197 protein-coding genes, 2 tRNA genes, 1 other RNA gene and 3 pseudogenes (2 of these 203 running past the window's edge) are annotated in these 229481 nt (G+C 71.0%); 133 read left to right on the top strand and 70 right to left on the bottom strand.

Annotation, left to right across the window (positions count from 1 at the left end):
- Positions 1-1418 carry the 5' portion of an MDR family MFS transporter gene (locus ACR3IO_RS05815; RefSeq protein WP_434070224.1) on the bottom strand. The gene continues 28 nt to the left of window position 1, outside the view, so 1418 of the gene's 1446 nt are visible here — the first part of the coding sequence; its start codon is at positions 1416-1418; its stop codon lies off the left edge, out of view.
- Between the two features lie 191 nt (positions 1419-1609).
- On the opposite strand from ACR3IO_RS05815, the gene ACR3IO_RS05810 reads away from it, so the two are divergent.
- The 3 genes from ACR3IO_RS05810 to ACR3IO_RS05800 all read left to right on the top strand — a co-directional run bounded on the left by ACR3IO_RS05810 (position 1610) and on the right by ACR3IO_RS05800 (position 4629).
- Complete coding sequence (locus ACR3IO_RS05810) at positions 1610-2167, top strand: MarR family winged helix-turn-helix transcriptional regulator (protein ID WP_434070223.1); 558 nt, start codon at positions 1610-1612, stop codon at positions 2165-2167.
- A gap of 148 nt (positions 2168-2315) precedes the next feature.
- Positions 2316-3431 carry a serine/threonine-protein kinase gene (locus tag ACR3IO_RS05805; RefSeq protein ID WP_434070222.1) on the top strand — a complete coding sequence of 372 codons (1116 nt, stop codon included), beginning with the start codon at positions 2316-2318 and terminating at the stop codon, positions 3429-3431.
- A gap of 73 nt (positions 3432-3504) precedes the next feature.
- The gene (locus ACR3IO_RS05800) at positions 3505-4629 is read left to right on the top strand and encodes an AI-2E family transporter (RefSeq protein ID WP_434070221.1); all 1125 of its coding nucleotides are present in this window, start codon (positions 3505-3507) and stop codon (positions 4627-4629) included.
- Between the two features lie 40 nt (positions 4630-4669).
- Here ACR3IO_RS05800 and ACR3IO_RS05795 read toward each other — a convergent pair whose 3' ends face one another.
- From ACR3IO_RS05795 to ACR3IO_RS05775, 5 genes are all read right to left on the bottom strand, one after another.
- Complete coding sequence (locus ACR3IO_RS05795) at positions 4670-5215, bottom strand: hypothetical protein (RefSeq protein WP_434070220.1); 546 nt, start codon at positions 5213-5215, stop codon at positions 4670-4672.
- A 22-nt stretch (positions 5216-5237) separates the two neighbouring features.
- A complete protein-coding gene (locus ACR3IO_RS05790) occupies positions 5238-6119 on the bottom strand; it encodes a hypothetical protein (RefSeq protein ID WP_434070219.1) in 882 nt (293 codons plus the stop codon).
- Positions 6116-6724 (bottom strand): SipW-dependent-type signal peptide-containing protein, encoded by a 609-nt coding sequence (locus ACR3IO_RS05785; RefSeq protein ID WP_434070218.1) that lies wholly within the window; start codon positions 6722-6724, stop codon positions 6116-6118. The genes ACR3IO_RS05790 and ACR3IO_RS05785 overlap by 4 nt, the downstream gene beginning before the upstream one ends.
- 234 nt (positions 6725-6958) lie before the next feature.
- Positions 6959-8503 (bottom strand): peroxidase family protein, encoded by a 1545-nt coding sequence (locus tag ACR3IO_RS05780; protein ID WP_434070217.1) that lies wholly within the window; start codon positions 8501-8503, stop codon positions 6959-6961.
- A gap of 154 nt (positions 8504-8657) precedes the next feature.
- On the bottom strand, positions 8658-10016 hold the full coding sequence (locus ACR3IO_RS05775) for a GNAT family N-acetyltransferase (protein ID WP_434070216.1): 1359 nt from the start codon (positions 10014-10016) through the stop codon (positions 8658-8660).
- 45 nt (positions 10017-10061) lie between these two features.
- Here ACR3IO_RS05775 and ACR3IO_RS05770 point away from each other — a divergent pair, with 45 nt between their 5' ends.
- Complete coding sequence (locus ACR3IO_RS05770; protein WP_434070215.1) at positions 10062-11921, top strand: ABC transporter ATP-binding protein; 1860 nt, start codon at positions 10062-10064, stop codon at positions 11919-11921.
- 71 nt (positions 11922-11992) lie between these two features.
- Complete coding sequence (locus ACR3IO_RS05765) at positions 11993-13321, top strand: DUF1254 domain-containing protein (protein WP_434070214.1); 1329 nt, start codon at positions 11993-11995, stop codon at positions 13319-13321.
- Positions 13322-13363: 42 nt separating this feature from the next.
- Here the strand turns inward: ACR3IO_RS05765 and ACR3IO_RS05760 are convergent, their stop codons facing one another.
- The 4 genes from ACR3IO_RS05760 to ACR3IO_RS05745 all read right to left on the bottom strand — a co-directional run bounded on the left by ACR3IO_RS05760 (position 13364) and on the right by ACR3IO_RS05745 (position 18416).
- Positions 13364-14242 (bottom strand): sugar phosphate isomerase/epimerase family protein, encoded by an 879-nt coding sequence (locus tag ACR3IO_RS05760; protein WP_434070213.1) that lies wholly within the window; start codon positions 14240-14242, stop codon positions 13364-13366.
- Entirely contained in the window at positions 14239-15546 is a 1308-nt protein-coding gene (locus ACR3IO_RS05755) for a dihydrodipicolinate synthase family protein (RefSeq protein ID WP_434070212.1), read from the bottom strand. The genes ACR3IO_RS05760 and ACR3IO_RS05755 overlap by 4 nt, the downstream gene beginning before the upstream one ends.
- Before the next feature lies 1 nt (position 15547).
- Complete coding sequence (locus ACR3IO_RS05750; protein WP_434070570.1) at positions 15548-16771, bottom strand: Gfo/Idh/MocA family protein; 1224 nt, start codon at positions 16769-16771, stop codon at positions 15548-15550.
- Between the two features lie 577 nt (positions 16772-17348).
- Entirely contained in the window at positions 17349-18416 is a 1068-nt protein-coding gene (locus ACR3IO_RS05745) for a LacI family DNA-binding transcriptional regulator (protein ID WP_434070211.1), read from the bottom strand.
- 253 nt (positions 18417-18669) lie between these two features.
- Between ACR3IO_RS05745 and ACR3IO_RS05740 the strand changes: the two genes are divergently transcribed.
- Complete coding sequence (locus ACR3IO_RS05740; RefSeq protein WP_434070210.1) at positions 18670-20013, top strand: Gfo/Idh/MocA family protein; 1344 nt, start codon at positions 18670-18672, stop codon at positions 20011-20013.
- Positions 20014-20112: 99 nt separating this feature from the next.
- Here ACR3IO_RS05740 and ACR3IO_RS05735 read toward each other — a convergent pair whose 3' ends face one another.
- Genes ACR3IO_RS05735 through ACR3IO_RS05715 form a run of 5 tightly spaced genes read right to left on the bottom strand, consistent with a single transcriptional unit; the run spans position 20113 to position 25868 of the window.
- Positions 20113-21279 (bottom strand): MFS transporter, encoded by a 1167-nt coding sequence (locus ACR3IO_RS05735; protein ID WP_434070209.1) that lies wholly within the window; start codon positions 21277-21279, stop codon positions 20113-20115.
- Entirely contained in the window at positions 21280-22779 is a 1500-nt protein-coding gene (locus tag ACR3IO_RS05730) for an aldehyde dehydrogenase (NADP(+)) (protein ID WP_434070208.1), read from the bottom strand. It abuts the gene before it with no gap.
- A 49-nt stretch (positions 22780-22828) separates the two neighbouring features.
- On the bottom strand, positions 22829-23893 hold the full coding sequence (locus ACR3IO_RS05725) for a mandelate racemase/muconate lactonizing enzyme family protein (RefSeq protein ID WP_434070207.1): 1065 nt from the start codon (positions 23891-23893) through the stop codon (positions 22829-22831).
- Positions 23890-24897: a 5-dehydro-4-deoxyglucarate dehydratase gene (locus ACR3IO_RS05720; RefSeq protein ID WP_434070206.1), complete on the bottom strand. Its 1008-nt coding sequence runs from the start codon at positions 24895-24897 to the stop codon at positions 23890-23892. The genes ACR3IO_RS05725 and ACR3IO_RS05720 overlap by 4 nt, the downstream gene beginning before the upstream one ends.
- Positions 24894-25868, bottom strand: a complete 975-nt coding sequence (locus tag ACR3IO_RS05715) for an NAD-dependent epimerase/dehydratase family protein (RefSeq protein WP_434070205.1) — start codon at positions 25866-25868, stop codon at positions 24894-24896. The genes ACR3IO_RS05720 and ACR3IO_RS05715 overlap by 4 nt, the downstream gene beginning before the upstream one ends.
- Positions 25869-26049: 181 nt before the next feature.
- Between ACR3IO_RS05715 and ACR3IO_RS05710 the strand changes: the two genes are divergently transcribed.
- A complete protein-coding gene (locus ACR3IO_RS05710) occupies positions 26050-27093 on the top strand; it encodes a LacI family DNA-binding transcriptional regulator (RefSeq protein WP_434070204.1) in 1044 nt (347 codons plus the stop codon).
- The gene (locus ACR3IO_RS05705) at positions 27090-28232 is read left to right on the top strand and encodes a M24 family metallopeptidase (protein ID WP_434070203.1); all 1143 of its coding nucleotides are present in this window, start codon (positions 27090-27092) and stop codon (positions 28230-28232) included. Before ACR3IO_RS05710 ends, ACR3IO_RS05705 begins: the two co-directional genes overlap by 4 nt.
- A 43-nt stretch (positions 28233-28275) precedes the next feature.
- Here the strand turns inward: ACR3IO_RS05705 and soxR are convergent, their stop codons facing one another.
- The gene (soxR, locus tag ACR3IO_RS05700; protein WP_434070202.1) at positions 28276-28755 is read right to left on the bottom strand and encodes a redox-sensitive transcriptional activator SoxR; all 480 of its coding nucleotides are present in this window, start codon (positions 28753-28755) and stop codon (positions 28276-28278) included.
- Between the two features lie 717 nt (positions 28756-29472).
- Here soxR and ACR3IO_RS05695 point away from each other — a divergent pair.
- A complete protein-coding gene (locus ACR3IO_RS05695; protein WP_434070201.1) occupies positions 29473-29661 on the top strand; it encodes a hypothetical protein in 189 nt (62 codons plus the stop codon).
- A 59-nt stretch (positions 29662-29720) separates the two neighbouring features.
- Here the strand turns inward: ACR3IO_RS05695 and ACR3IO_RS05690 are convergent, their stop codons facing one another.
- The gene (locus tag ACR3IO_RS05690) at positions 29721-30269 is read right to left on the bottom strand and encodes a putative immunity protein (protein WP_434070200.1); all 549 of its coding nucleotides are present in this window, start codon (positions 30267-30269) and stop codon (positions 29721-29723) included.
- Positions 30270-30339: 70 nt separating this feature from the next.
- Here ACR3IO_RS05690 and ACR3IO_RS05685 point away from each other — a divergent pair, with 70 nt between their 5' ends.
- Complete coding sequence (locus tag ACR3IO_RS05685) at positions 30340-30816, top strand: N-acetyltransferase family protein (RefSeq protein ID WP_434070199.1); 477 nt, start codon at positions 30340-30342, stop codon at positions 30814-30816.
- Positions 30817-30867: 51 nt separating this feature from the next.
- On the opposite strand, the gene arfB is transcribed toward ACR3IO_RS05685, so the two are convergent.
- Positions 30868-31305, bottom strand: a complete 438-nt coding sequence (gene arfB, locus ACR3IO_RS05680; protein WP_434070198.1) for an alternative ribosome rescue aminoacyl-tRNA hydrolase ArfB — start codon at positions 31303-31305, stop codon at positions 30868-30870.
- 318 nt (positions 31306-31623) lie between these two features.
- On the opposite strand from arfB, the gene ACR3IO_RS05675 reads away from it, so the two are divergent.
- Positions 31624-31845, top strand: coding sequence for a hypothetical protein (locus ACR3IO_RS05675; RefSeq protein WP_434070197.1), 222 nt, complete (start codon positions 31624-31626; stop codon positions 31843-31845).
- A gap of 15 nt (positions 31846-31860) precedes the next feature.
- Here ACR3IO_RS05675 and ACR3IO_RS05670 read toward each other — a convergent pair whose 3' ends face one another.
- From ACR3IO_RS05670 to ACR3IO_RS05640, 7 genes are all read right to left on the bottom strand, one after another.
- Positions 31861-32475 (bottom strand): GNAT family N-acetyltransferase, encoded by a 615-nt coding sequence (locus ACR3IO_RS05670; RefSeq protein WP_434070196.1) that lies wholly within the window; start codon positions 32473-32475, stop codon positions 31861-31863.
- Entirely contained in the window at positions 32459-32623 is a 165-nt protein-coding gene (locus tag ACR3IO_RS05665; protein ID WP_434070195.1) for a hypothetical protein, read from the bottom strand. Before ACR3IO_RS05665 ends, ACR3IO_RS05670 begins: the two co-directional genes overlap by 17 nt.
- Positions 32624-32754: 131 nt before the next feature.
- Positions 32755-33294 carry a lysostaphin resistance A-like protein gene (locus ACR3IO_RS05660; protein ID WP_434070194.1) on the bottom strand — a complete coding sequence of 180 codons (540 nt, stop codon included), beginning with the start codon at positions 33292-33294 and terminating at the stop codon, positions 32755-32757.
- Positions 33295-33331: 37 nt separating this feature from the next.
- On the bottom strand, positions 33332-34069 hold the full coding sequence (locus ACR3IO_RS05655; RefSeq protein WP_434070193.1) for an ArsR/SmtB family transcription factor: 738 nt from the start codon (positions 34067-34069) through the stop codon (positions 33332-33334).
- Complete coding sequence (locus ACR3IO_RS05650; protein ID WP_434070192.1) at positions 34069-34443, bottom strand: hypothetical protein; 375 nt, start codon at positions 34441-34443, stop codon at positions 34069-34071. The genes ACR3IO_RS05655 and ACR3IO_RS05650 overlap by 1 nt, the downstream gene beginning before the upstream one ends.
- Positions 34443-34889, bottom strand: coding sequence for an OsmC family protein (locus tag ACR3IO_RS05645; protein WP_434070191.1), 447 nt, complete (start codon positions 34887-34889; stop codon positions 34443-34445). Before ACR3IO_RS05645 ends, ACR3IO_RS05650 begins: the two co-directional genes overlap by 1 nt.
- Before the next feature lie 201 nt (positions 34890-35090).
- Positions 35091-35969: a DUF308 domain-containing protein gene (locus ACR3IO_RS05640; protein WP_434070190.1), complete on the bottom strand. Its 879-nt coding sequence runs from the start codon at positions 35967-35969 to the stop codon at positions 35091-35093.
- Between the two features lie 226 nt (positions 35970-36195).
- On the opposite strand from ACR3IO_RS05640, the gene ACR3IO_RS05635 reads away from it, so the two are divergent.
- The 14 genes from ACR3IO_RS05635 (at position 36196) to ACR3IO_RS05570 (ending at position 51425) form a co-directional block, all read left to right on the top strand.
- Positions 36196-36444 (top strand): hypothetical protein, encoded by a 249-nt coding sequence (locus ACR3IO_RS05635; protein WP_434070189.1) that lies wholly within the window; start codon positions 36196-36198, stop codon positions 36442-36444.
- A 190-nt stretch (positions 36445-36634) separates the two neighbouring features.
- Positions 36635-36904, top strand: coding sequence for a hypothetical protein (locus ACR3IO_RS05630; RefSeq protein WP_434070188.1), 270 nt, complete (start codon positions 36635-36637; stop codon positions 36902-36904).
- A gap of 283 nt (positions 36905-37187) precedes the next feature.
- Positions 37188-38144 carry a PmoA family protein gene (locus ACR3IO_RS05625; RefSeq protein WP_434070187.1) on the top strand — a complete coding sequence of 319 codons (957 nt, stop codon included), beginning with the start codon at positions 37188-37190 and terminating at the stop codon, positions 38142-38144.
- Positions 38141-38896, top strand: coding sequence for a cupin domain-containing protein (locus tag ACR3IO_RS05620; RefSeq protein WP_434070186.1), 756 nt, complete (start codon positions 38141-38143; stop codon positions 38894-38896). The genes ACR3IO_RS05625 and ACR3IO_RS05620 overlap by 4 nt, the downstream gene beginning before the upstream one ends.
- Positions 38893-39999, top strand: coding sequence for a Gfo/Idh/MocA family protein (locus ACR3IO_RS05615; protein WP_434070185.1), 1107 nt, complete (start codon positions 38893-38895; stop codon positions 39997-39999). Before ACR3IO_RS05620 ends, ACR3IO_RS05615 begins: the two co-directional genes overlap by 4 nt.
- 17 nt (positions 40000-40016) lie before the next feature.
- The gene (locus ACR3IO_RS05610) at positions 40017-40985 is read left to right on the top strand and encodes a family 43 glycosylhydrolase (RefSeq protein WP_434070184.1); all 969 of its coding nucleotides are present in this window, start codon (positions 40017-40019) and stop codon (positions 40983-40985) included.
- Between the two features lie 241 nt (positions 40986-41226).
- The gene (locus tag ACR3IO_RS05605) at positions 41227-42540 is read left to right on the top strand and encodes an ABC transporter substrate-binding protein (RefSeq protein WP_434070183.1); all 1314 of its coding nucleotides are present in this window, start codon (positions 41227-41229) and stop codon (positions 42538-42540) included.
- A 167-nt stretch (positions 42541-42707) separates the two neighbouring features.
- Positions 42708-43616 (top strand): carbohydrate ABC transporter permease, encoded by a 909-nt coding sequence (locus ACR3IO_RS05600; protein ID WP_354244592.1) that lies wholly within the window; start codon positions 42708-42710, stop codon positions 43614-43616.
- A complete protein-coding gene (locus tag ACR3IO_RS05595) occupies positions 43613-44527 on the top strand; it encodes a carbohydrate ABC transporter permease (protein WP_434070182.1) in 915 nt (304 codons plus the stop codon). Before ACR3IO_RS05600 ends, ACR3IO_RS05595 begins: the two co-directional genes overlap by 4 nt.
- 7 nt (positions 44528-44534) lie before the next feature.
- On the top strand, positions 44535-45230 hold the full coding sequence (locus ACR3IO_RS05590) for a hypothetical protein (RefSeq protein ID WP_434070181.1): 696 nt from the start codon (positions 44535-44537) through the stop codon (positions 45228-45230).
- The gene (locus tag ACR3IO_RS05585) at positions 45227-46429 is read left to right on the top strand and encodes an alpha-L-fucosidase (RefSeq protein WP_434070180.1); all 1203 of its coding nucleotides are present in this window, start codon (positions 45227-45229) and stop codon (positions 46427-46429) included. The genes ACR3IO_RS05590 and ACR3IO_RS05585 overlap by 4 nt, the downstream gene beginning before the upstream one ends.
- 140 nt (positions 46430-46569) lie before the next feature.
- Positions 46570-48282, top strand: coding sequence for an FAD-dependent oxidoreductase (locus ACR3IO_RS05580; protein ID WP_434070179.1), 1713 nt, complete (start codon positions 46570-46572; stop codon positions 48280-48282).
- A 39-nt stretch (positions 48283-48321) separates the two neighbouring features.
- On the top strand, positions 48322-50328 hold the full coding sequence (locus ACR3IO_RS05575) for a beta-galactosidase (RefSeq protein WP_434070178.1): 2007 nt from the start codon (positions 48322-48324) through the stop codon (positions 50326-50328).
- 2 nt (positions 50329-50330) lie between these two features.
- A complete protein-coding gene (locus ACR3IO_RS05570) occupies positions 50331-51425 on the top strand; it encodes a glycerate kinase (protein WP_434070569.1) in 1095 nt (364 codons plus the stop codon).
- A 146-nt stretch (positions 51426-51571) separates the two neighbouring features.
- Here the strand turns inward: ACR3IO_RS05570 and ACR3IO_RS05565 are convergent, their stop codons facing one another.
- The 5 genes from ACR3IO_RS05565 to xylA form a co-directional block, all read right to left on the bottom strand.
- Positions 51572-52867 carry a sugar ABC transporter permease gene (locus tag ACR3IO_RS05565; RefSeq protein WP_434070177.1) on the bottom strand — a complete coding sequence of 432 codons (1296 nt, stop codon included), beginning with the start codon at positions 52865-52867 and terminating at the stop codon, positions 51572-51574.
- Positions 52864-53616, bottom strand: coding sequence for an ATP-binding cassette domain-containing protein (locus ACR3IO_RS05560; RefSeq protein ID WP_434070176.1), 753 nt, complete (start codon positions 53614-53616; stop codon positions 52864-52866). The genes ACR3IO_RS05565 and ACR3IO_RS05560 overlap by 4 nt, the downstream gene beginning before the upstream one ends.
- A gap of 112 nt (positions 53617-53728) precedes the next feature.
- Positions 53729-54787 (bottom strand): sugar ABC transporter substrate-binding protein, encoded by a 1059-nt coding sequence (locus tag ACR3IO_RS05555; protein WP_434070175.1) that lies wholly within the window; start codon positions 54785-54787, stop codon positions 53729-53731.
- Between the two features lie 200 nt (positions 54788-54987).
- Positions 54988-56442: a xylulokinase gene (gene xylB / locus ACR3IO_RS05550; RefSeq protein ID WP_434070174.1), complete on the bottom strand. Its 1455-nt coding sequence runs from the start codon at positions 56440-56442 to the stop codon at positions 54988-54990.
- Positions 56443-56604: 162 nt separating this feature from the next.
- The gene (xylA, locus tag ACR3IO_RS05545) at positions 56605-57795 is read right to left on the bottom strand and encodes a xylose isomerase (protein WP_434070173.1); all 1191 of its coding nucleotides are present in this window, start codon (positions 57793-57795) and stop codon (positions 56605-56607) included.
- A gap of 112 nt (positions 57796-57907) precedes the next feature.
- On the opposite strand from xylA, the gene ACR3IO_RS05540 reads away from it, so the two are divergent.
- Positions 57908-58939: a LacI family DNA-binding transcriptional regulator gene (locus ACR3IO_RS05540; RefSeq protein ID WP_434070172.1), complete on the top strand. Its 1032-nt coding sequence runs from the start codon at positions 57908-57910 to the stop codon at positions 58937-58939.
- A gap of 74 nt (positions 58940-59013) precedes the next feature.
- Here ACR3IO_RS05540 and ACR3IO_RS05535 read toward each other — a convergent pair whose 3' ends face one another.
- From ACR3IO_RS05535 to ACR3IO_RS05515, 5 genes are all read right to left on the bottom strand, one after another.
- Positions 59014-60675 carry a family 43 glycosylhydrolase gene (locus ACR3IO_RS05535; RefSeq protein WP_434070171.1) on the bottom strand — a complete coding sequence of 554 codons (1662 nt, stop codon included), beginning with the start codon at positions 60673-60675 and terminating at the stop codon, positions 59014-59016.
- Positions 60672-63038 carry a beta-glucosidase family protein gene (locus tag ACR3IO_RS05530; protein ID WP_434070568.1) on the bottom strand — a complete coding sequence of 789 codons (2367 nt, stop codon included), beginning with the start codon at positions 63036-63038 and terminating at the stop codon, positions 60672-60674. The genes ACR3IO_RS05535 and ACR3IO_RS05530 overlap by 4 nt, the downstream gene beginning before the upstream one ends.
- Before the next feature lie 68 nt (positions 63039-63106).
- Positions 63107-63976, bottom strand: coding sequence for a carbohydrate ABC transporter permease (locus ACR3IO_RS05525; protein WP_434070170.1), 870 nt, complete (start codon positions 63974-63976; stop codon positions 63107-63109).
- A complete protein-coding gene (locus ACR3IO_RS05520; protein WP_434070169.1) occupies positions 63973-65010 on the bottom strand; it encodes a carbohydrate ABC transporter permease in 1038 nt (345 codons plus the stop codon). The genes ACR3IO_RS05525 and ACR3IO_RS05520 overlap by 4 nt, the downstream gene beginning before the upstream one ends.
- A gap of 13 nt (positions 65011-65023) precedes the next feature.
- Complete coding sequence (locus ACR3IO_RS05515; protein ID WP_434070168.1) at positions 65024-66319, bottom strand: extracellular solute-binding protein; 1296 nt, start codon at positions 66317-66319, stop codon at positions 65024-65026.
- A 143-nt stretch (positions 66320-66462) separates the two neighbouring features.
- On the opposite strand from ACR3IO_RS05515, the gene ACR3IO_RS05510 reads away from it, so the two are divergent.
- Positions 66463-67629, top strand: a complete 1167-nt coding sequence (locus tag ACR3IO_RS05510; protein WP_434070167.1) for an ROK family transcriptional regulator — start codon at positions 66463-66465, stop codon at positions 67627-67629.
- A 29-nt stretch (positions 67630-67658) separates the two neighbouring features.
- Here the strand turns inward: ACR3IO_RS05510 and ACR3IO_RS05505 are convergent, their stop codons facing one another.
- The gene (locus ACR3IO_RS05505) at positions 67659-68342 is read right to left on the bottom strand and encodes a TetR/AcrR family transcriptional regulator (RefSeq protein ID WP_434070166.1); all 684 of its coding nucleotides are present in this window, start codon (positions 68340-68342) and stop codon (positions 67659-67661) included.
- Between the two features lie 56 nt (positions 68343-68398).
- Between ACR3IO_RS05505 and ACR3IO_RS05500 the strand changes: the two genes are divergently transcribed.
- The 12 genes from ACR3IO_RS05500 (at position 68399) to ACR3IO_RS05445 (ending at position 83083) form a co-directional block, all read left to right on the top strand.
- On the top strand, positions 68399-70111 hold the full coding sequence (locus ACR3IO_RS05500; protein ID WP_434070165.1) for an FAD-dependent oxidoreductase: 1713 nt from the start codon (positions 68399-68401) through the stop codon (positions 70109-70111).
- 265 nt (positions 70112-70376) lie between these two features.
- Positions 70377-71651 carry a multidrug effflux MFS transporter gene (locus tag ACR3IO_RS05495; protein WP_434070164.1) on the top strand — a complete coding sequence of 425 codons (1275 nt, stop codon included), beginning with the start codon at positions 70377-70379 and terminating at the stop codon, positions 71649-71651.
- Positions 71652-71868: 217 nt separating this feature from the next.
- Positions 71869-72222 carry a GntR family transcriptional regulator gene (locus ACR3IO_RS05490; protein ID WP_434070163.1) on the top strand — a complete coding sequence of 118 codons (354 nt, stop codon included), beginning with the start codon at positions 71869-71871 and terminating at the stop codon, positions 72220-72222.
- A complete protein-coding gene (locus tag ACR3IO_RS05485; protein ID WP_434070162.1) occupies positions 72219-73292 on the top strand; it encodes a hypothetical protein in 1074 nt (357 codons plus the stop codon). Before ACR3IO_RS05490 ends, ACR3IO_RS05485 begins: the two co-directional genes overlap by 4 nt.
- A 276-nt stretch (positions 73293-73568) precedes the next feature.
- The gene (locus ACR3IO_RS05480; protein ID WP_434070161.1) at positions 73569-74342 is read left to right on the top strand and encodes a phosphatase PAP2 family protein; all 774 of its coding nucleotides are present in this window, start codon (positions 73569-73571) and stop codon (positions 74340-74342) included.
- Positions 74343-74403: 61 nt separating this feature from the next.
- Positions 74404-75426, top strand: coding sequence for a LacI family DNA-binding transcriptional regulator (locus tag ACR3IO_RS05475; RefSeq protein ID WP_434070160.1), 1023 nt, complete (start codon positions 74404-74406; stop codon positions 75424-75426).
- A gap of 287 nt (positions 75427-75713) precedes the next feature.
- The gene (locus ACR3IO_RS05470; RefSeq protein WP_434070159.1) at positions 75714-77045 is read left to right on the top strand and encodes an ABC transporter substrate-binding protein; all 1332 of its coding nucleotides are present in this window, start codon (positions 75714-75716) and stop codon (positions 77043-77045) included.
- Between the two features lie 138 nt (positions 77046-77183).
- On the top strand, positions 77184-78149 hold the full coding sequence (locus ACR3IO_RS05465) for a carbohydrate ABC transporter permease (protein WP_434070158.1): 966 nt from the start codon (positions 77184-77186) through the stop codon (positions 78147-78149).
- Positions 78149-79090, top strand: coding sequence for a carbohydrate ABC transporter permease (locus tag ACR3IO_RS05460; protein ID WP_434070157.1), 942 nt, complete (start codon positions 78149-78151; stop codon positions 79088-79090). The genes ACR3IO_RS05465 and ACR3IO_RS05460 overlap by 1 nt, the downstream gene beginning before the upstream one ends.
- A gap of 127 nt (positions 79091-79217) precedes the next feature.
- Positions 79218-80729, top strand: coding sequence for an alpha-N-arabinofuranosidase (locus ACR3IO_RS05455; protein ID WP_434070156.1), 1512 nt, complete (start codon positions 79218-79220; stop codon positions 80727-80729).
- Positions 80730-80740: 11 nt separating this feature from the next.
- On the top strand, positions 80741-81733 hold the full coding sequence (locus ACR3IO_RS05450; protein ID WP_434070155.1) for an arabinan endo-1,5-alpha-L-arabinosidase: 993 nt from the start codon (positions 80741-80743) through the stop codon (positions 81731-81733).
- Between the two features lie 72 nt (positions 81734-81805).
- Positions 81806-83083 carry an FAD-binding protein gene (locus ACR3IO_RS05445; RefSeq protein WP_434070154.1) on the top strand — a complete coding sequence of 426 codons (1278 nt, stop codon included), beginning with the start codon at positions 81806-81808 and terminating at the stop codon, positions 83081-83083.
- A gap of 60 nt (positions 83084-83143) precedes the next feature.
- Here the strand turns inward: ACR3IO_RS05445 and ACR3IO_RS05440 are convergent, their stop codons facing one another.
- Complete coding sequence (locus tag ACR3IO_RS05440; RefSeq protein WP_434070153.1) at positions 83144-83392, bottom strand: MoaD/ThiS family protein; 249 nt, start codon at positions 83390-83392, stop codon at positions 83144-83146.
- Between the two features lie 74 nt (positions 83393-83466).
- Here ACR3IO_RS05440 and ACR3IO_RS05435 point away from each other — a divergent pair, with 74 nt between their 5' ends.
- Together ACR3IO_RS05435 and ACR3IO_RS05430 are read left to right on the top strand one after the other, a co-directional pair.
- On the top strand, positions 83467-84660 hold the full coding sequence (locus ACR3IO_RS05435; RefSeq protein WP_434070152.1) for a ThiF family adenylyltransferase: 1194 nt from the start codon (positions 83467-83469) through the stop codon (positions 84658-84660).
- A 77-nt stretch (positions 84661-84737) separates the two neighbouring features.
- A complete protein-coding gene (locus tag ACR3IO_RS05430; protein ID WP_434070151.1) occupies positions 84738-85352 on the top strand; it encodes an FMN-binding negative transcriptional regulator in 615 nt (204 codons plus the stop codon).
- On the opposite strand, the gene moaA is transcribed toward ACR3IO_RS05430, so the two are convergent.
- Complete coding sequence (gene moaA / locus ACR3IO_RS05425; RefSeq protein WP_434070150.1) at positions 85337-86497, bottom strand: GTP 3',8-cyclase MoaA; 1161 nt, start codon at positions 86495-86497, stop codon at positions 85337-85339. The two genes, ACR3IO_RS05430 and moaA, sit on opposite strands and share 16 nt — an antisense overlap.
- 281 nt (positions 86498-86778) lie before the next feature.
- Here moaA and ACR3IO_RS05420 point away from each other — a divergent pair, with 281 nt between their 5' ends.
- Positions 86779-87366, top strand: coding sequence for a nucleoside deaminase (locus ACR3IO_RS05420; protein ID WP_434070149.1), 588 nt, complete (start codon positions 86779-86781; stop codon positions 87364-87366).
- 15 nt (positions 87367-87381) lie between these two features.
- Positions 87382-88860, top strand: a complete 1479-nt coding sequence (locus tag ACR3IO_RS05415) for an NCS2 family permease (protein ID WP_434070148.1) — start codon at positions 87382-87384, stop codon at positions 88858-88860.
- 233 nt (positions 88861-89093) lie between these two features.
- On the opposite strand, the gene ACR3IO_RS05410 is transcribed toward ACR3IO_RS05415, so the two are convergent.
- The 6 genes from ACR3IO_RS05410 to ACR3IO_RS05385 all read right to left on the bottom strand — a co-directional run bounded on the left by ACR3IO_RS05410 (position 89094) and on the right by ACR3IO_RS05385 (position 96077).
- Positions 89094-89909 carry an SDR family oxidoreductase gene (locus ACR3IO_RS05410; RefSeq protein WP_434070147.1) on the bottom strand — a complete coding sequence of 272 codons (816 nt, stop codon included), beginning with the start codon at positions 89907-89909 and terminating at the stop codon, positions 89094-89096.
- Positions 89906-90859 carry a xanthine dehydrogenase accessory protein XdhC gene (gene xdhC, locus ACR3IO_RS05405; protein ID WP_434070146.1) on the bottom strand — a complete coding sequence of 318 codons (954 nt, stop codon included), beginning with the start codon at positions 90857-90859 and terminating at the stop codon, positions 89906-89908. Before xdhC ends, ACR3IO_RS05410 begins: the two co-directional genes overlap by 4 nt.
- Entirely contained in the window at positions 90859-93315 is a 2457-nt protein-coding gene (gene xdhB, locus ACR3IO_RS05400) for a xanthine dehydrogenase molybdopterin binding subunit (protein ID WP_434070145.1), read from the bottom strand. The genes xdhC and xdhB overlap by 1 nt, the downstream gene beginning before the upstream one ends.
- Positions 93312-94811 carry a xanthine dehydrogenase small subunit gene (locus ACR3IO_RS05395; RefSeq protein WP_434070144.1) on the bottom strand — a complete coding sequence of 500 codons (1500 nt, stop codon included), beginning with the start codon at positions 94809-94811 and terminating at the stop codon, positions 93312-93314. Before ACR3IO_RS05395 ends, xdhB begins: the two co-directional genes overlap by 4 nt.
- A gap of 168 nt (positions 94812-94979) precedes the next feature.
- The gene (locus tag ACR3IO_RS05390) at positions 94980-95141 is read right to left on the bottom strand and encodes a hypothetical protein (RefSeq protein ID WP_434070143.1); all 162 of its coding nucleotides are present in this window, start codon (positions 95139-95141) and stop codon (positions 94980-94982) included.
- 186 nt (positions 95142-95327) lie between these two features.
- Positions 95328-96077 (bottom strand): IclR family transcriptional regulator, encoded by a 750-nt coding sequence (locus ACR3IO_RS05385; protein ID WP_434070142.1) that lies wholly within the window; start codon positions 96075-96077, stop codon positions 95328-95330.
- Positions 96078-96295: 218 nt separating this feature from the next.
- Between ACR3IO_RS05385 and ACR3IO_RS05380 the strand changes: the two genes are divergently transcribed.
- The 13 genes and pseudogenes from ACR3IO_RS05380 to pucL all read left to right on the top strand — a co-directional run bounded on the left by ACR3IO_RS05380 (position 96296) and on the right by pucL (position 110343).
- Entirely contained in the window at positions 96296-97708 is a 1413-nt protein-coding gene (locus ACR3IO_RS05380) for an NAD-dependent malic enzyme (RefSeq protein WP_434070141.1), read from the top strand.
- Positions 97705-99345, top strand: a complete 1641-nt coding sequence (aceB, locus tag ACR3IO_RS05375; protein ID WP_434070140.1) for a malate synthase A — start codon at positions 97705-97707, stop codon at positions 99343-99345. Before ACR3IO_RS05380 ends, aceB begins: the two co-directional genes overlap by 4 nt.
- Positions 99346-99349: 4 nt before the next feature.
- On the top strand, positions 99350-100630 hold the full coding sequence (locus ACR3IO_RS05370) for a DUF6986 family protein (RefSeq protein WP_434070139.1): 1281 nt from the start codon (positions 99350-99352) through the stop codon (positions 100628-100630).
- A 68-nt stretch (positions 100631-100698) separates the two neighbouring features.
- Entirely contained in the window at positions 100699-101511 is an 813-nt protein-coding gene (locus tag ACR3IO_RS05365; protein ID WP_434070138.1) for a bifunctional allantoicase/(S)-ureidoglycine aminohydrolase, read from the top strand.
- A gap of 262 nt (positions 101512-101773) precedes the next feature.
- A pseudogene (locus ACR3IO_RS05360) lies at positions 101774-102526 on the top strand (hydroxypyruvate isomerase family protein); the annotation flags it as partial.
- A complete protein-coding gene (locus ACR3IO_RS05355) occupies positions 102426-103562 on the top strand; it encodes a 2-hydroxy-3-oxopropionate reductase (protein ID WP_434070137.1) in 1137 nt (378 codons plus the stop codon). The pseudogene ACR3IO_RS05360 and the gene ACR3IO_RS05355, both read left to right, overlap by 101 nt.
- Before the next feature lie 16 nt (positions 103563-103578).
- Complete coding sequence (gene gcl, locus ACR3IO_RS05350; protein ID WP_434070136.1) at positions 103579-105375, top strand: glyoxylate carboligase; 1797 nt, start codon at positions 103579-103581, stop codon at positions 105373-105375.
- A 1-nt stretch (position 105376) separates the two neighbouring features.
- Positions 105377-106522, top strand: a pseudogene (locus ACR3IO_RS05345) (glycerate kinase); the annotation flags it as partial.
- Positions 106502-107854 (top strand): annotated as a pseudogene (allB, locus tag ACR3IO_RS05340) (allantoinase AllB); the annotation flags it as partial. The pseudogenes ACR3IO_RS05345 and allB, both read left to right, overlap by 21 nt.
- 117 nt (positions 107855-107971) lie before the next feature.
- Entirely contained in the window at positions 107972-108475 is a 504-nt protein-coding gene (bcp, locus tag ACR3IO_RS05335) for a thioredoxin-dependent thiol peroxidase (protein WP_434070567.1), read from the top strand.
- On the top strand, positions 108472-108987 hold the full coding sequence (gene uraD, locus ACR3IO_RS05330) for a 2-oxo-4-hydroxy-4-carboxy-5-ureidoimidazoline decarboxylase (RefSeq protein WP_434070135.1): 516 nt from the start codon (positions 108472-108474) through the stop codon (positions 108985-108987). Before bcp ends, uraD begins: the two co-directional genes overlap by 4 nt.
- On the top strand, positions 108984-109325 hold the full coding sequence (uraH, locus tag ACR3IO_RS05325; RefSeq protein WP_434070134.1) for a hydroxyisourate hydrolase: 342 nt from the start codon (positions 108984-108986) through the stop codon (positions 109323-109325). Before uraD ends, uraH begins: the two co-directional genes overlap by 4 nt.
- Before the next feature lie 97 nt (positions 109326-109422).
- On the top strand, positions 109423-110343 hold the full coding sequence (pucL, locus tag ACR3IO_RS05320) for a factor-independent urate hydroxylase (protein WP_434070133.1): 921 nt from the start codon (positions 109423-109425) through the stop codon (positions 110341-110343).
- Between the two features lie 93 nt (positions 110344-110436).
- On the opposite strand, the gene ACR3IO_RS05315 is transcribed toward pucL, so the two are convergent.
- The 3 genes from ACR3IO_RS05315 to ACR3IO_RS05305 all read right to left on the bottom strand — a co-directional run bounded on the left by ACR3IO_RS05315 (position 110437) and on the right by ACR3IO_RS05305 (position 113567).
- Positions 110437-111285 carry an aminoglycoside phosphotransferase family protein gene (locus ACR3IO_RS05315; RefSeq protein ID WP_434070132.1) on the bottom strand — a complete coding sequence of 283 codons (849 nt, stop codon included), beginning with the start codon at positions 111283-111285 and terminating at the stop codon, positions 110437-110439.
- Positions 111282-112517: a DNA polymerase domain-containing protein gene (locus ACR3IO_RS05310; protein WP_434070131.1), complete on the bottom strand. Its 1236-nt coding sequence runs from the start codon at positions 112515-112517 to the stop codon at positions 111282-111284. The genes ACR3IO_RS05315 and ACR3IO_RS05310 overlap by 4 nt, the downstream gene beginning before the upstream one ends.
- A gap of 93 nt (positions 112518-112610) precedes the next feature.
- Positions 112611-113567, bottom strand: coding sequence for a helix-turn-helix domain-containing protein (locus ACR3IO_RS05305; protein WP_434070130.1), 957 nt, complete (start codon positions 113565-113567; stop codon positions 112611-112613).
- A 74-nt stretch (positions 113568-113641) separates the two neighbouring features.
- Between ACR3IO_RS05305 and ACR3IO_RS05300 the strand changes: the two genes are divergently transcribed.
- The 4 genes from ACR3IO_RS05300 (at position 113642) to ACR3IO_RS05285 (ending at position 117514) form a co-directional block, all read left to right on the top strand.
- Entirely contained in the window at positions 113642-114151 is a 510-nt protein-coding gene (locus ACR3IO_RS05300) for an SRPBCC domain-containing protein (protein ID WP_434070129.1), read from the top strand.
- Between the two features lie 106 nt (positions 114152-114257).
- On the top strand, positions 114258-114752 hold the full coding sequence (locus ACR3IO_RS05295; protein ID WP_434070128.1) for a hypothetical protein: 495 nt from the start codon (positions 114258-114260) through the stop codon (positions 114750-114752).
- Between the two features lie 92 nt (positions 114753-114844).
- Positions 114845-116785: a helicase HerA-like domain-containing protein gene (locus ACR3IO_RS05290; protein WP_434070127.1), complete on the top strand. Its 1941-nt coding sequence runs from the start codon at positions 114845-114847 to the stop codon at positions 116783-116785.
- A 57-nt stretch (positions 116786-116842) separates the two neighbouring features.
- On the top strand, positions 116843-117514 hold the full coding sequence (locus ACR3IO_RS05285; protein ID WP_434070126.1) for a GNAT family N-acetyltransferase: 672 nt from the start codon (positions 116843-116845) through the stop codon (positions 117512-117514).
- Between the two features lie 10 nt (positions 117515-117524).
- On the opposite strand, the gene ACR3IO_RS05280 is transcribed toward ACR3IO_RS05285, so the two are convergent.
- From ACR3IO_RS05280 to ffs, 3 genes are all read right to left on the bottom strand, one after another.
- Positions 117525-118046: a hypothetical protein gene (locus tag ACR3IO_RS05280; RefSeq protein WP_434070125.1), complete on the bottom strand. Its 522-nt coding sequence runs from the start codon at positions 118044-118046 to the stop codon at positions 117525-117527.
- A 251-nt stretch (positions 118047-118297) separates the two neighbouring features.
- A tRNA-Ser gene (locus ACR3IO_RS05275) sits at positions 118298-118382 on the bottom strand.
- Positions 118381-118477, bottom strand: an RNA gene (gene ffs, locus ACR3IO_RS05270) — signal recognition particle sRNA small type. The genes ACR3IO_RS05275 and ffs overlap by 2 nt, the downstream gene beginning before the upstream one ends.
- A gap of 154 nt (positions 118478-118631) precedes the next feature.
- Between ffs and pta the strand changes: the two genes are divergently transcribed.
- The 4 genes from pta to ACR3IO_RS05250 all read left to right on the top strand — a co-directional run bounded on the left by pta (position 118632) and on the right by ACR3IO_RS05250 (position 124140).
- Positions 118632-120797: a phosphate acetyltransferase gene (gene pta, locus ACR3IO_RS05265; protein ID WP_434070124.1), complete on the top strand. Its 2166-nt coding sequence runs from the start codon at positions 118632-118634 to the stop codon at positions 120795-120797.
- Positions 120794-121996 carry an acetate/propionate family kinase gene (locus ACR3IO_RS05260; protein ID WP_434070123.1) on the top strand — a complete coding sequence of 401 codons (1203 nt, stop codon included), beginning with the start codon at positions 120794-120796 and terminating at the stop codon, positions 121994-121996. The genes pta and ACR3IO_RS05260 overlap by 4 nt, the downstream gene beginning before the upstream one ends.
- Before the next feature lie 90 nt (positions 121997-122086).
- The gene (locus ACR3IO_RS05255; protein WP_434070122.1) at positions 122087-122719 is read left to right on the top strand and encodes a helix-turn-helix domain-containing protein; all 633 of its coding nucleotides are present in this window, start codon (positions 122087-122089) and stop codon (positions 122717-122719) included.
- Complete coding sequence (locus ACR3IO_RS05250) at positions 122716-124140, top strand: MFS transporter (RefSeq protein ID WP_434070121.1); 1425 nt, start codon at positions 122716-122718, stop codon at positions 124138-124140. Before ACR3IO_RS05255 ends, ACR3IO_RS05250 begins: the two co-directional genes overlap by 4 nt.
- A gap of 1 nt (position 124141) precedes the next feature.
- On the opposite strand, the gene ACR3IO_RS05245 is transcribed toward ACR3IO_RS05250, so the two are convergent.
- Positions 124142-124534 carry a TraR/DksA family transcriptional regulator gene (locus tag ACR3IO_RS05245; RefSeq protein ID WP_434070120.1) on the bottom strand — a complete coding sequence of 131 codons (393 nt, stop codon included), beginning with the start codon at positions 124532-124534 and terminating at the stop codon, positions 124142-124144.
- 59 nt (positions 124535-124593) lie between these two features.
- Between ACR3IO_RS05245 and ACR3IO_RS05240 the strand changes: the two genes are divergently transcribed.
- The 3 genes from ACR3IO_RS05240 to ACR3IO_RS05230 all read left to right on the top strand — a co-directional run bounded on the left by ACR3IO_RS05240 (position 124594) and on the right by ACR3IO_RS05230 (position 128109).
- A complete protein-coding gene (locus tag ACR3IO_RS05240) occupies positions 124594-127065 on the top strand; it encodes a DNA polymerase III subunit gamma and tau (RefSeq protein ID WP_434070119.1) in 2472 nt (823 codons plus the stop codon).
- 3 nt (positions 127066-127068) lie between these two features.
- Positions 127069-127665 (top strand): recombination mediator RecR, encoded by a 597-nt coding sequence (gene recR, locus ACR3IO_RS05235; protein ID WP_434070118.1) that lies wholly within the window; start codon positions 127069-127071, stop codon positions 127663-127665.
- 81 nt (positions 127666-127746) lie between these two features.
- Positions 127747-128109: a YybH family protein gene (locus tag ACR3IO_RS05230; RefSeq protein WP_434070117.1), complete on the top strand. Its 363-nt coding sequence runs from the start codon at positions 127747-127749 to the stop codon at positions 128107-128109.
- A 76-nt stretch (positions 128110-128185) separates the two neighbouring features.
- On the opposite strand, the gene ACR3IO_RS05225 is transcribed toward ACR3IO_RS05230, so the two are convergent.
- Positions 128186-128686: a hypothetical protein gene (locus ACR3IO_RS05225; RefSeq protein ID WP_434070116.1), complete on the bottom strand. Its 501-nt coding sequence runs from the start codon at positions 128684-128686 to the stop codon at positions 128186-128188.
- Between the two features lie 115 nt (positions 128687-128801).
- A complete protein-coding gene (locus tag ACR3IO_RS05220) occupies positions 128802-131642 on the bottom strand; it encodes an alkaline phosphatase family protein (RefSeq protein ID WP_434070115.1) in 2841 nt (946 codons plus the stop codon).
- 267 nt (positions 131643-131909) lie between these two features.
- On the opposite strand from ACR3IO_RS05220, the gene ACR3IO_RS05215 reads away from it, so the two are divergent.
- The 3 genes from ACR3IO_RS05215 to ACR3IO_RS05205 all read left to right on the top strand — a co-directional run bounded on the left by ACR3IO_RS05215 (position 131910) and on the right by ACR3IO_RS05205 (position 136968).
- The gene (locus tag ACR3IO_RS05215) at positions 131910-133181 is read left to right on the top strand and encodes an aspartate kinase (RefSeq protein WP_434070114.1); all 1272 of its coding nucleotides are present in this window, start codon (positions 131910-131912) and stop codon (positions 133179-133181) included.
- Positions 133182-133394: 213 nt separating this feature from the next.
- Positions 133395-134450, top strand: coding sequence for an aspartate-semialdehyde dehydrogenase (locus tag ACR3IO_RS05210; RefSeq protein WP_434070113.1), 1056 nt, complete (start codon positions 133395-133397; stop codon positions 134448-134450).
- Positions 134451-134643: 193 nt separating this feature from the next.
- Positions 134644-136968 (top strand): EAL domain-containing protein, encoded by a 2325-nt coding sequence (locus ACR3IO_RS05205; RefSeq protein WP_434070112.1) that lies wholly within the window; start codon positions 134644-134646, stop codon positions 136966-136968.
- Here ACR3IO_RS05205 and ACR3IO_RS05200 read toward each other — a convergent pair.
- Positions 136955-138496, bottom strand: coding sequence for a chitinase (locus ACR3IO_RS05200; RefSeq protein WP_434070111.1), 1542 nt, complete (start codon positions 138494-138496; stop codon positions 136955-136957). The genes ACR3IO_RS05205 and ACR3IO_RS05200 overlap by 14 nt on opposite strands.
- Positions 138497-138608: 112 nt before the next feature.
- Here ACR3IO_RS05200 and ACR3IO_RS05195 point away from each other — a divergent pair, with 112 nt between their 5' ends.
- Positions 138609-140921 carry a glycosyltransferase family 2 protein gene (locus tag ACR3IO_RS05195; RefSeq protein ID WP_434070110.1) on the top strand — a complete coding sequence of 771 codons (2313 nt, stop codon included), beginning with the start codon at positions 138609-138611 and terminating at the stop codon, positions 140919-140921.
- Positions 140922-141021: 100 nt separating this feature from the next.
- On the opposite strand, the gene ACR3IO_RS05190 is transcribed toward ACR3IO_RS05195, so the two are convergent.
- From ACR3IO_RS05190 to ACR3IO_RS05175, 4 genes are all read right to left on the bottom strand, one after another.
- Positions 141022-141405, bottom strand: a complete 384-nt coding sequence (locus ACR3IO_RS05190) for a RidA family protein (protein WP_434070109.1) — start codon at positions 141403-141405, stop codon at positions 141022-141024.
- Positions 141406-141490: 85 nt separating this feature from the next.
- Positions 141491-142222: an IclR family transcriptional regulator gene (locus tag ACR3IO_RS05185; RefSeq protein WP_434070108.1), complete on the bottom strand. Its 732-nt coding sequence runs from the start codon at positions 142220-142222 to the stop codon at positions 141491-141493.
- 1 nt (position 142223) lies between these two features.
- A complete protein-coding gene (locus tag ACR3IO_RS05180) occupies positions 142224-143900 on the bottom strand; it encodes an N-acyl-D-amino-acid deacylase family protein (protein ID WP_434070107.1) in 1677 nt (558 codons plus the stop codon).
- The gene (locus ACR3IO_RS05175; protein ID WP_434070106.1) at positions 143900-145234 is read right to left on the bottom strand and encodes an alanine racemase; all 1335 of its coding nucleotides are present in this window, start codon (positions 145232-145234) and stop codon (positions 143900-143902) included. Before ACR3IO_RS05175 ends, ACR3IO_RS05180 begins: the two co-directional genes overlap by 1 nt.
- A gap of 108 nt (positions 145235-145342) precedes the next feature.
- Here ACR3IO_RS05175 and ACR3IO_RS05170 point away from each other — a divergent pair, with 108 nt between their 5' ends.
- The 10 genes from ACR3IO_RS05170 (at position 145343) to ACR3IO_RS05125 (ending at position 156376) form a co-directional block, all read left to right on the top strand.
- Positions 145343-146275: a sugar kinase gene (locus ACR3IO_RS05170; protein WP_434070105.1), complete on the top strand. Its 933-nt coding sequence runs from the start codon at positions 145343-145345 to the stop codon at positions 146273-146275.
- A complete protein-coding gene (locus ACR3IO_RS05165; protein WP_434070104.1) occupies positions 146272-146892 on the top strand; it encodes a bifunctional 4-hydroxy-2-oxoglutarate aldolase/2-dehydro-3-deoxy-phosphogluconate aldolase in 621 nt (206 codons plus the stop codon). The genes ACR3IO_RS05170 and ACR3IO_RS05165 overlap by 4 nt, the downstream gene beginning before the upstream one ends.
- Before the next feature lie 372 nt (positions 146893-147264).
- Entirely contained in the window at positions 147265-148944 is a 1680-nt protein-coding gene (locus tag ACR3IO_RS05160) for an ABC transporter substrate-binding protein (protein WP_434070103.1), read from the top strand.
- Positions 148945-148993: 49 nt separating this feature from the next.
- A complete protein-coding gene (locus tag ACR3IO_RS05155) occupies positions 148994-149989 on the top strand; it encodes an ABC transporter permease (RefSeq protein ID WP_434070102.1) in 996 nt (331 codons plus the stop codon).
- Complete coding sequence (locus tag ACR3IO_RS05150; protein WP_434070101.1) at positions 149982-151019, top strand: ABC transporter permease; 1038 nt, start codon at positions 149982-149984, stop codon at positions 151017-151019. The genes ACR3IO_RS05155 and ACR3IO_RS05150 overlap by 8 nt, the downstream gene beginning before the upstream one ends.
- Positions 151016-151897: an ABC transporter ATP-binding protein gene (locus ACR3IO_RS05145; RefSeq protein WP_434070100.1), complete on the top strand. Its 882-nt coding sequence runs from the start codon at positions 151016-151018 to the stop codon at positions 151895-151897. Before ACR3IO_RS05150 ends, ACR3IO_RS05145 begins: the two co-directional genes overlap by 4 nt.
- An 8-nt stretch (positions 151898-151905) precedes the next feature.
- A complete protein-coding gene (locus tag ACR3IO_RS05140) occupies positions 151906-152727 on the top strand; it encodes an ABC transporter ATP-binding protein (protein WP_434070566.1) in 822 nt (273 codons plus the stop codon).
- Positions 152728-152788: 61 nt separating this feature from the next.
- The gene (locus ACR3IO_RS05135; protein ID WP_434070099.1) at positions 152789-153946 is read left to right on the top strand and encodes an ROK family protein; all 1158 of its coding nucleotides are present in this window, start codon (positions 152789-152791) and stop codon (positions 153944-153946) included.
- Positions 153947-154121: 175 nt separating this feature from the next.
- On the top strand, positions 154122-155378 hold the full coding sequence (locus ACR3IO_RS05130; RefSeq protein ID WP_434070098.1) for a 6-phospho-beta-glucosidase: 1257 nt from the start codon (positions 154122-154124) through the stop codon (positions 155376-155378).
- Entirely contained in the window at positions 155375-156376 is a 1002-nt protein-coding gene (locus tag ACR3IO_RS05125) for an N-acetylglucosamine kinase (protein ID WP_434070097.1), read from the top strand. The genes ACR3IO_RS05130 and ACR3IO_RS05125 overlap by 4 nt, the downstream gene beginning before the upstream one ends.
- 34 nt (positions 156377-156410) lie before the next feature.
- Here ACR3IO_RS05125 and ACR3IO_RS05120 read toward each other — a convergent pair whose 3' ends face one another.
- A complete protein-coding gene (locus tag ACR3IO_RS05120) occupies positions 156411-157112 on the bottom strand; it encodes a MerR family transcriptional regulator (protein ID WP_434070096.1) in 702 nt (233 codons plus the stop codon).
- Between the two features lie 84 nt (positions 157113-157196).
- Here ACR3IO_RS05120 and ACR3IO_RS05115 point away from each other — a divergent pair, with 84 nt between their 5' ends.
- The 7 genes from ACR3IO_RS05115 (at position 157197) to ACR3IO_RS05085 (ending at position 165821) form a co-directional block, all read left to right on the top strand.
- Positions 157197-157616 carry a hypothetical protein gene (locus tag ACR3IO_RS05115; RefSeq protein ID WP_434070095.1) on the top strand — a complete coding sequence of 140 codons (420 nt, stop codon included), beginning with the start codon at positions 157197-157199 and terminating at the stop codon, positions 157614-157616.
- 205 nt (positions 157617-157821) lie between these two features.
- A complete protein-coding gene (locus tag ACR3IO_RS05110) occupies positions 157822-159252 on the top strand; it encodes a malate:quinone oxidoreductase (RefSeq protein ID WP_434070565.1) in 1431 nt (476 codons plus the stop codon).
- A gap of 454 nt (positions 159253-159706) precedes the next feature.
- A complete protein-coding gene (locus tag ACR3IO_RS05105) occupies positions 159707-161557 on the top strand; it encodes an ATP-binding cassette domain-containing protein (RefSeq protein ID WP_434070094.1) in 1851 nt (616 codons plus the stop codon).
- Positions 161558-161640: 83 nt separating this feature from the next.
- Entirely contained in the window at positions 161641-162696 is a 1056-nt protein-coding gene (locus ACR3IO_RS05100) for an Rv2578c family radical SAM protein (RefSeq protein ID WP_434070093.1), read from the top strand.
- Positions 162697-162807: 111 nt separating this feature from the next.
- Positions 162808-164007, top strand: a complete 1200-nt coding sequence (locus ACR3IO_RS05095) for a sensor histidine kinase (protein ID WP_434070092.1) — start codon at positions 162808-162810, stop codon at positions 164005-164007.
- Positions 164004-165167 carry a hypothetical protein gene (locus tag ACR3IO_RS05090; protein WP_434070091.1) on the top strand — a complete coding sequence of 388 codons (1164 nt, stop codon included), beginning with the start codon at positions 164004-164006 and terminating at the stop codon, positions 165165-165167. The genes ACR3IO_RS05095 and ACR3IO_RS05090 overlap by 4 nt, the downstream gene beginning before the upstream one ends.
- Before the next feature lie 39 nt (positions 165168-165206).
- Positions 165207-165821: a thymidine kinase gene (locus tag ACR3IO_RS05085; RefSeq protein WP_434070090.1), complete on the top strand. Its 615-nt coding sequence runs from the start codon at positions 165207-165209 to the stop codon at positions 165819-165821.
- Between the two features lie 60 nt (positions 165822-165881).
- Here ACR3IO_RS05085 and ACR3IO_RS05080 read toward each other — a convergent pair whose 3' ends face one another.
- Positions 165882-167387, bottom strand: a complete 1506-nt coding sequence (locus ACR3IO_RS05080; RefSeq protein WP_434070089.1) for an MFS transporter — start codon at positions 167385-167387, stop codon at positions 165882-165884.
- Between the two features lie 46 nt (positions 167388-167433).
- A complete protein-coding gene (locus ACR3IO_RS05075; RefSeq protein WP_434070088.1) occupies positions 167434-168141 on the bottom strand; it encodes a lysostaphin resistance A-like protein in 708 nt (235 codons plus the stop codon).
- Between the two features lie 124 nt (positions 168142-168265).
- Between ACR3IO_RS05075 and ACR3IO_RS05070 the strand changes: the two genes are divergently transcribed.
- The 15 genes from ACR3IO_RS05070 to ACR3IO_RS05000 all read left to right on the top strand — a co-directional run bounded on the left by ACR3IO_RS05070 (position 168266) and on the right by ACR3IO_RS05000 (position 185461).
- Positions 168266-169681 carry a polysaccharide biosynthesis tyrosine autokinase gene (locus tag ACR3IO_RS05070; RefSeq protein ID WP_434070087.1) on the top strand — a complete coding sequence of 472 codons (1416 nt, stop codon included), beginning with the start codon at positions 168266-168268 and terminating at the stop codon, positions 169679-169681.
- A complete protein-coding gene (locus ACR3IO_RS05065) occupies positions 169678-170289 on the top strand; it encodes a low molecular weight phosphatase family protein (RefSeq protein ID WP_434070086.1) in 612 nt (203 codons plus the stop codon). Before ACR3IO_RS05070 ends, ACR3IO_RS05065 begins: the two co-directional genes overlap by 4 nt.
- A complete protein-coding gene (locus ACR3IO_RS05060; RefSeq protein WP_434070085.1) occupies positions 170279-171217 on the top strand; it encodes a WD40/YVTN/BNR-like repeat-containing protein in 939 nt (312 codons plus the stop codon). Before ACR3IO_RS05065 ends, ACR3IO_RS05060 begins: the two co-directional genes overlap by 11 nt.
- Positions 171218-171243: 26 nt before the next feature.
- Positions 171244-172683, top strand: a complete 1440-nt coding sequence (locus tag ACR3IO_RS05055; RefSeq protein ID WP_434070084.1) for a sugar transferase — start codon at positions 171244-171246, stop codon at positions 172681-172683.
- Positions 172680-173600 (top strand): glycosyltransferase family 2 protein, encoded by a 921-nt coding sequence (locus tag ACR3IO_RS05050; protein ID WP_434070083.1) that lies wholly within the window; start codon positions 172680-172682, stop codon positions 173598-173600. Before ACR3IO_RS05055 ends, ACR3IO_RS05050 begins: the two co-directional genes overlap by 4 nt.
- The gene (locus ACR3IO_RS05045) at positions 173593-174408 is read left to right on the top strand and encodes a glycosyltransferase family 2 protein (RefSeq protein ID WP_434070082.1); all 816 of its coding nucleotides are present in this window, start codon (positions 173593-173595) and stop codon (positions 174406-174408) included. Before ACR3IO_RS05050 ends, ACR3IO_RS05045 begins: the two co-directional genes overlap by 8 nt.
- Positions 174405-175718: a hypothetical protein gene (locus tag ACR3IO_RS05040; RefSeq protein ID WP_434070081.1), complete on the top strand. Its 1314-nt coding sequence runs from the start codon at positions 174405-174407 to the stop codon at positions 175716-175718. The genes ACR3IO_RS05045 and ACR3IO_RS05040 overlap by 4 nt, the downstream gene beginning before the upstream one ends.
- A gap of 110 nt (positions 175719-175828) precedes the next feature.
- Positions 175829-176836, top strand: a complete 1008-nt coding sequence (locus tag ACR3IO_RS05035; protein ID WP_434070080.1) for a polysaccharide pyruvyl transferase family protein — start codon at positions 175829-175831, stop codon at positions 176834-176836.
- Complete coding sequence (locus ACR3IO_RS05030; RefSeq protein WP_434070079.1) at positions 176833-177822, top strand: glycosyltransferase; 990 nt, start codon at positions 176833-176835, stop codon at positions 177820-177822. The genes ACR3IO_RS05035 and ACR3IO_RS05030 overlap by 4 nt, the downstream gene beginning before the upstream one ends.
- Before the next feature lie 45 nt (positions 177823-177867).
- Positions 177868-179337: a lipopolysaccharide biosynthesis protein gene (locus ACR3IO_RS05025; protein ID WP_434070078.1), complete on the top strand. Its 1470-nt coding sequence runs from the start codon at positions 177868-177870 to the stop codon at positions 179335-179337.
- A 79-nt stretch (positions 179338-179416) separates the two neighbouring features.
- A complete protein-coding gene (locus ACR3IO_RS05020) occupies positions 179417-180664 on the top strand; it encodes a polysaccharide pyruvyl transferase family protein (RefSeq protein ID WP_434070564.1) in 1248 nt (415 codons plus the stop codon).
- Between the two features lie 74 nt (positions 180665-180738).
- The gene (locus tag ACR3IO_RS05015) at positions 180739-181641 is read left to right on the top strand and encodes a nitroreductase family protein (RefSeq protein WP_434070077.1); all 903 of its coding nucleotides are present in this window, start codon (positions 180739-180741) and stop codon (positions 181639-181641) included.
- Positions 181642-181959: 318 nt separating this feature from the next.
- Positions 181960-183687 carry a DUF4012 domain-containing protein gene (locus ACR3IO_RS05010; RefSeq protein ID WP_434070076.1) on the top strand — a complete coding sequence of 576 codons (1728 nt, stop codon included), beginning with the start codon at positions 181960-181962 and terminating at the stop codon, positions 183685-183687.
- A 93-nt stretch (positions 183688-183780) separates the two neighbouring features.
- Positions 183781-184287 (top strand): hypothetical protein, encoded by a 507-nt coding sequence (locus tag ACR3IO_RS05005; RefSeq protein WP_434070075.1) that lies wholly within the window; start codon positions 183781-183783, stop codon positions 184285-184287.
- 40 nt (positions 184288-184327) lie between these two features.
- Positions 184328-185461 carry a DUF418 domain-containing protein gene (locus ACR3IO_RS05000; protein WP_434070074.1) on the top strand — a complete coding sequence of 378 codons (1134 nt, stop codon included), beginning with the start codon at positions 184328-184330 and terminating at the stop codon, positions 185459-185461.
- On the opposite strand, the gene ACR3IO_RS04995 is transcribed toward ACR3IO_RS05000, so the two are convergent.
- Entirely contained in the window at positions 185403-185870 is a 468-nt protein-coding gene (locus ACR3IO_RS04995) for a VanZ family protein (RefSeq protein ID WP_434070073.1), read from the bottom strand. The two genes, ACR3IO_RS05000 and ACR3IO_RS04995, sit on opposite strands and share 59 nt — an antisense overlap.
- 78 nt (positions 185871-185948) lie before the next feature.
- On the opposite strand from ACR3IO_RS04995, the gene galU reads away from it, so the two are divergent.
- From galU to ACR3IO_RS04975, 4 genes are all read left to right on the top strand, one after another.
- Entirely contained in the window at positions 185949-186842 is an 894-nt protein-coding gene (gene galU / locus ACR3IO_RS04990) for a UTP--glucose-1-phosphate uridylyltransferase GalU (protein WP_434070072.1), read from the top strand.
- A complete protein-coding gene (locus ACR3IO_RS04985; protein WP_434070071.1) occupies positions 186839-187654 on the top strand; it encodes an HAD-IIB family hydrolase in 816 nt (271 codons plus the stop codon). The genes galU and ACR3IO_RS04985 overlap by 4 nt, the downstream gene beginning before the upstream one ends.
- Positions 187655-187774: 120 nt before the next feature.
- The gene (locus ACR3IO_RS04980; protein WP_434070070.1) at positions 187775-188677 is read left to right on the top strand and encodes a hypothetical protein; all 903 of its coding nucleotides are present in this window, start codon (positions 187775-187777) and stop codon (positions 188675-188677) included.
- Between the two features lie 45 nt (positions 188678-188722).
- Positions 188723-189664, top strand: coding sequence for a nitroreductase family protein (locus ACR3IO_RS04975; RefSeq protein WP_434070069.1), 942 nt, complete (start codon positions 188723-188725; stop codon positions 189662-189664).
- 104 nt (positions 189665-189768) lie between these two features.
- On the opposite strand, the gene ACR3IO_RS04970 is transcribed toward ACR3IO_RS04975, so the two are convergent.
- Positions 189769-191085 carry a UDP-glucose dehydrogenase family protein gene (locus ACR3IO_RS04970; RefSeq protein ID WP_434070068.1) on the bottom strand — a complete coding sequence of 439 codons (1317 nt, stop codon included), beginning with the start codon at positions 191083-191085 and terminating at the stop codon, positions 189769-189771.
- Between the two features lie 241 nt (positions 191086-191326).
- Between ACR3IO_RS04970 and ACR3IO_RS04965 the strand changes: the two genes are divergently transcribed.
- The 11 genes from ACR3IO_RS04965 (at position 191327) to ACR3IO_RS04915 (ending at position 203005) form a co-directional block, all read left to right on the top strand.
- Entirely contained in the window at positions 191327-192364 is a 1038-nt protein-coding gene (locus ACR3IO_RS04965) for a glycosyl transferase (protein ID WP_434070067.1), read from the top strand.
- A complete protein-coding gene (locus ACR3IO_RS04960) occupies positions 192361-193956 on the top strand; it encodes a lipopolysaccharide biosynthesis protein (RefSeq protein WP_434070066.1) in 1596 nt (531 codons plus the stop codon). Before ACR3IO_RS04965 ends, ACR3IO_RS04960 begins: the two co-directional genes overlap by 4 nt.
- Positions 193957-193964: 8 nt before the next feature.
- The gene (locus tag ACR3IO_RS04955) at positions 193965-195266 is read left to right on the top strand and encodes a polysaccharide pyruvyl transferase family protein (RefSeq protein ID WP_434070065.1); all 1302 of its coding nucleotides are present in this window, start codon (positions 193965-193967) and stop codon (positions 195264-195266) included.
- 2 nt (positions 195267-195268) lie between these two features.
- A complete protein-coding gene (locus tag ACR3IO_RS04950) occupies positions 195269-195760 on the top strand; it encodes an acyltransferase (RefSeq protein ID WP_434070064.1) in 492 nt (163 codons plus the stop codon).
- A 31-nt stretch (positions 195761-195791) separates the two neighbouring features.
- The gene (locus ACR3IO_RS04945) at positions 195792-196766 is read left to right on the top strand and encodes a glycosyltransferase family 2 protein (protein WP_434070063.1); all 975 of its coding nucleotides are present in this window, start codon (positions 195792-195794) and stop codon (positions 196764-196766) included.
- Between the two features lie 179 nt (positions 196767-196945).
- Complete coding sequence (locus ACR3IO_RS04940; RefSeq protein WP_434070062.1) at positions 196946-197938, top strand: glycosyltransferase; 993 nt, start codon at positions 196946-196948, stop codon at positions 197936-197938.
- On the top strand, positions 197935-199065 hold the full coding sequence (locus ACR3IO_RS04935) for a hypothetical protein (RefSeq protein ID WP_434070061.1): 1131 nt from the start codon (positions 197935-197937) through the stop codon (positions 199063-199065). Before ACR3IO_RS04940 ends, ACR3IO_RS04935 begins: the two co-directional genes overlap by 4 nt.
- The gene (locus tag ACR3IO_RS04930) at positions 199062-200147 is read left to right on the top strand and encodes a glycosyltransferase family 4 protein (protein ID WP_434070060.1); all 1086 of its coding nucleotides are present in this window, start codon (positions 199062-199064) and stop codon (positions 200145-200147) included. The genes ACR3IO_RS04935 and ACR3IO_RS04930 overlap by 4 nt, the downstream gene beginning before the upstream one ends.
- A gap of 16 nt (positions 200148-200163) precedes the next feature.
- Positions 200164-201294, top strand: a complete 1131-nt coding sequence (locus ACR3IO_RS04925; protein ID WP_434070059.1) for an acyltransferase family protein — start codon at positions 200164-200166, stop codon at positions 201292-201294.
- The gene (locus tag ACR3IO_RS04920) at positions 201291-202391 is read left to right on the top strand and encodes an acyltransferase family protein (protein WP_434070058.1); all 1101 of its coding nucleotides are present in this window, start codon (positions 201291-201293) and stop codon (positions 202389-202391) included. The genes ACR3IO_RS04925 and ACR3IO_RS04920 overlap by 4 nt, the downstream gene beginning before the upstream one ends.
- The gene (locus tag ACR3IO_RS04915; protein ID WP_434070057.1) at positions 202388-203005 is read left to right on the top strand and encodes a YdcF family protein; all 618 of its coding nucleotides are present in this window, start codon (positions 202388-202390) and stop codon (positions 203003-203005) included. The genes ACR3IO_RS04920 and ACR3IO_RS04915 overlap by 4 nt, the downstream gene beginning before the upstream one ends.
- 15 nt (positions 203006-203020) lie before the next feature.
- Here ACR3IO_RS04915 and ACR3IO_RS04910 read toward each other — a convergent pair whose 3' ends face one another.
- From ACR3IO_RS04910 to ACR3IO_RS04895, 4 genes are all read right to left on the bottom strand, one after another.
- Positions 203021-204667, bottom strand: coding sequence for a hypothetical protein (locus ACR3IO_RS04910; protein WP_434070056.1), 1647 nt, complete (start codon positions 204665-204667; stop codon positions 203021-203023).
- A complete protein-coding gene (locus ACR3IO_RS04905) occupies positions 204664-206148 on the bottom strand; it encodes a hypothetical protein (protein ID WP_434070055.1) in 1485 nt (494 codons plus the stop codon). The genes ACR3IO_RS04910 and ACR3IO_RS04905 overlap by 4 nt, the downstream gene beginning before the upstream one ends.
- Positions 206149-206161: 13 nt before the next feature.
- Complete coding sequence (locus ACR3IO_RS04900) at positions 206162-207481, bottom strand: AAA family ATPase (protein WP_434070054.1); 1320 nt, start codon at positions 207479-207481, stop codon at positions 206162-206164.
- Positions 207482-207600: 119 nt separating this feature from the next.
- On the bottom strand, positions 207601-208497 hold the full coding sequence (locus ACR3IO_RS04895) for an alpha/beta hydrolase fold domain-containing protein (RefSeq protein ID WP_434070053.1): 897 nt from the start codon (positions 208495-208497) through the stop codon (positions 207601-207603).
- A gap of 364 nt (positions 208498-208861) precedes the next feature.
- On the opposite strand from ACR3IO_RS04895, the gene ACR3IO_RS04890 reads away from it, so the two are divergent.
- The gene (locus ACR3IO_RS04890) at positions 208862-210274 is read left to right on the top strand and encodes a sugar transferase (RefSeq protein WP_434070052.1); all 1413 of its coding nucleotides are present in this window, start codon (positions 208862-208864) and stop codon (positions 210272-210274) included.
- A gap of 109 nt (positions 210275-210383) precedes the next feature.
- Positions 210384-210557, top strand: coding sequence for a hypothetical protein (locus tag ACR3IO_RS04885; RefSeq protein ID WP_434070051.1), 174 nt, complete (start codon positions 210384-210386; stop codon positions 210555-210557).
- Between the two features lie 159 nt (positions 210558-210716).
- Here the strand turns inward: ACR3IO_RS04885 and ACR3IO_RS04880 are convergent.
- The 3 genes from ACR3IO_RS04880 to ACR3IO_RS04870 form a co-directional block, all read right to left on the bottom strand.
- Positions 210717-210790, bottom strand: a tRNA-Pro gene (locus ACR3IO_RS04880).
- 113 nt (positions 210791-210903) lie between these two features.
- Complete coding sequence (locus ACR3IO_RS04875) at positions 210904-211881, bottom strand: metallophosphoesterase (protein WP_434070050.1); 978 nt, start codon at positions 211879-211881, stop codon at positions 210904-210906.
- The gene (locus ACR3IO_RS04870) at positions 211878-214469 is read right to left on the bottom strand and encodes a transglycosylase domain-containing protein (protein ID WP_434070049.1); all 2592 of its coding nucleotides are present in this window, start codon (positions 214467-214469) and stop codon (positions 211878-211880) included. Before ACR3IO_RS04870 ends, ACR3IO_RS04875 begins: the two co-directional genes overlap by 4 nt.
- 199 nt (positions 214470-214668) lie before the next feature.
- Here ACR3IO_RS04870 and ACR3IO_RS04865 point away from each other — a divergent pair, with 199 nt between their 5' ends.
- The 13 genes from ACR3IO_RS04865 to ddaH form a co-directional block, all read left to right on the top strand.
- Positions 214669-214902: a hypothetical protein gene (locus ACR3IO_RS04865; RefSeq protein ID WP_434070048.1), complete on the top strand. Its 234-nt coding sequence runs from the start codon at positions 214669-214671 to the stop codon at positions 214900-214902.
- Positions 214902-215372, top strand: a complete 471-nt coding sequence (locus ACR3IO_RS04860; protein ID WP_434070047.1) for a RidA family protein — start codon at positions 214902-214904, stop codon at positions 215370-215372. The genes ACR3IO_RS04865 and ACR3IO_RS04860 overlap by 1 nt, the downstream gene beginning before the upstream one ends.
- Before the next feature lie 74 nt (positions 215373-215446).
- Entirely contained in the window at positions 215447-217924 is a 2478-nt protein-coding gene (locus ACR3IO_RS04855; protein WP_434070046.1) for an ATP-dependent helicase, read from the top strand.
- On the top strand, positions 217921-218463 hold the full coding sequence (locus ACR3IO_RS04850) for an NUDIX domain-containing protein (protein WP_434070045.1): 543 nt from the start codon (positions 217921-217923) through the stop codon (positions 218461-218463). The genes ACR3IO_RS04855 and ACR3IO_RS04850 overlap by 4 nt, the downstream gene beginning before the upstream one ends.
- The gene (locus ACR3IO_RS04845) at positions 218460-219563 is read left to right on the top strand and encodes an FUSC family protein (protein WP_434070044.1); all 1104 of its coding nucleotides are present in this window, start codon (positions 218460-218462) and stop codon (positions 219561-219563) included. The genes ACR3IO_RS04850 and ACR3IO_RS04845 overlap by 4 nt, the downstream gene beginning before the upstream one ends.
- A gap of 171 nt (positions 219564-219734) precedes the next feature.
- The gene (sucC, locus tag ACR3IO_RS04840; protein ID WP_434070043.1) at positions 219735-220901 is read left to right on the top strand and encodes an ADP-forming succinate--CoA ligase subunit beta; all 1167 of its coding nucleotides are present in this window, start codon (positions 219735-219737) and stop codon (positions 220899-220901) included.
- A 21-nt stretch (positions 220902-220922) separates the two neighbouring features.
- Positions 220923-221825, top strand: coding sequence for a succinate--CoA ligase subunit alpha (sucD, locus tag ACR3IO_RS04835; RefSeq protein ID WP_434070042.1), 903 nt, complete (start codon positions 220923-220925; stop codon positions 221823-221825).
- A 182-nt stretch (positions 221826-222007) separates the two neighbouring features.
- Positions 222008-223606, top strand: coding sequence for a hypothetical protein (locus ACR3IO_RS04830; RefSeq protein WP_434070041.1), 1599 nt, complete (start codon positions 222008-222010; stop codon positions 223604-223606).
- A 31-nt stretch (positions 223607-223637) separates the two neighbouring features.
- Positions 223638-225158, top strand: a complete 1521-nt coding sequence (locus ACR3IO_RS04825; RefSeq protein ID WP_434070040.1) for a cell division protein PerM — start codon at positions 223638-223640, stop codon at positions 225156-225158.
- Between the two features lie 92 nt (positions 225159-225250).
- A complete protein-coding gene (gene purN / locus ACR3IO_RS04820; RefSeq protein WP_434070039.1) occupies positions 225251-225841 on the top strand; it encodes a phosphoribosylglycinamide formyltransferase in 591 nt (196 codons plus the stop codon).
- Complete coding sequence (gene purH, locus ACR3IO_RS04815) at positions 225838-227448, top strand: bifunctional phosphoribosylaminoimidazolecarboxamide formyltransferase/IMP cyclohydrolase (protein WP_434070038.1); 1611 nt, start codon at positions 225838-225840, stop codon at positions 227446-227448. The genes purN and purH overlap by 4 nt, the downstream gene beginning before the upstream one ends.
- 153 nt (positions 227449-227601) lie before the next feature.
- Positions 227602-228726 (top strand): Glu/Leu/Phe/Val dehydrogenase dimerization domain-containing protein, encoded by a 1125-nt coding sequence (locus tag ACR3IO_RS04810; protein WP_434070037.1) that lies wholly within the window; start codon positions 227602-227604, stop codon positions 228724-228726.
- 32 nt (positions 228727-228758) lie between these two features.
- Positions 228759-229481, top strand: the 5' portion of a protein-coding gene (gene ddaH / locus ACR3IO_RS04805; RefSeq protein WP_434070036.1) for a dimethylargininase. Its footprint extends 531 nt past the window's final position; only the first 723 of its 1254 coding nucleotides appear in the window; its start codon is at positions 228759-228761; its stop codon lies off the right edge, out of view.

Raw genomic sequence — 229481 nt, 5'->3', positions numbered from 1 at the left:
GGTCGGTGCTCGATGTCGTCGACGTGCGCTCGCGGCATGGCGACGCCGCCCGCGATCGTGACGACCGCCGCGACGAGCACCGCGACGAACACGGCCGTCGACGCCGCGTGGATCGCGACGGGGGAGTGCTCGCCGAGACCCGACCGTGCGATCACGCCGTTCGCGACGGCGCCGAAGATGGCGACGCCGACGGCGCTGCCCATCGAGCGGAGGAACATGTTGGCGCCCGTGACGACGCCGCGCTCGGACCAGGGCACCGACGACTGCGCGGCGATGAGCGTGGGCGAGGCCACGAGACCCAGCCCGATGCCGACGATGAAGCACGCGATCGCGGTGGTCCAGGCGTTCGGCGTGAGGGATGCGGCGACGAGTGCCGCGGAGCCCAGCACGGCGACGGCGAGGCCGATGAGGGCGGTGCTCCGGAAGCCGATGCGGAGGAAGAGCCGCCCCGACTGGCTCGCGGCGATCGGCCATCCGAGCGTGAGCGCGGCGACCGCGAGCCCGGAGATGAGCGGAGACGCCCCTGCGGTGGCCTCGAGGAACGTCGGGACGTACGAGGTGAGCCCGATCAGCACCGCGCCGACGCCGAGCGAGATGAGCGAGGTCGTGACGATGAGGCGTCGCGAGAAGACCCAGAGCGGCAGCACCGGTTCGGCGGCGTGGCGTTCGATGAACACGAACGCGACGAGGAGCAGCGCGCCCACGGCGAACGCGCCGATGGACTGCCACGAGAGCCACGCCCACGCCTGCCCGCCCTCGAGCACCGCGAGGATCAGCAGGGTCGACGCGATGGTCAGCACGATCGCACCTGCGTAGTCGATGCGGTGCTTCTCGCGCGTGACGGACTCGTGGTACCCGCGCACGAGCATCCAGGCGGCGAGCAGGCACAGCGGGATGTTGACGAAGAAGATCCAGCGCCACGAGGCGAACTCGGCGAACAGGCCGCCGAGGGTGGGGCCGACGACGGAGGAGATCGCCCAGACGCTCGCGACGTAGCCCTGCACGCGGGCGCGCTCGCGGACCGTGTAGATGTCGCCGGTGATCGTGATCGACACCGGGAGCACCGCTCCGGCACCGAGGCCCTGCACGGCGCGGAAGACGATGAGCGAGGTCATGTCCCACGCGAAGCCGCAGAGCACCGAGCCGACGAGGAAGAGGCCGATGCCGATGAGCATGATCGGCTTGCGACCGACCGTGTCCGCGAGCTTGGAGTAGATCGGCACGGAGACCGCCTGCGCGAGCAGGTAGATCGAGAACAGCCAGGGGAACTGCGTGAAGCCGCCGAGGTCGGCGACGATCGACGGGACCGCGGTGGCGAGGATCGTCGAGTCGATCGCGATGAGGCCGGTGGCCAGCATCACGGCGATGAGCACGGGCCCACGGTCCGAACGGAAACCCACGGCGGTCGTCTCGGTCACCTTCACCTCTCGCGTGCGGGCGCGATCGACCGCGCACACAGAAGGGCAACGCCGTCGCGCCGGATTCATTCCACGTCCGTGGCATCCGTTGCGAGGTCTCGGTTCGGCGGGCGTCCTGCGAGGCCGCGCTCGAGGGGAGCCGGTCGGATTCCGCTAGATCGTCTAGTTACCAGTCTGCGTAGGATGTCGGCATGGGTGAACCGCAGTCCTCGCACTACTGGTACGCGGACGACCGCACCCGTCGCAGTGTCGCGGTGCTCGACGCCCTGCGCGAGTATCGTGCGGCCGAGTCGGCGATGCGACGCCGCACCCGCTCCGCGATGCGCATGGGCGAGACCGACCTGCTCGCGATCCGGTTCCTGCTCAAGGAGCTGTCGGCCGGTCGCATGGTGAGTCCCAAGGACATCGCCGCGTACCTCGGCATCTCGACGGCGTCGACGACCGTGCTCCTCGACCGGCTCGTGCGCAGCGGGCACGTCGAGCGTCGACCGCATCCGACCGATCGCCGCGGACTCGTCATCGCGGCGACGATCGACAGCGACGAGGAGGTGCGCGCGACCCTCGGCGACATGCACCGGCGCATGATCGACGTCGCGGAGTCGCTGACGGCCGACCAGGCGACGGCCGTGCTCGGGTTCCTGGATCGCATGCGGGAGGCCGTCGACGGCGTGCCGACGCCGGAGGAGGAGACGGATGCCGCCGCGCAGCCGGCTGCGGAGTCCGGTGCGGATGCCGCGGGCTCGGCGTGAACTCGCGTGCGATGCCGCCGATCGCACGCGGCGATCGAGTTGTCAAGGCCCTCCGGCCGAGAACTTCGTTAGATAATCTAGCGAAACCGCAGAGGGCAACTGGTGCCGTGCGCCACCCGTTCACGACGTACGACCGCAGGAGCCAGGCATGACCGATCCGATCCCCGCCGACCCGGTGGTCGACCCGCCGACGAGACCCCGATACGACCTGCTCGGACACCTCGGCTCCGGCGGCATGGCCGACGTGTATCGAGCCCGCGACACCGAACTCGGCCGCGAGGTCGCGATCAAGCTCTTCCGCGACGACGACGGCACGATCGCCGACCAGCAGCGCCGCGAACGCGAGATCCACCTGCTCGGCGTCCTGAGCCACCCCGGACTCGTGGGCGTCCACGACGCCGGGACGATGCTGCACGGCGGGCGCCCTCGAAGGTTCATCGTCATGGAGCTCGTCGAGGGCCGCTCGCTCGAACATCGCCTCGCCAGGTCGCCGATGAAGCCGCGCCAGGTGGCAGACCTCGGTGCACAGCTCGCCGACACGCTCAGCTACGTGCACTCCCGCTCGATCGTCCACCGCGACGTGAAGCCCGAGAACGTGCTGCTCGACGAGACGCCCGCGCTCGGCTACACGCTGATCGCGAAGCTCGCCGACTTCGGCGTCGCGCAGTTCGTCGAGGGCTCCCGCCTCACGAACGACGGCGCGATCATGGGAACGGCGGCCTACATCTCGCCCGAACAGGCGCGAGGCGAGGCGGTCGGCCCGTCGAGCGACGTGTACTCCCTGGGCCTCGTCCTGCTCGAGGCCCTGAGCGGCGAGCGGGAGTACACCGGCACCCCGATCGAGGCGGCGCTCGCCCGACTGCACCGGCCCCCGGCCGTGCCCGAGGAGCTCGGCGACGAATGGCGCGACCTGCTCCTGGCGATGACCGACGACGACCCGGACGCTCGACCGAGCGCGCACGACGTCGCCGCCACGCTGCGCGACATCATCCGCTCGATGATCATCGAGGGACGCGGCAAGCGCGGGCACGGCGGCGAGCGCCGCCGTGCGGTGGGCGCGACCCGCAGGGCGGGCGCGAATCGCACGGGCCGCACGGCGGGCGCCCTCCTGACGACGGGCGCGCTCCGCATGACCGGCAGCGCACGCGCGAGGAACGAGAATCGCACGGGCCGAGTGGCCGTCGTCGCCAGCTCCGTGGCGGGCGTGCTCATCGTCGTCGGCGCCCTGATCGTCGGCATGGTGGCCGGTGTCACGGCCCTCTGACGACCCGGGGTCGCGGGCCGTTCGCGGCGCGGCATCCGATCGCAGGGGCATGCCGACGCGTAGCGTCGCACGCATGTGGAGACGCGCACGACCGCAGACGCCGCCCAGGCCGGCGACCGAGATCACGACCGACAGCACGGCGCACGCGCCGGAGGTCAAGATCCGGTCGTTCCGCATCGGCTTCGTCGGTGCGCTCGGGGTGCTGCTCGCCATCCTGCTCGGGGGCATCGTCTCCCAGCTCGGCACGGTCCTGCTCTACGTGGCGCTCGCGTTGTTCCTCGCGCTCGGCCTGGACCCCGTGGTCAGCTGGCTGCAGCGGCGCAACCTGCCGCGGTGGGCGGCGATCCTCATCGTGTTCGCCGGGGTCATCGGCATCTTCGTCGGGCTGATCGCCACGATCGTGCCGATCGTCATCGAGCAGACCACCAACATCGTGGAGAACTGGGACGAGATCCGCCGGAACGTCCTGAACAGCGACTTCGTGGCCTGGCTGAACTCGCTCGGCGGCGGCGACCATGCGATCGAGGACGCGGTCAAGTCGGCCGGCGACTGGCTGGCCGACCCGGCGAACCTCGGCGCCCTCGGCGGCGGCATCCTCGCGGTCGGAGCCGGCATCGCGGGTGGATTCACCGGCGCGACAATCGTGCTGATCCTCACGCTGTACTTCCTCGCCTCGCTCCACTCGATGAAGCGCTACTCGACCAAGTTCGTGCCGGCCAGCTCGCGCGGCAAGTACCGCGAGGTGACGGAGGAGATCACCGGATCGGTCGGCCGCTACGTGATCGGCCAGTTCTCGCTCGGCGCCGTCAACGGCGTGCTCAGCCTCATCTTCCTGACGATCATCGGCGCGCCCGCGCCCATCCTGCTCGCGTTCATCGCGTTCCTGTTCTCCCTCGTGCCGCTCGTCGGAACCCTGACGGGCGCGGTCATCATCTCGCTCGTCTGCTTCGCCGCGTCGCCCGAGACGGCGCTCGCCGCGGCGATCTACTACCTGATCTACATGCAGGTCGAGGCTTACGTGCTGAGCCCCCGCATCATGAACAAGGCCGTCGCGGTGCCCGGTGCCCTCGTGGTCATCGCGGCCGTCGCCGGCGGCACGCTCGGCGGCGTGCTCGGCGCGCTCGTCGCCATTCCGGTCGCGGCCTCGCTCATCATCATCGTCGAGAAGGTCATCTTCCCGAGGCAGGACGCCCAGTGACGCGGTGACCCGGCCGCGCCGAGCGGATGGCTCGCGCGACTCAGTCCGATGAGCCGGTGACCGTGAAGGTGATCGTGCCGGCGTCGCCTTGAGCCTCCGGCGGGAACTCCGGGGTCGTGACGACGCGCAGGTTCCCTGCGATCGGGGCGGCGCATGCCGGATCGGATGGCAGCGCGGCGTCGATGAGCGGCGCCGTCACCGTGGCGGTGATCGTGCCTGCGGCCGAGACGGCGAGGTCGCCCTCGATCACGGGCGCCGAGATCGAGGCGATCGAACCGGCGTCGCCGGCATCGCACAGCTCGAACGGCACGTCGATCGTCTCATCGGGTGACAGCGCAGCGAGCTCGGCCGAGTCGAGCACGATCGGCACGGTGTCGGAGCTTCCGGGGGCCCCGACGTCCTCCCACTCCTCGGTGGCCGACTGCCGTGCCTGCAGGTCGAAGGTGCTCGCACTGGCGGTCACCGAGAAGACGGCGCCGTCCGTCCAGGCCGCGGTCGTGAAGGCCGCGCCGACGCCGAAGACCGCGACGCCCGCCAGGGCGAGCCGAAGCGCCGTCCTCCGGCGTGCTGCCGTCTCCTTCGTCATGGTCTCCCCAGGTCTCCAGGTCTCAGTAGGAACAGGATGCGATGGTCACCGGCGTGGGCGCGTAGACGTTGCGGCTGGCTTCTTCGTACCCCTGGAGCGTCACCAGGTAGTCGGTGCCGGTCGCCCCCTGCGCGGCCAGGTACCCCGGCGGCCCTCCCGCCCAGTGCGTGAACGTGAGCCACTGGTCGTATTCGGCCGGTGTGATGGCGGATGCCGCGAGCTGCCCGTCGAGGAAGGCCTTCCAGTCGAACGAGACCGAGAAGCCGACGAAGTACGGCTGATGCCCGTCGACCGTGGCGGCCACGCACGGCTGGCTCCCGTTGCGCACGAGCTCGAGCGTCGGCCGCTGCGTGTACGTCGTGGGGCCGGGCGGCTGCCAGGCCGGCTCCGGCGTGCTGGCGCAGGCTTTCGCGGTGTAGCTCTGCGTCACCGAGGCCCACTGGCTCGACTGGGTCGGCGTCATGACGTAGCGACCGGTGATCGCGTAGTCCGCCGCCGGAGCGAAGCCGTAGCTGGCGCCATCGCCGAACAGCTGGAAATCGAACCCGTCGAACGGGGCGACATTGTTGAAGGGAGGCCGGTCCGTCTCGAGGATGACGCGCCACGCGACGGGCGTGGTCGACGTCGTGCGGATCTCGACGGTGAAGCACATGTATCGCGGGGTCGGGGTCGGGGAGCCGTTGTGCCCCGACCACAGGGGCGGCCCGACGAAGGTGGACCCGGTGTCCGGCGTCACCGGCCCGGTGACGTTCGGGGGCCGCTGGTCGATCGCCGTGACGGTCATGCTCGATCCGCCGCGGTCCTCCCAAGCGGCCCCGGTCGAGCCGATGCTCGTGGCGAACGCGGCGCCGCCGAGCAGCGCGACCAGCGCGAGGGTGACGTTGCGGACACGGCTTCGGGTCATCGCGGCACCGAGATGACCCAGATCTTGATGACGATCTGGCTGGTCGACCCGTACTGTCCCGTGAAGTCGTCGATGGTCGTGAAGTGGATGATGCCCTGGACGTCGTTGACCGGGTCGGGCACATCGGCCGGTTCGCACGAGTTCGCGGGGATCACCGTGCCGAGGTCGATGTTCTCGACCTCGATCGACGATTCCTCGACGAGTCGGAGGTCGAGTGTCGGGATCCCCTCCCTCGAGGTCGTCTCCTCCTCGAGCGTGGCCCTGATGATGCGGCCGTCGACGTCGCCGGCGTTGCAGAGGAAGACGTCGCCGACGTAGCTGTGATCCGGAAGCACATCCGAGATCGGCGGGATCGCGACCTCGAACCCGTCCTCGAACGTGTCGGGGTCGCCCGGGAGCCCGACGTCCTCCCACTCCGAGTCGGCGGCGAAGCGGGCCTGGATGTCGAAGGTGCTCGCGGCGATGGGGCTCGCGACCTGCACGGTGTCGCTCCAGGCGGCCGTGGTGACGGCGGCGCCGACTCCGCCGAGCGCGATCGCGACGAGGAGCAGGCGCGCGACGCGCACGCCGGACCGCCGGTGGTTCGGCCCCCCATGACCGAGCATGCGCCTCCACCCCGGCAGTCGGCCCCCGCCGATCATTGCCCCGCTTGGGAGGATTCTCACACATCGCCCGGGCTGTGGCTAGGTGCGCTCGCGGGCCCGCGGCCGCGCCACTGAGCCGCTGCGCCGTGCCAGGCGCGAGGCGCGAGGCGGCGCGGGTCGACCCCGTCCAGCGATGAGACGACTGGACGGGGTCGGATGGGAGTGAGCTTTCGTTCCTTCGGTTGCGGTTCGTGCTCAGGCGAAGAGGGCGTTGATGTCGGCGCCGTCGATCGGCACGCCCGCGTGCTTGAGCAGGTCGATGATCTCCCACTTGCCGTCGACGGTGGAGAGCTTCTCGAACAGCGCGACCCCACCGACCTTCTCCTTCGCCGGGGTCCAGTGCGGGTCGCGGTTCAGGTACGAGAAGGCGTCGCCTCGGAGCAGGCCCGAGAACACCGACGCGACGATGGTCGAACCGACGGCGCCGAGGTGCTCCCCATTGTTGGGCGCCTCGCTCGCCTCCTTGAGGATGTAGACCCAGAGGGACTCCTCCAACGGGGCGAGGTTCTCGAGCGGGCGGATGTGCAGCGCGTGCGCGACCTCCGTGGCAGGAGGCAGCTCCATGCGCCATCCGCGCCGGATGTTCAGCTCAGCGAGCGGATTCGGCGTCGGACCGCCAGGGATGGTGAAGACCGCCTTGCTGAGGTGCATGTCGATCTTGTGCGCCAGTTGGGGGAATGGCCCGGCCGACGACGGGAAGTCGAAGAACCAGTCCCACTGGAGTGAATGGCGGTCGGGCAACGGCGATCCGCCTCGGAGGTCGGGCGGCCCGGGCACGGGTTGGCTCGGCTGGGTGACGCCGGCCGTCGTGAAGATCGGCTTGCCGAACTGCGTGCCGATGCCGCCCTGCAACGGGAAGTTGATCTGGTACTCGGCGCGGATCATCGAGTGGCCGAACCGGTACGCCGCCGCCGAGAACTCGACCGGCATGAACGGGTTCTCGCTCCAGTCGTAGACGTCCTTCAGGCCGTAGGTCACGGTGTAGAAGGGGCCGTCGGCGTCGCCGCCGTCCTCGTCGAAGGCGATCGCCTTGTCGAACACCGACTTGGAGACGATGCGAGAGACGAAGTCGTTCCAGACCAGGTACTGGTAGAACCACACCGTGATGCGCTGCGCCTCGAGGAACAGTGCTCGTCCCGACTTGGTCGTGGCGTCAGGGGCATCCGCGAGCTTCTGCAGCGTGCTGTTGTGCGCGAGCACGAACGCGAGCTGCAGTTGGGCGACGATGCGGTTCTCGTCGTTCCTGGGGTCGCCGATGAGTGCGACCCCGTCGGCGTTGCGCTGCAGGTCGGGTTCCTTCGGCGACACGCCCTTCCCGACCTTCAGGAAGCCCGAGAAGCCGTCGTGCAGCGGGCGGGCGTGATCGTAGAGGTACGGCTGGTCGTCGGGTCCGCGACCGTACAGGCTGTCGAGGTCGAACCGGGGCGAGCGGAAGTTCTGCAGGCCGTCGGGGTCGTTGTGCCGCGTGAGGCTCGACTGCGGGTCGAAGGTGATGTCGTGGTCGATGAACTGGCCGAAATACGTGTAGCCGACGGGCATCGCGCTGTCGGGCGGAGCGCCGTCGGCGAACATCTCGTTGACCGCGAAGTCGCGGATCGCCTGCGTCTTCTCGGCGTCGGTGGTGCCGGGCGGCGACCAGGTCGAGAACCCGCGTCCGAAGAGGCGGCCGAACCGACCCTCGTGGCTGCGGGAGTGCGGGACATTGAGTGGCACGATCGAGTGCGCGGATGCGTGTTGCATGGCGTTCGCCCTCCAGGGGTGGGCCCGCGCGCTGCGACGGCGGGGCGTCGCCATCGCGGCTTCTACGGGGTGGATACCGCGAAGGTACGACGTGCCTGAGGAATGCTCATCAGTGCTGCCACTGATCGTGGAGGCCCGACCGGCGGGCGCCCGGTCAGAACCAGATGCTGAGGTGCGGCGTGCGCGGCGCGTGGAACAGGCGGTCGGCGAGGGCGAGCGATCCGGGCGCGAGTTCGGCGATGCGTCCCGCGCGGGCGAGCACCGACGGGCGGGTGCCGCCCAGGTAGATCGAGGCGAGCTCGCGGGCGTCGAGTCGGAGCCCGTGCGCGGCCTGGGGGCGGGAGCGCCGACCGCTGCGGAACTGGCCGCTCGCGGCATCCGTCGCCACCTCGGCCGGGCGCACCTCGGCGCGCCCGTCGCCCGCGACGTCGAGCACGAACGTGCCGGCGGCGTGCCCGAGCGGATCGGTCACCTCGAGCGTCAGGGTTCCGGTGCCGCCGTATTCGCGGGCCGAGAGTGCGGCGACCGGGTCGATGATGCGCAGCCAGAGGTGGTCGCCGACGTCGTGGAGGCTGACGGCCCGCGGGTCCTCGAGCAGCCAGGGCAGCGGCTCGTCGACGCTGCGGAGGCGCACGCGGATCTCGGTCACGAAGTCCTGTTCGACGAGGAATCGCCAGAGGGCGCGCTCGGCGTCATCGCTCGCGGCGACGAACAGGTCGCACTCGACGGCCCCCGGCAGGTCGGGCCGGCGCACCACCCGGAAGGCGACGAATCCCTGCGCCTGACCTGCGGCATCGTCGTACCTCGCCACGCGGATGGCGCGCGACTCGGCGCTGCTCGGGTCGACGAGGCCGAGGTGGCGTTCGAGCAGGCCCGGCCATCGGTCGATCTCACCGGGGGTGCGGGCGACGGCGCGGCGGGCGATGGCCGGGGCCTTGCCGATGAGGTCGGCGGGCTCGACGAACTCCACGCGGCCGGGTGACTCCGGCCCGATCCAGTGCACGCGGCGCCGGTCGACGTGCACGGTCGCAGCGGATGCCGCGGGGCTGAACCCGAACCGCCCGTAGATGGTCGCCTCGGTGGCCGTGAGCATGGCGAGTGCGGCGCCGGCCGACTTCGCGTAGCGGAGTTGCGCCTCGAGGAGCGCCCGGGCGATGCCGCGCCGGCGATGGGTCGGCGAGACCGTGACCCCGCTCACCGCCCACGCGTCGACGCTGCGCCCGCCGGGCACGCTGAGGCCCGACGGCCAGCCGTCCACGGTGGCGACGGGCATGTGCGCGTCCTGCGCCGAGAGGTCGTAGACGCCGCGAACGTTGCGCTGCCGCGCGACCTGCAGTGCCCGCCGCAGTTCCGGTGCCTCGGGGCGCGCGTGATGGAACCCGCGCGTCTCGGCCTGGACCCACGCCTGCATCGCCGATTCATCGGCCGGGTCGACCTGGCGGTAGTCGAATCCGCGTCCGGCGAGTGCGTTCACCGCGGTGGGGTCGGCCGGAATGCTGTGCGGATCGAACATCATCCCAGCGTACCCATGGGCGCGCTTCCCGGGCAGAATGGACGCATGACTCGGCAAGCGCTTTCCCGCATGGACCACGCGATCGACGGACGGCACCCGGCGCGATCCGTGGTGCGGCTGCTCGACCTGCACCGCGGGCGGGTGCTCGGCGCCGTCGCCTTCTTCACCGTCAAGGACACCCCGCTCTGGCTGCTGCCGGTCATCACGGCCGCGATCATCGACGTGGTCGTGGCCGGCGGCCCGACCTCGACCCTCATGATCTGGGCCGGCGTCGCGGTCGTCGCCCTCGCCCAGAACTACCCGAACCACGTGCAGTACACGCGCCTCTACATGGGCGCCGTGCGCGCGATCGGCGCCGACCTGCGCAATGCGCTGGCGGCCAGGCTGCAGGCGCTCTCCATCGGATTCCACTCCCGGGCGAACTCCTCGGTCGTGCAGACCAAGGTCGTGCGCGACGTCGAGAACGTCGAGGTCATGCTGCAGCAGACGGCGCATCCGCTGCTCTCGGCGACCATGGTGCTCGTCGGCGCCGTCGTGATGACGGCCATCAACGTGCCCGCGTTCCTGCCCGTCTACGCCCTCGCGATCCCGCTCGCCGTGCTGCTGCGCGCGATCCTCAACCGCCGCAGCGCCATGCGCAACGCCTCGTTCCGCCGCGAGGTCGAGCAGTTCTCGGCCCGCGTCGGCGAGATGGCGACGCTGCTGCCCATCACCCGCGCCCACGGCCTCGAGCAGACCGCCGTCAGCCGGGTCGCGCACGGCGCTGAGGGCGTGCGGGCGGCCGGCTTCCAGCTCGACCTGCTGAACGGCCGCTTCGCGTCGCTGTCGTGGGTGAGCCTGCAACTGCTGGGCGTCGGATGCCTCGTGCTCGCCGCCTGGATCTCGATCACCGGGCTCATCCCGATCACGCCCGGCCAGGTCGTGCTGCTGAGCTCGTACTTCGCCCTGCTCACGGGTGCGGCGACGAACCTGCTCATGCTCCTGCCGATCATCGCCCGCGGCACCGAGTCGATCCGCTCGATCGGCGAGCTGATGCAGGACCCCGACCTCGAGCGCAACGAGGGCAAGCGGGTCGTCACCGAGGTGCGCGGCGACCTCCGGCTGGAGTCGGTCGGGTACCGGTACGACGACGGGGCCGGCAATGGTGCGGGGGCGGATGCCGCAGCCGGGCCGGATGCCGCGGCCGGGCCGGATGCCGGCGGCGCCCGCGCCGCGCAGGTGCGGGCGCGCCCGGCGCTCGACGACGTGACCCTCGACATCCGCTCGGGGGAGACCGTGGCCTTCGTCGGCTCGTCCGGATCGGGCAAGTCCACGCTGCTCAACCTCGTGCTCGGGTTCCTGCGCCCCACCGGCGGACGCGTGCTCCTCGACGGCGCCGACATGGAGGAGCTCGACCTGCGCACCTTCCGCAGCTTCGTGTCGGTCGTGCCGCAGGAGTCCGTGCTCTTCGAGGGCAGCATCCGCGAGAACATCGTCTACGGGCTCGGCGACGTCGACGACGCCCGCGTGCTCGCCGCCCTGCGCGACGCGAACGCCCTCGAGATCGTCGAGGCCCAGCCCGACGGATGGCACACGGTCGTCGGCGAGCGGGGCGCGCGCCTCTCTGGCGGCCAGCGCCAGCGGCTCTCGATCGCCCGCGCGCTCGTGCGCGACCCGCGCGTGCTGCTGCTCGACGAGGCGACGAGCGCGCTCGACCCCGAGTCCGAGGCGAAGATCAAGGGCGCGCTCGAGCACCTCATGCGCGGACGCACGACGCTCGTGGTCGCGCACCGGCTCTCGACGATCCGCTCGGCCGACCGCATCGTCGTGCTCGAGCACGGGCGCATCGTCGAGATCGGATCGCACGCCCAGCTGCTCGCCGCGGGCGGACGCTACGCCGAGCTCGACCGGGTGCAGTCGGTCTAGGGCGGATGCCGCGGGGCCACGTAAGTTGGTGGGAGGGCTCCGGCGCCCGGCCGGACCGAACGGGGGAATCGATGGACTGGACCGAACGACACCTGGTGGATGCGTACGTCTTCGGGTATCCGCTGGTGTACAACGTGTCGAGCATGCAGGCGATCGCGGCCAACGGGCTCGGGTCCTTGCCGCCCGCCCGGTTCAACGCGTTCACGCACGCCTCGACGCTCGCGTCGCCGGCCGATGCGTTCGTGAGCGTCAACAACGACACGGTGTACGCGCTCGGCCTCCTCGACCTGTCGGCCGGACCGCTGCTGCTGCACGTGCCCGACACCGACGGCGCCTACTACGTGCTGCAGTTCGTCGACGCGTGGACGAACAACTTCGCCTACGTCGGGCGCCGGGCCACCGGCACCGCCGAAGGCGAGTACCTCATCGTGCCGCCCGGGTGGACGGGCACCGCGCCCGACGGCGTGCCCGTGATCGAGTCGCCCACCGACCTCGCGGCGATCGTCGGGCGCCTCGCCGTCGACGGCGAAGACGACATGCCGCGTGTTCGCGCCCTGCAGCCCCAGTTCGCCCTGACGCCGTTCGAGGGCGAGCGGCCCGCGCGCGGGATCCCGCACCCGCACCCCGACCTGCCCGAGCACCTGCGGTTCTGGGAGCTGCTGCGCGCGTGGAGCCAGGCGTTCCCGCCGGCCGCCGCCGAGGTCGAGTTCCTGCACCGCTATGCCGAGTACGGCCTCACCGACCCGGGCAACCCCTTCGGCCTCGTGGCACGCGACCTCGAGGAGCACCTCGCGACGGCGTTCGCCGCGGGTCGCGCCGAGGTCGAGGAGCTCTCGAAGCCCGACCCCGATGCGGCCGTCAACGGATGGCTCGGCCTTCCGCACGGGTTCGACTACAACGTCGACTTCCTCGGCCCGGGCACGATCGACGCGCCCGAGTGGAAGATCGCCGACCGCGCCGCAGCCCACGCCACGCGCGCTCGGTCGGCCCGCAACGGACTGTGGGGCAACCACGGCTACGAGGCGTACTACGCCGAGGTCTTCGTCGATGCCGACGGCGAGCGGCTGAACGGCGCGCACGCCTATGAGCTGCGCCTGACCGAGCTGCCGCCGGCTGACGCGTTCTGGTCGATCACGATGTACTCGACGCCCGAGTTCCTCCTCGTCGAGAACCCCATCGGACGCTATTCGATCGGCGACCGCACGCCCGGCATCGTCACGGGCGATGACGGCTCGGTCATGATCCGCATGCAGCATGAGCGGCCCGACGACGCGGCTGCCGCGGCGAACTGGCTGCCGGCGCCCGAGGGCGACTTCCGGCCGCTGCTTCGGGTCTACCAGCCGCGCGAGGCGATGCTCGACGGCACCTTCGCCATGCCGGCGATCACCCGCATCGGCTGAACAGGTCGCCCCGATCGCCGTGGTGGCGATCGGGGCGCAGGGTCAGACGGTGACGGATGCCGCGAGATGCGGCGCGACCGCCGATGCGAAACCGGCCGCGGTGCGGGCGACGACCTCGGCATAGGGGGTGTCCCAGATGTCCTGGTTGAAGATCTCGACCTCGATGTCGCGGTCGTAGCCGGTCGCCTCGACGGCCTCGGTGAGCGTCGCGAAGTCGATGACGCCGTCGCCGGGGTAGTGGCGCCCGAGCAGCACATCGGCAGGCAACGGGGTCTTCCAGTCGCAGACCTGGTAGGTGGCGATGCGGCCCTCGGCGCCGGCCCGTGCGATCTGAGGCAGCACCTCGGGGTCCCACCAGACGTGGAACGTGTCGACCGTGACGCCGACGACCGACGGATCGAACGGAGCCGCGAGGTCGAGCGCCTGCTTCAGCGTCGAGACCACGGCGCGGTCGGAGACGTACATCGGGTGCAGCGGCTCGATCGCGAGCGTGACGCCGGCGGCGGCCGCGTCGGGTGCGAGCTCGGCCAGCGCGTCGGCCACCCGCGAGCGGGCGCCGACGAGGTCGTTCGACCCCTCGGGCAAGCCGCCCGCGACGAGCACGAACACGGGCGTGCTGCCCGGTGCGCCGGCGGCCGCGAGGGTCGCCGTCTCCTCGATGCCGCGACGGTTGTCGTCGATGGACGCGCGGCGCTCGGGGCCCTCGGGCATCGTGAAGAAGCCGCCGCGGCAGTACGTCGACAGCCGCAGGCCCGAGTCGCCGAGGCGGCGCGCGGCCTCACCGAGCCCGACGGCCTGCACGGGCTCGCGCCATAGGCCGATCGACTCGTAGCCGCCGTCGGCGGTGACCCGCAGGGCCTCGTCGAGCGATGCGTACTTGATGGTCGCCTGGTTCATCGACAGGCGGGGGTGCGCGCTCATGCGAGCACCTCCTCGTCGACGGATGCCGCGTCGACGGCATCCGCCGACGCGGAGTCTTCGGCGGATGAAGGGACCGAGGCGGCCGGAGCGCCGGCTGCGGCATCCGCTTCGGACGCGGCATCCGTCGCCGGCACCGTCGCCGAGGTGACGTCGACGCCGTTCAGCGTGAGCAGCGAGTGCCAGCGGGCCGCCGCGAGCTCGGGGCGCTCGAGGGCGCCCGAGGTGTTCGCGAGCTCGACGATGCGCGACAGGTGCGGCAGGCTCCGTGCCGCGTGCAGCCCGCCCACCATCTGGAACGCCGCCTGGTGGCCGTTCAGCCACGACAGGAACGCGACGCCGGTCTTGTAGTAGTACGTCGGCGCGGCGAACACCTGCTGCGAGAGCGGTTCGGTCGGTGCGAGGATCTCGCGGTACCCCGCGACGTCGCCGCGGTCGAGTGCCTGGATCGCCGCGGACGCGTTCGGCGCGAGGCACGAGAACGCGCCGAGCAGCGCGTCGGAGTGCCCCTGCTCGTCGCCCTCGAGGAGGCCGACGTAGTGGAAGTCGTCGCCCGTGAACATGCGCGCCGACTCGGGCAGGCGCCGGCGCACGGAGATCTCGGCGTCGGCGTCGAGCAGGCTCATCTTGACGCCCTGCACCTTGTCGCCGTTGTAGCCGATGATCTGCAGCAGCGTCTCGGCCGCGGCATCCGTGTCGTCGGATCCGAAGTAGCCGGCCAGTGCGGGATCGAACGCGGTGCCGAGCCAGTGCAGCACGACCGGCGTGCTCGCAGCGGCGAGCACCTCGCGGTACACGCGGCGGTAGTCGTCGGCGGTCTGCGCGGCACGTGCGAGGTGACGGCTCGCCATGAGCACGACGCCGGCGCCCGCGTCTTCCGTGTGGTGCAGCTGCTCCTTGTAGGCGTCGATGACCTGGTCGAGCGAGATGAGCTCGTCGTCGACGTGGTCGGTGTTCACGCCAACCACGAGCCTGCCGCCGACGGATGCCGCCTCCGCGGCGCTGCGCGTGATGAGCTCGCGCGTGGCCGCCGCATCGAGGCCCATGTTGCGCTGGGCCGTGTCCATGGCGTCGGCCACGCCGAGGCCCCACGACCACACGTGGTGGCGGAACGCGAGCGTCGCGTCCCAGTCGATCTCGGCCGGCTGCCCCGGCGTGTTGTCGGCATGGGCCTTCGGCACGACGTGCGCGGCCGCGTACGCGACCCGGCTGGCGAGCGGATGCCGCGGCTTCGCGAACGTCGGCGCCTCGGCGAGGCCCGCGGAACGCAGGGCCCCGTCGGCGTCGAGGAGGGTCAGCGTGGTCATGTCAGCGGACTCCCGCGAACTCGGATGCGAGGGCGGCGTCGGCGTCGGTCGCGACATCCGCTGCGGCATCCGCGGCGCTCGTGGTCGTGGCGCCCGAGGCGAGCGTGACGACGGGGAGCTCGATGCGCCGGCCTTCGCGGCTCGACGCGAGGCCCTGCTCGGCGAGGAGCACGCCGCGCGCGCCGGCGAGGAAGTCGAACTCGTTGGGGGCGTCTTCGACGACGTGGCGGATGAACTCCTCCCACTGCGTCTTGAAGCCGTTCTCGAACTCGCGGTTGCCGGGGCTCTCGATCCAGTCGCCGGCGTAGTCGTGCGCGTCGGCGAGGTCGGGGTTCCACACGGGCTTGGGCGTGGCGTTGCGGGGCTGGATCTTGCAGCCGAAGAGGCCCACGACGGCCGAGCCGTGCGTGCCGTCGACCTGGAACTCGACGAGCTCGTCGCGGTTGACGCGCGTGGTCCAGCTGGAGTTGAGCTGGGCGACCACGCCGCCCTCGAGCTCGAAGATCGCGTAGGCGGCATCGTCGGCGGTGGCCGGGTAGACCTCGCCGCGCTCGTCGACGCGCTCGGGGATCTCGGTGACGGCCTTCGCGTAGACCGACTCGACACGGCCGAAGAGGTTCTCGAGCACGTAGTTCCAGTGCGGGAACATGTCGACGATGATGCCGCCGCCGTCTTCGGCGCGGTAGTTCCAGCTCGGACGCTGAGCGGGCTGCCAGTCGCCCTCGAAGACCCAGTAGCCGAACTCGCCGCGCACGCTCAGGATGCGGCCGAAGAAGCCAGAGTCGATGAGGCGCTTGAGCTTCTGCAGGCCCGGCAGGTAGAGCTTGTCGTGCACGACCCCGTTCTTGATGCCGGCCTCATCGGCGAGGCGCGCGAGCTCGAGCGCCTCCTCGAAGGACTCGGCGGTGGGCTTCTCGGTGTAGATCGCCTTGCCGGCGGCGATCGCCTTCTTGATCGCCTGCGCGCGCGCCTTCGTCACGAGGAAGTCGGCGTAGATCTGCCAGCGGTCGTCGGCGAGCGCCTCGTCGAGGTTCGTCGTGTAGTGCTCGATGCCGTGCTTGGCTGCGAGGTCGGCGAGCTTCTTCTCGCTGCGGCCGACGAGGATCGGCTCGACCTGCACGCGGGTCTCGCCGTCGGCGAGGAGCACGCCGCCCTGCTCGCGGATCGCGAGGATCGAGCGCACGAGGTGCTGGCGATAGCCCATGCGGCCCGAGACGCCGTTCATGATGATGCCGATGGTCTGGGGCGCCTGCGGCGCGGAGGCTGCGGTGCCTGCGGGGGCTGCGGTGTCTGCCACGGTTGTTCCTGTTCGACGGGGCAGGAGGCGACCGATGCCACGTCCTGCGCTGGGAAAGCGTTTACCCGAGTGTCGCACACGGGTGCGCGGCGCGCAAGACCCGGTGCGGGGGTGGCGTGCTGGCGTCGCGTGCGCGCGTGCTCCTCCAGCGGGGACGCTCGTTGCGGGCTCGGCGCCGTTCGGAGCGCAACGAGCGTCCCCGCTGTGACGCCATAGGTGGGGCGCGTTCGATGCCGGGTGCGGTGCTCGATGCCGGGCTCAGTGGTCGACGCCTGGTGCGGTCGGCGAGGGCGCCGCGGCCAGCGGGGACGCTTGTTGCGGGTTCGAGGTGGGTTGGGCCGCCACAAGCGTCCGCGCTGGGGCGTGCTCACCCGAATGACGGATGTCGCGGGGTCGGGAAGCACGGCGAGCGACGTGGCGAGTGAAGCGGCGAGTGAAGTGGCCAGCGAAGTGGCCAGGCAGTGGCCGCCCGGGGGCCGCCGGCGAGCCGGCGGGGCGGGGGAGGCTAGGCCTCGACGCGCGGCGTGCTCTCGCGGATGACGACCTCGGTCGAGACGTCGGCCGACGCAGCACGGGCGGATGCGGCATCCGCTGCGTCATCGAGTGCGAGGCGCAGGGCCTGCTCGCCGATGCGCTCCAGCGGCATGCGCACGCTCGTGAGTCGCGGCGTGACGTCGCGCACGGTCGGGATGTCGTCGAAGCCGGCGACGGCGAGGTCACGGCCGGGTTCGAGGCCGGCGTCGCGGATCGCCGACATCGCACCCATCGCCATGACGTCGTTGAGCGCGAAGACGACCTGGGTGTCGCCGATGCCCGCCTCGAGCAGGCGACGCATGCCGTCGTAGCCGCCGTCGCGCGTGAACGCGCTGCGCACGAGCCGGTCGTCGGGCAGGTTGGCGCCGGAAGAGGCGAGCCCCTCGGAGAAGCCGGCGATGCGGTCGTGCGCGGTGCGCAGGGTCTCGGGGCCGGTGAGGGCGGCGAAGCGGCGGTAGCCGAGGGCGTGCAGCTCGACGCCGAGGTCGCGCGCGCCCGCGCGGTTCGCGAGCGGCAGCGTGCGGAACGGAAGGTCGCTCTCGCTGATGAAGACCGCACGACCGCCGGTCTGCTCGTAGGCGGTGAGCTCGGCCTCGAGCGCCGCGGCGTTCGGGTCGCCGATGTTGCGCGAGCCCGACAGGATCATCACGCGCGGACGCTGCCCGCGCATCGCGCGCACGAGCTCGAGTTCGCGCTCGGCGTCGCGCTTCGTCTCGGCCATGGTGACGATGAGGCGGTCGTCGCCCGCAGCGCCCACGACGCCCGCGGCGATCGAGGAGAAGTACGGGTCGGCGATGTCGGCGACGAGCAGGGCGACGGTGGTCGACGTGCCGCGTGCGACGGCCTGGGCCGAGAGGTTGGGCGTGTAGCCGAGCTTGGCGGCGGCGGCGAGGACGCGTTCGCGGTACTCCTCGTTGACCTTGCGGGCGCTGCCGTTCAGCGACCGGGACGCGGTGGCGAGCGAGACGCCCGCCTCGCGGGCGACGTCGTGCAGGGTCGCCGGCGTCGATCGCCGGGTCTGGGTGCGGCCCTCAGCCATGGGTCCTCCTGGTCGCGGGTCGGCCTCGCCGCGCGGGTTGGTCGCGTCATCACTGGCCGAGCGCCTCGACTCTACCGCGCGGGTCGCGACCCCGGGGTTTTGCATCGCCACGTGTTGCTGATAGAAATGAGACGGCCCGAGATAGCGCTTTCCCGCTGATTTCCCGCCGATCGAGGCGCAGAACGGATGCCGCTGAGCAAGCGGTTTCTGGGCTGGGCGACGCAGACCACCCAGCGAGGCGATGGAGCACAGCATGGCGCAGCACGAACGGTACGCACTCATCGGCACGGGCAGCCGTGCGGGCATGTACATCGCGGCGATGTCCGGAACCGCGTTCGGCGCCGAGCACGTCGCCGACGTCGCCGACCTCGTGGCATGGTGCGACGTCAATCCGGGCCGCCTCGACGTCTACGAGCGCGAAGTGGTCGCGGCAGGGCATCCGGCACCCGTGCGTTACGCCGTCGACGACCTCGAGCGCATGATCGTCGACGAGCGCATCGATCGCGTCGTCGTCACGACGCCCGACTTCACGCACGCCGAGTACGTCGTGCGGGCCCTGCGCGCGGGCGCCGACGTCGTCGTCGAGAAGCCGCTCACGATCGACGCCGAGAGCGTGCGCCGCATCGGCGAGGCCATCGCCGAGACGGGCCGCGAGGTCATCACGACGTTCAACTACCGCTACAGCCCGCGCAACTCGACGCTGCGACAGGTCATCGCCGACGGCCGCATCGGCCGGGTCACGAGCGTGCACTTCGAGTGGGCGCTCGACACGGTGCACGGGGCCGACTACTTCCGCCGCTGGCACCGCGAGAAGCAGAACTCGGGCGGACTGTTCATCCACAAGGCCTCGCACCACTTCGACCTCGTCAACTGGTGGATCGCCGCGACCCCGGTGCGCGTCTTCGCGAGCGGAGGCCTGCGCTTCTACGGCGCCGAGAACGCCGAGGCCCGTGGGCTCGGCGAACGTCCGTCGCGCGGCACCGGCACGAGCGGCGACCCGTTCGCGCTCGACCTCGCGAGCGACGCGCGCATGAAGGAGCTCTACCTCGACCAGGAGCACCACGACGGCTACCTCCGCGACCGCGACGTGTTCGACGCCGGTATCACGATCGAGGACAACCTCGCCGCCCTCGTCGACTACGACTCCGGCGCGACGCTCAGCTACTCGCTGAACGCGCACGCCCCTTGGGAGGGTTACCGTGTCACCGTGAACGGCACCGAGGGCCGGGCCGAGCTCGAGGTCGTCGAGCGCGGGGCCGTGCTCATCGGCGAGGACGGCCGCGTGATCGTCGACCCCTCGATGCATCCGGATGCCTCGTCCGTCGACGACGTGCGCCCCCACGGTGAGCGCCTCGTGGTGCAGCGCCACTGGGAGGGCGCCGAGGTCGTGCCCATTCCCGAGGGCATCGGCAGCCACGGCGGCGGCGACGCGTTCCTGCTCGACCACCTCTTCCGGCGCGTGACGGATGACGCCCCGCTCGGCCGGGTCGCCGGCTACGCCGACGGCGTGCGCGCCGTGTCGGTGGGCATCGCGGGCAACCGCTCCCTCGCCACGGGGCAGCCGGTGCTGATCGGCGATCTCGAGCTCGGGGTCTGACCCCGGTCGGTCGGGCGCCCGGTCCGGCCGCGTCGGCCGCACGCGCGCTCACGCGCTGGGCCCGCCTGCGGGTACCGCGGTCCGGAGCTGCAGTGCGGCTCAGGACGCCCCGTCGATCGCGGGCGCGCTCTTCGGGTAGGCGAGCAGCATGGCACCAGAGGCGATCCAGACCAGGCCGATCGTCACGAGCAGCGTCTCGGCGCCGAGGCCGGCCGCGAGGCCCGCGACCGCGGCGCCCGCCGCAGCGGCTGCTGCGCGCAGGCCCGCCCCGACGGTGAACACCTGGGACCGGAGTGCGGGCGGACTCTGCTGCTTCCTGATGAGCAGCATCGCCGCGGCGCTCGCCGCGGTGAACAGGCCCGACGTGCCGATGGCGACGATGGTCCACGCCTGGCCGAGGTCTGCCGCGGCGATGACCGTGAACACCCCGGTGGCGGCGAACCCCGCGCCCATGACGAACTCGGGCGGGCGGCGCACCGGTGCCGCCGAGTTCCACAGCGCGCCGATCAGGCCGCCGATCGCGAACGACGTGACGATGATCGCGCCCTGGGCCGCGTCGCCGGTGCGGTGCACGGCGAGGGCCACGGCGGCGATGGAGAGGCCGCCGGCGCCGAACTGGCTCAGCGTGCCGCTCGCCGTGATGATCGCGAGCGGACGATGCGTGGCGATGTGGCGGAAGCCCGCCGCGATCGTGGCGAGCATCGATCCGTGCGGCTCGCCGGGGAGCGGGCGCAGGCGCAGCGGAATGGTGGCGATCGCGCCGACCAGGGCGCTGGCGGCCATCACGAGGGTCGCGATGCGCGCCGACCCGAACGCGGCGGCCGCAGCGACCGCCGCAGGGCCTGCGACGGAGCCGAGGTTGTAGGCGAGCGCATCCACCGCGTACGCCCTCCGCTCGTCGGGGATCACCTCGGTGACGAAGCTCGACAGCCCGCCCATGACGAATGGCACGGCCGTGCCGGCGACGATGAGCGCGAGTGCGACGACCCAGACCGGCACGACGCCGAGGAATGCTGCGACGGTGAACGCCGCCGCTGCGACCAGTCCGGCCCCGGCCATGAGCACGCCGGGCCGGCGGGTGCGGTCGAGCATCGCACCCGCGATCGGCGCTGCGACGATGCTCGGGCCGAGCGCCGCGGCCGCGAGCAGCCCGCCGAGCGCGACGTCGTCGAACTGCTCGACGGCGAGCACGGGAATCGCCACCGCGATGCCGCCGACCGCCAGCCGCGGGGGAGTGGCGGCGAAGAGGTAGGACGCGACGCCCACTCAGCCGGCCGCTGCGGCCGGAACCGTCAGCACGCCGTCGACTCGGCGCGGGATGCCGAGCGGGTTGCCCTCGCGCAACTCGGCGGGCAGCGCGGCATCCGGAGCCTCCTGGTAGGCGACCGGGCGGAGGAATCGGCGCATCGCCGTGACGCCGACCGAGGTGTGGATGGTCGTCGTCGCGGGCCACGGGCCGCCGTGCTGCTGCGCCCAGCTCACCGCGACGCCGGTCGGCCACCCGGCGAAGAGCACGCGCCCGGCGATCTCGGTGAGCACCGCGAGGATGCCGCCGAGGTCCTCGCCGGGTTCGGCGTGCACGGTCGCAGTGAGGCTGCCGCCGACGGCGCGGATCGCCGCGAGGGCGTCGTCGACGTCGGCGTACTCCACGATGAGCGTCGCCGGACCGAAGCACTCGGCGAGGAGTGCGCCGGGGTCGGCGAGCACGGCGGAGGTGGTCGTCGACAGCACGACTGCGGAGCCGGTGCCCGGCTGCTGCACGGGGTCCCCGGCGACGACGGTCACATCCTCATGCCGGGCGAGGCCGGCGACGCCGTCGGCGAATGCGGCGGCGATGCCGTCGGTGAGCATGGGCACGGCGCCCGGGTGCCCGACCTGCGCGGCGACGAGCTCGGCGAAGCCGGAGCCGCCCGGCACGAAGACGACGCCGGGGTTCGTGCAGAACTGGCCTGCGCCGAGCGTGAACGACCCGGCGAGACCTGCGGCGAGTTCGGCCGCCCGCGCCTCGACGGCCGCGGGCGTGACGAGCACGGGGTTCACGGCACTGAGCTCGCCGTAGAACGGGATCGGGTCGGGCCGCGACGATGCGAGGTCGAAGAGCGCGCGCCCGCCGTGCAGCGAACCCGTGAATCCGACGGCGCGGATCTCGGGGTGCTGCACGAGCGCGATGCCCGCGGCGCGACCCTCGACGTGTCCGAAGATGCCGTCGGGGGCGCCCGCGGCGGCGAGGGCGTCGCCCACGATCTCGGCGGTGCGCCGCGAGAGGCGGGGATGGGCCGAGTGGCCCTTGACCACGACGGGGCATCCCGTGGCGAGGGCCGACGCGGTGTCGCCACCCGCGACCGAGAACGCGAACGGGAAGTTCGACGCCCCGAACACGGCGACCGGCCCGAGCGGGCGCAGCATGCGGCGCAGGTCAGGCGTCGGCGGGATCGTCGTCGCATCGGGGTGGTCGATCGTCGCCTCGAGGTAGGCGCCCTCGACGACGGCCCGCGCGAAGAGCCGCAGCTGCGAGGTGGTGCGCGCGAGCTCGCCCGTGAGGCGGGCGGTGCCGAGGTGCGACTCCTCGTCGGCGAGCGGCACGAGCTCGTCGCGCGCCGCGTCGAGGGCGTCGGCGACGGCGGCCAGCCAGCCGGCCCGTTCGGCCGCGGTCGAGGCCACGGTCGTGGCGAAGGCCCGGCGGGCGGCCGCGGCGGTCTCGTCGACGGACGGCGAGCCCGCGGCATCCGTGACCGAACTGGCGGGGGTGGCGGTGGCGGTGGTCATGAATCCTCCGTGGGTCGAGCGGATGTCGCGGTCGGTGCCGCAGAAGGGGTCAGGCGAACTCTAGGCCGAGGCCGGGCTGTCCGGTGGTGTGCACGCGGCATCCGTCGACCTCGACCGGCGAGGGGGAGGCCAGCGCGCCGAGCGCCTCGAAGGAGGCGTCTTCGACGGCCTCGACGAGGTGATCGCCGGGCAGCGCGAGCGCGAGCTGCGCCGAGAGCTCGAGCAGCAGGTGCGGGGCGAGGTCGACGCCGCTCGAGGCCGCCAGCGAGGCGATCTCGAGGAACGGCGTGATGCCGCCCACGCGCACGATGTTCGGCTGCACGAGGTCGACTGCGCCGGCGTCGATGAACTCGGCGAACCGGTAGCGCGTGTGCAGGTTCTCACCGAGGGCGATCGGCACGTCGATGCGCGCGTGCAGGGCGACGTGCCCGGCGAGGTCGTCGGCGCGCAACGGCTCCTCGATCCAGGTGAGGTCGAACGCCGACAGCTCGCCGACGGCGCGCTCGGCCCGCTCGAGGCTCCATCGCTGGTTGGCGTCGATCATGAGGCCGCGGTCGGGGCCGAGCACGTCGCGCACGGCGCGGATGCGGGCGACGTCATCGCCGAGGTCGGGGCTGCCGACCTTGACCTTCACGGCCTCGAATCCGGCGTCGACCCAGCGCTCGGCCTGCGCCACGAGCTCGGGCAGCGGGTAGTGCAGGTTCACGCCGCTGCCGTAGACGGTCGCGGTCTCGTGCCGGCGTCCGAGGTGGTCGGTGATGCCGATGCCCGCGCGGCGCGCGGCGAGGTCCCAGAGCGCGAGGTCGAGGCCCGCCATCGCGATCGTCGTGATGCCGCCGCTGCCGCCCTCGTGCAGGTGCGCCCAGAGCGGATGCCACAGGGTCGCCGCATCGGCGTCGCGCCCGAGTGCGAACGCGGCGATGTCGTTCGCCAGGTGCGCCTCGACGGCGGCGGCGCCGATCGACGGAGTCCACGAGAAGCCGCGGCCCTGCGCGCCGTCGGCGTCCTCGACGACGACCTCGATGAGCGAGAGGTCGCGCACGTCGGGCCCCCACGGGCGGCTGAGCGGCACGCGGATGCGCCGAGTCGAGAGGCTCCGGATCGCCGCGGTCACCGGGCCGGCACCGCCTCGGCGCTCGCCGCGGCATCCGCACCGGAGCCGCCGCCGAGCTGCTCGGCGAGCTCGAGCCCGCGGTCGAGGATCGCCCCGAGGCGCGCCTCCTGCTCGGGCGTCGGGTCGACGAGCGGGGGCCGCACGGAGCCGACGGGCAGGCCGCGCAGACGCAGGCCCGCCTTGATGAGCGAGACGCCGAAGCCCGGCGTCTCGTCGCGCAGGTTCACGAGCGGCCGGTAGAACTCGGCGAGCAGCGTCATGCGGGTCGCCTCGTCGCCGTCGGTGTAGGCGCGGTAGTGCAGCGCGCCCAGCTCGGGGATCATCGCGAACGCCGCCGACGAGTACAGCGGGATGCCGATGCCGCGGTAGGCGCCCTGGCTGAGCTCGGCCGTGAGCAGGCCGTTGAAGAACGCGAAGTCGCGGCCGGTGGCCTCGGCGGCGAGCACGATCTCCTGTGCGAGGCCGATGTCGCCCGTGCCGTCCTTGAAGCCCACGACCTTCGGGTTCGCGGCGAGCCGGGTGATGGCGTCGGCCGTGTAGCGCGCGGTACCGCGGTGGTACACGATCACGGGCAGGTCGGATGCCGCGGCGACCGCCTCGACCCAGGCGACGAGTCCGGCGGTGGTGCCCGAGACGAGGTACGGCGGGAGGAGCAGCAGGCCGTCGGCGCCGGCGGCCTCGGCGCCGCGTGCGAGCTCGATCGCGTGGCCGAGCGGACCGCCCGCGCCGGCGATGACGGGCACGCGACCGGCGACCGTGTCGACCGTGGTGCGCACGACGTCGACGGCCTCGCCGGCGGAGAGCGCGTGGAACTCGCCGGTTCCGCAGGCCGGGAACACGCCGCCGGGGCCGAACGGCAGCCGCGAGGCCACGTGCTCGGCGAGCAGGTCGTGGTCGGGCGCGCCGTCGGCGTCGAAGGGCGTGACCGGGAAGAAGAGCACGCCGTCGAACGCGGGTGCGGCGAGTGGCGTGGTGCCGGATGGAGCGGCGGTGGTCGTGGTCATCGGGCCCTCGTTTCGAGTCGGTCGGAATGCGCGGGGTCGGAGGCGGCGGGGTCGGAGCCGGTGAGGTCGGATGCCGCGAGCACGCGCTCGAGCGCCGCCGGGTCGAGTTCGGTGCGCCAGGTGCGTTCGGGGCGCCAGCCGAGCAGGCGTTCGGCCTTGTCGATCGCGAACACGGGACGGCCGTGGCCGAGCGCGTCGGCCGCCTCGCCGAGGGCGGGGGCGAAGTCGCGCCAGAGATCGGCCACATGGTGCACGGCGAGGGCGTCGGCTGCGCCCACGAAGAAGCCCTCGCCGTCGACGAGCTCGGCGGGTGCGGCGAGCCAGGCGTCGACGAAGGCGGCGGCGTCGCGGGCGTCGAGGTAGTTGAACAGGCTCACGGCCGCGAGCGCGGGGTCGGCGAGGCGCTGCTCGAGCGTGTGGCCCTGCTGGGTCGGGGCGCCCGCCCATTCCTCGGGGGAGATCACGTAGCAGGGGCGGAAGAAGCCGAACGCGCCGGGGGACGTGCGCGCGAACATCTGCACGGTCTCCTCGATCACGAGCTTCGAGAGCGCGTAGGCGTTGGCCGGCTCGGGGGGAGTGGTCTCGTCGAGCGGCAGCCGACCGGCCCGCCACGTGGGCGCGCTGTAGCCGAGCACGGTCGGGCTGCTCGCGGCGAGCACGCGGCCGACCCCGACGTCGACGGCGGCGGCCAGCACGGTGTGCACGAGCGCGGTGTTCGTCATGAGGATGCGGCGTTCGGGAGCGCTGAACGGCACGGCGATGCCGGCGAGGTGCACGACGGCGTCGGGGCGCACCTCGTCGAAGAGCGCCCGCGTCGCGAGGGCGTCGATGAGGTCGACCGTGCGCTCGTCGACCCCGGCGAGGCCGGCGCTCACCCGGTCGACCCCGATGACACGGTGACCGGATGCCGCGAGCCCGACGGCCACGCTGCGCCCGAGGCGTCCGGCCGAGCCGGTGACGAGAACCCGCATGTCGCTCCTTCGCTGGGATGCTGAGGCCGGGTGGCCGTGGATGCGGTTGGGAAACCGCTTTCTGGTCGCTACCATAGGTCACGACTGAGGCCGCCGACAACTCCCGCTTCCGTTCGGGGAATCGGTTTCTCGCATCGGCGGGGAGCGACGCGGAGCCGCGGTCGCGAACGAGAGGATCCACATGGGCCAGCGCAGCCGGGCGACCACGATCGCCGACGTCGCCGCGCACGCGGGCGTCTCGCAGGCGTCCGTCTCACGCGTGCTCAACGGGCGGGCGAGCGTCGATCCTGAGATCGTGCGTCGCGTGCAGGCCTCGATCGCCGAGCTCGACTACCGCCCGAGCCCCACGGCCCGCAGCCTCGTGAACGGGCGCAACAACACCGTCGCGATGGTCGTGCCCGACCTCGAGAACCCGCTCTTCCAGGGCATCCTCAAGGGGCTGAGCCTCGCCGCCGCTCGCGACGGCTACCGCGTGCTCGTCGCCGACACGGCCGAGAACGTCGACGACGAGGAGGCCGTCGCCGTCGAGGCCCGCCAGCGCTGCGACGCGCTCGTGCTCTGCGCTCCGCGCATGCCCGAGGCGAGGCTCCGCGCCCTCGTCGACGCGGTCTCGCCCGTGGTCGTCGTGAACCGACCGCTGCCGGGCGCCGACGTGCCCGTCGTCGGCGTCGACTACGTGCGCGGCATCCGCGATCTCGTCGACCACCTGCACGACCTCGGCCATCGCCGCATCGCCTACGTCAGCGGTCCGCCGACGAGCGCCTCGAATGCCGAGCGCCGGCGCGGCGTCGCCGAGGCGCTCGCCGCGCACCCCGACGTGCGCATCGACGAGGTGCCAGGCGGCTCGCGCCTCGACGACGGCTACGCGGCATCCGACGCGGTGCTCGCCGCCCATCGCGACGGCTGCACCGCCGTCATCGCCTTCAACGACCTCGTCGCCCTCGGCCTCATGACCCGCTTGCACGAGCTCGGCGTCGAGGTGCCGCGCGACCTCTCCATCGCCGGATTCGACGACGTGCCCATGGCCGGGTTCGCGACGCCCCGCCTCACGAGCATGTCGGTGCCGCGCGGCGAGATCGGCGGGCAGGTCTGGCTCCGGCTGCGCACCCTCATCGACGGCGGGCCGGTCGAGCACTCGGTGCTCTACAGCCCCAGGCTCGAGGCGCGCGGCAGTACGGCGGCCATCGGCGAACGCGCGACCGCGCTCGCCGGAGGCGTCGCATGATCGCGGATGCCGCGACGGATGCCGCGAGCCCGGCGTCGCCCGGGGTCGCGGCGTTCGATGCCCCTGCGTCCGAGGCGCCTGCGTCCGAGACATCCGCCGTCGATCGGGCGGTCAAGCGCGCCCGCGTGCTCGACCTGCTCAAACGCCGGGGTGCGGCGTCGATCGTGCTGCGTTCGCACACGGCCGTGTCGTGGTACCTCGACGGCGCCCGCACGCACGTGTCGCTCGCCGGCGACCCGGTGGCCGCGGTCGTCGTGCACCGCGACGGCGACGAGCTGCGCGTGTTCGCGAACGAGGCCGACCGGCTGCTCGACGAGGAGCTGCCCTCGCGTGAACGCCTCGACGTCGTGCGCGTGCCGTGGCACGAGGTGCTCGCCGCACCCGGCATCGCCGAGCTCGACGAGGCCGACGCGGCGGTCGATCTGCGCGCCGCCCGCGCGAGCCTGCTGCCCGGGGAGCTCGGGCGCTACCGCACGCTCTGCCGCGAGGTCGCCGAGGCGCTGACGGATGCCGCGACCGACGCCGGTCCGACGGTCATCGAGCGGCAACTCGCCGCCCGTCTCGCCGGGGAGCTCGCCGCGCGCGGCATCGACCCGCTCGTGACCCTCGTGGCCTCGCGATCGCGGCTCGCGCACCGGCATCCGCTGCCCACCGACGCCGCGATCGGCGACCGCGCGATGCTCGTGGTCTGCGGGCGGCGGCACGGGCTCATCGCGAACGCGACGAGGTGGGTGCGGTTCGGTGCGGCCGACGTGGGGGAGGCCGACGCGATGCGGCGCATCCTCGACGTCGAGGCCGATGTGCTCGCGGCGACCCGGCCCGGCGCGACGCTCGGCGACGTGTTCGATGCCGGTGTCGCGGCCTACGCGCGCCACGGCTTCGACGCCGAGGAGTGGCGGCGCCATCACCAGGGCGGTGCGGCCGGATACGCGGGGCGCGATCCTCGCGCCGTACCCGGCATCGTCGACCTCGTGCACGAGGGGCAGGCCTTCGCCTGGAACCCGACGGCGCCGGGGGCGAAGGTCGAGGACACGGTGCTCGTCGGGGAGCGTGGCGTCGAGGTGCTCACGGTCGACCCGCGCTGGCCGACGGTCTCGGTCGCGGGGGTGGCGCGGCCGGTCGAGCTCGACGCCGGCTGAGGCAATCGGGCGGGTCCCGCTTCGGGCGGGCCGAGCGCTCGTCTCACCCCGGCGAAGAGGCGCCCTCTTCGACCGCGTGCCGAAGCCACCTGCTGCCGGGACCCTCCGTTCGGGCCTCGTCGTCGGGGTTGAACAGCACGCACCGTCCGAGCGAGAGACAGCCGCAGCCGATGCATCCGTCGAGGTCGGTCTGCAGCGCCTGCAACTCGCGTACGCGGGCGGCGAGCAGCTCGGCCCACTCGACGCTCATCGCCCGCCATTCCCGCTGGTTGGGAGCGCGGTGGGTGGGCAGCTCCGCCATGGCGAGGCGGATCTCCTCCAACGAGAGGCCCACTCGCTGTCCGGCGGCGATGACCGCCAGGCGCCGCAGTGTGTGCCGCGGAAACCGGCGCCGCCCACCCGGTTCGCGCACCGCGGCGACCAGGCCCCGTTCCTCGTAGTACCGGAGTGTCGGCACCGTGAGGCCCGAGCGCGCGGCCGTCTCGCCGATGGACAGCAATTCGTTCGGAGCGATCGGGGGCACGCGCCCATTCTCGATGCGACCGGGCTTGACCTCAAGCCCACTTGAGCATGCAGGCTGGCCGATGCCGTCACCGAACGAAGGGCCCTCCCATGACGATCTGGACCTGCGCCACCTGCGCGATCGAGCACTCGGACACCGCAACCCCACCCGCGTCCTGCGCCATCTGCTCCGACGACCGCCAGTTCGTTCCGGCGAGCGGGCAGCAGTGGACGACCCGCGAGGAACTGGCCCGCCGGGGCGTTCGCGTCACCACCTTCGAGATCGAGCCCGGGCTCCACGGCATCACGACGGAACCGGAACTCGGCATCGGGCAGCGCGGGCTGCTCGTGCAGACCGAAGCGGGCAACCTGCTCTTCGAGCCTCCGGGGTTCATCGACGACGCCGGAGTGGACGCCGTGCGCCGTCTCGGCGGCGTCGCCGCGATCGCGTCCAGTCATCCGCACCTGACCGGGTCGTCCATCCAGTGGAGCCACGCGTTCGACCGGGCTCCGGTCTACGTCGCGCAGAAGGACGCAGCGTGGATCAGGCGACCCGACGCCGCCATCAGGCTCTGGCAGGACCGCGTCGAACTGCTCCCCGGGCTGGTGATGCTCGAATGCGGCGGCCATTTCGCGGGCAGCAGCGTCGTGCACTGGCCGACCGGAGCCGAGGGCCGAGGGGTGCTCCTGACCGGCGACACGATCGCGATCGGAGCCGACCGCGCATCGGTTCAACGTCATGCGCAGCTTCGTGAACAACATCCCGCTCCCGGAGCGGGCAGTTCGGCGCATCATGGACACGGTGCTGGCGCTGGAGTTCGATCGCCTCTATGGCGCGTTCGGCGAGCTGCCCGCGCAGGCGCACGACATCACCGAGCGCTCCCTGCTCCGCTACATCGGATGGCTCCGCGACGAGATCCCGGAATGACCCGAATCCACGGCTTGCCCGGGCTCACCGCCTGGCGAACGTCGTCGCGAGGCATCCGCCTATCGGGTGTCCTGCGAGGAGCCGATGGCCTCCTGGATCGTCCGGATGGTCGTGCCGAGGACGCCGGATGCCAGGAGCCCGGCGCCGAGGGGGCCGGCCGAGTCCTCGCCGAGAGGAGGCAACTGCCGCAACGCGGATCTCGTCTCGTCGGTCATGTGCTCGAGCTGCCACGCGATCTCCTCGTGGATGGCGTCGGGCCGATCGGGGGCGGCTGATCCGGCCGCCTTCGCTGCGTATGCGGCCGCCCCCAACGCGTGGGCGCCCATGTGGGCGACACCGGCCGCCTGCGCGGCGGCGCGGGCGGCGGCCACCGCTGCGGGCGAGCTCACGGCGTGCGCGGCGCGACCGGCGACGAAGCGGCGGCGGATCTCACCGGCGGCGTCGAGCTCACCGCGAGCGAAGGCCCGGGCGCGAGCGATCGCATCACGGGGCCGAGCGTCGTCCGGAGCCTCCGCCTCGAACACGGCGAGGACCCGCTCCGCGCAGTCCGCGGCCCACATCGCGACCTCGCGGCGATCGATTTCGCTCAGCGACTGCGGAGAGGGCATGCCAGCAGCCTCCCACACGGGCGCTGCGGCCGGCTCAGCGCGGGCGGTGCAGCCATGCCAGCATGGCTGCATGACGAAGGTGACGGTCCGCCGGATGACGCCCGCGGAGTTCGACCACTGGCAGGCCACGCTCGCAGAGGACTACGCGCGCGAGCAGGTCGCTGCCGGCCGATGGCCGGAGGACGGGGCGGTGCAACGGGCGCGCGAGGAGAACGAGCAGTTGCTGCCCGACGGGCTGGCGACCGCGCGAACGCTGATCCTTCGAGGCATCGATGCCGACGGCGACCCGGTCGGTGTGGCGTGGGTGGCCCTCGACCACCCGCGTGGTGCACCGGACGTCGCATTCCTCTACGACATCGAGGTCATCCCGGCCCGGCGCGGGCACGGACTCGGGCGAGCTCTCCTCGCGGCGGTCGAGGATGCCGCCGAGGAGGCGGGCGCGGCCGCCCTGGAGCTGAACGTCTTCGGAGGCAACCGCGCGGCCGTCGCCCTCTACGGCTCATCCGGCTACGAGGTCGTCACGCAGCAGATGCGGAAGGCGCTCTGAGCGAGCTGGCTGCAGCAGGTCCCCGAGGAGGACCTGGTCGGGTCGACGGCGTCAGTCGTGAGGTGGGCGACGCAGCCGCTTGACGTCGGTGCGCCGCTTCTTCGCGTCCAGGCGCCGTTCCTTGGAACCACGGCTGGGCCTCGTCGCTCGTCGCGACGGTGACGGCGGCCGAAGGGCGTCGGCCACGACGGCGGCGAGCCGGGCGCGCGCGGCATCCCTGTTGCGCAGCTGTGCGCGATGCTCGGATGCCGCGATCGTCAGGACTCCGTCGACGAGGCGACCGCTCAGGCGCTCGAGGAGTCGCTCCCTCTGGAGCGGAGAGAGGACGGCCGAGCCTGCGACATCCCACACGAGCTCCGCTCGGGAGTCGGCCGTGTTCACGCCTTGCCCACCGGGACCCGACGACCGCGAGAACCGCCAGGACAGCTCGGACTCGGGGATCGTGAGTCCGGCGTCGATCCTGAGACCGGGACGGTGGGCGGCGGGCATGGTTCCATCATCCTCGTACGCTCGCAAGGATCTGCCTCCGTTCGTCGGAAGATTCCGGGGTGCCGCTGCGTTGTCGCTGTGCATGGGTTGGAATCGTTCGAGATCGAGGCGCTCGTCGACGATCGCGGAGCCGGTTGCTCTGCCTCACCGCAGGGATCACTGCATGGCTTCGCCCGCCATCACGCCTACGGTGGTGGCATGGGAACGGATTGCGCGACGTGCGACACGGCACTGGTGCGAAGCGCGGGCACTCCGCCGCATGATGTCGACGTCGGGAAGACGACCGAGGCGCTCAGGGGGCGCGTCGAGAGTGGACGCATGCGGTACCTGCGGGGCGATGTGCCCCTCGAGGACATGCTCGCCCTTGCCGAGTCCGACATGAAGTACACGATCGTGAGCTTCCTGGCCTGCGAGGAGTGCGGGCGGACCCGGTTCTGGGGCCTCTGCATCCGGGGCGCGCCGTCCTACAAGGTCGTCGAAGCGGATGCGCCCACGACGTGGCCCTGGGATGCGGTTCCGTCTCGGGAACGCTGGGCATAGATCGTGAACCCGGCGTCAGCCGTGCGCCGGTGGCACCGAAGTTCGCATCACGGTCTTGCTCTTGCCGATGTGACGCTCGAACGTGAATCCCGCCTTCTCGAACATGGCCCTCGTGCCGTTGTGGAGGAACGAGGACGACGTCTTCTTGCCCGGGACGAGCTCGTTCGGGAACGAGACCACCTCGCCTCCGCCGGCCTGCGCGATCAGCTCGAGCGCGCCATCCAGCGCTTCGCGTGCCACCCCTGAACGTCGGTGGTCGCGGTCGACGAAGAAGCAGGTGATGCGCCACGGCGCGGGCGTGGTCTCGCCGGCGTCGTACTGCTTGCGGTGGTAGATGTTCGGCAGTTCGACGGGGCTGCCGTACTCGCACCACGCGATCGCATCGTCGCCGTCGAAGACGAGCGCGGCGTGCGCGACGCCCTCCGCCACGAGTCGTTGCTTGAAGGTCGGCCGGTCGTACTCCTCCTTGACGGTGTGTTCCGTGTCGTCGTGGAAGTACGAGCAGTAGCACCCGCCCCAGACGCCGTTGTGCTTCTGCGCGAGCGCCAGCCACGCCGGGAAGGTCTCGGGAGTGAGCGGCTTGATCACGTGCGACGTCGTCGTCACGCCCATCTCACTCGCCCCGGTCATGCTCGGCCACGCCCTCGTCGTCGTGTTCGTGAGCTTCGCCTGGTGAGATCGGCAACCCGCACCGACGGCAGTATTCGGCCTTGAGCTCGTCGAAGCGATTGTGCGTGACGTGATGTTCGTGATTCTCGTGATGCTCTGGTTCGGTCATGTCGCTCCCGTGCATCGGTGTCGTCTCAGCCGATTCTCGCCGTGTGCGCCCCGGGGGTCAACCGCCGGAACTCGCGCTGACGACGAAGCACGACGGCGTCGAACTGCTCGACGGCGGGCGGGCCGTTCAGGTCACGAACCGGTGACCGCGGGGGTGCGTGCGCGGCGTTGCGGGTCGGGTTCGAAGCGGAGCGTCGCGATGGAGCCGCCGGGGTTGCGGCGCATGAGGTAGACGAAGAGCAGGGCGATGATCACGAAGCGAGCGAGCATGCCGGGGATCCCGGCCTCGGGGCCGTAGGAGCCGCCCGTGAGGATGTCGGGTCCGGCATCCTCGGTGGAGAGGAAGCCCGGTACGGTGTGTCCGCTGATCGGGAATCCGAGGAGGCCCTGGGAGACGTTCCAGGAGAAGTGCAATGCGATCGGCAGCCAGATGCTGCGGGTGGCGAGGAACGCGATGCCGTAGATGACGCCGCCGAGCCCTGTTCCGACCGCGGAGACCCAGCTCGCGCCCTCGTTGCCCAGGTGCGCGGCCCCGAAATACGCGCCGGTCGCCAGGACCGCGATCCAACGACCATAGGTCACCAGGTCGAGTGCCGCCGCGATCCCGCTGAGCAGCGCGACCCGGTAGATGAGCTCCTCGAGGATCGCCGCGATGATCAGTTGGCCGAGCACGTCGTTCAGCAGGCTGTTCCAGGTGATCTCGCACAGCCTATTTCGGCGTCGGCGCGTTCGCGGGTCGATCCCTGCGTGCGGTCTGCCTCGGGCCGGACCACGACTCGAGTTCTCGGAGGCATTCGTCGCCTCGAGCAGTGAGTCGGACCGCTCTGCTGTCCGGCCTGCGGACGATCCAGTCCTGCGATTCCATGGCCGAGAGGATCTGGGCGCCGAGCTGGCCGGCGACGTGAGGACGTCGGCCGGTCCAGTCGAGGCATCCTCTCGCCCAGGGGCGTGGACCGGATGGCGGTCGGATGCGCAACGCATCCACGATCGGGCCGGACGGGAACGGATCGGCGGGATGCAGCGTCGCTCCGACCTGCAGGCCGTCCGCGATCCCTGCCCTTCCCAGCAGGTCCGTGATCCGCAGGCCGAGGTCTCCGGCGAGATGGTCGTAACAGGTGCGCCCGGCGCGCAACTCCTCGGATACTCGGTGCTGGCGGAGGGAACGCACCTCGGTGAGCGGCGAGATCGTCTGGAGCGCTTCGACGGCGTGCGAGACCTCGCTGCCGGCGAGGCGGAAGAACCGGTTCCGGCCTCGGTTCTCGACGATCAGAATCCCCGCATCGAGCAGGACCCGCAGATGTTCACTGGCCGTGGATGCGGAGATCCCGGCGATGCGCGCCAACTCGCCAGCCGGGACTGCGCGATCGCCGAGGAGCGCGGACACGATCCGGCCGCGTGCGGGGTCTCCCAGCGCACGGGCCGGCACGGAGATGTCCGGCTCGCCCATCATCGCTTCGCAGTCATGCCGAGGGCACTCCTGGCGGCCGCGACGTCGTCGACGAGCAGGACCTTGCGGTTGTCATGGTCGCTGTACTGCCCCGAGAGCACGACACCCGCCGCCGTGAGCCGCCCCATCATGCGCCCGAGTGCACCGGGCACGTCGGCGTCGAGGTCAGCGATGACGACCTCCCGAGCAGCGACGGGTCCGAGACCGGCTCCGGTCAGTGCGGCGGTGGCGGCTTCTGCATCGGCGACGAGGTAGTGCGCGACTCCCGACCACATGCCGCCGCCTTCCAGCCCGACGCCTGCCGCGCCGAGCGTCCGACCGATCCGGGCCAGCGAGTCCGCTCCCTCGGGCGCTGGCACCTCGATGTCGAACATCACAGCACCGTGATCTCGGGCTCGAGCGTGACCGGCGTCGCGAGACTGTTGGCGATGTAGCACTGCTCGTGAGCCTTCCGAAGGAGACGCCCCACACGTTCCTCGGTCGCACCCTGCGCCACGATCGCAGGCCGCAGGATGATCTCGGTGAGTCGTACGGGGCGCACGTCGTCGGGCATCACCGCTTCGGCCTCGTCGCGGTACTCCAGAATCTCGACGCCGGCATGAGCTGCCACCGCGAGGAACGACAACAGCTGACACGAGCTCGCCGCCGCGACGACCAACTGCTCCGGGTTCGGCAACGCATCATCTCCGCGGAACGCGGCGGCGGCGCTCAGCGTCAGCGTCTCACCCGCGACTGCGACGTCATGTCGCCGGCTGTAGCTCTCGTAATCCTCGGTCCGGCCGACCCAATGCAATGCGCTCGTGTAGGTGTGCGTGGTCATGGCTCCACGCTAGAACGGGAATGCTTCGGCAGGTGCCGAAGTATCACCGGTATCGGCCCTCGCCCTGCTTCCGACGACGCAGTACGGCGAGCGGTGAAGGGGGTGCCTCGCAAGACTCCGCTATTGCAAGGTTGTTCGATCTGGAGGTGACCGCGAGGGCCGGGGAGCTGATGCTCGCCCGGCCCTCGATGATCTCGTCGCTTACTGGATGGCGACGAAGACCTTGTCGGCGATCATGCCCGGACGTACGGCGATGACGCCGTCGGCGGGACTCGGGACCTGGATGGCTGCGTTGCCGGCTGCCGAGGCACCGGTGTAGAGGGTGCTCATCGAGTCGATCGCGTCCGGCGCGACGACCATCTTGTCCAGGCCATCGACGGTCACACCGTCGGCGGTGACGTACTCGAGGCCGACGAACGCAGGCATCTGGCCGTCAGCATCGTCACCGGTGTACGTGGCGGTGTAGTTGATGACGATGTACTCGGTGCCCGCGTCGGGGGCCTCGTTGAACTGGTTGGCGGCGAGGACGGCGTCGGTAGCGCCGGGCGTGACGGAGTTGACGACGACCGTCCAGTCGTCACCTTCGATGGTCGAGCCGATCGCGGCGGGATTCTCGCGCGTGCCGACCTCGGCAGCGGGCTCCTCCTCGGCCACGGGCGCCTCACCCTCTTCGACGATCGAGGTGTCGTCACCGGAGGCGATTTCGACGTCGGTACTGCCGAACGCGTTGGTGAACGACGTCGCGACAACCGTGGAGAACACGATGATTCCGACGATGGTGCCGATGACCGACACGACGATCGCGGTGAAGCCCTGCCACTTGGCCTTGCCCTTGAGGCAAACGGCGATGATGGCGAGCGTGAATGCGATCGGCAGGAGGACCCAGCCGAGGATGAGCGCACCGGGCACGCACGCGAAGATGAAGCCGACAGCAGCGAGGGCCAGTGCGACGATGCCCAGCACGTTGCGCGACTTCTTCTCCTGCGCGGGCGTGAGGCCGGACTGGTCTGCGGGCTGCTGCGGCTGATCCGCCGCAGGGGGAGTCGGCTGCAGGTGGACGGGCTGCTGAGTGTCGGTCATGTTTGCTCTTTTCGGTGATGCGCGGATGACGGCGGGCCGCGTTGGTCGGTGAAACGAGCTGACAGATCAATACAAAGGCCGCGTGAACTGACTCGCGATGCCGTGTGGCCAGGCGACGACGCCTATCGGTCTGCATGTTCGTTGAATGAGATTCTATCACGTTGCTATATGACTCCTATGGAATACTTATCGCGATGTTATGACCAGCCTCTGGTACGGTCGGTCCATGCCACGCCCTTATGGAGACCCAGTCGAGATCGTCACCGAGCCGATCCCCGCGCAATCCCCGTTCATCCCCGAGAATGCGAGGATCGTCGTCGGCGAGGTCGCTCCGGCTTCGCCTGACCCCATCCCGATCGTCCTGCTGCCCGGCTACGAGTACCGGATGCGGGAGTGGCGCCATCCGAGCACCCACGAGATCCACTGGCAGCTCGAGCGGCGAAAGGCCAGCCAGCTCGGCGAGACCGACGAGTAGCCCGGATCGCGAGTCGACCGGTGACCTGACGTCCGCTCAGGCATCCGCTGACGGCCGTCCGATGAGCGACCGGTTCACGGACGGTTTCATCCGCGAACGCGATCGGCGCCGGTCCGTCGTCTCCCCAGTGGCGCGGCGCCGAATCGCGGGTCTCACGCGCTGCGGGCTCCGGACACGTCATAATCGACGCATGTCCTCCTCCGGTGAACGCCGCTCCAATCCGACTGCCTGGGCCGCGTTCTGGTTCGCGCTGGCCGGCCTCGTGCTCATGCCCATCCCGCTGTTCATCGGGCTGATCCTCGGCGGCGGTCTCTCGATCGTCGCGGCGGTCCTCGCCGTGATCGCCCTCCTCAAGGGGCTCTCGCGCAGCGGCAAGGGCATCGCGCCCGTCGTGTTCGCCGCGATCTTCATCGCGCTCACATGGGCCGGCATCTCGGCCGGCGGCGGCATCGTCTGGTAGTCGACCGCCGGTGGCGCTCTGCTCGTCGACGGCCCGTGGCCGCCCGACGCGCGGAGCGCCCATCCTCGTCGACCGCGTTCCCGGAAGACGCACCCGGTCGAGGTGCCCTGAATGGACAGCGCAGCCGGGCGCGGGCGGGCGCGGGCGCCAGCGGTAGCGGCATCCGTCGGGGTCGCGCCGCGGCTGGCGGAACAGGGCCCGCCGTGTAGGCTGGGATAACGCTTTCCCGCCATGCGGGGAAGAACCACCAGACCGCCGGATCGATGATGACCGAAGGAGACCGATGTCCGACATCCGCATCGACGAGGCCGAAGACCGCCTGCTGATCCGCGGTGGCGAGGCGGTGCTCGCCGAGTACGTGTTCCGGCCGACCGACGTTCGCCTCGAGTCGCCGCGTCCGTACTTCAGCCCGATCCGCACGCTGGGCGGCGAGGTCGTCTCGCTGTTCCGACCGCACGACCACGTCTGGCACAAGGGCATCGCGTGGTCGCTGCCGGTCGTCGGCGACGAGAACTTCTGGGGCGGTCCGACCTTCGTGCGCGGCGAGGGCTACGTGCAGCTGCCGAACAACGGCGAGCAGCGGCACCGCGAGTTCGACGCGGCATCCGATACCGAGGCGCCACGAGCGGATGCCGCGGCATCCGCTCGTCGCGTCGAGCGCCTCGACTGGGTGACCGAGGCCGGCGAGCACGTCTTCGAGGAGGAGCGGACGATCGCGGCGACGACGCTGGCCGACGACGCCTGGCTGCTCGGCTTCGCGACCCGCCTCCGCAACGTGAGCGAACGTGCGATCCCGATCGGCTCGCCCACGACCCGCGGTCGCGAGAACGCCGGCTACGGCGGACTCTTCTGGCGCGGCCCCCGCTCGTTCACGAACGGCACCGTGCTGGCGCCGGGGGTCGCGGGCGGCGATGAGCTGCGTGGCATCCGCTCGCCCTGGATGGGCTTCAGCGGGCGTCACGACGGCACCGGCACGGCGTCGACCGTCGTCATGGTCGACGATGCGGCGAACGTCCAGCATCCGCCGCAGTGGTTCGCCCGCGCCGAGGACTTCGCGTGCCTCTGCCCGGCGCCGTTCTTCAGCGAGGAGCACGTCGTGGAGCCGGGGCAGGCGCTCGCGCTGCGCTACGGCGTCGTGATCGCCGACGGTGCGAGCGACCCCGAGCGAGCCGAACGGCTGGCCGCGGCCGGCGCGGTGGCCCTCGCGGCTGCCCTCGACGGGGCGCTCGGCGGCGCATGAGCGGCGGTCGACGGTTCCCCGGCGCGACCTCGGTCAGCCGGCTCGAGGCCTACACGGATGCCGCGCCCGATGGGCTCGCGGGCGGCACCCCGCACCTGCACACCGTGTCGAGCGAGGCGTACCTCGTGGTCGCCGGCTCCGGCGTGCTGCAGACCGTCGACGGCTCGGGCTTCGCCGAACACCCGCTGGAGCCCGGCGCGCTCGTCTGGTTCGAGCCGGGTGTCATCCACCGCGCGGTGAACCGCGGCGGCCTCGACGTGCGCGTGATCATGGCGAACGCGGGGCTCCCCGAGGCGGGCGACGCGGTCATGACGTTTCCCGATGACGTGCTCGCCGACGCGGAGGCGTATCGCGCCGCCGCGACCCTGCCGGGTGCCGATCGGCCCGCCGCCGAACGACGGGTCGCGGCGTCGGCGCGCCGCGACCTCGCCGTGCGCGGGTTCCTCGAGCTCTTCGACGGCGGCGTGCTCGACGCCGCGCACCTGGATCGCGACCGCCTCGATCGCCTCTACGCCCGTGCCGTCGCACTCGTCGCGGCGCGGGCGAGCGACTGGCGGGCGCTGTGGCAGCAGGGCGCGCTCGCCGAGGCGACCGTGACCGGCGCGCGCCTCGACGCGCTGGAGGACGGCCGCGACCCCGGCCTCGCCGCGGCGCGCGTGAGCGCCGCCGGGCCCGAGCCAGCGAGCCTCGGCATGTGCGGCGTCCTCGACCGATACGACCTCGACCCCCGCCCCGCGGAAGGAACCCGATGACCGAGACCTCGACAGCCCCGACTCCGCTCCGCGCGGCCCTCGTCGGCACGGGCGCGATCGCCGATGCCCACGCCGCGGCCCTCGCCGCCTCACCCGACGCCGAGCTCGTGGCCGTGACCGATCGCGACCCGGCGCACGCCCGGCGCTTCGCCGACCGATGGAACGTGCCGCGCGTCGACGACTCGCTGGCCGAACTGCTCGAGCGCCGCGGCGTCGACGTGCTGCACGTGCTCACCCCGCCCGGCGTGCATGCCGAGCAGGCGATCGCCGCGCTCGACGCCGGCCTGCACGTGGTGTGCGAGAAGCCCGCGGCCCTCAGCCTCGACGAGCTCGACGCGATGACGGATGCCGCGGCCCGCAACGACCGCCGCCTCGCGGTGGTGTTCCAGCAGCGCACCGGCACGGCCCCCGCGCACGTGCGCGACCTGCTGCACTCGGGTGCGCTGGGGCGCCCGCTCGTGGCGACCTGCAACACGCTCTGGTATCGCGACCCGGCGTACTTCGCGGTGCCGTGGCGCGGCAAGTGGGCCACCGAGGGCGGCGGACCGACGCTCGGCCTCGGCATCCACCAGATCGACCTGCTCGCCTGGCTGCTGGGCGACTGGACCAGCGTGCAGGGCCAGCTCTGGCGTCTCGACCGCGAGACCCAGATGGAGGACGTCTCGACCGCGGTCGTGACGTTCGAGGGCGGCGTCGTGGCATCCGTCGTCACGAGCGCGCTCTCGCCAAGGCAGACGAGCTCGATCCGCATCGACACCGAGCTCGCGACGATCACGGTCGACCACCTCTACGGGCACGCCCACGAGCACTGGCGCATCACGCCGGCCCCGGATGTCGCGCCCGAGGTGCAGGCGGCCTGGGCGCTGCCCGAGGTCGAGGAGGGCAGCGGCCACGACCCGCTCGTGCGCGACATCTACGCCGCGCTGCGCTCGGGCGGCCCGCTCCCGTCGACCGCGACCGAGGTCGCGCGCTCGTTCGAGATCGTCACGGCCATCTACTCATCGGCCACGAGCGGGCGGGTCGTCACCCCAGAGACCCTCCGCGCGGATGCCGCGCACCGCCGCAGCCTCGAGAGCCCGGTGGTCGACCTGCGCACGGCGTGACGGACGCGATGGACGCGATGGCCGACAGCGAAGGCCCGCCCGCGGCATCCGGAGCGGTCGACGACGCGATCTTCCACGATCCGGTCTTCGACGGCGCGACCGACCCGACCGTGATCCGCCACCGCGGAACGGGGGAGTGGTGGATGTTCTACACCCAGCGCCGGGCGACGGTCGACGAGCCGGGCGTCGCCTGGGTGCACGGCAGTCGCGTCGGCGTCGCGCGCTCGCACGACGGCCTCGCCTGGCGATACGCGGGCACGGTCGAAGGACTCGAAGCGGAGGCCCCGCGCGAGACGCACTGGGCGCCCGAGGTGATCGACGACGGCGAGCGGTACCGCATGTACCTCACGGTCATCGACGGCGTGTTCGCCGACTGGGACCACCCGCGCCGCATCGTCGAGTACGTGAGCGACGACCTCGAGCACTGGCGGCGGTTGGGGGAGCTGCCGTTGAGCTCGGATCGCGTGATCGACGCGTGCGTGGCGCACTGCCCCGACGGCCGGTGGCGGCTCTGGGTCAAGGACGAGGCCGACGAGTCCACGACCTGGTCGGCCGTGAGCGACGACCTCGCCGAGTGGCGCGTCGAGGGTCGCGCGGTCGGCGGGCGCCCGCACGAGGGCGCGAACGTCTTCGAGCTCGGCGGCTGGTGGTGGATGCTCGTCGACGAGTGGCGCGGCATGGGCGTGCACCGCTCGCCGGACGCTCGGGCGTGGCAGCGGCAGGGCGGCCCCGACGACGTGATCCTCGGGGAGCCCGGGCGACGCGGGGGCGACGGCACGTTCGGCCGACACGGCGACGTCGTGGTCGACGGCGACCGCGGCGTTCTGTTCTACTTCACGCATCCGCACTGGGATGGCAGCGAGCTGGGCTCGAGCGATGCGCCCGCCGCACGCGCGAGCGCCGTCTTCGCGGCGGAGCTCCGCGTCGAGCATGGCAGGCTGGTATGCGACCGCGACGCGCCGGTCTCGGCCCTGCCCGAGGCCTGAGCGAGGTCTGGGCCTGACCTGAACACGGCCTCTTCCGATCGGCCGATTCGTCGACTGATCGGGGATTCTCGCGAACAGGCGCCGGCTGCGGCATCCGTCGACGATTACGAATTGAAACGATTTTGCGATTTCGGTTGACCGCTCGCGATCGCTCGGTTACATTTGGGCAAGCGCTTTCCCGTAGGCACGGCGAGCGCGGCAGGCACCAAGAAGAGACACTGACGTTTCCGGGAGGACAACGATGTTCAACATTCGCACGCGACGCACGGCGCTCGCCGCGGCGGCACTGACCGCGAGCGCGGCACTCGTGCTCACGGGGTGCTCCGGTGGTGGGGCCGAGACGGCCGCCACCTACGACCCCGACGAGAAGGTCACGCTCGACCTCGCCTTCTGGGGCAACGACGTGCGCGCCGATCTGTACAAGACGGCCATCGCGTCGTTCAACGAGGAATACCCGAACATCACGGTGAACACCTCGTTCCTCGGCTTCCCCGAGTTCTGGGAGAAGCGCCAGACCGAAGCGGCCGGCGGCGGTCTGCCCGACGTCATGCAGTTCGACTACTCGTACCTGCGCCAGTACTCCGAGAACGGCCTCCTGCTCGACCTGAACCCGTACCTCGGCAACATCATCGACACCGAGCCGCTCGCGCAGAACATCCTCGACATCGGCGTGGTCGGCGACGAGACCACCGGCATCCCGACCTCCACGAACGCGTGGGGCCTCTACACGAACCCGAAGCTCCTCGAAGAGGTCGGTGTCGACGACTTCGCCGGCGGCGACTGGGAGGACTACGACGCCTGGATGAAGGACGTCACCGACGCGGCGACCGCCAAGGGCGTCGAACTCTGGGGCGGCACCGACTGGACCGGCCGCATCCAGAATTTCGAGGTGCAGCAGCGCGCCCAGGGTGAGGACCTCTTCACCGAAGACGGCGAGCCGAACTTCACCGAAGACGACCTGAAGGCGTTCTGGGAGCAGGGCGACACCATCCGCACCGACGGCACGGTCATCGACCAGCAGCGCCTCGAAGAGGTCTACCCGCTCTCGGGCTTCGACTCGGCACTCACCGCGAGCGAGCTCACGTGGGACAACTTCGGCGCCGGCTACCTGGGCAACCTGGGCACGGACTTCACCGAGCTCGACCTGCTCGCCCCGCCGGTCACCGAGGAGGGCGCGAAGGACCTCTACCTCAAGCCCTCGATGCTGCACGCGATCTCGGCGAAGACCGAGCACCCCGAGGCGGCCGCCACCCTGGTGAACTTCCTCGTCAACAGCCCCGAGTCGGGTGCCGCGTTCGGCACCAACCGCGGCCTGCCGGCCTCGACGACCGCGCTCGAGGGCGCGGACCTCGACCCGCTGAGCCAGCAGATCGCCGACTACGAGACCTCCATCGCCGACCGTCTCGGCGACGCCCCGCCCGTGCCGATCGTCGGCTACGGCACCCTCGAGGAGAAGTTCCGTCAGATCGGCCAGGAGCTCGGCTACGGCACGCTCACGGTCGACGACGCGGTCTCGCAGTTCTTCGGCGAGATGGACGTCGTCCTGAACCAGTAGTCGGCGCTCGCGCCGCAACTCCGGGCGGGGAAGGCAGCCCCCGCCCGGAGTCCCTTCGGGAGAGATCGGAGTTCCACGTGACCACCACCCAGTCCATCGTGACGGCGGGAGCCGACACGAAGGCCATGCGCCGAGAGTTGCGCCGCGCTGAACGCGGCGGGCCCTCGATGAGTCCTGGCCGACGTCGTGCCGCCAGGCGCGAATCGATCGCCGGGTACGGGTTCCTCGTGCCGTGGCTCATCGGGTTCCTCGGGCTCACGCTCGGGCCGATGATCTACTCCCTCTACCTCGCGTTCACGAAGTACAACCTGTTCAAGGACCCCGAGTGGGTCGGGTTCGACAACTTCGTGCGCATGTTCACCGACGACCCGCAGTACCTGCAGTCGGTGCAGATCACCCTGATCTACGTGCTCGTCGGCACGCCGATCAAGCTCGCCGCGGCGCTCGGCATCGCGATGCTGCTGAACTACCGCAACAAGGGGTCGGGCTTCTTCCGCTCCTCGTTCTACGCGCCGTCGCTCATCGGCGCCTCGGTCTCCGTCGCCATCGTGTGGCGGGCCATGTTCTCCACCGACGGCCCCGTCGACAACAGCCTGAGCTTCTTCGGCATCGAGCTCGGCGGATGGGTGGGCAACGTCGCCCTCGTCGTGCCGATGATGATCCTGCTCGCGGTCTGGCAGTTCGGCGCCCCGATGGTGATCTTCCTCGCCGGGCTCAAGCAGATCCCGCAGGAGCTCTACGAGGCCGCCGAGGTCGACGGCGCGGGCCCGGTGCGCAAGTTCCGCTCGGTCACGATCCCGATGCTCTCGAGCGTGATCTTCTTCAACCTGCTGCTCGAGCTCATCAACGCGTTCCAGATCTTCGCGTCGGCGTACATCATCTCGAACGGCTCCGGCGGACCCGCCGGCATGACCAACTACTACACCGTGTACCTCTACAAGCGCGGCTTCGCCGACCTGCAGATGGGGTACGCCTCGGCGATGGCCTGGGTGCTGGTGATCGTGGTCGCGATCATCGCCTTCATCCTCTTCAAGACGTCGACGCGCTGGGTGCACTACGCAGGAGAGAACCGATGAGCACGATCGAAGTCCCCAGGGCCGAGTTCCTCGAGATCTCCACGGAACCGGCTCCGCAACGCCGACGTCGCATCAAGCGCAAGACGGTCAACACGATCATCTGGATGGTCGTGCTGCTCGCGCTCACCGCGATCGTGCTCTACCCGCTCGTGTGGATGCTGTTCGCCACCTTCAAGCCGTCGAGCGAGTTCGGCCAGAACCCCGGCCTGATGCCCGACAACCCGACGGTCGACAACTACGTCAAGGTCGTCGAGGGCATCGCCGGAACACCGCTCTGGCGGTTCTTCGCGAACTCGCTGTTCATCGCGGTGATGGCCGTGATCGGCACCCTGTTCTCGTCGGCGCTGGCGGCGTACGCGTTCGCCCGCATCAAGTTCCGCGGAGTCGGGCTGCTGTTCGCGGCGATGATCGGAACGCTGCTCCTGCCGTTCCACGTGATCATCATTCCGCAGTACATCATGTTCAACAAGCTCGAGCTGGTCGACACGTACTGGCCCCTGATCCTGCCGAAGTTCCTCGCGACCGAGGCGTTCTTCGTGTTCCTGATCGTGCAGTTCATCCGCAACATCCCGCGCGACATGGACGAGGCCGCTCGCATCGACGGCGCCGGACACATCCGCATCTTCTTCTCGATCATCCTCCCGCTCATCAAGCCGGCCCTGATCACCTCGGCGATCTTCACGTTCATCTGGACGTGGAACGACTTCCTCGGCCCACTCCTCTACATCAACACGCCGGAGGAGTACCCGCTGCCCATCGCGCTGAAGCTCTACAACGACCAGACCTCGACCTCCGACTACGGCGCGACCATGGCCGTGTCGTTCCTCGCGCTGCTGCCGATCCTGATCTTCTTCATCGTGTTCCAGCGGTTCCTCGTCGACGGCGTCGCCACCCAGGGACTGAAGGGCTAGGTTCCGGATGTCGCGAGCAGCCGAACGTGCCGCCCGTCACGCCGCGGCGACGGGCAGTGGTCCCACGCACGACGACGCAGCCGGGCAGGCCCGGTTCCCGGGCGCGAAGAGCGCGTTCGGACTGCTCGGCGAGGTGCTCGTCATCGGCGTGCTGATCGCGGTCGTGTCGCTGCCGATCATCACGCTGCCGGCGGCCCTGGCTGCGGGCGTACGGCACCTCCGTCGATTCCTGACGGCCGAGGACTCCGGGCTCGGGTGGTTCTGGCGCGATGTCCGCGCGGCGCTGCTCGGCGGAACCGCGGTCGGCGCGGCATCCGCCGTCGTCGCGCTCATCCTCGTGCTCGACATCGACCTCGCCGGCTCGGGCGCCCTGCCCGGCGGGCCGCTCATCGCGGTCGTCGGCTGGGTCGGTCTCGCTGCGCTCGTGCTCGCCCTGTTCACGGCATCCGGTGGCTGGACGCCCGAGACCGGCTGGATCGCGGCGCTGAAGGGCGTGCCGGTTGTACTGCGCGACGACCTCGCCGGTGCTGCGTACCTGCTCGCGACCGCGGTCTTCGCCGGGGTCGTCACGTGGCAGCTGTTCCCGCTCGTCATCCCGGCGCTCGGCTGCATCGCCCTCGCGATCGTGGCCGTGCCCGAGCGCCCGCGGCGCCGGCACGGCGACCTCGACGACGACGCCCTGCGCGCGGACCTCGACGCATGACCGCAGCGCGGCCGCTGCCCGACTGGGCGCGCGAGGCGAGCCTCGGCTTCTTCGTGCACTGGGGCGCGTACTCGGTGCCGGCCTGGGCCGAGCCGTCGGGTGCGCTCGGCACGGTGCCCGACGACGAGTGGTTCGCGCACAACGCGTACGCCGAGTGGTACGCCAACACGATCCGCATCGAGGGCTCGCCCGCCGCCGAGCACCACGCCCGTGAGTTCGGCGGTGCGCCCTACGACGCACTGCTCGACGCGTGGCGGGCCGAGGCGTACGACCCCGCCGACTGGGCGCGGCTGTTCCGCTCGGTCGGCGCCGACTACGTCGTGCCCACCACGAAGCACCACGACGGCATCGCACTCTGGGACGCACCCGGCTCCGGCGACCTCACGACCGTCGCCCGCGGGCCCCGTCGCGACCTCATCGGCCCGCTCGCCGAGGCCGTGCGCGCCGAGGGCATCCGGTTCGGCGTGTACTACTCGGGTGGCCTCGACTGGGCGTTCGCCGGAGGCCCGCCGCACCGCTCGAGCGCAGACATCGAGCTCCAGCGCCCGAAGGACGCCGACTACAACGACTACGCGTTCGCGCACGTCGTCGACCTCATCGAGCGGTATGCGCCCGACATGATCTGGAACGACATCGACTGGCCCGATGCGGGCAAGCGGCCGGGGCCGCGCGCGATCGAGGCGCTGCTCGCCCGCTATCGCGAGGCCGTGCCCGACGGCGTGGTCGACGACCGCTGGGGCGCCCCCGTCGGCGACTACGCCACGAGCGAGTACGCGCACGACACCGACCACGAGACCGGTACCGGGTGGGAGCACTGCCGCGGCCTCGGCTTCTCGTTCGGCTACAACCGCGTCGAGGACGAGTCGCTCACGCTGAGCCCGCGCGAGCTCGCCCGCCTCTACGCCGACGTCGTCTCGCGCGGCGGGCGCCTGATGCTGAACGTCGGACCCTCCGCAGCGGGGGAGATCCCGCCGGTGCAGCGCCGAACCCTCGAGGGCGTCGCGCCGTGGATGACCGCGATCAAGCCGCACACGCTCGGGCGTCGCCCGCTCGATCCGGGTGCGGTCGAGGTGGCGGATGCCGCGTGGTGGCGCGCGTGGGCCACGCCCGACGGCGTCGTGGTCATCGCAGACGGGCCCGCGGCATCTGCTCGGGTGCTCGACGGCCGCCCGGCGACCGTGGTGGCGCTGCCGGACTGATGCCGCGCGCGTCCCGGCGCCCGCGATCTGGGGGTATCCGCCCGCATTGACGGTGCCCGATCGCGTCGATACGGTCGCAGGGTGCGAGAGACGGAAGCGGTCACGACCCCACTCGAGGCGACCGCGGCCGGGATCGCGGCATGATCACGGTCGACGGGCTGCGGGCGATCCCGATCTTCGCGCCGCTGCCCGACGAGACCCTCCGCTACCTGGTCGGGGCGGTCGAGGACATCCAGCTCGTGCCGGGCGAGTACTTCGCGCACGAGGGCGACGAGCGCGCGCTCTTCGTCGTGACCGAGGGCGGCGCCGAGATCACGAAGATCGTGAACGGCGAGGAACGCGTGATCGGCACGCGCAAGCCCGGCCAGTTCTTCGGCGAGGTGCCGATGACGCTGAGCACGCCGTTCCCCGCGAGCGGACGCGCGTCGCAGGCCTCGCGCATCATCAAGGTCGACGTCACGGCGTTCTACACGCTCGCGGCCATGGCGCCGTCGGTGCCGGCACGGGTCGCGTCCCTCGCGCGCCGCTACCTCGACTCGCTGCAGGCGATCGCCGCCGAGGTGCCCGAGACCGACATCCGCCTCATCGGCCCGCGGCTCGACGCGAAGACGCACCTCGTCGCGCGCTTCCTCACGCGCAACCAGGTCGCGTTCGATCGGGTGACGCTGGATGCCGCGGCCGCGGCCGCATCCGATGTCGAGGTCGCGCCCGGTGCGCCGCCCGCTGAGCCCGCCGCATCCGCCGTGCCCGCTGCGTCCTACCCCGTGCTCGAGACCGCCGCCGGTGCGCGCCTCGAGGATCCCACGATGCGCGAGGTGGCCATCGCCATCGGGCTCGACGTCGAGCCGGCGTCCGCGCGCTACGACGTCGTGATCCTGGGCGCGGGGCCGGCGGGCCTCACCGCGGCGGTGAACGGCGCCGCCGAGGGCCTGCGCACCGTCATCATCGAGCAGCTCGCACCCGGCGGCCAGGCCGGCACGTCGACCCGCATCGAGAACTACACGGGGTTCCCGTTCGGCATCTCGGGCGACGACCTCGCGAGCCGTGCGCTCAAGCAGGCGAAGCGACTCGGCGCCGAGATCGTGGTGACCCGCACCGTCGAGGCGATCCGCACCGACGCCGAGGGACACGTCATCGTGCTCGACGGCGGTGGGACCCTGCGCGCCGCGGTCGTGATCGTCGCGACGGGGGTCGAGTGGCGCGACCTGCCGGTGGCCGGCGTCGAGCGGCACCTCGGCAACGGCGTCTACTACGGCGCCGCGCGCAGCGACGCGGCCGTGGCCAAGGGGGCCGAGGTCGCCATCATCGGCGCGGGCAACTCGGCCGGGCAGGCGGCGATCTTCTTCTCCCGGCACGCCCGATCGGTGACCCTGCTCGTGCGCGGCGCCTCCCTCGAGGCGAGCATGTCGCGCTACCTCATCGACCAGATCGCCGCCATCGACGGCATCCGCGTGCAGATACGCAGCGAGGTGGTCGGACTCCACGGCACGGATGCGCTCGAGGGCGTCGACGTGATCGACCGCACGACGGATGAGGTCGCCCGCCGCGACTTCACCGTCGTCTTCGTGATGATCGGTGCCGATGCGGTCACCGGTTGGCTGCCGCCCGACGTGGCGCGCGACGAGCGCGGCTACCTCCTCACCGGGCCGGATGCCGCGGCGACCGGGGCCTGGACCGAGGAGCGCCGCCCGTTCGCGCTCGAGTCGAGCACGCCCGGCGTCTTCGCGATCGGCGACGTGCGCTCGGGGTCGGTCAAGCGCGTCGCCGCGGGCGTCGGCGAGGGCGGCATGGCGATCGCGTTCGTGCACCAGTACCTCGCGCTGCCCCGTCCACGCGCTGCTCGCGCCCGGTAAGGTAGGAATACGCTTTCCCGCCAACGACGGAGGACCCACGTGCACTACGGCGCCGACTACAACCCCGAGCAGTGGCCCGAGGAGATCTGGCCCGACGACGTCGCGCGCATGCGCGAGGCCGGGGTCACGATGGTCAGCCTCGGCATCTTCTCGTGGGCGCGCATCCAGCCGCGCGAGGGGGAGTTCGACTTCGCCTGGCTCGACCGCGTGATCGACCTGCTGCACGAGGGCGGCATCGCCGTCGACCTCGCCACGGCCACCGCCTCGCCGCCGCCGTGGGCGAGCGCCGCCTACCCCGAGCTGCTCCCGCAGGATGAGAACGGCTCCGTCTACTGGCCCGGCAGCCGCCAGCAGTTCGCGCCGTCGTCGCCCGTGTACCGGCGCCTCGCCGGCGAACTCGTGACCGCGATCGCCGCGCGCTACGCGCAGCATCCGGCCGTCGTCATGTGGCACGTCAACAACGAGTACGGCTGCCACCTGAACATGGACTACTCCGATGCCGCGCGCGACGCGTTCCGGCGATGGCTGGCCGACCGCTACGGAGACATCGACGCGCTCAACGTCGCCTGGGGCACGAACTTCTGGGCGCAGCGCTACCAGGCCTTCGACGAGGTGTTCCCGCCGCGCAAGGCGCCCTACAGCCTGAACCCGGGGCAGGTGCTCGACTACCACCGGTTCACGAGCGACATGCTGCTCGAGTGCTACCTCATGGAGCGCGACCTCATCCGCGCCGCCGGGGCGACGCAGCCGATCACCACGAACTTCATGGGCGCGTTCAAGCCCGCGAACTACGAGCAGTGGGCGCCGCACCTCGACCTGATCAGCGACGACTGCTACCCGGACCCGAACGACCCCGAGAGCTTCCGGGCGGCCGCGTTCCAGCGCGACCTCGTGCGCTCGTTCAAGCCCGACGTTCCCTGGTACCTCATGGAGCAGGCGACGAACGCGCTCAACTGGCGTCCATCGAACGCGCCCAAGGCGCCCGGGCAGATGGCCGCGCTCAGCGCGCAGGCGATCGGGCGCGGCGCCGACGGCATCCTCTTCTTCCAGTGGCGCCAGTCGCGCGCCGGCGCCGAGAAGTTCCACTCGGCGATGCTGCCGCACGCCGGCACCGACACCCGCACGTGGCGCGAGGTCACGGCCCTCGGCGCCGACCTGGCGAAGCTGCCCCAGCTGCCCGTCGGTGGCCGCGACGCACGCGTGGCGATCGTCTTCGACTGGGAGAACTGGTGGGCGGTCGAGGCATCCGACCACCCGATGAACGGACTCGACTACGTCGCCGTGGTGCAGCGCTGGTACCGCGCGCTGCACCGCCGTCACGTGCAGGTCGACCTCGTGCCGGCCGCTCGTGTCGACGACCGCTATGCCCTCGTCATCGCGCCGCTCCTGGGCCTCGTGCGCGAGGAGGATGCGGCGGCCCTCACGTCGTTCGTCGGCGGCGGCGGGCACCTCCTTGCCGGTCCGTACACCGACGTGGTCGACGAGGCCGACCGGTTCCGCGTCGGCGGGTTCCTGACGCAGCTCGGCGAGGCGTTCGGCGTTCGCCTCGAGGACTTCGGCGCGCTCGTGGCACCCGACGCGCCGAGCTCGACTCCGGGTGAGCGCGAGGCGCGGTTCGGCGGCGCGGCGATCATCGAGTCGGTCGGCACGCTGCTCGCCGAGGAGATCCACGTGACGGATGCCGCGGTCGAGGCCTCGTTCATCGGAGGCCGCCGCGACGGCGATCCCGCGCTCACCGTGCGGCGCACCGGAGACGGCACGGCACGCTACCTCGCGACCGTGCCCGACGAGCGCGGCGTGCAGGCGGTCGTCGACCACGTGCTCGCCGACGCCGGGGTCGAGCCGGTCGTCGCCGGGCTGCCCGAGCACATCGAGGCGGCCCGCCGCGGCAGCCTCCTGACGCTCGTGAACCACGGCGGCGCGGCGGCCGAGCCGGTCGAGGTGCCCGTCACCGGAACCGACGCGATCACCGGCGAGACCGTCGAGCGGGTCCGGCTCGGCGCATACGACTGGGCGTTCGTGCTCAGCGCCGACGAGGGGCGGTGAGCATGCGCGTCGTCGTCGCCCCCGACTCGTTCAAGGGCACCGTCGAGGCGACCGACGCCGCCGCGGCGATCGCCCGCGGCTGGCTGGGCGTGCGGCCCGACGACGACCTCGTCGAGATGCCGATGGCCGACGGCGGCGAGGGCACGCTCGACGCATTCCTCGCCGCGGTGCCGGGCGCCGTGCGCATGCCCGTCGAGGTGCAGGGGCCCGACTCCCGCCCGGCGCGGTCGAGCTGGGTGCTGCTGCCCGACGGCACCGGCATCGTCGAGCTCGCCGCCACCTCGGGCATCACGATGCTCGATCCGCTGCAGCCGCTCGACGCGCACACCGTGGGCTTCGGCGAGGCGATCGCCGCGGCCCTCGACCACGGCGTCGAACGTCTCCTGCTCGGCCTCGGCGGCAGCGCCACGAGCGACGGCGGCGCCGGTGCGCTCGCCGCCCTCGGCGCCCGGTTCGCGGATGCCGAGGGCGACCCCGTGCCGCACGGCAATCGCGGGCTCGCCCTGCTCGCTCGCGCCCACCTCGGCGGCCTGCGCCCGCTGCCGCCGGGCGGTGCCGTCGTGCTCGGCGACGTGACGAACCCGCTGCTCGGACTGACCGGCGCCGCCGCGGTCTTCGGCCCGCAGAAGGGGGCGGATGCCGCGACCGTCGACCGGCTCGAGGCGAACCTCGCGCACCTGGCTGCGATCGTCGACACCGAGACGGGTGTCGACGCCGGCGCCCCGGGCACCGGCGCCGCGGGCGGCACCGGATTCGCCATGCTCGCGTGGGGCGCCGAGCTCGGCGGGGGAGCGGAGCTCATCGCCCGCACGATCGGCCTGCCCGAGGCCGTGGGCGGCGCCGACCTGGTGATCACGGGCGAGGGCCGGTACGACGGCCAGTCCGAGGCGGGCAAGGCCCCCACCGAGGTCGCGCGCCTCGCCGAACGCTCCGGGGTCGGCGTGGCGCTCGTCGCCGGGGCGATCACGGCCGAACCCGTTCGCTTCGCGGCATCCGTCTCGCTCACCGACCTCGCGGGCGGCGGGGCCGCGGCCATGGCCGACGGTGTGCGCTGGCTCGAGGAGGCGGGCGCCGTGCTCGCCCGCCGGTTCGGCTGACCGCTCGGGAGTCCGGCCGTGTCGCGTGCCGAGGTGGCCGAGGCCGACGCCGAGGCCGAGGCCGACCGGCCGCACCACCCCGGGAACGTCGAACGGGCCCGCGCGAGATTCGCACGGGCCCGTTCGACGTCGGAGGAACGATCGCGTCAGGTCCGCAGGATCGAGCCGCCCGCGCGCTTGCGCGAGACCGCGTCGATCGTGGCGGCCAGGATCAGCACGCCGCCGGTGACCGCGTAGTTCACGCCCGCCGGGAGGTTCAGCAGGCCGAGGCCGTTCGTGATCACGGCGATCACGAGCGCGCCGATCGCGGCGTGGATGAGGCGCCCGCGACCGCCGAACAGGCTCACGCCGCCGACGACCGCCGCCGCGACGCCGCTCAGCACGATGTCACGGCCGGCTGCGGCATCCACCGAGCCGACCTTGCTGATGCTGAACAGGCCGGCGACAACCGCGAGCGAGGAGCACGCGATGAACGCGAACCAGCGGATCGCGGCGACCTTGACGCCCGATCGTCGCGCGGCCTCGGCGTTGCCGCCCACCGCGTAGATGTAGCGGCCGAACTTCGTGCGGTCGAGCACGAACGTGCCCAGCCAGAGGATCGCGAGGGTGATCGGCACGACGATCGGCACGCCCTCGATGGCCTTGAACCCGGTTCCGCGGTTCTGGTTGAGGATGAACACCACGATGCCGCCGAGCACCGCGATCGCGATGAGCTTCGCCCAGACGAGGGCGATCGTGCGGTTGGGGACCCCGGCGCGGGTGCGGCGCGAGCGGTCGATGAACGACATCGTCGCCGAGATGGCGAGCATGACGAGGATCATCACCCAGCCCGCCCACGGCGGCATCGTGCTGTTCTGGATGGCGAGGATCTCGGGCGTCTCGACGCGGTACAGGCCGCCGGCGCCGATGATCATCAGCTCCAGGCCCTGGAACCCGAGGAACAGGCCGAGGGTCACCACGAATGATGGGATGCCGACCTTCGCGACGAAGAAGCCGATGAACGTGCCGATCGCGATGCCCGTGAGGAACGCGATCGCGAGCGCCAGGATCCAGTTGAGGTTCACGACTGCGACGAGCACCACGAAGATGACCATCGCCAGGCCCGCGGTGACGCCGGCCGACAGGTCGATCTCGCCGAGCAGCAGCACGAACACGAGCGCCATGCCGAGCATGACGAGGGTGGCGGCCTGCGTCAGCAGGTTCGCGAAGTTGCGCTCGGTGAAGAAGAACGGGCTGAGCGCCGTGAACAGGATGCTGAGCACGACGAAGCCGGCGATGGCGGGCAGCGCCCCCATATCGCCGCCGCGCACCCGTTGGACCCAGGCGCGGACCTGGTCCATCAGGCCGCCCTCCTGTCCGCTGCCGATCAGCTGCTCGGTGCTGAGCGCGGACAGGGCGGTCGTGGAATCGGTCGGGGGCGCACTGCTCTTCGGCGCGCTCATGCGGGGGTCTCCTCGTAGGTCTTGGCACCGGTGATGTAGCCGATGACGTCCTCGTTGTTCGTCTCGCTCGTCTTGACGGAGGCCACCATCTGGCCGAGGTAGAGCACGTTGATGTCGTCGGCGACCTCGAAGACGTCGACCAGGTTGTGGCTGATGATGATCACCGAGACGCCCTGCTCGGCGAGGCGCTTCACGAGGGCGAGCACCTGCGCGGTCTGCGCGACGCCGAGGGCGGCGGTGGGCTCGTCGAGGATGACGACCTTGGCCTTCTTCAACACCGATCGCGCGATCGCCACGGTCTGGCGCTGACCGCCCGACAGTGAGGAGACCTTCTGGCGCACGGACTTGACCGTGCGCACCGAGAGTTGGCGAAGGGTCTCGGCCGCCTCGCGCTCCATGCGTCCCTCGTCGAACGTGCCGGACGAGAGCTCCTCGCGACCGAGGAACATGTTCTGCACGATGTCGAGGTTGTCGCAGAGCGCGAGGTCCTGGTAGACGACCTCGATGCCGAGGGCGCCGGCGTCGCGCGGGCTGTGCAGGTTCACGGGCTCGCCGTTGAAGAGCACTTCGCCGCCGTCGTAGGGCTGCACGCCGGCGAGCCCCTTGATGAGCGTCGACTTGCCGGCGCCGTTGTCGCCGACGAGGGCCGTGATCTTTCCGGGGTACGCCGTGAGGTTCACGCCCTTCAGCACTTCGACCGGGCCGAAGCTCTTCACGACCCCCTTCAGCTCGATGATCGGCAGGTCCATGCCGGGTCCTTTCTCTGGGGAACAGCGCTGTCCCGGGGTGTTCTTCTCAAGCGGGAGCGGGAGACCCCGGGACGAGCGTTCGTCCCGGAGCCTCCCGTCGGATCGGACCGGACTATCCCACGCCGTGGGCGGCGCAGGCGTCGGCCACGTCGTCGGTGCAGATCTCGGCGGCGTCGGCGTTGCCGTCGTCGACGACCGTCTGCACGTCATCGGGACCGACGAGGATCGGCGTCACCGCGATGTACGGCGTGCCGTCCTCGAGCTGCTTGTCGACCGAGGGCTTCTCGCCGTTCAGGAGGTTGATGGCGAGCTCCGACGCGGCGTCGGCTTCGAGTCCGAACGGCTTGTAGACCGTGGCGGTCTGCTTGCCGAGGAGCACGTTCTGCAGGCCGGCGACCGAGGCGTCCTGACCCGAGACGGGAACGGTGAGGCCGTTCTTGTCGAGGATCGTGATGACGCCGGCGGCGTTCGTGTCGTTCGCGACCCAGACGGCGTCGACCTTGCCGCCGAGCGCGGTCAGCGCCTGCTCGAAGTTGGTCGCCGACTTGTCGCCGTCCCAGACTCCCGGCGGCTCCTGCGCGGGCTTGATGCCGGCGGGCTCCATGACACTCACGGCTCCGTCGTGGAACATCGCCGCGTTGCCGTCGGCGGGGTCGCCGCCCATGTAGACCACGACCGCGCTGGCCGGGTCCTTGCCGGCCGCCTCGAGGCCGTCGAGGATCGACTGGCCCTCGAGCGCTCCGACCTGCTCGTTGTCGAACGAGACGTAGTAGTCGGCGCCCTCGATCGGACGGTCGTATGCGATGACCGGGATGCCCTGGTCCTGCGCCTTGGACGTGACGGCCACGGCCGCACCGTTGTAGTCGACGAGGAGCATCACGCCGCAGCCCTTGCTGAGCTGCTGGTCGGCGATGGTGGCGTACTTGCTGGTGTCGCCCTGGGCGTTCTGGATGTCGGCCTCGAAGCCGGCGTCGGTGATGGCCTTCTCGAGCGCGGGACGGTCGCCGTTCTCCCAACGCGGCGATGATGCCGCATCGGGGAGGATGACGCAGGCACGCGTCGCGGTCGCCTCGTCGGTCGAGCCGCCGTCGCCGCCGCTGGAGCACCCCGCGAGCATCAGCATCGATACTCCGGCGAGGGCTGTGATCGAGATCAATGAAGACGTCTTCATCGTTCTCCCCTTCTCTTGGTGAGTGTGCAGGACATTCACTGCTGCCGCGTCTGCACTGACGTCGGCATGAGGATACTGACTGCTCTGTAAGGGGAGCGGTAGTCCGGTGTCGATAACGATCGGGTAACACCGGGATGGATGTGACACGTCACATCACGGGCGGAAAGCGGTCTTCCTCAGTGCTGGCCACGATGGCCCTGTCACATCGTCGAATGCGCCTCCTCTCGGGCGTCGTGACCCCAGTTCGGGGTCGAATCGATTCGCCCGGCGGATGCCCGCGCGTAGCGCTCGCGGATCGCGCCGCGGTGGTCGCTCGGAAGGGTCTCGACGACCTCGATCGGCCACGCCGGGCGTTGCCCCGTGAGGGCCCACGCGGCCTGCCGCGCGGCACCGTCGGCGACGTATTCACCCGGCGCCGGCACCACGATCGCAGCATCGAAGACCTGCGCCGCGATGCGGCGCACGGCAGGGTTCTGGGCGGCCCCGCCGATCAGCAGCACCCGGTCGACCGAGACCCCCTGCCCGGTCACGGCGTCGAGTCCGTCGGCCAGTCCGCAGAGCATGCCCTCGATCGCAGCCCTGGCGAGGTTCGCCGGGGTCGTGTTCGCGAGCGTCAGGCCCTCGAGCCGCGCCGTCGCGTCGGGCAGGTTCGGCGTGCGCTCGCCCTCGAAGTAGGGCACGAGCACGGCGCCGGATGCTCCGGGCTCCGCCTCGAGCGCCAGCCGGCCGAGCGCGTCGTGGTCGACGCCGAGCACGCGCGCGAAGGCGTCGAGCACCCTCGCGGCGTTGAGCGTGGCGACGAGCGGCAGCGAACGGCCGGTGGCGTCGGCGAACCCGGCGACCGTGCCGGTGGCGTCGGCGATCGCGTCATCCGTCACGGCGAAGACCGTGCCGCTCGTGCCGATCGAGACGACGACGTCGCCGGATGCCGCGTCGAGGCCCAGCGCGGCGGCGGCGTTGTCGCCGGCGCCGGCGCCCACGAGGATGCCATCGGGAGTGGGGCCCGCGGCCTCGGACGGGCCGAGCACGCGCGGCAGCACGGCGTCATGGCCGAGCGCGCGGACGAACAGGTCGCGATCGTAGCCGTCGGGGCCCCAGTACGCCGTGCCGCTCGCATCGGAGCGATCGGTCGCGAGCTCCTCGAGCACGGGGCCGAGCACGGACTCGCCGGTCGGGCCGAAGCCGCGCAGGCGCCAGGTCAGCCAGTCGTGGGGGAGCGCCACGGCGGCGACCCGGGCGGCGTTCTCGGGCTCGGCGTCGCGCAGCCAGCGCAGCTTGGTCGCCGTGAACGAGGCGACCGGCACGACGCCCGTGCGCTCCGCGTATTCGTCGGCACCGACCTCGGCGATCAGGTCGAGCGCGGCCTGGGCCGAGCGGGTGTCGTTCCAGAGCAGGGCGTCGCGGATGACGCGGCCGTCGGCATCGAGCACGACCATGCCGTGCTGCTGGCCGCCGATCGAGATCGCCTCGACGCCGTCGAGCCCCCCGGCGTCGCCGATGGCCGAGAGCAGCGCGCCCCACCATGCGGCGGGGTCGACCTCGGTGCCGTCGGGATGCGGGGCGCGGCCCGAGCGCACGAGCTCGCCGGTCGCGGCATCCCGGATCACGATCTTGCACGACTGCGTCGACGAGTCGACTCCTGCGACGAGCGGCATCGCCCGCCCCCTCTCGGTTGCCCGGTCAGTGTGATCCGGGCTCATTCGATCTTCACGATGGAGCCCGGCGTGTCGCGTCGACGACCCGCCGGGCGTGGCCCCGGCACGCCCCTGCCGTCGCGGTGCGAGCGATCAGGGGCGTGCACATGTCGGGCAGTGGGCTCAGCGTGCGCCGAGCAGGTGCTCGGTGGCGAGCTGCTGCAGGCGCACGAAGCCGCCGCCCTTGCCGCCGAGGTACACGTCGGCGTCGAAGTCCTCGTAGGCCGAGCGGTCGGCGAGGAACTCGTCGTAGGACTCGCCGGGGTTGAGGGTCGGCGTCGACAGCTCGAAGACCTTCGCGGCCTCGAGCGCCTCCTGCACCTCGGGGTCGGCGCGGAAGGCCGCGGCGCGCTCCTTGAGCAGCAGGTAGGTGCGCATGTTCGCCGCGGCGGACTCCCACACGCCCTTCTCGTCTTCGGTGCGCGAGGGCTTGTAGTCGAAGTGACGGGGGCCCTCGTAGGCGGGAACGCCGCCGGGGCCGCCGTTCTCGAGCAGGTCGACGAGCGCGAACGCGTTGTGCAGGTCGCCGTGGCCGAACACGAGGTCCTGGTCGTACTTGATGCCGCGCTGGCCGTTCAAGTCGATGTGGAAGAGCTTGCCGTGGTACAGCGCCTGGGCGATGCCGGCGGCGAAGTTGAGCCCGGCCATCTGCTCGTGCCCGACCTCGGGGTTGAGGCCAACGAGTTCGGGACGCTCGAGCGAGTCGATGAACGCGATCGCGTGGCCGAGGGTCGGGAGCAGGATGTCGCCGCGGGGCTCGTTGGGCTTGGGCTCGATCGCGAACCTGATGTCGTAGCCCTTGTCGGTGACGTAGTCGCCGAGGAGGTTCACGGCCTCGCGGTAGCGCTCGAGCGCCTGGCGGATGTCCTTCGCCGAGTCGTACTCCGCGCCCTCGCGGCCGCCCCACATGACGAAGGTCTTGGCGCCGAGCTCGGCGCCGAGGTCGAGCTGGCGGAACACCTTGCGCAGGGCGAAGCGGCGCACGTCGCGGTCGTTGGCCGTGAAGCCGCCGTCCTTGAAGACGGGTGCGCTGAACAGGTTCGTGGTCACCATCGGGATGATGAGGCCGGTCGCGTCGAGTGCGCCCTTGAGGCGGTCGATCTGCGTCTGGCGCTCGGCGTCGCTCGAGCCGAACGCGAAGAGGTCGTCGTCGTGGAACGTCAGGCCGTAGGCGCCGAGCTCGGAGAGCTTCTCGACGGCGTGCACGACGTCGAGGGGCTTGCGGGTGGGGCCGCCGAACGGGTCGGTGCCGTTGTACCCGACCGTCCAGAGACCGAAGGAGAACTTGTCGTCGCGGGTGGGCGCGCTGGCCATGGAGATCCGCCTTTCAGCGTCATCGATGATTTGTTGGCAGGTACAACATAAACCCGGGACCCGGTCGGCGCAAGTCCTCCATTTCGCAACTTTCGCGATTAGGATTCGAAACATGAAGACGGATGCGGACGGAGACCGAGTCACCCTCGCCGAGATCGCCGACGAGACGGGCTCGAGCCTGTCGACGATCTCCAAGGTGCTGAACGGACGCACCGACGTGTCGAAGGCGACGAGGGATCGCATCGAGCGCGTGCTCCACGAGCGCGGCTACGTGCGGCGGGGCGCAGGGCGGTCCGAATCCCGCCCCGAGCTGCTCGAGCTCGTCTTCCACGGACTCGACCCGATCTGGTCGATGGAGATCATCGGCGGGGTCGAGGCCGTCGCAAAGGAGCACGGCCTGAGCGTCGTGCTCACCGTGAGCGGCGACCGGCACGCCCCCGCCCCCGACTGGATCGAGGGCGTCATCCGCCGTCGCCCCGTCGGCGTCGTCCTCGTGTTCTCGGAGCTCTCGCCCGAGTACCGCGAGCGGCTCCGCTCCCGCGCGATCTCGTTCGTGATCGTCGATCCCGCCGGCGATCCGTCGCCCGATGTGCCGAGCGTGGGGTCGGCGAACTGGTCGGGCGGGCTCGCCGCGACCCGCCACCTGCTCGAGCTCGGCCACCGGCGCATCGCGACGATCACCGGCCCCGAGGACATGATGTGCTCCCTGGCCAGGCTCGACGGATACCGCAGTGCGATGAACTCCGCCGGACTCGCGATCGACCCCGACTGGGTGCGGTTCGGCACCTTCGAGGTCGCCGGAGGGCGCGACCGTGCACGCGAGCTGCTCGCGCTGCCCGCAGACCGCCGACCGACCGCGATCTTCGCCGGCAGCGACCTGCAGGCGCTCGGCACGCTCGACGCGGCACGCGAGGTCGGGCTCACGGTGCCCGGCGACCTCTCGATCGTGGGTTACGACGACATCACGCTCGCCCCGTGGGTGAGCCCGCCGCTGACGACGGTGCACCAGCCCCTGCGTCGCATGGGCGAGGAGGCCGCACGGCTCGCCATCCGCCTGAGCGGCGAGCAGCCCGAGTCCACCCCGCGCATGGACCTCGCGACGAACCTCGTCGTGCGCGAGAGCACCGCGCCGCCGGCCGCGTAGGCGCGCTGCCCGCCCGACTGCGTTCCGGTGCGGCCGTGCTCGCGTCGTGGCGACGGTCGCCGGTCGAGGTGTCGTCAGGGCGCGTGCACCAGGCTCAGCAGGTCGACGTCGACCCAGGCCGAGGCGCGCTCGTCGCGCGTGCCGGGCGCGGACCCGTCGACGGCGAACACGCCGCCGACGACCCCGACGAAGCCTCCGCCGCGACTCGGGCTGAGCGGAGCGAGGTCGACGGTGGCGACGACCGTGCCGAGCACCGTGCCGGGGCGCTCGCCGAGGCCGGGTTCATCGCGCGCATCCCGTTCGCCCGGCCCGTATCGGGCGATCGCGTCGAAGCCGTCGATCTCGAGGGCGAGCTCGACCGGCCCCTCGGGCGCGTCGGCGTGCCCGAGCAGGCGGTCCTCGCCGTCGACGTGGAGCACGAGCTCCACGACGCGCCCGCTCGCGCCCACCCGCACCCCGAAAGTCACGTGCCGACGCTCGGAGAGGCGCAGTGCGAGGCCGGCGAGCAGCCCGGAGGTCGCGGCATCCGGTGCCTCGATGACGGTCGACAGCGTGGCGGACGGCTGCTCCAACCGGAAGCCGGCGAAGGCGTGCGGGGCCACCTCGGCGAGGCTGCCCGAGACGGCGTGCAGGCGCAGGTGCCCCGGCCGCTCGCCGAGCTGCGCCCTGGATTTGCCCGGCGCGGTGCGCACGGTCAGCAGTTCGGGATGCAGCGACGGCCCGTCGAAGTCGTCGACGAGCGTGGTCGCACCGGAAGCCTGCGCGTCGGCCCACGGCACCTCGACCTCGTCGGCCCACGGCACCTCGACCTCGTCGGCCAGCCGTCCGGACCCCGGGGCGAACACGGGCCAGCCGTCTTCGAAGACGACGGGCACCAGCCAGGCCTCACGACCCTGCAGGGCGTCGGCGCGAGCGCCGTCGAGGGGGAGCCGCCTCGTCGCGAGCACCGTCGCCCACCAGCCGCCGCGTCCGTCGTCGACGAGGTCGGCGTGACCGACGTTGGCCACGCCCACGTCGCCGCCGAGATGGCGATGGGTGAGCAGCGGGTTCGCCCGCGACCCGGTGAAGGGCCCGGCCGGACTCGCGCCGCGCGCCGCGCTCACGGCATGGTGGCGCTCCGTTCCGCCCTCGCTGGCGAGCAGCAGCACCCCGTCGCCATCCCGGTAGAGGTGCGGTCCCTCGGCCCAGACGGCGCCCTCGACCGCGCCGTGCCAGACGACGTGCTCCTCGCCGACGAGCGACATCGTGGCGAGGTCGAGTTCGCGCACCCATACCTCGGTCTGCTCGGGCCAGTCGCCGGGATCGGCGAGCCGCGTGCCGCACCACCAGGCCCGCCCGTCGTCGTCGAAGAGGATCGACGGGTCGATGCCCGGGGCATCCTCGATCCAGGCCGGATCCGACCATGGCCCGGCCGGGTCCGTCGCGGTCAGCACGAAGCTGCCCTGCCGGCCCTCGCCGCCGACGAGGGTGCAGGCGACGAGGAATCGCCCGTCGTGGTGGCGGATCGTCGGCGCGAACAGGCCACCCGAGGCCGCCACCGTCGACAGGTCGAGCTGTTCCTCGCGATGCACCGCATGCCCCACGAGCTCCCACGAGACGAGATCGCGCGAGCGATGCACGGGCAGCCCGGGGAAGTACTCGAAGGTCGAGGTCACCACGAAGAACTCGTCGCCGACCCGGCAGATGCTCGGATCAGGATGGAACCCGGGCAGCACCGGGTTGCGCGCCGCGGTCACCGTGCGTCGGCTCCTGCCGGAACGACGGTCCAGGTCGGATGCAGCGCGCGGGTGTGGTCGACCACCCGCACCGGCCCCGTGAGCTCGACCGTCGCCTCGAGCGGCAGGTCGGCGCTCGACCTCCCGAAGCCGAGCACGAGCGTGCCGGGCTCGACGATGCGGAGCCCGTCGCGTCCGGTGAAGGCCGCGAGGTCCGCCGGCACCTCCACGTCGAGGTGCACGGATGCCCCGGGCTCGAGCTCGACGCGCCGGAATCCGATGAGCCGGCGCACCGGCCGCACGACCGAGGCCACCGGGTCGTGCAAGTAGAGCTGCACGATCTCGGCGCCCGCGCGGTCGCCGGTGTTCCGGACCGTCAGCGACATCCGCACCGCCCCCTCGGTGGTCGCCTCGCCCGACTCGACGAGCAGGTCGCTCCACGCGAACGAGGCGTATCCGATCCCGTGGCCGAACGGGTAGCGCGCGGTCGGGTCGATGTTCGAGACCTCGCTGCGGCGGGCCAGCGTCGACGCCAGGTACGTCGACGGCTGCGCGCCCGGCGTGGCCGGCACGCTGACGGGCAGGCGCCCGCTCGGGTTCACGCGGCCCGCGAGGATGGCCGCGAGCGCGCGGGTGCCCTCCTCGCCCGGGAAGAACGCCTGCACGATGCCGGCGGCGCGCTCGGGCGCCGTGCCGAGCACGTACGGTCGGCCGGCGAGCAGCGTGAGCACGGTCGGCGTGCCGGCATCGAGCACCGCCTCCAGCAGGGCGCCCTGCGCACCCGGCAGGTCGAGCGTCTCGGCGTCGCAGCCCTCGCCGCTCGTGCCCCGGCCGAACAGGCCGGCCCGGTCGCCGAGCGCGAGCACGACCACGTCGGCGGATGCCGCGAGCTCGACCGCTACCGCGATGCCGTCGGTCTCGCCGCCGTCGATCGACGTGCCCCGCGCCACGGTGATCTCGGCGTCGGGGAACTCGGCGCGCAGCGCCTCGACGAGGGTCGGCAGCTCGATGCCGAGTCCGCTCTTGGGGTGGTGCACGCCGACATGGGTCGGGAAGGCGTAGCAGCCGAGCACCGCGAGCGGGTCGTCGGCGGTCGGACCGACCACGGCGATCCGCCGGGGCGCGGCCAGCGGCAGGGTCCCGTCATTGCGGAGCAGCACGATCGCCTCCTCGGCGATGCGACGCGCGAGGGCGCGGTTCTCGACCGGGTCGAGGTCGACGGCGCCCTTCGACGCGGTGGCGGCCGCCGGCGCGGCAGGGTCGTCGAGCAGGCCGATCTCGACCTTCTGCACGAGCACGCGGAGGAGCGCTCGATCGATGACCTGCTCGTCGAGGCGACCGTCGGCGACGGCGCGCACGAGCGGTTCGCCGAACGCGTGCACCGTGGGCAGCTCCACGTCGATGCCCGCCTCGAGCGCTGCGGCGGCGGCATCGCCGAGGTCGCCGGCCGTGCCGTGCAGTGTCTGGAGGAAGGCGACCGAGAAGTAGTCGGCGACCACCGTGCCCTCGAAGCCCCAGGTCTCGCGCAGCAGGCCCGTGAGCAGCTCGCGGTCGGCGGCCGTGGGCACGCCGTCGAGATCGGTGTACGCGTTCATCACCGATCGCGGCTTCGCCTCGCGCACGACCATCTCGAACGGGGGCAGCAGCACGTCGGCGACCTCGCGGGCGCCGACCGACACGGGCGCCAGGTTGCGGCCCGCTCTCGACGCCGAGTACCCGACGAAGTGCTTGAGGGTCGCCACGATCCCGGATGCCTCGAGCCCGCGCACGTACGCGGTGCCGACGCTGCCCACCAGGTACGGGTCCTCGCCCATCGTCTCCTCGACGCGGCCCCATCGGGCGTCGCGCACGACGTCGAGCACGGGTGCCAGCCCCTGGTGCACGCCGACCGAGCGCATGTCGTCGCCGATGCGGCGCGACATCCGCTCGATGAGGTCGGGATCGAACGTCGCGGCCCACGACAGGGGCACCGGATAGGCGGTCGCGCCGTACGCCGCGAAGCCGGCGAGGCACTCCTCGTGCACGAGCGCCGGGATGCCGAAGCGGCTCGACGCGACGATGCGCTCCTGCAGCCGGGCGAGCGACTGCGCCCCGAGGGCCGGATCGACCGGCGCCGTGCCGAAGGCCCGCGTGATCTGCCCGAGCCCCTTGGGCAGCAGCGCGTCGAGGTCGACGTCGCCGCTCATCTCGTGCTGGTGCGGGGCGACGTCGTCGCCGTCGTCGGAGGCGCCGATCCAGATGCCGTACAGCTGGGCGATCTTCTCCTCGAGGGTGAGCTCGGCGATGAGGGCGGTCGCGCGCGCGGCGGCCGTCAGCGACAGGTCGCGCCACGGGGCATCCGCTGCGGCATCCGTCCTCGTGGTCGTCGTCGTGGCATCGGTCATCGGGGCATCCGTCGTCTCGGTCTCGGTCTCGGTCTCGGTCTCGGTCGTTGCATCCGTCGTGGGCTCGGTCATCCCTTGACCGCCCCGGTGAGGCCGCCGACGATGCGGCGTTCGAAGATGCTGAAGAAGATCAGCGCCGGGATCATCGACAACGAGGTGAAGGCGAGCACCTTCGCCGTGTCGACGGAGTACTGCGACGCGAACGCCTGCACGCCGAGCGGCAGCGTGAAGGCCGCCTCGTTGTTCAGGATGAACAGCGGCAGGATGTAGCTGTTCCAGCTCGCGATGAACGCGAGGATGCCGACCGTGATGACGCCGGGCAGGGCCAGGGGCAGCACCATCCGCCAGAAGAAGCCGAGGCGCGAGCATCCGTCGATCGAGGCGGCCTCCTCGATCTCGTCGGGGATCGCCCGGAGGAACGGCACGAGGATGATGATCGTCGTCGGCAGCGCGAACGCGATCTGCGGCAGGATGATGCCGCCGAGCGAGTTCATCAGGCCGAGGTTGCGCACCACGAGGTAGAGCGGCGTGATGGCGACCGTCATCGGGAACATGAGCCCGGCCGCGAACACTGCGTAGAGCAGCCCGCGGGCCTTGAAGCGGTAGCGCGCGAGCACGTAGCTGGCCATGAGGCCGAGCGCGACGACGCCCACGGTCGTGACGACCGCGGCGACCGTCGAATTCAGCACCTCGCCCCAGAACGTGGTGCTCACGAGCACGTCGGCGTAGTTCGTGAACACCCACGGTGCGGGCAGCGCCGAGGGGTCGGTCGTGATCTGGGAGTTCGTGCGGAAGCCGCCGATGATGATGTACGCGATCGGGGCGAGCATCAGGGCGATGACGATGAAGCCCACGAAGTAGATGGTGGGGCTGCCCCAGGGGAGCCGGCCGTTGCGGGGCCGGCGGGCCCGGGGGATGGCGATGGTCGAGGCGGTCAACGCTCGCTCCGTTCGGTGAGGGCGCCCGCCGTGTCGCGGCGGAGCACGAAGCGCTGGTAGACGAGGGCGACGACGAGCGAGATGAGGAAGAGCACCACGGCGACGGCGTTGCCGTAGCCGTAGTTGCCGGCGTTGCGGCCGTTCGCGACCATGTACGTCGCCATCGTCGAGGTGCCCGCCGTCGAGGCGACGTACTGCCCCCAGATGATGTAGACGAGGTCGAACAGCTGCAGCGAACCGATGATCGACAGGAACGCCCAGATGCGCAGGGTCGGGCCGAGCAGCGGCAGCGTGATGCGACGCTGGATCTGCCAGTAGGAGGCGCCGTCGATCTGGGCCGCCTCGGTGAGCTCCTGGGGGATGCCCTGGAGGCCGGCGAGGAAGAGGATCACGGCGAAGCCGATGTACTTCCAGGTGATGATGCCGAGCAGGGTCCACATGGCGATGCCGGGATCGGCGAGCCAGTCCTGGGTGAAGGCGCCGAGGCCCACCTTCTCGAGGAGGCCGTTCAGCGCGCCCTCGCTCTGGAGCATGAGGCTCCAGCCCGTGCCCACCACGACCTCGGCGATCACGTACGGCACGAAGATGAGCACGCGGATCGCGGACTGGCCGCGCATCGGGCGGTTCAGGAGCAGGGCGAGCAGGAGCGCGGCGGGTCCCTGCAGCACGAGCGACATGACGACGATGATCGCGTTGTGCGCGACCGCCTCGTGGAACGAGGGGTCCTGGAAGATCGTGACGTAGTTCTGCAGGCCGATGAAGTCGGTGGGCGGTCCGAAGCCCTTCCACCGGAAGAAGCCGTAGTAGCCGGCCATGACGACAGGGAAGATGACGAAGGCGAGGAAGACGAGGAGCGCCGGGCCCACGAGCACGGCGATCTCGAACGTCTTGAGGAGGTCTCGACGGGGGCGACGTCGGGCGCCGGGCGACGTCGCGACGACCCGGCCGGCGGCCGGAGACGGCGTGCCGCCTCCGGCCGTGACGTCGTCCGCGTCGACTCGTCCCTCGGCGGGAGAGTTGGTGCGAACGCTCATGATGTTCTCGGCCTCAGCCCTTCTTGATCGCGTCGTCGACCGCGTCGACGATGCCCTGGGGCGAGCCCTTGCCGGCGAGCAGGTCCACGACGCCCACGTTCAGGGCGTTGCCGACGTTCTGGCCGAGGAGCGTGTCGAGCCAGACCGAGACGTACGGAGCCTCGTTGACGGACGCGAGCACCTCCTGCAGGGCAGGGTCGGTCACGACGCCCTGGGCGTCCTTGTTGGCCGGGAGCGTGACGAAGGCGTTCGCGTAGCCCTCCTGGTATTCCTTCTGCGAGGCGAACTCGAGGAACTCGCCGCACTCCTTCGGAGCCTCGACGTAGCACGAGAAGCCGTCGACGCCGCCCATCATCGCGCCGGCCTCGCCGTCACCGCCGTCGACGGCCGGGAACGGGAACCAGCCGAGGTCGGCCAGGGGCTTCTCGTCGGGCGTGAGCGAGGCGATCACTCCGGGGTCCCAGGCGCCCATGAGCTCCATCGCGGCCTTGTGGTTCGCGACGAGGCCGGCGGAGGAGCCGGCGCCCTGCTGCGCGGTGGTGGTGAGGAAGCCCTGGTTGAACGGCTCGATGCCCGCGAAGTCCTCGAGGTCCTCGCCGGCGCGCAGCCAGCACTCGTCGGAGAAGCTCGGGTCTTCGGTGAGGCCGGTGATCACGTCCTGGCCGCACTCGCGGAGCGCGAAGAAGTAGAACCAGTGCGCGGCCGGCCAGGCGTCCTTCGCGCCGAGCGCGATGGGGTCGATGCCGGCGGCCTTGAGCTTGTCGACGGCGTCGCCCAGTTCGTCGAAGGTGGTCGGCGTCTCGGTGATGCCGGCCTGCTCGAACAGGTCCTTGCTGTAGTAGATGCCGCCGGGCAGCACCGAGGACGGGACGCCGTAGAGCTTGTCGTCGACCGTGAACGCCGAGAGGGCGCCCTCGCCGAGGGCGGTCTTCGTCTCGTCGGAGAGCGCGGAGCTGAGGTCCTGCGCCTGGCCGGCCTCGACGACGGCCGCGAGCTTGCCGCCGCCGCGGGCCATGAAGATGTCGGGAGCGTCGCCCGAGTTGAGGGCGGTCTGGAGCTTGCCGTCCATGTCCTCGTTCTGGATGGCCTGGATGTCGATGGTCACGCCCGGGTTCGCCTCCTCGAAGGCGGCCGCGGTCGCCTCCCAATAGGCCTTGCCGTCACCCGTGGTGGAGTTGTGCCAGAACGTGAGGGACACGTCCCCGTCGCTGGACTCCCCGCCGCCGGCGCTGCATCCTGCCAACGCCCCGACGGCCAGTGCTGCTGCGGCGCTGATGGCGGTGAACCTGCCGATGCGTCGTCTGTTCATCATTGAACCTCTCGAAAGTTTCGGCCTCAACGCCGAAAGTGATCTGGACATCGGAACTCTAGCCCGGAGGGGATTTGCCGTCAAGAGCAACAAATAGCGCGCGCCGTCTGTTCGGGGCCCGACCGGGAACATAGAGTGTCCCCGTGGCAGACCGACCCGGCACGTTCGACGGCGTGCATCGTCGAAACCTCTCGAAACTTCTCGTGCTCGCGCACCTCGAGGGGCCGCTGTCGCGCGCCCGCCTCACGGCCGAGACCGGCCTGAACCGCTCGACCGTCGCCTCGCTCGCCGCCGAGCTCACCGAGCTCGGCCTCGTCGAGGAACGCGCGCCCGACCCGACGAACCGCGTCGGCCGGCCCTCGCCCGTGGTCGCGGCGCACCCGTCGGTGCTGGCCGTCGCGGTCAACCCCGAGGTCGACGCCGTGACCGTGGCCGCGGTCGGGCTGAACGCCCGCATCGTGGTGCGCGAACGCCTCGAGGTCGACCACCTCGTCACGCCCGAGGAGACCGCCGAGCTCGTGGCCGGCATCCTCGACCGGTGGCGGGCGACCCGGCTCGGCGACGCCCGCCTCGTCGGCGTCGGACTCGCCGTCCCCGGGCAGGTGCGTTCCGACGACGGGCTCGTGCGCTGGGCACCCCACCTCGAATGGACGGATGCCCCGGTGCGCGCGCTCGTCGAGGTCGCGACCGGACTGCCCGCCGGCGTGGCGAACGACGCGAGCCTCGGAGCACGTGCCGAGCACCTCTTCGGTGCCGGCCGCGGGGTCGACGACCTCGTCTACCTCAACGGCGGCGCGAGCGGCATCGGCGGCGGGCTCGTCGTGGGCGGGCGGCTCGTCGGCGGCAAAGGAGGCTACGCGGGGGAGTTCGGCCAGAACCGGCCGGGCATCGCCAGGCTCGACGACCGCCGGGCGCCCGCCGGCGTGCTCGAGGACGAGGTGAGCCGCGCCCGACTGCTCGAGGTGGTCGGCCTCGCGCACGCCGACGAGCCGACGCTGGCCGCCGCGCTCGCCGCATCCGGCGCCCCCGAGGTCGCCGAGGAGCTGGCCAGGCAGCAGCGCATCCTCGCGACGGCGCTCGGCAACGCGATCAACGTGCTGAACCCCTCGCTCATCGTGCTCGGCGGGTTCCTCGCCACCCTCGCGACGCACGACCAGGCGTCGCTCGAGGCCCTCGTCTCGGCCCAGTCGCTGCCCGTGGCATCCGAGGACCTCGACATCAGGGTCGCGGAGCTCGGCGAGAACCGGCTGCTCATCGGCGCCGCGGAGCTCGCGTTCGCGGGGCTGCTGGCGGACCCGCTCGCGGACTGAACCCGCTCCCGGATCGACCGGGGCCGGCCTCAGCCGCCCTGCGGCGAGAACGACCTGCGGAAGATCGCCCAGGCGCGCTCGGCGAGCGGGCGTCGCTCCGCGGCATCCGCCCGGGAGAGCAGGTCGGTGAGCATGGTGATCGCGAGCAGCACCTCGTCGTCGGCGACGCGGTCGTCGATGCGGCCGGCCGCGCGTTCGCGGGCCACGACGGTGCCGACGATGCCGGCGAGCCGCGTGGTCAGGTGGGCGACCCGCTCCTCGTGCTGGTGCTGCCAGATCAGGTCGATGAGCGCCGTCGACACGGCGGCGAGGTCGATGATGTCGTCGATCAGGGTGTCGAGCGTCGTCTCGGATGACGCGACGGATGCCTCGAGCACGTCGAAGTTCTCGTCGAAGACGGCCAGCGCGAGGTCGACCTTGTCGGGGAAGTGGCGGTAGAGGCTGCCCTGGCCGACGCCGGCGCGCTTGGCCACGGCGTTGTACGGCGCCTGCAGGCCGGATTCGGCGAAGATCTCGCGCGCCGCGGCGATGAGCGCGCGCCGATTGCCGGGACCGGCGCCGGGGCCGCGGTTGACCTTGGCGTCGGAGCCGTCGGTCGCATCGGTCGCATCGGCCGCGGGTGCGTCGGGCGCGTGCGGTGCGCCGGGCTCGCCGGGCGCGTCGGCGCCCTCGTGAGTGCCGCTCGTCCGCTCGCTCTTCCCCGCATCTGACACGGGTGTTAGCGTACAACCGAGTAACCGGACAATGGTGTCCGGTCGGAGGAGGAACAATGACGCAATCCTGGGATCGCGAGGTCGACGTCCTGGTCGCCGGAACCGGTGCGGCGGGCATGACCGCGGCCATCACCGCGGCCGATCGCGGGCTGTCCGTGCTCGTCGTCGAGAGCACCGAGCGCTGGGGCGGCACCACGATGCGCAGCGGCGGGGGGCTGTGGATGCCGAACAACCCGATCATGCGACGCACGGGCATCGCCGACTCGCGCGAGGAGGCGCTGACCTACCTCGAGTCGGCGATCGGACCGAGCGAGTCGATCGGGCCGGCGAGCTCGCCCGAGCGGCGTGCGGCGTTCGTGGACACCATCCCCGAGCTCGTGACCCGGCTCGAGCAGCTGGGCGTGCGGTGGGCGGTCGCGAAGGACTACCCCGACTACTACCCCGACCGGCCGGGCGGCAAGATCGGGCGCGGCATCGAGTCCAAGCCGTTCGACGCGAAGCGGCTCGGCGACTGGCGCGAGACCTCGCGCACGGGCGATTCGATCCCGGCGCCCATGCAGACCGACGACGTGTGGCTGCTCATGCGTGCGTGGTCCTCGTTCTCGGGCTTCTTCCGTGGCGCGAGGTTCGTGTTCCGCACGCTCGGCGGCCTGATGACCGGCAAGAAGCTCTACGGCTTCGGCGGCGGGCTCATGCTGCAGCTCGGCGCCATCGCGAAGCAGCAGGGCGTCGAGCTCCTCCTGAGCAGCCCGCTCACCGAACTGGTGAAGGACGAGCGCGGGCGCGTGGTCGGGGCCGTCGTCTCGACGCCCGCCGGCGTGCAGCGCATCCGGGCGCGTCGGGGCGTCATCCTCGGCGCGGGCGGCTTCGCCGCGAACACCGCCTGGCGGCAGAAGTACCACGGCATCCCGGGGTACACCTCGGCCGCCGAGGGCGACCTCGGCACGGCCATCGAGGCGGGGGTCGCGGCCGGCGCCGACGTCGCGCTCATGGACGACGCCTGGTGGGGCGCCTCGGTGCCGATCCCGGGCAAGCAGGCGCAGTTCGTGCTGAACGAGCGCTCCGACCCGTTCAGCCTCGTCGTCGACCAGTCGGGTCGGCGCTACCTCAACGAGTCCGAGAGCTACATCGACTTCGGGCACCACCTGCTCGAGCGCGACCCCATCTCGCCCGCGAACCCGTCGTGGCTCGTCGTCGAGCGCCGCCACCGTCAGCGCTACATGTTCGGCGCGCTGCTCATGGGCGGCAAGGACCTCGTCGAGCAGGGGGTGGTGGTCAAGGCCGACACGCTGGGTGAGCTGGCCGAGAAGATGGGCGTCGACAAGGCGACCTTCCTCGCCACCATCGACCGCTTCAACGGGTTCGCCCGAACCGGCGTCGACGTCGACTTCGGCCGCGGCCGCACCGCCTACGACCGCTACTACAGCGACCCGTGGGTGAAGCCGAACCCGAACCTCGGCGCGCTCGAGAAGGGGCCGTTCACCGCGGTGCAGCTCGTGCCCGGCGACCTCGGCACGAAGGGCGGGCTCCTCACCGACGAGCACGCCCGCGTGATCGACGTCGACGGCGAGGTCATCGAGGGGCTCTACGCCGCGGGCAACACGACCGCGTCGGTCATGGGGCGCACCTACCCCGGTCCCGGGTCGACCATCGGGCCGGCCGCCGTCTTCGGCTACCTCGCGGCGGTGCACGCGGCGTCGTCTCCGGCCTCGTCCCCGGCCGAGGCCTCGGCACAGGCCGGCTCCGCCGAGGAGGCGCGCACCGCGTAGCACGCGCGGTCACCGAACGAACCGAGGGCGGATGCCGCGACGCCGGGTCGTGACATCCGCCCCTCGCGTCGGCGCGAGATCAAAACCGAGCGTGATTCGGACTTGCTTCGGGGTGGGGGGTCCCGGCTACAATCGAAGACAGTCGAATCGATTCGAGCCGCGCGAGGCCCGAACGCACCACGGCGGCGTCCCACGGGGCGCCGCCTTCCTGTCTCCCGGCGTCCGAGGGCGTGCGCCGCCGCACTCGAGCACGCCTGGAACACGCATGTCTGCAACCGCCTCCATCCCCATCATCCGCCCCGACGACTACTCGGCGCCGACCCACCCGGGCGACCTCCTCAGTCGTCGCCAGCGACTCGTCTACGTGCTCGTGCTCGGTGCGCTCACCGCGCTCGGCCCGTTCACGGTCGACCTCTACCTGCCCGCGTTCCCCGTGCTGCAGGACGAGCTCGGCGTCTCGGCCGCGGCCGTGCAGCTCACCCTCACGGGCACCATGATCGGGTTCGGCTTCGGCCAGCTCATCGTCGGCCCGTGGAGCGACAAGGTGGGCCGCCGCCTGCCCCTGATCCTCTCGACGCTCCTGCACATCGCGGCATCCGTCGGCGCGGCGTTCGCCCCCGACATCGTCTGGCTCAGCGTCTTCCGCCTGCTGCAGGGCTTCGGTGCCGCGGCCGGCGGCGTCGTCGCGATGGCGATGGTGCGCGACCTGTTCGGCGGCAAGCCGCTCGTGCGCATGCTCTCGCGGCTCGCGCTCGTCAACGGCCTCGCGCCGGTGCTCGCGCCCGTCATCGGTTCGCAGCTGCTGAACGTCATGGACTGGCGCGGCATCTTCGTCGTGCTCGCGATCTACGGCGTCGTCGTGGTGCTCGCGGTCGCGTTCCTCATCATCGAGACCCTTCCCGAGTCGCGCCGGCACGTCGCCGGGCACTCGACGCTCCGCGACCGCTACGCCGCGCTCTTCCGCGACCGCGTCTACCTCGGCGCCGCGATCATCGGCGGCATGACCTTCACCGGGCTCTTCGGATACCTCTCGACCTCGTCGTTCCTCTTCCAGGAGGTGTACGCGTTCAGCGCCCAGCAGTACGGCCTGCTCTTCGCCGTGAACTCCGTCGGCGTGATCGTCGGCGTGCAGGTGAGCTCCCGGCTCATGCGCGGGAGCGTCGCGCCGCAGTGGATCCTCTCGATCACCACGCTCGTGCACCTCGCCATGGCCATCGCGATCATGGTGCTCGACTCGTCGGGCGCAGGGTTCTGGGGCACGGCGATCCCGCTGTGGATCTACATCCTCGCGTGCGGGTTCTCGTTCCCGGCCGTGCAGGTGCTCGCGCTCGCGCACCACGGCGCCGAGGCCGGCACCGCGGCATCCCTGCTGGGTGCGCTGAACTTCGGGCTCGCCGGGCTCATCTCGCCGCTCATCGGCCTCATGGGCGTGGGCAGCGCCGTGCCGATGGCGATCGTGCAGACGGCGGCCGCCGTGGTCGCGGTCGCCGCGCTCTGGCTGCTCGTGCGCCCGCGCACGGTGCCGCCGCTCAGCGACTGACGCGGCATCCGCCCGCCGGCATCCGCCTGCCGGCATCCGCCTGCCCGCATCCGCCTGCCCGTCGCGGCGAACGCCGTCGCAGGAACACCGTTGTCACGCAGGAACACCGTTCGAACGGTGTTCTCGTGCGACAACGGTGTTCCCGCGTGCCAACCGCGTCGCCCTGAGGCGAATCGCTGGTTTGCATTGTTCTAGTTGTTCATAGAACAATGTACATGTGATCATTCGCATCGACCCGGCATCCGGCAGCCCCATCTTCGAGCAGGTGGCGCGCGCCGTGCGGTCCGAGGTGCTCGCCGGCCGGCTCTCCGGGGGAGACCGCCTCCCGGCCGCCCGCGAGCTCGCGGCCTCGCTCGAGGTGAACACCCACACCGTGCTGCACGCGTACCAGACGCTGCGCGACGAGGGGTTCATCGAGCTGCGTCGCGGCCGCGGTGCGATCGTCACGCAGGTCGCCCCGAACCTCGACGACGTGCGGCGACTCGCCGCCGAGCTCGCCGAGGTCTCCCGAGCGCACGGGCTCGCGCCCGACACGGTGCTCGCACTCGTCCGAGAGGAACTCGCCCGATGAACAGCCCCCGCCCCGCGGCATCCGCAGCCGTGCCGGTCGACGACGTCGCGCGTGCGCGGCGCGATCGCCGTCTCCTCCTGGCCGTCGTCATCTGGGTACCGCTCGCGATCATCGCCGCAGGCGCCCTCGTGCTCGTCGCGTGGCTGCCGCGACTTCCCGACGAGATCATCACGCACTGGGGCGTCGACGGACCCGATGGCGTCATGCCCCCGCTCGGGTTCCTGGGCTTCTACGTCGGCATCTCGCTGCTCGTCGTCGGAGCCATCGCGGCCGCCGTCTACGGCGGCGGGGCTCGCGGCCGGCGACCCGGCGAAGGCGGTCGAGCGGATGCCGCGGGCACGACGTCGGCCGGATCGGTGCGACCGACCGCCGTGGCCGCCCCGGCCGTCACCACGGCGCTGACGCTCATCATGCTCTCGCTCACGGGACTCCAGCTCGACGGCCGCTCGCCCACCGACGCGGCCGTGTGGCTCATCGTCATCGCGGGCCTCGGGATCGGCGCGACCGTCGGCCTGCTCGCCTGGATCCTGCTGCCCGAGCCGCCGCCCGCGACGACCCCGGCGGCGACACCCGCCCTCGCACTCGGTCGCGGCGAGAAGGTCGTCTGGACGTCGACGGCCCGCGCACCCTGGCCCGTGTGGGCGCTGATCGGCCTCGTCGTGCTCCTCTGCACCGTGCCCGTCGTGATCGCGCCCGAGACCGGATGGATCATCGCCCTCGTGCTGGTGATCGCCGTCGCGGTGCTCGCCACCACGGCGGCGGTGCGGGTCACCGTCGACGGCGACGGGCTCTCGGTGCGGGCGGCGCTCGGGTTCCGGCTGGCGCACGTCCGGGTCGACGAGGTCGTCTCGGCTGCCGCGGTCGACGTGTCGGCGGCGGAGTTCGGCGGCTGGGGCTTCCGGTTCGACGCGGCCGGACGCCGGGGCGTCATCATCCGCTCGGGCCCGGCGATCGAGGTCGCACGGCGCGATGCGAAGCCGTTCGTCGTCACGGTGGCGGATGCCGCGACCGGCGCCGCGCTGCTGAACGGGCTCGTCGCCCGGGACGCCGGCGCCGCCGCGTCCGACTGACATCGCGGGCGGCTCGACGCCGACGGATGCCGCGTGCCGGGGCCGCGGCATCCGCCCGTGGCATCCGCCCGTGGCGTCCGCCCGCCGCATCCGCCCGTGGCGTCCGCCCGCCGCATCCGCCCGAACGTCGCGCCGGCGGAATCCCGCTGTCGCGCCGGAGTCCCGTTCGATCCGGACTCCACCGCGACCGCGGGATTCCCGCGCGCGGGGAGCGCGGGTTCGGTTGCACGCGCGTGCCGCCGCCGCGGCATCCGTCGCCATCGATAGCGTGGGCACATGGCCGAAGCCGACGACGTCGAGGACACGACCGCGAGCACGCGTGACGCTGCGCCGACCGCGCCGCAACGCGCCGCGAGCGTGCGCCGCATGCGCCGACGCGCGCCCCTGATCGGCGGCATCGCGGCGGTGGTGACCGCGACGCTGCTCGGACTCGTGATCGCCCTGCGCAACGGGAACCTGCCGCTCGCCGTCGACGAGGAGTGGGCCGAGGAGGTGCTGGAGGTCCACGGGCCTCTCGGCGACCTCTTCGCGCTCTTCATGAACACGCTCGGCGGGGGAGTGGTCGGCGTGCTCGTCGTGCCCCTGGTGTTCGTCGGGATCCTGCTGGCGATGCGCCGGCCGTGGGCGGCGCTCTACTTCGCGGTGGTGTCGGCCGCGAGCGCGCTCGTCGTGCAGCTGCTGAAGGAGCTCGTCGGCCGGCCGCGCCCCGAGGACATGATGGTCACGAGCGACTACGGCTCATTCCCGTCGGGGCATGTGGCGAACGCGGCGACCATCGCGGTGGCGCTCGGCGTGATCTTCCCGCGCGTGTGGGTCTGGGTCGCCGGGGCCGCGTACACGGTGCTCATGGCCATCAGCCGCACCTACCTGGGCGTGCACTGGCTCTCGGACACGATCGGCGGCGCGCTCGTGGGCGCCGGTGTCGCCCTCGTGCTGTGGGCGGCGTTCGCGGTACCGCTCGAGCGCGAGCGACTCGCCCGCGTGGCGAGGATCTCCGAACGGAACGCCGCGTTCGCGCAGGCGCACGTCACCCCGCCGCGGGGTCGATGAGCCGCTGCGCCATCCTCGGACTACAACGTTGTAGAGTACCCGCAGGAACCCAGGAGGCGACATGTCCGTGACGTTGCACGATGTGGCGCGCGTGGCCGGCGTGTCGATCAAGACGGTGTCGAACGTCATCAACGCGTACCCGCACATCCGGCCCGCGACCAAGGCGCGCGTCGAGGCGGCCATCGCCGAGCTCGGGTACACGCCGAATCTCACGGCGCGCAGCCTCCGGTCGGGGCGCAGTGGCGCGATCGCGCTGGCGGTGCCCGACCTCGGGCTGAGCTACTTCGCGGAGCTCGCGGCATCCGTCATCGAAGCCGCCGAGGCGGCCGGCCTCGTCGTGCTCGTGGAGCAGACCGGCGGCGATCGCGATCGCGAGCTCGAGCTCCTCCGCAGTCCGCGGCTGAAGATGACCGACGGGCTCATCTTCAGCGCGCTCGGCATGGGCGAGGCGGATGTCGCGAGCCTGAACGTCGACTACCCGGTGGTGCTGCTCGGCGAGCGCATCTTCGGCGGCCCGACCGACCACGTGACGATGCGCAACGTCGAGGCCGCGCGCGCGGCGACCGAGTTCCTCATCGCATCCGGACGACGTCGCATCGCCGTGGTCGGGGCGCACGAGGGCGAGGTGGTGGGCTCCGCGGCGCTGCGCCTGCAGGGCTACCTCGAGGCGCTCGAGGCGCACGGCATCGCCTACGACGAGTCCCTGATCGGCTACACGACGCTCTGGCACCGCTCGAACGGCGCGCGCTCGATGACGGAGCTGCTCGATCGCGGTTCCGAGTTCGACGCGGTGTTCGGCCTGAACGACACCCTGGCGCTCGGCGCGATGCGCGTGCTCCAGGTGGCCGGTCGCCACGTGCCCGAGGATGTCGCGGTCATGGGCTTCGACGACCTCGACGAGGCGGGGTACTCGATCCCGTCGCTGACGACCGTCGACCCGGGGCGGGAGTGGATCGCCCGCACCGCGGTCTCGACGCTCGTGGAGCGCATCGCGCGCGGCGCCGACGTGGGGCCCGTGCAGTTGCGGCTCGCCGACTTCCGCATCGTCGAGCGCGAGTCGGCGCTCGTCGACGACGCGGCCTGACCTCGGGCGAGGGCGGCTCCGGGCAGCTCCGGGCGGTGCCCGGGCGATGCCCGGGCACCGCCCGGACGGTGCCGGATCGCTGTCGCGGTGGTGGTGGATGCGCCGTGCGGGGCGCTGCCGGATGCTCGTTCCGGTGCGCGCCGGACCCGTGTCCCGATCGACTTGACAGCACGCCGACCCTTGGGCATCATGGCTTTTACAACGTTTACTTTACAACGTTGTACAAGCCTGCGAGGCAGGCGCACCAAAGACAGAGTTGTCCACCGCAACAGAAAGAGCACCGCACGATGAAGAGCAAGCTCATCGCCGTCGGCGGCACGGTCGCCGTCGCGGCTGCAGCCCTCACCGGCTGCAGCGCAGGAGATTCCTCCGCCACGGAATGCACGAACAAGATCGTGAACGCCGACGCCACGCAGGTCAGCGTCTGGGCCTGGTACCCGGCCTTCGAAGAGGTCGTCGACCTGTTCAACGAGAACCACGACGACGTCCAGATCTGCTGGACCAACGCCGGCCAGGGCAACGACGAGTACACCAAGTTCTCGACCGCCCTCGAGGCGGGCTCGGGCGCTCCCGACGTCATCATGCTGGAGTCCGAGGTGCTCTCGAGCTTCTCGATCCGCGACGGCCTCGTCGACCTCACCGAGTTCGGCGCGAACGACGTCAAGGGCGACTACACCGAGGGCGCCTGGAAGGACGTCTCGAGCGGCGACGCGGTCTACGCGATCCCGGTCGACGGCGGCCCCATGGGCATGCTCTACCGACAGGACATCCTCGACCAGTACGGCATCGCCGCACCCACCACGTGGGACGAGTTCGCCGCCGCCGCGCAGGCGCTGAAGGACGCGGGCGCCCCCGGCGTGCTGGCCGACTTCCCGACCAACGGCCGCGCCTACAACCAGGCGCTCTTCGCCCAGGCCGGTTCGGTGCCGTTCGAGTACGACAACGCGAACCCCACCGAGATCGGCATCGACGTCAACGACGAGGGCTCGAAGAAGGTCAACGCCTTCTGGAACGACCTCGTCGAGAAGGGCCTCGTCGCCACCGACGACGCGTTCACGGCCGACTACAACACGAAGCTCGTCGACGGCAGCTACGCCATCTACGTCGCCGCGGCCTGGGGCCCCGGCTACCTCGGCGGCCTCTCGGATGCCGACAGCGACGCCGTGTGGCGCGCCGCTCCGGTTCCCCAGTGGGACGCCGCGAACCCCGTGCAGATCAACTGGGGCGGGTCCACGTTCGCCGTGACCAGCCAGGCGAAGGACAAGGAGGCCGCGGCCGTCGTGGCCAAGGAGGTCTTCGGCACCGAGGAGGCGTGGAAGATCGGCATCGAAGAGGCCGCCCTGTTCCCGCTCTGGAAGCCGATCCTCGAATCCGACTACTTCCGCGACCTGGAGTACCCGTTCTTCGGTGGCCAGCAGATCAACAAGGACGTCTTCCTCGAGGCGGCCGCCGGCTACACGGGCTTCACCTTCAGCCCGTTCCAGAACTACGCCTACGACCAGCTCACCGAGGAGCTCTACGCGATGGTGCAGGGTGAGAAGGGCTCCGACCAGGCGCTCGACGACCTGCAGGCCTCGCTCGAGGCGTATGCCGGCGAGCAGGGCTTCACCCTGAAGTAGCACGACCTCCCGCTCCGGCGTCGACGCGCCGGAGCGGGATCCACCCTCGGCGACGCGGGCGCGGCGCAGCCCGCCGCGCCCCGTCACCACCCCGCGATCCCGCGCGGACCCACGACCCTCGATGTGGAGAAGACTGCAATGACCACGCACGCGAGCACGGCCCCCGGGTCCGCTGCAGCTGCGGCATCCGTCGATGTCAGGCAGCCGCGCAGACCCCGCGGCTCCCGACTCGAGCAACGCCGCCAACGCTGGGGATGGCTGTTCGTCAGCCCCTTCCTCGCCGTCTTCGCCCTGTTCCTGGTGTTCCCGCTCTTCTACGCGTTCGGCATGAGCCTGTTCACGTCGACGCTCGCGACCGGCACCAAGTTCACGGGCATGGACAACTACCTCAAGGCGTTCACCGACCCGCTCTTCCTCGAGGGCCTGGCTCGCGTCGCCGCGTTCGCGATCGTCATGATCCCGGCCCAGCTGCTCATCGCGCTGGCGGCGGCCCTCGTGCTCGACACGCTCACCTCGTGGATCTCCAAGCTCTCGCGACTGCTGATCTTCGTGCCGTACGCCATCCCGGTCGTCATCGGCGCGCTCATGTGGAGCTTCCTCTACAGCCCGAAGTTCGGCCCGAGCTCGACGATCTTCAGCGTCGTCGGACTCCCGACCCCCGACTTCCTCGCCTCCGACACGGTGTTCGGCAGCCTCGTGAACATCGTCACCTGGCAGTGGTCCGGCTACTACATGGTCGTCATCTACGCGGCGCTGCGCTCGATCGACCCGTCGATCTACGAGGCCGCCCGCATCGACGGCGCCAACGGTTGGCAGACGGCCACGCGCATCAAGCTCCCCATGATCTCGTCGTCGATGGTCATGGTGATCACCTTCGCGCTCATCGGCACGCTCCAGTTCTTCACCGAACCGGTGGTGCTGCGCAACATCGCGCAGGGCGCCATCGACGCGGCCTACACGCCGAACATGTACGCGTACTCGCTGGCCTTCTCGTACAGCCAGTTCAACTACGCCTCGGCGATCGCGTTCTCGCTCGGAGCCCTCGTGTTCGCCGGGTCGTACATCTTCCTCTTCCTCACCCGCAAGCAGAGCGGACTCAAGTGATGGCCATCTTCGCCAACGACACCGCCCCGAAGGACGCGCTCACCACGGTCACGGGCGTTCCCGACCACGCCTTCCGCGGGCCGCGAGGCAACCGCCGCTCGGGCGGCCGACGCATCGGCGCGCACGTGTTCCTCATCATCCTCGCGATCTACTTCATCGTGCCGATCTGGTGGCTCTTCGTCGCCTCGACGAAGGACACGGCCGGCCTCTTCGGCAGCCCGGCGTTCTGGTTCGACGGCAACTTCGCGTTCTTCTCGAACGTGGCCGAGTTGTTCACGCACCAGGGCGGCATCTACTGGCGCTGGCTCGCGAACTCGTTCCTCTACGCCTTCGCCGGCGGCATCGGGGCGACCATCCTCGCGATCCTCGCCGGCTACGGCTTCGCGAAGTACCGCTTCCGCGGCCGCAACGGCGTATTCGGCGTCATCCTCGGCTCGGTGATGGTGCCGCTCACGGCGCTCGTGATCCCGACGTTCATGCTGCTCAGCCAGTACGGCATCATCAACACGCCGTGGGCCGTCATCCTGCCCTCGCTCCTCAGCCCGTTCGGCGTCTACCTGATGCGCGTGTACACGCAGGACGCCGTGCCCGACGAGATGCTCGAGGCCGCCCGCATCGACGGCGCGGGCGAGATCCGCACCTTCTTCCAGGTCGCACTGCCGATGCTGAAGCCCGCCATCGTGACGGTGCTGCTGCTCTCGGTCGTCGGCACGTGGAACAACTTCTTCCTGCCGCTCGCCGTGCTGACCGACCCGCAGCTGCTGCCGGTCACCGTCGGCCTGAACCGCTGGACCGCGCTCTCGAACGCGGGCGCCGGCGGCGAGCAGGTCTGGAACCTCATCACCTCGGGCTCGTTCATCTCGGTGATCCCGCTCGTGCTGTCGTTCCTGTTCCTGCAGCGCTACTGGCAGGGCGGCCTGGCCATCGGCTCGATCAAGTAGCCACGGCCGCACGGCCCGGCCGCACGATGCCGGGCCCGCCCGACCTCCGACTCACTCCGATTCCAGACCTCCTCGACACAGACCTCGACTCGCCGACCTTTCGAGTCTCCGACCTGAAATGAGCATCATGACTTCCGCACGCCTCACCGTCGACCCGCACTTCGCGGTCGGCCGCATCGACCGCCGCGTCTTCGGCGGGTTCGTCGAGCACCTCGGCCGGCACGTCTACGACGGCATCTACGAGCCCGGCCACGAGCAGGCGGATGCCGAGGGCTTCCGCTCCGACGTCATCGAGCTCGTGAAGGAGCTCGGCGTCTCGACCATCCGCTACCCGGGCGGCAACTTCGTCTCGGGCTTCCGCTGGGAGGACTCGGTCGGTCCGCGCGAGAAGCGCCCCCGCCGGCTCGACCTCGCCTGGCACTCGACCGAGACGAACGAGGTCGGCCTGCACGAGTTCCAGGGCTGGCTCGACAAGGTCGGCAGCGACCTCATGCTCGCGGTGAACCTCGGCACGCGCGGCACGCTCGAGGCGCTCGACCTGCTCGAGTACTCGAACATCGCGGGCGGCACCGCGCTCTCGCAGCGCCGCATCGACAACGGCCGCACCGACGCGTTCGGCGTGAAGATGTGGTGCCTCGGCAACGAGATGGACGGCCCGTGGCAGCTCGGCCACCGCTCGGCCGACGACTACGGCAAGATCGCCTCGCAGACCGCGAAGGCCATGCGCCAGCTCGACCCCTCGGTCGAGCTCGTCGTCTGCGGTTCGTCGAGCGCGCACATGCCGACGTTCGGCGAGTGGGAGCGCGTCGTGCTCACGCACGCCTACGAGGACGTCGACTACATCTCCTGCCACGCCTACTACGAGGAGCGCGACGGCGACCTCGACTCGTTCCTCGCCTCGGCGGTCGACATGGACCACTTCATCGACTCGGTCGTCGCGACGGCCGACCACGTCAAGGCCGTCAACGGCAGCTCGAAGACCATCAACATCTCGTTCGACGAGTGGAACGTCTGGTACATCGAGCGGTTCCACGGCGTCGACAAGATCGAGGGCATCGACAACTGGCCGGTCGCCCCGCGCCTGCTCGAGGACGTCTACTCCGTCGCCGACGCGGTCGTGTTCGGCAACCTCATGATCTCGCTGCTGAAGCACTCCGACCGGGTCACGAGCGCCTCGCTTGCACAGCTCGTCAACGTGATCGCCCCGATTATGACCGAGCCGGGCGGCATCGCCTGGCGCCAGACGACGTTCTTCCCGTTCTCGATCACCTCGCGCCTCGCGCAGGGCGAGGCGCTCGAGCTGAAGCTCGATGCGCCGACGTACTCGACGAAGGCCTACGGCGAGGTCCCACTCGTCGACGCCGTCGCCACGCACGACGCCGAGACCGGCCGCTCGGCCGTGTTCCTCGTGAACCGCTCGCAGACCGAGGCGCTCACCGTGACGGTCGACATCTCGGGCCTCGGCGAGGTGTCGGTGCTCGAGTCGCACACCCTGACCGATGACGACGTGTACGCGAAGAACACGCTCGAGCAGCCCGAGCGGGTCGCTCCGAGCGCGAACGAGTCGATCGCGATCGACGGCGGCGAGCTCACGATCACCCTGCCGCCGGTGTCGTGGTCGGCCGTCTCGCTCGGCTGAGCGCGGCTCGGATGCGCACGACCGCACGCAAGGTCGCGGCGGCGCTGCTCGCGGCGGGTCTCCTCGGAGGCCTCGCCGCGTGCAGCGCCACTGACGGCGTGTGGGAGGCATCCGGCGACCTCTCGACCCACGACCCCGCGCTCGCACGCGACGACGACGGCACGTGGTGGGTCTACTCGACCGGCAACGGCACCGTCGCCGACGGCAACATCCAGATCCGCTCCTCGGCCGACGGCACGGCGTGGCGGTACGAGGGCGAGGTCTGGGACGAGAAGCCCGAGTGGCTGACCGACGCCGTGAAGGGCGTCGACAACCTCTGGGCGCCCGAGCTCATCGAGCACGACGGCACCTGGTACCTCTACTACTCGGCCTCGCGGTTCGGCAAGAACTCCTCGCTCATCGCGGTCGCGACGAACACCACGCTCGACCCCGACGACCCCGACTACGAGTGGGTCGACGGCGGTGCGGTCATCGAGTCGACCACCGCCGACGACTTCAACGCGATCGATCCCGGTGTCGTCGTCGACGAGCAGGGCACGCCGTGGATGGCGTTCGGCTCCTTCTGGAGCGGCATCCGCATGGTCGAGCTCTCGTGGCCGACCGGGCTGCGCGCCGACGACGCGGAGCCGATGCGCATCGCCGACCGCGGCACTCCGCCGAACGCGATCGAGGCGCCCTACCTCGTCGAGCACGACGGCGACTGGTTCCTCTTCGTGTCGCGGGACGCCTGCTGCCAGGGTGCGAAGAGCACGTACAACATCGCGGTGGGGCGAGCGGATGCCGCGACCGGCCCGTTCGTCGACCGTGACGGCGTGCCCCTGCTCGAGGACGGCGGCACGCCCGTGCTGGCCACCGACGGCGCGCGCGTCGGGCCGGGCGGACAGTCCGTGGCCGATGGCGTGCTGGCCTTCCACTACTACGACGCCGACGCGGGCGGGGCGTTCCGTCTCGCACTCGCGACGATCGACTGGGACGACGAGGGCTGGCCCGTCGTACGGTGGTGAGGCGGCCCCGCTGCACTGCGGCATCCGCAGCGGCGCAACGGCGTCCGAATGGCGCATGACGACAGGAGCACGATGACCGAACGCAACTGGGCCGGCAACCTCGCCTACGGCGCGCGCCGCTTCGCGAGGCCGGAGTCGGTCGACGAGCTCGCAGAACTCGTCGCCGCGACCGCCCATGACGGCACCCGCATGCGCGCCCTCGGCTCGCGGCACTCGTTCAACCGCATCGCCGACACCGAAGGGCTCGCGATCGAGACGGGCGGCCTGCCCGCGCTGGTCGAGCTCGACGAGGGTGCCCGCACGGTGCGCGTCTCGGCCGGCCTCCGCTACGGCGAGCTCGCCGAGGCGCTCGAGCGCGACGGATGGGCGCTCGCGAACCTCGCGTCCCTGCCGCACATCTCGGTGGGCGGCGCCGTCGCGACCGGCACCCACGGCTCGGGCGACGCGCTCGGCTCGCTGGCCGCGGCCGTCGCGGCGCTCGAGCTCGTCACGGCCGACGGCTCGCTGCGCGTGCTCCGCCGGGGCGACCCCGACTTCGACGGCGCGGTGGTCGCGCTCGGCGCGCTCGGCGTCGTCACGGCGCTCGAGCTCGACGTCGAGCCGACCTACGAGGTCGCGCAGTCGGTCTTCGAGCGCCTCCCGCTCGACGCGGTGCTGGCCGACCTCGACGCCGTCACGGGACTTGCGGCGTCGACCAGCCTGTTCACGACCTGGCGCGACCCCGACGTCATCGACCAGCTCTGGCTCAAGCGACGGGCGGATGCCGCGGCATCCGACGCCGTTCCGGCCGCCCTCGCGGCGATGGGGGCGAGCGCGTCGACCGTGAAGCGGCATCCGCTGCCGGACTTCTCGGCCGAGCACTGCACCGAGCAGCTCGGCATGCCGGGGCCGTGGTTCGAGCGGCTGCCGCACTTCAAGCTTGCGTTCACGCCGTCGAACGGCGACGAGCTGCAGTCGGAGTTCCTCGTGCCGAGGGCGCGCGCGGCCGAGGCGCTGCGCGTCGTGCGGTCGCTCGCGACATCCATCGCGCCGCTGCTGCAGGTGTGCGAGATCCGCACGGTCGCCGCCGACGAGCTGTGGCTGTCGGCCGCGTACGGGCGCGAGACCGTGGGCATCCACTTCACCTGGCTTCCCGACCAGCCCGCGGTCGAGGCGCTGCTGCCGACCCTGCAGGCCGCGCTCGCGCCGCTCGAGGCGCGTCCGCACTGGGGCAAGCTCTTCGACGTCGCCGAGGCGGCCGAGCGGATGCCGCAGCTCTACCCCCGATGGCACGACTTCGCCGGGCTGCGGGCGAGCCTCGATCCCGAGGGCGTGTTCCGCAACGAGCTCCTCGAACGCCTCGGGCTCTGACCCCGGCGTGCTGACCCGTCGCTGCGAAGCGCGCCGGGTGCGTCGGGCACGCCCCGCGGGCTATCCGCCGGCGAACGGCGGGAGGATGTCGACGCGTTCGGAGAGCGTCGCGGCGGGGTCGCGCTCGACCCGCCCGTCGACGAGGAACGACCCCGATCGCAGCACGCGCTCCATGGGTGCGCCGTAGCGGGCGAGGAGCAGGTCGCGCAGGTCGCCGACCGTCGGCGAGCCCTCGAGCTCGAGCAACTCCTCCTCGCGTGCGGCCGCGTCGGCGGCGGCGGCGAAGTAGCGGACGGTCACGGCGGTCATGGCTTCGATGCTAACCCGCGCGCGACGGCCGTCCGACCGGCCCCGGGCCGCGCGCTGCGTGCGAGGATGGCAGCATGGATCCGGTGTCGCCGCCACAGGCCGTCGTGCGTCCGGGCCCGCTCGTGGAGCCCGGCCCGCCGCTCACGGCCGAGCGCGTCTCGCGCTTCAGCCGGCAGCTCATGCTGCCCGGGTTCGGCGAGCCCGCCCAGCGTCGCCTCGGCGCGGCGCGCGTGCTCGTCATCGGTGCCGGCGGCCTCGGCAGCGCCCTCGTGCCGTACCTCGCCGGCAGCGGCGTCGGCACCATCGGCATCGCCGACGACGACACCGTCGAGCTGTCGAACCTGCACCGCCAGGTCAGCCACGGCGTCGCCGACGTCGGCCGCGCGAAGGTCGACTCGCTCGCCGACACGGTCGCGGCGATCGATCCCGAGTGCCGCGTCGTGCGCCACCGGGAGCGCCTGAGCTCGGCGAACCTCCTCGACCTGCTCGCCGAATACGACCTGCTCGTCGACGGGAGCGACAACTTCCCGACCAGGTACCTGGCGAACGATGCGTCCCTGCTCGCCGGCATCCCACTGGTCTGGGGCTCGATCCTGCGCTTCCACGGGCAGGTCGGCGTCTCGTGGCGCGAGTTCGGGCCGACCTACCGCGACCTGTTCCCCGTGCCGCCGTCGCCCGACGAGGTGCTCTCCTGCGAGCAGGGCGGCGTGCTGCCGAGCATCTGCGCGCTCGTCGGCGCGCTCATGGCGACCGAGGTCGTGAAGATCGTGACCGGCGTCGGCGAGCCGCTCCTCGGCCGGGTCACGACCGTCGACACACTCTCGGGCCGCTCGCGCGAGATCACGTACCAGGCCATCGCGGATGCCCCCGAGATCACGTCGCTCATCGACTACGAAGTGTTCTGCGGGCTGGCCCCCGCCGACGGCGCCGTCGCTGACGAGGCGCGCGCCGTGCCGCAGGGCGTGACCGCCGCCGAGGTGCTCGCCCGGGTCAGGGGCGGCGAGTCGCTGCACCTCCTCGACGTGCGCGAGCCGGCCGAGGCGGCGCTGCGCCGCATCGCGGGCAGCGAGCTGCTGCCCCTCGGCGACCTCGTCGCGGGGGCCGAACCCCGACCCGGCGACGCCCCGCTCGTGGTGTACTGCGAGCAGGACCTGCGCTCGCGCCGCGCGGCCCGGCTGCTGCTCGAACGGGGTCACGACGACGTCGTGTTCCTCGTCGGCGGCATCGATCGCTTCGCGAGCGTCGCCAACGACCTCGTGCAGCGCTGACCCGCCCGCCGCGCCCAGACCGCAGACCCGACAGGCCCGCCAGGCCCGGCCGCCCGTTCCGCAACCCGGAGGACCGCATGCGTCACACGCCCCACTACCTCATGACCGATCCCGACGAGGTGAAGCGCCTGATCCGGGCCAACGCCTGGGCGACGTTCGTCTCGCCCGCGAGCACTGGCCTCGTGGCATCGCACTACCCGGCGATCCTCGACGAGGAGGCCGACGGCATCACGATCATCAGCCATTTCGGACGGCCCGACGAGGTGCTGCACGAGCTCGGCGAGCATGAGGTCCTCGTGATCATCCAGGGTCCGCACGACTACGTCTCGCCGAGCTGGTACGCCCCTGGCGAGGTGGTCCCGACCTGGAATCACGTCACCGCGCACCTGTACGGGACGCCCGAGATCCTGGGCGACGAGGAGAACTACGCGATGCTCGCGAGGCTCACCGACCACTTCGAGGACCACCGGCCCGAGGGTCGCCACCTGCACGAGGACGAGGCCGGCACCCGGCGACTCGCGAAGGGGACCGTCGGCCTGCGCATGCGGGTCGATCGCTTCGACGCCCGCGCGAAGCTCAGCCAGAACAAGGCGCCGGATGTCGCGGCGAACGTGATCGCCCGCCTCGACGCGAGCAACCCCGGCCTCGCCGAGGAGATGCGCCGCGTGCACCCGCCTCAGCCGCCGATGTAGCTCATCTCGACCTTGGGCCGGGCCGCACGCAGCTCGGGCGTGAGCGTCGCGCGCACCTCGGAGTAGCGGTCGTCGCGCGCGCCCCAGATGGCGCCCATGGCGTCGGCGAGGCCGGCGTCGTCGATGCCGCCGCGGAGCAGGGCCCGCAGGTCGTGGCCCTCCGAGGCGAACAGGCACGTGAAGAGGCGACCCTCGGTCGAGATGCGGGCGCGATTGCAGGTGCCGCAGAAGGCCTGGGTGACGCTCGAGATGACGCCGATCTCGCCCTCGCCGTCGGCGTAGCGCCAGCGCGCGGCCGTCTCCCCGGGCGCGGTCGCGCCGACCGGCTCGAGCGGCATCCACTCGCCGATGCGCTCGACGATCTCGCGCGAGGGAACGACCTCGCCGAGCTCCCATCCGTTGGACGTGCCGACGTCCATGTACTCGATGAAGCGCAGCGTGGAGGCGGTGCCCTTGAAGTGCTGGGCCATCGGCAGGATCTCGTGGTCGTTGAGGCCGCGCTTGACGACCATGTTGACCTTCACCGGGCCGAGGCCGGCGTCGTGCGCGGCCTGGATGCCGTCGAGCACGCGGCCGACCGGGAACCGCACGTCGTTCATGGCCTGGAAGAGCTCGTCGTCGAGGGAGTCGAGCGAGACCGTGACCCGGGTGAGCCCCGCGGCCTTCAGCGACGCGGCCTTCATCGCGAGCGCCGAGCCGTTGGTCGTGAGGGCGATCTCGAGCGGGCGGCCGTCTGGCGTGCGCAGTTCGGCGAGCCGGGCGATGAGCTCCTCGAGTCCGCGTCGGAGCAGCGGCTCGCCGCCGGTGAGGCGCAGCTTCTCGACCCCGTGGGCGGCTGCGACGCGGGCGATGCGCGTGATCTCCTCGAAGCTCAGCAGCTCGTCGCGGTCGAGGAACGCGTAGTCGCGACCGAACACCTCCTTGGGCATGCAGTACACGCAGCGGAAGTTGCAGCGGTCGGTCACCGAGATGCGCAGATCGCGCAGGGGGCGACCGCGCTGGTCGGCCAGGTTCCCGGTCGACGGGAGGCGACGGGCGCCGGATGCCGCGGGGACGGGGATCCGCGACGAGGTCGGGGTCGCAGCGGGCACGGGCATGCCGAGGCGCACCGGCGCGGTGGCCGGCGTCATCGACTCGTGCGTCATCTCGACCCCTCTCGTGGCGTCAACGCTAACACCGCGAGCCTCGATCCCTGCCGAAAAGAATTTCGCAAGCCGGAAACAACATTCCGAAAAGGTGTAGCGAAGGAGGATTTCCGCTGTTAGGGTCGAACCCGCAGTCACCGGCCCCACGAAGGTCCGAACGCCTGCGCACCCACTCACTGACGAAGACCCCCGCCGGATCGAAGAGGATCCACCCGACAGAGGATCCGCCCGTACACGGGACCCGACGATCGCGGCGAGACAGCAAGGAAGCTCGACTCACCATGGACACGTTCGCCAGCACCGCACAGCCCATCCTCCCGAACGGGGCCGCCTCCGACGCGGCATCCGGAGCAGCTCCCGACGAAACCTCGGTCGCGGCATCCGACGAGGCGCAGGTCGCCGCGTCGTACCTCGCACGGGCCGTCGCCCTCGCCACGCAGAACGTGCGCGAGAACGGGGGACCGTTCGGCGCCATCGTCGTCACCGCAGACGGCAGCGTCTACGAGGGCGTCAACCGCGTCACCGCGAACCTCGACCCGACCGCGCACGCGGAGGTCTCGGCCATCCGCAACGCGTGCCAGGGCCAGGGCACGTTCGACCTCAGCGGCGCGACGCTGTACACGAGCTGCGAACCGTGCCCCATGTGCCTCGCCTCGTCGCTCTGGGCCCGCATCGACCGCGTGTACTTCGCGGCGAACCGTGACGACGCGGCGGATGCGGGCTTCGACGACGCCGTCTTCTACCGCTACTTCGAGGGCGGCCCCGAAGACCGGGCGATCATGCCGGTCGCGAACATCGACCTCGGCGCCGATCAGCGCGTGGCTCCCTTCACCGAGTGGAACAGCACCATCTCTCGTATCGACTACTGAGCAGGAGATCCACCAGTGTCACAATCGACCACCGTCCGCGAAGATGCGGGCACCCCCGAACCCGAGGCGCCGCCGACGATCAAGGGCGGTCTCGACCGCTTCTTCGAGATCACCGGGCGCGGCTCGACGTTCGGCCGTGAGATCCGTGGCGGCATCGTCACGTTCGTCACGATGGCCTACATCGTCATCCTCAACCCGCTGATCATCGGCAACGCCCCCGACGTCACCGGGCACGTGCTGGACCCGGCGCAGGTCGGAGCGGCCACTGGACTGACCGCGGGCCTCATGACCATCGTCTTCGGCATCGTGGCACGCCTGCCGTTCGCGATCGCCGCGGGCCTCGGCATCAACTCGTTCCTCGCGGTCTCCGTCGTCGGCAACGTCACCTGGCAGGAGGCCATGGGACTCGTCGTCATCAACGGCGTCATCATCGTGCTGCTCGGGGCGACCGGAGCGCGCACGGCGATCTTCCGCGCGGTGCCGAAGGCCCTGAAGGCTGCGATCACGGTCGGCATCGGCCTGTTCATCGCGTTCATCGGCTTCGTCGACAGCGGGTTCGTGAACCGCACCCCGGCCGGACCGCCGGTGCAGCTCGGCGATGCGGGCTCGATCACGTCGGTCCCGACCGCGATCTTCCTCCTCGGCGTGGTGCTCATCGGCATCCTCGTGGCCCGCAAGGTGCCGGGCGGCATCCTGATCGGCATCGTGGCGACCACGATCGTCGCGATCATCGCCCAGTCGATCCTGAAGCTCGGCCCGAGCTTCGAGGACCCGAACGGATGGCACATGACCATCCCCGAGCTGCCGACGCAGATCTTCACGGTGCCCGACTTCGGCCTCGTCGGCCAGTTCGACCTGTTCGGCGCCTTCGAGCGCATCGGCGCACTGTCGGCGACGATGCTCGTGTTCACGCTCGTGTTCACGAACTTCTTCGACGCCATGGGCACCATGACGGGGCTCGCGAAGAACGCCGGCGTCGCGCACAAGGACGGCACGTTCCCGCGCCTGCGTTCGGCCTTCATCGTCGAGGGCACCGGCGCGATCGTCGGCGGCATGACCTCGACGTCGTCGAACACGGTGTTCGTCGACAGCGCGTCGGGCATCGGCGAGGGCGCTCGCACGGGCCTCGCCTCGGTCGTGACCGGCCTGCTGTTCTTCGCCTCGACCTTCCTCACGCCGCTCACGCTCGTGGTGCCGATCGAGGTCGGGTCCGCCGCCCTCGTGGTCGTCGGTGCGATGATGATGGCCCAGGTGCGCGAGATCGACTTCCGCAAGTTCTCGATCGCGCTCCCGGCGTTCCTCACCATCGTGACGATGCCGCTCACCTACTCGATCGCGAACGGCATCGGGGTCGGGTTCATCACGTGGGCGCTCATCAACGCCGCGTCCGGCCGCGGTCGCAAGGTGCACTGGCTGCTCTGGGTCGTCGCCGCCGGCTTCGCGCTCTACTTCGTGCGCGGGCCCATCGAGTCGATCATCGCCGCCGCCGGGTAGCACTCGCACTCCGAGACGTCGGAGCCGCCCACGGTCCCGACGACGCGACCGTGACGACGCCCCGCATCCGCTCAGCACGAGCGGGTGCGGGGCGTTCCGCATGTCGCGGCGCGCTGTCGCGGGGGTTCGGATGCCGCGAGGCGGGCGGATGTCGCGGGGGAGCGGATGCCGCGGGCGAGCGGATGTCGCGGGCGAGCGGATGCCGCGGGCGAGCGGATGCCGCGCGATTCGCCTCAGCCGCGGCCGACGAACGGCATGCCGGCCGCCGTGACCGTGAGGCGCGGAACGCTCACGCCGAGCGGCAGGTTCGCCACGTGCACGACGAGGGCCGCGAGCGGACCCGCCTCCATCGTGGGCTCCACGCGGCGGCTCCCGTCGGCCTGCAGGGCCCCGTCGCCGACGACGCCGTCGAGCAGTCCGGTGCGGACGTTGCCGATGTCGACCTGCGTGCAGGTGATCGCGTGGGGCCGGCCGTCGAGCTCGATCGACTTCGAGAGGCCGGTGATCGCGTGCTTGGTGGTCGTGTAGGCGACCGACCTCGGGCGCGGCGACTCGGCCGAGATCGAGGCGTTGTTCACGATGCGCCCGCCCGCGGGCTCCTGCGAGCGCATCTGCCGGAAGGCGGCGCCCGCGCAGAGCACAGCACCCGTGACGTTGACGGCGAGCACGGCCTGCCAGTCACTGGGATCGAGCTCGCCGACATCCGCCGTCGGGCCGAAGGAACCGGCGTTGTTGACGAGCAGGTCGAGGCGGCCGAACCTCGCGACGTGCGCGGCCAGGAGCGCGTCGACGCTCGCCGCATCCGTCACGTCGGCGACGACGACGAGCGCGTTGTGGTGGCCGCCGTGGTGCACGCCCGGATGGCCGGCGTGCGGGCCAGGATGGGGGCGCGGCGGCGCGATGCCCGTGTCGACCGTCGCGGCTTCGACGAGCGAGGTGCGGGTCCGGCCAGCGAGGGTGACGCCCCAGCCGTCGGCGAGGAGGGCGCGGGCGATCGCCCGGCCGATGCCGGTGCCGGCGCCCGTGACGATCGCAGCGCGCGCGGTCACGTCGCGACCGACGTGACGCGGGTCGCAGGCGTGGAGGTCGCGGTCGTGGCCTCGGGCGTCGCTGCTCCAGGAATCGCGACCTCGGGCGCCGCCTCGGCGGCCTCGGCGGGCGCGGTCGCCTGCGCCTCCTCGATGAGCTGCAGCATCCGCGCCGCCACGCTCACCGCGATGACCGCGGGCGCCTTGCCCGCGACCTCGGGGATGCCGATGGGCGTCGTGACGCGGGTGAGCGCGGCCTCGTCGTGGCCGAGGTCGAGGAGCTGCGTGCGGAACCGCGCCCACTTCGAGGACGAGCCGATGAGCCCGATCGAGCCGAGGCCCGCGGTGCGCAGCGCGGTCTCGGTGATCGCCAGGTCCTCCACGTGGTCGTGGGTCATGATGAGCACGTGCGCGCCGGGCTCGAGCTGCCCGAGCACGGCCTCGGGCACGGGCGCGTGGTGCACGTGCACGGTCGCCACGGCGTCGGCGAGCGGACCGTCGACGCCCGGCGTGCCGAGTCGCTCCGGCGCGAGCATGTCGGCGCGCGAGTCGACGAGGTGCAGGTCGAGCTCGTGGCGGGCGAGGATGCGCACGAGTTCGAGGCCCACGTGGCCGATGCCGAACACCGCGACCGACGGCACGACCCGAACCGGTTCGAGCAGCATCGTGACCTCTCCTCCGCAGCACTGCACACCGTACTCGGTCGTGGCCTTGTCGCTGAGCTTCAGCGTCAGCAGTTCGGGTTCCGCCGCACCGGACTCGAGCATGTCGCGCGCGCGCCGCACGGCGGTGGCCTCGAGGTTGCCGCCGCCGACGGTGCCGAAGAGCTCCGCCGGGGCGACGACCATCTTGGCGCCGCCGTTGCGCGGCGCGTGGCCGCGCACCATGGCGAGGGTCACGACGACCGCGGGCGTGCGCTCGTCGCGCAGGCGCCGCAGGGCGTCGAGCCAGTCCATGGTGCGCGCGACCATCAGGCGTCGACCGTCTGCAGGGGCGCGGATGCCCCGCCCTCGGCGTCCGCTGCGGCATCCGCCGGGACGTCGGCCGCGGCATCCGCCGTCGTGAGGGCCGATGCCGTCGCGACCGAGGCGTCGAGGTCGGATGCCGCGGCGCGGGCCGACTCGACGGCCCAGAAGACCGCCTCGGGCGTCGAGGGGGAGCCGAGCTCGACGCTGTGGCCCACGGGGCCGAACGCGCCGACCGCCTCGCGGAGCGCCTCGCGTGCGCTGAAGGCGAGCATGAACGGCGGCTCGCCGACGGCCTTGGAACCGTAGACGGCGCCGGACTCCGTGGCGCGCTCGAAGAGGCGGACGTTGAACTCCTCGGGCATCTCCGAGAAGCTCGGCAGCTTGTACGTGCTCGCCGACTGCGTCTGCAGCCGGCCGCGGTGCGGGCCGTCGGTCTCGTCCCAGCGCAGCTCCTCGAGGGTCAGCCAGCCGAGGCCCTGCACGTAGGCGCCCTCGACCTGGCCGATGTCGATCATCGGGGAGAGCGAGTCGCCGACGTCGTGCACGATGTCGACGCGGCGCACGCGGTAGGCGCCCGTGAAGCCGTCGACCTCGACCTCGGTCGCGGCGCAGCCGAAGGCGAAGTACTTGAACGGCGAGCCCTGCATGATCTCGGGGTTCCAGTGCAGGCCCTCGGTGCGGTAGTAGCCGGCGGCCCAGAGCTGCACGCGCTGCAGGTAGGCGGCCTCCACGACCTCGGCGAACGGCAGGCGCTCGGGCTTGCCGAGTCCGGTGACGGAGCCGCCCTCGAAGCGCACGTCGCGTTCGTCGACGCCGAGGAGGCGCCCGGCGACCTTCGCGATGCGCTCGCGGATCTGCTCGCAGGCGTTCTTCACGGCACCGCCGTTGAGGTCGGCGCCCGAGGATGCCGCCGTCGCGGACGTGTTCGGCACCTTGTCGGTGCGCGTGGGGGCGAGGCGCACCTGGTGCAGCTCGAGCCCGAGCGCGGTGGCCGCGACCTGCAGCATCTTCGTGTGCAGGCCCTGGCCCATCTCGGTGCCGCCGTGGTTGATGAGCACCGAGCCGTCTTTATAGACGTGCACGAGGGCGCCGGCCTGGTTGAACGCGGCGAAGTTGAACGAGATGCCGAACTTCACGGGCGTGATCGCGAGCCCGCGCTTGACGTCGGGGTGCGCCGCGTTGAACGCGTCGATCCCGGCATGGCGGGCGGCGAAGTCGCTCTCGGCGAGCAGCTCGCTCCAGATCGCGTCGATGCGCTCGGCGTCCTTCACGACCTGGCCGTAGGGCGTGGCCTGCCCAGGCCGGTAGAAGTTCCGTCGGCGGAGGTCTGCGGGCTCGAGTCCGAGCTGCGGTGCGACGCGGCCGAGGATGTCCTCGATCAGGAAGACGCCCTGCGGCCCGCCGAATCCGCGGAACGCGGTCTGCGACGTCTTGTTCGTCTTCGCGATGCGCCCGTCGGCGTGCACGTTCGGGATCCAGTACGCGTTGTCGATGTGGCAGAGCGCGCGGCCGAGCACGGGCTCGGAGAGGTCGATGCTCCATCCGCCGTCGGCCGTGAGCATGGCCTCGAGGGCCTGGATGCGGCCGTCGGCGGCGAACCCCGCCTTCCAGCTGATGTGGAACGGGTGCCGCTTGCCGGTCATCGTGATGTCCTGCGTGCGGTTCAGCCGCAGGCGCACGGGGCGCCCGGTGAGCTTCGCGCCGAGCGCGGCGATGGCCGCGAACCCGTGCGGCTGCATCTCCTTGCCGCCGAACGCGCCGCCCATGCGGAGCGACTGCACGGTGACCTCGTTGCTCGGGATGCCGAGCACGTGCGCGACGATCTCCTGCGTTTCGGAGGGGTGCTGCGTCGAGCACTGCACGAAGTACTGGCCCTCGGAGTCGCGGATCGCGAACGACGCCTGCGTCTCGAGGTAGAAGTGCTCCTGGCCGCCGAACTCGCTGACGCCCTCGAACACCCGGTCGGATGCCGCCATGGCCGTCGCCGCGTCGCCGCGGACGACCGTGCGGGCGATGCCCTGGAACGACCCGGCGGCGATGGCGTCCTGCACGGAGACGTACGACGGGAGGGGCTCGTACTCGACGCGCACGGCCTCGGCGCCGAGGCGCGCGGCCTCCTGCGTCTCGCCGAGCACCCAGACGAGCGCGTGGCCGTGGAACATGGCCTCGCTCGGGAACAGCGGCTCGTCGTGCTTGATGCCGGCGTCGTTGATGCCGGGCACGTCGGCGGCGGTGAGCACGCGCACGACGCCGGGCACGTCGTAGGCCGGGGCGACGTCGATCTCGACCCGAGCGTGCGCGTTCGTCGACTGCACGGGCCACGCCGTGAGCGTGCCGACGGTCTGCGCGGCGAGGTCGTCGGTGTACATCGCGGCACCGGTCACGTGCAGCTTCGCGCTCTCGTGGGCGGCACGGAGGCCGACGACGGGGTTGGCGGGTCGTTCGGCGAGGGTGCTCATGCCGAGACCTCCTTCGATTCGATGACGGTCGCGCTGTAGAGCTTCAGCAACGAGGTGCCGAGCATGAGCGAGCGGTACTCCGAGCTCGCGCGGTGGTCGGACATGGGCGTGCCCTCGGCGCGGAGCACGGCGGAGGCCGCGCGCACGGTCGCGATGCTCCACGGCCGGCCGATGAGCGCGGCCTCGGTGGCGAGGGCGCGGAGCGGGGTCGCGGCGACGCCGCCGAGGCCGATGCGGGCATCCGTCACCACCCCGTCGCGGATGTCGAGGGCGAACGCGATGGCGACGCTGGAGATGTCGTCGAACCGGCGCTTGGAGATCTTGTGGAACGCGGTGACCTCGGCGAGCGGCAGCGGGATGCGGATGGCGCGGATCAGTTCGTTGCCCGCCCGCACCGTCTGGCGGTAGCCGGTGAAGTACTCGGCGAGGTCGACCTCGCGCTCGCCGTCGACCGACGCGAGCACGACGCTCGCGCCGAGCGCGAGGAGCGCCGGCGGGGTGTCGCCGATGGGGGATCCGGTGCCGAGGTTGCCGCCGATCGTGCCGCGGTTGCGGATCAGTCGGGAGGCGAACTGCGGGAACAGCTTGGCGAGCAGCGGCACGCCGCCGTCGAGGCGCTGCTCGATCTCGCTGAGGGAGAGCGAAGCGCCGATCTCGATGACGTCGTCGCCGACGGTGAGCGTGCGGAGCTCGTCGAGCTGCTCGATCGCGACGACGAGCGGGGCACGGCGGCCGCGGAGGTTCACCTCGACGCCCCAGTCGGTGGACCCCGCGACGAGCACGGCGGTCGGGTCCTCGTCGAGGATGCGCATCGTCTCGGCGAGGGTCGCGGGGCGCACGAAGCGGCTGCCGTCGACGTCGACGTCGGTGGGCACGGGTGCGGGCGCTGGCCGCGAACGCCGCTCGGCGAGTTCGTCGCCCGCTTCGGGGAAGCCGAGCGCGTAGGCGGCGTCCCGGATCGGGCGATACCCGGTGCAGCGGCAGAGGTTGCCGCTCAGGGCGTGCAGGTCGAATCCGTTCGGCCCGTGCTCGGCGTCGTGCCCGTCGTGCGCACCGTCTGCGGGGCAGCCGTCGTCGTGGCCCGAGGTCGCCGTCGCGGCATGCGCCGGCGTTCGATCCTCGCGGTAGTACTCGCCGGCCATGCTGCAGGCGAAGCCGGGGGTGCAGTAGCCGCACTGGGACCCGCCGGCCTCGGCGAGCTCGGCCTGCACGGGGTGGAGGTGCTCGGGGTCCCCGAGGCCCTCGGCCGTGACGATCTCCTGCCCGTTCAGGGCGGCGACGGGCACGAGGCAGGCGTTCACCGGGGTCCAGGCGGTGCCGCCGTCGGCGGTGGGGGTCGCGAGCAGCATCGCGCAGGCGCCGCACTCGCCCTCGGCGCAGCCCTCCTTGCTGCCGGGAAGCCCGGTCTCGCGGAGCCAGTCGAGGGCGGTCGTATGGGTGGGCGTTGCGTTCAACGGGCGAGCGACACCGTTGACGGTGACGACGATGTCTGGCATCGGATCTCCTCGGATTCGGCGTCAGCAGCGACGCCTGCGGCACCGGGGCCCCGATGGCCCCACCTCGCGCCGCGCCTGCCTCGGGCAGTCATCTCGATGATACTGCGTCCGCAACAGGAAGTTCTTGCGCTCCGAAATCAGGATTCCGTAGAGCGGATATACGGCGACTCAGGTCGTGAGCCACCGGAGCACCGGCACGTGGTGCAGCAGGCGGGCGAGCCGGCCAGGATCCCGTCGAGCGGGCATGTGGATGTCGGGATCGATCACGTTGGAGGCCGTGAACGCGTAGGGGCGGGCGACGCCCGCGGTCTCCTGGCGGTGGTGGGACATGTCTCGCTCCTCTCCGATGAGGTGATTCCGACAGACGGAATCTATTTTCTGAACTACGGAAAGCGTAGGCGACGACCTGCGAGTCGTCAAGGGTGCGCGACGAGCGGATGCCGCGGTGCATCATCGTCTGGACGGGTCGGCGAAGCGCCGCCGGGCGAGCCTTCGGCGGGAGGGAGATGGCGTGGGTCAGGCCGTGACGGCCGCGATCTCCTGGACGACCTCCCGCAGCACGGGGATGGCGCGCGCCGCGAACGCCTCGTCGACGCGGGCGACGGGGCCCGAGACCGACACGGCCGTCGGCACCGGGGCGCCCGGCACGGTCATGGCGTAGCAGCGCACGCCGATCTCCTGCTCGCCGTCGTCGATGGCGTAGCCGCGCTCGCGGCTGAGGTGCAGGTCGTCGAGGAGCGCGTCGAGCGAGTCGATCGAGTGCTCCGTGGTCTTCGGCAGTCCGGTGCGCGCGACGATGTCGCGGACGACGTCGTCGTCGAACTGGGAGAGGATCGCCTTGCCGACGCCGGTGTTGTGCAGGCCCGAGCGGCGGCCCACCTCGGTGAACATGCGCATGGCGTGCGGCGACGGGGCCTGCGAGACGTAGATGACCTGGTCGCCGTCGATCGTGGCGAGGTTGGCGGTCTCGCCGAGGCGAGCGACGAGGTCCTTAAGCTGCGGCTTCGCGAGCTGGCCGAACTGGCGGTTCGCGACCTCGCCCAGGCGCACCAGTCGGGGGCCGAGCGCGTAGCGGCGGTTGGCGAGCTGGCGCGCGTAGCCCAGCGAGACGAGCGTGCGGAGCAGCCGGTGGATCGTCGGCAGCGGGAGCTCGGCCATGGTCGAGAGCTCGCTCAGGGTGACGTCGCCGCCGGCGTCGGCGATGAGTTCGAGGAGGTCGAAGACTCGGGCGACGGATTTGACGCCTTCGGTCGGGCTGTCCGCCATCCGTGCTTCTCCAGTTCGGGGTGTGCGGCACGCGATATCCGCATCGCGGAAACATGCCGGGGTTCAGCCAAGATACCGCACGCCGTGGCGGCCACCATGGATATTCGCCGTGCGGGGTTGTGTTTCCGAATTGCAGAGAATAATGTCCATCATACGAAAACTTGTCCCAAGGGTTTTCACGACCGCGGGTGGCCCTGCCATCCGGGAAGGATGTTTCGATGGCGAACCCGAGTCCCGGCTATTCCATCCAGCTGCGCGTCGAGGCGCCTGCGGGCGTCACGGCGACGAGCGAGCTCGTCGTCACGGTCGCCGATGCGGGCGCCGTGGTCACCGCCGTCGACGTGAGCGAGTCCACGGGCGATCGCGTGCTCGTCGACCTCACCTGCTACGCCGTCAGCGCCGAGCACGCGTCGCAGGTCGCCGAGGCGCTCGCCGCCCGCGACGGCGTCGTCGTGCACGACGTCGCCGACCGCACCTTCCGACTCCACGCCGGCGGCAAGCTCGAGATCGTGCCGAAGACCCCGCTGCGCAACCGCGACGACCTCTCCCGGGCCTACACCCCGGGCGTCGCCCGGGTCTGCCTCGCCATCGCCGAGCAGCCCGCCGACGCCCGCCGGCTCACGGTCAAGGGCAACACCATCGCCGTCGTCACCGACGGCTCGGCCGTGCTCGGCCTCGGCAACATCGGCGCCCTGGCGTCGATCCCGGTCATGGAGGGCAAGGCCGCCCTCTTCAAGCAGTTCGCCGACGTCGACGCCTGGCCGGTCGCCCTGGACACGCAGGACACCGAGGAGATCATCCGCATCGTCAAGGCCCTCGCGCCCGTGTACGGCGGCATCAACCTCGAGGACATCGCGGCGCCGCGCTGCTTCGAGATCGAGCGTCGCCTCCGCGAGGAGCTCGACATCCCCGTCTTCCACGACGACCAGCACGGCACCGCGATCGTGACGCTGGCCGCGCTCGTGAACGCCCTCCGGCTCGTGGGCAAGCGCCTCTCCGACGTGCGCATCGTCGTCTCGGGCGTCGGCGCGGCCGGGTCCGCGATCATCCAGCTGCTCGTCGCCGAGGGCGCGCGCGACATCGTCGCCTGCAGCCGCACCGGCGCGATCCACCGCGGCGAGACCTACGACGACCCCCACCGCACCTGGATCGCCGAGCACACCAACCTGCAGGGCGTGCACGGCACGCTCGCCGAGGTGCTCGTCGGCGCCGACGTCTTCATCGGCGTGAGCGCCCCGAACCTGCTCGGCGAGGCCGAGATCGCCTCGATGGCCGAGGACTCGATCGTGTTCGCCATGGCGAATCCCGACCCCGAGGTCGACCCGGTGCTCGCAGCCCGGCACGCGGCCGTCGTCGCGACGGGCCGCAGCGACTTCCCGAACCAGATCAACAACGTGCTCGCATTCCCCGGGTTCTTCCGCGGCCTCCTCGATGCCGGAGCCGTCGACATCACGCCCGACATGCTCGTCGCGGCCGCCGAGGCGATCGCCTCGTGCGTCCGCGAGGAGGAGCTGAACGCGAGCTACATCATCCCGAGCGTGTTCGACCCGGACGTCGCCCGGGTCGTCGCCGAGGCGGTCGCCGCCGCCGCGCACCGCACCGCACTCGTACAGGAGGAATCCGCAGCATGACCACCCCAGCCGTCAAGGACGCGTCCGTCGGCGCCGTGCCCGTCGTCGAGATCACCCGGGAGTCGGGCATCACGGGCGCCGACGAGATCCTCACCCCCGAGGCGCTCGCCTTCGTCGCCGAGCTGCACCGCCGCTTCGCCGGCACGCGCGACGGGCTCCTCGCCGAGCGGCGGGAGAAGCGCGAGCGCATCGCCCGCGGCGGCACGCTCGACTTCCTGCCCGAGACGCGGGAGGTGCGCGAGGGCGACTGGCTCGTGGCATCCGCCCCCGACGCCCTGCTCGACCGACGGGTCGAGATCACGGGGCCGGCCGCCCCGCCGAAGATGGCGATCAACGCCCTGAACTCGGGCGCGCGCGTCTGGCTCGCCGACCTCGAGGACGCCACGAGCCCCACGTGGGACAACGTCGTCGGCGGCGTCAAGAACCTCCGCGACGCCGCGCTCGGCACGCTCGCCTACACGTCGCCCGCGGGCAAGCCCTACGCGCTCCGCACCGACGTGCGCCGCCCGACGGTCGTCACCCGGCCCCGCGGCTGGCACCTGCCCGAGCGGCACCTGCTCATCGACGGCGAGCCGGCCGTCGGCGCGCTCGTCGACTTCGGCCTGCACGTCTTCCACACCGCGAAGCTGCTCATCGCGAACGGCCACGGCCCGTACTACTACCTGCCCAAGCTCGAGAGCCACGTCGAGGCGCGGCTCTGGAACGACGTGTTCGTCTTCGCGCAGGAGGCCCTGGGCATCGAGCGGGGAACCATCCGGGCGACCGTGCTCATCGAGACCATCCCGGCCGCGTTCGAGATGGAGGAGATCCTCTTCGAGCTGCGCGAGCACGCCTCGGGCCTGAACGCCGGGCGCTGGGACTACCTCTTCAGCATGATCAAGGTGTTCCGCGACGCGGGCGAGGCCTTCGTGCTGCCCGACCGCGCCTCGGTCGCGATGACCGCGCCGTTCATGCGCGCGTACACCGAGCTGCTCGTGAAGACCTGCCATCGTCGCGGCGCCGCCGCGATGGGCGGCATGGCCGCGGTCGTGCCGAACCGCAACGACCTCGAGGTCACCGCGGCCGCGTTCGAGAAGGTGCGCGCCGACAAGACGCGCGAGGCGGACGACGGGTTCGACGGCTCCTGGGTCGCCCACCCCGACCTCGTGCCCGTGTGCCGCGAGGTGTTCGACGCCGTGCTCGGCGACCGGCCGAACCAGTTCGAGCGGCAGCGGCCCGAGGTCGAGGTCACGGCCGCGCAACTGCTCGACGTGGCATCCGCCGGTGGCGAGGTCACCGAGGCCGGGCTGCACGCGAACCTCTACGTCGCCGTCGCGTACACGGCCGTGTGGCTCTCGGGCAACGGCGCCGTCGCGATCCACAACCTCATGGAGGATGCCGCGACCGCCGAGATCTCGCGCTCGCAGGTGTGGCAGCAGCTGCGCAACGGCGTGGTCTTCGCCGACACGGGACGGCGGATCTCGCCCGAACTCGTGCGCACCGCACTCGACGAGGAGGTCGGGCGCCTGCGCGGCGAGGTCGACCCCGCGCTGTTCGTGCGCTGCTACGAGCCCGCGGCCGCGCTCATCGCCGACATCTGCCTCTCCGAGGAATACGTCGATTTCCTCACACTGCCCGCCTACGAACTGCTGGACTAGGGGCATGCCGAACGTCTTCACCGCCGCAGACCTCGATCGCATCGACGCCGGGCTCCGCGCCACCGACGACCTGCTCGCCACGGCGTACCCGGGCGACGACGGCTCGCGCCAGCCCGTGCACACCGTGTACGTCCCCGCCGATCGGTTCGCGCCCGACCTGCCCGCGCGGTGGGGGCGGGACGCGATCGACGCCGTCGACGCCGCGGGCGGTCTCGCGGCGCTCGCCGAGCGCGTGGGCATCCCGTCCGAGGTCGCCGACGACGTCGTGCCGCGCGTCGCGGCCAAGCTCGAGCGCGAGCCCATCGAGGACCTGCGCCTCGACTTCGAGGACGGCTACGGCGACCGGGGCGACGAGGCCGAAGACGCGGATGCCGCGCTCGCGGCCGCGCGCGTCGCCGACGCCGTCGAGGCCGGCGTCGCCCCGCCGTTCATCGGCATCCGCTTCAAGTGCCTCGAGGCGCCGACGAGGCGCCGCGCCCTGCGCACCCTCGACCGCTTCGTCGGCGGGCTCGTCGAGCGCGGCGGGCTGCCCGACGGGCTCGTGCTGACGCTGCCCAAGGTCACGACGGTCGCGCAGGTCGAGGCGATGGCGGATGCCGCGGCCACCCTCGAACGCGCGCACGGCCTGGCCGACGGCCGCCTGCGCTTCGAGGTGCAGGTGGAGTCGCCGCAGCTCGTGCTCGGCGCCGACGGACGCTCGCCGGTCGCGCAGCTGCCGCTCGCCGCCCCCGGCCGCATCAGCGCGCTGCACTACGGCACGTACGACTACAGCGCCTCACTCGCTATCGCCGCGCGCCACCAGTCGATGGAGCACCCCGTGGCCGACCTCGCGAAGGGCGTCATGCAGCTCGCGGTGGCAGGCACCGGCATCCGGCTCTCCGACGGCTCGACGAACATCCTGCCGATCGGCGACCGCACCGAGGAGGCGTGGGCGCTGCACGCGCGGCTCGTGCGCCGCTCCCTCGAGCGCGGGTACTACCAGGGCTGGGACCTGCACGCCCACCAGCTGCCAACACGGTACCTCGCGACGTTCGCGTTCTACCGCGAGGCGTACCCCGAGGCATCCGCCCGCCTGCGCGCCTACCTCGAGCGCACGCCGGGCGCCGTGCTCGACGAGCCCGCGACGGCCCGCGCGCTCGCCGACGTCGTGCTGCGCGGCGTCGCGTGCGGTGCGATCACGACCGACGAGGTCGCCGCCGACATCGGCATCGACCGCCGGGCCCTCGTCGGGCTCGCCCACCCGCGTCTCGCGGCGGACCCCGCCGCGGACCCCGTCGCCGGATGACGCCGGCCCGCGGCATCCGACTCCCGCCACCGTCCGACCGAGGTCGGCCCGCTCGAACAGGAACATCGATGAGCTATTACACCCCCGAAGGCGGGCTGCCGCCCCAGACCGACCTGCTGACCGACCGCGCCGTCGTCAAGGAGGCGTACACCGTCATCCCGAAGGGCGTGCTGCGCGACATCGTGACGAGCAACCTTCCGGGCTTCGAGAAGACCCGCTCGTGGATCATCGCCAGGCCCATCGCGGGGTTCGCGACCACGTTCGCGCAGCTGATCGTCGAGATCTCGCCCGGCGGCGGGGCCACCCGGCCCGAGCCCGAGGCGGGCGTCGAGGGCGTGGTATTCGTGACGACCGGCGAGCTCGCGCTGACGCTCGACGGGAGCGAGCACGTGCTGGAGGCCGGGGGATACGCCTACGTCGCGGCCGGGGCGTCGTGGTCGCTCGAGAACCGGGGCTCCGAGATCACGGGCTTCCACTGGATCCGCAAGGCGTACGAGCCGGTCGACGGCATCGCTCCGCCCGCCTCCTTCGTCACCCGCGACCAGGACGTCGCGCCGCGCGAGATGCCCGGCACGAACGGGGCCTGGGCGACGACGCGCTTCGCCGACCCCGACGACCTCGCGCACGACATGCACGTGAACATCGTGACCTTCCAGCCGGGCGGCGTGATCCCGTTCGCCGAGACGCACGTCATGGAGCACGGCCTGTTCGTGCTCGAGGGCAAGGCCGTCTATCGGCTGAACGACGACTGGGTCGAGGTCGAGGCGGGCGACTTCATGTGGTTGCGCGCGTTCTGCCCGCAGGCTTGCTACGCGGGGGGCCCGGGCCCGTTCCGGTACCTCCTGTACAAGGACGTCAACCGGCAGATCCGGCTGACGTAGGCGCGTTCCTCGGGGAGTCCGCTCCGCGAGGTGCGCGTCTCGGCGCCCGGCGATCCATGGGACATCGCCGGGCGCTTCGTCGTGCCCGCGAGGGCACCGCCGGCTCCGGGACATCCGTTGGCGAAGTGGTTGACGGGTGCCCGATCGTCGCTTACGCTTTTCACACAGCGGTAGGTAACTTCCGCAATACGAAATACAGACGCAAGACCACGAACCAGCACTGACGCTCGGACCCCGGGCGCACTCTCCGAAAGGCCCCGAGATGACGTACACGGTGAACTGCTCGATCCTCCTCACCGAGCTGCCGCTCCTCGAACGTCCCGCGGCCGCCGCGGCTGCCGGCTTCGGCGCCGTCGAGTTCTGGTGGCCCTTCGCCGAGTCGGTCCCGGCCGACCGCGACGTCGACGCGTTCATCGCGGCCGTCCGCGACGCCGGCGTGCAGCTCACCGGACTCAACTTCAACGCGGGCGACATGCCCGGCGGCGATCGCGGCCTCGTCTCGTGGCCCGCACGGGCCGCGGAATTCCGCGACAACGTCGACGTCGTCGCGGGCATCGGCCGCGAGCTCGGCACGCGCGGCTTCAACGCCCTCTACGGCAACCGCATCGACGGCGTCGACCCGGCCGAGCAGGACGCGGTCGCCATCGAGAACCTCGCGGCGGCCGCGGCGGGCGTCGCCGCCATCGGCGGCACCGTGCTCGTCGAGCCCGTGAGCGGCGCGGCGCGCTACCCGCTGCGCACCGCGGCCGACGCGCTCCGCGTCATCGACGGCGTCCGCGCCGCATCGGGTGCCGACAACGTCAAGCTCCTCGCCGACTTCTACCACCTGGCCGTGAACGGCGACGACGTGGCATCCGTCATCGAGTCCCACGCGGGAGGCTTCGGCCACATCCAGATCGCCGACGACCCCGGTCGTGGCGCGCCCGGCACCGGCACCCTCCCGCTCGACGCGTGGATCGCCCGCAGCCGCGAACTCGGCTACGCCGGCCCCATCGGCCTCGAGTACAAGGCCCCCATCGACACCGCGTTCGCGTGGCTCGCCGCAGAACCCGCGGCCGCCGGCGCCGACGCCCGCTGAGCGCCACCGCGCCACGGAATCCGGCCGGCCGCACCAGGACCCCTGCACGGCCCGCCGTCCCCACCACGCCTCACGATCCGCAAAGGACCACAGCATGACGAACATCGCAGTCATCGGACTCGGCATCATGGGCCTGCCCATGGCCCGAAACCTGCTGAAGGCCGGCCACGTCGTCGCCGGCTACAACCGCTCGGCCGAGCGCATCGAGCAGCTCGTCGCCGAGGGCGGCCGCGGCGCGACGAGCGTCGCCGATGCCGTCGCCGACGCCGACGTCATCATCACGATGGTGCCCGACTCGCCCGACGTGGCCGCGGTCGCCGGCGGCGACGAGGGACTCATCGCCAACGCGAAACCCGGCGCCGTCTGGATCGACGCGTCGAGCATCCGACCGGATGTCGCGCAGCAGGTCGCCGCCGACGCCCGCGCCGCGGGCCTCCGCCCCCTCGACGCCCCCGTCTCGGGCGGCGAGCAGGGCGCGATCGACGGCGTGCTCTCGATCATGGTCGGCGGCGAGGCATCCGACTTCGAGGCCGCACTGCCCGTGCTGCAGGCGGTCGGCAGGACCATCGTGCACGTCGGACCCTCGGGTGCGGGCCAGACCGTGAAGGCGGCCAACCAGCTCATCGTCGCGGTCAACATCCAGGCGCTCGCCGAGGCGATCCTCTTCCTCGAGGCCTACGGCGTCGACACGGATGCCGCGCTGCGGGTGCTCGGCGGCGGGCTCGCGGGCTCGAAGGTGCTCGACCAGAAGGGGCAGAAGATGCTCGACCGCGACTTCACGCCCGGGTTCCGCCTCGCCCTGCACAGCAAGGACCTCGGCATCGTCACGGGCGCCGCCCGCGAGGCCGGCATCGTCGTGCCGCTCGGTGCGCACGTCGCACAACTCGTCGGCTCGACCGTCGCCCGCGGCGACGGCGGCCTCGACCACTCCGGACTCTTCAAGCTCACCCTCGCCGCCGCAGGCCGCGAGTAACCGAAGGACAACTCCCATGACTCGCATGCGTACCGTCGACGCCGCCGTGCTGATCCTCGAGAAGGAGGGCGCCACCGAGGCGTTCGGCCTTCCCGGCGCCGCCATCAACCCGTTCTACTCCGCGATGCGCGCCCACGGCGGCATCCGGCACACCCTCGCCCGCCACGTCGAGGGCGCCTCGCACATGGCCGACGGCTACTCGCGCTCGGCCGACGGCAACATCGGCATCTGCATCGGCACGTCGGGCCCCGCAGGCACCGACATGATCACCGGGCTCTACGCGGCCATGGCCGACTCGATCCCGATCCTCTGCATCACGGGTCAGGCGCCCGTCGCGAAGCTCCACAAGGAGGACTTCCAGGCGGTCGACATCCAGTCGATCGCGAAGCCGCTGACGAAGATGGCGATGACCGTGCTCGAGCCGGCGCAGGTTCCCGGCGCGTTCCAGCAGGCGTTCCAGCTCATGCGCACGGGGCGGCCCGGCCCGGTGCTGCTCGACCTGCCGATCGACGTGCAGATGACCGAGATCGAGTTCGACATCGACACGTACGAGCCGCTGCCCGTCGCCAAGCCCGCGGCCACGCGCGCGCAGGCCGCGAAGGCGCTCGACCTGCTGACCGCCTCCGAGCGCCCGCTCATCGTCGCCGGCGGCGGCATCATCAACGCGGGCGCGTCGGCGCAGCTCGTCGAACTCGCCGAGCTGCTCGGCGTGCCGGTCGTGCCGACGCTCATGGGCTGGGGCACCATCCCCGACGACCATCGCCTCGCGGCCGGCATGGTCGGCCTGCAGACCTCGCACCGCTACGGCAACGAGACGTTCCTCGCGTCCGACTTCGTGATCGGCATCGGCAACCGCTGGGCGAACCGCCACACGGGCGGGCTCGACACCTACCGGCGCGGCCGCACCTTCGTGCACGTCGACATCGAGCCCACGCAGATCGGACGCGTGTTCGCGCCCGACTACGGCATCGTGTCGGATGCCGCGGCCGCCCTCGACGCGCTCCTCGCCGTGGCTCGTGAGCGGGCAGCGGCCGGCGACCTGCCCGACTACTCGGCCTGGGCCGACGAGGTGCGCGATCGCAAGGCGCGCCTGCAGCGCAAGACGCACTTCGAGAACGTGCCGATCAAGCCGCAGCGCGTCTACGAGGAGATGAACCGCGCGTTCGGCGCCGACACCACCTACGTCACGACCATCGGCCTCTCGCAGATCGCGGGAGCCCAGATGCTGCACGTGTTCGGCCCGCGCAAGTGGATCAACGCCGGCCAGGCCGGGCCGCTCGGTTGGACGGGACCCGCGGCGCTCGGCGTCGTGCGCGCCAAGCCGGGGGAGCGGGTCGTCGCCCTCTCGGGAGACTACGACTTCCAGTTCATGATCGAGGAGCTCGCGGTCGGTGCGCAATTCAACCTGCCGTACCTCCACGTCGTCGTGAACAACAGCTATCTTGGGCTCATCCGGCAGTCCCAGCGCGGCTTCGAGATGGATTACCACGTGTCCCTCGCCTTCGACAACATCAACTCGACCCAGGTCGAGGGCAGTCCCGGTCAGGGCTACGGCGTCGACCATGTCAAGGTCGCCGAGGGGCTCGGCTGCAAGGCCGTGCGCGTCGAACGGCCCGAAGACCTGGGCGCCGCGTTCGCCGAGGCGGCCGCCCTCCTCGAGGAGCATCGCGTGCCCGTCGTCGTCGAGGTCATCCTCGAGCGCGTCACGAACATCTCGATGGGCGTCGAGATCGACGGCGTCAACGAGTTCGAGGAGATCGCCGCCTCGCCTGAAGACGCGCCGACCGCGATCCTGTCGCTGCAGCGGGCCTAGCATGCGCGTCATCGTCGCTTCCGACAAGTTCAAGGGGTCGCTGACGGCCTCCGAGGTGGCGCTCCGCGTCGCCGCGGGGCTGCGGTCGGCCGACCCCTCGATCGACGTGGTGTCGGTGCCGGTCGCCGACGGCGGCGAGGGCACGCTCGAGGCCGCGGTCGCGGCCGGCTTCGACCGTCGCACGGCGGTCGTGGCCGGCCCGACCAGTGCGCCCGTCGAGGCCGCGTTCGCCGTTCGCGGCGAGGTCGCGGTCGTCGAGTTGGCGCAGGCCTCCGGTCTCGACGTGCTGCCGGGCGGCGTGCCCGATCCGCTCGGCGCCACCAGCTTCGGCACCGGCGAGCTCATTCTGGCCGCGCTCGATGCCGGATGCCGCGAGCTCGTGCTCGGCATCGGCGGCAGCGCCTCGACCGACGGCGGCGCCGGGCTGCTGGTCGCCCTCGGCTCCCGGCTGCTCGATGCCGACGGCGTCGACCTGCCACTCGGCGGCGGTGCGCTCGCGGGCCTCGCCTCGATCGACCTCGCGGGCCTCGACCCGCGGCTCGCGGCCGCGCACGTCGTGCTCGCGAGCGACGTCGACAACCCGCTGCTCGGTCCCACCGGCGCGGCCGCGGTGTTCGGTCCGCAGAAGGGCGCGGGCGACGCCGACGTCGCCGTGCTCGACGCCGCGCTCGCGCGTTTCGTCGAGGTGCTCGCTACGACGGATGCCGCACTGCCGGTGCCCGCGCGGACCGCCGCCGTCGCGGCGGGTGCGGGTGCGGCCGGCGGCGTCGGGTTCGCCGCGCTCGCGGTGCTCGGCGCGGAGCGCCGGCCCGGCATCGACGTCGTCATCGCCCTCACCGGGCTCGCCGACGCGCTTCGGGGTGCCGACGCCGTCATCACGGGCGAGGGCAGCCTCGACGCGCAGAGCCTCATGGGCAAGACCCCGATCGGCGTCGCCCGCGCGGCGGCCGAGGCGGGCGTGCCCGTCTACGCCGTCTGCGGCCGAACCACGCTCGACGCGTCCGACCTGCTCGCGGCCGGGTTCGCCGGCGTGCACCAGCTGCTCGACCTCGAACCCGACGAGGGGCGGGCCATGACGCACGCGCCGCAGTTGCTCGAGCGCCTCGCCGCCGAACTCGGCGGGCGCATCGCGCACGACCTCGCCGCGGCATCCGCACCGTTCGACCTGGTCGTGCGCGGCGAGCGCGTGCTCGTCGACGGCGAGTTCGCACCCCGCGAGGTCGGGGTCCGCGACGGCGTCGTGGCCCGCATCGCACCGCTCGGCGCGGGCCTCGCGGCGGCGGAGGTCGTCGACCTGGCCCCCGACGAGGTGCTGCTGCCGGGTCTCGTCGACACGCACGTGCACGTCAACGAACCCGGCCGCACCGACTGGGAGGGGTTCGCCTCGGCCACGCGCGCCGCGGCCGCGGGCGGCGTCACGACGATCGTCGACATGCCGCTGAACAGCGTGCCGCCGACCGTCTCGCTCGAAGCCCTCGAGACGAAGCGCGCCGCCGCCGACGGGCGCGTGTTCGTCGACGTCGGGTTCTGGGGCGGCGTCGTGCCGGGCAACCTCGAGCACCTCGCGCCGCTCGTCGACGAGGGCGTGTTCGGGTTCAAGTGCTTCCTGCTGCACTCGGGCGTCGACGAGTTCCCGGCGGTCACCGCAGACGAGATGGAGGGGGCGATGCGGGTCATCGCCGCATCCGACTCGATGCTCATCGTGCACGCCGAGGACGCGCACCTCATCGACGAGGCGCCGCACCCGCACAGCGTCGAGTACGCCGACTTCCTCGCGTCGCGCCCGCGCGCGGCCGAGGACGCGGCGATCGCCGACGTCATCGAGCGGGCCCGGCGCACGGGAGCACGCGCGCACATCCTGCACCTGAGTTCGGGCGACTCGCTCGGGCGCATCGCCGCCGCTCGTCGCGAGGGTCTCGAGATCAGCGTCGAGACGTGCCCGCACTACCTGACCCTCACCGCCGAGGAGATCCCCCAGGGCGCCACCGCGTTCAAGTGCTGCCCGCCGATCCGCGAGGCGGGCAACCGCGACGCGCTCTGGCAGGGCCTCGAACGCGGGGACATCGACTTCGTCGTCACCGACCACTCGCCCGCGACACCCGCGCTGAAGTTCGCGGGCGACGGAGACTTCGTCGAGGCGTGGGGCGGCATCGCCTCCCTGCAACTCGGACTCCCGGTCGTCTGGACCGAGGCACGTCGCCGCGGCATCCCGCTCACCCGCGTGGTCGAGTGGATGTCCGAGGCGCCGGCCCGTCGCGTGGGGCTCACGACGAAGGGGAGGGTCGCCGTGGGGGCCGACGCCGACTTCGCCGTGTTCGCCCCCGACGCGCGCTTCACCGTGGATGCCCGTGCCCTCGAGCACCGGCACCCGGTGACGCCGTACGACGGGCGCGAGCTCACGGGGGTGGTGCGCCGGACGTTCCTGGCCGGCGCGCCGATCGACCGCGAGCACGCACGCGGCAGGCTGCTGCGAAGGGGTCGCGCAGCCGCCGCCCGCGCGTCGGAGCCGGGTCGACGCCCGGCTCCGACCGCGACATCCGACGACCCGACGCCCGCGGCATCCGCCCCTCAGAACCGCACACACGAACGGAGCATCATGATCAACTCGTCCGACGAACTCGAGCCGGGTCAGCTCGCGCCCGACTTCGCGCTGCCGGATGCCACGGGCACGCGCCGCACCCTCTCGGAGTTCCGTGGCGGCCCGGTCATCGTCTACTTCTACCCGGCCGCGTTCACCCCGGGCTGCACGACCGAGGCCTGCGACTTCCGCGACAACCTGGCGTCGTTCCGCGCCGACGGCTACACCGTGCTCGGCATCTCGCCCGATCCGGTCGAGCGGCTCGCCGAGTTCGCCGCCGCCGAGCAGTTGGCCTTCCCGCTGCTGTCCGACCCCGACGCCGAGGTCGCACGGGCCTGGGGTGCCTGGGGTCAGAAGACGGTCGAGGGCCGCACCTTCGACGGCCTCATCCGCTCGACCGCCGTCGTCGACGCCGAGGGGCGCGTCGCCTCGATCGAGTACGACGTGAAGCCCGCCGGCCACGTCGCCCGACTCCGGGAGTCGCTGGGCGTGGCATCCGCCACCGAGGCGAGGACCGCATGAACGCGACGACCGTGACCGCGATCGACGCCTTCAACTCGATGACCCGCGAGGAGGCGATCACGACGCTGCGCCCGTGCGTCGACGTCGACCGCTGGTGCGAGCAGCTCGCCGACGCGCGGCCGTTCGCCTCCGCGGCGCTCCTGTTCGCGGCGGCCGAGCTCGCGGCGTCGCCCTTCGAGGCCGACGAGGTCGAGCAGGCGCTCGCCCACCACCCGCGCATCGGCGAGCGAGCCTCGGGTGCGCACGCCGAGGCCGCGCTGTCCCGCGCCGAGCAGGCCGGCATCGACCAGACGGATGCCGACGTGGCCGCCGCGCTCGTCGAGGGCAACCGGGCGTACGAGCAGCGGTTCGGCCGGGTGTTCCTGATCCGCGCCGCCGGACGCAGCGCGAGCGAGATCCTCGCCGCGCTCACCGAACGACTCGGCAACACCGACGCCGACGAGACGGCGATCGTGGCCGACCAATTGCGGCAGATCGCCGTGCTCCGGTTGAAAGGAATCTTCGCGCCATGAGCATCTCCCAGATCACCACCCACGTGCTCGACTCCACCGCGGGCATGCCCGCAGCGGGCGTCGTGGTCGAGCTCTCCGCACGCGACGGCGCCGGTTGGCGCCTCGTCGGCACCGGCACGACCGACCTCGACGGTCGGGCGAAGCAGCTCGGCCCGGCATCCGTGCCGACGGGGGAGTACCGGCTGCGGTTCGACACCGGCACCTGGTTCGCCGCCCGCGGCATCCCGACCTTCTATCCCGAGGTCCAGCTCGACTTCCTCGTCGAGGAGGAGGGACGGCACTACCACGTGCCGCTGCTGCTGAGCCCGTTCGCCTATTCAACCTACCGAGGAAGCTAGAGAGAAGAACATGACCGACATCCTCACCCGCACCGAAGACGCCGCAGTGAAGAACGCATCCAACGCATCGACCGCATCGAACGCATCGAGGAGCGCCGTGAACGACGAAGTGCACGCCAGCCCCGCCGGCATCGTGCTCGGGGCCAACCAGTACGGCAAGGCCGAGGTGCGCGTCGTCAAGGTGACCCGCGACACCGACCGCCACGAGATCGAGGACCTCAACGTCACCTCGCAGTTGCGGGGCGACTTCGCGGGCGCCCACCTCGACGGCGACAATTCGCACGTCGTCGCGACCGACACCCAGAAGAACACGATCTTCGCGTTCGCGCGCGACGGCGTCGGGTCGCCCGAGCGGTTCCTGCAGCGCCTCGCCGACCACTTCATCGGCTCGTTCGACTGGGTCACCGGCGGCCGCTGGCTCGCCGAGAGCTACGCCTGGGAGCGCATCGTCGCGCACGGCGAGCCGCACGACCACTCGTTCGTCCGCTCGGGCCAGGAGGTGCGCACCGCCGCGGTCGTCGCCGACGGCGACGTGCGCCACGTCTTCGCCGGGCTCAAGGACCTGACCGTGCTGAAGACGACGCGCTCGGGCTTCGAGGGCTACCCGAAGGACCGCTACACGACCCTGCAGGAGACGACCGACCGCATCCTCGCGACGAGCGTCTCCACCCGGTGGCGGTACGTCGACGGCGCCGAGGTCGACTACAACGCCGTCTACGGCAGCGTGAAGGCGATCCTGCTCGAGGCGTTCACCGAGAACTACTCCGCGGCCCTGCAGACGACGCTGTTCGAGATGGGCCAGGCGGTGCTCGAGGCGCACCCCGAGATCGCGGAGATCCGGTTCTCCATGCCCAACAAGCACCACTTCGTCGTCGACCTCGCCCCGTTCGGGCTCGACAACCCGAACGAGGTGTTCTACGCCTCCGACCGGTCGTACGGCCTCATCGAGGCGAGCGTCGAGCGCGAGGGCGCGACCAGCCCCGCCGAAGCATGGGCCAGCCTCGGCGCCTTCTGCTGATCCAGACCGTCGTGGGGGCCGGCGCCGCGCGTCGAGGCCGTGCGCCGGCCACCACGACTCCCCGCGGCCTCCGCCCGGGCCGAACCACGCCACTCACCGCAGCGTGAGCGCCCGCTCGCCGATGGCCGCCACCGCCGCCGAGCGCCTCTCGTCGTCGTCGATCGCGAACCACGTCGACGAGAGGGCGCACCAGGCGGTGAGCCAGTCGGCCAGCCGAGCCGGTTCGAGGCCGGTCGCGGCCACGACGACGCCGAACTGGCGCTCGAGGCGTCCGGGCTCGAGCGCACGTTCGTACGACGGGTTGCAGAGCAGGTTGCAGACGTCGAACGCCGCCTCGCCGGAGAGTCCCTTGGGATCGATCGCCAGCCATCCGCGCTCGCCGAAGTCGAGCACGTTGCCATGGTGCAGGTCCCCGTGCAGCACGACCGGATCGCGCTGGTCGTCGAGCAGCCGCGACGCCACGTCCGCGCCGCGGCGGTGGAAGGCGCCGAGCTCGACGCCCTGCGAGAACAGCTGGCGGAACCAGGTCGGGAGGTCGACGAGTTCTGGCGGCTCCTCGGCCGCGAGCACCTCGGCGGATGACGCGTGGATGCCGGCCGCGGCCGCGCAGATGATCCGCGTGGCGTCGTCGTCGTGCCCGTCGTGGACCATGCGCACGAGATCGCGCGCCCCGGTCGCCCGTTCGAGCAGCACGGCGGCACCGTTCCGTTCGAGCACCGCGGCGGCCCCGCGCCCGTGGAGTGCCGCGAGCAGGTCGGTGCCGCGCACCTCCTCGTCGGTGCGGGCCAGCTTCACCATCGCGGGCGTGCCGTCCGCCATGCTGACGGGCATGAGGGTGCTCGACGCCGTGGTGATCGGGTCGCCGTCGGGCCGAAGCCGCCATCGCCGCAACCAGGCGGCCTCCTCGGCGTGGCCGGGGTTGACGGGGCCGAAGTCGCTCACGACCGGTTCCACTCCTTGCCGGCCCACGGGTCGTAGTCGGCCAGGAGCTCGCCCTGCTCGGGACGCTCGGCCTCGGGCACGTGCTGCAGGTTGACGCGGATGCGGTACCAGAGCGAGCTCGAGCCGCGCATGCCGTCGACGAGCACGTCGGACGGATGCAGCAGCTCGACCACCTCGGGATGCTCCGCCTTCCAGCGCTCGAGCACCTCGAGCGCCTCGGGCTTCGTCTTCGTGCGGGCGATCTCGATGAGCGGCATGGTCGATGACCGCCGCCCCGAGCCGTCCTTCGAGGACGGCGGCTTCTCGGCCGGGCCGAGCTCCTCGGCGAGGCGCAGCAGCCCTTCGAGGCTGCCCACCGCGTCGTCGATGCCGGATGCCGCGTCCCCGCGCTCCGCGTACCGCTCGAGCACCGTCGGCACGGTGAAGCGCTCGGGGTGGGAGCCGCGCACCTCGCTCCAGTCGAGCGGCGTCGACACGCGGGCATCGGGCAGCGGACGCACCGAGTAGGCGGATGCCACGGTGCGGTCCTTCGCGTTCTGGTTGAAGTCGACGAACACGCTCTCGCCGCGCTCCTCCTTCCACCACCTCGCGGAGGCCATGCCGGGTGCGCGGTTCTCGACCTCGCGGGCGAAGGTCTCTGCCGCGAGTCTCACCTCGCGGTAGTCCCATCGCGGCTCGATGCGCACGTTGATGTGCAGGCCGCGCGAGCCCGAGGTCTTCGGCCAGCCGACGAGCCCGTGGTCCTCCAGCACTTCGCGGGCGACCATCGCCACGTCGACGATCTGCGCCCACTCGACGCCGGGCATCGGGTCGAGGTCCACGCGCAGCTCGTCGGGGTGGTCGAGGTCCTCCGCCCGGATCGGGTGGGGGTTCAGGTCGAGGCATCCGAGGTTCACGACCCACGCGAGCGCCGCTCGGTTGCGGATCACCGCCTCCTCGGCCGACGTGCCGCGCGCGTAGTGCAGTGTCGCGGTGTCGACGAAGTCGGGGTGGTTCTCGGGTACGCGCTTCTGGAAGAACGCCTCGGCGCCGATGCCCTTCACGAACCGCTTCAGCACCATCGGGCGTCCGCCCGCCCCGCGCAACGCCCCGTCGGCCACGGCGAGGTAGTAGTGCACGAGGTCGAGCTTGGTGATGCCGGGCTCGGGGAACACGACCTTGCCCGGGCTCGAGATGCGCACCTCGTGCCCGTCGACCTCGATGGTCGTGGCTTCGCCCTTCGACGGACTCACGGGTTCCACACTATGGCGGGCGCCGCTCGGGCGACAGGGGCAGCGAGGGGCGCCCAGGAGCAGCCGGGTGCGCCGCCGCTCGCCGTCCCCGCGTCAGCCGGGGCCGGCGGATGCCGCGGCGCGCGCGTAGCGCCTCGGCGTCTCGCCGATGACGGCGCGGAACTGCCGCGAGAAGTGCGCCTGGTCGGCGAACCCGAGGTCGGCCGCCAGCTCGGCGAGCGGGGGAGGGTCGGATGTCGCGAGCCGCTGCGCCGCCTCCTGCATGCGGTACCGGCCGATGAGCCACTTCGGCGTGAGCCCGAGTTGCTCGTGCACGAGCCGTTGCAGGGCGCGAGCGCTCACGCCGACCGCGTCGGCGAGCTGGTCGACGCGGAGGATGCCGCGATCGGTCTCGGCGAGGTCGACGATGCGCCGCAGCAGGTCGGCATCGGCGTCGGGCTCGAGCCGTTGGGCGCGGAGCCAGTGCTCGAACGCCGCGATCGCCACGGCGTCGTCGCCGGCGTCGACGGCCGCGCGGACCCGCTGCGGCAGCGAGGCGGTCGACGCGTCGTGCGAGACCCGGAGCGCGTCGAGTGGGATCGACGAGCCCACGAGCGCGCTCATGCGCCCCGCCACCAGCAGGTGCGCGACCCCCGGCTGCAGCAGCACGCCGAACGCCGCCCCCGACCCCTCGAGCCGCTGGAACCCGCGGCCGAGGGCCGGGCCGTGCAGCGCCGCCGAAGTTGCATCGATGACGAGGTTCGACGACGGGTACTCGAGCACGCCCTGCTCGATCACCACGCCGGGCGGCAGGTTCCATCGCGGGATCCAGACGTGCCGCACGAGGTGCGCGAGGTCGTCGCCCACGGCATGGCGGGCCAGGCGCACCGGCGCATCGGGGGAGACCGCCTGCTCGGCCGCGGCATCGGCCAGCGGCGCGATGCCGGGCTCGCCCGGCGCGTTCGCGAGCACGCCCTTCGTGGCGGCACCGCCCGCACGCCGGCGCCAGTAGTCGTCGCGCGCGTCGTCAGGCGCGTCGCCCGGCGCATCGCGCACCCCGCCATCCCGCATGCCCCCAGTATGGCCAGCGCCGCCGACGTCGCGTTTGTTCAAGACGCGCCGATGCGGTATCCGTACCGTGGCGGATGTCACGAGAACCCGTCACGACGACCGTCGCGACGCAGCACGAGGAGGAGACCATGACCGACTTCGACATGACCCTGTACGTCGCCGCCGACCCGGAGCGCGTGTGGAACGCCATCACGGGCGAGGAGGGCAGCCGCGCCGTCATGTGGGGTTCCGTGCTGCGCGGTGAGCTGACCCCGGGCGGCCGGTACGAGTACGTCGGACCAGGGCAGGACGGCGACGAGACCGTGCATGTCTACGGCGAGGTGCTGCAGGCGGAGCCCGGCGCGCTGCTGCAGCTGACCGAGCACCCCGGCCCCACCTACCGCGAGAACCACGCCGAGCTCACGAGCCGCATGACCTGGCGCCTCGAGGCCGCGGGCGAGAACCTCACGAAGCTCGAGTTCACGAACGACCAGTGGAGCGACGCGCACCCCTCCGAGGCGGAGAGCGAGGGGACGTGGCCGCTCGTGCTCTCGAGCTTCAAGTCGTGGATCGAGACGGGCAAGGCCCTGCCCTTCCCCTCCTGACGATTCCCGGCGACGCGAGCGGATGCCGCGGAGCAGACGGTGCCCGTCTGGGCTATCGTGATGCCACCGCGGCGTCCGCGGCACCGACCCGATCCGAAGGGCGAGCATGCGCCGCATCCCGGAGTTCCGCATCGTCCGCTGGGAGATCAAGGTGCTCTACGTCGTCCTGGCGTGGATCGTCGGGTACGTGGTCGTCGACCTCGTCCGTTCCATCGGGGCCCCGGTGGTCGTGGTCTCGCTCGTCGGCCTCGCGACGACCTTCGTGTCGTTCGCGCTCGCCGTGCGCATCTTCCGCGGCGCCGACGAGCCGGTCGAGCCGCCGCGGCCGTGGTGGCGCATGACGGCCTGGCCGACGCTGAGCCGCCGGCTCGGCATCCTGTTCACGGTCCTGGCCGTGGTGTGCACGGTCGGGATCACGCTGGCCGTCGCCGGGGTTCCCGGCACCGAGTCGACACTCGACGTGGGACTCGCCGCCGCCATCGAAGTCGCGGTGACGTGCGCGGCGCTCGCGTTCCTGTACCTGAACTCGGCGGTGCGGATGTCACGGCTCGGCATCGTGAAGCCCGTGCCGCTCCGCCCCGACGCCAGGCTGAAGTTCTAGCGGCTCCGGCCTTCGGGGCCCCGACGCCGGTGCGGAGGCCGCGACCGGCGGCTTCCGCGACCGTCGACGACCCCGTGGCTAGGATCGTGCCCATGGGGGACGACGCGGTCAGGCAGGCACAGGAAGCGGCGGCGGCAGCGGCCGAGGCGGCAGCGGCGCTGCAGGCACAGGCGGCGGAGGCGATCCGCAAGGCCGAGGAGGCGGCGGCACTCGCGCAGGCGGCGCTCGACGCGCAGCAGCAGGCCGCGGATGCCGCGGCGGCGGCCGTGCCCGCGGACGCCGGGGCATCCGCCCCTGACCCTGCTCCGGCTGCGCCCACCGCGGAGTCCGCACCCGCAGCAGGGCCCGCAGCGCCACCCGCGCCCGCAGCAGTGCCGGCCGGCCCGCTCGACGCCGACGCGGTCGCGGCGATCCGTGCCGGTTACGCGTTCGAGGGCGCCGCGCTCGAGATGGGCGCGCTCGTGAACGGCGAGGCGCAGCCCGACGTGCAGGTGCGCATCCCGCTCGCGATGACGAACCGGCACGGACTCGTCGCGGGCGCCACCGGCACCGGCAAGACCCGCACGCTGCAGGTACTCGCCGAGCAGCTCGCGGCCAACGGCGTCGCGGTGTTCGCCGCCGACATCAAGGGCGACCTGTCGGGCATCGCGACCCCCGGCGAGGGCAACGAGAAGCTGCTGAAGCGCACTGAGGGCATCGGGCAGGCGTGGGAGGCGGCATCCTTCCCGGTCGAGTACTTCTCGCTCGGCGGCATCGGCAAGGGCGTGCCCATCCGGGCGACCGTCGCGGGCTTCGGCCCGCTGCTGCTCAGCAAGGTCCTGGGGCTCAACGACACCCAGGAGTCGAGCCTCGGGCTCGTCTTCCACTACGCCGAGAACCAGGGTCTCGCGCTCCTCGACCTCGAAGACCTCCGCGCCGTGCTGCAGTACCTCACCGGCGACGAGGGCAAGGCCGAGCTCGAGGGCCTCGGCGGCCTCTCCAAGGCGACGGTCGGGGTGATCCTCCGCGAGCTCGTGGCGTTCGCCGAATCGGGCGCCGACGCGTTCTTCGGCGAACCCGAGATCGACACGGCGGAGTTCCTGCGCGTGGCATCCGACGGTCGCGGCGTCGTGAGCCTCCTCGAGGTGCCGGGCGTGGCCGACAAGCCCACGTTGTACTCGACGTTCCTCATGTGGCTGCTCGCCGACCTCTTCAACGACCTGCCCGAGGTGGGCGACCTCGACAAGCCCAAGCTCGTGTTCTTCTTCGACGAGGCGCACCTGCTCTTCACCGACGCCTCGAAGGACTTCCTGCAGCAGGTCGTGCAGACCGTGCGCCTCATCCGGTCGAAGGGCGTCGGCGTCTTCTTCGTCACGCAGACGCCGAAGGACGTGCCGGCCGACGTGCTCGCCCAGCTCGGCTCGCGCGTGCAGCACCAGCTGCGCGCGTTCACGCCCGACGACGCGAAGGCGCTGCGCGCCACCGTCTCCACGTACCCCAAGTCGGGCTACGCGCTCGAGGAGGTGCTCACGTCCCTCGGCACGGGCGAGGCGATCGTCACCGTCATGAACGAGAAGGGCGCCCCGAGCCCCGTCGCCTGGACGCGCCTGCGCGCCCCGCAGGCCCTCATGTCGCCGACGCCGGATGCCGCGATCGACGCCGCCGTGGCCGCGTCGCCGCTGCAGGCGAAGTACGGCGCCGGGGTCGACCGCGAGTCGGCGCACGAGCTCCTCACGGCCAGGATGAACGCCGCCGCGGCCGCAGCCCAGGCCGTCGAGGATGCCGCGGCGAAGGCGAAGGCCGACGCCGAGTTCGCCAAGCAGCAGGCGGCCGTCGAGAAGCAGCGCGCCAAGGAGGAGAAGGCCGCGCAGGCCGAGTACGACCGCATCATGAAGCAGACGAGCGGCTCGCGCACGACCTCCCGCAGCACCGGCGCCGGCCGATCGCGCGGCAGCACGGACTCGATGCTCGAGCAGGTGCTCGGCTCGAAGGCCACGCGCGACGTGCTCACGAGCGTCGTCGAGGGCATCTTCGGAACGCGCCGGCGCCGCTGATGCGCCGCTCCCAGCGCCCCAGCCTCATGTCGGACCGATGCCGTAGGCTCACCGATCGTGCCCGTTGAGTCGCCTGCGTCGCCCGAGTCCGCCGAGAAGCGGCATCCGTTCATCCGGGGCTATCGCCCAGAAGATCGAGCCGACGTCGCGCGCATCTGCCTGCTGACCGCGGCGGGCGGCTCCGACGCGAGCGGCGTCTACTCCGACGACGCGCTGATGCCCGAGGTGTTCGCACTGCCCTACGTGACGTACGCGCCCGAGCTCGCGTTCGTCGTCGACGACGGGGCGGGCCGCGCCGTCGGCTACATCATCGGCGTCGCCGACACCGCGGCGTTCATCGACTGGTGGAAGCGCGAATGGACCTCCGGCTTCGTGTCACGGCATCCGGCGCCCGGCCCTGCGACCTCGCACACGCCGACGTTCACCGAGGCCGACCTGCTGAAGGCGGGCGCCGACCCCGAGCGCATGCGCGTCGCCGGACTCGACGAATATCCCGCGCACCTGCACATCGACCTGCTGCCCGAGCTGCAGGGCAAGGGCTTCGGGCGTCGGCTCATCGACGTGCTGCGCGACGCGCTCGCCGCCCGCGGCGTGCCGGGGGTGCACCTCAGCATGGACCCGGACAACACGAACGCGCGGGCGTTCTACGACCGGCTCGGCTTCCACGAGCTCGCGGCGCACCGCCCGACGTCGCCGCTGCTCGGCATCGCGACCGCTCGCGCCGCCTGACGGTACCGCGTCAGCGGCTGAGCGAGCGGCGCTCGAACCAGTAGAGCAGGTGCGGGTCGGTCTCGCGCAGTTCCGCGAGGGTCACCGGTTCGTTGCGCACGATCTCGTCGACGTCGAGGATGCCCGCGATGCGGTCCATCGTCGACGTGTTCCAGAAGCGCCCGCGCATGCGGAACACGCCGCGGCCGTTGCGGCTCACGACGAAGAGCTCCTGCGTGGTCTCGAGGCTGTTGCCCTGGTAGAGCTGCACGCGGAGCACCGTCGCGATGTCGCGAGCCGGGATCGTGAACGTGCCGCCGAAGAACCCGCGCTCGACGATGCCGTAGCGGCTCACCGAGGCCTGCGTGCGCTGGTAGGCGATCCACGCGAAGGCGAGCAGGGCCGCGATGATCGCCGCACCCCAGACGAACAGCCACCAGGCGCTCGACGGATCGAAGATCCAGAGCTGCGTGGCGAGGATCGGCAGCAGCAGCGCCGCGATCGAGAAGCCGATGTTGCGGCCGAGGGTGCGACGCGGCCTCAGGGTGTACACCCTGAGGCCGTCGCCCCTTACTGCCCCGGATTCGGTGGAGGAGCCCCCTGCGTCCCCACTCCGTGTATCCACCTCTGCCGCTGACATCTCTGAAATGATGCTCGCGGCGGGGCCACCTGCGCTATTCGGCATTAATGAGGACACGGATGCCGCAGCGCAACGGGAGTGCGCTCGCAGGTGCCGGACATCCGTGGGCCTCGAACGCGAAACGGCCCGTTCACCAGGTGATCGGGCCGTTCGGTTCTGCTCTGCGGAGGATGGGGGATTCGAACCCCCGAGGGCTTGCACCCAACACGCTTTCCAAGCGTGCGCCATAGGCCACTAGGCGAATCCTCCTGATGACCCCTCACGCACCCGCCAGAGCCCGGTTACCCTTGCTGCGTTTCCGCCCTGGGGGAGTTGGCCTGGATGGCGCCACGTGAGGAGCCTCCGACAGTCTACCCGAGCCGCGGGTGCGAAATGACCGGGGCCGATTCCGCTCCGAGACGAAGGCCGGATGTCGGGCCACGCAGCGGCGTCCCCGATTCCGTGGATCGGCGGGGGATTCCCAGTCCGCTGGCGCTGCCCGCCCAATAGGCTGGGCGCGTGGCCCACCGCATTTACATCTGCTCTGCCGAGGGAAACACCGGAAAGTCGACGGTCGCCCTCGGCGCCCTCGACACGCTCACGCGGCGTACGACCAGGGTCGGCGTGTTCCGACCGATCGCCAGGTCGACCGACGAGCGCGACTACGTGCTGGAGTTGCTGCTCGCGCACGATGCCGTCGTGCCCCTCGCCTACGAGGAGGCCATCGGCGTCGACTACGACGCGGTGCACGCGAATCCCGACGAGGCGCTCGCCGAGATCGTGCGCCGCTTCAAGGCCGTCGAAGACCGGTGCGACGCGGTGGTCATCATCGGCTCAGACTTCACCGATGTCGGCAGCCCCACCGAGCTCGCCTACAACGCGCGCATCGCGGCGAACCTCGGCGCCCCCGTGCTGCTCGTGCTCGGCGGTCGCCTGGGCGGCGGTCGCCCGCGGGCCGAGCACATCGGCCACGCCGAGGCGCGCGCCCCCGACGAGCTCGCCCAGCTCGCCGACCTCGCGGTCGACGAACTGGCCCGCGAGCACGCGAGCCTGCTCGGCGTCGTCGTCAACCGCGCCGACGCCGACCGCCTCGAGGAGATCGTCGACGCCGTGCGGCCGGTCATGGGCCGCGTGCCCGCGCACGAGTCCGTGGGACACGACGACCGCGGCGCGGCATCCGTCGGGGTGTGGGCCATTCCCGAAGACCAGGTGCTCGTCGCCCCGTCGATGCGCTCGATCATGCAGGCCGTCGACGGCGAGCTGTACGCGGGCGACCCCGACCTGCTCGACCGCGAGGCGCTCGGCGTCGTGATCGCGGCGATGTCCATGGAGAACGTGCTGACCCGCCTCATCGAGGGGTCGGTCGTGCTCGTGCCCGCCGACCGCAGCGAGGTGCTGATCGGCGTGCTCACGGCGCACGCGTCGGCGACGTTCCCGTCGGTGTCGGGCATCGTGCTCGTCGGCGGGTTCCCGCTCACCGAGCAGGTCGAGCGACTCGTCGACGGCCTCCGCGCCGGGCTCCCGATCATCCGCACCGGCCTCGGCAGTTACGACACCGCGGTCGCGGTCACCCAGACGCGCGGGCGCCTCGCCGCCGAGTCCCAGCGCAAGCGCGACACCGCGCTGTCCCTCTTCGAGAAGCACGTCGACGGCCAGGCCCTGCTCGACCTGCTCGACGTCGCCACGCCCGAGGTCGTCACGCCGCTCATGTTCGAGTACGGCCTGCTCGAACGCGCCCGCAGCGCACGCAAGCACATCGTGCTGCCCGAGGGCTACGACGACCGCGTGCTCCGCGCCGCGGCCACCCTGCTCACGCGCGACGTCGCCGACCTCACGATCCTCGGCGAGGAGATCGAGGTGCGCTCGCGCGCGATCGGCCTCGGCCTCGACATCTCGCGGGCGACCGTGCTCTCCAACCACGACTTCGTGCACGTCGCGCGCTTCGCCGAGGAGTACCAGCGTCGCCGCGCCCACAAGGGCATCACGCTCGAGCAGGCCCGCGACACCGTGCAGGATGTGTCGTACTTCGGCACGATGATGGTCGAGCTCGGCCTCGCCGACGGCATGGTCTCGGGCGCGGCGCACACCACGGCGCACACCATCCGGCCGGCGTTCGAGATCGTGAAGACGAAGCCGGGCGTCGAGGTCGTCTCGAGCGTGTTCCTCATGGCGCTCGCCGACCGCGTGCTCGTCTACGGCGACTGCGCTGTGGTCCCCGATCCGACCGCCGAGCAGCTCGCGGACATCGCGATCTCGTCGGCCCGCACGGCGGCGCAGTTCGGCATCGAGCCGCGCGTCGCGATGCTCTCGTACTCGACCGGCGAGTCGGGGTCCGGAGCGGATGTCGAGAAGGTGCGCCGCGCGACGGCCCTGGTGCGGGAGCGCGCGCCCGAGCTCGCGGTCGAGGGGCCGATCCAGTATGACGCCGCCGCCGACGCCGCGGTGGCGCGCACGAAGCTGCCCGAGTCGGATGTCGCGGGGCGCGCGACGGTGTTCATCTTCCCCGACCTCAACACGGGCAACAACACGTACAAGGCCGTGCAGCGCTCGGCCGGCGCCGTGGCGATCGGCCCCGTGCTGCAGGGGCTCCGCAAACCCGTGAACGACCTCTCGAGGGGTGCCCTCGTGCAGGACATCGTGAACACCGTGGCGATCACGGCGATCCAGGCGGCGGATGCCTCGTGAGCATCGTCCTCGTCGTCAACTCCGGCTCGTCCTCCCTGAAGTACCAGCTGCTCGACGTCGAGGCGGGTGCTCCGCTCGCGAGCGGCCTCGTCGAGCGCATCGGCGCTGACGCCGGGCGTGCCACGCACAGCGTGCCCGCGGCATCCGGTGAGACCGAGAAGTTCTCCGTCGACGTCGAGGTCGCCGATCACGACGCGGCGTTCTCGCGCATGCTCGCGGCGTTCGCCGAGCACGGTCCCTCCCTCGAGTCGCACCCGCCCGTCGCGGTCGGCCACCGCGTGGTGCAGGGCGGCGCGCGGTTCTTCGAGCCGACCGTCATCACCGACCTGGTGAAGATCAACATCGACGAGCTCTCGGTGCTCGCCCCGCTGCACAACCCGGCGAACCTGGCGGGCATCCGCGCGGCCGAGCGGGCGTTCCCCGACGTCCCGCACGTCGCGGTGTTCGACACGGCCTTCCACCAGACGATGCCGCCCGCGGCCTACACGTACGCGATCGACCGCGCGCTCGCCGAGAAGCACCGCGTGCGCCGCTACGGGTTCCACGGCACCTCGCACCGGTTCGTCTCCCGCGCGGCGGCCGAGTTCCTCGGTGCACCGGTCGAGACCCTCCGCATGATCGTGCTGCACCTCGGCAACGGCGCGTCCGCGTGCGCCGTGGCCGAGGGTCGATCGGTCGACACGAGCATGGGCATGACCCCGCTCGAGGGCCTCGTCATGGGCACGCGTTCGGGCGACCTCGACCCAGCGGTGCTGCTGCACCTGCAGCGCCGCGCCGGGCTCGACCCCGACGCCACTGATCGGCTCCTCAACTCGAGGAGCGGGATCCTCGGCATGAGCGGTCACGCCGACATGCGCGACCTCGAGCAGGCGTACGAGGCGGGCGATCCTGCGTCGGTTGTCGCGTTCGACGTGTACGCGCACCGCATCCGCTCCTACGTGGGCGCGTACGCCGCCCAGCTCGGCCGGGTCGACGCGATCGTGTTCACGGCCGGCGTCGGCGAGAACTCGGCCCGGGTGCGGGCGGCCGCGCTCGCCGGGCTCGACTGGTTCGGCGTCGAGATCGACGAGGCCCGCAATGAGTCCCGCGAACGCGGCGCCCGGTACATCTCGACGGACTCCTCGCGCACCGCGGTGCTCGTCGTGCCGACCGACGAGGAGCTCGAGATCGCGCGCCAGACGCTCGAGGTCGTGCAGTAGGTCGCGCGAGCGCGTGGCCAGGCCCATGCGGCATCCGCAATTCTACAAGAACTGTTGTGCAATAACTCTTGTCGAATTAGCATGGCGGACATGGACACCCCAGCCGCGGCCGACCCGGCCGAACGCGACTCCACTCCGACGGATGCCCCGGATCGCCGCATCGGCGTGCACGACGCGGGCTCGATGCGCGCGCTCGCGCATCCGCTGCGGCTGCGCATCCTCGGCCTGCTGCGCGTCAACGGGCCGCACTCGGTCGGCATGCTCGTGCAGGAGACCGGGGCCGCATCCGGTTCCGTCAGCTACCACCTGGGCACCCTCGCGAAGCACGGCTTCGTGGTGCCCGCGCCCGAACGCGAGCGCGACGGCCGCGAGCGGTGGTGGAAGTCCGCGCACGAGATGACCGTGATGCACTCCGAGGAGTTCCTCGGCGACCCCGAACGGCGCGAGGCGTCCGAGGCGATGCGTCGCACGGTCCTGGAGTCCTACCACCGCGAGCTCCTCGACGCCCTCGACGCCGAGATCACGCTCGAGCCCGAGTGGGTCGCCGCATCCGATTCGAGCGACGGCGGTGCGCACCTCACCATCGACGAGATGCGCGAGCTCAGCGCCGAACTCGACGCCCTCCACGAGAAGTGGTGGGCTCGCGGCCGCGGCCGCGAGCCGAAGCCCGACACGCGCCTGGTGCGGTGGATGACGCACGTGTTCCCGCGGAGCGGGTCGTGAGCGCCGAGCCGCACGTGGCATCCGCGGCCCCCGCGCGCCCGACGATGCAGGCGCCTCGCCGCCGGCTGCCGATCCTCGCCCTGTTCGCGGCGCAGTTCTTCTCGCTCACGGGCAACGCGATCGCGCTCATCGCGATCCCGATCATCGCCCTGCAGCAGACCGGCTCCGCGCTCGCCGCGGGCGTCGCGGGCGTGTTCGCGACCGTGCCGCTCGTGATCGGCGGTGCGCTCGGCGGCGTGCTCGTCGACCGCTTCGGCTACCGCGTGTCGAGCATCGTGGCCGACGTCGCGAGCGGGCTCACGGTCGTCGCGATCCCGGTGCTCTCGGCCACCGTCGGCCTGCACTTCGGCGTGCTGCTGGCGCTCGTGTTCCTCGGCGGCCTGCTCGACCCGCCCGGCGACACGGCCAAGACCGTGCTCGTGCCCGACCTCGCCCTGCTCGCACGGATGCCCCTGGCCCGCGCCGCGGGCGTGCAGTCGACGGTGCAGCGCACGGCCATGATGATCGGGGCCGGCGTCGCGGGCGCGGCCGTCGCGCTCGCGGGGCCGATGCCCGCGCTCCTGTTCGACGCGGCCGGATTCCTCGTGTCGGCCGTGCTCGTGCTCGCGTTCGTGCCGAGGGCGGCGGCGACCTCGCCAGAGGCCCTCGCCGAGAACGAGGGCGCCGGGGGCGGATTCGTGGCCGGCATCCGCTTCATGGTGCGCTCGCCGCTGCTGCTCGCCGTGGTGCTGCTCGTCACGCTGACCAACGCGATCGATGCCGCGGGCATCACGGTGCTGAAGCCCGTGTACGCCACGGAGGTGCTGGGCGAGCCGGCGCTGCTCGGCGGCATGATCGCGTGCTTCGCCGGGGGAGCGCTCACGGGATCCGCGGTGTTCGGCTGGATCGGGCATCGCCGGTCGGGCCGGGTCATGTTCGCGTCCTGCTTCATGCTCGCCGGCGTGCCGCCCTACCTCGCGATGGCCCTCGAGGTGCCGCTTCCCGTGCTGCTCGTCGTGCTCGTCGGTTCGGGGCTTGCCGCGGGCATGCTGAACCCGATGATCGCCACGGCGATGTACCAGGAGGTGCCCGACGGCATGCGCGCCAGGGTGTTCGGCGCGATGACCGCGGGCGTCGCCGCGTCGATGCCGCTCGGCGCCCTGCTCGGCGGCCTCGCGGTCGAGCGCATCGGGCTGACGCCCACGCTCGTCGCGGCCGGATGCCTCTACCTGGTGCTCGGGGCGACCCCGCTGTTCGTGCGGGCGTTCAGCGGGCTGTCCGCGGGCGCCCGCGCCGGCGCGGGGGCGGCTGAGCGGACACCCGACGCCGAAGGGTCGCATCCGGTCGACTCGGGCGCCGCGGAGACCGCGGAACGCGACCTCTCGGCGTCGACGGGCGGCGTGCCTGCGCGCGGCGCGTCCGCGGACCGCGCCGCGGGCTGACTCAGCGCACGTGGCGTGCGCAGTCGATGCAGAGCTCCGCGGTGGGGCGTGCGTCGAGGCGGGCGACCGTGATGCGCTTGCCGCAGTTCGAGCAGATGCCGTAGCTCCCGTCGACGATTCGGGCGAGCGCGTGGTCGATGTCCGAGAGCTCGGCCCGCACGTCGACGAGCACGGCGCTGCGCTGGGACCACTCCTGCGTCATGGTCGGACCCTCGGGGTCGTGCTCGTCGTCGGCCGTGGCATCCGTCCTGGCGATGCGCACCTCCGTCATCACGCCGTCGAACTCCGCCAGTCGGTCCTCGGCCTCGGCGCGCTCGGCGCGCAGCCTGGCCTCGAATCGTGCCAGTTGTGCCGGTGTCATCATCGTCGCCGTCATGCCGCCCCCTCCGGTCATCGCATGCTACGCCCGAGCACGCCGGTCCGAGTGTCGGACGCGGCAACTAACATTGAGGCGTGGTCACCGCCCTGTATCGCCGTTACCGGCCCGAGACGTTCTCCGAGATGATCGGACAGTCGCAGGTGACCGATCCCCTCATGACGGCGCTGCGCACCGATCGTGTCAATCACGCCTACCTGTTCAGCGGCCCGCGCGGCTGCGGCAAGACGACGTCGGCGCGCATCCTCGCCCGTTGCCTGAACTGCGCCGAGGGTCCGACCGACGTGCCGTGCGGCACGTGCCCGAGCTGCGTCGAGCTCGCACGCGGCGGCGGCGGCTCGCTCGACGTGGTCGAGATCGACGCCGCGAGCCACAACGGCGTCGACGACGCCCGCGACCTGCGTGAACGCGCCGTGTTCGCGCCGGCGCGCGACCGCTACAAGATCTTCATCCTCGACGAGGCGCACATGGTCACGCCGCAGGGGTTCAACGCGCTGCTGAAGCTCGTCGAAGAGCCGCCCGAGCACGTGAAGTTCATCTTCGCGACGACCGAGCCCGACAAGGTGCTCGGCACCATCCGCTCGCGCACGCACCACTACCCGTTCCGCCTCGTGCCGCCCGGGCCGATGCTCGAGTACGTGCAGCAGCTCTGCACCGAAGAGGGCGTCGAGGTCGCGCCCGGCGTGCTGCCGCTCGTCGTCCGCGCCGGCGGCGGGTCGCCGCGCGACACCCTGTCGCTGCTCGACCAGCTCATCGCCGGGTCCGAGGGCACGAGCATCGACTACGAGCGCGCGGTCGCCCTGCTCGGCTACACGCACGGCGCCCTGCTCGACGAGGTCGTCGACGCCGTCGGCCGTGGCGACGCGGCCGAGGCCTTCGCGGCCGCCGATCGCGTCGTGCAGACCGGCCAGGACCCGCGTCGATTCGTCGAAGACCTGCTCGAGCGGCTGCGCGACCTCATCGTCGTCGCGGCGTCGACGCCCGAGGCGGCGTCCGCCGTGCTGCGCGGCGTGCCGGCCGACGAGCTCGCCCGCATGGCGACGCAGGCGGCGGCATTCGGGGCGGCCGAGCTCTCGCGCGTGGCCGACCTCGTCAACCAGACCCTCACCGAGATGAGCGGTGCCACGTCGCCGCGCCTGCACCTCGAGCTCATGCTCGCCCGTGTGCTCGTGCCCGCCGCCGACGACACCCAGCGCGGCGCGCTGGCCCGCGTCGAGCGGCTCGAACGCCGGGTCGGCGTGACGGATGCCGCGGGGTCGACGCCGTCCGCGGCGGCGGGCGAGCGCACAGCGCCTCCGGTCGCGCACGCCCCGTCGGCGTCGCCGCGCGCGGAGCAGCCCGCGGCGTCCGCCGCCCCTGCGACCTCCTCTTCGGGTGCCGGCGCCCCCGACGCCCGCGAGACGCAGGCCGGCGTCGCCGAGGCCGCTCGCGTGCTCGCATCGTCCGCCGTCGCTCCCGCCGTCGAAGCTCCTGCCGACGCCGCATCGACCGAGCCCGCCGCCGAGGCGACCCGCGCGGCGGCCCGCCCGGTCGGACCGGTCACGCTCCAGCAGATGCGGGATGCCTGGCCGGAGGTGCTCTCCTCGCTCCAGCGGGTCAAGCGCACCGCCTGGATGGCCGCCCTCACGGCGCAGGTCATCGAGTACCGGTCCGACGACGACGTGCTGGTGCTGGGCTTCCCGAGCCAGAGCGACGTGAACGACCTCAAGGGCGCCGCGGGCACCAAGAGTCCCGCCGAGCTCCTGCGCGCGGCCATCGCCGAGGTGCTCGGCGTGCAGGTCAAGTTCATCCCGCGGGTCGTCGGCGGCCAGGCGCCGCAGCCGACCGCGTCCGAGCCTCGGGCGCCGCGCGCGCCGTCCGATGCTCCGACCGCGTCGGTCGACATCCCGGCGCCGCCGCGGGCGGAGGCGCCGGCCCCGACGCGGTCGACGCCGGCGTCGTCAGCGTCCTCGACGTCGGCAGCTTCAACGCCATCCGCGTCCTCGTCGATGCCCGCACCGACGGGTCCGGTCGACTCCTGGGCGACGGTCGCGATTCCTCGAGACGAGCCCGCCGCGGAGGCATCCGGTGCATCGGCCACGGCCGTGCTGACGGCGGTGCGCGAGTCAGAGGCGCCGGCCGCCCGGCCGCAGACCGAGCGATCCGAGGCCGCCTCGTCCGACCCTCGAGGTGCCGCCGCCGAGCGGGCGACCGCCGGCGCGGCGCCGAGCGTGCCAGACGACCTCGACGCGCCCCCCTTCGACGAGGAGCCGCCGTTCGATCCCGACTTCGATCGCGCCGCGCCGGCCGACGAACCGGGCTCCGGTCCCGTGCCCTCCGCAGCGTCCGCGCGCCCCACGACGGCCGTCGCGCAGGCGCAGGCCGCCGAGGCGGGGGCATCGGGCGGCACGCCCGCGGCGCGCACGAGGCGACCCTCGTCGAACGCGTCGAACGCCGCACGTGACGGCATCCAGCGATACGGCGAGGCGGTGGTGCGCGAGGTGCTCGGCGCCACGTTCCTCGAAGAGGTCGAGGCGCCGCAGCGCCCCGGCTTCGGTGAACGGAGCTAGCGCGTGTACGAGGGCATCGTCCAAGAACTCATCGACGAACTCGGCCGGCTTCCGGGCATCGGGCCGAAGTCGGCGCAGCGCATCGCGTTCCACATCGTGCAGACCGAGCAGTTCGACGTGAGCCGGCTCGCCGAGATCCTGTCCGAGGTGCGCACGAAGGTGCGCTTCTGCGAGATCTGCGGCAACGTCTCCGAGCAGCAGACGTGCGGCATCTGCCGTGATCCCCGTCGTGACCCGGCGCTCATCTGCGTCGTCGAGGAGGCGAAAGACGTCGTCGCCATCGAGCGCACACGCGAGTTCCGGGGCCTGTACCACGTGCTCGGTGGCGCGATCAGCCCGATCGACGGCATCGGCCCCGACGAGCTCCGCATCCGGCAGCTCATGCAGCGCCTCGCCGACGGCACCGTCACCGAGGTCATCATCGCGACCGACCCGAACCTCGAGGGCGAGGCCACGGCGACCTACCTCAGCCGGCTGCTGACCACGCTCGAGATCCGGGTCACGCGGCTCGCGTCCGGCCTGCCCGTCGGTGGCGACCTCGAATACGCCGACGAGGTCACCCTCGGGCGCGCGTTCGAGGGCCGTCGGGTGGTCGGCTGACGCCGGCGATCGGCCTCCTGCAGCGCAGACACGCGGTCCGTGCGGCTTGACGCACGGCCGCGAGGCGAGTGGACTGGGGTCATGTCCGCCAGTCGAGGTGCCGAGTGGGTCGCGGGCTACGTCGCGGCCTGGCAGTCGAACGACCCCGCCGACATCGGAGCCCTGTTCACCGACGACGCGGTGTACCGCACCAGCCCCGACTCGCCGCCGCGGGTCGGTCGGGACGCCATCGTCGCCGGATGGCTCGAAGACCTCGACGAGCCCGGCACCTGGGCGTTCGACTGGAGCATCGCGCACGAACGCGACGACCTCCTGCTCGTGCAGGGGCGAACCGTCTACCCGGCCGCCAAGGACTACGTGAACCTCTGGATCGTCCGACTCGAACCCGACGGCCGCGCCACGGAATTCACCGAGTGGTACATGCCTCGAGACCACAAGGGCTGATCGCCCGCACGGCCACGGTCACGGTCACGGTCACGGTCACGGCCCGATGGCCGACCGCGCCGGCACGCGGCATCCGTCAGCGCAGCACCTCGATGAGCACGACCCAGGCCAGCATGATCGCGGAGGCGATCGCCACGATCGCGCCGATCGCGAGTAGCCAGAGTCCTGCCGTCGTCACGCCCGCGACGAGCAGGATCGCGCCCGCGAGGTAGACGAGCACGGGGAGCAGGGCCGCCGCGGACTTCGCCAGCCGCTCGCGGACGCTGCCGCGGTGCACCTCGTCGCGGAGGATGGTGCGCACCGCATGCACGGCGAATCCCGCGACGACGGCCGCCGCGACGAGCACCTCGAGCCCGAATGCCCACGCCGGCTGGCCCGGGGCGAGTGCGAGCGCCGTGACCGCGATCGCGAGCACGAGCGTCGAGATCGACGCCGCGGCCCGGGCGGGAAGGGTGCCGGACTTCATGATCGTGCCGATGTTCACCGACATCGCGACGATGAGCAGGCCGGCCAGTGCGGCGGTCGCGCCGAGCATGGCCACGTTGAACTCGGACCACTGATCCAGCGCCTCGGACATGCCCGCACTCTAGCGGAGCGGCATCCGACGATCGAAGGTGGCCGGGGCGATACGCCCCGGGCCACCTTCGATACCGACCCGGCATCCGGCGCCGATCGGCGCCGGACGGCTCCGTCTACGGGATGGTCACGCTCGTCGTGACGGTGCGCGTGTTGCCCGCGAGATCGGTCACCGCGGCGCGCGCGGTGTAGACCCCGGGGGCCAGGCCTGCCGGCAGCGCCCAGTCGCCCGTCCACTCGGTCGCCCCGATCGGCGTAGCAGCAGGCGTGGAGCCGATCGCCTTGAGCAGCTTCGCGTTGGCCGCGTCGTAGAGGTTCACTGCGGCGCGACGCAGGCCGGAGGCATCCGTTGCCGTGAGCGCGACCCGTCCGTCGGAGACGGTGACGGCCAGTTCGGGTCGGGTGTTGTCGACCACCACGCCGACCTTCAGTTCGTCGCGCAGTCCGTTCCGGCTCTTGGCGGAGAACACGAAGGTGTACGCGCCGTCCGCGAGCGCACTGAAGTCGACCGCGGGCAGGGTGAGGGCGTCGGTCTCCGGAGCCCAGGCGTAGCCCTTCACGGACGGGACCTGCGTGCCGGCCGCCGTGTAGAGCTGGGCGTGGAACGCCTCGAGGTCCTCGCCCGTGACCGTCATCGTGACGTCGGCCTTGCCGCGCAGGAGCGCGCCGGGAGCGATGGAGGCACTGATCGACGGCGCGACCGCGGCATCCGCGTGGATCTCGGGAGCGTCGACCGCCCAGTACCCGTTGTTCCCGCCGTCGGAGAGGCGCCAGCCGATCCGCACCCGGCCGACGTCGCCCGCGGGGGCGACCGTCGAGAGCGACACGGGCTGGTCGATCTCGAACAGCAGGCCCTGCGACGCGTCGCGGCTCCACAGCACCTGGCTGGTGCCGTCATCGAACTCTGCGACGACTTCGGCGTGCTGGGCGTCCTTCGTCGACTGCCGGTAGTGCTGGAGGAACGAGACGTCCACGGTGCCGCCGGGGCGCACTGCCTGCCACGGCGAGTACAGCGTCGAGTCGAACCGCGAGCCGCCCGCTGCGGGGTCGCCCAGGTCGTTCCACTCGTCGGGGTCGGCGACCGCGATCACGTCGCGGGCCCGCACGAACGATCCGCGGCCCTGACCCTCCTCGCTCGAGGCCCAGAACTCGCCGTCCATGAACGACCAGCCGCGGTACTCGGTCACGCCGACGGTCGGCGTCCGTTCGTCGATCTCCCAGCCGGTCGGCGCCTGCTTCGTCCACCCGATCGTGTCGGCCGGCTTGGCAGGCTCGTCGACGACGCCCTGGAGCTGCGCTGCGACGGTGTCGAACGGGTCGGATGACGGCGTCCCGATCGGTACGCCCTCGAGGCCCCATGCCGGGTCGATCTCGACGCCGAGGTGCTCGAGTGCGGTCGGGGCGATGTCGACCTGACGCCACTGGCGCGTCGCCGTGCCCGTGGCCGGCACGTCGCCGCCAGAGGCCAGAGTCCAGATCATCCGGGTGAGGTGCTGGTCGCCGCCGTGACCGTAGCCCGTGAAGCCGTGGTCGGTGGAGGCGAGGATCAGCCAGTCCTCGTCGGACGCCGCCTCGCGCGCTTCGATCGCGTCGACGAGCTGCCCGACCTGTCGGTCGAGTTTCTCGATCGTCGCCTTGTACTGCGGCGACTCGGCCGTGTACGCGTGACCCGTGGCATCGCCGTTGTGGAGGTAGACGACCATCGCGTCGGGGTCGCGGGTACCGAGCACCTCGACGGCGTCCGCGACGCTCTGCTCGTCGGTCGCCGCGGCGGAGGCGCCGGTCTGCTGCATCTTCACGTCGGGGCGGAGGATGAGGTGGTCGTTCAGCGGCTTCCAGTCGGCGGTCGAGAACGTCGAGAAGCCGGGGTTCACCTCTTCGAGCCGGGTGAGGAGGTCTGGGTAGGCCTCGATGTTCGGGTTCGTGAAGTTGTTGTCGGGGGAGTGGTGCTTGTCCACCCAGACACCGGAGAGGAGGTTCGCGTGGCCGTGCCCGGACACCGTCGGGCCGAGCGCGTTGTCCTGCATGAACCCGACGCCGATCTGGCCCTTCGCCGCGAGGGCGTCGATGTTCGGCGTCGCGTACTCGCGGAGCTTGTCGTAGCGAACGCCGTCGAAGTCGATGAACAGCACCTTGCGCGAGCTGATGCCGTCGGGCACGTCGGAGGGCTGCGGGCCGGGGTCGGGCAGGGGGGACTCGGCACCGGCACGCGGTGCGGCGTCGACGCTCACGTCGTCGACGGCCCAGTACCAGTCGTTGGTCGCCTTCTCGATGACCCAGCTCAGCTTCATCGAGGCGGCGCCCTGCGGCACGGCGACGGGTTGGGTCAGCGTTCGGTTCTGGAGGTAGACCTGGTCGCCGAGCACCGCGGTCGAGTACTCGAACAGGCGCTGCGGCGCCCCACCGTCGAACGAGACGTCGAGAGCGGCCACCTGCGGGCCGGTCTGCCGGTAGTTCGAGTCGAAGTTCACGTGCACGGTCGAACCGCCGGCCACGGCGATCGCGGGCGAGGTCAGGGTGCTCGCGTACAGCTGCTCGCCGGGGGTGTTGCCGTCGTCCCATTCGTCGTTGTCGGCGACCGCGATCACGCCGGAGCCCTTGGAGAAGTCCTCTCGGCCCTGGCCGCCCTGCGCCGCCGCCCAGAACGCCGGGGTCGCGAAGGTCCAGCCGCGCCACTCGCTCTTGCCCTTGGCGCCCATGGACGCGTCGTTCGTCACGGTCCAGCCGGATGGCGCGGTCGGCGTCCATCCGAGCGTGCTGCTCGGGATGTGCGTCTCGTGGACCGAGGGCCCGAGCGCGGGAGTGAGCGCATCGAAGTCCTCGGTGAACGACGACGCGGCGAGCGGCGCAGCGTCGGCCTCGTCGTCCTCGTGGGCGACGGCGGGCAGGGCGGGCAGCAGGAGCGCGACGCTCAGGCAGCCGGCCGAGACCGCGACTGCGCGGTGTCTTCTTCGCACGGGTGGTTCCTCTCTTCGTCGGGAATCCGAACCTGTCAGGCGGAGGTGGGGGATCGGGCCACGCGAAGGCGACGCGGAGGTGAAGTCCTTACGACGTGGTGGGGAAGTTGAGCGGACAACTCGGTTCCGCCCGACGTGCGCGTCGGGCCCGAGTCACTGGGGCGGGCCGCCGTCACATTGCGAGCGGCGTATACGCGCCGCCGTATGATGGGGGTTCCGGCGTTCCGAGGTGCATTCCGGCGCCATTCCTACCCCCTTGGAGACCACGTGAGCTTGATCGTGCAGAAGTTCGGCGGGTCCTCCGTCGCCGACGCGGAGAGCATCAAGCGCGTGGCCAAGCGCATCGTCGAGACCCGCAAGGCGGGCAACGACGTGGTCGTGGCCGTCTCCGCGATGGGCGACACGACCGACGAACTGCTCGATCTCGCCAACGAGGTCTCGCCGCTTCCGGCGCCGCGCGAGCTCGACATGCTCCTCTCCGCGGGCGAGCGCATCTCGATGGCGCTGCTCGCGATGGCGATCAAGAGCATGGGCCACGAGGCGCGCTCCTTCACGGGCAGCCAGGCCGGCATGATCACGGATGCCACGCACGGCGCTGCCCGCATCGTCGACGTCACCCCGGTGCGCCTCCGCGAGGCGCTCGACGAGGGCGCAGTCGTCATCGTCGCGGGGTTCCAGGGCTTCAGTCGCGAGTCGCGCGACATCACCACGCTCGGCCGCGGCGGGAGCGACACGACCGCCGTCGCCCTCGCGGCCGCGCTGAACGCCGACGTGTGCGAGATCTACACCGACGTCGATGGCGTGTTCACCTCCGACCCGCGCATGGTCAAGCGTGCGCACAAGCTCGACCGCGTGACGAGCGAGGAGATGCTCGAGCTCGCGGCATCCGGGGCCAAGGTCCTGCACATCCGTGCGGTCGAGTACGCGCGCCGCCACGGCGTGACCCTGCACGTGCGTTCGTCGTTCAACAACAACGAGGGGACCATCGTCTACGACCCCTCGCGTCTTCCCGAAGGAGCAGCTGTGGAAGAGTCCGTCATCGCCGGAGTCGCGGTCGATCTGTCCGAAGCGAAGATCACCGTCGTGGGCGTGCCCGACAAGCCGGGCGTCGCGGCGAAGATCTTCAAGATCGTCGCGAACACCAACGCCAACGTCGACGTCATCGTGCAGAACGTGTCGGCGGCCACCACGGGGCGCACCGACATCTCGTTCACGCTGCCCAAGGCCGACGGAGAGAAGGCGCTGACCGCCCTCGCCAACGCGAAGGAGATCGGCTTCGAGTCGCTGCAGTACGACGACCAGATCGGCAAGCTGTCGCTCGTCGGCAACGCGATGCGCAGCGCGACGGGCGTCTCGGCGAAGCTCTTCGAGGCGCTCTACGAGGCCGGCATCAACATCGAGATGATCTCCACGAGCGAGATCCGCATCTCGGTCGTGACCCGCGCCGACAGCGTCGCCGATGCGGCGCGCGCGGTGCACACGGCCTTCGACCTCGACTCCGACGTCGACGCGGTCGTGCACGGCGGCACCGGCCGCTGAGCGCACTCGGCCGAGCGCACTCGGCCGAGCACGGGGTCGCCCGGCGGGCGAGCGGATGCAGCGACATCCGCTCGACTGCCGCAGATGGGGCCGAACCTGCCAGAACAGGACGATTTCTCGGATTCCGTCCTGAACCGGCATCGGAGTCCTGCACACTGGAATGACAGTCGTACGGGCGCGGTGGCACCGCAGCCCGCAGAGATGGGAAAACGCATGGCACAGGGAGTGAACATCGGCGTCGTCGGCGCCACCGGTCAGGTCGGCGCGGTCGTCCGGCGCCTGCTCGAGGAGCGCGACTTCCCGGTCGCGTCCATCCGCTACTTCGCCTCGGCGCGGTCGGCGGGCTCGACGCTGCCGTGGAAGGGCGAGGACATCGTCATCGAGGACGCCTCGACGGCCGATCCGACCGGCCTCGACGTGGCGATCTTCTCGGCGGGCGCGACGCTCTCCAAGGCGCAGGCGCCGCGGTTCGCCGCGGCCGGCGTCACGGTCGTCGACAACTCGAGCGGCTGGCGCATGGACCCCGAGGTCCCGCTCGTCGTCAGCGAGGTCAACCCGCACGCGATCGACGAGGCCGTGAAGGGCATCATCGCGAACCCGAACTGCACCACGATGGCGGCCATGCCCGTGCTGAAGGTGCTGCACGACGAGGCCGGCCTCGAGCGACTCATGATCTCGACGTACCAGGCCGTGTCCGGCGCGGGGCTCGCGGGCGGCGAGGAGCTGCTCGAGCAGGCGCGTGCCGCGGTCGCGCAGGACGCCATCCAGCTCGTGCACGACGGCCGCGCCGTCGAGTTCCCCGAGGCGCAGAAGTTCCCGCGCACGATCGCGTTCGACGTGATCCCGCTCGCCGGCTCGATCGTCGACGACGGCGACCTCGAGACCGACGAGGAGAAGAAGCTCCGCAACGAGAGCCGCAAGATCCTCGAGCTCCCGGGCCTCCGCGTCGCGGGCACGTGCGTGCGCGTGCCGGTCTTCACCGGGCACTCGCTGTCGATCCACGCCGAGTTCGCGAACCCGATCACGCCCGAGCGCGCCACCGAGCTGCTGTCGGATGCCCCGGGCGTCGCCCTCAGCGACGTGCCCACGCCGCTCCAGGCAGCCGGCACCGACCCGAGCTACGTCGGTCGCATCCGCCAGGACCAGTCGGCGGCCGACGGCAAGGGCCTCGTGCTCTTCGTCTCGAACGACAACCTGCGCAAGGGCGCGGCCCTGAACGCCGTGCAGATCGCCGAGCTCATCGCCGCGAAGCTGCCCGCGGCGGTCTGAGCCCGCTCCAACGTGAACGGCCGGTCCTTCGGGGCCGGCCGTTCGTCGTTGCCGGTGGCTGATTCCGGGCAGGGCCCCGGGCACGCCACCACCGGCCCCGGCATCCGCCGGACCGGCGCCGCACCGGCCCCCGGCATCCGCCGGACCGATGCCGCGCGGGCGTCGAGATCCCCCCGGTGAATACACTGGCGCCATGAGGATCGCTCGACTCGACACCGTGGAGCGCGTGTTCCTCGTGCTGGCCGCCGTGGTCGCGATCGTCCTGGCCGCGGTTGCGATCGTCGAGGTCGCTCGCCTGCCGACCGGCACGATCTTCGTCGCCCTGCTCTTCATCGCCTCGATCGCGGCCGCCTCGGCGTTCCGGGTGCCGGTCGGCACGACCGCCGAGATGCCGAGCTTCGGCGGTGCGGTCGCCCTGCTCGTGCTCGTCGCGGGGGTCGTCGACCCGTTCGCAGCCGCGGGCGTGTACGCCATCGGCGTCTTCGCGGGCTACGCGATCACGTTGCGCCGGCCAGGACTGGCGCTCTACGCGGCGGGTCTCGGGGCGACGGCGGCGCTCGCGTTCCTCCTCGTGTTCGAGGCGGTCATCCGGGCGGGCGTGCTCCCGATCGCGGCCGCAGTCGCCGCGGCGACCGCCTACATCGTGACGCTCCTCGCGATCGAGTTCGGTCGTCGGAGCGGGCGCTGGGGCAGGGACGGCGGCGTCGGCGTCTCGGGCCTGCGGCCGATCGCGCTGCTTCGGCTCTGGGGCCTGGTCGTCGCGGCATCCGTGCTGCTGATCCTGCTGTCGACGTCGGTCGCCGACGCCTCGACGCTGAGCCGGGACGCCGCCCTCGCGGGCCTGCTCGCGGTCACCGTGGCCGCGGTGTTCGTCGTGCTCGCGCTCGCGGCTCGCCTCCGCACGCTCGCGCGCCAATTGAGGATCGTCCTCGGCGCCGCGATCCGCTTGCCATGGGACGACGTCGACGACGTCGACGCGATGCTGATCGACCTCGTGCGCGACGCCGCGGGCGCCGACGAGGTCACGATCGGGGCCGTCGCAGGGGAGCGACGCGACATCGACGCCGTGCTCTCCGACGACGGGAGTCGCCGCCTCGTGGCGCGTCGAGTGGTGAACGCGCCCGCGTTCGACGAAGGCGACCGACGGATCGTCGCCGCGCTCGTGCACATCCAGCGGCTCGTGGTGCGCTCGAGGGCCGACCTCCGCGACCTGCGACGACGCGCCCGTACCGACGGGCTCACGGGGCTCTCGAACTACCGCACGTTCCACGAGAACCTCTCGGCGCTGAACGCCGGTCGGGGCTTCGACGATGCGATGGCCGTGCTCTACGTCGACCTCGACGACTTCAAGCCGCTCAACGACCGTCACGGCCACGGCTTCGGCGACGAGGTGCTCACCCACGTCGTACGGCGCATCGTCGACTCGGTGCGACCGAGCGACCTCGTCGCGAGGGTCGGCGGCGACGAGTTCGCGATCATCCTCTCCCAGCTCTCGTCGCTCGGGCAGGCGGAGCTGATCGCGGAGCGAATCCTCGAGAACACCGCGCGCCCGCTGGAGATCGACGGCGTGCGGATCACGCCGCGCCTCAGCGTCGGACTCGCGTACTCCGAGCACCGCGAGGAGGACGTCTCCCGGCTCGTCGACGACGCCGACCGCACGATGCTGGCGGTGAAGCGCACGGCGAAGGAACGGGGCAAGGAACGCCGCAAGGGCAACCTCGGCGTCTCGAAGCATCGCTCCGCGCACCTCAACGACCTCGTCGCACGGGCGGTCGCGGAGCAGTCGTACACGATCGCCTACCAGCCGATCGTCAGCCTGGTCGATCAGCGCATCTGGGCGTTCGAGGCCCTCGTGCGCGTCGGCGACGACGTGGCCGGCGACCTCGCACCTTCGGAGTTCGTCCGTGCGGTGGAGCGGCTCGGGCTCCTCGACGAGTTCACCCGATCCATTACGAGGACTGCGCTCGAGCAGACCCGGGAGTTCCGCTCGATCACCGCCGAGGTCTCCTGCGTGACCGTGAACGTCGAGGCGCAGCAGGTGCTGCCGGAACGGCTCGGCGACTTCTTCGTCGAGATCGCGCGGGAGTTCGACGACGTCACGCTCTGCCTCGAGCTCAACGAGCGCTCGGTCGCGAGCGTGAGCGACCTGCTCCGGGACCAGGCCGAACGACTGCGCAGCCACGGCATCCTCATCGCGCTCGACGACTACGGTGCCGCCGACTCCAGCGTCGACGCGCTGGTGCGCATTCCGATGGACATCCTGAAGATCGACCGGAGCCTCATCAGCGACCTCTCCGACGTGCGCCTCGTCGAGGGCATCCGCTCGCTCCAGAGCTTCGGCGACCACGTCGACTACGCGCTCGTCGTCGAGGGGGTCGAGGATGCCGCGGCCGTGAGCGTGCTCGCCGGTCTCGGCGTCCGCAGCGCCCAGGGCTTCCTGTTCGGGCGGCCTGCCTCGGCGGAGGAGACGGTCGCGCGGCTCCGGCGCACGGGACCGGTCGCGGTCACTCCTCCGTGACGATGTCGGCGGCGTCGACCGCCGCCCACGGGGAGCTGTCGGGGTCGACCTCCGACTCGCGCGGGCTGTCGCCCTGCGTCCACCACTTCGCCTCGTACGGCAGGCCGTCGAAGAGCACCCGATCGCCCTGGTTGTAGATGACGTCACCCGCCCACTCCGGGTACGTGCCGGGCGGCACCGTCGGCACGGGAACCGGCGTCTCGCCGGGCAGCACCGGGCCGATCAGCGTCCACGGGGTCTCGGACTCCTGGAGCACGGGGTTGTCGGGCAGGTCGCCCTTCGTCCACCACTTCGCCTCGTAGACGTTCTGCCGCCAGACGACCTTCGATCCGGCGCGATACGACGTGTCCTCGTTCCAGATCGGGTACGGGCTGGTCGCCGGGTCGTCCGTCGGCACGGGCGGGAGCGATTCGGGTGCCGTGGTCGCGCCGACGCCCGAGAGCGGCAGGCCGTCGAGGTCGGCGCCGAGCACCCCGGCGAAGGTCAGGTCGCCTTGGTCGACCCCGCTGCACGAATCCGAGACGCGCTGCAGGTCGTCGTAGTTGGGGCCGCAGGTGACGTCGCGGTTCAGCGACCACATCGAGGTGCGCCCGACGCCCTCCTGCAGCACGAACGCGTTCACGGTCGAGGCGTCGTCGAGGGTGAAGACCTCGTCGACATCGTCGTTCTGGCCGATCATCGGCGTGACGCCGACCTTGCTCCAGAGCGTCGCGTCGGTGAGCGGCGTGTCGGCGCGGTCGTAGAGCACGCCCAGCTGGCGATGGGTCGACTGCAGGGCGTCGACGGACGCGTCGCCCATCGACTGCGCCTCGGGCTTGCTGTCGCCGAAGTTCATGGTCATCACGTTGAGGCCCGCGAGGTCGACGCCCGCGGCGAGCATGGTCTCCACGAGGGCGGTGCCGTCGGGGGTGAGGCCGTCGGGCGTGACCGGCAGCGTGAGCCACACGTCGACGGGCGAGCCGGCCGCGGCGCCCCGCGCCTGCACCTGTGCCACGGCGTCGGCGCGACGTTCGACGGACGCGGTGTCGGTGAGTGCGTCGCCCTCGATGTCGAGGTCGAGACCGGACGTGTCGTAGCGATCGAGCACCGCGGCGTACGCGTCGGCGAGGCGGGCCTCGTCGGTGCACGCGACCGCGAGCTCGTCGTTCAGGGCGCCGCCGAACGAGACGAGCACCTCGCCGCCCTGCTGCTGCACGCGCGCGACGCGACGATCGAGGTCGAGCGTCGTGTCGGCCTCGTCGAGGGAGTACGCCCCGCCCCAGGACGGCTCGCAGGGGTCGCCGGGATCGGCGACGACGAACGAGAGCACGACGTCGCGATCGGCATCGCTCCGCGGCTGCTCGAACGGGAAGAACGGCGTCGCGGTGACGTCGACGTATGCGGCGAACCACGGCTCGCTGGTCTCGGTGCGGCTGTCCTCGAACCAGCGCCAGCCCTGGAAGCCGGCGAAGACGAGGGCGGCGATCACGCCGACGAGCACGGTGAGGCGCAGCGGCGAGACGTGGCGTCCGGGGAATCGCTTCGACATGGCCCTCGCAGGGTTCGGTGTGACGAACGGCAGCGGGCAGCCGTCCGCACCATGCTCGAGCCCCCTGTCGTATCCTACAGACGTTGCTTTCGCAACGGTTACGGGGGGCCGGATGACCGACGAACAGCAGCTTCCGCGAGCTCGGAAGCGCCAATGGGGGGCCGAGCGGCGCTCGGAGCCGATGTCGATCGTGCACGCGCGACCGAGCGTCGCGAAGATCGCGTGGGGGCGCGTCGCGATCGTGCTCACGGTCGTGTTCTGGATCATCTACGTCGTGACGACGATCATCCGCGAGTTCATCGAGGAACCGGGCGGCTTCCGGTTCACGATGGAGGCGATCGGATACCTCGTCGTCGTCAGCTTCCTGACGTTCTCGGCCTCGATGTACCTGCTCGCCCGGCAGGGCGCGCTGTACCGGTTCCGCGATCATCGCCGGGTGCCCCGGGCCGAGCTGGACCGCCACTTCCGCGAGCACGCCGGCGGCATCACGGTGCTCGTGCCCTCCTACGCCGAGGAGCCGGGCGTCGTGCGCGGCACGCTCTGGTCGGCCGCGCTCCAGGAGTACGCGGACCTCCGCGTCGTGCTGCTCGTCGACGACCCCGTGGTCCCGGCATCCGAAGACGACCGTGCCCGCCTCGCGGCGACGCTCGCCCTGCCCGGTCAGATCGAGCAGGCCCTGCGCGGCCCCGCCCTGCACTTCGCCGAGGCGCGCGAGGCGTTCGAGCGCAGCATCCGCTCGGGTGGTTCGGTGACGCCCGCCCACCTCGCGGCGCTCGCCGACGACTACGAGTCCGCCGCCGTCTGGCTCGAGACCATGGCCGACGAGGAACCGGTGGTCGACCACGTCGACGAGTTCTTCGTCGACCAGGTGCTCATGGGCCTGGCGTCGGAGCTCCGGCTGAGCCTGCTCGCCCTGCGCGCGGCGATCGACCAGTCGGCGCTGCCCGACGCCGACCGCATGCTCGAACTGCACCTCAGGCTCGAGCGCATCTTCTCGGTGAAGGCGTCGTCGTTCCAGCGCAAGCGCTACGCGTCGCTCTCGCACGAGGCGAACAAGGCGATGAACCTCAACGCGTACATCGGGCTCATGGGCCGCGGCTGGCGCACCGAGGAGTCCGCCGGCGGCACGCTGCTGCGCCGTGAGGACGACCCGGCGCTCGCCGACCTGTACGTGCCCGACACGACGTACCTGCTCACGCTCGACGCCGACTCGCTGCTGCTGCGCGACTACTGCGTGCGCCTCGTGTACTTCCTCGAGGAGCCGGGCAACGAGCGCGTCGCGGTGACGCAGACGCCGTACTCGTCGTTCCGCGGCGCGCCCACCCGCATCGAGCGCATCGCGGGCGCGACGACCGACCTGCAGCACATCCTGCACCAGGGCATGAGCTACTACGGCGCCACCTTCTGGGTCGGCGCGAATGCCGTGATCCGCAAGCGCGCCATCGAGGACATCGTCGAGATCGAGACCGTCGGCGGCTTCGAGATCGCGACCTACATCCAGGACCGCACGGTCATCGAGGACACCGAGTCGAGCATCGACCTCGGCGCCCACGGGTGGACGCTCATCAACTACCCCGAACGGCTCAGCTACTCGGCGACGCCGCCCGACTTCGGCTCACTCGTGGTGCAGCGCCGCCGGTGGGCGAACGGCGGCCTGCTCATCATGCCGAAGCTGTGGAAGCAGGCGCGAGACCGCCGGTTCCGCAGCGAGCGCATCCTCGTGCGCGAGATGTGGTTGCGCACGAACTACATGGCCTCGATCGCGTGGGCGAGCTTCGGCCTGTTGTTCCTGCTGGCGTATCCGTACGACAGCCGGCTGCTCTCGCCGGTCGTGTTCCTCGCCGCGCTGCCGTACTTCATCGCGATGTCCAGCGACCTGCACTACTGCGGTCATCGGTACTCCGACGTGTTCCGCATCTACGGGTTCAACCTGGTGCTGCTGCCGGTCAACCTCGCGGGCGTGCTGAAGTCGATGCAGCAGGCGCTCACGGGCGAGAAGATCCCGTTCGTGCGCACGCCGAAGGTCAAGGACCGCACGGCCGCGCCCGCGATCTACATCGTCATCCCGTACCTGATCGTCGCGTTCTCACTGCTCACGCTGTGGCGCGACGTGCTCGCGCAGAACTGGGGCAACGCGGCGTTCGCGGCCTTCAACGCGGTACTCGCCTTCTACGCGATCCGCGCGTACATCGGCATCCGCAACTCGTTCGTCGACATCTGGCTGGGGTTGCTCAACTGGCTGTACGTGCCCGATCGCGCGAAGGCGAAGGCGAAGGCCGCGGCGGATGTCGCCGGGCCGGCCGCCGATGCCGCCCCGAAGCCGGTCGACTGGGAGGGCATCCTCTACCACGGCGACCGGCGCCTGAACCGGGACCTGCGCCGCGACCACGATCGTCGGCGGCGAGCGGCCGGGCGCCAGGGCTGACGGCCGAGCCGACGGCAGGTCTGCCGGCCGAACGGTGCGAGCGGATGCCGCGGGCGATGCGCCGCGGCATCCGCTCGGCCCCTTGGGCGGACCTTCGGGGCTAGGCCTGCGGGATCGCCGCGACCACGTCGATCTCGACGAGGATGTTCGCGAGGCGCGAGCCGACCGTGGTGCGCACGGGGTACGGCTCGGTGAAGAACTCGGCGTACGCGACGTTGTACTCGGCGAAGTCGGCGAGGTCCTCGAGGTGCGCGGTGACCTTCACGACGTCGTCGAACGTGAGGCCGTACTCGGCCAGCACGGCACCGATGTTGCGCAGCACCTGGCGGGTCTGCTCGGCGGCGCCGCCCTCGACGACGAGGCCCGTGGCCGGGTCCTGCGGGCCGAAGCCGGCGGTGTACAGGAAGCCGTTGGCGACGACCCCGTGGCTGTACGGGCCGGCGGGCTTGGGGGCGTTCGACAGGGTGACGGCGGTCTTGGACATGGTTCCTCCAGGTGGGGTTTCGGTGGTTCGGTGGTGGACGGCGGTGGGTGGCGGTGACCGGTGGCGGCGAACGGTGGCGGGCCGGTCAGGAGATCTCGGCCGAGATGGCGGCGGCGGCCTCGCGCAGGGCGGGCAGGAAGGTCTTCAGCCGGTCGAGGTCGGCGACGACGCGCACGGCGGTGACCGAGATCGCGCCGACGACGCCGAGCGGGCTGTCGATGGGCACCGCGAGGCAGTTGACGTACGGCTCGAACTCGCGGTCGTCGGTCGCCCACCCACGGGCGCGCACCCGCGCGAGTTCGTCGTCGAGCCGCTCGCGCGTGGTGATCGTGAGGTCGGTGAAGCGTTCCCAGGTGACGCCGTCGAGCACGGCGTCGCGGCGGGGCTCGTCGAGGTTCGCGAGGATCGCCTTGCCGACGGCCGAGCAGTACGGGATCACGGCCTTGCCGATGCGCGAGTACATGCGCACGCCCGACTCGTCCTCGGCCTTGTCGACGTAGACGATCGAGCGGTCCATGAGGGCGGCGAGGTGCACGGTGTTGCCGGTGCGGCGCTGCAGCCGGCGCACGTGCTCGCCGCCCGCCTCGCGCAGGTCGAGCGAGTCGAGCGCCTCCTTCGAGAGCACGGCGAGCCGGGTGCCGAGGCTGTAGCGGCCGGTGCTGCGCCGGCGCACCCAGCCGACCTCCTCGAGGGCCTGCAACTCGCGGAACATCGTCGAACGGTGCAGGCCGAACACCTCGGCCAGTTCGGCGACCGTGCGGGGGTCGGCGGCGATCGCGTCGATGATGTGCGCGGCACGCGTGACGGACTGCGACATGTCAGGCCTCCTTCGGCGCGGCCGTGGCGACGGCGGCCGCGGTCGGGCGAGCCGGGCGATTCGGGGCAGCCGAGCGACTCGGGTGATCCGAACGGCGGATGCCGCGGCCGGGCGTCGCCCCGGTCAGCCAGCCGCCCTCGAGCACGGGCACGCCGGCGACGAGCACGTCGTCGATGCCCTCGGCGAGGGCGAGCGGGTCGTCGTAGGTCGCGCGATCGGCGACGCGCGCGGGGTCGACGAGCGCGAGGTCCGCGACGGCGCCGGCGCGCACGCGGCCGCGATCGCCGAGGCGGAAGCGGTCGGCGGCGCGCGTCGAGACGAGGGCCGCGGCATCCGACCAGGAGAGGGCACCGCGTTCGGCGACGAGCAGGCGCAGGTACCGAGCGAACGAGCCTCGCGCCCGCGGGTGCGGGTGGGCGCCGATGAAGATGCCGTCGGATCCGCCCAGCGCGCGAGGGTGGGCGAGGATCGCGGCGAGGTCGGCGTCGTCGCGGGTGTAGCGCACCGCCATGACGACGTTGACCTCGAGCCGCGATGCGGCCAGCACGTCGAGCGCGAACTCGGCGGCGCTCGTGCCCGCCCGAACCGCGGCGGCGCCGATCGTGAGCCCGTGCGCCCAGTCGTAGGCGGGCGCGGCGACGTGCGCGAGGGTCAGCATCTCGGGCCAGTCGGGGCCGAGGCTCGGGTAGTCGACGATGGTCGGGAACCACTCGTCGAGCAGGCGCCGGCGTTCGGCCGGGTCGGTGATGACGCCCAGCACCTCGGCGGTCGGGCGCACGGTGAGCCAGGCGGGCAGCACGGGCATCGCGAGGATCGAGCAGCCGCGCGTGTACGGGTACGCGTCGAAGCTCGCATCGACGCCGGATGCCGCGAGCCGCCCCATGAGGTCGTGCACGATCGGCGGCTCGGCGTGGAAATGCGACACGTGCACGGCGACGCCCGCGTGCCGCGCGATGGCCTCGATCTCGGCGATGCCCGCCGCCGAGTTCGCCTCGTAGCCGCCGCGCATGTGCGACACGTACACGCCGCCGGCCGCCGCGACGGGTTCGGCGAGGCGGGCGAGCTCGTCGGTCGCGGCGAAGACGCCCGGCACGTAGTCGAGCCCCGTCGAGAGGCCGAGCGCGCCCTCGGCGAGGCCGTCGGCCACGAGCGCGCGCATCGCGTCGAGCTCGGCGGGGCCCGCGGCATCCGTCGACCGCCCGCAGACGAGGTCGCGCACGGTGCCCGCGGGCACGAGCAGGCCCTGGTTCACCGCGGCTGTGCCGTCGTACGACGCGAGGAGCGAGCGGATGCCGCCGCCATCGTAGCCCGGATGCGAGCCGTTGATCGCGGCGAAGTACTCGCTCGCGTAGCCGCCGTCGCCGGGGGCGTACGAGACGCCGTCCTGACCGCCGATGACCGTGGTCACGCCCTGGCGGAGGAGGGCGAGCTGCACGTCGTCGTCGAAGATCCGGCCGTCGGCGTGCGCATGGGCGTCGACGAAGCCGGGGAGCAGGAGGCGCCCGCCGCCGTCGACGACCTGTGCGGCGTCGGTGTCGGGCGTCGTGCCGCGCAGCTCGATACGCGCGATGCGCTCGCCGACCACGACGACGTCGACGGGCTCGGCGAGTTCGGCGCCGGCACCCGAGTCGCCGTCGACGGGGACGACGTCGCGGAGGATGCGCACGTCGCCCGACATCAGAAGAACGTCCGCACGAGGTCGACGACGAGGTCGCTGCCCGCGCGCTCGACGACGGGCAGCCAGCGGCGCTTGTCGAAGGCCGTGCACGGGTGCGAGAGGCCGAGCGAGACGACGTCGCCGACCTCGACGGGCAGGGACTCGCCGGGCTCGTCGGCGCGGAGGAACGCGTGCTGGTCGTTCAGCGCCGTGACGGATGCCGCGGCGAGCTCGCGTGCGTCCTCGCCACGGGTCGCTGCTCCGGTGAGGGCCGCGGCGACGCCGAGCGGCACGGGCAGCCCCTCGTCGTACGGGAAGTCGCGCTTGCCGCCGTCGAGCAGCGCGAGGCCGGGCTCGGGGTGGGAGACGACGCGGGCGTAGCCGCGCATGGCCGGCTCGAGCAGGTCGTCGAGGGGCGAGATGCCGCGGTAGAACCCGTGGTCGTGCAGCAGGGACGCGCCGGAGCGCAGGATCCATCGTGTGCGGCGGCCGGCCGCGGCATCCGCTTGGATCGCGGGGGCGAAGGCCTCGGCGACGAGGTCGAGGTAGGCGCTGCCCCCCGCGCTCACGATGATGTCGTCTGCGGCGGTCCTTCCGGGGGTGAGGAGCTCCCGGTCGAGCAGCAGGTCGCGGAGGGCGACGAGATCTGCGAGGTAGCCGCGCACGGCGGCCAGCGCCGACGGCGAGCGGTCGTGGCCGAGGCTGCCCTCGTAGCCTGCGACGCCCACGAGCCGCAGCGCGGGCGAGTCGATGACGCGCTGCGCCAGCTCGACGGCCTGTTCGAGCGTGCGGGCGCCCGTGCGACCGCCGGGCGCACCGAGTTCGACGAGCACGTCGATCCGGCGGGGGAGCGGGGTGTCCGTGCCGGGCAGGACTTCGGCCAGCCCTCGCTCCATGGCGTCGACCGTGGCGATCGAGTCGACCCAGCAGCGGAACGAGAAGTCGGGGTCGGCCAGCTCCCCGGCGACGAAGGCGAGCGCGCTCGGCGCCACGATGGCGTTCGCGAGCATGATGCTCGACACGCCGAACGAGCGTGCGGTGCGCACCTGCCCCGGGGTCGCGAGGGTGAGGCCGGTCGCGCCCATCTCGAGCTGCAGGTTCCAGAGGGCGGGCGCCATCGTCGTCTTGCCGTGCGGCATGAGTTCCATGCCCTTCGACTCGGCCCATGCCTGGATCGTCGCCGCGTTGATTCGCATCGCGTCGGCGTCGAGCACCGTCAGCGGCGTCCAGAACTCGCCGAGGCGGGGCGCCGTCGTGAGGAACTCGCGCACGGTCAGGCCGGCGGCGCGCGCCGGCACGCCGGTGTCAGCGGGCGAGAGCACCTCGTCGGCGAGGTCGTCGATTCGGCGTGGCATCCGCTGCTCCTCGGGGTTCTCGCGTTGTTCTCGCGCGCTTCGTCGTGCATCTGTTGCACATGCTGCAACAGAGTTGCGCTGCATCTGCACACCCTTCAGCATAGGGGCGTGACCGCGCGTCCAGAAGTCCTCACCGTCGGCGAGACGATGGTGCTCGTCGCGCCGTCGATCGCCGAGCCGCTCGAGTCCGCGACGAGCTTCCACCTCGACCCCGGCGGGGCCGAGTCCAACGTCGCCTCGCATCTCGCGGCGCTCGGCACGGCCACCGCCTGGGCGAGTGCCGTCGGCGACGACGCGCTCGGTCGCCGGCTCGTGGGCCAGCTCGCCGCGCGCGGGGTCGACACGAGCCTCGTGCGCTGCGATCCATCGGCCCCCACCGGCCTCTACGTGAAGGACCCCGGCCGTGGAGTGCAGTACTACCGCGCCGGATCCGCGGCCTCGCGGCTCGGCCCCGACTTCGTCGACGCACTGCCGATCGAGGGCCTGCGCCTGCTGCACGTGTCGGGCATCACGGCCGCGCTCTCGTCGTCGTGCGACGCGCTCCTCGACGCCCTCTTCGACCGCGCGTCCGCGGCCGGCGTGCCCGTCAGCTTCGACGTCAACCACCGACCCTCGCTCTGGCCGTCGACGGATGCCGCGGCGCAACGCCTGCTCGCCCTCGCGGCGCGTGCCGACCTCGTCTTCGTCGGCCTCGACGAGGCTCAGGGCCTCTGGGGCACGGCGACTCCCGCCGAGGTTCGCGCGCTGCTGCCCGAACCGGGCGTGCTCGTCGTGAAGGACGGCGGCGTCGGCGCGACCTCGTACGAGCGCGAGGGCCTCGGCGACGAGGGCCTCGACCGGTCCGCGACCGACGACGGCGTGCACGTGCCGGCGTTCGTCGTCGACGCCGTCGAGCTCGTCGGCGCGGGCGACGCCTTCGCCGCCGGCTACCTGCACGCCATGCTCGCCGGCGAAGCCGCCGCCGAGCGACTCCGAGCGGGGCACGCACGCGCCGTGCTCACCATCGCCGACACCGCCGACTTCCCGAGAGGCACCCCGTGACCACGACCCCCGCCCCCGTCTCCAACGCCGCGTTCGACGAGCTCTTCGCCGGACGCCCGCTCATGGCGCTCTTCCGCGGCCTCGGCGAGGAGCGCAGCCTCGAGCTCGCCCGCACCGCCTGGGACCTCGGCATCGACCTCGTCGAGCTGCCCATCCAGTCCGAGGCGGATGTCGCGGCCCTGGCCGCCGTCGCCGAGGCCGGACGCGCCGAGGGGCGCCTCGTCGGCGCGGGCACGGTGCTGTCGGCGCGGCACGTCGAGCTCGCGACATCCGCGGGGGCCGCGTTCACCGTGAGCCCCGGCTTCGACCCCGATGTCGTGCGGGCCTCGACCGCGGCCGGGCTCCCGAGTCTTCCGGGCGTGGCCACGGCGTCCGAGGTGCAGGCGGCGATGGCGCTCGGCCTCACCTGGATGAAGGCGTTCCCGGCCTCGCTGCTCGGCACGGGCTGGTTCCGCGCGATGGCGGGCCCGTTCCCGGCGGCGCGCTTCGTCGCGACCGGCGGCATCGACGCATCGAACGCGCGGGCGTTCCTCGACGGCGGTGCCCGCACGGTCGCCGTCGGCTCCGCGCTGGAGGACCCGGCGCAGTTGCCGGCGCTCGCCGCGCTGCTCGCCTGACGCCCGACGCTGCGCGCCGCACTGCTGGCCTGACGCTGCTCGCCTGACGCTGCCCGCCGGGCGCCGCCCGCAGCGCTGTTCGCCTGACGCTGCCCGCCGGCGCTGCCCGCCGGGCGTCACGGGCTCCGTCGAAACGTCGCAAATGGTCGGCATCTCGCCCCTTTCGCGACCGTTTGCGACGTCTCGCCGACGGCGGCGGCGTCGGTCGCATGCGTCCGTCGTCGCGGCATCCGAAATTATCTAGAAAGACTCTTTCCAGTTATCTTCTTTTCTGTTAGGTTCCCTTACAGTTACGCCGGACCGATCCTGCACCACAGCGGCGTCACCACTGCACCTTCCACGCAACGAAGCACTGAAAGGAACGACGCAACGATGAACCGAACGAAGCGTTCGACAGCCCTCGCCCTGGCTGCCGGTGCGGCAGCCGTCGCACTCGCCTTCACCGGCTGTGCACCCTCGTCCGACGACGGTGGATCCTCCGACAGCTCGGCCGCACTCCGCGTCTGGGCCGGAAGCCAGACCCCGATCACCGCGAACTTCAACCCGTTCGCACCCACCGTGCTGCACGCCGCGCTCGGTCCGATCTACGAGACCCTCTTCTTCTACAACAAGACGGCCGACGAGGCGCCCACCGGGCTCATCGGCGACTCGTTCGAGTTCAACGAAGACGGCACGGTCATCACGATCAAGCTGAAGAGCGGCGTGACCTGGAGCGACGGCGAGGCCTTCACGGCCGACGACGTCGTGTTCACCTTCGACTACGAGGCCAACGGCTACGCCGACAAGGGCCTCGTGAGCGCCGAGGCGACCGACGACACCACCGTCGTGCTGACCTTCGACAGCCCGCAGTACACCCGCGAGTTCGCGATCCTCGGCTCGACCTGGATCCTGCCGGAGCACATCTGGAGCGAGGTCGACGACTTCGCCACCTTCACCGACGAGAACCCGGTCGGCACCGGCCCCTACGTGGTCGACTCGGTCACCGAGGCCTCCTACACCGTCGTCGCGAACGAGAACTACCGCGAAGAGGGCAAGCCCGCCGTCAAGAAGGTGCAGTACATCGGCCTCGACGCCAACCAGTCGGCGCAAGACCTGCTGAGTGCGGGCGAGCTCGACTGGACCGGCATGTTCATCCCGAACCCCGACGACGTCACGTCCAACGGCATCATCTCCACGATCAACACGCCGCAGGACCCGACCGTGCTCTACACGTGCGCGAACGCCGCCCTCGGCTGCGTCGGCGAGCAGACGGACGTCGCGGTGCGCCAGGCGCTGAACGTGGCGATCGACCGCTCCACCATCAAGGAGAAGGCGTTCGTCGGCCTCACCGGCGACATCTCGCCGACCTTCGCGCTCCTCCCGCGCGACGAGAAGTGGCTCGCCGACCCGGCGAACGCGGTCAGCCCGCAGTCACCGGATGTCGCCGAAGCCGGCTCCATCCTCGAGGCGGCCGGCTACACGAAGGACGCCGACGGCTTCTACGGCAAGGACGGCGCGGCCATCGAGCTCGACCTCATCTCGGTCGACGGATGGACCGACTACAACGACGCCGCGAAGCTCATCGCCGAAGAGGCGGGTGCCGCCGGCATCAAGGTCAACGCCTCGACCGTGCAGTGGCAGGAGTTCTCCGACGCACGCCAGACCGGCCAGTACGAGCTGATCATGGGCGGCGTCATCGGCACCTCGGTCGCCGACCCGTACCAGATCTACAACGACTGGTTCTCGGGCGCCTCGACGGTCAAGGTCGGCGAGCAGCTCGCACCGGGCACGTGGAACTTCAGCCGCTACGACAACCCGATCGTGAACGACGCCGTCGCCGCGGCCGCAGCCACGAACGACGAGGCCGCGAAGCAGGCCGAGTACGCCAAGATCCAGACCGAGGTCGTGCGCGACCTGCCGTACATCCCGCTCGTGATCAACGCCACGCAGACCTTCACCAACTCGAAGGACTACACCGGCTGGCCGACCGAGAGCGACCTCTACGCCTTCCCGCCCGCATGGGGCGCGTCGGCCGCAGGCGTCATCCTCGCGAACCTGACGCCCGCGAAGTAACCGTCACCCTGTCGGAACCCAGGACCGAGCCCGAAGAAGAGCACACTCCATGAAGTTCTACGCACGACGGATCACGATCTACCTCGTGACCCTGTGGGCGACGATCTCGCTCAACTTCCTCCTCCCGCGGCTGATGCCCGGGGACCCCGCCGAAATCCTCATCGCGAAGATGCAGCGTGCCGGCGAGGTCTCCGAGACCACCATCCGCAACATCAGGCTCATCCTGGGTTCCGGCAGCGACGTCCCGCTCTGGGAGCAGTACCTCGGCTACTGGGGTCGGTTGCTTCAGGGAGATCTCGGCATCTCCGTGACGAAGTACCCGACCCCGGTCACCGAGCTCATCGCCAACGCGCTGCCCTGGACGCTCGTGCTCGTCGGCCTCTCGACGGTCATCGCGTTCGTGCTGGGCATCGGCATCGGCGCCTGGGTCGGCTGGCGACGCGGCACGTGGGTCGACCACCTCGTGCCGGGCACCACGGTGCTGCAGTCCATCCCGTACTTCTGGCTCGCCCTGATCCTCGTCGCCGTGTTCGCCGTGAACCTCCGATGGTTCCCGATCTTCGGCGGCTACGACGTGTTCGCGTTCCCCGAGGGCCCCGAGCCGACCCTCGCGTTCCTCAGCGACGCGATCTACCACGGCATCCTGCCCGCGATCACGATCGTGCTGAGCTCGGTCGGCGGCTGGCTGTTCGGCATGCGCAACATGATGGTCGCCACGCTCAGCGAGGACTACATCATCACGGCCGAGGCCAAGGGGCTCCGGCCCCGGCGCATCCTGCGCGCATACGCCTCGCGCAACGCCGCGATCCCGTCGATCGCCGGCTTCTCGATCACGCTCGGGTTCGTCGTCGCCGGGTCGATCGTCATGGAGCAGGTCTTCACCTATCCGGGTGTCGGCAAGCTCATGTTCCAGGCCGTGCAGAACAACGACTACGCGCTCATGCAGGGCGTGTTCCTCGTCATCACCATCACCGTGCTGGCGGCCAACTTCCTCATGGACCTCGTCTACGGATTCATCGACCCGAGAGCACGTCACAATGCCTGAGCCGCACGCCGCCGTCGACGAGGCCGTCGTCGACCGCACCCCCGCAGACACGTTCGTCGCCCCGATGGGCGTCATGAGCACCGCTCCCGGCGACGGCCGCGAGGAGGCCGAGGCCGCGAAGCGCGGCATCCGACGACGGATGCCGAAGCTGACGCTGAAGCTCGCGTCCGGCCTCGTGCTCGTGGTGGGCATCACCCTCTTCGGCATCATCGCGCCGTTCTTCACGCAGAGCCCGACGTTCAGCGGCAACCCGCCGCTCGAGCCGCCGAGCGCGGAGCACTGGCTCGGCACCACGAAGCTCGGCTACGACGTCTTCGCCCAACTCGCGCAGGGCACGCGGGGCTCGCTGCTCATCGGCATCGTCGCCGGCACCATCGCGCTCGTGCTCTCGGTGCTGTTCGGCGTGCTCGCCGGCTACCTCGGCAACTGGTCCGACGAGATCCTCTCGCTCATCACGAACATCATGCTCGTGATCCCGGGCCTGCCGCTCGTCATGGTCATCGCGACCTACGTGCCCGGCCGCAGCTGGCTGCTCGTGGCCATCGTGCTCGGCATCACCGCGTGGGCGGGGCCTGCGGTCGTGCTGAGGGCCCAGTCCCGCTCGCTCCGGGCCCGCGAGTACGTCGCGGCATCCCGGGTCGCGGGCGAGCGCACCCACCGCGTCATCCTCGTGGAGATCCTCCCGAACCTGCTGCCGCTGCTGACCGCCCAGTTCCTGTTCGCGATCATCTTCGCGATCCTCGGCGAAGCCGGCCTGTCGTACCTGGGCCTCGGCCCGACGGGCTCGATCACCTGGGGCACGATGCTGAACGACGCGCAGACCGGCCAGGCCATCGGCACCGGCGCGTGGTGGTGGTTCGTGCCGCCGGGCCTCATGATCGCCCTGCTCGGCGCCGGGCTCTCGCTCATCAACTTCAGCATCGACGAGATCATCAACCCGAAGCTCCGCATCGCGCCGGAGTACACCCGCCGCGTGCGCAAGGCCGCGCGCGAAGGCCGCGGCATCGCCGCAGAGGGGAGCGTCGCATGACCGCCGCCGACCCGGTGCTCACCGCAACGGACGTCTCGATCGAGTACCTCGTCGACCCACCCGTCGAGGCCGTGAAGCATGTCTCGCTCACGCTGCACCGAGGCGAGATCCTCGGCCTCGCCGGCGAGTCCGGATGCGGCAAGTCGACGCTCGCCTACGGGCTCAACCGCCTGCTCAAGCCGCCGGCGATGATGAGCTCGGGCGAGGTGGTCTTCCACGATCGCGAGGGCCACGACATCGACGTGGTCGGGCTGAACGGCGAGCAGCTCCGCGCGTTCCGCTGGGACAAGGTCTCGATGGTGTTCCAGGGCGCCATGAACTCGCTCAACCCGGTGCTCAGCGTCAAGGAGCAGCTCGACGACGTCTTCCGCACGCACCGCCCGAAGATGCGCAAGGCCGAGCGCGTCGCGCGCAGCCGTGAACTGCTCGAGCTCGTCGGGGTCGATCCCGACCGGCTCACGAGCTTCCCGCACGAGCTCTCCGGCGGCATGCGGCAGCGCATGATGATCGCCATGGCGCTCGCCCTCGACCCGCAGGTCATGATCATGGACGAGCCCACCACCGCGCTCGACGTGGTGGTGCAGCGCGGCATCATCCGCGAGATCATGCGGCTGCGCGAACGGCTCGGATTCGCCGTCATCTTCATCACCCACGACCTGCCGCTGCTCATCGAGATCAGCGACCGCATCGCGGTGATGCTGCGCGGTGAGATCGTCGAACTCGGAACCGCCGACGACATCTACAACCACGCGCAGCACGACTACACCAAGCGCCTGCTCGAGAGCTTCCCGAGCCTGCGCGGAGACCGCGGCGACTTCATCCGCACGGGCGCCATGCCCGTGGCATCCGCGCTGACGACGAGCATGGAGGCACTGTGAACCAGCCCATCCCGAGCCTCGAGGCCCGCAACCTCGTCAAGGACTTCCGGCTGCGGAACGGACTGAAGTTCTCGACCCTCCACGCGGTGAAGGACGTCTCCTTCACCCTCGAGGCCGGCAAGACGATCGCCCTCGTCGGCGAGAGTGGCAGCGGCAAGTCGACGATCGCCCGCATGATCGCGAAGCTGGAGACGCCGTCCAGCGGCGATATCCTGCTCGACGGCGCACCGAGCGGCACGCGTGGACGCGCGCTCGCCGCATATCGCGGCGACGTGCAGATGGTCTTCCAGGACCCGTTCGCCTCGCTGAATCCGTTCCACTCGATCGAGCACCACCTCGAGCGCCCGATCCGCATCCACCACCCCGAGCTCGGGCGCGACGAGGTTCGCGACCGGGTGATGTCGTTGCTCGAGCGGGTGCGGCTCACGCCCGCGTCGCAGTTCGCCGAACGCCGCCCGCACGAGCTGTCGGGCGGGCAGCGCCAGCGCGTCGCCATCGCCCGTGCGCTCGCGCCCGGTGCGCGCTTCATCGTGGCCGACGAGCCCGTCTCGATGCTCGACGTCTCGATCCGGCTCGGCGTGCTGAACCTGCTCGCCGCGCTGCAGCGCGAGGAGCGGCTCGGCGTGCTGTACATCACGCACGACCTCGCGACCGCCCGGCACTTCTCCGACGAGATCCTGGTGATGTACCGTGGCGAGATCGTGGAGCGGGGGCCGGCCGACGCCGTCATCCTCGACCCCCAGCACGACTACACGAAGCGGCTGCTCGAGGCGGCCGCCGATCCCGAGCGGCTCGGCGCGTTGCGCGACGAGGTCCGCAACGCGGGCTGATCGCGGCCCGAAGATGGACCAGACCGTGCGAACGCTGCCGACGCAGCAGAGAGGGGAGAGCGTGAGCCAGATCGATCCGGGCACGCCCACCTGGCTGCGTGCGCACAACGACCGCACCGCCTTCCGGCTGCTGCTCGAGCACGGACCGCTGACGAGGGCCCAGCTCGGCGCGTTGTCGGGCATGTCCAAGCCGACGGCCGCCCAGATGCTCGCCCGCCTCGAGCGCGTCGAGCTCATCAGGCCGGTCGGCGAGGTCTCGGCCGGTCGCGGTCCGAACGCCGTGAGCTACGGCGTGCGCGACGACCGCATCACGGGGGTCGCGGTGAGCATGCTCGCCGATGCCATCCACGCGGTCGTCGTCGATGCCACCGATGCCGAGCATCCGATCGCCGAGATCCGCCTCGACGACGGCGGGCGGACGCCAGAAGCCGATGTGCGGCGCGCCGTCGAGGCGGCCTGCGTCGCGGCGGGCGTCGACGAGGCGACGGTGAGCAACGTCGTCGTCGGAGTCCAGGCCGCGGTGAACGTCGCGGGCGACACGCTCTCGCTCACCGACACGCTGCCCGGCTGGCCGGCGACGGGTTCCCGGGCTCGCATCGAGGAGCAGCTCGGACTCACGGCCGTGCTCGAGAACGACGTGAACCTCGCGGCGATGGCCGAGCGCGCCGCGGGTTCGGCGGCGGATGCCGCGACCTCGGTGCTGTTCTGGATCGGGCACGGCCTTGGCGTGGCGCTCGATTTCGGGGGCACCGTGCATCGCGGCGCCGCCGGGGGCGCGGGCGAGGTCGGCTACCTGTCGGTCCCACGCGGGGCCGGCGCCATCGAGCCGGATGCCGACGACCTGACCGCGCTGCTCGGCGGCCGCGCGGTTGCGCGACTGCTCGGCGCGACGGCGGGTCAGGGGCTCGCCGACGTCCTCGACCGGCTCGACGGCGACGAGGCCGCCCTCGACGCCGTCGCGGATCGGGTCGTCGTCGCGCTCGAACCCGTGCTCGCCATCGTGGATCCCGACCTGGTGGTGCTCGGAGGCCCCACGGGGTCGGCGGGCGGTGCCCCGCTCGCCCGGCGCGTGGCGGCGCGCATCGACCGGCAGTCGCATCCCGATCTCACGGTGCTCCCGAGCGCCACCGGCGACCAGCCCGTGCTGCTGGGCGCACGGCGGTTGCTCGTCGAGCGCATCCGGGACCTGCTCGAGGCGGACATCAACCCCGCCGCCTGACGCACCGGGCCGCGCCCCGGCTTCCACGTGCTCCGACGCCTCGTCGGCGCGCCGTTCGGCGATCCCGCGCGCCCTGAGACGCCATCCGCACGCCGGCGAGCCGACTCCGACCGACCTCGGCCGACATCCACCGACCAACCCATCCGCACCGACGCACCGAAACCCAGGAGGACGCATGAAGCTCACGATCGTGGGAGGCGGCTCGACCTACACGCCCGAGCTCATCGACGGATTCGCGCGACTGCGCGACGTACTGCCGATCGACGAGGTCGTGCTCGTCGACCCCGACGAGCACCGGCTCGCGCTCGTGGCGGGAATGTCGCAGCGCATGTTCGCGCACGCCGGACACCCCGGCCGGGTGACCGGCACCACCGACCTCGTGGCGGGCGTCGCCGACGCCGACGCGGTGCTGATCCAGTTGCGGGTGGGCGGACAGGACGCGCGGCACGCCGACGAGACCTGGCCGCACGACGTCGACTGCATCGGCCAGGAGACCACGGGGCCGGGCGGGCTCGCGAAGGCGCTCCGCACGGTGCCGGTGGTGCTGCGCATCGCCGACGTCGTGCGCGAGCACGCGAAGCCCGACGCCTGGATCGTGGACTTCACCAATCCGGTCGGCATCGTCACGCGCGCCCTGCTCGAGGCGGGGCACCGCGCGGTCGGCCTCTGCAACGTCGCGATCGGGTTCCAGCGCCGGTTCGCACGGCTCTTCGAGGTCGAGCACGACCGGGTGCAGCTCGGGCACGTGGGCCTCAACCACCTCACGTGGGAGCGCAGCGTGCTGGTCGACGGCCGCGACGAGCTTCCGAACCTGCTGCGCGACCGGCTCGTCGAGCTCGCCGACGACGTGCACCTCGCGCCCGAGCTCGTCGCGCAGCTCGGCGCACTGCCGTCGTACTACCTGCGCTACTTCTACGAGCACGACGAGGTGCTGCGCGAGCAGCTCGCATCGCCGACGCGCGCCGAGGCGGTGCAGGCCATCGAGCGGGAACTCCTCGAGGTCTACGCCGACCCGACGCAGCGGGTCAAGCCCGCGGCGCTCGAGGGTCGCGGCGGCGCCTTCTACTCCGAGGCGGCCATCGAACTGCTCGCCGCGATGCGCGACGACACCGGCCGCCCGCGCGTCGTGAACCTCCGCAACGACGGCGTGCTCCCGTTCCTGCCCGACGACCACGTGATCGAGGTGCCCGCGGTGTTCCGCGGCGGCCGCTTCCACACCGAGCCGGTCGCACCGCTGGCCGACGACATCAGAGGGCTCGTCGCCGCCGTGGCCGGGTACGAGCGCCTCGCCCTCGACGCGGCGGTGCACGGCGGGCGCGACCGCGTGCTCCGCGCCATGCGGGCGCATCCGCTCGTGTTGCAGCACGATCGCGCCGAGCGCCTCACCGACCTCCTCCTCGCCGAGAACGCGCGTTTCCTGGGGTGGGCGTGAGCGCCGGGCGGAACGCCATCGTCGTCGCGGTCGACGGGGGCGGATCCAAGACGGATGCCGTCGCGCTGACCCTCGACGGGCGGGTCGTCGCGCACCGTCGCGGACCGGGTTCGAGTCCACAGCTCGAGGGGCTCGCGGCATCCGTCGCCGTGATCGACGAACTCGTGACCGCGGTGTCGAGCGGGCACCCCGTCGTGGCGATCGACCTCTACCTGTCGGGCCTCGACCTGCCGGTCGAGATCGAGCGGTTCCGTGAGGCGATCGACTGGCTGCCGTGGGCGGCGCCGTCGACGATCATCGACAACGACCTCTTCGCGCTGCTGCGAGCCGGAACGGATGCGCCCGACGCGGTCGCGGTCGTGTGCGGCACCGGGGTCAACGCCGTCGGTCGGCGGGCGGATGGCGCGACCGCGCGTTTCCCCTCGCTCGGCGGCATCTCCGGCGACTGGGGCGGCGGCTACGGGCTCGGCGAGCAGGCATTGTGGTTCGCGGCCCGCGACCTCGACGGACGGGGTGAATCCACCGCCCTCACGGCGGCGATCGCCGAGCGCCTGGAGTCGGGCTCGCTCATGGAGCTCATCGAGGACCTGCACTTCCGACGGCGGGCGATGACCGATCTCGCGCGGCTGGCCCCACTCGTGTTCGAGGCCGCTCGGGCCGGCGATGCGGTCGCCGGGTCGCTCGTCGACCGGCAGGCCGATGAGATCGTCGCTTTCGCGCGGGCGTGCCTCACGCGACTCGACCTGCTCGATCGTGCGGTGCCGATCGTCCTCGGCGGCGGCATCGTGCGGTCGGGTGATCCCCGGATGCTCGGGCGCATCGAGGCGGGGCTTGCCTCGATCGCGCCCTCGGCGAACCTCGAGTTCTTCGCGAGTGCACCGATCATCGGTGCTGCGCTGCTCGCGCTCGAGGCCGGGGGAGCCGGCCCCGCCGCCCTGGTGCTGGCCCGCGACGAGGTCGCGGCCGCGGCGGGTGCTCCGGTGCCGGTGGGGGGCTGAGCGGCCGCGCGCGTGGGGCGTCGCGGCCGCTCGGTCACACTCGGTCGGTGTCGGTGTCGGTGTCGGTGTCGGTGTCGGTGTCGGAGTCGGCGTCGGTGACGGCGCGTTCGCGACGCCGGGCGTCGACGCCGAGTCGTCGCACCGCGGCGTCCTGGTGGGCGAGGCGCCGGAGCGCGAGCAGGACGGGTTCGTAGAGCGCCGTGCCGAGCACGGTGTACTCGACGGCGGCGTGCGGCTCGTCCGGCAGGCGCAGCAGGTCGAACCCGGCGATGTCGCTCGCCGCGCGTCCGTACGCCGCGAGGCGTTCATCGGTCACGGGCAGGCCGGCATCGGCCGCCGCGCCGAGCGCGCCCTCGAGTTGGGCGACGGCGGCGAAGTCGGGGTCGTAGACCTGGCCGAGTCGTTCGAGCGCGGCCCGGGCACGAGGGTAGGGGTCGGATGCATCGCCCGGCGGCGCGGCGACGGGCGGCAGCGTGCCGACGGCACGGCCGAGCGTCTCGTAGAGGTCGTCTCCAGGCTGGTCGACGAGGTCGAGCACCGCCCGCGCCTGCTGCACGCTCAGCCCGACGGGTCCGAGCAGCGCACGAACGAGCCGCAGCCGGCGTACGTGGCTCTCGTCGTAGACCGCCTGGGTCGCGCCGGTCGCCACGCCCGCGTGCAGGAGTCCCTCGCGCAGGTAGTACTTCACGGTGGCCACCGGCAGTCCGGCCTCGCCGGCGAGGGCTGACATCCGCATCTGGACTCCTTGCATTGGATAGTGCAACTCTCTAATATTGGAGAGCACCACTATCCAACCATGAAGTCCGGAGGGAAATCGAGCATGAACCACGCGATCGACGTCATCCTGATCGGCACGCTGCTGCTCGCGCTCGTCACGGTCGAGAGCGGCGGGTACTTCCTCACGAGGGTCGTGCGCGGCCTCGCGCCGGCCAACCGCCTGCAGCAGAACTTCTTCCGCGCGGGGCACGCGCACGCCGGCGTCCTGCTCGTGCTGTCGGTCGCGATCCTCGGCGTGCTCGAGGTCGCGGCGCTCGACGACGGCTGGATGTGGGTCGCCCGGCTCGGCGCCCCCGTCGCCGCGATCCTCATGCCCGCCGGGTTCTTCCTCTCGGTGCTCGGCACCGACCCGCAGAAGCCCGGCCGTGCCATCGTGCTGCTCTGGATCGGCGCGCTCTCGCTCACCGTCGGCCTCGTCGTCGCGGGCATCGGGCTCATCGGCGGCGGCATCGCGGCGCTCTGACACCGAGCGGATGCCGCGCACGGCCGTCCAGACCCGCCGCGGCGGCCCGCGGCATCCGCTCGCCCTGATCGCTCCCGGTCAGCGCCGCATTCGGAGGTCTCTCGACGTCGAACGGTCGTGGTCCGAGGGGTCGTTCACGGCGCATACACTGGAATCCGTGAATTCAGAGGAAACCGTCGACGTCGTGCTCATCGGCGGGGGCATCATGAGCGCGACGCTCGGGTCCCTCATCTCGAGGCTGCAGCCGGATTGGTCGATTCGCGTCTACGAGCGCCTCGGCGAGGTCGCACAGGAGTCCTCCAACGCCTGGAACAACGCCGGCACCGGCCACGCCGCGCTCTGCGAGCTGAACTACATGCCCGAGAACGCCGACGGCACCGTGAGCGCCGCGAAGGCCGTCTCGATCAACGAGCAGTTCCAGATCAGCCGCCAGTACTGGGCGTACCTCGTGTCGATCGGCGCGCTGCCCGAGCCGCACAACTTCATCAACTCCACGCCGCACATGACGTTCGTGCGCGGCAAGGCGAACATCGAGTACCTGAAGAAGCGCGTCGAGGCGCTGAAGGGCCAGCCGCTGTTCCCCGACATCGAGTACACCGAAGACATCGAGCGCATCTCGGAGTGGACCCCGCTCCTCGCGAAGAAGCGCAACCCCAAGCAGCGCATCGCCGCGACCCGCATCGTCGCGGGCACCGACGTCGACTTCGGCGCGCTCACGAAGTACCTCCTCACCGACATCCAGAACCGCGGTGCGTCGATCCAGACGAACCACCAGGTCACGCGCCTGAAGCGCCAGAAGGACGGCACCTGGCGGCTGCGGCTGAAGCACCTCGTCGGCGGCACGCCGAAGACGGTGAACGCGAGGTTCGTGTTCGTCGGCGCCGGCGGCGGCGCCCTCGCGCTGCTGCAGAACTCCGGCATCCCCGAGGCCAAGGGCTTCGGCGGGTTCCCGATCTCCGGCCAGTTCCTGCGCACGACGAACCCCAAGCTCGTCGCCCAGCACCAGGCGAAGGTCTACGGCAAGGCCGCCGTGGGCGCCCCGCCCATGTCGGTGCCGCACCTCGACACGCGCGTCGTCGACGGTGAGACGGCGCTGCTGTTCGGCCCGTACGCCGGCTTCACCCCCAAGTTCCTGAAGACGAGCACGTGGTTCGACCTGCCGTTCTCGATCCGCGCCCACAACCTCGGCCCGATGATCCAGGTCGGCCTCAAGAACTTCGACCTCGTGAAGTACCTCGTCGGCGAGCTCATGGCCAACCGCGAGAAGAAGATGCAGGCCCTGCGCGAGTTCATGCCCACGGCGAAGTCTGAAGACTGGGAGCTCATCACGGCCGGCCAGCGCGTGCAGGTCATGAAGAAGGACCCCGAGAAGGGCGGCGTGCTGCAGTTCGGCACCGAGGTCATCACGGGCGCCGACGGCACCATCGCGGGCCTGCTCGGCGCTTCGCCCGGAGCCTCGACGGCTGCGCCGATCATGCTCGATGTGCTCGCCCGCTGCTTCCCCGACCGCATGGCCGAGTGGGAGCCGCAGCTCCGCGAGATGATCCCGAGCTACGGCACGCAGCTCTCGGGCGACGCGGCGATCGCCGAGGCGTCGACCGCGGCCACGGCCGAGGCGCTCCAGCTCACCGCCTGACGCTCGGCGGTTCCGCTCCCGTCGCGCCGGCGGAGTCCGGCCGCGACAGCGAAGTCCCGCCGCGCCGGCGGAGTCCCGTTGTCGCGCGGGAGTCCCGTACGTCGCGGACTCCAGCGCGACAACGGGACTCCTGCGAGACGACGAGCCGCGCGGCATCCGACACGCCCGGGCGTGCATTCGTCGCCGACCTCTGCTATCGTCGACCCCGCTATGAAGTGAGTACACCCCATCGTCCCGCGCCTGAGGCGCCGTAGACCACGGGTGTGCACCTTCCACTGATCGCGACGGTGATCGCGTGCACCCATCTCGGCAATGCCCGGCGGGACTCACACTCCGCTCCCGGGTCGTCGGCGCTGCTGCGCGCACGCGGCGGTTCCGGCGGTGCATCGCCCGACCTGCCGCCTCTGGCGCGGTGGCGTCGGCGGCCCGGGGGCATTCGTGAAAGGGCGTCCGCATGTCGGTACACGTCTCCTATTCCTCCTATCTCCGCGTCGACGACCTGTCGGCGCACTATCCCGATCGCCGCGTCTTCAGCGATCTCGGCTTCTCGGTCTCTCCCGGCCAACGGCTCGGCCTGATCGGCGAGAACGGCGTCGGGAAGTCCACCCTGCTTCGGCTGATCGCCTTCTCGCAGGCGGCGGATGGCTCGGGCGATCGCCCGACGCCGGCGCTCCACGTGACCGGCGAGGGCCGGATCAGCCGACCGATGCGAACCGGCCTGCTGACGCAGGAGCTCCCGTTCGCACCGAGCGACCGCATCGGCGACGTCCTCGAGCATGCGCTCGAGGACGTCCGGGCGATCGAGCGCGAGCTCGACGCGGCTGCGGCGGCACTCGCGGACGGCGGGGCGGGAAGCGGCTCGCCGTTCGACGAGGCCGCGGCCGCGGCATCCGCCGATCGGTACGCCGCCGCACTCGACGCGGCCGAGCATGCCGATGTGTGGGGCGCCGACGCCCGGCGGGATCAACTGCTGGACGGGCTCGGCGTCGGCGAGCTCGGCCTCGATCGTCGAGTCGACGAGATGTCGGGCGGCCAACGCAGCCGCTTCGCGCTCGCGGCCCTGTTGCTGCGCGCGCCCGATGCGCTGCTGCTCGACGAGCCGACGAACCATCTCGACGATGCCGCCGCGTCGTTCCTCGAGTCGAGGCTGCGCGCGTGGCGCGGCCCGGTGCTCTTCGCGAGCCACGACCGGGAGTTCCTCGACCGGGTCGCAACGGGCCTGGTCGACCTCGATCCGGGGCGACGGGGCGCGCTGGCCGTGGCCGAACCGCAGGCGACGCGGGGCCGCTCGGGTCCGTCGACCTACGCGAGCACGCGTGTCACCCGTGACGATCTGCTCGCGGCCTCGGGCGGCACCGTGTTCGGAGGCGGATTCAGCGAGTTCCTCGCGGTGAAGGCTGACGAGCGGCTCCGCTGGCAGCGGCAGTTCGACGCCGAGCAGCAGGAACTCTCGGCACTGCGTGCGCAGGTCGGCGCCAGCGGCGGGGCGCGGTCGGTGGCGCACGGTCGGGCGGCGACCGACAACGACAAGTTCCTGAAGCACTTCAAGCGCGAGGGGGTGGAGCACGCCGTCGCACGGAGGGTGCGCAACGCCGAGCAGCGTCTCGAGGTGCTCGAGCGTGAGCAGGTGCAGAAGCCGCCTGCGCCGCTCGCGTTCGCCGGAATCCCGTCGGGCTCGCAGGCGTTCGACGACGAGTCGGGTCTGCTGGTGCAGGTGACGGATGCTGCGATCGAGGGTCGCCTCGAGCTGCCGTCGTTGCGGGTGGCGCCGCTCACGCGGCTGCTCGTGACGGGCGCGAACGGGGCGGGCAAGTCGACGCTGCTGAACGTGCTCGCGGGCGTGCTCGCAGTCGATCGCGGGGCCGTGCAGCGGCGCAAGGGATTGCGCGTGCAGTTGCTCGAGCAAGACGTGCGCTTCGCCGATCCGGGTGCCTCGGCACGCCGCGTCTACGAGCGCACGCTCGGTGAGCGTCGGGCCGAGCAGGTGCCGCTGTCGGGCCTCGGGCTCGTCGCCCGGCGCGACGAGAACCGCCCGGTCGGGGCGCTCTCGGTCGGGCAGCAGCGCCGGCTCGCGCTCGCGCTCGTGATCGCGCGGCCTCCGCACGTGTTCCTCCTCGACGAGCCGACGAACCACCTCTCGCTCGCGCTCGCGACCGACCTCGAGGAGGCGCTCGGCACCTATCCGGGTGCGGTCGTCATCGCGAGCCACGACCGGTGGCTGCGGCGGCGCTGGGCGGGGGAGACCCTCGAGCTGGCGCGCGGGCGGGCGGTCGGGGCATCGGTCGAGCCCGTGCTGCAGCGCTAGTTCGACGAGCGGATGCCGCGGCGAGACTCGACCCGCCGCGGCATCCGCTTGCCTGAGATTCGAAGATGTGTTCGAATGGAGGCATGCGGTGGAGCGGACAGGAGTTGGGGGTCGATCAGGCCGGCACGCTGCCCGGCCTCGCCCGCCTCAACAACCTCGTGCGGTCGGTGCAGACGCCCGACTTCGCCGGCATCACGTTCCACGAGGTGCTCGCCAAGTCGGCGCTGAACCACGTTCCGGGTCCGTCGTCGATGCCGTTCACCTGGACGGTGAACCCCTATCGGGGCTGCAGTCATGCATGTGTTTATTGCTTCGCCCGCCCGACGCACACGTATCTCGACCTCGACGCGGGCGACGACTTCGACCGCCAGATCATCGTCAAGGTCAACGTCGCCGAGGTGCTCGGCACCGAGCTGGCGAAGCGCACGTGGCGGCACGAGCCGGTCGCGCTCGGCACGAACACCGATCCGTACCAGCGGGCCGAGGGGCGCTACCGGCTCATGCCGGGCATCATCGACGCGTTCGTGTCGAGCGGCACGCCGTTCAGCATCCTCACCAAGGGCACGCTGCTGCGACGCGACCTCCCGCAGATCGCGGAGGCCGCGCAGCAGGTGCCGGTCGACCTCGCGATGTCGATCGCCGTCTACGACGACGAGCTGCAGCAGTCGATCGAGCCTGGCACGCCGAGCACGAAGGCGCGGCTCGCGACGGTGACGGCGGTGCGCGAGGCGGGGCTCGACTGCAGCGTGTTCCTCATGCCGATCCTGCCGTACCTCACCGACACCCGGGCGCACCTCGACGAGGCGCTGCGACAGGTCAAGGCAGCGGGGGCCACGAGCGTGGTGTACTCGGCGCTGCACCTGCGGCCCGGCGTGAAGACGTGGTTCATGCAGTGGCTGGCGCTGGAGCATCCCGAACTCGAGGCGAAGTACCGCTCGATGTACTACGGCCAGAACAGCTACGCCCCGAAGGAGTACCGCACGTGGCTCGCCGCGCGCGTCGCGCCGCTGGTGCGCGCCCACGGACTCGAACGCGGCAGGGAAGACCCGGTCACGGGCGGAGTCCGGTCGGGCGCCGGCCGATTCGAGCGGCACGCGCCGCAGGCCGCATTCCCCGCCGACCCGTCGGCGTTGTTCTGAACCAAGCCGCCCGCCGACGGGGCGGCTTGCGCTCCGACCCGCCCTAGCTGGCATAATCCGGTGAACCCGTGTGAACCCCGATCACGCAGGCGCGGAACACCGGAGGACACCATGACGCTTGGGTTACCGGGCGACCTCTCGAGGGATTCCGTGGGGCGCGCCATCGTGCATGCGGGCCACGTCGGCGCCTGGGTGTACCTCGCGATGGGCGGGCTGACCTCGATCGCGGTGGCGCTGACCGGCATGCGCTCGTCGTGGATCGCGGCCTCGCTGGCGGCCGCGATGGCGGTGCTTCTCGTGCTCGTGGCGCTGCACCGCACGGTCGTCACGACCCTCGTCTACCTCGTGCTGGGCGGCGCCGCGACGGTCGCCATGACCGTCCTGGCGATGGCGCCCGGGTACGACCTCGGCACCACGAACAACTCGATCGTCGCGATCCCGTGCGTGGCCCTCGTGCTGGTCGGCGGTGCAGGCGCCGGGTCGGTCGCCGCGATCGCCTGGGTGGTCGCGGGCTTCGCCGTCGGCCAGGTCGCGAGCTGGATCGGCGCGTGGATCGCGGAGGCCCCGTTCGAGGTCAACGTCGCGGCCGTCGGCACGGCGCTGCTCGTGATCCTCATCCGCAGCTTCGACGGCCTGAACCGCCGCTCGGGCCTCCGCCGCCAGACCGCGCTCGTGCGCGCCAATGTGCGGGCGCGCGAGGCCGTGGCCCGCCGCGACTACGAGCTCGAGGCGATCACGAGCCTGCACGACATCGCGATGGGTCACCTGCTCGCGATCGCGTCGGCGGGTTCGGGGCCGATCGACGAGCGTCGTCGTGCCGACATCCGTCAAGACTTGGGGCTCGTCGTCGGGCGTGACTGGATCGACGAGCACGGCACCGGCGCCACGACGGATCCGGTGCCGGTCCTCGGCGGCCACGACGGCCTGCCGACGCTCGACCACGCGTTCAACGCGGCGGCCGACGAGGGGCTCGACGTGCAGATGACCGGCGACCTCGCGGTGCTCGGCGTGCTCGGGCCGGTTCGTGCGGCCGACATGGACGAAGCCGTCGCCGAGTGCCTTCGCAATGTCGCCCGTCATGCCGGCGTGACCGAGGCGGAGCTCCTCCTCGGCCACGGCGGCGGCGAGGTGACCGTGGCCGTCATGGATTCCGGCACCGGGTTCGACCCCGACCTCGTGCCGGTCGACCGGCGCGGCATCCGCATCGGCGTGCGGCAGCGGCTGGGGCGGCACGGGGGTTCGGCGCAGGTGTGGTCGGCGATCGGCATCGGCACCACGGTCGTGCTCACGGTTCCGGAGGGCGGCGAGTGAGCACCAGGCGGCTGACCCAGCAGGACATCGACCCGATCGCCGGCGTCACGTCGGCCGCGATCGCGCCGCTCAGCGCCGTGCTGGCCATGGTGATCGCGATCGCCCTGACGATCACCCACTGGGCCGAGGTCGACTCGGAGGTCGCGGCCATCGGGGCGATCCTGCTCGTCGCGATCGCGGGCGCCTTCGCGGTGATCGCGACGCGACCGGCGCGCGCACCGGTCACACCCGAGCGCTTCTGGATCGTCGTCGTCATCGGCGTGGGTGCGGCGGTCTCCGAGTACCTCAGCACGATCGGCAACGACCGGTACCTCTACGACGACTTCGGGCCGCTCGTGATCGGCATCCTCGTGATGGCGTTCGCCCCGTTCTGCAACTGGGTCTCGCTGCTGGCCGCGGGCGTGCTCTCTTCGGGGGTGCTCGCGGTGCTCATCGGCGGGGCGGTGAACCCGATGTGGGACGGCATCCCGGTGGCCGCGATGATCTTCGTCTACGTGGCGCCGACCCTCGTGATCTCGGCGGCCTCGGCCGGATACTCCTGGGCGATCGTGCGGGTGACCCTCGAGTGGCAGCGCAAGGCGAACCGGGTCGTGCTGGCGCGCGACGCCGAGCTCCGCGCGGGGCTGGCCCGTTCGCTCGACCACGGCCGCGTCGCCGTGCTGCGCCGCGAGGTGCTCCCGTTCCTGGCCGGCATGCTCAACGTCGAGCGGGTCTCGGTCGCCGATGCCGATCGTGCTCGGTCCCTCGCGGAGTCGCTTCGCGCGACGTTGATGAGCGAGATCGCCTCGACGTGGCTCGGAGACCTGGCCGCCGAGCTCGAACGCCGCCGGGGCATCGTGGTGCGGGTCGTCGACCCGGCCTCCGCCGCGTCGACCCTGCACGAGGGGCAGCGTGCTGCGCTGACCGCGTTGGTGAGCTGGCTCGCGAGCGACCAGCGGGTGACGGCCGTGCACATCGACGTGACCGTCGTGCCGAACGAGCGGGAGATGCTCCACGGGCGCGTCGTGGTGATCGACGTGAGCGGGCCGCTCGGCGCCGAACCGCCGCAGCGGAGGGCCGTCGAACGCTTCGCCTCGGTGGCACGGGCGGTCGGCCTGGTCGCCGAGGCCGAGGTCACAGGGGAGAATGTCAGGGTGGAGTTGCGTCATGAGATCAGTTGAGCCCCGCCCGACGATGAGCCTCGAGATCCGGGTGGCGTGATGGCGAAGCTGTACTTCCGCTACGGCGCGATGAACTCCGGCAAGTCGACGGCGCTCCTGCAGGCGGCGTTCAACTACGAGGAGCGCGGGCACAGCGTGCTGCTGGCCAAGCCCTCGGTCGACACCAAGGGCGACGGCGACATCGTGTCGCGCCTCGGCGTCGTGCGCCCGGTCGACTTCGTGATCGCGCCCGACGCGAACGTCCGTGAGCTCTTCGAGCAGCGGCGCGCGGTCGCGGCCGCCGAGACGGGCCGTGATGTCAGCTGCCTCCTCGTCGACGAGGCGCAGTTCCTGACGTCCGACCAGGCCGACGACCTGCTCCGCATCGCGCTCATCGAGGGCATTCCGGTGCTCGCGTACGGCATCCGCACCGACTTCCAGACGGTGGCCTTTCCCGGCAGCCGTCGCCTGCTCGAGATCGCGCACAGCCTCGAGGAGCTGAAGACCATCTGCCGTTGCGGTCGCAAGGCGATCTTCAACGGGCGCACCATCGACGGCCGGTTCGTGTTCGACGGCGATCAGGTCGCCATCGACGGCGAGGCCGTCACCTACGAGTCGCTCTGCGGGGTCTGCTACCTCGAGGAGTCGGGCGGCGTGCTCAACGGCCGCCACTGACGACCCGAGCCGATCGAGCGAATCGAGCGGATGCCGCGACGAGCGGATGCCCCGGAGCGGTCAGCGCCGCGGCGGCGGCGCCGTCACCGCCTGCGCCGTGTTCGCGGCCGCGGCGGCGAAGTCGGTGGCGGTCGGCTTGGCGATGCGGAAGCGGCCGACGAGCAGTGCCAACGCGATGCCGAGCGCGCACCAGATGCCCATCGCGATCGACGACCAGGCCAGGGCCGAGGCCACGGCATCTCCGGCCGCCGCACCGTCGGCCGCCTGGTTCGTGCTCACCGACGAGTAGACGGATGCGACGATCGCCGTCATGACGGCGGCGCCGACGTAGCGCGCCATGTTGGAGATGCCCGAGGCCGAGCCGACCTGGTTCGGCTCCACGCACGCCGTGGAGATCGAGGATGCGGGGCCGTTCTGCAGGCTCATGCCGGCGGCGACGCCGATGAGCGGCAGCACGAACAGCGCGTAGACCCACGAGGCATCGACGAATGCGAGGGCCGCGAACGACGCCGTCATGATCACGAAGCCGAGCGCAATCGTCGTCCGAGCGCCGATGCGTGAGACGACCGGTGCGATCACGGGCGCGAGCACGATCGCCGCGCCGGCGACGGGAAGCGTCGCGAGGCCGGTCTGCATCGGCGAGAGGGCGAGGGTCGACGGGTCCTGGAAGTAGAGGCTGACGACGAACATGATGCCGTTGATCGTGCCGGAGCCGAGCAGGATCGCGAGCGTCGACCCCACGAGGATCTTGTTCCGCAGCAGCGCGAGATCGAGCAGCGGCGCCTTCACGCGACGCTCGACCGCCACGAACGCGAAGATCGCCGCGATGGAGACGGCGAAGCATCCGATGGTCTGGAGCGAGGCCCAGCCCCACGCCGACCCGTTGGTGAGGCCGAAGATCAGCGGGGCGAGGATCGCGGCGATGAGCACCGTGCCGCCGAGGTCGATGGAGCGCGAACGCTTCGGGTCTCGCGATTCGGCGACCGAACGCAGGGCGATCGGGATGCAGATCGCGGCGATCACCGCGTCGATCCAGAACAGGCCCTGCCACCCGGTGGTGGAGGCGAGCACGCCGCCGACGAGTGGGCCCGCCGCCGCGCCGATCGCGGAGGCCGCACCCCAGAGGGTCACGGCGCGCAACTGGGCCTTGCCCGTGTTCGCGGCGGCGATGAGGCTCATGCCGCTCGCGAGGATCGCCGCGCCGGCGGCGCCCTGGATGCAGCGTCCGGCGATCACGAAGGCGCCGTCGGGCGCGAGGGCGATCATCACGCACGAGAGCACGAACAGCACGAGGCCGTAGAGGAAGATGCGGCGGCGGCCGAAGACGTCGGCGAGGGCGCCCGAGGTGACGATCGTCGCGGCGCCGACGAGCGAGTACCCGGTGACCGCCCACTGGAGCGTGTCGATCGGCATGCCGGTGTCTTCAGAGATCGCGGGCAGCAGGATCGAGACGGCCGACGTGTTCGCGTTGACCACCAGGGTCGAGACGCTCGTCACGAGCAGCGTGGCGCCGGCGGCGGCCGTGACGGCGGTCGCCGGTCGAACGTCTTCGGTATTGCCGGTCATGTCGTTCCCCCTCGACGAGCACGGTTCCTGCTGGAACTGTAGTGGCTCAGCGGGCGAGAACGGCGGCGACGAGCAGGCCGTTGAACACGACGTGCGCGATGATCGCCCCGCCGATGCGGCCGGTGGCCACGGCGAGCACCCCGGTCGCGAGCCCGAGCACGAGCGCGCCGGTGAAGGTCATGGCCGCCGCGGCGGGCGAGACCACGCCGCCCACGGCGAGGTGGGCGAGCGCGAAGACGAGCGCGCTCACGAGCACAGCGACGGATGCCGCGACGCGGCGCCCCCCGCCGGTGCGTCGCGCGACGGCGCGAAGCACGAGCCCGCGGTAGAACGTCTCCTCGATGATCGGCCCGAGCACGACGGGCGCGAGGACGACGCCGAACCAGAACGTGAACCCGGACGGCAGGGCGAGCACACCGCCGTCGAGCGAGGTGCGTCCGGTGGCGGCGACCTCGATGAGCGTCACCGCCCCGCGGGCGAGCAGGCCGATGCCGGCGCCCCACAGCAGGTCGATCCAGGTGAACCGCAGCCCGAAGTCGCGCCAGTGCGAGCGACGCCCGCGCGCGGCATCCGCGACCTGGAGCACGACGACGAGCGGCACCCAGATGGCGAGGAACGCGCCGAGCACCTGCAGCCATTCGGGGAGCACGACGGTGCGCGTGAGCCACGCCCAGCCGAGCGAGCCGGCCGTCGAGAGGAGGATGCCGATCGCGGCATCCGTCACTCCCCAGCGCTGGTCTCGCGTGTCGAACACTCCGAATGGGGGAGTGTCGGTTGTTGACAGCCCCCTATCAGGCGGGGCATCTTGAGAGGGTGCCACGGGGCTTAGCGTATCCGTGTCACGTTTCAGCACGCTGTGGGGACGGGGACTGAACAACGTGGAGCTACGCGATTACATCCGCATCCTGCGGCAGAGCTGGGTGTTGATCGTGTTGCTCACGCTCGTCGGCGTCGCAGCCGGCGCCGTCTTCTCGATCATGCAGAAGCCCATGTACAGCTCGTCGGCGAAGGTCTTCGTGTCGACGTCGAACGGCGGCTCGATCGGCGAGATGGCGCAGGGCAACGCGTATACGCAGCAGCGGGTGACGACGTATGCCGACCTCGCGACGACGCCCATCGTGCTGCTGCCGGTGATCGCCGACCTGCAGCTCGACATGACGAGCGACGAGCTCGCACGCGAGGTCGTCGCGACGACGCTTCCCGACACGACGCTCATTGGCATCACCGTCACCGACGAAGATCCGGCGCTCGCCGCGGAGGTCGCGACCGGCGTGTCCGAGAGCCTCACCTCGGTGGTGGCCTCGATCGAGACGACCGGCGCGACCGATGAGGAGGGCAAGCCCGTCGAGGCGTCGCCGGTGCGGCTGACGCTGGTGCAGCACGCTGCGGTGCCGCAGAAGCCGGTCAGCCCGAACGTGCCCCTGAACATCGCGCTCGGCGGCCTCATCGGCCTCGCGCTCGGCATCGGCGCGGCCGTGCTCCGCGAGACGCTCGACACGCGCATCCGCAACGAGCGCGACATCGAGCTGATCACCGACATCCCGGTGATCGGCGGCATCGTGTTCGACCCCAAGGCGAGGGACCGCCCGCTCATCGTGCACGCGGACCCGCATTCGCCGCGGGCCGAGTCGTTCCGCGCGCTGCGCACGAACCTGCAGTTCCTCGATGCGGCCCGGCCCGATCGCTCGTTCGTGGTGACGTCGTCGATCGAGTCCGAGGGCAAGTCGACGACGGCCGCCAACCTGGCCATCGCGCTGGCGGATGCCGGTGCGCGGGTGCTCCTCGTCGACGCCGACCTGCGGCGCCCGAAGGTCGCCTCCTACCTCGGCATCGAGGGCGCGGTGGGCCTGACCGACCTGCTCATCGGCCGTGCCGAGCTGCAGGACGTGATCCAGCCCTGGGGCCGCGGCCAGCTGTACGTGCTGCCGGCCGGACGCGTGCCCCCGAACCCGAGCGAGCTGCTGGGCTCGGCGGCGATGGCCGACACGATCGTCGAGCTGAACCGTGCGTTCGACGTCGTGCTCTTCGACGCACCGCCGCTGCTGCCGGTGACGGATGCCGCGGTGCTCTCCCGTGCAGCGGGCGGCGCGATCCTCGTGGTGGCCGTGGGCCGTGCGCACAAGGGCCAGGTCAAGGGCGCCTTCTCGGTGCTCGAGAACGTGGATGCCAAGGTGTCGGGCATCGTGCTCACGATGCTGCCCACCCGCGGCGCCGACGCCTACGGGTACGGCAAGTACGGCTACGGGTACGGCTACGGATACGCGCCCAAGGAGGAACCGGTGGTCGGCGCGTGAACGTGCTCGTCGTCTGCACGGGCAACATCTGCCGGTCTCCCATGGCCGAGCGGATCCTCGCGGCGCGGCTCGCGGCGGCCGGCATCCGCGACGTGCGCGTGTCGAGCGCGGGCACGATGGCGCTCACGGGGCAGCCCATGACGCCCGAGGCCGCGGCGCAGGCGGCGCGCTTCGGCGCCGACCCCGACGGCCACGTCTCGCGCCAGCTCACCGAGCAGACGGTGCAGAGCGCCGACCTCGTGCTCACCGCGACGAGGGCGCACCGGGCCGAGGTCGCCGAGCTCGTGCCGCGTGCGGCCCGTCGCGCGTACACGCTGCGCGAGTTCGCGCGCGTGCTCTCCTTCCTCGCCGCCGAGGGCTCCCTCGACGTTCCAGAACCCTCCGAAGCCGGTTCCGTCTCCCGCCTGCAGCGGGCGACGGATCTCGCTGCCAGGTCCCGCGGTTTCGCACCACCGCCGTCCGACCCGAACGACGACGACATCCTCGACCCGTACCGCGCCCCCGCCGCGGTCTACGACGAGGTCGGCGCGCTGATCGATGACGCTGTCGATCAGCTCGTGTCCGCGCTCGCCACTCCGTCGGTCTCGGGTGGTCGCGGTGCCACGTAACGAGACCGTGAACGCGCGTCACGCCGTGGCCCCCTGGGCCGTGGTGGCCATCGTCGTGTTCGTGATCGTCGACGCGGCGCTCGTGTGGTGGGCGCTCGCGTCGGTGCGCGCCGATTCCGGCACCCCGCAGGGCGAGGTGCTGCCGAGCGTCCCGCCGGCGCAGACGACCGAGCCGACGCCCGAGACATCCGCTGAACCCGATGCGACCGCGGCATCCGCGTCGTCTGCGCGCCCGACCGTGGTGCTGGCCGCACTCGACGCGAACCTCGCGTACCGGGGGCTCGTCGGCCGCTGCCCCGATGCCGCGGCCACCCTCGAGGTGACGACCGACGGCGGTGCGACGTGGGTGCCGGCGTTCACGGCGGGCCTCACCGACCTGCAGTCGGTGGAGCCGGCCGACGCCGACATCGTCTCGATGGTCGCCCGCGACCCTGCGGGCTGCGGCATCGGGAGGTACCGCAGCTATGTGCAAGGCGCCGACTGGGAGCCGACCGGCGAGCTCGAGCCGACGTGGTACCTCGACGGCGCGGTCGTCTTCGGTCCCGGTGGTGACTCGAGCCAGTGCCGTCCCGACGACGGCGAGGCCGTTCAGGTCGCCGGTGCCTCCGAAGGCGCGGCCGCGGTGCTCTGCGCATCGGGTGCGGTGCACACGACCACGGACGGGGGCGGCACCTGGTCGTCGGCTCCCGTGCCGGACGGCATCGTCGCGATCACCTCGGCATTCGACGGCTTCATCGTGGCGATCACGGGTGACGGATGCCGCGGCATCCGCACCGTGGCCCTCGCACCGGATGCCACCCCTGGCGCATGCCTCGAGGCCGACGTCGCCCCGGGCACGACCGCGCTCGACGTCGCATCCGACGGCACGGTGTGGGTGTGGTCCGGGCGAGCGTTCGCCCGCTCGGACGACGGGGGTGCGACGTGGTGATGGGCCGGTTCTACGCGGCCGCGACGATGTCGACCACGGCATGGTCGTCGAAGCTCGCGTCGCGCGTGCGCATCACCGACCTGCTCGTGCTGCTCTGGGTGGTGTTCGGCACGCAGATCGCGTGGGTCGGCATCGACTACAACACCCCTGGATACGGCGGTTCACGCGGGGACATCGAGATCAGCTACACGGTCGTGTCGCTCATCATCGTCGCCGCGTGGATGCTCGCGCTCGAGCTCTACGACACCCGATCCATGCGCGTGCTCGGCCTCGGCACCCAGGAGTACCGTGCCGTCGCGGATGCCACCCTTCGGCTGTTCGGGCTCGTCGCGATCGTCGCGTTCCTCTTCAGGATCGACATCGGCCGCGGGTACATCCTGATCGCGTTCCCACTCGGTGTGCTCGTGCTCATCTTCTCCCGCTGGATGTGGCGGCAGTGGCTCGGGGTCATGCGCAAGCGCGGCGAGTACTCGTCACGCGTGCTGCTCGTCGGCTCCGAGGCATCCGTCACGGTGATTGCACGGGAACTCCAGCGGATGCCGGCGGCGGGCTACCGGGTCGCGGGTGCGTGCCTGCCGGGCCACGGCGAGCCCTACCTCGCCGGCACGAGCATCCCGGTCGAGTACGGCATGCAGCACGCGCTCGCCGTGATGCGGGACTTCGGCGCCGACACCGTGATCATCACGAGTAGCGATGAGCTCGGCCCCGAGCGCGTGCGCGAGCTGAGCTGGGGCCTCATCCCCGGCGCAGAGCACCTTGTGGTCGCACCGAGCCTCATCGACATCGGCGGCCCGCGCATCCACACCAGGCCGGTGGCCGGCCTGCCCCTCATGCACGTGGAGACGCCGAAGTTCGAGGGGCGCAAGCTCGTGGCCAAGCGCGTGTTCGACCTCATCGTCGCGTTCGCGCTGGTGGTCGTGCTCGCTCCGCTCTTCATCGTGCTGGCCGTGATGGTGAAGCTGTCGTCGCCCGGGCCGGTGTTCTACCGGCAGGAGCGGGTAGGCCTCAAGGGCACGCCGTTCATGATGCTGAAGTTCCGCTCGATGAGCGACGGCGCCGACGCCCAGCTCGCCGGCATGCTCGCCGCGAGAGGAACCGATACGGCGCCCCTGTTCAAGATCCAGAACGATCCTCGTGTCACGCGCATCGGCCGAGTGCTGCGCAAGTACTCGCTCGACGAGCTGCCGCAGCTGTTCAACGTGCTGCACGGCACCATGAGCTTGGTCGGGCCGAGGCCGCAACGCAGGGCCGAGGTCGCGCTCTACGAAGGGGCGGCGGGTCGTCGCCTGTTCGTACAGCCGGGCATGACAGGCCTCTGGCAGGTCAGCGGACGCTCGACGCTGTCGTGGGAGCAGAGCGTTCGCCTCGACCTCTACTACGTCGAGAATTGGTCGATCACCGGTGACTTCGCGATCCTCTGGCGGACGTTCCGTGCGGTCATCAGTCCGGGCGGGAGCGCAATATGAGCCAAGGAGATGCGACGCTGAGCCGATCGACCGTCGCCCTCGACATCGTGATCGTCACGTACGGCAGGAGTGATCTGGTGCGGGACTGCCTCGACTCGCTCGAGTCCGCGATGCCCGGGGTTCCGACTCGCGTGCAGGTCATGGACAACGACTCGCCCGATGACACCGCAGATGTCGTCGAGCGCGAGTACCCGAGCGTCCTCCTGACCAGGCGAGCCGGCAACGACGGGTTCGCGGTGGCGAACAACGCTGCGCTACGGGCTTCGGAGTCGACCTACGCGTTGTTGCTCAACCCCGATACCCGGGTCGAACCCGGCACGATCGACCACCTGATCGACGTCCTCGAGCGCGAGCCCGACATCGGGATGATCGGATGCCGCCTGCTGACCGCGGACGGTTCCCTCGACCATGCCGCGAAGCGGAGTATTCCCTCGGTCGCAACGGCGGCGAAGTACTTCGTACTTCGTGCTCTCGGTCGCACCGGCTCCGACTACGTGCGCCCCGACATCGCCGATGACGCGGTTGCGGACGTCGACGCCGTCAACGGCGCGTTCATGCTGGTGCGCGGATCCGCGCTCGCCGAGGTCGGCCTGCTCGACGAGCGCTACTGGATGTATGCCGAAGACCTGGACTGGTGCGTGCGCTTCCGGAAGGCCGGATGGCGGGTCGTCTACGACGGTCGCGTGATCGCGCACCACCTGAAGGGCGGGAGCTCCGACGGGGCGCGTGGACTGGCGCTCAACTACCAGTTCCACCGGAGCATGGCCCTGTTCTACCTCCGGCACCTCCGGTCGGGGAGCACCGTCGTCGATGTCCTCGTCGTCGCCGCGATCTGGGCCAGGTTCGGGCTCTCTGCCCTCGCGAACGGCCTGAGCCGAGCGACGGGACGACTTCGTGAAACGACCCCGCATGGGTGAGGCCGTCAGCGTGGTGATGCCGACCTACAACCGGCGCCAGGTGCTCCCGAGGGCCATTGACAGTGTGCTCGGACAGACCGTTCCGGTCGCCGAGCTCATCGTCGTCGATGACGGATCGACCGACGGCTCGATCGACTACCTCAGGGAACGCGCGGTTCTCGATTCTCGTATACAGATCGTGGAGACGGCGCATTCGGGGGCGGCCGTGGCGCGCAATCACGGGATCGATCTCGCGCGGGGCGAGTACATCGCGTTTCAGGACAGTGATGATGAATGGGCGCCCGAGTTCATCGAGCGGCTGCTTCCACATGTCACGGGCCGGTCGGATGTCGTCGCGTTCGCCTCCCATCGAGTCCGCCATCGCGACGGATCGGACGCGGTGGTGCCTGGGAAGCAGATCCGTCGACCTGAACGTGAACTGCTCTTCCGGAGCATCGCCTCGACGCAGACTCTCCTGATCCCTGCTGCGCTACTGCGAGCCCGCCCGTTCGACGCCCGACTGCGCCGGTTCCAGGACTGGGACCTCTGCTTGAGCATCCTCGAGCGAGAGGGCACCGAATTCGTGCACGAGCCAACCGTCGCGGCAACGCTCTACCGGCTCGACGACAGCATCTCCGAGGGCAGCCCCGCGGTGCGATCGGCGAGCCTGCGGCGCATCCTCAAGCAGCACCGTTCGCTCTTCCTTCGTCACCCGTTCGCCCTCGCTCGCATCGTCGCGCGTGCGTATCTGCGACCGAGCGCGGGCCCGCGCGGGGCCGTTGGCTCGAGGGTGAGTCCGACATCCTCCTCCGGTGCGAGGATCACGTGACCGCGTCCACGCCGCATCGCCGCCCGGAGCAGCCGATGACGGCGCTATCGCCGACTGCGGCGAAGGGAATCTCGGTCTCCGTGGCGATCGCGGTACTGGGCGCGCTCCTGAGCTACAAGATCGATGGGCGCTTCGCCGTGTCGAATGGCGCGCAGATCCTGGCGCTCATTGTCCTGTTCGCATCCGTCCCCAAACTTCTGCGCTCGCGCGACATCATCTTCCTGTTCCTAGGGCTAGCGGGAGTGTTGCTCGCTGCGGTTCTCGTCTCGAACTCGTACAACTATCGGATCGCACCCGAATTCACGGCCTATTACGCTTTGGTCGCGATCTGGCTCGTGGCCGTCTACAGGGCGACGAAGGAGCATGGCGCGACCGATGCGCTGACACGCGGGTTCCGCTGGGCTATCCCGATCGCACTCGTGTACCTCGTCATTCAGCTCGGCATCGACCTCGGTAGCGGGACCGATCGCCGCCGGCTGGGGTTCGACGACAAGTCACATGCATCTGTCTACGCCTGCTTCTTGGCATTCGCATCGCTGCGATTCCTGCGAGGCCGCCTTCGCCTCGTGATCTCTCTCGCCTTCTTCGTCATGGCGTTCCTGACGATCTCACGCCTCCCGTTCGTGTTCGCCCCGGTCTACGTGCTGGCGTTCCTTGTCGAGTATCGGAAGGTTCGTGCTGAGGCACGAACCCCACTGGACGTCTACTTCGCACACCTCACACTCGCGGGCACGATCCTGACTCCGTTGGTACTCGCGGCACGGGCCGCTGGGTTTTTCCGTTCGTTCGAGCGTGTCTTCGATTCCGGTGACTTCACGAACGCGTCGACGACCGCGCATCTCCTGCTAATCCAGTACGCGGTGGAACTCAAGCTCGAGAATTTGGGAAATTTCCTGCTTGGCATCACCCCTGGAGGTTTCGCAGGGGTGCTCTATCGAAGCCGAATTGACGTCAGCCAGTTTGCGAGCACTGATCCTCCCGGCTACGAGAAGATGATGGAGGGCACAGCGCCGATGCACTCGAGTTTGGGGTCGATCCTGCTGGAATTCCCTATCTGGGTTTCCGTCTTGTACCTCGTCTTGGTGGGTTGGGCGGTCGTCCGTCTCTACCGCAACCGCGAATGGGTCATGCTCTGGTTCCTCATCGGATTCTTCGCGGCTACGTTGTTCTACAGCAGTCAGACGGAACTGTACTTCTGCGTGGCCTGGACCGGGATCATCGCGGTCGCAGCCCACTCGCGGCCAATTCGAGATGATCCGCGAGTCAACAATCCACCGGCCCGCGCGACTGCACGGACTGGGGTTCGATGAACGCCGCCTCGGGTAGGCCGTCGGCCGTATTCCACACCAAACACCAGCCCCTCGTTCATGCATGGCTCAGCGGGCAGGCTGACAATGTTGGCGATTCGATGCTACGTCGCGTGTACGCCGACCGGCTCCGAATGATGGGCCGGATGGAGGTATGGGCCGGTGACCCGAACGCTGGGTATGCATCCGGACTTCGACTTGCGCCAGGCGAGCTCGCGCCGAGTTATCTCCAGTGGGCATTGGGTTTCGCTCGAACAGCCGTGGTGGGTGATGGCATCTTCGCCTTCAACGCTGGCGAGTTTGTACCGACTCGGCGATATGTCGCGGGCATTGTGACCCTGCTCCCGCTCATCGTGCTGCACAAGGTCCGAGGCGGTCGAATTGTGTGGCTGGGCGCAGGGGTGCGAGGGATCCGTCGCGGGTTCACCTGGCCATTTGCGATTATCGCGCGGTTGAGCGACCAACTGATGTGGCGCGACGAAAGATCCTCGCAACTCATGGGCTGTGGGGGACTAATGCCGGACTGGGCGTTCGCGTCAGGCGAGGAGATTCTGTCGGTCGAAACTGGCGGCCGCGCGGAGGGCAGCCCCCGGCAACGGTTGGCCGTCGCGCTGCGAGGAGATCGGCCGCCCCCGAGCGATCGTTGGATCCGTTCGGTGCGCTCCACTGCTGCTCGATTCGAGCTCGAAATCGTCGTCGTCGTTCAGGTTGCCCGAGACCACGTCACGAGTGAAAGTCTTGCCCAACGGCTCGGGGCACGGCTGCATCCGTGGGCCACCGATGACCACTGGAAGCAAGAGCAGTCGGTGCGCGACGAGTATCGAGAGTCGCGAATTGTTCTCTCGGATCGGTTGCACGCGTTGGTAATGGGTGCGACAGAAGGTGCGATTCCACTGGGTTGGTGTGAGTCAACCAGCGACAAGATCGCCCGGCATTTCGACGTGATCGATGCTTCGTGGGTCAGCCCAGGGCCCACCGACCCGAGTGAATCGCTCGACGGACTCGACGAAGCTCGACTCATGCGGCTCGGGGTTGCGTCTGCAAACGCGATTGCCACGGCGCGATCCGACATCGACAAGGTTGCGCTCCAACTTGTGCGGCACGCCGAGGTCGGCGCATGATCCGGGTGCTCCACACTCTGGCCGCGCCGGACGGCACAACTAGGTACGTAGACCACATGATCGGTAGCGCAGCCCCAGACGTGCAGATATTGACATTCTCGTGGGGGCGAGCGCTGTTTGGGCGATACGACCTGCTGCACGTGCATTGGCCGGAGTATCTCGTGCGTCACAGGACTCACGTCGGGGCGTTCGCCAAGGCAATTGCTCTGAGATTGCTGCTGGCTCGTCTGGTTCTGCTGCACACTCCGATCGTGCGCACAGTTCACAACGTCATGCCTCACGAGCACGGCTCAGCGCGGGAACGGAACTTGCTCGAGGCGCTTGATCGACGCACCAGCTTGTGGATTCGACTCAATCCGACCACTGAACTTCCCGTGGGAGTCCGATCGGTGAACATCCCGCACGGGCACTATCGGAGCGTGTATCCCGGGGCGGACCATGAACCTGTTGCGGGGCGCATACTTCAGTTCGGGCTGCTGAGGCCGTACAAGGGCGTTGAGGCACTGATAAGGGCGTTTCGCGAACTCGACGACTCCTCGACGAGTCTTCGTATCGTCGGCAAGCCATACTCGCCGAGTTACGAGCGTCTCATCTGCGCTCTCTCCTCCGGAACGCCAGCCATCTCGACCAAACTCGAGTTTGTTCCCGATGCCGAGCTGGCTGAAGAAATCCGCCAGGCCGAACTCGTAGTGCTTCCATATGTTGAGATGCACAACTCGGGCGCGATTCTGGTTGCGCTGTCTCTCGGACGCCCGGTGCTTGCGCCTCGAACACATGCCAACGTTGTCTTGGCAGAGGAGGTGGGGGATGGGTGGATCTCATTCTTCACCGACTCACTCGAGCCGGGTGCGCTTGAACTCGCGCTTCTGGCAGCACGCTCATCGGAACGAAGCGCGGCTCCGGATCTTTCGGCGCGCGATTGGTCGATCGTGGGTCAGCGCCATCGCGATGCGTATTTGCAGGTCCTTGAGCAGAGGCACGCATGACTTCTCAACCCAGCTCGCTGTTCGTCGTGCGCTGCAGGAGACATGGTGAGTGAATCAACGCCTCCGAGGCTCGGAACGCTGGCATCCCGAGGCGCTGCGCAGACACTGAGCGGACAACTGGCGCGGCTTGTCGTGCAGTTCACGGGCGTTGTTCTTCTTGCCCGACTCTTGGCTCCGACCGACTACGGGCTGGTAGCCATGGTCGTGTCGATCATCGGAATTGCGGAGGTCGTTCGAGACCTCGGCCTTTCGCCTGCCGCCGTTCAGGCGCCGACCCTTTCACGACAGGAACGTGACAACCTCTTCTGGTTGAACTCAGCCCTAGGAGCGATCCTCACCGCAGCGACGGTAGCCGTTGGGCCGCTTATCGCCCAGTTGTACGACGAGCCGCGACTCATCGCCCTCACCACCGCGCTCTCCGCGGTGTTCCTACTCAATGGTTTGAGTGCGCAGTATCGCGCAGGCCTCAGCCGTGAACTGCGCATGGGCTCTCTCGCTGTGGCCGATGTTGCCGGTGCGGCCTCAGGCCTTCTCGCGGCCGTGGTGGTTGCATTCTCTGGCTTCGGTTACTGGGCGCTTGCGGTGCAACAGCTCACCCAAGCGCTGGTGGTGCTCATGATCGTTGTGGGCGCAGCACGATGGATTCCGGGCGGCATCCATCGTCGTGTGACCGTTCGACCATTCGTCCGCTTCGGGAGCGGCATTCTGCTTACTCAACTGCTGACGTATGCCAGCCGAAATGTTGACTCAGTTGTCGTCGGGACGGCGTTCGGGGCTCAGACACTGGGAACCTACAATCGCGCCTTCGAGCTCCTGATGCTGCCGCTGAACCAATTGAATGCACCTGCATCACGAGTTGCACTGCCAGTGTTGTCAAAGTTGCAGGCTGACCATGGTCGATACGGGCGATTCTTGCTTGCCGGTCAAACTGTGCTCCTCCAAATGATTCTCGCCGTGTTCTCGTTCGCGATCGCGTTGGCGAGCCCGCTGGTCGAGATCGTCCTTGGACTCAAATGGAGTGCGGTCGTTCCGATCTTCGAGATTCTCGCGATTGGCGGGGTCTTCCAAGCCTTGACGTATGTGAATTACTGGGTGTTCATGTCGCGTCGACTCACACGATCGATGATTACGTGGTCGATCGTCACCCGCCCGCTGCTCATCGTCGCTGTCGTATTCGGTTCTCTCTGGGGCGTTGAAGGAGTGGCGATGGCGTTCACCGTTGCGAATATCGCGTTCTGGCCGCTCAGCTTGCTTTGGTTCGCTCGTGATCCGGTCATTCCGACTTTGCGCCTGTTCTGGCTCGCCGCCCGGTCGCTCGTCGTATATTCGGCGGTGGGGATTGCGGCATTCAGTGCAAGCATGATCGCTTCGGGTTCGCCTTGGGGTGCGTTGCTATGGGGCGCGCTGGGATGGCTCATCGCGTTCGGACTTTCGCTCCTGGTGCCAGTCTGCCGACGCGACGCGAACGTCGTTCTGACTGTGCTCCGGAACAGTGTGGCGAAGGGTGACTCATGATCTGGTGGACGATTGGACGCACGGGATCGGGGATGATCCCGTGAGTGGAGGTCTTGTGCGCGGGGTCGACCGCATTGCAATGAAAGTCGCCGGTCGCCTCCACCTTGATGCCTTTCTGATTTCTAGGTGCTGGTCTCGGATCCGGCCGGCATCGCGTCGTTCGGTTGAGCTCGGCCGTGTCATTGTCATAGCGCCCCCAGCTTCAGGCAACATCGGCGATGAGGCTATGGTTCACGCAGTGGGGCAACGCATCGGTCCTCGGATGCGACTGGTTGTGACTGGCGAAACGATTCGGGCGGACCACCCTGATATGGACTCAGTCCACCTGCCAGACCTGGTCTACCCTCGACGCCTATCCGCTTTCATACGAGCGAACCGTGACCTCGCGAGACTCGTCGAGGCTGGCGATGCAGTCGCGGTGTTGGGCGCGGACATGATGGACGGCGGATACAGTCCAGGCGCGGCGCGGCGCCGATGGGCGATCGTGGGGCAGGCCGGGCGGGCCGGGCATGACGCTCGCGTTCTCGGTTTCAGCTGGAACGGGCGGGCGCCAAGGTCGGTCAAGCGAGCTGCCCGTCGTGCGGCCAAGCATCACGCTCAGCTGCTTGCCCGCGACCCTGTGTCACTTCGCAGGCTGCAGCGCGACTCAATCACGACAGCGACGGCAGCTGCCGATGTCGTGTTCAGCAGAGCGGGCATGCCCGGTGAGATGCACACAAGCGAGCTGGACCGTATCGCCGGCGTCGCTGCCGGTGCTTCATTTGCGATCGTGAATGCGAGCGCATTGGTCGCGCGCAAGGTCGATCGCCACGTCGAGCACTACGTTCGGATCATCGAATGTCTGAACGCACGCGGCTTGCACTGCGTTCTGCTTCCGCATGTGATTCGATCGAGCGGGAACGATCTCGAGGAGTGCGAAAGGATTGCCCGCGCTGTTGGACACGCCGGGCTGTCGATCGTCAAGGAGCAACTCGACCCCGAGACCGTGCGTTTGCTCGCGCGACGCGCGGACGTTGTGGTGAGCGGCAGGATGCACCTCGCAGTCATGGCACTAGGAGAACTCACGCCCGCAGTGACCATCGGAACTCAAGGCAAAGTAGAGGGTCTGATGGAGCTGATCGGCCGCCCGAGCCTGTGTATCGCGCCGTCGGAGTCGCTCGGAGATGACGTCATCCACGAGGTTGAATCCGTTCTCGCGGAGCCCGCTCGAATCCGAACACAACTGAAGCTCAATATTCCCGATATTCGTCGCCTTGCCGAACGCAACTTCCTCGGACTTGGAATCGCTGATGCGGCGACGATGGAGATACAGAAGGTGGGTGACTGATGAGTCTGGGTCAGATGCTGCGAGGTGTGGAGGTCCGCCCAATTCCCGGCGCGCCAATCAGATGGGCGCGTCGAATGAGGGATAAGCGACTACTTCGCCGTGAATTCGCCCAAGACTATTCTCGGTATGCGCGACAGAGTGTGGCTGTCGGCCCTGGTTCGCATTCCGCCTGGACGAACGAAAATCTCGAGTGCCAACTGACGAAGGACTACCACCGTGTCGAGAAGGGGCTCGCGCTACCGGCACCGAAGCGCCCGTTCGGTCACGATTTAGGTCGGCGTCTCGACAAGCTCATCGCACGCGCTCAGGAAATGAAGATCGACGCCCCATACGTCGGAGCAGCCCGAGAGGCAAGACAAGCCCTTGATCTATGGAACTCCACCGGCCAGATCGTCGATCAGGTCAGTCCGCTTGACTCCGGCAGGCCGGAGCGATTGGGGGTGTCCGACGAGTTCTTTCGTTCGCGCCACAGCGTCCGTGACTTCACTGGTGAGGCGATCGAACGGCGCACACTTCTTCACGCGGTTGAGCTCGCGACACAGAGCCCCTCCGTGTGCAATCGTCAGCCTTGGCATGTCAGGTTGCTGACGGATCGGCAATCGATTCAACGAGCTCTGCAGTTCCAGAATGGGAATCGGGGATTCACGGAGGTGATTCCTGCTCTGTACATCGTGACGGTCGACCAACGACTGTTCGCAGGTGCGGGCGAACGAAACCAAGCGTGGATCGAGGGCGGGATCTTTGCGAGCTCGTTGGTCTGGGCACTTCATGCTGAGGGCCTCGAGAGCTGCATGCTGAACATGAGCGTGGTGAATGCGGTGTCGACGCGTCTTCGCGCAGAGTTCGACATCGAAGACCAAGAAGTTGTCATTTGCATGATCGCGGCTGGCCACGGGCGTCCTGGCCACCGACGAGCAAGATCGCTCCGGAGAACGATCGAGGATCTGATGCGTCCATCGCCAGTTGAGCAGTCGTGAGGTCCGGGTGGTGACGTCCGCTGGAGGCATGATCGGGTTACGCTCTTCAACGTGACGCCGTCTTCCGGGGGTTCGGAGTCGTCGAGTCGGAACCATGGGGATGGGGCATCCGATCGGCGCCATGAGTCGAGCCGCTCGGGCGGGTCACACGAGTCCGGGTCCTCCCACCAGTCGGGTTCGAGCCGTTCGCATGGGTCGAGCTCGAGTCGCTCGCACGGCTCAGGCTCAGGCTCCGGCCGCTCGCACCATCACCATCGCTCGAGCAAGGCGCGCCGCGCCAAGCGTCGCAAACGCATCATCGTCTGGTCGATCGTCGGTGTGCTCGCGCTGCTCGTGTTCTGCGTGGCGTGGGTGGGTATCCGCGGGTTCCTGGCGGTGGGGGAGTTGCAGGCGGCCGTGCCGCTCGCCAAGGCGGCGCAGCAGCAGGTGGTCGCCGGTGACGCCGAGGCGGCGCAGAAGTCCGCCGACGAACTGGCCGGGCACGCGGCATCCGCTGCATCACTGACGGGTGATCCGATCTGGCGCGGCGCCGAGGTGCTGCCGGTGATCGGGCCGAACCTCGAGGTCATGCGGGTGGTCTCGGCATCCGTCGACCGAATCGCGCGCGACGCGGTGGTGCCGCTCGCGACGACGGCCGGCACCATCGACCTCGCGGGGTTCGCGCCGGCCGACGGAGCCCTCGACTTGCAGCCGATGATCGACATGCAGGCGCCGGTGCACGGGGCTCGCGTCGCGTTCGACAGTGCGGGAGCGGCGCTCGCGACGGTGGCCTCCGCTCCCGTCATCGGGCCGCTCGCCGACGCCCGCGACGAGCTCACGGCCCTTGTCAACGACGGTGGGGCCACGGTCACCGGGCTCGACAACGCGGTGCGCCTGCTGCCGGCGATGCTCGGCGCCGATGGCCCGCGCGACACCCTGCTGCTGTTCCAGAACAACGCGGAGCTGCGGTCGTTGGGCGGCGTCTCGGGTGCGCTCGCCCTCATCCACGCCGATGGTGGGGCCGTATCGATGACGCAGCAGGCCACCGCGCGCGACTTCCCGAAGTTCACGCCGCCGGTCGTGGAGCTGCCCCTCGAGACGCGGGCGCTCTGGGGCGACAACACGGCGAGCTACGTCCTCGACGTGAACTTCACGCCGCAGTTCCCGCTCGCCGCCACGATCGCGCGCGAGATGTGGAAGCGCCAGTTCGGCGCCGAGGTGCAGTCCGTCGTCGCGGTCGACCCCGTGATGCTGAGCTACCTGCTGCGCGCCACCGGGCCGATCACCCTGGCCACGGGCGAGCAGCTCACGAGCGAGAACGCCGTGCAGTTCCTGCTGACCGATGTCTACGCCAAGTACCCCGTGGAGCAGCAGGACGACATCTTCGCGGATGCCGCGGCATCCGCCTTCCGGGCCCTCACCGCAGGAGGTGCCGACCCGCAGGCGCTCATCGAGGCACTCACGCAGGCCGGCCTCGAACGACGCATCCTCATCTGGAACGATGACGTGCACGAGCAGGCGATCCTCGCCGGCACCACGCTCGCCGGCGGGCTGCCCGTGAGCGACGACGCCACGCAGACCTTCGGGGTCTACTTCAACGACATGACCGGGTCGAAGATGGACCCGTACCTCGACGTGCAGGTCGGGGCGGCCTCGGTCACCTGTCGCAACGACGGCCTGCCGAACTACGAGGTCGTCGTGAAGCTGACCAACACGGCGCCGGCGGATGCCGCGACGAGCCTCCCGGCCTATGTGACCGGTGCCGGCATGTACGGCACGCCGCCGGGGTCGATTCGCACCTCGGTGCATGTCTACAGCGCGCTCGGCACCTACAACCTCGGCGTCATGCTGAACGGCGAGGCGACGGGCTATCACCCCACGTCTGACACGGGCTACACGCTGAGCAAGGTCGTCTCGCAACTGGCCCCCGGGGAGAGCGCCGAGTACCGCTTCGGGTTCCTCGGCGGCGAAGCGGGGAAGAAGAATACCCGCATCGAGTCCACGCCACTCGTTTACACGCCCGAAACATTAGGGGTCGCGCTTTCCTGTGAATCTGCCCTATGGTGAGCAGGTGTCGTTTTTCGGAAGACGACACCTCCGGGGGATTTCCGAATTAGCGTCCCTCGGTGCTCATGAAGCACTACGAGGGGTAACGCAATCATGATCCGAAAGATTCTCGCAACCGTCGCCATCGCCGCCGTCGCACTCATCGCCGCTCCAGCGGCCGCGAACGCCGACGAGACGACCGGCTATGTCGGTCAGGGCACCGACGTCACGCTCACCGTCGGGGAGGTGGGAACCATGACGTTCAGCGGCCTCACGGCGAGCACGCCGTCCACGGCGACAGCCGACGACCTCGTCACGCTGGCGGTGCTGAAGGCGTCGACGGCCTCAAAGCCGACCGACGCGACCGGCACCGTGTCGTACCAGGTGTCCTCCAACACGCCCGGCACCTACACGATCACCGCCGTCGCGGGCGACTCGGTTGCGACCGGAACGCTCACGGTCGTCCCGGCTGACACCGCAGGCGGCACCGGAACCGGCATCGCCGACACCGGATACGACATGCCGGTGCTCTGGCTCTGGATCGGCGGGGGAGCCCTGCTGCTCGGTGCCGCGCTGATCGTGGTGCTCACCACCGTGCGCCGCGCACGCAACGAGAACTGACCGCGCCGCGGGGTCGGGCCGCACAGCCCCTACAGACGCGGTGACCTCACCACGAATGCCCGGATCGGCTGATCCGGGCATTCGTCGTGCCGTCCCGTCGGGCGCGCGGGTCGTCGGCGTCGACATCGCCAGGGGGCTCGCGCTCATCGGGATGTTCGTCGCACACGTCGCGCCGATGGCGCCCGATCCGGGCGTCGCCGCCCTCCTCGACATCGCCGACGAACGCCCCAGGCTGCTGTTCGCCCTCACCGCCGGCATCGGCCTCGGGCTGATCTCGGGCGGCATCCGCCCGACCGTCGAACGTCGCGATCGCGGCATCCTGCGACGTCAGATCGCGATCCGCGCCGTCATCCTCATCGCGCTCGGCCTGCTCATCGCGGTCACGCTGCAGCCGCTCGTGTTCATCATCCTCGACGTCTACGGGCTGGCGTTCCTGCTGATGCTGCCGCTGCTCTACCTTCCGCCGCGCGTGGCGCTCGGCCTCGGCGTCGGGCTGCTCGCCGTCACCCCGGGCCTCGCCGCGATCGCGGCTGCGACGCCTTTCGTGTCGCAGGCCCGGCTCACGCCCGTGCGCCTGCTCGTCGACTGGACCGTCAGCGGCGCGTACCCCGTCGTCATCTGGGTGCCGGTGATGCTCATCGGCCTCGCGCTCGTGCGCCTCGACCTCGGCTCGCGCACCACGGTCGCGGTCGCCGGCCTCGCCGGAGCCGCCGCGGCGTTCATCGCGCTGCCGCTCGCGTCGACGCTGCCGTCGCCGGCGATGGTGGCGGATGCCGCGTGGTCGGTGCCGTTGCGCGCCTCGCTCGAGACGTTCGGCAACACGGGGGTGGCCGCCGCCGTCGTGTCGGTGCTGCTCGCCCTCACGACCTTCGCCGCGCCGAGGGTGCGCCGCGTCACCGTCGCCGTGACCTCGCCCATCGCCGCGATGGGCGGCATGCCGCTCAGCATCTACACCCTGCACCTCGTCGTCCTCGCCCTCGCCATCCGGGTCGACCCGGCGACCGACACGCTGACGGATGACTCGTGGGGGCTGCTCATCGGCCTGGTCATCGGGTCCATGGCGTTCGCCTGGCTCTGGCGGCGCTACGTGGGGCGCGGGCCCCTCGAGACCATGCTCAGATGGGCGAGCGGACGAGGTCGCGCTCCGCGCGAGCCCGAACGGCCCGCCGACTGACGGCGGCGACCCACAGGCACCCGATGAGGGCGCCGAGCGTATTCGCGACGACGTCGGAGACGGTCGGGAACCGGGTCGGGAGCACGAACTGCACGAGCTCGATGCCGGCGCTCGTGAGCAAGCCGAGGGCGACCACCATCCACGGGCGGAGACCTGGGAACACCACGGGCACGAGTACGCCGAAGGGCACGAAGAGCACGATGTTCGCGAGGAACTCGAGCACCACGTACGCCTCGTACACCGGCACCCCGAGCCGGCCGACGAGGTGCGCCATCCAGCCGAGGATGCCCGAGACGCCACCCGAATCGGGCGCGGGCAGGAACACGATCAGACCGAGCAGCACGAGGTAGACGACCAACCCGATGCGGGCCGCCGAGACCCGGCGCCGCGGCATCCGATTCGTGTCCATGCAGCTCAGGGTACGTGATGCACGAGATCGTCCCACGTTCGTCATCCCCGCTTCACACGCGGTGGATACGGTCGCCGAATGGGGAGAACAACGATGAAAGCCGTGATTCCGGCCGCAGGTCTCGGAACCCGATTCCTGCCGGCCACCAAAGCAATGCCGAAGGAGATGCTCCCGGTCGTCGACAAGCCGGCGATCCAGTACGTCGTCGAGGAGGCGGTCGGGGCGGGGATCGACGACATCCTCGTCATCATCGGCCGCAACAAGAACGCCCTCGCCAACCACTTCGACCGCGTCACCGAACTCGAGCACACGCTCGAGGCGAAGGGCGACGCGTCCAAGCTCGAACGCGTCATGCACTCCAGCAGCCTCGCCGACATCCACTTCGTCCGGCAGGGCGACCCGCGCGGACTCGGGCACGCCGTGCTCCGGGCGCGCAAGCACGTCGGCGACGAGACGTTCGCCGTGCTCCTCGGCGACGACCTCATCGACGAGCGCGACCCGCTGCTCACGAAGATGATCGACGAGAGCACCGAGCGCGCCGCGACCGTGATCGCGCTCATGGAGGTCGAACCAGACCAGATCCACATGTACGGCGCCGCTGCGGTCGAGCCGACCGACGACCCCGACGTCGTGCGCGTCACGGGCCTCGTCGAGAAGCCCTCGGCAGCGGATGCCCCCTCGAACCTCGCGATCATCGGCCGCTACGTGCTGCGCCCCGAGATCTTCGACGTGCTCGAGGAGACGCCGCCCGGCAAGGGCGACGAGATCCAGCTCACCGACGCCCTGCAGGTGCTCGCCGCCGACGAGGCGATCGCGGGCGGCGTGTACGGCGTCGTGTTCCGCGGGCGCCGGTACGACACGGGCGACCGGCTCGACTACATCAAGTCGGTCCTGCTGCTCGCGCTCGATCGCGACGACCTCGGACCCGACCTCGCGGCCTGGCTGAAGCCGCTCGCCGCGTCGCTGCCGTGACCGGGTCGGCCCGGGACGCCCGCGCCGACGGTGCGGCGTCCGGGGCCGGCACGGGGCGCCCGCGGCTCGTCGCGTTCGACCTCGACGACACGCTCGCGCCGTCGAAGAGCCGCGTCGAGCCCGAGATGGCCGACGCGCTGTCCCGGCTCCTCGACGTCACCGAGGTCTGCGTCATCTCGGGCGGCCACCTCGGGCAGTTCACGGCGCAGGTGATCGACCCGCTCGCCGAGCTGGGTGCCGACCTCGAGCGGATGCACCTCCTGCCCACCTGCGGCACCCGCTACCTGCGGTTCGAGTCGGGGGACTGGCGGCAGGTCTACGCCGAAGACCTCACCGACGACGAGGCCGCGCGTGCCACGAGGTCGATCGAGGTGCGATCCGCAGAGCTCGGATTCGACGACGGACCCACCTGGGGCCCGCGCATCGAGCACCGTGGGTCGCAGGTGACGTTCTCGGCCCTCGGCCAGGAGGCGCCGGTCGACGTCAAGCAGCAGTGGGACCCGTCGGGCGCGAAGAAGTCGGCGCTGCGGGCGGCCGTGCAGGCCGACCTCCCCGACCTCGAGGTGCGCTCGGGCGGCTCGACCTCGATCGACATCACCCGCAAGGGCGTCGACAAGGCCTACGGGATGCGCCGCCTCATCGAGGCGACCGGCATCGAGGCGTCGTCGATGCTCTTCGTCGGCGATCGCCTCGACCCCGACGGCAACGACTTCCCGGTCATCGCGACGGGCGTGCCGTGCGTCGCCGTCGGCGGTTGGCGCGACACGCTCGGCGTGATCGAGGGCGTCATCGCGGGCCGGGAAACCGAATGAAGATCGTGTTAACTCTGGCGACCGCCCGGTTCGGTCGGGCGGCGCCGGAGGTACGTTCCAAGGAACGGGGGCACGAAGACGTCGTCGGCCCTCGAATCGAGCGAGGGAGACGGACCACACGTGCCTATCGAACATCCCACCGCGGGGAGTGATGGCGTTCGGCGCCGCACGATCATCATCGGCGCCGCAGCCGGCCTCGTGACCGCAGCAGCGTCGGCGAGTGCGCCGGCTTTCGCGGCGCCTTCCTACACGTCCATCCCGAAGCTGCCCTACGAGGTCTCCCGCCTCGACACGCAGGTCACCAGCATCGGCAAGAAGAAGTACGAGGCCATCGACGTCGTCTACGCGGGCGACCGCATGCGCCTGTTCGTGCCGCACGCGTCGCCGCCGAAGGCATCCGTCGGGGTGCTCTGGTACTACCACTCGAACGGCAGCGACTACACCTCGCTCACCAACGTCTACAAGTGGAGCGCCATGATGGCGGTCGACGCGGGTGCCGTGTGCATCTGCGCCAACTACGGCGGGAGCCTCTGGACCTCCGAGCCCTCGCTCGCCGCCCACCGCAACAGCGTCAAGTACATGAGCGCCGTCTGGAAGATCGCGGTGAGCTTCATGCGCGCCAACTCCGGCGGCGGGCCGCTGATGTCCTACGCCTACGGCACGAAGATGGTGCCCGCCGTGCGGGGCATGTACATGGCCAGCGCCGCGTACGACATGGAGGACCTGTACGACCGGGACCCCGTGCGCATCCCGCCCGTGTACGGCTACAACCGCGATCTCGCGGTCGCGACCAACCCCGCCCGGCTGCCGCAGTCGTCGTGGGCGGGCACCCGCATCCGCACCGTCGTCTCGATGTCCGACCCGCTCGTGCCGCCGCCCCAGCACACGCTGGCGCTCGTCGAGAAGGCCAAGCCGGTCGCGAGGGAGACGAGCGTGGAGTACCACGACGGCGGCCACAAGGTGCCCGACTGGACGAGCACCGACATGATCCAGACGTTCAAGCGGTGGCTCGCCGAGGGGTGAGCGCGCCGCGTCACGAGACCGACATCACGACGAAAGGGAGGCTCGATGTTCGACACGATCAAGAAGCCGCTGCGGGGGCCCGTGCGCCGCGCCAAGCGGGGCTGGCTGATGTACTCGGAGTTCCTGCGCGACTACCGGAGGTACCGGGACTCGGCCGCACCGTCCGATGAGGCGGTGACCGCCGTCGTCTCCGGGGTGAACCTCGAGGCCCAGCTCACGAAGGACTACCACCGCGTCGAGAAGGGGCTGAGCCTCAGGGAGCCGAAGCAGCCCTTCGGCGCGGCCGTCGAGCGGCGTCTCGCGATGCTGATCCCGGTCGCCGGCGCCCAGGCGTCGGAGGCGCCCTACCTCCGCTTCGCCGAGGACGCGCACGGCGCGCTCGGCTCGTGGAACGGCGGCGGCGGGGTCGACGACGAGGTGAGTCCACCCGCGATGCCCGCGCCGCTGTTCGGCGCCGTCGAGATGGACCGCTTCTTCGCGACCCGGCACAGCGTGCGGGACTTCGACGAGACGCGCCCGGTCGAGGCGGCCACCGTCGAAGAGGCGGTGCGCCTCACGACGTACACGCCCTCGGTCTGCAACCGGCAGGCGGGGCGCGTGCACGCGTTCAGCGGTGCCGACGACGCGGCACGCATCCTCGCCCACCAGAACGGCAACGCGGGCTTCCGCAGCCAGGTGCGGTCGGTGCTCGTGGTCACCGTCGAACGCGGGCTCTTCGCCGGCGCGACCGAGCGCAACCAGCGCTGGGTCGACGGCGGGCTCTTCGCGATGACGCTCGTGTGGGCGCTGCACGGGCTCGGCGTGAGCTCCTGCATGCTCAACTGGTCGATGACGAACGCGCAGTCCGATGCGCTGCGCCGCGAGGCGGGCATCCCCGACAGTGAAGACGTCATCTGCATGATCGCGATCGGCTACCCGCCCGAGCAGGGCTTCCGGGTCGCCCGATCGCCCCGCCGTCCCGTCTCGCAGGTGCTCACCACGCACTAGCGAGCGGATGCCCCGAACGAGCGGATGCCCCGACCGAGACCTCGGTCGGGGCATCCGCTCGTGTGCATCGCATCGCGCGATGAACGCGCCCGTGCGCGGTGCGGCTAGGGCCGGCCGAGCCCCTGGTACGTCCAGCCGGCAGCGCGCCACGCCTTCGCGTCGAGGCAGTTGCGGCCGTCGATCACGGAGCGCACCCCGACGAGTTCGCCCGCCCACACGGGGTCGAGGTGGCGGTACTCGTTCCACTCGGTCACGAGCACAACGAGGTCGGCGCCGCTCAGCACCGTGGCGAGGTCGTCGCTGAACGCGAGCTGCGGATGCAGGCGCTTCGAGTTCTCGATGGCCTCGGGGTCGATCGCGATCACGTCGGCGCCGAGCCCTCGCAGGCGCACCGCGACGTCGATCGCCGGAGAGTCGCGGATGTCGTCGGAGAACGGCTTGAACGCGAGCCCGAGCACGGCGACCCGCTTGCCGTTCGGCTCGCCGTCGAGCGCGTCGACCGCCAGGTCGACGACCCGCTGGCGGCGTCGCAGGTTGATCGCGTCGACCTCCTTGAGGAAGGCGACCGACTCGCCGCGGCCGATCTCCTCGGCGCGGGCGGTGAACGCCCGGATGTCCTTCGGCAGGCAGCCGCCGCCGAACCCGACCCCGGCGCCGAGGAAGCGGCGTCCGATGCGCTCGTCGAGGCCGATGGCGTCGGCGAGCTGGGTGACGTCGGCGCCCGTGACCTCGGCGATCTCGGCCATCGCGTTGATGAACGAGATCTTCGTCGCGAGGAACGCGTTCGCCGAGACCTTCACGAGCTCGGCCGTCGCGTAGTCGGTGACGATGAGCGGCGTCTCGGCGGCCAGCGCGGAGGCGTAGACCTCCGAGAGCATCGCCTCGGCGGTCACGGCGGCCTCGGGGTCGGCCGGCACGCCGTAGACCAGCCGGTCGGGGCTGATCGTGTCCTTCACCGCGAAGCCCTCGCGGAGGAACTCGGGATTCCAGGCGAGCATCGCCCCCGTGCCGCTCTCCGCGATCTGCGCCGCGAGGCGCTCGGCCGTGCCGACGGGCACCGTCGACTTTCCCACGATGAGGTCGCCCGCCGCCACGTACTCGAGGAGGCCGTCGATCGCGCCGTCCACGTACGTCAGGTCGGCCGAGTACGAGCCCTTGAGCTGCGGCGTGCCGACGGCCACGAAGTGCACCGACGCGCCCGCGACATCCGCCATGTCCGTCGAGAAGGTGAGCCGCCCCGAGGCGACCGCCGACCTGAGGAGCTCGGGAAGCCCCGGCTCGAAGAACGGCGCCTCTCCGGCGGCGAGGCGCGCGATCTTCGCGGCGTCGACGTCGATCCCGACCACGTCGTGGCCGAGCTCCGCCATGCTCGCGGCATGGACCGCCCCGAGGTATCCGCATCCGATCACTGAAACTCGCACGTAGCCGCCTCTCATCAAGGTGGGGCCACCGTTGGACGCCCCACCGACCCTGCCCCAGTTCTAGCAGAGCCCCGTGAAGGGTTGTTTCCTGACGGTTACATCTGGGTGTCGTTCCAGCGAACCCCCTCCGACGCGGCGCATCCGGCGGCTAATGTCGTGCTCAGGTTCACCGTCGTTCCCTGGTTCCCGCTCAACTGCTGACCTTTGGGGGTGTCGCGCTGTGCCGATCTCCGCGAAAACCGTGACCGACGATCGACCGTCCGAGGCGCGAGGCGCGAGCACCCGCGAGCTGACGGTCCTGCATTCGCTGCATCCGCCCGACGGCACCACGCAGTTCGTCGACCAGATGGTCGAGGGGGCGCCCGCCGAGGTCCGCATCGAGTTCTTCTCGTGGCGCACGGCGCTCTTCGGCAGCTACGACGTGTTCCACGTGCACTGGCCCGAGCTGCTCATCCGCCGGCGGAGCGCCGCGAGGCGCTTCCTCCTGCGGCGCGCCCTCGACGTGCTGCTGCTGCGCCTGCGCCTGAAGCGCATCCCGCTCGTCTGGACGGCGCATAACATGGAGCCGCACGAGCAGGGCTCCGCCGGAGAGCGCCGATCGCTCGCGAGGTTCACGAGGGCCGTCGACCTCGTGGTGCGGCTGAACCCGACGACGGTCCCGCCCGCGGGCGCCGAGGTCATCACCGTGCTGCACGGCCACTACCGGTCCAGCCTCTCGGCGTACCCGGCGGCCCCGGTCGAGCCCGGTCGCCTCCTCTACTTCGGCATCATCCGCCCGTACAAGGGCGTGCCGCACCTGATCGACTGCTTCACCGCCCTCGAGGGCGACGACCTCTCGCTGCGCATCGTCGGCAAGCCGCACGCAGGGCAGGGCGAGATCATCGAGGCGGCGACCCTCGCCGATTCCCGGGTCACCGCCCGGCTCGAGTTCGTCGACGACGACGTCGTGGTCGACGAGGTCACCCGTTCCGAGCTCATCGTGCTCCCGTATCGCGAGCAGATGCACAACTCGGGCGTGCTCCTCGCCGCGCTCTCGCTCGGCCGGCCGGTGCTCGTGCCGGCGTCGCCGACCAATCAAGCGCTCGCCGACGAGGTCGGCCCCGAGTGGATCATCCAGTACGAGGGCGACCTCGAGCCCGGGACGCTCCGCACGGGGCTCGCCGCCGCACGTCGGATCCCGGCCGGCACCGAGCCCGAGCTCGGCCTGCGCGACTGGGACCACATCGGGCGTCAGCTCTTCGACGGCTACGTCGCCGCGATCGATCGGCTGCGGGCATGAGCGAGCCGCACACCGCACGGAGCCTCGGCGCCAACGCCTCGCGCGGCGCGCTCGTCACGATGAGCGGGCAGGGCGTGCGCCTGGCGATCCAGCTCGCGGGCATCGTCGTGCTCGCGCGCCTGCTGACGCCCGCCGACTACGGCCTCATCGCGATGGTGACCGCGATCATCGGAATCGGCGAGATCTTCCGCGACTTCGGGCTGTCGAGCGCCGCGATCCAGGCCAAGTCGGTCAGCCGTGAGCAGAAGGACAACCTGTTCTGGCTGAACTCCGGCATCGGCCTCGTGCTGACGCTGCTCGCCTGCGGGCTCTCCGGGGTGATCGCCTCGATCTACGGCGACGATCGACTGCAGATGCTCACGATCGCCCTCGCGGCGACCTTCCTGCTGAACGGCGTCTCGACCCAGTTCCGCGCCGACCTGACGCGCAAGCTGCTGTTCCTCCGGCTCGCGGTCGTCGACAGCACCGCGCAGGCCGTCGGATTCACCGCCGGCGTCGTCTTCGCCGTGCTGGGATTCGGCTACTGGGCGCTCGCCGCGCAGCAGCTCGCGATCAGCCTCATCGGCCTCGTCATGCTGCTCGTGCTCACCGGCTGGTTCCCGGGATGGATGCACCGGCGCACCCCGATGCGCGGGTTCCTCGGCTTCGGCGCGAACCTGCTGGGCTCCCAGCTCCTCGGCTACGCAGCGGCCAACGTCGACTCGGTGGTCATCGGAACGCGCTTCGGCGCGAGCGCGCTCGGCTTCTACAACCGGGCCTTCCAGCTGATGATGCTGCCGCTCACGCAGTTGAACGCACCCTCGACGCGCGTCGCGCTGCCGGTGCTCTCGCGCCTGCAGGACCAGCGCGACCGGTTCAACGCGTTCATCTCGTTCGGCCAGTCCATCCTCCTCATGGCCGTGAGCTTCACGTTCGCGTTCCTCGGCGCGCAGGCGTCGTCGGTCGTCGAACTCGCCCTCGGCCGGCAGTGGCTCGAGGTCGTCCCGCTCTTCCAGGTGCTGCTCGTCGCGGGGTTCTTCCAGGCCTCCAGCTACGCCGTCTACTGGGTCATGCTGTCGAAGGGGCTCGCCCGCGCCAACCTGCACTACGCGCTGGCGACCCGGCCTGCGATGATCCTGCTCATCATCCTCGGGGCGAACTGGGGCGTCGGCGGCGTCGCGGTGGCCTATACGACGGCGATCGTGCTGATCTGGCCGGTGGGCCTCATCTGGATCTCGAGGGTCTCCGACGCCCCGGCCAAGGTGATGTTCCTGAACGGCGTGCGGATGCTCCTCGTGTTCGGGCTCGGCGCCGGCGTCTCGTGGGCGTCGACGCTCGCGCTGCCCGTCGACGCGCTGGTGCTCCGGCTCGTCGTCGGACTCTCTTCGCTCATCGGATGGGTCGTGCTCGTCGCGCTCATCTGGCCGCGCTTCCGTGCCGACCTCATCACCCTCGCGCAGGCCCGGCGGCACTTCGGCCGTCGTGCCGGCGGCGCGACCACGCGGCCCGTCGACCCCGATGCGTCGCCTGAGGCGGCATCCGATGCGGCATCCGAGGCACCCCAGGCCGATGCCGACGCGTCGGCATCCATCGTCGTGCGCGAACCGCACTAGGAGGAACCATGATCGATCGAACCGTCCGCCGTGCTCGCCGGGTGCTCCGCGAGGCGTACCTGACCAGCGGCATCCCCTCGGGGATCGACCACCGCCGCATCCTGCGGACCGCGCGCGCGGGATGGCGCCCCGGTGCCCGCCTCGACGGCGAGCACCTCCTCCTCGCGGCGCCGGGCGGCGGCAACATCGGCGACCAGGCGATGTTCGAGGCGTTCCTCGAGGGCACCGCGGGTCGCGTCACGGTCATCGTGCGCTCCGCCGCGGAGGTCACTGTCCCGGCGGCGCACGCGAGCCGGGTCACGGTCGCCGAACTGCCCGACCTCGTCTACGGCGCCAGGCGCGCCCACGCCGCCGACATCGAGCGCTTCGGGGTCATGCTCCGCACCGCCGCGAGCTTCTCGGTCGTCGGCGCCGACATCATGGACGGACGCTACGTGCTGCGCCCGTCCGTGCGACGGTCCGTGCTCGCGGGCGCCGCCGCAGCCGCGAAGGTGGACACGCGCATCCTCGGCTTCAGCTGGAACGGCCAGGCCCGCGTGGCGGCCCGCCGTGCGTTGGTGGCAGCGAGTCGTCGGGGCGCGGTGCCGATGCTCAGGGACCCGATCTCGGCCGAGCGTGCGGCCGGCGACCGCGTCAGCGGCATCCGCGACGTCGCCGACATCGTCTTCTCGGCGACCACCGTCGACCCCGCCCTCCTCGAAGGACTCGGCGACCTCGATCGGCCGTACGCGATCGTGAACGTCAGCGGACTCATCGGCGGGCAGGTCGACCAGGCGGCGGAGTACGTGCGCATCATCCGGCACCTCGTCGACCGCGGCCTCGCGGTCGTCGTGCTCCCGCACGTGTCCCGACCCGACGCCGACGACCTCGCCGCGTGCGAGGAGGTCGTCTCCCGCCTCGACGGCACGCCCGTGCGATTCATCCGCTCGCTCGGCACACCGGCCTCGATCAGGGGGCTCGCCGAAGGGGCGTCCGTCGTCGTCACCGGCCGCATGCACCTCGCGATCATGTCCATCTGGAGCGGCAAGCCCGCCCTGACCCTCGCGACGCAGGGCAAGGTCGAGGGCCTCATGCGCATGCTCGGCACGCCCGAGCTCTGCGTGGAGCCGCGCGCCGGGTTCGCCGACGAGGTCATCCGCGTGATCGACGACGTGCTTCCCGACGACTCGTCGGCGCGGAGGTCGATCGCGCGGGCGCTGCCGCTCGTGAAGGAGCGTGCACGAGCCAACCTCGCCGGACTCGCCGGTGCCGCGGAACTCGCCGAACCCGGCGTGGTCGAGGACGAAGCCGTCGACGTGACGGCGGCCTGAGGATGGCAGGTCGTGCCGCGGGAGCGTTCGCCTCGCTCGTCGGGGGCAGTCCGGTCTGGTCCGAGCGGATGCGGCGACGGATCCTCAAGCTCGCGGGCGTCGCCCTGGCGCATGACGCCCGGGTCCACCCCTACGTGCGGTTCGTGGGGTCGCCGCATCGCCTCACGATCAGGTCGGGGGCGTTCGTGAACGTCGGCCTGCTCGTCGGAGGCAACGCCGACGTGGTCATCGAGGAGCGGGCCTCGATCGGCCCGAACGTGCAGCTCATCCCGACGACGCACGAGCTCGGCGGCCACGAGCAGCGGGCGGGGGCCACGAAGAGCGCACCGATCCGCGTCGGGCGCGGAAGCTGGCTCGGCGCCGGCGTGATCGTGCTCGGCGGCGTCGACATCGGCGACGGATGCGTGATCGCCGCCGGCTCGGTCGTGACGCGCGACTGCGAACCCGACGGCCTCTACGGCGGCACGCCGGCGAAGCTCCTGCGACAGCTCTGACAGCTCAGACAGCTCTGAAGGCGAGGAACGCATGTCACCACGGGTCAGCATCATCGTGCCGGTCTACAACGCCGCGGGCTTCATCGCCGAGGCGCTCGAGCACACGCGCACCCAGACCTTCGAGGACGTCGAGATCGTCATCGTCGACGACGGGTCGCGCGACGACACGGCCGCCCTCGCGGCGGCGTTCACGCAGCGCGAACCGCGGGCGAGGCTCATCCGCATGCCCGAGAACGGCGGCGTCGCTCGGGCCCGTCGTCGCGCCATCGAGGAGAGCCGTGGCGGGTACCTCTGGTTCATCGACGTCGACGACGGCTGGGACGAGCGGGCGCTCGAGCGCCTCGTCGCCGCGGCCGACGCGGGGCCCTTCGACGTCGTCGTCGCCGGGGCGCGCTTCGTCTACGACGGCGGCGCCTCGACGCGGGCGATTCCGGTGCCCGACTCGCCGCCGGTCGACAACGTCGGGGCCATGTCCATGCTCCTGTCGGGGCGCATCACCGGGCACCTCTGGAACAAGCTCTTCCGCCGCGACCTCATGACGCGGATCGACCTCGTGCCGGCGCGCGTGCACTCCGACCTCGCGATGGTCGCCGACGCGCTCTCCCGTGCGGGCTCGGTGGCCTTCCTCGACGCGAACGTGTACGACTACCGGCTCCGCAGCGGGTCGATCATCACCTCCGGAAGCCGACGTGCGGAATCCCTCGCGCTCGTCGGCGACGCGGTCACGGCCGCGGCCAGGCGTGCATCGCCCGAGCTCGTCGAGAGCGAGGACCACCGGTACTTCGTGTGCCGCTACATCGTGCTCTCCGGCACGAAGGACGCCGTGCTCGCGCCGTACGAGCCGGCCGAGGGGGAACGCCTCTTCCGGGAGTTGCGCGGTCGCATCACCACGCGCGACCTGCTCGAGCTGGCACGCCGACGAGACCTGCGGCGCCTCGCGCTGGCCACCTCGGCACGGTGGTCGAAGCCCGTCTACCGCCGTCTGCTGAAGCTCGCCGAGCGCTGATGCCGCGGCTCGCGGAGGCCACGCCGAGCGGCTCGCGGAGCGGGCGCGTGAAGTCTGGGTTACGTCTCTGTAAATCCCCACACGCCGGAGAAACCCCGGGTTAGTCTCATCGCGAGAAGGCCACCGCCGTCTTTCGATTCCGAATCCAAGATCTCGAAATCGTGAGCAGGGGGACGTCCATGGCTTCACCATCCGTCGAAGTTCGGGCAGCGCGAAAGCTGGTACTCGCAGCATCGACCGGGGGTCACCTCGTCGAACTCGTGCGGCAACTGCCGTTCCTCGGGGCATCCGACGACTCGCTCTTCATCACGTTCCGCACGCCGCAGAGCGAATCGCTGCTCAGGGGCCGCCGCGTGCTCTACGTGCCCTACGTCCGGCCGCGCGACTACGCCGGCGTCGTCAAGGCCGTGGGGCTCGTGAACCGCGCCATGGCCGCCGAGAAGTTCGACGGGGCGGTCAGCACCGGGGCCGCGATCGCGCTCTCGGTGCTCCCGGTCGCCCGACTGCGGGGCATTCCCGCGACCTACATCGAGAGCGTGTGCCGGGTCGACGGACCGTCGACCACCGGTCGTGTCCTCGCCGCCGTGCCGAGCGTGTCGTTGCGTACGCAGCACGAGTCGTGGTCGGGGCGGCGCTGGCGGATGCAGCCGAGCGTGCTCTCGACCTACGGTTCGGCGCCCCGCGAGTTCCCGACCGACACCCAGCGGCTGTTCGTCACGCTCGGCACGATCGAGGGGTACCGGTTCGACTCGATCGTCGACGCCGTGCTCGCGAGCGGTTCCGCGAACGAGGACACGGTGTGGCAGCTGGGCTCCACGAACAACAGGCCCGACCTCCCCGGCCGGGTGTTCGGGCAGATCGCCCCCCACGAGTTCGAGCGGTACGCGCGAGAGGCCGGGGTCGTGGTCACCCACGCCGGCGTCGGCACCCTGATCGGGCTGCTCGGCCACGGCATCTACCCGCTCATGGTCCCGAGGCGGTTGCACCGCGGCGAGCATGTCGACGACCACCAGCTCCAGATCGCAGAGCTTGTGAACCGACTCGGCATCGGCCACGCCGTCGAGGTCGAGGAGTTCGATGCCGAGGCCATCCGCCTCGTCGCCGATCGCCGCATCGTCGACTACGCCATGCCGCCCACCACCGCTGACGAGAGGGACCTCGAACCCGCATGAACAAGATCTTCGCAGTCGGACGAGGGCAGTACGAGAACGTCGGGGACATCATCCTCCGGCGTCCGCTGCTCGACTGGGTTCGCCCCCTGGGCGAGCTGCACGTGTACGTCGGGCACTCGCCCGCCGGCTACGACGAGGGGCTCGGGCTCGCGCCCGACGACGTCGTCTACCGATCCTTCACGACGTGGTACCGCGCGGCGATGGCCGCGGCCGTCGCGGGCGAGGCCTCGTACGTGTTCAAGCCGGGTGAGATCCAGCTCACGCTCATCGGCATGAAGGAGCACGTGTCGATGCTGCCGCTGCTGGCGACCATCCGCCTGCGCGGCGGCCGCGCCGTCCGCGCCGGCGTCGGAACGCGCAACTACGCGCCGGTGCCGCGAGCGATCATGGGGCCCTCCATCGCGCTCTCGGACCTCACCCTCTGGCGCGACGTCACGACGGCCGCGTACATGCGGCGCGGCGAGGCGATGCCCGACCTCGCGTTCGGCGAGGGTGCTCCCGACGAGCTCGTTCCGGGGTTCGCCGCCGGCGAGGGCGACCGCGACGTGATGGTCGTCTCGATGCGAGCGGATGACCCGTCGCGCCCGTATCCGACGTCCGAGTGGATCCGTGGCGTGCGGAGCTACGCCGACCGGCACGGCCTGACCATCTGGGCCGTGACCCAGGTGCAGGTCGACAACGAGACGAGCTACCGGCTCGCCCGCGATCTCGGCGGCGAGGTGCTCGCGTGGGACGAGCTCTCCGGCCACGACGTGCAGGAGGCGAAGCTGCGCGAGCTCTACCGCCGAACGGCGATCGCCCTCAGCGATCGGCTGCACGTGATCATCGCGGCGTTCACCGAGGGCGCGATCCCCGTCGGGTCGCTCGTCGACGGATCGGACAAGATCGACCGCCACTTCGCGACGATCGGCATCGCCGACATCACCATGGCCACCCGGAACATGTCGGCCGACGAGATCGTGGCGAGCCTCGAGGCCCTGTCCGGGCGCCGTGCCGAGATGTTCGAGCAACTGGTCGACGCGCGGGCCCGGCTCGCCGTGCGACGCGACCAGGTGCAGCAGACCCTCCGAGGCGCGGCATCCGCCGAAGGCCTCGTCGACGCCCAGGCCGAGTTGGCACTGCCGTGAGCGCGCCCGCCGTCACGACCTCGGCGCGCCGGCCGATGGTGCACCACCTCGGTCGCGGCGGCGAGGTCGCCGGCGGCATGACGCAGGTCGTGAACGGGTACCTCCGGTGGCCGTTCGAGCACGTCGACACGCAGGTCATCGTCACGCGCGGCGATCCCGGCGACTCCATCGCCGCGGCGCGACTCGCGGCCGGGGCGGCCGTCCGCATCTGGGGCATGAAGCGGTCGACGCCGCAGGTGGTCGTCGGGCACCTCTCCGAGGGCGGTTCGTTCCTCCGCGAGGGCTCGCTCCTGCGCCTGGCGAAGGCCCGCGGCATCCCGACGATCGCGCACCTGCACGGCAGCTCGTTCGCCGAGTTCGCCGAGCGCAGGCCGGGGATCGTGCGCGGCGTGCTCCGAGCCTCGGACCGGGTCATCTCGCTCTCCGAGGAGAGCACGGAGGTCGCGGCCCGCTTCATCGACCGCGATCGCATCGAACTCGTCCCGAACGCCATTCCCGGCAGCATCCCCACCGCCAAGCGGCCCATCGTCGCCTTCGGCGGCGTGGTCGGGTATCGCAAGGGCATCGACGTGCTGCAACGCGCGTGGGCCGACCTCGGCGCCACCAGGCAGGGGTGGCGGCTCGTCGTCGCCGGCCCCGTCCGCGACGAGCACCTGGTCGATCGTTCCGCGGAGGGCGTCGAATTCGTCGGCTCGCTGCCGCACGACGAGCTCATGGCGCTGCTCGACGAATCGCTCGTGGCGGTGCTGCCTTCTCGCGAGGAGGCGATGCCGATGTTCATCCTCGAGGCGCTCGCTCGTCGCTGCTGCGTCATCTCCACCGACGTCGGCGGCATCGAGGCGGTGCTCCGGGACGGCGCCGGCGTCGTCGTCCCGCCCGGCGATGCCGCCGCCCTGGGCGAGGCGCTCGCCTCCGTCCTCGGCGACCCCGGCCGACTCGACGCCATCGCGGCCGAGGGTGCACGGGTCTTCGACGAGCGCTTCTCCGCGAGCGCCGTCTTCCCTCGCGTGGAGTCGCTGTGGCTCGACGCGATCAACGGCCGCCGGACGCGAGCACTCGTGCCCGGCAGCGCAGCAGGATGACCGAAGGAGGGGACCGATGACGACGGAGACACCGCGACGGCGGCTCATCGAGCCGGACACGGGCAAGCGCGCCTGGGTCGACTTCGCCAAGGGTGCCGCGATCGTGATGGTGGTCTACTACCACACGGCGCTCTACCTCCAGGCGGCCGGCATCGCCGGAACCCCGTGGCTGGTGAAGGCCCCGCTCGAACTGTTCCCGATGCCCGCGTTCTTCCTGATCGCCGGATTGTTCGGCAACAGGATCGGCACCTGGGGATTCGCGGACCTCTGGCGGCGGCGACTGCTTCCGCTGCTGTACCTCTACGTCCTGTGGTCCGTCATCCGCTTCGTGTTCTACCTGGTGGTGCCGGGCGTGAACGGCGAGCTCGGCGAGTTCCCGGCCACGAACCCCATCGGACTCCTGCTCATCGCGGTCTGGCCGAGCAGCAGCTACTGGTTCATCTACGCGCTGTTCCTCTTCACGCTCGGCGTCTGGCTGCTCCGCCGGGTTCCCGCGGGGGTGCAGGTCGCAGCGGCCGCCGTGCTGTCGGCCCTCGTCACGTCGGGGATCCTCGATGCGAACAACGTCGGCTGGAATCGCGTCGGCGGACTCTTCGTGTTCTTCCTGGTCGGGGCGCTCTACTCGAAGCGGCTCTTCGAGCTCGCCACCCGGGTCCGGCCGTGGATGCTGCTGACGGCGTTCGCCGTCTTCACCGCCGTGGTCGTCGCCCTCATCCTCTTCGGGCTGCGTCCCGTGCCGGGCGGCGTGCTGCTGGGCCAGGTCTCGGCGGTGGTCTTCGGCATCATGCTCTCGACCTACCTCGTGCGGCTGCGGCCGCTTCGGTTCGTGTCCACGCTCGGAGCCACCAGCCTGCAGATCTACCTCTTCCACCTCTACGTGATCGTCGTGATCGCCGCCATCATCGCGGCGGTCGGCATCGAGGTGCCGAGATGGGTCGGCATCCTCGTCCAGCTCGCCGTCATGACGATCGCGATCATCGCCTCGGTGCTCCTCACGCGCCTCACCTCGCGCGCACGCTGGCTGTACGTGCCGCCGTCCTGGATGACGAAGCGACGCGGCTCGCGCATCGCCGGAGCGGCGCGCTACCCCGCCGCGGCTGCCGTGGTGCACCCGGCCCCGGCCCAGCCGACGGGGGAGACCCCGTGACGGCCGTCGGGACCACCACCGTCCGGCGCACCGCCCGACGCCGCGATCTCTCCATCGAGTCGCTCCGCGGCCTGGCGATCGTCCTCATGGTCGCCGGTCACGTGATCGGCGGCGACGCGACGCGCGGAATGACGGTGGCCGACGACTCCGCCTGGCGACTCTCCTACGTCTTCCTCGAGGACATCCGGATGCCGCTCTTCGCGGCGCTCTCCGGATTCGTGTACGCGTTCCGCCCCGTCTCGACGCGCACGGGGTACGGCCGCATGGTCACCGGCAAGGTGCGACGACTGCTCGTGCCGCTCGTCACGGTCGGGACGGCCTTCTTCATCCTGCAGTCGTTCGTGCCGGGCACGAACGTCGCGGGGTCGCCGAGCGAGATCTGGCGGGTGTACGTCTACGGCACCGGGCACTTCTGGTTCCTGCAGGCCATCTTCCTCATCTTCCTCGCGGTCGGCCTGCTGGACCTCTGGGGGCTGCTGCGCACTCGCAGGGCCTGGCTGATCGCCGTCGCGGCGACCGCCCTGCTCTACGTGGCCGTGCTGCTGCCCGAGGCGTGGGACGTCTTCAGCGTGAACGGCGCCATCCGCCTCCTGCCGTTCTTCCTCCTCGGCTACGGCGTGCACCGGTACGTCGCCAACCCCGCGCCCGTCGGCCTCATCGCGTCGATCGCCGTCGCGTTCGTCGTCGTGTACGCGCTCCGGGTGTTCGACATCGTCGACGTGCTCGCCATCACCGGCGCAGGGGAGCGGGCGTCCAGGATCGCCGTCGGCCTCGCCGCGACGCTCCTGCTGCTCCTCGTGCGCGACTGGATCCGCGTGGGCGCCCTGGCCTGGCTCGGGCAGTTCGCGTTCGCGATCTACCTGCTGCACGTGTTCGGTTCCGCCGCCGCCCGGCTCGCACTCGGCCGCATCGGCGTCGACGGCGAGCTCGCGGTGTTCGTGGTCTGCATGATCGCCGCGCTCGGGCTGCCCGTGCTGTTCGAGGTCACCCTGGGCCGCATCGGCTGGGTGAGCTGGGCCTTCCTCGGCCAGAAGCCGTGGAAGCCGCGCGTGCAGACGCGCGGGGGCGCCGAGGGCCGAACGCAGGAGCGTGTGTGAGGGCGCTCGCCGACGCCGCGCCCGCAACCCGCGTGAGCGTGCGGTCACGGTCGAGCGCGGTGTTCAGGCGCCGCCTGCTGGTCTCGCTCGGCGCCCTGCTCGGCGTCGTGCTGCTCGTCGCAGGCCTCGGCGCTCCGCTCTACGTCTTCCCGCCTGTCGCGGCCGTGCCCGAGCGGGCCGACGCCGTCTTCATCCTCGGACCGGCGCGTGGCGAGCGCTTCGAGCTCGCCCGCCAGCTCATCGACGACGGCGTGACGGACCGGATGGTCGTCTCGGTGCCGACCGACGTGCTCGAGTCGCCCCGCGAGACGGGGCGGTACCGCAACTGCAACCTCCCCGGCGGTGACGTCACCTGCGTGGACGCCGAACCGTCGACGACCCGCGGCGAGGCGCAACTGCTCGCGGCACTCGCGAGCGAGCAGGGCTGGGACAGCGTGATCGTCATCACCCGGACACCGCACATCGCCCGCACCAGGGTGCTGTTCGACCGGTGCTTCGACGGCGCGATCGCGGTGATCGATTCGAAGGAGCCGATCACGCTCGCCGGATGGGCGCGGGAGTACGCCTACCAGTCGGCGGCGTTCGCCAAGGTGCTGATCACGACGGACTGCTGACGGCTCGACCCGCGATCACGAGATCGACGGGATCCCCGACGTCTGCCATGCGTAGCCGCTGATCCGGGATCCGGTGTCGAGCAGGGCGATCTCGGGTCGCCCGCACGGCACGCTCACGAAGGCCTGCGGCGTCGTCGCGGTCGTCGTCGCGAACCGCCAGACGAGCAGCTCGCACGGCGCCGCGTCGGCCGAGACGCTCAACCGCACCGAGCCCCTGGACGACACCGTGGCGCTGGCGCGGGCCGACGCCGTGCCGCGGTCGCCGGCGGCGTTGCGCGCGGCGACGCGGTACGACGGCCGCGTACCGTAGCCGAGCGCGGCGCCGGTGACCTCCGTGCTGCCGCTGACCGCACTGATCGTCGGCACGGGGGCCGAGGCGTCGGCGTGTCCAGCGTCGCCGTCGAGGCCGATGACCCGCCACGCGCCCCCACGACGTTCGATCGAGAACGATCCGCTCGCGAGCGACGCGTTCGAAGCCGCGAGTGCGGTGCCCAGGTCGCCGTCGGCGGTGATGCGCGGGCCGGCGGTCGCGGTCCAGACGCCGGCGGTGCCGGCGGTCACGTGCTGGGTCGAGAGGTCGTGGGCGGTCACCCGCGTGTTCGGCATGGCGCCCGTGATGCCGATGAACGACCCGAAGGTCTGGTCGCCCGAGTTCGGGTAGCGCATCTCCATGCAGTGCTCGAGCGTCAACTCCGAGTGCGAGCCGCCCGCGGTGTCGTCGATCGAGATCGACGGATGGATCGCGGCATCCGTCGTTCGCGGGGTGTAGAACACGGACGTGTCGATGTGCACGTGCGAGTTGCGGATCACGAGCATCGGGCCCTTGGCGTTCTGGCCCTCCTCGTGCACGGCCCTGAGGTGGATGCCGGAGCAGTTGTCGAGCTCGATGCGCCCGGAGACGATCGCCGTGAACTCCGCGCCCCTGCAGAACTTCAGCCGCGCGAGCCCCACCGGGGAATCCGCCTTGCAGCCGAGCATGAGCAGCCCGTCGCCGTTCGAGATCTGCTCGACGAGCACCGAGCCTTCGGGGCCGCCCGACCGGTTGTAGCACCCGATGAGGATGTTCCCGTCGCAGTAGTCGGTCCATGACAGCATGGCTCGAACGCCGTACTGCACGAGGTTCTCGAGCCGCACCGCGGTGCGGTTGGAGAAGATCACGCCGACGTTCGCACCCGCTCCCGAGATGGCGCCGTCGCGCAGCACGAGGCTCACGATCGCACCCACGGATGTCCCGGTGGCCCGGTTCGCCTGTGTGGCGTCGACCGTGCCCGCCGTGCGGTTCCAACCGACGCGCTTCGTGTTCGCGAAGAACGCCCACTTCGTGGCCTTGTCGCGCCAGAACGCGTCGGTTCGGGGAAGGGCGGGCCCGAGGGCGAACGACGCGCCGTTCATCTGGATCGTGAAGAGGGCGTACGGGTCCGTGCGGTCGAGGAAGATCGGCGTGTTGAGCAGGTAGGTGCGCCCCGCCTCGAGGGCGAGGCCGGTGCCGCCGGCGTCGTACGCGGCCTGGATGGCGGGCGCGTCGTCGGTCGTGCCGTTGCCGACCAGGCCCGCCTCGGCGGCGGACACCAGCGGCACGATCCCGGCGGTGCCGGCGCCCGACGCGAAGGCCGAGGCGCCCAGCGCCGTGGCGGTCAGGAAGGCGCGGCGCGTGGAGCTCATGATGCGGCGACCTCCTCGCGCAGCCCGACCGGCTGCTGCGGTACCTCCTCCGTCTGGTCGATGTTCCTCGCGCGATCGCGGAACGACGCGATCACCCCGGCCGCCGCGAAGGCGAACGGGAACGCCGGCGCCGAGACGAAGACCGGCGCGCCGACCGACTCGATGATGATCAGGATGAGCCACGCGATTCCGGCGACCCGGAGCCAGCGCACCAGGACGTGCTCGTCGGCGGACGTGCGCCGTGCGAGCGAGACGAAGACGGTCACGATGCCGGCCGCGAAGCACGCCGCGCCGAACCATCCGGTCTCACCGAGGATCGCCGGCCATTGCGTGTCGTTCAGGAACATCCCGTCCTCGCCCCGTCCGAGTCCGTACACGTCCTCGAATCCGAGGTTCACGTACTCGGGACTGTAGTACAGCGAGGCGTAGAAGCTCGCGTATCGTCCGAACCCGGCTCCCCACGGGAAGTGGTCGGCGGCGACCTGCAGCGAGCCGGTGGTCAGGAGCGAACGCGCGGACTCCTGCACGATGTAGATCTCGACGTCGCCGCCCACGAGTTCGATCAGCGGCGGCAGGACGAGCATGGCGAGCAGCGGTCCGAACGCGAGGATCGCGATGTAGCGGATCGGTCCGCCGTATCGGAGCAGGAGCAGGCCCATGGTGCTCAGCAGGCTCACGATCGACTTCACCTGGAAGGTCAGCAGCGCCATCGCGCTGGAGAACACGAGCAGCACGGCGCTCGGCCACGATCGGCGTACCAGCAGGCGGTAGCTCAGCACCCCGACTGCGAGGATCGAGCTCAGCCGGCCGAACGCCGCCGGATGCTGGAACGGGCCCTGCAGGGCCGGGATGCCGTTCACGATGGCGAACGGCGGGCGGTTCGCCACGAGCTGGCTCCACGGGCCGGGCGCGATGAGGTTGGCGACGGCGGTGAGCACGAGCACGCCGCCGGCGATGGCCCCGAGGCGCACGAGCACCTTCAGGTCCTCGACGTTCCATCGCAGCTGCGCGAGTGCGAAGGCGAACACGAGGCCCTTCACCGCGAGGAACATCGCCTGCACGCTGATCGAGAGCGAGACGGCGCCCACGAGCGAGCTCAACAGGCCCACCGCGACGAACGCGAGGAACCACCACATGCCGGGGAGCGCGATCAGCCGGCGCTCCGTGACCAGCCGGCGCGTGCTGAACGCGACGAGGGCGAGCACGATGACCGCCTCGTCGGCGATGCTCCCGGCGCTCCCGAGGAAGGTCTGCGCCAGCGTCGAGAGGATGATCGTGCACAGCGCCGCGAACGCGAACGCCTTCGGCAGGAACGCCGCGAGCACGACGAGCACGAAGCCGCCCGCGACGACCGCGATCAGCGGCGGTGCGACGAGCATGAGCGGGGTCGCGGCCAACGCCACCAGCACCCCGACGCCGGCCCAGATCGCGGTCGTGGCGCCGGGGCCGAGCGTGCGTCGGCGCAGGTACGTCATCGCCATGCCCCCGTGCCGATCACTCGATCGCATCCGCACCGCGACTCGGCGCGGCATCCAGCACGATGCCGGCGATGGGCGCCCCGAGGCTCTTCAGCGCCTCGAGCGACTGCCGCAGGTCGGCGATCTTCGAGTGCCCGGCGCGGACCACGACGAGGTAGGCGTCCGCGTGCGCGGCGAGGGCCGCACCGTCGGCGACGGGCAGCAGCGGCCCGGCATCCACGACGACCGCGTCCGACGTGCGCCGGACCCGGTCGAGCACCTCGGCGAGTTCCGTGGACTCCAGGTGCTCGCTGAAGTCGCCTTCGAGCTGCGCGGTCGGGATCAGCGTCAGGTTCGCCGAGACCGTGGTGCCCACTGCGGCACCGACGTCGCCGCTGAGTCGATCGGAGAGACCTCCCGCGGCGTCGACGCCGAAGACGCGGGCCAGTGCGGGCGTCCTCAGGTTGGCGTCGATGAGGGTGACCCTGCGGCCGGCCTCCGCCAGCGAGAGCGCGAGGTTCGCCGCGACCGTCGACTTGCCGTCGCCGTACTCGGGCGAGGAGACCACGATGACCGGGGCGAGCCCGGCGGATGCCGCGGGGATGCGCTGCCGGAGCAGGCGGAACGATTCGGAGAAGGCCGTGAGCGGCTTCGCCGTGAACAGCAGCGGCCGCGTGCGCACGGCCCGGTCGCGCGGAACGGCGGCGAGGAGCGCGACATCCGTCGCCTTGTGCAGGTCGCGGGCGCCCCGGATCCGGTTGTTCAGGCTCTCGCGGAGCACGACGACGATGAACGCGATCGCGAGGCCCGCGGCGAACGCGATCAGGATGTTCACGATCGGAGCGCCGGTGACCGGGAGGTCGACGAGGGGCGGCTCCTGCAGCACGGTGGGCTTCAGGGGGACGGCGCTCTGCAGGCCGTTCTCCGGGTCGTCGATGGTCGCGAGCAGGCTGTCCATCACGGCGTTGACGAGTTCGACCGCCTCCTGCGCCGAATCGGCGGTTCCGGAGACGAACATCACCGGGGACTCCTCCGTGATGCCGGCCGCGACACGCTCGGCGAGGTCGGACGGCGTCTCGTCGAGCGCGAGGTCGTCGATCGCCGGCTGGAGCACCAGCGGCGTGACCGCGACCTGCGAGTACAGCGCGGTCATCTGGATGGCCACCGCGTTCGCCTGCACCACCTCCTGCGTGCTCGTCGCCTCGGCCGTCGGCGTGAAGAGGAGCTGACCGGCGGTCTGGTACTGCGGCTTCACCGACGCCGAATACACGACTCCCGCAGCGATCGCGGCGAGCAGGATGGCGACGATGACGATCCAGTTCCGTCTGATCGTCCGCATGCTGTCATGGAGTTCCACTCGGTCCCCTTTGTGTTGTCGGTCGGCAAGGTGTCGTCGATCGGGATGGTTCGGTCACGCGGTTCCACGGTTCGATGGCGGATGCCGGCAGCGTCGGGGGCCGCCTCGATCGAGCGCGGTCATCGGAGGGCCTCGTCGAAGAACGCGAGGACCTCGTCGCTGACGTCAGGTGAGAGCAGGGCGACGCCGTGGGCGCCCGTGCGACCGATGATCACGTCGGACTCCACCCCCGCGGACTCGAGCGCCGCCTGCATGGCCTGCGCCTGTTCGGCCGGCACGAGCTCGTCGCGGCCGTTCACGAGGAGCATTGGCGGGTCGGTCGGGTCGACGTGCAGTGCGGCCGACGCCTCCGCCGACTGCGGGCACACGTCGACCGCGGGGCTCTCGCAGTCGAGGTAGGCGAGGATCATGTCGATCGCGTCCTCGGACGGGGTGCCGAGGGTGAGCGCCTCCTCGGTCATGAGCGAGACTCCCGAGAGCGACGCCACCGCGGCGACCCGGGTGCCGTCGTCGAGCGGTCCGTCGCCGGACGTGCCGACCTCCTGCGCCAGGATCGCGCCGGCCGAACTGCCGAGCACGCCGATGCGGTCGGCATCGATGCTGAAGCGCTCGACCTGCTCGGGTTGTCTGAGCCACGTGATCGCGGATCGGACGTCGTCGACCTGACCCGGGAACACGGTCTCGGGCACGAGCCGGTAGTCGATGGAGAAGGCGGCGAACCCCGCGGAGGCGAAGCGGACGCAGAGCTCGCGCATGCCGCCGCCGACCCGGTTGCCCTCGGTGAAGCCGCCGCCGTGCAGCAGCACCACCGCGGGGACCGCCACTTCGGAGTCGGGAAGGCAGGCGTCCAGCAGGAGTTGCTCATCGCCGACGGTGGCGAACGGGACCTTCTCGATCACCGAGGAGTCCGAGCCCGCGTCGGCGCCGGCCGTGCCGGCCGCGCATCCGGTGAGCAGCAGGAGCGCGAGCATCGGAGCCGCGGCATGACGAGCACCGATGCCACTGGCTGATCGCATGTGTCCCATCGGCGTCGCCCCCTCGGTCGTCTCGCTCGCCGAGGATCGCTCGCGAGCAGTTCCTGCTCCGCGGCATCGCGTCCGTCGCAACCCATTCCATCGTCGTGATCGTGCCGGTCGGTGACGGGCCCGTGTCGAACGTGTTAACTCTGGAACTCATCCCGCCGGCGCCGGTCGGAGGCCCATTCCGAGCCGAACGTGACGGGTGTGTTAACTCTGCGTGAGATGCGTGACCCGCGGCGGGACTTCCTCATAGATTGAGGCCCAATCGAGGGAGACGCTCTTGACCCAAGCCATTTCAACGCAGATGGCGAGGAGTTCGAGGGGGACGCGGCATCTGACTTGGGCGCAACGCTACGGTCGCATGCTGGTCTCCACCGATCTGCTCGTCGTGACCGTGACCGTGTTCGCAGCGCAGTACTTCGGGGGAGTGCGAGCGCCGGAGCGGGATGCATCCCCGTTCGAGCTCGCCGCCTACATCCCTCCATCGTTCGCCGGCGTGCTCACCTTCGGCACGATCGCCGTGTGGATGCTGGCGCTCAGCGTCTCGGGGAGCCGTTCTCCGCGCGTGGTGGGAACGGGCGCCGCCGAGTACCGGCGTGTGCTCCACGTGACCTTCGTGGTGTTCGGCACCGCCGGGCTCCTCTCGTACCTGCTGTCGATCCCCGGCCTCGAGTGGTTCTTCGCGATCGCGCTCGTCGTCGGCGTCGCCGCGCTCGTGGCCAACCGCTGGATCTGGCGCACCTGGCTCGCACGTCGCCGACGCGATGGTCAGCTCTCGAGCCGTGTGCTGCTCGTCGGATCCGAGGCGTCGATCGCCACGATCGCTCGCGACCTCGGCAAGAACCCCGAGGCCGGCTTCAAGGTCGTGGGCGCGTGCACGCCGAGCGGCATCGTCAGCGGAACGATCCCGGGCACCGACATCCCGATGTCCGGCTCCATGAACAACCTCATCGAGGCGCTCGATGCCGTAGAGGCCGACACCGTCGTGATCACGAGCTCGAACGAACTCGCGGCCGACAAGGTGCGCGAGCTCAGCTGGAAGCTAGAGCCCGGACGCCACCACCTGGTCGTGGCACCGAGCCTGACCGACATCGGCGGACCGCGCCTGCACACCCGACCCGTGGCCGGACTCCCGCTGATCCACGTGGAGACCCCCCGCTACGACGGCGGCAAGCTCTACGCGAAGCGGCTGTTCGACATCGTCGTCTCGGGTGCGCTGATCCTGTTCCTCTCGCCGGTGCTCCTCGGCATCGCGCTGTTCGTCAGGCTGAGCACGCCGGGCTCGGTGATCTTCCGGCAGGACCGCATCGGTCGCCGCGGCGAGCACTTCCAGATGCTGAAGTTCCGGAGCATGTACGAGGACGCCGAGGACCGCCTGGCGGACCTCGCCGCGCTCGACCGGGACGAGGGCAACTCGATCATGTTCAAGATGAAGGACGACCCGCGGGTCACGCCGATCGGCAGGATCCTGCGCCGGTACAGCCTCGATGAGCTCCCGCAGCTGTTCAACGTCTTCCTCGGGTCCATGTCGATCGTGGGACCGCGGCCGCCCCTCGAGCGCGAGGTGGAGCAGTACGCGCGTCACGTGCACCGCAGGTTCCTCGTCAAGCCGGGCATCACCGGCCTGTGGCAGGTGAGCGGGCGATCCAACCTCGACTGGGACGAGACCGTACGGCTGGATCTCTTCTACGTCGAGAACTGGACCATGACGGGCGACCTCCTGATCCTCTGGAAGACCTTCCGGGCCGTGGTCGGCAGCGACGGCGCGTACTGAACCGGCGGAATCCACCGCGCAGGAACCACCGCCGAGCCCGCATGCGGGCGTAGACTCTCCTCACCGTGGCCCCCCTTCGGGTGACGGCACCGGACTCGAGGAGGAGTCGATGATGGAAGGCCTGCTGCCCTTCGTGCTCGTGGCAGCCGCGTGGATCGCCGGCGCCTGCGTCGTCGCGGTGCTCATCGGTCGCGTCATCCGTCGTTCGCGGCGAGACGAGCGCCCGTTCGTCGAACCGCTCATGAACGCCCGTGTCGGCGAGGACCACCGAACCGACCGCTGAACCGCCTACGGCGTCGACGGGGGCTCTGCTGCGCGGAGCCGCCGTGGTTCGTGGCGCCGGGGCGCCGGCTGCGGGCGGAGGACCGGGTGCCGCGGACTCGGGCGACTGGCCCCGGAGACGACGAAACCCCCTCCCGAAGGAGGGGGTTTCATCTGTGTGTCGGGGTGACAGGATTTGAACCTGCGACCTCGTCGTCCCGAACGACGCGCGCTACCAAGCTGCGCCACACCCCGGTGCCCTCACGGGCCTCAACAAGAATAGCCGATAATCCGGACGGCGCTGACCACGCGTCGATCACGGCCTCGAGTGAGGCCATCCGCCGTCGTTTGGGTGGACCCGGAGCAGGTCAGCTCGCGGCGACCAGGGTGATCAGCGTGGCCTCGGGCGGGCACGCGAACCGCACGGGCGCGTAGATCGAGGTGCCGAGCCCGGCCGACACGTTGAGGTACGCCGAGCGGAGGCCGTGACGCCAGACGCTCAGGCCCTTGACCTTCTCGCGCGGGATGTCGCAGTTCGTGACGAGCGCCCCGAAGCCGGGCACGCAGACCTGGCCGCCGTGCGTGTGCCCGGCGAGCATCAGCTGCGCGCCGTGGTTCACGAACGAGTTCAGCACGCGCTGGTACGGCGCGTGCGCCACCCCGACCGTGACCGTGGGGCGCGGCTGCGAAGCGGATGCCGCGTCGGGCCACGACTCGTCGCCGAGCGGGTCGTCGGCGCGCAGGTCGTCGATGGCGCTCGCGATGAGGTCGAGCCGGTCGAAGCCCTTGTGCGGGTCGTCGACGCCGAAGAACTCGAAGTGCGTGCCGCGGAGGTCGAGGCTCGTGGCCGTGTTGTCGAGATCGGTCCACCCGAGCTCGGCGAAGTACGCGTGCAGCGCGGCGATGTCGAGTCGCGAGCTGCGGGGCACGTGCCCCGAGGGGCCCGAGAAGTAGAGGAACGGATTCTTCAGCACCGGTCCGAAGTAGTCGTTCGAGCCGTTGACGAAGACGCCCGGGATGCCGCGGAACGGCTCGAATGCCGCCCGGATTCCCTCGAGGCCGCGCTCGTGGCCGAGGTTGTCGCCGGTGTCGACGACGAGGTCGGGCTCGAGCTCGGCGAGGCTGCGGACCCAGGCCTGCTTCTCACGCTGCCAGGGCGCCATGTGGAGGTCGGACAGGTGCAGCACCTTGATGGGCTGCGAGCCGCTCGGCAGCACCGGGACCTCGACGCGGCGGAGGGTCCAGCGCTTGCGTTCGACGAGCGAACCCCAGGCGAACGCGGCAGCGCCGGCCGCGCCGATCGCGAGTGCGATCTGCGCGGCCGGCGCCAGACGTGCGCGGGTCAACCGCCGCCGCCGGGAAGCTCGGCGTCGGTGTCGGTGCCGCTGTCGTCATTACCGCCACCGCCGGACTTCTTGCCGACGCTGATGGTGATGGTGTCACCGGGCTTCGCCGTTCCGTCGGCGCCCGGGTTCTGCGAGATCACGATGCCGACCTTGCTGTCGTCGGTCGTGTCCTCGCTCGCGCGCTTCACCCGGTAGCCGGCCTGCTTCAGCGCGGCCTCGGCTTGGTCGGCCTGCTGGCCGACGACGTTCGGCACCGCGGTCAGGTTTCCGCGGCTGACCTTCAGCATGATCTGCGAGCCGCGAGGCGCCGTGCCCGATGCACTCTGCTCGCCGATGGTGCCCTTCGGCTGGGCCGAGTCGACCTCGCCGTCGAGGGCGACGCCGAAGCCGGCGTCGGTGATGGCCTTCTGCGCGGCGTCGGGCGCGAGCCCGATCACGCTCGGCACGTTGGCCTGCGGTGCGGTGAGGTACTCGCTGTTCGGCTCGGGGAACGCGTCGCCGCCGTACTTCATGTTCGCGAAGTCCATGACCCGCGGCCAGACGTTGTGGCGGAGCACGGCCGCCTGCTCGCCGTTGATGTACGTGTTGCGGAGGTTCACATGGCCCGTGGCGTTGTAGACGCCGACCACCGTCGCGACCTTCGACGAGGCGCCGCTCATCCACGTGGCCTCGTTGTTGTCGGTCGTGCCGGTCTTGCCGATCATCGGGGTGCCGGAGGTGTCCATCTTGTACAGCGAGGACGTACCGGTTCCCTGGGTCATGACCTTGTTGAGGGCGTAGTCCATGCCGGCCGCGACCTCGGGCGTGATCGCCTGGGTGCAGGTCGACTTGGGCGCCTCGATCGGGTTGCCTTCGGCGTCCTCGATCTTGTCGATCGCGATCGGCGTGCAGGAGACGCCGCCACCGGCGTACGCGGCGAACGCGGTCGCCATCGAGAGCGGGGCGACCTCTTCGGTGCCGAGCACGGCGGAGGGCTGGAACGTCCAGTCGGTGCCCGCGGGCGTTCCGAGTTCGCCGCCGTCGGCGCGGCCGGCGCTCATGAGTGCGGTCGCGGTGTTCTTGATGCCGCAGAGGTCGAGCTGCTTCGCCATCGCGATGAAGCCCGTGTTCTCGGAGTTGATGGTGTTGAACAGCGCGGTCCAGTAGCCGCCGTTGCCGCCCTCGTCGTTGCCGGGATCCCAGCCGTCGACGTTCACGGGTCCGTTGCAGCTGTCGTTGAACGTGCCCCAGTTGTTGCGCTTCGTCGCGTTCATGCTCTCGTTGAGCGAGTGTCCCTCGATGAGCCACTCGGCCAGCGTGAACGTCTTGAACGTCGAGCCGGGCTGGAAGCCGCTCGATCCGCCGTAGTCGATGCCCGAGTTGTAGTTGACGGCGGAGTAATTGTCGCCCGTCACCTCGGGGTCGACGTTGTAGTCGGTGTTCTGCACCATCGCGAGGATTCGCCCGGTGCCCACCTCGACCGAGACGACCGAGCCGCCGAGATCCATCTCGGGGATCGACGAGGGGACGTTGTCCCTCAGCGCCTGGGTCGCGACATCCTGCATCTGCATGTCGATGGTGGTGTAGATGTTCAGGCCACCGCGCGAGAGCATCTCGGCGCCCTCGTTGACGTCGGGAGTGTCGGCCTTGTCGAGCTTGTCCTTGATCTCCCACGTGACGTAGTCGCAGAAGTAGGCGTAGTAGGGCGAGGCCTGGCATCCGCTGGTCGGCTCGTGGATGTCGGGCTGCACGGGAGTCGCGACGGCGGCGTCGTAGTCCTCCTGCGTGATCTTCTTCTCGGAGAGCATCTCCTTGAGGATGTAGTCGCGTCGGGACTTGTTGTCGGCGTACGGCACGTTCTCGCCGTCGACGACCGTGTTCGCGCCGTTCGTCTCGCTGTCGGGGTAGTCGAGGCGGAACTTCTCGGGCCAGTTGACGATGGCGATGAGGCTCGCCGCCTGCGGCAGCGTGAGGTCCTTCGCATTGGTGCCGAAGTAGTACTCCGCGGCCGACTGCACGCCGTACACCTGCCCGCCGAACGCGGCGATGTTCAGGTAGCCCTTGAGGATGTCGTCCTTCGAGTACTTCTTGTCGATGGAGATCGCGTAGCGCATCTCCTTGAGCTTGCGCTCGGGAGTCGTCGCGGTCGCCTCTTCGTAGGCGGCCTCCTTCTCCTCTTCGGTGGTCGCCTCGTTCATGCCGTTGTTGATGAGCACGTTCTTGACGTACTGCTGCGTGATCGAGGACCCGCCTCGCGTCGAGCCACCCGGGATGAACTCGTTCGCGACGGCGCTCAGCGTGCCCTTGATGTCGATGCCGCCGTGCTCGTAGTACCGGGGGTCCTCACCGGCGACCGCGGCGTCCTTCAGGTACTGCGAGATGTAGTCGAACTCGACCTCTTCGCGGTTGTCGTCGTAGAAGGACGTGACGGCGGCAGGGCTGCCGTCGGGCTGGATGGCGTAGATGGTCGACTTCTGCGCGAGGTCGTCGATCTCGAGGAAGCCGGGCAGGTTCTCGAACATCGTGATGCTGTTGTTGGCGGCCAGTCCGGTGACGGCGAGCGCGGGGGTCACCGCGGCGGTCACGAGCACGCCGGCGAGAGCGCTCATCCCGACGAATCCGAGGATTCCGGAGCCGAGGTCGCTCATCGAACGTTTTTGGGCAGACATATAGTGGAGCGTAACGGAGAAGGCTGACAAACCTCGGCACGGACGCTGGGTGTACCCGAAGTGTCCGCGGACGAGCGCGCCATGGCACCAGCATCCCCGGAAATTCCGCACCCCTGCCGACGTCAGAGACGAGGATCCCATGGTCACCTGGGAGTACATCACCACCCCGCTGCTCATCCACAACACGGCGGCCATCCTGAACAACTGGGGCTCCGAGGGCTGGGAACTCGTCCAGATCGTCCAGGGTCCCGAGGGCGGGCTCGTCGCCTACCTGAAGCGTCCGTCGGGCGACCAGGCGTCGGCCGCGGCATCCGCCGGCGCCGCCGCCGCAGCCCAGGCCGCGAAGGCCTTCGAGGGCGAGGGTCGCGCCTGATGGCCGGCTTCGAGGCCCGACTGGCCGAGCTCGGCATCGAGCTGCCGGATGTCGCGCCGCCCGTCGCCGCGTACATCCCCGCCGTGGCCACCGGCTCTTACGTCTACACCTCCGGCCAGCTGCCGTTCACGGCGGGCGCACTGCCCGCGACCGGCAAGGTCGGCGACGGGCACGGCCTCGTGCCCGCCGACGACGCCAAGGCGTACGCCCGCACGAGCATCCTGAACGCCCTCGCCGCCGTGCGCGCCGAGATCGGGTCGCTCGACCGCATCACGCGCATCGTCAAGGTCGTCGGGTTCGTCGCATCCGACCCGTCGTTCACCGGCCAGCCCGGCGTGATCAACGGTGCCTCCGAGCTCCTCGGCGAGGTCTTCGGCGAGACCGGCCGCCACGCCCGCTCGGCCGTCGGCGTCGCCGTGCTCCCGCTCGACTCGCCCGTCGAGGTGGAGCTCGTCGTCGAGTTCGCCTGAGCGCGCGACCGCGACCTCGCGCCGCTCGGGCGCGAGGTCGCGGTGTCGGATGCCGCGCCTAGACTTGTCGTGACATGACGCTGATCCTCGACCCCGACGACCCGGCCGGCTGGCGCGAGGCGCCCGCTGCATCCGTGGCATCCGGCGCGCCCGCTGCATCCGGCAATCGCTTCACCGAAGGCCTCAATCCCGAGCAGCGCGAGGCGGTCGAGTACCGCGGCCAGGCGCTCCTGATCGTCGCGGGCGCGGGCTCCGGCAAGACGCGCGTGCTCACGCACCGCATCGCGGGGCTCATCGACAGCCGCGAGGCGTGGCCGAGCCAGATCCTCGCGATCACGTTCACGAACAAGGCCGCCGCCGAGATGCGCGAGCGTGTCGAGAGCCTGCTCGGCGAGGGCGCGTCCGGCATGTGGATCTCGACGTTCCACTCCGCCTGCGTGCGCATCCTGCGTCGCGAGGCCGAGGCCATCGGGCTGTCGTCGACGTTCACCATCTACGACTCCGCCGACACCCGCACGGTCCTGAAGCGCATCATCAAGGAACTCGACGCCGACACCATGGGCTTCACGCCCGCGAGCGCGCAGTCGAAGATCTCGAAGCTGAAGAACGAGCTCTCCGACGTCGAGTCCTACGCGCGCAACGCGAACATGAACGACCCCCAAGAGGTCATGTTCCTCGAGATCTTCCGGCAGTACACGCGGCGACTGCGCGCCGCGAGCGCGCTCGACTTCGACGACCTCATCGCCGAGACCGTCTACCTCTTCCGGGCGTTCCCGAACGTCGCATCCCTCTACCAGCGACGGTTCCGCCACATCCTGGTCGACGAGTACCAGGACACGAACCACGCGCAGTACTCGCTCATCCGCGAGTTCACGCAGCCGGTGTCGCCCGAGCGCGTCGCCGAGATGGGCGAGCACGGCTTCAACATCAGGGGCGTGGTCGACTCCACCGGCGGCATCCCCGGTGCGAGCCTGACCGTCGTCGGCGACTCCGACCAGTCGATCTACGCGTTCCGCGGGGCCGACATCCGCAACATCTCGGAGTTCGAACGCGACTTCCCCGGTGCGAAGGTGGTGCTGCTCGAGCAGAACTACCGGTCGACGCAGAACATCCTCTCCGCGGCGAACGCCGTCATCTCCAACAACTTCGACCGAAAAGACAAGAAGCTCTGGACCGCGGTCGGCGACGGCGAGAAGATCACGGGCTACACCGGATACACCGCGCACGACGAGGCGCAGTTCGTCGCCGACGAGATCGAGGCGCTGCACCGCGCGGGCGTGGCCTATCGCGACATGGCCGTGTTCTACCGCACCAACGCGCAGACGCGTGCGCTCGAAGAGATCTTCGTGCGCTCGGCGCTGCCGTACCGGGTGGTCGGCGGCACGAAGTTCTACGAGCGCGCCGAGATCAAGGACGCCATGGCGTACCTCATCTCGGTGGCGAACCCCCTCGACGAGCTCGCGCTGCGCCGCATCCTGAACACGCCCAAGCGCGGCATCGGCCCGGCCACCGAGACGGCGCTCTCGGGCTTCGCCGAGGCCAACGGGCTCACGTTCCGCGAGGCCATGCGCTCGGCCGACGCGCTCGGGCTCGGGCCCAAGGTCACCGGGGCGATCATGACCCTCGCCACCGTGCTCGACGAGGCCGCGGCCATGCTCGTGCCGTCTTCGGCCGGCGTCGCGGCGGGCACCAACGAGGGCGCCTCGAAGGTCTCCGACGTGCTCGTGTTCCTGCTCGAGCGCTCGGGCCTCATCGACGCGCTGCGCAACAGCCGCGACCCGCAAGACGAGACGCGCGCCGAGAACGTCGACGAGCTCGTCGCCCAGACGCGCGACTTCGACCGCGACAACCCGCTGGCCACCCTCGTCGACTTCCTGACCCAGGTCTCGCTCGTGGCCGCGGCCGACGAGCTCGACGACGCATCCGGAACCGTGTCGCTGATGACCCTGCACACGGCCAAGGGACTCGAGTACCACGCCGTGTTCCTCACGGGTCTCGAGGAAGGGCTCCTCCCGCACCAGATGTCGGCCTCCGAGCCCGGCGGCCCCGCCGAGGAACGCCGCCTCTTCTACGTCGGCATCACCCGGGCGAGGCAGCGCCTCTTCATCTCGCTCGCGATGAGCCGCGCCCAGTTCGGCGAGGTGGCGGTCGCGATGCCGTCCCGCTACCTGCAGGAGATCCCCGAAGGACTCGTCGACTGGAAGCAGTCGCCCGGCATGGCCACCTCCCGCGGCGGCACGCGGCCCCGCGCGCTGAACGCCAGGCCCGGCCAGGGCGGTGCGTGGGGCACGCGCGATCGAGACCTCGAGCGCTTCAGCGTCACCGCCTCCGCGAAGCCCAAGGCCGAATGGGCCAACCGCGTCACGGGCACGGTTCGCGACAACGGCGACCTGACCCTCGAGGCGGGTGACCGCATCCGTCACGTCGACTTCGGCGAGGGCCGCGTCAACCAGGTCACCGGCGAGGGCACCAAGCGCATCGCGCACGTCAGCTTCGACACCGCCGGCCAGAAGAAGCTGCTCATCAAGATCGCGCCGATCGAGAAGCTGTGACCTGGCCGATCCGCGCCACGCGCACGGTCTACGAGAATCCGTGGATCCGCGTGGTCGAAGACGAGGTCGAGCGACCCGACGGCGAGACCGGCATCTACGGGGTCGTCGAGATGCGCCACGATGCGGTGTTCGTCGTGGCGATGACCGATGACGACGAGGTGCTGCTCGTCACGGTCGACCGGCACACGGTCGGCGCCTCCGTCGAGGTGCCCGCGGGCGGGTCCGACGGCGAGGACCCCCTGATCGCCGCGAAGCGCGAGCTCCTCGAGGAGACCGGGTACGAGGCTCTGCACTGGGCCCCCATCGGAGTCATGACCGCGCTCAACGGCATCGCCAGGGCGCCCGAGCACGTGTTCCTCGCCACCGGGCTCCGCCCCGCGGCATCCGCTGCGCACTCGCAGCACGAGGAGGGCATCAGCGATACGCGGGCCGTGCCCTGGCGAGAGGTCTGGCAGGCCGTGCGTTCGGGCGAGATCACCGACGGCGAGACCATCGCCGCGCTCGGGTTCGCGGCGGTGCATCTGGGCCGGGTGTCGTGAGCCCGGTGCGCGGGGTCGAGCACTGGTGGCGGGAGTTCCGCACGCTCGATGTCGAGGTCGCGTTCCGAGCCGCCGTGGCGGCGGTCGTCCCGCTCGCCATCCTCGTCGCGGTCGACCGTACCGAGTGGGCCGCGTACGCCGCCTTCGGTGCGATGACCGCGATCTTCGGGCGCAGCGAGCCGTACGCCACCCGGGTCCGCACCGTCACGACGGCCGCCGGTGTGCAGCTCACTGCCACCGGCCTCGGCATCCTCCTGGCCGCGACCGCCGCCCCCATCGGCGTCGAGGCGGTCGTGCTCGCGGGCCTGATCACGGCCGTGATCGTCGCCTTCAACCTGCTCGGCGTCACGCCGTCCGGGCCGCTGTTCGCGGTCTTCGGCCTGCTCGTGTGCGCCGCGCAGCCCATCGACGACGGCACGGGCTGGCAGCGGTGGGGTGTCGCGTGGGCGGCCGCCGCCTTCGCCTGGCTGCTCGCCATGTCGGGCTGGATGCTGCGACGGGTCGCGCCCGGGCGCTCGGGGGCCGTGTTCCGCGACCTGCCGAGGCGCACCCCGATGCGGTCGAGGGTCTGGTCCGACCCGCGGCTCTGGCTCAACGTCGTGCAGAACGTCGCGGCCGCACTCGTCGCCGGAGCGGTGGCCACGGCGCTCGGCGCGGGGCATCCGTACTGGGCCGTGGTGAGCGCCATCGCCGTGATCCCGCCCGCGAGAGCCGCGCACACGGCCCAGCGCGCCGTGCATCGCGTGGTCGGCACCCTGGTCGGCGTCGTCGTCACGGGCCTGGTGCTCTGGCCCGATCCGCCGCCGTGGGCGCTGATCGTCGTGATCGCCGTGTGCCAGTTCGGCGCTGAGATCCTGGTCGGCCGGCACTACGGCGCGGCCCTCGTCTTCATCACGACCCTCGCGCTCACGGTCGTGCACCTCGCATCCCCGGCGCCGGTCATCGGGCTGCTCGCCGACCGGGTGCTCGAGACGGTGCTCGGGGCCGCCGTCGGCCTGCTCGCGGTGCTCGCGGCCCGGCGCTTCGTCGAGGTGCGGCCGATGCCACCGCCCACGGGCACGATGCCGAGCGTCGAGCCGCCCGGCCCGACACGTCGCTGAACGGCTCGACGGAGCGTTCACCATCCGTACGACCGCACGATTCTGAGGCGTCCGACAAGCGGAGTAGCATGGACGACGGTCCCGTATCTCTCGACTTCGAGAGACTTTCGCGGGACGACACCCACCAGCCACTGTGCGCGGTCGCGCGTGCGGACCGATTGGAAGTAGAGCGTGGATCTTTACGAGTACCAGGCCAGAGACCTGTTCGAACAGTACGGGGTGCCGGTGCTCCCCGGCATCGTCGCCGACACGGCCGAGGAGGTGCGCGCAGCGGCTGAGAAGCTCGGCGGCGTGGTCGTCGTCAAGGCCCAGGTGAAGACCGGCGGTCGCGGCAAGGCGGGCGGCGTCAAGGTCGCGAAGAACCCCGACGAGGCGTTCGAGGCGGCCCAGGCCATCCTCGGCCTCGACATCAAGGGCCACGTCGTCAAGCGCGTCATGGTCGCGGGCGGCGCCCGGATCGCCCAGGAGTTCTACTTCTCGGTGCTCCTCGACCGTGCCAACCGCTCCTACCTCTCGCTCACGAGCGTCGAGGGCGGCATGGAGATCGAGCAGCTCGCCGTCGAGAAGCCCGAGGCCCTCGCCCGCATCGAGGTCGACCCCGGCACCGGCATCGACGCCGCGAAGGCCCGCGAGATCGCGGTCGCCGCGAACTTCCCGGCCGAGCTGGTCGACAAGGTCGCCGACGTCTTCGTGAAGCTCTACGAGGTCTACAAGGGCGAGGACGCGACGCTCGTCGAGGTCAACCCGCTCATCCTCGACGAGGACGGCAACGTCATCGCCCTCGACGGCAAGGTCACGCTCGACGAGAACGCCGAGTTCCGTCACGCGGGCCACGCGCTGCTCGAAGACAAGGACGCCGCCGACCCCCTCGAGGCGAAGGCCAAGGAGCTCGAGCTCAACTACGTCAAGCTCGATGGCGAGGTCGGCATCATCGGCAACGGCGCGGGCCTGGTCATGTCCACGCTCGACGTGGTCGCCTACGCGGGCGAGAACCACGGCGGCGTGAAGCCGGCCAACTTCCTCGACATCGGCGGCGGAGCCTCCGCCGAGGTCATGGCCAACGGCCTCGGCATCATCCTCGGCGACCCGCAGGTCAAGAGCGTGTTCGTGAACGTCTTCGGCGGCATCACGGCGTGCGACCAGGTCGCCAAGGGCATCGTCGGCGCGCTCGCCGAGCTCGGCTCGACCGCGAACAAGCCGCTCGTCGTGCGCCTCGACGGCAACAACGTCGTCGAAGGCCGCCGCATCCTCGAGGAGGCCGCGCACCCGCTCGTCACCCTCGCCGAGAACATGGACCAGGGCGCCGACAAGGCCGCCGAGCTGGCGAACGCCGCGTAGTAGAAGAAGGACTGCAGAGCAATGACGATCTTCCTCAACAAGGATTCCAAGGTCATCGTCCAGGGCATCACCGGCGGCGAGGGCTCCAAGCACACCGCGCGCATGCTCGCGGCGGGCACCCAGGTGGTCGGTGGCGTGAACGCGCGCAAGGCCGGCACCACGGTGCTGCACAAGGATGCCGCGGGCACCTCGGTCGAGCTCCCCGTGTTCGCATCGGTGGCGGAGGCCATCGCCGCGACCGGTGCCGACGTGTCGATCGCGTTCGTGCCGCCGGCGTTCACGAAGGACGCCGTGGTCGAGGCCATCGACGCCGAGATCCCGCTCCTCGTGATCATCACCGAGGGCGTGCCCGTGCAGGACTCCGCGGAGTTCTGGGCGTACGCCAAGGAGAAGGGCGACACGACGCGCATCATCGGCCCGAACTGCCCCGGCATCATCAGCCCCGGTGAGTCGCTCGTCGGCATCACCCCGGCGAACATCACGGGCAAGGGCCCGATCGGCCTCGTCTCCAAGTCGGGCACGCTGACGTACCAGATGATGTACGAGCTGCGCGACCTGGGCTTCTCGACCGCCATCGGCATCGGCGGCGACCCGATCATCGGCACGACGCACATCGACGCCCTCGCGGCGTTCGAGGCCGACCCCGAGACCAAGGCGATCGTGATGATCGGCGAGATCGGCGGCGACGCCGAGGAGCGTGCGGCCGACTTCATCAAGGCCAACGTCACCAAGCCGGTCGTGGGCTACGTCGCGGGCTTCACCGCCCCCGAGGGCAAGACCATGGGCCACGCCGGTGCGATCGTGTCCGGCTCGGCCGGCACCGCGCAGGCGAAGAAGGAGGCCCTCGAGGCCGCCGGCGTCAAGGTCGGCAAGACGCCGTCCGAGACCGCAGCGCTGCTCCGCGAGGTCTACGCGGCCCTCTGATCCGGAGGCCGCGACGGCGCGTGAGCGTCGCCGCGGCGCCGGGCCGCCCGTACGCCCGTCCCGCCCGTCCGTGCCCAGCACGACGGGGCGAGGCGGGCGTTCGTCGTCCCCGTCGAACAACTTGCTGCGGTGCGACCGCGCCCGCCGATATGGTGTGGGAAGGCGAGTCCGAGGGGGACGGCATGGCACAGGTGCAGGACGACGAACTTCTGGCCAGGATCGCGGCGCTCGAGGCCGAGAACGCGCGGCTGCGCGTCGAGGCGGAGGCGCCGCTCGCGGCATCCGCCCCGGCTCCGCGCACGCGCTCCTCGGGTCGTGCCCGTGTCGCCGTGGCCACGATCCTCGTGCTCATCGGCGCGATCCTCACCCCGGTGGCCGTGCTCGGCGGATGGGCGAAGAACCAGCTCGTCGACACCGACACGTTCGTCGCCACGTTCGCGCCCCTCGCCGACGACCCCGCCGTGCAGGCGTACGTCGCCGATGAGGCGACGGAGGCCATCATCGCGGCAGCCGACATCGAGAACCTGACCTCGACGGTCTTCGACGGCATCAGCCAGCTCGGCCTGCCCGACCGCGCCGAGCAGGCGCTGAAGCTCCTCGAGGGCCCCGCGACGCAGGGCATCGAGACCCTGATCGGGCAGATCGTGAACCGGTTCGTCACGTCCGAGGCGTTCGGCGACATCTTCGAGCAGGCCTTGCGCACGACGCACACCGCCACGATCAAGGCGCTGCAGGGCGATCCCGACGCGGCCCTGCAGATCACCGATTCGGGCGAGATCGGCATCCAGCTGGGCCCGATCGTCGAGGCGGTGAAGGAGCGCCTGGTCGATGCGGGCGTCGGCTTCGCATCGGCCATTCCCGCGGTCGACAAGACGATCGTCGTGGCCAAGTCCGACTCGCTCACGACCGTCCAGCTCGCGTACACCCTCGCCGTCTCCGCCGGCACGTGGTTGCCGTGGGTCGCTCTGGCCTTCCTCATCGGCGGGATCCTGGTCGCCCCGCGCCGACGCACGGCCATCATCTGGACGGCATCCACGCTGGCCGTGATGCTCGCGATCCTCGCGAGCGGATTCGGCATCGGGCGGCTCTACTTCATCAGCACGGTCTCGCCGAGCATCGTCCCGACCGCGGCGGCCGAGGTGATCTACGACCAGATCGTCGATCGCATGTTCGCCACGACCATCGCCCTGGTGGTCTTCGCGGTCTCGGTCGCGCTGATCGCCTGGCTCAGCGGTCCTGGTGCGCTCCCGACGAGGCTGCGCGGGTTCGCCGATGCCGGGTTCGGGTCGGTGCGCCATTCGGCGGCGAGGCGCGGGCTGACCACGGGCTCGTTCGGCGCGTGGCTGGGTCGGCAGCGGGCGGTCGTGTTCAGCATCATCATGCTCGGCGCGGTCGCCGTGATCCTCTTCGTGCGACCCGTCTCCACCGGACTCGTCGTCTGGACGATCGTCATCGCGCTCGTGCTCGTGGCGATCGTCGAACTGTTGCAGCGCCCGCCGCTCGAGGTCGCCGAGGCCGAGGCCGAGGCGGAGGCCGCCGCACTCGAGGCCGAGATCGCCGCCGCCGCCGCGGCATCCGCTCCGGACGAGGACGAGGTGTCGACGGATGCCGCAGCCGACGGCGACGGCGACGGCGACACCGCCGTGCTCGTCGAGGCCTCCGGGGCCGAGGCTCCGTCGCCGACCGATGCCGACGCGAAGGCGACGGACGTCATCGACGTCGACGGGGGCCCGGCGGCGAAGCCGACCAGTCCGAAGAAGCGCGGGCGTCCTGCCGGGTGACCGGCGCCCTCCGGGCTAGGCTCCCGGAGGAATGAGACGGACCACCATCGCCCTGCTCGCCTCGCTGGAGGCGTTCGTCGCAGCGCTCATCGGCTTCGGCCTGGCCGTCGTGCCGCTGATGCTGCTCTGGGCCGTGCACTTCGGCATGGCGGTGGACGTCATGGCGTTCATGAACGCGGCCGGCGCCGTCTGGCTGCTCGGCCACGGCGTGAACGTGACGGTGCAGGTCGACGCGGTCACCGCGGCGCAGTCGGGCCTCGCGGGTGCGGGCGACCCGTTCCCCATCAGCATCGCCCTGCTCGGCATCGCCCTGCTCACGCTGGCCGCCGGCGTGCGCATCGGCCGCCGCTCCGCCGCCGGCGGGCACGCGCTCACGGGCGCGCTGGCCGCGATGGCCGTCTTCGCCGCGGCCGGTCTGGGCGCCGGGCTGCTCGTCGATACGCCTGCCCTCCACACGAACCCCTGGTGGGCGATCGGGCTGCCGGCCTTCGTCGTGGGACTCGGCGCGCTCATCGGCGCCGTCGAGGAGTCGGTGCGCAATCCGTCTCCCGACGTCGCGCGCGCGGGCTTCGTGCGTCGCGCCGTGCAGGAGATCCCCCCGCTCGTCGGCGAGATCACGGCCGCCGCGATCCGGATCGGCGGGGCCGCGGTGTTCGGCGTGCTGGCGGTCGCCGCGACGCTCGTCGCCGTTGTGATCGTCCTCGACTACGCGACGATCGCGAGTCTCTACCAGGCGCTGGATGCGGGCGTCGTCGGCGGCATCGCCCTCACGATGGCCGAACTCGCGGTGCTGCCGAACCTCGTGATCTGGGCGGCGGCGTGGATGCTCGGGCCGGGGTTCGCGATCGGTGCGGGCACGTCCATCGCGCCCGGCGGCATCCTGCTCGGCCCGGTCCCGGGGATCCCGCTGCTGGGAGCGCTGCCGGGCGAGGCCCCGCTGCTGGGCGCGGTGCTCCTCGTCGTGCCCGTGCTGCTCGGCTTCGCCGGAGCCTGGATCGTGGGCAGCGCGCGGCGCCGGGCCGGAGCGCCGACCGAATGGTGGCGGCCGCTCGCCGTCGCGGTCGCGGCAGCGCTCGTCGGGGGAGTCGCGCTCGGCCTGCTCGCGCGCTGGTCCGGCGGGGCGATCGGGCCGGGCCGCCTCGCGGTCGTCGGGCCCGACGGGCTGGACGTCGCCCTCGTCGCGGCGATCACGATCGGGCTGGGCGCCCTCGCAGGCGGCTACGCGGCCTTCCTCGGCCGAGCCGATGCGACCGAGCCCGGCACGACCGTCGCCCGCCACGACGACGGGGCTTGGCGGGCGGATGCCGCGTCGACGGACCGGTACGAGCCGGTGCCGCCGCCCCGTGCCGAGCCCGTCGTGCCGTCGCCACCGGCCGAGCCGGCCGAGCCGGCCGAGCCCGTCGCGCCGACGCCGCCGGCCGAACCCCGACGCGACGACGAGGACGCGCCGTGGTGGCGCCGGGGCCGCACCGACGGCACGTCCGGCGGCGCGCGCGACGAGGATCGCAACGCCACCGAATCCTTCGAGCGCACGGGGCCGATCGACCGCTGACGCGGACCGGCGGCATCCGCTCGGGGCATCCGGTGGAGGCCGCGGCATCCGCTCGGAACGGCGCGACGCCGCCCACCGGGTAGGCTCGGATGGTGCTGAAGCTCGTCGTGCTCATCTCTGGCACCGGATCGAACCTGCGGTCCCTCCTCGAGGCCTCGGAAGACGCCCAGTTCCCCGCCCGTGTCGTCGCCATCGGCGCCGACCGCGATGCCGACGGCCTCGCACTCGGCGAGGAGTTCGGCATCCCGACGTTCACGGTGCCGTTCACCGCCTTCCCCGATCGCGATGCGTGGGGCGCCGAGCTCATCGAGCAGGTGCGGCTCTGGCAACCCGACCTCGTGATCCTCTCGGGGCTCATGCGGCTCGTGCCGCCGGCCGTGGTCGACGCCTTCTCGCCGCAGCTGATCAACACCCACCCCGCGTACCTGCCCGAGTTCCCGGGCGCGCACGGCGTGCGCGACGCCCTCGCCGCCGGGGTCGACCAGACCGGTGCGAGCCTCATCGTGGTCGACAACTCCGTCGACGGCGGCCCCATCATCGCCCAGGAGCGCGTGCCCGTGCTGCCGGACGACACCGAGTCGTCGTTGCACGACCGCATCAAGCCCGTCGAACGGCGCCTGCTCATCCAGGCCGTGCTCGACATCGCCAACGCCCACCTCGACCTGAAGGAGCTCGCCCGATGAGCGGTGCCACGATCGACCCGAGCCTCTACCGACCCCGCGACGTCGTGCCCGTGCGGCGCGCCCTCATCGCCGTGAGCGACAAGCGCGGGCTCGTCGAACTCGCGACCAAGCTCACCGAGGCGGGCGTCGAGCTCGTCTCCACGGGCGGCACCGGCAAGGCGATCGCCGACGCCGGCCTCCCCGTCACCCAGGTGGCCGAGGTCACCGGCTATCCCGAGCACCTCGACGGACGCGTGCGCACGCTGCACCCCGCCGTGCACTCGGGCCTGCTCGCCGACCTGCGGCTCCAGCACCACGAGACCCAGTTGGCCGAACTCGACATCAAGCCCTACGAGCTCGTCGTCGTGAACCTCTACCCGTTCTCCGAGACGGTCGCCGCCGGCGCCGCGCCCGACGAGGCGATCGAGCAGATCGACATCGGCGGACCCGCCATGGTGCGCGCCTCGGCCAAGAACCACGCGAACGTCGCGGTCGTGGTCTCGCCCGACCGCTACGACGAGATCGCCGCGGCCGTCGTCGGCGGCGGCACCACGCTCGCGCAGCGCCAGGTGCTCGCGCGCGAGGCGTTCCGCCACACGGCGTCGTACGACGTGGCCGTCGCCTCGTGGATCGGCAGCGTCGTCGCACCCGACCAGCCTGCCGAGGAGTCGCCGTTCCCCGCGTGGGTCGGCGGCACGTGGTCGAAGGACGCCGACCTCCGCTACGGCGAGAACTCGCACCAGAAGGGCGCGCTCTACGCCTCGAACGGCGGCCGCCCCGGCATCGCGCAGGCCGTGCAGCTGCACGGAAAAGAGATGTCGTACAACAACTACGTCGACGCCGACTCCGCGGTGCGCGCCGCGTTCGACTTCGCCGAGCCCGCGGTCGCGATCATCAAGCACGCGAACCCCTGCGGCATCGCGGTCGCCTCGGCCGGGGCATCCGACCCCATCGCCGACGCCCACCGGCGCGCGCACGAGTGCGACCCGGTGTCGGCCTACGGCGGCGTGATCGCCGCGAACCGCACCGTCACCCTCGAGATGGCCGAGACCGTCTCGGGCATCTTCACCGAGGTGCTCATCGCGCCCGCCTTCGAGGCCGAGGCGCTCGAGCTGCTCACGAAGAAGAAGAACATCCGGCTGCTCACCCTGCCCGAGGGGTTCGAGCCGACGGCCGTCGAGCTCCGCCAGGTCTCGGGCGGCATGCTGCTGCAGCAGGCCGACCGCCACTTCGCTCCCGCGTCGCAGTGGACCCTCGCTGCCGGCGAGCCCGCCGACGAGGCCACGCTCGCCGACCTCGAGTTCGCGTGGCGCGCCTGCCGCGCGGTCAAGTCCAACGCGATCCTGCTCGCGTCCGGCGGCGCCTCCGTCGGCGTCGGCATGGGCCAGGTCAACCGGGTCGACTCGTGCAAGCTCGCGGTGGAGCGCGCCGGCGAACGGGCCGCGGGCTCGGTCGCGGCATCCGACGCCTTCTTCCCCTTCGCCGACGGCCTGCAGATCCTGCTCGACGGCGGCGTGCGCGCGGTCGTGCAGCCCGGCGGCTCGGTGCGCGACGACGAGGTCGTCGAGGCCGCGCGCGTCGCGGGCGTCACGATGTACTTCACGGGCGAGCGCCACTTCTTCCACTGATCGCCGGTGGTGAGCGGATGCCGCGGGGTCGTCCCTGCGGCATCCGCTGATCCTTCGGCGGGCATCCGACGGGCGGTATCCTTGGGGGAGCGGCGCTCATGAGGCGCCGGCCACCGTTCCGCCCACAAGGCGGATGATGAAGGAGACCGATCGATGACGATCACCCACGACCTGTCCGAGCCCTCCACGGCAGGTGCCACCACCCGACGCGGCGCGACACCCGCGGCCGCCGCACTCCCGCTCGACTCGCCCGACCACGAGCGCGTGCTCATCTCACGCGGGCGACGTTCCGGGCTCACCATCATCGTCGCGGTGCACTCCACCCGCCTCGGGCAGGCCCTCGGCGGAGCGCGACTCTGGCAGTACGCGCACTGGACCGACGCGCTCGCCGACGCGCTGCGCCTCTCGCAGGCGATGACCATGAAGAACGCCGCAGCCGGTCTCGCGCGGGGCGGCGGCAAGTCGGTCGTCGCGATCCCGGCCGGGATGCACCTCGACGCCGCGACCACGCATGCCGCGATGCTCGACCTCGGCGACGCCGTCGAGTCCCTCGAGGGCGCCTACATGACGGCCGAAGACGTCGGCACCAGCGCCGAGCTCATGGCCGTCGTCGCCGAGCGCACGGCCCACGTCTGCGGGCTCCCGCCCGAGCAGGGCGGGGTCGGCGAGCCCGCCGACGCCACGGCGGCCGGCGTGCACGCCTCCATCCTCGCGACCCTCGAGCACGTCTTCGGCACGCGCGACCTCACCGACCGCCACCTCGTGATCTCCGGGCTCGGCCAGGTCGGCGGTCGCCTCGCTCGCTCGCTCGCCGCCGGCGGCGCCCGACTCACGGTGACGGATGTCGCCGAGGGCAAGCGCGCCCTCGCCGAGGAGCTCGGCGCGGCCTGGGTCGAGCCGGCCGACGCGCACCTCATCGACGCCGACGTGTTCGTGCCCTGCGGGCTCGGCGGCGTGCTCACGCCCGAGGTCGTGGCGGAGCTGTCCGTGCGCGCCGTCGTCGGCGCGGCCAACAACCAGCTGGCGAGTCTCGACGTCGCAGGCCTGCTCACCGAACGCGGCATCGTCTGGGCGCCCGACTTCGTGGTGAACGCCGGCGGCGTGATCTACCTCGACGTCGCGAGCGGGCCCGACGCGGTCCAGTCGGAGCTCGACGCGCGCATCGCGGGCATCGGCGACACCGTGGCATCCGTGCTGCGATCGGCCGACGAGCACGGCACGACGACGCTGGCCGCGGCGGAACGACTCGCGCACGCACGCCTCGAGTCCGCGGTCTGATCGGTGGGGCGGGGGCCGCTAGGCTCGTCCGCATGACGTCCCCCGCCGCCACGCCCGTGAGCCCTGCCCGGTTCAAGCCCGCGCCGACCCCCGGGCGCCGTGTGGTCGCCGTGTTCGCCGCGTCGGCGGCCGCCGCCGTGCTCGCCGGGCTGACCGCGCTGTTCGCGTTCTTCATCGGCAACGGGCAGTCCCCGCAGACGTTCGGGCAGCTCACGGGGCACTTCACGCTCGTGGCGTTCATCGCGTTCGTGCTGCTGTCCGTCGCCAATGCCGCGGGCGCCACGCGAGCGTGGTTCCTCACCCTCATCACGGGATTCACGTCCGCGTGCCTCGCGGCGCTGCTGGCGACCACGGTGACTGCGGCGGCGGTCGGCAACCCGCTCTCGGGGCCGCTGTTCATGTTCGTGGTGGGTTCGCTGGTGAGCCTCAACCTGGTGTTCATCCTCGCCCTCATCGCGGGCGAGATGTTCCTCGCGCCCCGCGTGATGCGCGCCATCCTCGAGTACGCCCCGAACCGGGCGGCCCGGCACATCGCGCTCGTCCGCATCCCGGCGACGAACCTCGACGAGGGGCTGCTCACGCACCTCGAGCGGCGCCCGGTCGACCACGCGCTCGCCGACGAGCAGTGGGACAACTACTGCGCGGCCCTCCTCGCCGAGGGGTGGGAGACCATCGAGGTCGACGCCGCCCCCGAGCTCGCCGACTCCGTGTTCGTCGAGGACACGGTGGTCATGTTCGGCGACCTGGCCGTGCTC

Origin of the sequence: Agromyces sp. Marseille-Q5079 (assembly GCF_051016555.1) — a bacterium.
Lineage (GTDB): Bacteria > Actinomycetota > Actinomycetes > Actinomycetales > Microbacteriaceae > Agromyces.
The sequence above is the reverse complement of the archived record's forward strand: the minus strand, read 5'-3'. Positions and strand labels throughout refer to the sequence as shown.

What these genes read in the sequence shown, in the direction of transcription:
- ACR3IO_RS05800 (WP_434070221.1), top strand. Translation starts at nt 3,505, where the DNA reads ATGTGGAGACGCGCACGACCGCAGACGCCGCCCAGGCCGGCGACCGAG.
- ACR3IO_RS05715 (WP_434070205.1), bottom strand. Translation starts at nt 25,868, where the DNA reads ATGCGGGTTCTCGTCACCGGCTCGGCCGGACGCCTCGGGCGCAGCGTG.
- bcp (WP_434070567.1), top strand. Translation starts at nt 107,972, where the DNA reads ATGATCAACTCGTCCGACGAACTCGAGCCGGGTCAGCTCGCGCCCGAC.
- ACR3IO_RS05470 (WP_434070159.1), top strand. Translation starts at nt 75,714, where the DNA reads ATGAAGAGCAAGCTCATCGCCGTCGGCGGCACGGTCGCCGTCGCGGCT.
- ACR3IO_RS05540 (WP_434070172.1), top strand. Translation starts at nt 57,908, where the DNA reads ATGAAGACGGATGCGGACGGAGACCGAGTCACCCTCGCCGAGATCGCC.
- ACR3IO_RS05255 (WP_434070122.1), top strand. Translation starts at nt 122,087, where the DNA reads ATGGACACCCCAGCCGCGGCCGACCCGGCCGAACGCGACTCCACTCCG.
- ACR3IO_RS05620 (WP_434070186.1), top strand. Translation starts at nt 38,141, where the DNA reads ATGAGCGGCGGTCGACGGTTCCCCGGCGCGACCTCGGTCAGCCGGCTC.
- ACR3IO_RS04885 (WP_434070051.1), top strand. Translation starts at nt 210,384, where the DNA reads ATGATGGAAGGCCTGCTGCCCTTCGTGCTCGTGGCAGCCGCGTGGATC.
- ACR3IO_RS05515 (WP_434070168.1), bottom strand. Translation starts at nt 66,319, where the DNA reads ATGAACAGACGACGCATCGGCAGGTTCACCGCCATCAGCGCCGCAGCA.
- ACR3IO_RS05295 (WP_434070128.1), top strand. Translation starts at nt 114,258, where the DNA reads ATGCGCCGCATCCCGGAGTTCCGCATCGTCCGCTGGGAGATCAAGGTG.
- ACR3IO_RS05640 (WP_434070190.1), bottom strand. Translation starts at nt 35,969, where the DNA reads ATGACCGACACTCAGCAGCCCGTCCACCTGCAGCCGACTCCCCCTGCG.
- ACR3IO_RS05055 (WP_434070084.1), top strand. Translation starts at nt 171,244, where the DNA reads ATGTCGACCACGGCATGGTCGTCGAAGCTCGCGTCGCGCGTGCGCATC.
- ACR3IO_RS05610 (WP_434070184.1), top strand. Translation starts at nt 40,017, where the DNA reads ATGGCCGACAGCGAAGGCCCGCCCGCGGCATCCGGAGCGGTCGACGAC.
- ACR3IO_RS05780 (WP_434070217.1), bottom strand. Translation starts at nt 8,503, where the DNA reads ATGCAACACGCATCCGCGCACTCGATCGTGCCACTCAATGTCCCGCAC.
- ACR3IO_RS05050 (WP_434070083.1), top strand. Translation starts at nt 172,680, where the DNA reads ATGAGCCAAGGAGATGCGACGCTGAGCCGATCGACCGTCGCCCTCGAC.
- arfB (WP_434070198.1), bottom strand. Translation starts at nt 31,305, where the DNA reads ATGCCCGCCGCCCACCGTCCCGGTCTCAGGATCGACGCCGGACTCACG.
- ACR3IO_RS05810 (WP_434070223.1), top strand. Translation starts at nt 1,610, where the DNA reads ATGGGTGAACCGCAGTCCTCGCACTACTGGTACGCGGACGACCGCACC.
- ACR3IO_RS05440 (WP_434070153.1), bottom strand. Translation starts at nt 83,392, where the DNA reads ATGACCGCCGTGACCGTCCGCTACTTCGCCGCCGCCGCCGACGCGGCC.
- ACR3IO_RS05105 (WP_434070094.1), top strand. Translation starts at nt 159,707, where the DNA reads ATGTCGGTACACGTCTCCTATTCCTCCTATCTCCGCGTCGACGACCTG.
- ACR3IO_RS05085 (WP_434070090.1), top strand. Translation starts at nt 165,207, where the DNA reads ATGGCGAAGCTGTACTTCCGCTACGGCGCGATGAACTCCGGCAAGTCG.
- ACR3IO_RS05675 (WP_434070197.1), top strand. Translation starts at nt 31,624, where the DNA reads ATGCGGTACCTGCGGGGCGATGTGCCCCTCGAGGACATGCTCGCCCTT.
- ACR3IO_RS05580 (WP_434070179.1), top strand. Translation starts at nt 46,570, where the DNA reads ATGATCACGGTCGACGGGCTGCGGGCGATCCCGATCTTCGCGCCGCTG.
- ACR3IO_RS05785 (WP_434070218.1), bottom strand. Translation starts at nt 6,724, where the DNA reads ATGCTCGGTCATGGGGGGCCGAACCACCGGCGGTCCGGCGTGCGCGTC.
- ACR3IO_RS05565 (WP_434070177.1), bottom strand. Translation starts at nt 52,867, where the DNA reads ATGAGCGCGCCGAAGAGCAGTGCGCCCCCGACCGATTCCACGACCGCC.
- ACR3IO_RS04810 (WP_434070037.1), top strand. Translation starts at nt 227,602, where the DNA reads ATGACGATCACCCACGACCTGTCCGAGCCCTCCACGGCAGGTGCCACC.
- ACR3IO_RS04870 (WP_434070049.1), bottom strand. Translation starts at nt 214,469, where the DNA reads ATGAGCGCTCTCGCCGGCGTGCTCGTGACCGCCGCGGTGACCCCCGCG.
- ACR3IO_RS05560 (WP_434070176.1), bottom strand. Translation starts at nt 53,616, where the DNA reads ATGGACCTGCCGATCATCGAGCTGAAGGGGGTCGTGAAGAGCTTCGGC.
- ACR3IO_RS05145 (WP_434070100.1), top strand. Translation starts at nt 151,016, where the DNA reads ATGACCGCCGCCGACCCGGTGCTCACCGCAACGGACGTCTCGATCGAG.
- ACR3IO_RS04940 (WP_434070062.1), top strand. Translation starts at nt 196,946, where the DNA reads ATGGCTTCACCATCCGTCGAAGTTCGGGCAGCGCGAAAGCTGGTACTC.
- ACR3IO_RS05755 (WP_434070212.1), bottom strand. Translation starts at nt 15,546, where the DNA reads ATGACCACGCTGACCCTCCTCGACGCCGACGGGGCCCTGCGTTCCGCG.
- ACR3IO_RS05160 (WP_434070103.1), top strand. Translation starts at nt 147,265, where the DNA reads ATGAACCGAACGAAGCGTTCGACAGCCCTCGCCCTGGCTGCCGGTGCG.
- ACR3IO_RS05740 (WP_434070210.1), top strand. Translation starts at nt 18,670, where the DNA reads ATGGCGCAGCACGAACGGTACGCACTCATCGGCACGGGCAGCCGTGCG.
- ACR3IO_RS05150 (WP_434070101.1), top strand. Translation starts at nt 149,982, where the DNA reads ATGCCTGAGCCGCACGCCGCCGTCGACGAGGCCGTCGTCGACCGCACC.
- ACR3IO_RS05495 (WP_434070164.1), top strand. Translation starts at nt 70,377, where the DNA reads ATGTCTGCAACCGCCTCCATCCCCATCATCCGCCCCGACGACTACTCG.
- ACR3IO_RS05570 (WP_434070569.1), top strand. Translation starts at nt 50,331, where the DNA reads ATGCGCGTCGTCGTCGCCCCCGACTCGTTCAAGGGCACCGTCGAGGCG.
- ACR3IO_RS05555 (WP_434070175.1), bottom strand. Translation starts at nt 54,787, where the DNA reads ATGAAGACGTCTTCATTGATCTCGATCACAGCCCTCGCCGGAGTATCG.
- sucD (WP_434070042.1), top strand. Translation starts at nt 220,923, where the DNA reads ATGACGATCTTCCTCAACAAGGATTCCAAGGTCATCGTCCAGGGCATC.
- ACR3IO_RS05100 (WP_434070093.1), top strand. Translation starts at nt 161,641, where the DNA reads ATGCGGTGGAGCGGACAGGAGTTGGGGGTCGATCAGGCCGGCACGCTG.
- ACR3IO_RS05745 (WP_434070211.1), bottom strand. Translation starts at nt 18,416, where the DNA reads ATGGCTGAGGGCCGCACCCAGACCCGGCGATCGACGCCGGCGACCCTG.
- ACR3IO_RS05120 (WP_434070096.1), bottom strand. Translation starts at nt 157,112, where the DNA reads ATGCGGATGTCAGCCCTCGCCGGCGAGGCCGGACTGCCGGTGGCCACC.
- uraD (WP_434070135.1), top strand. Translation starts at nt 108,472, where the DNA reads ATGAACGCGACGACCGTGACCGCGATCGACGCCTTCAACTCGATGACC.
- xdhC (WP_434070146.1), bottom strand. Translation starts at nt 90,859, where the DNA reads ATGGTCGCGCGCACCATGGACTGGCTCGACGCCCTGCGGCGCCTGCGC.
- ACR3IO_RS04935 (WP_434070061.1), top strand. Translation starts at nt 197,935, where the DNA reads ATGAACAAGATCTTCGCAGTCGGACGAGGGCAGTACGAGAACGTCGGG.
- xylB (WP_434070174.1), bottom strand. Translation starts at nt 56,442, where the DNA reads ATGCCGCTCGTCGCAGGAGTCGACTCGTCGACGCAGTCGTGCAAGATC.
- ACR3IO_RS05475 (WP_434070160.1), top strand. Translation starts at nt 74,404, where the DNA reads ATGTCCGTGACGTTGCACGATGTGGCGCGCGTGGCCGGCGTGTCGATC.
- ACR3IO_RS04910 (WP_434070056.1), bottom strand. Translation starts at nt 204,667, where the DNA reads ATGAGCTCCACGCGCCGCGCCTTCCTGACCGCCACGGCGCTGGGCGCC.
- ACR3IO_RS05635 (WP_434070189.1), top strand. Translation starts at nt 36,196, where the DNA reads ATGCCACGCCCTTATGGAGACCCAGTCGAGATCGTCACCGAGCCGATC.
- ACR3IO_RS05395 (WP_434070144.1), bottom strand. Translation starts at nt 94,811, where the DNA reads ATGCCAGACATCGTCGTCACCGTCAACGGTGTCGCTCGCCCGTTGAAC.
- ACR3IO_RS05195 (WP_434070110.1), top strand. Translation starts at nt 138,609, where the DNA reads ATGACCGACGAACAGCAGCTTCCGCGAGCTCGGAAGCGCCAATGGGGG.
- ACR3IO_RS05190 (WP_434070109.1), bottom strand. Translation starts at nt 141,405, where the DNA reads ATGTCCAAGACCGCCGTCACCCTGTCGAACGCCCCCAAGCCCGCCGGC.
- ACR3IO_RS05720 (WP_434070206.1), bottom strand. Translation starts at nt 24,897, where the DNA reads ATGACCACGACCACCGCCGCTCCATCCGGCACCACGCCACTCGCCGCA.
- ACR3IO_RS05205 (WP_434070112.1), top strand. Translation starts at nt 134,644, where the DNA reads ATGAGGATCGCTCGACTCGACACCGTGGAGCGCGTGTTCCTCGTGCTG.
- ACR3IO_RS04865 (WP_434070048.1), top strand. Translation starts at nt 214,669, where the DNA reads ATGGTCACCTGGGAGTACATCACCACCCCGCTGCTCATCCACAACACG.
- ACR3IO_RS04975 (WP_434070069.1), top strand. Translation starts at nt 188,723, where the DNA reads ATGTTCGACACGATCAAGAAGCCGCTGCGGGGGCCCGTGCGCCGCGCC.
- ACR3IO_RS04825 (WP_434070040.1), top strand. Translation starts at nt 223,638, where the DNA reads ATGAGACGGACCACCATCGCCCTGCTCGCCTCGCTGGAGGCGTTCGTC.
- ACR3IO_RS05385 (WP_434070142.1), bottom strand. Translation starts at nt 96,077, where the DNA reads ATGGCGGACAGCCCGACCGAAGGCGTCAAATCCGTCGCCCGAGTCTTC.
- ACR3IO_RS05485 (WP_434070162.1), top strand. Translation starts at nt 72,219, where the DNA reads ATGAACAGCCCCCGCCCCGCGGCATCCGCAGCCGTGCCGGTCGACGAC.
- ACR3IO_RS05300 (WP_434070129.1), top strand. Translation starts at nt 113,642, where the DNA reads ATGTCACGAGAACCCGTCACGACGACCGTCGCGACGCAGCACGAGGAG.
- aceB (WP_434070140.1), top strand. Translation starts at nt 97,705, where the DNA reads ATGACCACCCCAGCCGTCAAGGACGCGTCCGTCGGCGCCGTGCCCGTC.
- ACR3IO_RS05790 (WP_434070219.1), bottom strand. Translation starts at nt 6,119, where the DNA reads ATGACCCGAAGCCGTGTCCGCAACGTCACCCTCGCGCTGGTCGCGCTG.
- ACR3IO_RS05710 (WP_434070204.1), top strand. Translation starts at nt 26,050, where the DNA reads ATGGGCCAGCGCAGCCGGGCGACCACGATCGCCGACGTCGCCGCGCAC.
- ACR3IO_RS05585 (WP_434070180.1), top strand. Translation starts at nt 45,227, where the DNA reads ATGACCGCAGCGCGGCCGCTGCCCGACTGGGCGCGCGAGGCGAGCCTC.
- ACR3IO_RS05600 (WP_354244592.1), top strand. Translation starts at nt 42,708, where the DNA reads ATGAGTCCTGGCCGACGTCGTGCCGCCAGGCGCGAATCGATCGCCGGG.
- ACR3IO_RS05645 (WP_434070191.1), bottom strand. Translation starts at nt 34,889, where the DNA reads ATGACCACGCACACCTACACGAGCGCATTGCATTGGGTCGGCCGGACC.
- ACR3IO_RS05615 (WP_434070185.1), top strand. Translation starts at nt 38,893, where the DNA reads ATGACCGAGACCTCGACAGCCCCGACTCCGCTCCGCGCGGCCCTCGTC.
- ACR3IO_RS04995 (WP_434070073.1), bottom strand. Translation starts at nt 185,870, where the DNA reads ATGGACACGAATCGGATGCCGCGGCGCCGGGTCTCGGCGGCCCGCATC.
- ACR3IO_RS05115 (WP_434070095.1), top strand. Translation starts at nt 157,197, where the DNA reads ATGAACCACGCGATCGACGTCATCCTGATCGGCACGCTGCTGCTCGCG.
- ACR3IO_RS05805 (WP_434070222.1), top strand. Translation starts at nt 2,316, where the DNA reads ATGACCGATCCGATCCCCGCCGACCCGGTGGTCGACCCGCCGACGAGA.
- ACR3IO_RS05455 (WP_434070156.1), top strand. Translation starts at nt 79,218, where the DNA reads ATGACTTCCGCACGCCTCACCGTCGACCCGCACTTCGCGGTCGGCCGC.
- ACR3IO_RS05670 (WP_434070196.1), bottom strand. Translation starts at nt 32,475, where the DNA reads ATGACCGGGGCGAGTGAGATGGGCGTGACGACGACGTCGCACGTGATC.
- ACR3IO_RS05110 (WP_434070565.1), top strand. Translation starts at nt 157,822, where the DNA reads ATGAGCGCGACGCTCGGGTCCCTCATCTCGAGGCTGCAGCCGGATTGG.
- ACR3IO_RS05230 (WP_434070117.1), top strand. Translation starts at nt 127,747, where the DNA reads ATGTCCGCCAGTCGAGGTGCCGAGTGGGTCGCGGGCTACGTCGCGGCC.
- ACR3IO_RS05760 (WP_434070213.1), bottom strand. Translation starts at nt 14,242, where the DNA reads ATGAGCGCGCACCCCCGCCTGTCGATGAACCAGGCGACCATCAAGTAC.
- galU (WP_434070072.1), top strand. Translation starts at nt 185,949, where the DNA reads ATGGGGAGAACAACGATGAAAGCCGTGATTCCGGCCGCAGGTCTCGGA.
- ACR3IO_RS05730 (WP_434070208.1), bottom strand. Translation starts at nt 22,779, where the DNA reads ATGACCACCGCCACCGCCACCCCCGCCAGTTCGGTCACGGATGCCGCG.
- ACR3IO_RS05370 (WP_434070139.1), top strand. Translation starts at nt 99,350, where the DNA reads ATGCCGAACGTCTTCACCGCCGCAGACCTCGATCGCATCGACGCCGGG.
- ACR3IO_RS05020 (WP_434070564.1), top strand. Translation starts at nt 179,417, where the DNA reads ATGAAAGTCGCCGGTCGCCTCCACCTTGATGCCTTTCTGATTTCTAGG.
- ACR3IO_RS04905 (WP_434070055.1), bottom strand. Translation starts at nt 206,148, where the DNA reads ATGGCGATGACGTACCTGCGCCGACGCACGCTCGGCCCCGGCGCCACG.
- ACR3IO_RS05500 (WP_434070165.1), top strand. Translation starts at nt 68,399, where the DNA reads ATGACGCAATCCTGGGATCGCGAGGTCGACGTCCTGGTCGCCGGAACC.
- ACR3IO_RS05155 (WP_434070102.1), top strand. Translation starts at nt 148,994, where the DNA reads ATGAAGTTCTACGCACGACGGATCACGATCTACCTCGTGACCCTGTGG.
- ACR3IO_RS05650 (WP_434070192.1), bottom strand. Translation starts at nt 34,443, where the DNA reads ATGTTCGACATCGAGGTGCCAGCGCCCGAGGGAGCGGACTCGCTGGCC.
- uraH (WP_434070134.1), top strand. Translation starts at nt 108,984, where the DNA reads ATGAGCATCTCCCAGATCACCACCCACGTGCTCGACTCCACCGCGGGC.
- ACR3IO_RS04830 (WP_434070041.1), top strand. Translation starts at nt 222,008, where the DNA reads ATGGCACAGGTGCAGGACGACGAACTTCTGGCCAGGATCGCGGCGCTC.
- moaA (WP_434070150.1), bottom strand. Translation starts at nt 86,497, where the DNA reads ATGACGCACGAGTCGATGACGCCGGCCACCGCGCCGGTGCGCCTCGGC.
- ACR3IO_RS05765 (WP_434070214.1), top strand. Translation starts at nt 11,993, where the DNA reads ATGGACTGGACCGAACGACACCTGGTGGATGCGTACGTCTTCGGGTAT.
- ACR3IO_RS05450 (WP_434070155.1), top strand. Translation starts at nt 80,741, where the DNA reads ATGCGCACGACCGCACGCAAGGTCGCGGCGGCGCTGCTCGCGGCGGGT.
- ACR3IO_RS05430 (WP_434070151.1), top strand. Translation starts at nt 84,738, where the DNA reads ATGCGTCACACGCCCCACTACCTCATGACCGATCCCGACGAGGTGAAG.
- ACR3IO_RS05130 (WP_434070098.1), top strand. Translation starts at nt 154,122, where the DNA reads ATGAAGCTCACGATCGTGGGAGGCGGCTCGACCTACACGCCCGAGCTC.
- ACR3IO_RS05590 (WP_434070181.1), top strand. Translation starts at nt 44,535, where the DNA reads ATGTCGCGAGCAGCCGAACGTGCCGCCCGTCACGCCGCGGCGACGGGC.
- ACR3IO_RS05420 (WP_434070149.1), top strand. Translation starts at nt 86,779, where the DNA reads ATGGACACGTTCGCCAGCACCGCACAGCCCATCCTCCCGAACGGGGCC.
- ACR3IO_RS05655 (WP_434070193.1), bottom strand. Translation starts at nt 34,069, where the DNA reads ATGGGCGAGCCGGACATCTCCGTGCCGGCCCGTGCGCTGGGAGACCCC.
- ACR3IO_RS05685 (WP_434070199.1), top strand. Translation starts at nt 30,340, where the DNA reads ATGACGAAGGTGACGGTCCGCCGGATGACGCCCGCGGAGTTCGACCAC.
- ACR3IO_RS05605 (WP_434070183.1), top strand. Translation starts at nt 41,227, where the DNA reads ATGTTCAACATTCGCACGCGACGCACGGCGCTCGCCGCGGCGGCACTG.
- ACR3IO_RS05775 (WP_434070216.1), bottom strand. Translation starts at nt 10,016, where the DNA reads ATGTTCGATCCGCACAGCATTCCGGCCGACCCCACCGCGGTGAACGCA.
- ACR3IO_RS05290 (WP_434070127.1), top strand. Translation starts at nt 114,845, where the DNA reads ATGGGGGACGACGCGGTCAGGCAGGCACAGGAAGCGGCGGCGGCAGCG.
- xdhB (WP_434070145.1), bottom strand. Translation starts at nt 93,315, where the DNA reads ATGAGCACCCTCGCCGAACGACCCGCCAACCCCGTCGTCGGCCTCCGT.
- ACR3IO_RS05795 (WP_434070220.1), bottom strand. Translation starts at nt 5,215, where the DNA reads ATGACGAAGGAGACGGCAGCACGCCGGAGGACGGCGCTTCGGCTCGCC.
- ACR3IO_RS05665 (WP_434070195.1), bottom strand. Translation starts at nt 32,623, where the DNA reads ATGACCGAACCAGAGCATCACGAGAATCACGAACATCACGTCACGCAC.
- ACR3IO_RS05305 (WP_434070130.1), bottom strand. Translation starts at nt 113,567, where the DNA reads ATGCGGGATGGCGGGGTGCGCGATGCGCCGGGCGACGCGCCTGACGAC.
- ACR3IO_RS05390 (WP_434070143.1), bottom strand. Translation starts at nt 95,141, where the DNA reads ATGTCCCACCACCGCCAGGAGACCGCGGGCGTCGCCCGCCCCTACGCG.
- ACR3IO_RS05465 (WP_434070158.1), top strand. Translation starts at nt 77,184, where the DNA reads ATGACCACGCACGCGAGCACGGCCCCCGGGTCCGCTGCAGCTGCGGCA.
- ACR3IO_RS04925 (WP_434070059.1), top strand. Translation starts at nt 200,164, where the DNA reads ATGACGACGGAGACACCGCGACGGCGGCTCATCGAGCCGGACACGGGC.
- ACR3IO_RS05015 (WP_434070077.1), top strand. Translation starts at nt 180,739, where the DNA reads ATGAGGGATAAGCGACTACTTCGCCGTGAATTCGCCCAAGACTATTCT.
- ACR3IO_RS05030 (WP_434070079.1), top strand. Translation starts at nt 176,833, where the DNA reads ATGATCCGGGTGCTCCACACTCTGGCCGCGCCGGACGGCACAACTAGG.
- ACR3IO_RS05630 (WP_434070188.1), top strand. Translation starts at nt 36,635, where the DNA reads ATGTCCTCCTCCGGTGAACGCCGCTCCAATCCGACTGCCTGGGCCGCG.
- ACR3IO_RS05690 (WP_434070200.1), bottom strand. Translation starts at nt 30,269, where the DNA reads ATGCCCTCTCCGCAGTCGCTGAGCGAAATCGATCGCCGCGAGGTCGCG.
- ACR3IO_RS04960 (WP_434070066.1), top strand. Translation starts at nt 192,361, where the DNA reads ATGAGCGAGCCGCACACCGCACGGAGCCTCGGCGCCAACGCCTCGCGC.
- purH (WP_434070038.1), top strand. Translation starts at nt 225,838, where the DNA reads ATGAGCGGTGCCACGATCGACCCGAGCCTCTACCGACCCCGCGACGTC.
- ACR3IO_RS05080 (WP_434070089.1), bottom strand. Translation starts at nt 167,387, where the DNA reads ATGACCGGCAATACCGAAGACGTTCGACCGGCGACCGCCGTCACGGCC.
- ACR3IO_RS05695 (WP_434070201.1), top strand. Translation starts at nt 29,473, where the DNA reads ATGCGCAGCTTCGTGAACAACATCCCGCTCCCGGAGCGGGCAGTTCGG.
- ACR3IO_RS04895 (WP_434070053.1), bottom strand. Translation starts at nt 208,497, where the DNA reads ATGCGATCAGCCAGTGGCATCGGTGCTCGTCATGCCGCGGCTCCGATG.
- ACR3IO_RS05180 (WP_434070107.1), bottom strand. Translation starts at nt 143,900, where the DNA reads ATGTCGGGCGACGTGCGCATCCTCCGCGACGTCGTCCCCGTCGACGGC.
- ACR3IO_RS04860 (WP_434070047.1), top strand. Translation starts at nt 214,902, where the DNA reads ATGGCCGGCTTCGAGGCCCGACTGGCCGAGCTCGGCATCGAGCTGCCG.
- ACR3IO_RS05175 (WP_434070106.1), bottom strand. Translation starts at nt 145,234, where the DNA reads ATGCCACGCCGAATCGACGACCTCGCCGACGAGGTGCTCTCGCCCGCT.
- ACR3IO_RS05365 (WP_434070138.1), top strand. Translation starts at nt 100,699, where the DNA reads ATGAGCTATTACACCCCCGAAGGCGGGCTGCCGCCCCAGACCGACCTG.
- ACR3IO_RS04950 (WP_434070064.1), top strand. Translation starts at nt 195,269, where the DNA reads ATGGCAGGTCGTGCCGCGGGAGCGTTCGCCTCGCTCGTCGGGGGCAGT.
- ACR3IO_RS05225 (WP_434070116.1), bottom strand. Translation starts at nt 128,686, where the DNA reads ATGTCCGAGGCGCTGGATCAGTGGTCCGAGTTCAACGTGGCCATGCTC.
- ACR3IO_RS05185 (WP_434070108.1), bottom strand. Translation starts at nt 142,222, where the DNA reads ATGTCGCAGTCCGTCACGCGTGCCGCGCACATCATCGACGCGATCGCC.
- ACR3IO_RS04945 (WP_434070063.1), top strand. Translation starts at nt 195,792, where the DNA reads ATGTCACCACGGGTCAGCATCATCGTGCCGGTCTACAACGCCGCGGGC.
- ACR3IO_RS05045 (WP_434070082.1), top strand. Translation starts at nt 173,593, where the DNA reads ATGGGTGAGGCCGTCAGCGTGGTGATGCCGACCTACAACCGGCGCCAG.
- ACR3IO_RS05245 (WP_434070120.1), bottom strand. Translation starts at nt 124,534, where the DNA reads ATGACCGGAGGGGGCGGCATGACGGCGACGATGATGACACCGGCACAA.
- ACR3IO_RS05530 (WP_434070568.1), bottom strand. Translation starts at nt 63,038, where the DNA reads ATGACCGATGCCACGACGACGACCACGAGGACGGATGCCGCAGCGGAT.
- xylA (WP_434070173.1), bottom strand. Translation starts at nt 57,795, where the DNA reads ATGGCCAGCGCGCCCACCCGCGACGACAAGTTCTCCTTCGGTCTCTGG.
- ACR3IO_RS05435 (WP_434070152.1), top strand. Translation starts at nt 83,467, where the DNA reads ATGGATCCGGTGTCGCCGCCACAGGCCGTCGTGCGTCCGGGCCCGCTC.
- ACR3IO_RS05705 (WP_434070203.1), top strand. Translation starts at nt 27,090, where the DNA reads ATGATCGCGGATGCCGCGACGGATGCCGCGAGCCCGGCGTCGCCCGGG.
- ACR3IO_RS05460 (WP_434070157.1), top strand. Translation starts at nt 78,149, where the DNA reads ATGGCCATCTTCGCCAACGACACCGCCCCGAAGGACGCGCTCACCACG.
- ACR3IO_RS05770 (WP_434070215.1), top strand. Translation starts at nt 10,062, where the DNA reads ATGACTCGGCAAGCGCTTTCCCGCATGGACCACGCGATCGACGGACGG.
- ACR3IO_RS04955 (WP_434070065.1), top strand. Translation starts at nt 193,965, where the DNA reads ATGATCGATCGAACCGTCCGCCGTGCTCGCCGGGTGCTCCGCGAGGCG.
- ACR3IO_RS05625 (WP_434070187.1), top strand. Translation starts at nt 37,188, where the DNA reads ATGTCCGACATCCGCATCGACGAGGCCGAAGACCGCCTGCTGATCCGC.
- ACR3IO_RS05750 (WP_434070570.1), bottom strand. Translation starts at nt 16,771, where the DNA reads ATGAACGGCGTCTCGGGCCGCATGGGCTATCGCCAGCACCTCGTGCGC.
- gcl (WP_434070136.1), top strand. Translation starts at nt 103,579, where the DNA reads ATGACTCGCATGCGTACCGTCGACGCCGCCGTGCTGATCCTCGAGAAG.
- ACR3IO_RS05210 (WP_434070113.1), top strand. Translation starts at nt 133,395, where the DNA reads ATGGCACAGGGAGTGAACATCGGCGTCGTCGGCGCCACCGGTCAGGTC.
- ACR3IO_RS04890 (WP_434070052.1), top strand. Translation starts at nt 208,862, where the DNA reads ATGCTGGTCTCCACCGATCTGCTCGTCGTGACCGTGACCGTGTTCGCA.
- ACR3IO_RS05380 (WP_434070141.1), top strand. Translation starts at nt 96,296, where the DNA reads ATGGCGAACCCGAGTCCCGGCTATTCCATCCAGCTGCGCGTCGAGGCG.
- ACR3IO_RS05595 (WP_434070182.1), top strand. Translation starts at nt 43,613, where the DNA reads ATGAGCACGATCGAAGTCCCCAGGGCCGAGTTCCTCGAGATCTCCACG.
- ACR3IO_RS05520 (WP_434070169.1), bottom strand. Translation starts at nt 65,010, where the DNA reads ATGAGCGTTCGCACCAACTCTCCCGCCGAGGGACGAGTCGACGCGGAC.
- ACR3IO_RS04855 (WP_434070046.1), top strand. Translation starts at nt 215,447, where the DNA reads ATGACGCTGATCCTCGACCCCGACGACCCGGCCGGCTGGCGCGAGGCG.
- ACR3IO_RS05200 (WP_434070111.1), bottom strand. Translation starts at nt 138,496, where the DNA reads ATGTCGAAGCGATTCCCCGGACGCCACGTCTCGCCGCTGCGCCTCACC.
- ACR3IO_RS05480 (WP_434070161.1), top strand. Translation starts at nt 73,569, where the DNA reads ATGGCCGAAGCCGACGACGTCGAGGACACGACCGCGAGCACGCGTGAC.
- ACR3IO_RS05445 (WP_434070154.1), top strand. Translation starts at nt 81,806, where the DNA reads ATGACCGAACGCAACTGGGCCGGCAACCTCGCCTACGGCGCGCGCCGC.
- ACR3IO_RS05005 (WP_434070075.1), top strand. Translation starts at nt 183,781, where the DNA reads ATGATCCGAAAGATTCTCGCAACCGTCGCCATCGCCGCCGTCGCACTC.
- ACR3IO_RS05095 (WP_434070092.1), top strand. Translation starts at nt 162,808, where the DNA reads ATGACGCTTGGGTTACCGGGCGACCTCTCGAGGGATTCCGTGGGGCGC.